Below are 230,686 nucleotides of genomic sequence, written 5' to 3' on the forward strand. Positions count from 1 at the left end.
AGAGCGGACCGGAGTAAACCACGTAATGTCATTTGACTCTCTCGGCCTGAGTGCCGATATTTTGCGCGCGGTTGCCGAACAAGGCTACAGCGAACCTACACCTATCCAGCGCCAGGCGATTCCTGTGGTGCTGGCAGGCCGCGATCTGCTGGCGAGTGCCCAGACCGGCACCGGCAAAACGGCCGGCTTTACCTTACCGTTGTTACAGAAACTCTCTGCCACCGCGACGCCCGTACGCGGCCGTCGCCCGGTACGCGCTCTGATCCTGACCCCGACCCGTGAACTCGCGGCGCAGGTCGGCGAAAACGTCAGCGACTACAGCAAATATCTCTCGCTGCGTTCGCTGGTGGTGTTTGGTGGCGTCAGCATCAATCCACAGATGGTCAAGCTGCGTGGCGGTGTCGATGTGCTGGTCGCCACGCCAGGTCGCCTGCTGGATCTGGCGCAACAGAATGCCGTTGACCTGTCACAGGTCGAAATTCTGGTGCTGGATGAAGCGGACCGTATGCTGGATATGGGCTTTATCCACGACATCCGTCGCGTGCTGGCACGTCTGCCGGCTAAACGTCAGAACCTGCTGTTCTCGGCCACCTTCTCGGATGAGATCAAAGGCCTGGCGGAAAAACTGCTGACCAACCCGGAAATGATTGAAGTGGCTCGCCGCAACACCGCTTCTGAGCAGGTGGCGCAGCAGGTGCATTTCGTTGATAAGAAGCGTAAGCGGGAACTGCTGTCGCAGCTGATCGGCGAAGGTAACTGGCAGCAGGTGCTGGTCTTTACCCGTACCAAACACGGCGCTAACCACCTTGCCGAGCAGCTGGGCAAAGATGGCATCACCGCTGCCGCGATCCACGGCAATAAGAGCCAGGGTGCCCGTACCCGTGCGCTGGCCGACTTTAAGTCAGGCGGCATTCGCGTGCTGGTTGCGACCGATATCGCGGCCCGTGGCCTGGATATCGAAGAGCTGCCACACGTCGTGAACTACGAGCTGCCTAACGTCGCCGAAGATTACGTTCACCGTATTGGCCGTACCGGCCGTGCGGCTGCAACCGGTGTCGCACTGTCGCTGGTCTGCGTCGATGAGCACAAACTGCTGCGTGATATCGAACGTCTGCTGAAGCGTGAAATCCCGCGTCTGGCGATTGAGGGTTATGAACCCGATCCGAGCATCAAAGCGGAGCCGATCATCAACGGTCGTCAGCAGCAGTCTCGCGGCGGTGCAGGTGGCGGCGGTCGTGGGCGTGGTCAGGGCGGACAGGGTGCAGGCGCAGCGCGTTCATCTTCATCCGGCGACAAACGTCCTCAGGCGCGTCGTCAGAGCCAGGCTGCGCCTCAGGGCGATAAGCCCGCAGCCCGTCCGCGTCGTCCGGCTCCGAAGCGCACCGGAAACGTCTGAGTATGAGGGTTTTACTGGCTCCGATGGAAGGCGTGCTGGATTCACTGGTGCGCCAGCTGCTATCGGAAGTGAATGACTACGATCTCTGCATCACTGAGTTTTTGCGCGTAGTCGATCAACTGCTGCCGGTAAAATCCTTCACCCGTCTCTGCCCCGAACTGCATCACGGCAGCCGTACGCCATCCGGCACGCGGGTGCGTATGCAGCTGCTGGGGCAGCATCCCGAATGGTTAGCCGAGAACGCCGCACGCGCGGTGGAACTGGGTTCCTGGGGTGTTGATCTCAACTGTGGCTGTCCCTCTAAACTGGTCAACGGCAGCGGAGGCGGTGCAACCCTTCTGAAAGATCCCGATCTGATTTATCGCGGCGCGAAAGCGATGCGTGAAGCGGTGCCTGCCGATTTGCCGGTGACGGTAAAAGTGCGGCTCGGCTGGGATTCCAGCGCCCGCAGCCTGGAGATTGCCGATGCGGTCCAGCAGGCCGGTGCCAGCGAGCTGACAGTACATGGGCGCACTAAAGAAGAGGGCTATCGCGCAGAAGCGATCAACTGGCAGGCGATTGGCGACATTCGTCAGCGGCTGCGCATTCCGGTGATTGCCAATGGCGAAATATGGGACTGGCAAAGCGCGCAACACTGTATGGCGGTAACCGGCTGCGATGCGGTGATGATTGGCCGCGGTGCACTGAACATCCCCAACCTGAGCCGGGTCGTAAAATACAATGAGCCGCCGATGGCCTGGCCCGATGTGGTGCGGTTATTGCAAAAATATAGTCGGCTGGAGAAGCAGGGCGATACCGGCCTCTATCACGTGGCGCGTATCAAACAGTGGCTCGGTTATCTGCGCAAAGCGTACGGCGAAGCCGATGGCTTATTCAGTGAAATCCGTGCGTTAAAAAACTCGGGTGACATCGCGCAGGCGATTGACCGTCATGCACATGTTCATGGTTTGTGATAAAAAATCAGGCGACCCTTTAGCAGCCTGACGGTATAGTGGGCAAAATTTCCCACACCACAAGCCTGCTATGTCTGACAACGCTGTGTTGAGCAACAGTCAGCTCAACAAACGAATCCTCTCCGTTATTATCTTCACCTTCTTCTGCTATCTCTCTGTCGGACTGCCGCTGGCCGTGTTGCCGGGCTTCGTCAAAAATCAGCTTGGTTTCAGCTCCTTTATTGCTGGTCTGATTATCAGTATTCAATATTTTGCGACGCTGCTCAGCCGTCCACAGTCGGGCCGTCTCGCCGATCGCCTGGGGCCAAAACGGGTGGTGATGCTGGGACTAATCTGCTGCGGCATGAGCGGGGTGCTGACTATCGTGGCCGCACTGCTGAGCAGCTGGCCCTGGCTGAGCCTGGCGCTGCTGGCTATCGGGCGACTGTTTCTCGGCGTGGGGGAAAGCTTCAGCAGCACCGGCTCAACCCTGTGGGGTATGAACATCGTCGGGCCACTGCAGACCGCGCGCGTCATCTCCTGGAACGGCGTCGCCACCTATCTGGCGATGGCCGTTGGTGCGCCGCTGGGCGTGCTGCTGAACAGTCAGTTTGGCATGAGCGGATTTGCCGGACTGATTGCGCTGATGGGCGTCGTCGGGTATCTGATGGCCAGCCGCAAACCGGCGGTCACCGTCAGCGTGGGTGAGCGCATTCCCTTTCATCGCGTCTTCTCCCGCGTCTGGCTTTATGGCCTGGCGCTGGGCTTCGGCACTATCGGCTTTGGCGTCATCGCCACCTTTATCACTCTCTATTTTGCCAGCCGTGACTGGCAGGGCGCGGCCTATGCGCTGACACTGTTCAGTCTGGGGTTTGTGCTGGTGCGGCTGGGGTTTGGTCGCTTCATTACTCGCTTTGGCGGACTGCGCGTGTCACTTTTCTCTTTTCTGCTGGAGTGTCTGGGACTGCTGATTATCTGGCAGGCTGACAGCGCCTGGCTGGTAGGCGCGGGCGCGTTTCTCACCGGCAGCGGCTTTTCGCTGGTCTTCCCGGCGCTGGGCGTTGAGGCGGTAAAACGGGTTGAGCGTCAGGATCAGGGTTCGGCGCTGGGCACCTATTCCGCGTTTCTCGATCTGGGGCTGGGTTTAACCGGCCCGGTGGCGGGATTGCTTATCGGACACTGGGGGATGCAGTCAGTCTATCTGGCTGCCGCCGTGATGGTGCTGGGCGCGCTGCTGATTACGCTGCGGCTTTATACGCAGCAACGGCTCACCACCTGACCGGTGGTGAGCGCTGACAATCAGAAATGGGTAAACGCCCAGTAGAGCAGGGCGGAGAGCAGAATGGAGACCGGCAGCGTTAATACCCAGGCCACAGCCAGATTACGCAGGGTTGAAAACTGCAGACCAGAGCGGTTGGCCGCCATGGTGCCTGCTACGCCGGACGACAATACATGGGTGGTTGACACCGGCAGGCCAAAGCCATCGGCTGCGCCAATGGTCATCATCGCCACCAGCTCGGCGCTGGCACCCTGGGCATAGCTCAGATGGGTTTTCCCGATGCGTTCTCCCACCGTCACCACAATCCTGCGCCAGCCGACCATGGTGCCCAGCCCCAGCGCAATTGCCACCACCACTTTCACCCACATCGGAATAAAGCGGGTGGCGCTATCGAGTTCAGTTTTCACCGCTTTCAGATTGCGTTCGGTCTCCTGCGGCAGTGTGACCTTTGCGGTCTGCAGGTGCTTAATCGACTCCGAGGCCAGATACATCTGATTGCGGGTGTTGGTCACTGCCTGGGCAGGAATGTTATCCATCGAACCGTAGCGGCGAATCTGATCGCCCACCTCGTTAAGCGTCCTGGCCAGCGCCGGTAACACCCCGGCATTCATCTGGTTGCTGCCGACAAAACCGGTCAGCACGTCGCGCGCCGCCGGAGGATGTGCTGTCGCCGGTTGCAGTTGCAGCAGCTGATGGGCGGTCACCTCGGTCAGTGCGGCCACGCGTGGGATCTGATCGGCCGGCAGCGATCGGTTCAGGGCGTAAGCGATCGGCATAGTGCCCACCAGGATCAGCATAATCAGCCCCATTCCTTTCTGTCCATCGTTGGAGCCGTGCGCAAAGGAGACGCCGGTGCAGGTCAGGATCAGCAGACCACGGATCCAGACCGGCGGCGGCTGGTCACTTTTCGGCGCCTGATAAAGCTGGCGATTACGGATAAACATCTTCATCACCCACAGCAGCAGCCCGGCGCAGACAAAACCGACCACCGGCGACAGCAGCAGGGCATAGCCGACCTTAAGTGCCTGATCCCAGTCCACGCCGCTCAGTCCGCTGCGGCCGTGCAGCATGGCGTTAGCCACCCCAACGCCGATAATTGAGCCAATCAGCGTATGCGACGACGACGAGGGCAGACCGAAATACCAGGTGCCCAGATTCCAGATAATGGCGGAGAAGAGCAGCGCATAGACCATGGCAAAGCCGTTGCCGCTGCTGGCCTGCAGGATCAGCTCGACCGGCAGCAGCGAGATAATGCCAAACGCCACCACGCCGCTGGAGAGCAGCACGCCCATAAAGTTACAGAAACCGGACCAGACTACCGCCACGCCGGGCGTCAGCGAATGGGTGTAGATTACCGTGGCGACCGCGTTGGCGGTATCGTGAAAGCCATTGACGAACTCAAAGCCGAGCGCAATCAGCAGCGCCAGTCCCAGCAGAAAGAACGGCAGATAGCTGGTGACCGGCATATTGGTTTCTTCAACATCATTGACCAGGTTAAGTCCGGCGAACGCCAGTCCGGCGACCAGCAGAATGAAAAACAGCGGCTTACTGAAGCGACTGCCCTTGCCGTTGAAATCGGGGCGTCCCCGGGCTGATGAGGAGGAGAGACTGTTTTCGCTCATGGTGTACCTCACGTGGCTGATGCCGGATGCTGATTTGCATCGGGTTAACAGAGTGTGATACGCGCTTTCTATGACAGATTAATGATGGTCACGCGGGGAAGGATGGAGGAAATAGTGGGTAATTTGCCTTAATTCAGGCAATAAAAAAGCCAGCGACAGGCGCTGGCTTCTAAAAGCAGGGCGGCAATTACGAGCTGGTATTGGCCGCGGCTGCCGGTGCTGCTGGTGTTACCGGAGCGGCCGGTGCGGCTGGCTCAGTGGTCGGCTGCTGTGGCTGCGCGGCATCACTGCTGGCACCCTGTGGGGTCACCGGCGTCATCGGTTCTTCCTGTGGTGCAGCCTGCGGGTTTTCCGGCGCCGGGACAGGTGCGGTCTGGATGTTGTTTTCCACACCGTTCACTTTTACCGGCATACCGGTGCGGCCCTGAATAGCGCCGTTAACCTGATCCTGATTGACGCTGGCATCAACCAGCACTTTGCTTACGGCCTGCGTCAGCGTAATCGGCACCAGTTCACGTGAGTTGAACTGCTCTTCGGTGGTCGACAGCGGGTTATGCACTTCAACGTACCGTGAGCCATCTGGCTCTACGGTCGCTTTTACCGGCTGGTCAACGAACTGTACGCGCGTGCCGACCGGCACGTTCTGATACAGCCACTTAATATCGTCAGCGCGCAGACGCACACAACCGTGGCTCACGCGCAGGCCGATACCGAAGTTGGCGTTGGTGCCATGAATCGCATAGAGACGACCGATATAGAGCGCGTAAAGCCCCATTGGGTTATCCGGGCCTGCCGGGAACACGGCTGGCAGCGTTTCACCGCGTGCCGCGTAATCCGCGTGCATACCTTTGGTTGGCGTCCAGGTCGGGCCATCTTTCTTACGTTCTACCGCTGTGGTCCAGTTAATCGGGGTATCTTTACCCAGTTCACCGATACCAATTGGCAACACCACCACGGTTTTGCTACCTTTCGGATAGTAATAGAGACGCATCTCCGCGCTGTTAATCACAATGCCTTCACGCGGTGCGTCAGGCAGGATCAGCTGCTGTGGGATGATCATTTTGCTGCCAGCTTTAGGCAGATAAACGTCAACACCCGGATTAGCTTCCAGCATATTGCTGAGGCCCATCTGGTACTGCGCCGCAAAAGCTTCCAGCGGCAGCTTGCTGTCTTCAGGAACCGTAATTTCAATATTTTCCCCGATCAGACGGCTGTTGGCCGGCGGTAACGGGTAAACCACAGCAAAGGCTGACTGGCTGAACGCTGCCAGGGCCAGAGCGATTGAAGCGAAAGCGCGAATAATTTTCATATTTTACAAGTCTTTATCGCCATATTTCAGGCTGGTCTATGTGTCGAATTCATGCTGGCCAATGTGACCTGCTGCGCATTATATGTTCATTAATCTGACGTTGTGAATCGGGATTTTAACCTGCCTGCAATACTTTACGTAAATTCACCGCGGATGTTAGCGCATTTCCGGAAAGCAGGGCGCTAAAAATGGGGCTTTCCGGGCTTATCGCTGACTAAGGTTGCCACTGCGTCTGTTCACCACTGAGTTTGCGATTCAGGAAAAAGGCGGCACTGATTAACGCCAGATGCGTCAGCGCCTGCGGCGTATTGCCCAGCGCATGACCGTGGCTGTCAAATTCCTCGGCGTACAGGCCCAGCGGATTGGCGTAGCTCAGCAGCTTCTCAAACTCAAAATGCGCCTCCTGAATCCGGCCTGCGCGCGCCAGACACTCGACATACCAGAATGAACAGGCACCAAAAGAGCCTTCTGATCCCTTAAGGCCATCGGCCGGTGTTTCATGCGTGTTGTAACGCCGCACCATACCATCGCTGACCAGATTGGTTTTGATCGCATCCAGCGTGGCAATCCAGTCCGGGTCGGTGGCACCGACGAAGCGCACCAGCGGCATCAGCAGCATGGAGGCATCAAGATGTTCCCCATGACGGGTGGCAGAGAAATGGCCGCGTTCACTGTTCCAGAAGTTTGCCCAGATATCTTCGCGGATCTCCCGACGCGCCCGATCCCAGCGTTCGTAAGGCATCGGCAGGGATCGCTTCATGCCCAGTCGCAATGCGCGATCCAGCGCCACCCAGCACATCAGACGCGAATGCAGGAAGTGTTCCGGCTCGCCGCGCATCTCCCAGATACCGGCATCGGGCTGATTCCAGTTATCACACAGCCAGTCGATCATTTTGACCACATGCTCCCAGCCGCGCTGAGAGATCGCCTCACCATACTTATTGGCCAGATAAACCGCATCCATCAGCTCGCCATAGATATCGAGCTGGGTCTGCTGCCAGGCGTCATTGCCGATGCGAACCGGACGGGATTCGGCATAGCCGGAGAGATTGAGTAACTCCATCTCATGTAGCTCGGTGCCGCTGTCCAGCCGGTACATCACCTGCAGGCGCATCTCATCGTGATGGCTGTTTTCAACACAGCGTCCAACCCAGTGGGTAAAGTGTTTGGCTTCATCGACGTAGCCCAGCCGCATCAGGGCATACATGCTGAACGAGGCGTCGCGGATCCAGGAGGCGCGATAGTCCCAGTTGCGTTCGCCGCCCAGCTCTTCAGGCAGGCCAAAGGTTGCCGCCGCCGCAATCGAGCCGTGCTGATGTGAAGTCAGCAGCTTCAGGACCAGCGCCGAACGCTGCACCATCTCGCGCCAGCGTCCCTGATAGGTGCTGTGGGCGCTCCAGCGTCGCCAGTAGTTAAGCGTCTCTTCGAAACAGTGTTCGGTCGCCAGCGCTTCGATATGTGCATCATCCACGCTGCCAAATTCAAACTGCGCATGTTCGCCGGGCTTTAATGTAAAGTGGGCGGTGGCGCTGTCATCCTCCAGCGTCATGACCACGGAGGCCGCAAGGCGCAATGACGGCTGGCCTTCAGCATGGAAGTCGATGCAGCCGTTGTGCGCTTCGGCACGGGTCTGCGCCCGGGCATAGTCATGACGCGGTGAACAGTGCAGCTGGAAGGTTGCGCTGCCGCGGATCATTTTGACCCGGCGGATCAGGCGCGGCAGTTTGTTCTTATCATCACAAATCGGCATGTAGTCGGTGATTTCCGCTACGCCCTCATCATCCAGCCAGCGGGTCTGCAGAATATTGGTATCGGGCAGGTAAAGCTGCTGACGCCGCGCATTGGGCCAGTCAGGGGCCAGGGAGAAAAGGCCGGCATCATCGCTATCGAGCAGGGCGGCAAACACCGACGGGCTGTCGAGTTCCGGCCAGCAGAGATAATCAATGGTGCCGTCATTCGCGACCAGCGCACAGGTGCGCAAATCACCGATGACGCCGTGGTCTTCAATCTTACGTTTTACCTTACTCATCCTCATCTCCCTGTCAGTGTCCCTCCTAACTATAGCTGAGCCCGCCGATGCGGCTTCGTTTGGGCACAGATGGTTAACGCGGGGGTGAATAAGGACGGAGAGGGTAAGATGGGCGGATGAGACTTACATTATCGTCAGCAGGTCGCCAGACGCTGTTCAGCGTCTGGCGACCGGTGTGTTATCTGGTGAATACGCCGTTCATTTATTGCTGATCGGCCCGGCGGTTGTGCCAGCGGCGGATCACCCAGCGCAGCACAAAGGCGAAGACGACCGCGCCGACCAGCCACAGCAGATGTTTCAGATGCTGATCGAGTTTATGCAGCCACGGTGCGATGATGCCGCCCGCGAAATAGCCCAGCGTCACAAAGATCAGCGACCAGATAGCCGCCCCGATGACGTTGAGAATAAAAAATTTCATCGGGTTGAGGCGGCTGGCACCGATGATGATGGGACCAATCAGCCGGAAGCCATACATAAAGCGCACGCCAATCACGAACAGGCTGGGGCGGCGTTTAATCAGGCGGTTTGCCTTGACCACTTTGTCCTGATGCTTTTTAAAGCGGTGCAGGATCCGCGTGCCCCAGCGGCGACCGATCCAGTAGAGCAGTTGATCGCCAACAATGCCGCCGCCCATCGCGGCCAGCACCACTCCCACGTAATGCAGCAGCCCCTCATGCGCGGCAACACCGCCCAGCAACGTAAATGTTTCCCCCTCGGCGATACAGCCAATAAAAAGTGCCAGGTAACCGTACTGCGTAATTAATGCGTTGATATCCAGATGCAAAATGACCCTCCCTGTTCAGTGACTGTTTCTTCAAGTCTATACGCGATTTAGCTTTGCTTCCGCTCATGCCTCATGGGGCCGTTTATTTATGCTGTTTTTTTGTCCGGTCACCACGAAAATTTCACTGCCGTTTATACTTGAGAAGACGCTGCCCCTAAAGACGGATGCATCATCGGGCAGCCCACTGCATCAGAGGATTGAATCTATGAATCATGTCTGGGGTCTGCTGGCGCATCCGAATCAGGAAATGCGTCATATCAAGCAAGAGAATGAGAGCGTATCGCACCATTACACCCACCATGTTCTGTTGATGGCGGCGATTCCGGTGATCTGCGCCTTTATCGGTACAACTCAGCTGGGCTGGAATCTGGGCGAGGGGCAATATGTGCAACTTAACCTGGCAACCGGGATCGGGCTGGGCATTCTGTTCTATCTGATTATTCTGGGCGGTGTCGCGGTTATGGGACGCGTGATCCACTGGATGGCGCGTGATTTTCCGCAGCGTCCTGGCGTCCAGCGCTGCACCGTGTTTGCGGGATACGTGGCGACGCCACTGTTTCTCAGCGGGCTGGTGGCACTCTATCCGCTGGTCTGGCTCTGCGTGCTGGCCGCCGCTGTGGCGCTGCTCTACACCGGCTATCTGCTCTATATTGGCATTCCGCTGTTTCTGAATATCGATCGCGAAGAGAGTCTGCGGTTTTCCGGCTCTACACTTGCCATCGGCGTGCTGGTTTTTGAAGTGTTACTGGCATTGACCGTGGTGCTGTGGGGATATGGACCGCATCTGTTCTGACTGACCACTGCCGCCGCTCTGGCGGCAGTTCTCTTTTTACGCCCGGAAACAATCTCACCAGGAAATTTCTTAACCTTAAGCGTATGATGCTGCTGCCAGCCCGCGCGCCGACGTGAATGAAGCGGGCGGCCTGTGTCGGTCCGACACAGTACACAATCATAACCGGGTTTTTTTCTACGATGCCTGCAAAAATTCGCTCCACCCTGCTTTCGCTGGCGCTGCTCGTTTCCGGGCAGATTGTTTCACTTCCGGCGCAGGCGACGACTTCGCTGTCGCAACTTGCGCCTATTGCTCAACCGCAGATCGCTTCTGGCAGTGCGATGATTGTCGACCTCACCACTAATAAAGTGCTCTTCTCCAGCCACCCGGATCGGGTCAGGCCGATTGCGTCCATCACCAAGCTGATGACCGCGATGGTGGTGCTGGATGCGCATCTGCCGATGAACGAGATGATTAACGTCGATGTCAGCCAGACGCCGGAAATGCGTGGCGTTTTCTCGCGCGTGAAGCTCAACAGCCAGATCAGCCGACGCAATATGATGTTACTGGCGCTGATGTCTTCAGAAAACCGTGCCGCCGCCAGCCTGGCGCACGCCTATCCGGGCGGTTATCGCGCCTTTATCCAGGCAATGAATGCCAAAGCGCGGTCACTTGGCATGAAACAGACCCGCTATGTAGAGCCAACCGGCCTCTCAACGCAGAACGTCTCCAGCGCACAGGATCTGGTGAAGTTACTCAAAGCGACGCGGGAATATCCGATGCTTGGCGCGCTCAGCACCACAAAAGAAGAGACGGCGGTGTTTGCCCATCCGAACTATGCGCTGCCGTTCCGCAATACCAACCATCTGGTCTATAAAAACGACTGGCATATTCAGCTGACCAAAACCGGTTATACCGACGAGGCGGGCCATTGCCTGGTGATGCGCACGATGATTAACAATCGTCCGGTGGCGCTGGTGGTGCTGGATGCCTTTGGCAAATATACCCACTTCGCCGACGCTAACCGTCTGCGCAGCTGGATTGAGACCGGCAAAGCCGCGCCAGTCCCCGCTGCTGCACTGGCGTATAAAAAGCAGAAGTCGGGCCAGGTTGCCAGCAATGGTGCCAGCAGTGCCGACGTTGAGTAGAGAATAGCGGGTGTCGCGCACGGCGCGCACTGGCATGAACTGCAGGCTGAGCAGGTCGCCGGGAAGAAGCAGGCAGAGGCTTACAGCGATGTTTACGCCGCTGCCTGTCCCGAATCAGCCCGAAAAATGCCCGTTATTCCTATATTGCCATCCCTTGCAAAGCCCTACACTTACGCGCGACTGGCGAGGGACGATCGCCTGAATTAAGCTGCCGGAATCTTACACATATGTTTATACGATCCCTTTTTGCATTGTTAATGCTGGCGCTGGTAGGGTTTGCCCCGGCGCTGGCGCTGGCCGCAGATGATGCGGCCGGTGCTGCTCAGGAACAGGATGCCCCGCCGAAGCTGAATGCCGCGGTTGAACTGCCGAAAATGCAGAAGATCCTCGACAAAATTAAAAGTCAGGTTTCTGTCGATGCTGGCGAAAACAAGCTGACGCAGCTGAATGAAATGGCGCTGGAGCTCTCCGGCAATGCCGATACGCTGGGTCAGGCGCTGGTTCCCGATCGCCAGCAACTGGAAGCCCAGTTGCAGGTGCTGGGTCCGGCCCCGAAAGCGGACAGCGGCGTCAAAGAGACGCCGGAGGTGACGCGCAAGCGTAACACGCTGGAGAGTCAGAAAAGCAAACTCGACGACCAGATTAAGCAGGCTGAAGGCATTAAAAATGGCGCACTGATGCTCTCCTCGCAGATTGTTAACCTGCGTCGCGATCAGCTGAAAAGCCAGCTGGCGCTGAACTCCGGCAGCATTCTCGGGGCGCGCTTCTGGTCACCGTTGCTCAGCACACAGGATCTGGATGGCGAGAAAATTGGTGAGTTCCTGCAGGAGTTGCAGGACACCGCGGCGCTTTCCTGGGAGCCGGGCTGGCGCGTCGGCAGTGTCTTCTGGCTGCTGGCGGCGCTGCTGGTGATGACGGCTGGCCGTCGTTACAGCGAAGAGTTTCTGGCCTGGATCAGCATTCACAAACTGCCGGAAGGTAAGCTGCGCCGCAGTTTCCTGGCGGCAGCGATAGCCCTGACCACCCTGGTGGCTGTCGTCCTCACCTTTAACTTCATCGCCCTGGCCTTTACCCGCCGTGATGAGGTTTCTGAAAACGTTCAGGACTTTGTGGATCAACTGGTTCGGCTCAGTGTCTTTTGTGGCCTGATTGCCGGACTGGGACGCGCTTTCCTCTCTACCCGTCGCCCCAGCTGGCGTTTACCGACCATCTCCAATGAAGTGGCGATGGCGTTAAAACCGTTTCCACCGATTACCGCCGTGCTGGTCTTTATCTTCCAGACGGTCGAGGCGTTTAACTACAGCGTCGGCACCAGCCTGAATACCACCATTTTTGCCAACGGGCTGACGGCCCTGCTGATCGGCAGCACCGCGCTGGCGATCAGCATGCGTACCAACCGCGTTCGTCGCCGTATGACTCAGGCGGGTACACCACCGGAGGCACGTTCTACGCTGGTCGGACTGATCCAGATGGGCCTGACGCTGACCGGGATCGCCATTCTGGTGTCGCTGCTCATCGGTTACGTCACGCTGGCGCGCTTCCTGAGTTATGAAGTGATCTGGTGCGGCCTGCTGTTTGGCTCGTTCTACTTCCTCAGTCATCTGCTGAAAGATGGCTGTGAGAGTCTCTTCTCAACCAGTAACGCTACCGGTCGTCGCATCCAGAGTTCGCTTAACATTAATGAGCGTCACCTGCAGCAGACGGCCACGCTGCTGGCGGCCATTGGTAAAACGTTCCTGGTGCTGATTGTCGCGCTGGCGCTGGTCAACGGCACTTTTGCCTCCTCAACGCCGATTGAGCTGCTGCAAAAAGTGATCGAGTTCTGGGGCGGTAAAGGACTCGAATCCCTGAACATCGTACCGGCGCACATGGTGAATGCGATAATCTGCCTGATTGTCGGAATCTATGTGCTGCGCTCGGTGCGTCGCTGGCTCGACACCGATTTCCTGCCAAAAACCACCATGGATGTGGGAATGCGGGTGTCGCTGGTGACGCTGTTCAGCAACATCGGTTACGTGCTGATTATCCTGCTTACCCTGTCGATCATGGGTCTGCAGTGGAACAAGCTGGCGTGGATCGTCAGTGCGCTGTCGGTTGGTATCGGTTTTGGCTTACAGGAGATCGTGAAGAACTTTATCTCGGGGCTGATTCTGTTAACCGAGCGTCCGGTTAAAGTCGGCGATCTGGTGAGTATCAGCGGCATCGAAGGGGACATCCGCCGCATTAACGTGCGTGCCACCGAGATCCAGCTGGGCGACAAGTCCACGGTGATTGTGCCTAACTCACAGTTTATTTCGCAGAACGTGCGCAATGCGACCATGGGCAATGCGCAGGGGGTGGTGACGATTACGCTGACTTTCCCCCTCGATATCGATCCGGTGAAGGTGCGCGATATTCTGCTGGAGGTTTACAACGAGAATGAGCGCATTCTGGAGACGCCGGAGCCGTCTGTTTCGTTTAAAGATCTGACCCAGCAGGGGATTGTGCTGAGCGTCACGGGTAACGTGGCGGGTCAGCGCCAGATCTCAGGCGCGAAGAGCGACCTGCTGTTTGATATTCTGACGCGTCTGCGTAAAGAGGGCATCCTGCTCTCGACACCGCAAACCATGATTATTGAGCGCCGTCAGCAGATGGCGGGTGTGGCGCCGGTACCGGAAGAGAAGCTGGTTTAGGTGTGAAAGGGCCGACATCTGTCGGCCTTTTTTATATTCACAACGCTGGCTTCTCAGCTCATGCTTAATCCCGCTTACTACAACGTTTCCACGCGACTGGTGCGCTGGCCGTCACGGCTGACGGAGCGGATTGTCACGGCACCGCTGATCTGCGGCGGTCTGTTAGCATCGTAGCGCTGCCAGTTAGCCCCTTTGTCCAGGCTGTACTCCAGCATCACGCCGGGCAAGGCGACATTCATCGACAGGATGCCATCTACGATTTTTGCTCCCGGCACCGGCAGGCGATAATCGATACCCGCTTTATCCAGCTTCGCCAGTTCCCGTTGTCCCAGCAGGTTGGCAAATCGCTGCCAGTCATGCAGGCGTGCCTGCTGATCGACGAGATGGGTTTTGCCTCCCGTGTATTCCTGACCTGGCTGGTAATCCCGCTCCCAGCTGGCGCGGTGCCAGCTTCGTTCCGCGACCGCAAACAGGCGCGGATAGATCATGTGCTCCATCTGGGCGTCAGTACGCACGGTTTCACTCCACAGCTGGGCCGACATGCCATAAGCACCACTCCACGGCTTCTCTGATTTGGCGCTGAAAAAATTGCCGTCGCGATCCACCGAGGTCTCCGCATTCTGCGGCAGGTTGTCCGGTGCAAAGCCAAAGATTTTACGCTCGTCGTTGAAACGTGTGCCCCAGTAGTAGCCGCGCTCCAGCGGGTTCACCTCATACGGGAAGTCCAGATAGAGGTAGTCAGGACTGGAGATCACGACATCGTATCCTTTCTGTGACCAGTCGGGGGCACTGTCAAAACCGCCCCAGTAGAGGGTATCCCAGAAGTTGACCGCAACGCGCGGGGTAGCGAAGGCTGCGGCATTTCTGGCATCTTTTAAACCATCCTGCCACGCCTGCATTTTGCCAATGCCGTGGCGGTTAACAATTTCACTGACGGACAGGGCGAAATAGCTCGGCAGGTGCGCCAGATCTTCCACTTTGCCGCTCTTCACCAGCGCCTGGCACGCCTGCGATTTCGCCCACGGCAGATCTTCGTTACGCCAGTCGCGCAGGCCGGTACCTGGTTTAGGGTTATTTTTGTCAGAGTAGCCTGCACCCAGGCGGATATTCTTCGCTTCATCCCCGCCGAAATGCCAGGTGCTTAATGGCTGTCCCGCTTCCTGATGCATCGCCTGAACCTCACCGATCACCTTGTCGACAAAGCGCTGAGAACCCGCAATGCAGGGATTGAGATAGCTGGTGCGGTCGTAGAGCTGCACCGAGGTGGTATTGGAGTCGTCGGTGGGATCGATCAGGCGGTACGCGCTGGCCTGTTCAGCGTCTCCCGCTTTCATCAGCCGCTGATAGCGCGCTTCCATTGAGATGACCGCCGCACGGGCGTGGGCGGGCATATCAATTTCCGGGATCACCTGAATGTGGCGCGCCTGCGCATATTTCACAATGTCGATGTAGTCAGCACGACTGAAGTAGCCGCTACCGTTGTTATCGCTGAACGGACCGGAACCGAGCTGCGGCAGCAGACAACGCTGTTCGGTCAGGTCATGACAGCGTTTAGCGCCCACGTCAGTCAGTTCCGGTAAGCCAGGAATTTCAATCCGCCAGCCCTCATCGTCACTCAGGTGAAAGTGAAAGCGGTTCATCTTCCACGCCGCCATCTGATCAAGCAGCCGCATCACCGCCTGCTTACTGTGAAAGTTACGGGCAACATCAAGAAACGCGCCGCGATAAGCAAAGCGCGGCGCATCATGGGCTTCCAGCGCGGCGATACGCGCCGCACCTTCGCCAGGTACCAGTGAGAGAATCGACATCAGACCGTAGAAAGCCCCGGCAGCATCGTAGGCCACCACAATGGCGCGGCGGGGCGTGATATCCAGATTGTATGCGCCCGATTTTGCCGTTATGCCGCTGAAGTGGTCCGGCTTGATCTGTGTCGTGATGGCGAATCCATCTGGCGCTTCTTTCAGGCCGAGCAGGGTCAGGCGCTGTTTTACCGCTTCACCGGTTTCAGGTGTCAGCCCGATAAGCATCAGCCTGACGCCGCGGCTGAGATCGGCATCCTGCGGGCGGAGCTTCACCTCAAGCGGCGTGGGTGTGATTTGACCGCGCAGCGCAGAGACGGGCAGGGCAGCAACATCGCTGTTTTTATCAAACCGGCTGACGGGCTGCATCAGGACATTGTGGTCATCGGCACTGCGTCGCCAGTGATCACCCAGCGGCAACATAAACTGGCTGGGGTCTTCATGGTCGGTGCTGGCAATAATTTTGGGCGTTGCCTGCCCGGACGTGACATACCAGCGCGGCATCACATCAGTGACAAACAGCTGCCAGTATTCATTAACGATGGGAATCTGCACCGACTCACCTGCACCAATGCCGGTAAACTTGTCCGTCGGCTCCAGTCGGGTTAAGTCGCCAACCAGGTGGGTCATTTTAAACTGATCGTTTTCGACCCGCAGCGTCTGGTGAACGTTGCTCATGTAGATGGCCCAGTGTTTGTCGGTCAGTGCCGGGCCGTTATTGGTCAGGGTAATGGTCGCGCGATTGCAGGCGGCATAGTCGGCACCCAGCGCGGCGCAGTCGGTGCCATTCAGAGCGGCCTGGTTGTCATTCACCTGATAAGTGATGCCAGACTGGCTGATTTGGTTCACCACCTGCTGCGCTGACGAGCTGGCGTGGCCTGAGGCTGCAGCGCCCAGCAGAGTGAGCGCGATAAGGCTTAACTTAAACATATTGATTCATCCTTGCTGCTGAAGAGATATCCGGGAGTCTGCAGGGCGTCAGAACAGGGTAAACGGCACGATAACCATAAATTTGATGTCCTTCTCGTCCTGAAAAATGTTGCCGTAACCGCCGCTGTAACTGGGCAGATTGCTGTGGTTGTCGTAGCGGGTGTAATGCAGTTTAAACAGGGTATCTTTGGCGCGGCCCTGCTGGATTTGATAGATCAGATCAAGGTTCCAGGCGGACTCTTTCAGCCGCTGGCTCTGGTCAACGGTGGGCAGGGTGGCGGGTCTGGCATCCCAGCCCCAGACGTATGATGCGCCCACTTTCCAGCCCGCCAGTTGCCACGGCGTTAAGTCGAGCATCGCACCAGCAAAGACCGCTTTTTCGCCATTGGCGTTCCAGTCGGAACGGGCATCCCACCAGATATCCAGTCGGCCATTGGAGCTGGCATAGCCCGGCGTCATGCGCTGCAGGAAGAAGCCCTGATTGCCCTCTGCTTTGACCCAGCTGCCTTCGAGGCGCAGATCCACCGGGCCGACGTTGTAACCGATCGTGATTGCCTGAAGCCAGGCGAGGCCATCATAGACATCGCGGGGATTAGCGGCACCGCCCTGCACGTTGTCATGTGCGCCGTAAAACTGATAGCTGGTGGAGAGTGCATTGCCATAAGGCGTGGCCGACCAGGAGGCTTTGGCAAAATATTGATCCATATAATCCGCCGCCTGACCGAATGCCCCTTCAAGGACCAGATTATTCTTGAAGTCATATTTCATGCCGAATGAGTGCAGATAGCTGATATGCGTTTTGCCATCAGCCTGTCGGAAATCATATAAATCACGATACCAGGGCGCCTTATATTTATCACTCCACATCCACGAGAATGATAATGCTCCGGCTTCCTGGAAATCATATAGCGCACCCACTTCGACGCCGCGATAGGTGCCGGGTAAGAAACTCCAGTGCGGCGCAAGGATCGTCTGGCCGGTGGGCTGAATATAACCGGCGCGTAACCAGTATTCGTTATATTTTAATTTAAGCGCGGCTTTATAAACCGAAGCGCCGCCGCTGTCGCCATTCCACTTTTCATCCCAGCGGGTACGTGCCTTACTGAAGCCAATTTCATTAGGAGCGGCGGGGCCGCTGTTGGCGAGTTCAGCAGCGCCAAAAACGGCCAAGTCCAGACCCATCCACTCCCCGGCGTAACCTGACTGGAAGTCGAGATTACTGTTGAGCGAGGCGTGATGTAAATTAGCCCGATACTGTCCCTGAGAGTCACTGGCGGGATCGGTGTCTCTGCGATCCCGCTGCCGCTGCCAGTAAAAAACATTACCTTTTAGCGATGCGTCATCAATAAATCCGGCCGCATAAGCGGGAGATGAAATTATTGCTGACAGGGCTATTATCACAGTGGCTATTTCCATTAACGCTAAAGCGTAATTATTTTTCCGCATGACTCTTCCTCCCTGAAGAAAATAAAGGTCATTAAACAGCTTTTAGTTTTAGTGGCGACAATCTATTTTTCGCGACGCGAATTATCAATTGGTGGCGGGGTATTTTGTGAGGTGTTGCGCAGAAACCGATGACAGTAAATAAAGCAGGTGCAATCTGGGAAGGAGAATTAATTTTTTGATGAAGATGTTAGTCATCAGCAGAGATAATACGGCAGGCAATTCCAGGAAGTGAGTGGATGGCTGCGTCGTATGACGGTCAGCCTGCTCAGACAGGCTGACCCATAACGCGCTTAAACCTGCTTCACCGCCCAGCCTTTTTGCTTGCTGGTTTTGCCAATGCCAGGATTAAAGCTATTGGTCGGATCGAGCTGGCGATAGAACGCCGCCAGTTGCGGTTTGGCCTGATAGAGATGACCGACGTTATGTTCAGCGGGATATTCTGCGCCGCGCGCCTGCAGGATCTCCAGCATCTGCGTTTTCAGCGCGTGCACATCCACCCCTTTTCTGACGATGTAATCCTGATGGAAGACGTGACAGAAGAAGTGACCATAGTAGAGGCGGTGGCTTAATGATGCGCGAATCGCATCGGGCAGGGTTTCAAACCAGTCCGCATCGTTGCGACGCAGCGCGATGTCCAGCGCCAGAATATCCTCGACCTCATCTGCATGGACTGCGTGGTAGCGCACGGCCGCACCCGCTGCCGCAAAGCGATGCAGAAACGCGTGCGCACCTTCTTTACCTTCACACTCAAAGAACTCACCACCGCCTTCACGAAAGTAGTCGCGCAGATAGTTACGCGCCTCGGCCACGCCATCGCCCGACATCTTCAGCATCAGATGATGTTCATACTTGTCACGATACTGCTTCATGCGTTTGGGCAGATGCGCCGGGAACAGTTTGCTCAGGCGCTGCAACAGCCGGTCGCTGAAGTGCGGTTTAACGAAGGAGAGCTTGCTCAGCCAGGCATCAATCCGACCCTTCAGCGTGAAAAACAGCGGCATCTTATCGGTGCCCAGCTTGTCGATCATCAGGAAGGTATCTTTGCCGTAGACTTCCGCAATGTCATAAATGTCGCGGTGCATATATTCGCCCGCCACCGGCAGATGGGTGAAATGCGCCAGGATGTGACGGCGGATATCGTTAAGCACACCGGGTTCATTGGTGCCGATGTAAAATACCTGCTGCTGCGGTTCGCTGGCGAAAGTATCCAGTCGCACGGCGAAGACCGCCAGTTTCCCGGCACAGCCGGACGCTTCAAACAGGCGACGCGCATCGGCGTTATAACGGGCGGGCGTATCCGCATCGACTTCACGGACGCGATCGGCATATTCATGATCGGAGGCGTGACGGCCATCGTGCTGCACATCTTTGGGTTGCCAGCGGTCGTCATCCAGCCGTCCCAGAATCTCTTCCGGTGAGGTCCCCAGATCGATACCCAGATGGTTCACCAGCTTCAGTCTTCCCTGTGCATCAATCTGCGCATACAGGGCCATCTCACTGTAGGCCGGACCGCGCTTAATCAGCGATCCGCCGGAGTTATTACAGATGCCACCCAGCACCGAAGCCCCAATGCATGAGGAGCCGATCACCGAGTGGGGTTCACGCCCCAGCGGCTTCAGTGCTTTTTCCAGCTGATAGAGTGTGCTGCCGGGGAATGCCAGCACCTGCTGGCCGTTGTCGATCAGCTGAAGCTTATCCAGCCGCAGGGTACTGACAATCACCAGCGGACGGTCGTAATCGTCGCCATGCGGCGTTGAACCTTCGGTCAGGCCGGTATTCGCCGCCTGCATCAGGATGATGACATCCGCTTTCACCAACGTTTGCAATACCCGCCAGAGTTCCAGCAGCGTACCGGGAAACGCCACGGCCAGCGCCTCACCTTCGCCGGAGCGAAAGCCTTTGCGATAGCGGGCAGTCTGTTCAGGTTCTGTCAGCAGATGGGCAGGGCCGACCAGGCGGCGCAGGTCAGAAAGCAGGGCAGAGGTTTGTATCATGAGCAATTCCCTTGTCTTATCAGTGCGTCCTAACTGTAGCACGTCAACTGACCTCAACGCAGTGTGACTCTGGCCGCTACCTGCTATTCTCATCTTGTGGCACACTGCCGCCTGTTTATTCGATATTGCGCAGTTACTTAAGAGAACCCAACCTGATGAAATGGATTTACTCTGTTAGTCTCGCTGTCTCCCTTGCGATGCAACCCGCACTGGCTGAGACAGTGCCTGGTAACCACCCGATGACCGAACAGGCGCGAGATGCCTTCGTTAACCAGCTGCTTAAAAAAATGACGCTGGACGAGAAGATTGGCCAGCTGCGTTTAATCAGCGTCGGACCTGATAATCCGAAAGAAGCCATTCGCGACATGATTCAGAAGAGTCAGGTTGGCGCGATTTTTAACACTGTCACGCGTCAGGATATCCGCGCGATGCAGGATCAGGCGATGCAGCTTAGCCGCCTCAAGATCCCCCTGTTTTTCGCCTTCGACGTGATTCACGGTCAGCGCACTATTTTCCCGATTCCTCTGGCCCTGGCATCAAGCTGGGATCTGGATGCCGTTAAAGAAGTAGGGCGCGTATCCGCCTATGAAGCGGCCGACGACGGTCTGAATATGACATGGGCACCGATGGTCGATGTCAGCCGTGAACCGCGCTGGGGTCGTGGTTCCGAAGGCTTCGGTGAGGATACGTATCTCACCAGCGAAATGGGTCGCAGCATGGTTCAGGCGATGCAGGGCAAAAGTGCCGCCGATCGCTATAGCGTGATGACCAGCGTGAAACACTTTGCGCTCTATGGCGCCGTTGAGGGTGGACGCGATTACAACACCGTAGACATGAGCCCGCAGCGCATGTTCCAGGACTATCTGCCACCGTATAAGGCCTCACTGGATGCAGGCAGCGGCGGCGTGATGGTGGCGCTGAACTCGATTAATGGCGTCCCCGCTACGGCGGACAGCTGGCTGCTGAAAGATCTGCTGCGCGATAAGTGGAAATTCAAAGGCATCACCATCAGCGACCACGGCGCAATCAAAGAGCTGATCAAGCATGGCGTCGCCAGCGATCCGCAGGAAGCGGTACGCATCGCCCTGAAGTCGGGCGTGGATATGAGCATGAGCGACGAATATTACAGTAAGTATCTGCCGGATCTGGTGAAGAGCGGTGAGGTCACGATGGCTGAAATTGATGACGCGGCGCGCCATGTGCTTAACGTCAAATATGACATGGGCCTGTTTAACGATCCCTACAGCCATTTAGGTCCGAAAGAGAGCGACCCGCAGGACACCAATGCGGAAAGCCGTCTGCATCGCGCTGAAGCGCGCGATGTGGCGCGTAAAAGCATCGTACTTCTGAAAAACCGTTTGGAAACGCTGCCGCTGAAAAAATCGGGCACCATTGCGCTGATTGGTCCGCTGGCAGACAGTCAGCGCGACATCATGGGCAGCTGGTCCGCCGCAGGCGTGGCGAAGCAATCCGTTTCGCTGTTGCAGGGCATGCGCACTGCCACCGAAGGCAAAGCGACGCTGCTTTATGAGAAGGGCGCTAACGTCAGCGACAACAAAGGGATTCAGGACTTCCTGAACCTCTATGAGCAGGCGGTTTCCGTGGATACGCGTTCACCGCAGCAGATGATCGATGACGCGGTTGCCAAAGCGAAGCAGGCCGATGTGGTGGTTGCCGCCGTGGGCGAAGCGCAGGGGATGGCGCACGAAGCCTCCAGCCGCAGCGACCTGGTGATCCCACCGAGCCAGCAGAAGCTGCTCGCGGCACTGAAAGCCACCGGTAAGCCGCTGGTGATTGTCCTGATGAACGGGCGCCCGCTGTCGATAGTAAATGAAGATCGCATGGCTGATGCGGTGCTGGAAACCTGGTTCAGCGGCACCGAAGGTGGTAACGCCATCGCCGATGTGCTGTTCGGTGACTACAACCCGTCGGGCAAACTGCCGGTTTCCTTCCCGCGTTCAGTGGGTCAGATTCCGATCTACTACAACCATCTGCCAACCGGTCGTCCTTACAACTTTGCGAAGCCGAACAAGTACACCTCGCACTACTATGATGCGGTTAACGGCCCGCTCTATCCGTTTGGTTACGGCCTGAGCTACACCAGCTTCACCGTGTCGCCGGTAAAAATGTCTTCCCCGACCATGCCGCGTAACGGCAGCATCGAAGCCAGCGTGACCGTGACCAACAGTGGTAAACGCGATGGCGCGACGGTGGTGCAGATGTACCTCAACGACCCGGTCGCTTCCATCAGCCGTCCGGTGCAGGAGCTGCGTGGCTTTAAGCGCATCATGCTGAAAGCAGGCGAGTCACAAACTGTGACCTTCAAAATTGATGTGGATGCGCTGAAGTTCTGGAACCAGCAGATGCAGCACGTTGCAGAGCCCGGCAAATTCAACGTGATGATTGGACTCGATTCCGTTCGTACCGAGGATGGGCAGTTCAACTATTTATAACCGTCAGCCTTTTTCCTGACGTCAGGGGAAGGTGATGCGGCGCGTCGTTAGCGTCCTGCTACCGCGCGCCGCGTCATATCCACTATCAGAGCCGCTATGATTAATCTGCGTGATCGCATTCAGCAGCAGGTATTCCGCCTTAACGGCCTGTCGATGAATGAATTTGACCTCTCTCAACCACCTGGCGATCCCGGCCTGTTTGGCCCGGACAGCGTGATCTGGCGCGTCCACGGTGACTTCACCTCCATGATGTGCGGCGGGATCAGCGCGCTGCTGTTGCAGATGCTGCATCCGGCGGCACTGGCGGGCGTCTGGGATCACTCCAATTTCCGCGAAGATATGATGGGCCGTCTGCGCCGCACCAGCCAGTTTATCGCTGTCACTACCTACGGTAATTCGCAGGATGCGCAGACGCTGATCGACAGGGTTAAACGCATTCATCTGAAAGTCAGCGGCGTCGACAGCGCGGGCAAACCCTATGCCGCCAGCGATCCGCATCTGCTGACCTGGGTGCATGTGGCGGAGACCAGCCGTTTTCTGGCCGCCCATCTGCGCTACAAAAATCCTCAGCTTACCCGCGCCGGGCAGGATCAGTACTATCAGGAAGCGGCGCTCATTGCCGAAGCGCTGGGTGCAGAGAAGGTGCCGAAAAGCGTTGTCGATGTGGCGGATTACCTGCAACAGATGCGTTCAGAGCTGCGCTTTGACGAGCGTACCGCTGAAGTGACGCGATTGCTGATGAATGCCCCTGCACCCAGCTGGCAGGCGAAACCGGTGATGAAAATCATGCTGAAGTCAGGATTCGGACTGATGCCCGCGTGGGCGCAGGCAATGTCCGGTACGGAGATTGGCCGCTTTCAGCAGGCGATGATTGACCAGAAGATTAATGCGATTGCGTTAGGGTTGAGATGGTCAATTCAGCGCGGGGCATGGTATCGGGCGATGGTGAGAATGGGGAGACTGGGATAAGGGGCTATGAATGTCCGCTGTGTGCCAGAAAAGGACGTTCAGGATATTATGACGCATTTAACGTCGAAGATCCGGCCGACTTTTTTCAAGTATGTTAATGATTAAGTCGCGTGGAAAAATTGTCTCATTGGTTTGTATTAGCTCTTGTATTGTCCACCAATGATGATCGCGAATGAGTTCCTTTTCATTGCTACTCCATCCTGAACGATCGAGATCTACTGTATTTGCCTTAATCATAAAGAAACGCTCATCAGCAAGGACTGTCTCTCCACTTGGTAGCATCATTGTGAAGGTTCGGGACGCTACTGCTGGTCCTGTTAATGTTTCTTTCAATCCCGTTTCTTCAAATAATTCGCGTATAGCGGCCTGCTCGAAAGATTCATTTTTTTCAAGCCCTCCTCCCGGCGTTGCCCAGTATGTTTTTCCCTTTAGAGCATCATCTTTATGACAGAACTTAAAGAGCAGGACATGATTTTCAGGCGAAAGAATGATCAATCGAGATGATGGTCTAATGCGCACCTATCCCCCTTAAAAAAGCTTAAATACTGATTTTCAATATTTATATAAACATAAACTGCAGCCTGAATCGCCCTATAGGTCTGTAATTTCTTACAGCTTTAATCTCACTCAACGTCCGCTTTTCGCTTAAAGCAGACCTTCCTTACGCGTGCAATTGTTACATCACGACCTAATAGGGGGAAACGGAAACGAGGGTTGCAGAAAGACCGCAAATATTCTTCATGGGCTTAGGGAGTTAAGCAAGACGTATTCGGTAATATGGGCGTTTTACCGAACGGTCGCAGAAGGGCGTAAAAAAACCGCCTCGCGGCGGCTCGTCTGGCACCTGCCCAGACTCTCTGTATAAGAATCCCAGAAAACCTGGCATCAATAGTGCAGCGGGCAAACCGGCGTGTTGTGCCCTGGTGTTGGCCATCCGGCTTCCCCGTCATCATTATATGTGGTATCGGCAACATCTGGAGAAACCGCAATATATAGTGTGTCCGGCTGTAACAGCGCGGCCGGGGGTACAATTCGGCAGAATGCGTGTTTTACCGAATCCGGGCGAACGGGAAACATCAGTCCGCTTTGTGCCAGGAGCGGAAGTAGCGCATGAACTGTTATGGTAAATTTGAATGTCAGGCTTAATCACTTGAGGATAAGCAGAATGCTTCTGGAGAAGCTCAGATTGCTTGAGTGCAGCCTTCACGGCGACAGGCGCAATGATCCGGAGTGGCTGGAACTGATTCTTCATCCTGAATTCCGTGAAATCACCCGGTCAGGTGTGACGGTCGACCGGTCAGAGACCATTGCGTCGCTGTTAAGTGAAAAGGCTGCACCGTATATTCTCAGCAGTGATTTCCGTCTTACGGATATGGGCTGCGGTTACGCTCTGCTTCACTATCGGACGTTTTACGCTGATGGCAGCCATCATGCATTACGTTCCTCTTACTGGATTTGTTCGGATGAGGGCCAGTGGACTCTGTTTTTTCACCAGGGAACGCCGGCTGCAGGCAATGCCGGGGTTCAGGGTTGAGTTGCACAAGTAGGGCAGAGAGAATGTGTTTATGCGGAAGATTATTGTTGTGCCATACGATGATAGATGGCCTGAGATGTTTGAAGCTGAAAGTTTACTGATAAAAACATTGCTCGGTGGAATGGCTAAAGATGTCCATCATATTGGAAGCACGTCAGTTCCTGGTCTCTCAGCAAAGCCCGTAATTGATATGCTACTTGAAGTTTCCGACCTCAATGAACTGGATAAGTACCATTCAGCAATGGCCCACGCCGGTTATATTGCTCGCGGTGAGAACGGGATTGCGGGGCGCAGATATTTCATTAAAGGTGGTGATCAGCGTAGTCATCAAGTCCATGCGTTTGCAGTCGGAGATATGCAGGTATTGAGACATCTCGCTTTCCGTGATTATCTTCGAAGAAACAAAGACATTGCAGAAGAGTATGCTGAGATAAAACACGCAGCTGTATTACTCAGCAGGAACGACGCTCATCGCTATAGCGCCCTCAAAGCGAAATTTATAGAGCGTCATCAACAACTAGCGCTAGCTGTCTGAGAACGATTGAGATTGAATTCGTTGCCGGGAGGGTATGTTCAATAATGATGAATTTACTAAGTAGTCATCAGTCAACGTCTGCTATTCGCTCATAGCGGACCTTCGATTCGATAAGAATGTCCGCTTCGTGCCAGGAGCGGACGTTGCTGATTTTAATCTTCAAACAGGATCGGTATAGGCGACAGATGTAACAAATGACAATTAAACTTTCATAGAGTTTTTAAGGAGAATAAATTTCATATGCGAATTCCAGATTATTCTTCACAAGATTCTGATAAGTGGGCCCAGGTAGATGCCTGGTTTTCTGAAAAGCTCGCTCCTGAAGATGCAGATTTAAAATACGCTCTCGCCAATAACACAGAACAGGGATTGCCCACACATGATGTCTCTGCTTTACAGGGAAAAATGCTGGCGATTTTCATTCAAATGTCGTGTGCCGTCCGTGTTCTTGAAATAGGGACGCTTGGGGGGTATAGCACCTTATGGATGGCCCGGGCTCTCCCACCACATGGAAGCGTAACGACAATTGAATTCAACGAGCACCATGCAGAGGTTGCTCGCCAGAATATAAACAAAGCGGGGCTGGCTGAGCGTGTCACATTGCATAGAGGAGCGGCACTTGATGTCTTACCCACACTTAATGCTCCCTTTGACCTGATTTTTATCGATGCCGATAAAGTGAATAACCCCCACTATCTTGAATGGGCTATCAAACTGTCGAAACAAGGCACTGTTATCGTAGGAGATAACACTGTGCGCGGTGGAAGTGTAATCGACTCCAGTAGTGAAGATCCGAACATTAAAGGTCTGCGAGAATTTGTCGAAATGATTTCTGAGGATGAGCGCCTTGAAGCGACAGCAGTACAGACTGTTGGTGAAAAAGGATGGGATGGTTTCGTTATGGCTATCGTTAAAGCCCGATGATGATATTTATCATTAGGAAAAACTCACTAACCGCCAGCTTTTAGTCACAATTTCTAAATGATTATCAAAGCTGTGCTGCTCATAATGTCTATGAGTTATATCCAAAATGTCCGCTCCTCGCTCATACCGGCCTTTAAGGCCAACAATGGTCACACTTACAAAGCTCAGTACCCCCCCCAACGCCCACACTTTGAGACTATTACCCTTGTCTCAGAGTGCAGCAGCCAGGATCCTGCTCTATTCTCGGGGAAAATGGATTCCTCCAGGCTTTGTCGAGGCACTATGACGTACAAATCCCTGATTGCTGAAGTCCACAATCAGCAGCGCACCCTGACCGCCATTGTCGAGCAGGATGAGCGCACCGCTTATTTTTACATCTGGCCCACCGACCTGTTCCGCAGTCAGTATGCGGTGCGCGGCTGCTGGCTTCGTAACCTGCTGCCTGCACCGGCACAGGAAGATCGCGGGGCGATGGAGCAGGGCATCGCCCCGCTGCTCAGCGCCGAGTATTGCCGTAATCTGGAAGCGGAGCCCGCGCTGGACCCGGCAGGTCTGCAGGTGCTGTGGGAGCCTTCTGATGATGGCGCTGCGCTGTGGTATTACGGCCAGCTGCTGGCGGTGATCCCCGGCTGGAGTCTTTATCAGGAGAAGCAGGTGAGCTTCTCTGCGGGCTGCATCAAAAAGAACCGGCTGACGGCCCCGCTGGGTTCAGCATCGACCAATGACTACTATGCCCGTGCGGAGCATCAGCGTCAGTTCTGGCGCGAATGGCACGACGGCAGCGAGTGGGACAGGGTCCAGCAGGATCTCATGGCCTGCTATCAGGCGCGTTTTGGCGAATCAGTGAAATATTACGCGATCGATCAGGGCAGCTGGCCGCCGATGGCGATCTCGCAGCACTGGCATCAGGGCGTGTGGTACTTCCTGACGCTCGGCATGAGTATCAGGCCGATGCCGCAGGTTGATTATCTGTTCGATGAGCTGGCACCGCAGTATCGCCGTATCGAGCTGGGCATGGCGGTCGATGGTGAAGTGATGACCGAAGGCAACGCGGTGCAGATGGCGAGCGCGCTGGCGGAGTTCGTGCATCTGCCATGGGCGCGACTCACCTGGCTGGGGGAGGGCCACACGCTGGCCTCAGAAGTGGCACCGGTCGGTTTTGAAAGCTTCCTGCTGGCGAATGAACTGGCACCTGCGCCAGCACAGTTCACGCTGCCGAAACGCGATGGCGATCGCCCGACGCTGCTCTGGTCCACGCCGATTACGGAAGCCGAGCGGCAGTTCGCGCAGGCTGACGAGCATGGCGGCCAAAAGTTACGAGAATTGTTAACAGCAGAAGGCAATGATCATGTTTTCCGCCCGCGCCTGCAGGTGGTCCATTCAGAAGAGTAAGCCAGTCTTATCATGCCTCTTCGTCTGTTCCCCGGCAACCGTCGGGGACGTTATAGTAACTCTATGAAATTAAATTTTCACAAAAATCAAACATTTCTCAAATATGTGATCCCGCTCATCTCAAGTTCCCGTTAAGCGAGCCGTTAACCCGATCAGGCAATCGCGCCGCACCAGGTTCAGGGGAACAAAGATGTTTAAAACAACACAATCCCGCTTCACCGCAACAATGATCGCGTTCTTTGTTGCGCTTTTACTCGTTACAGTTTGGGTCATCAATCAGTTCGTCGCGCCACAGCTGGTCGACAGCGAAAGTCGTCTGGTTCGTTATCAGGTCGATTCACTCGCCTCTGGCATCGTTGAACAGATGAACCGCGTGCAGGCACAGCAGCGTGCGATTACCGAAGCCGCCTCTGTCATGGACAGCGCCACTATCGACACCCTGTTACCGACGCTGGTAAACCAGTATCAGGACAGCAACGTGTTTGGTGGCGGTATCTGGCCCCTGCCAAACCGTCGCGATCCGGCCAAAGAGAAAGACAGCAGCTTCTTTGCCCGTAATGCCAGTAATGAACTGCAGGTCAACACCTACTGGAACTCCGACGCCGCCGATAAATACTGGGAGCAACCCTGGTATAAAGATGGCCTGGCTGCCGCGAAAGGGCAGTGTGCCTGGGCAAAAGCTTATCAGGATGCTGCCAGCCCGCAGCCGCGTACCAACTGTGCCATGGCGATCTACCGCAATGGCTCGGCCTGGGGTGTCGCGACTATCGACGTGACGCTGGGGTTCTTCAACCAGCTGGCGAAGCAGATGGGTGAAACCATTCACGGCAATGTGCTGATCGTCGAAGCCGACGGCAAAGTCGTGGGTAATGGCGCGCTGGTCAATGCCGCGCCGAAGCTGGAGAACCTGGCTGACGTGCAGATGCCGATGGCCGCACCGCTGAAAACGTTGCTGAACGGTGTTGGCAATCAGCCGCTGGAAACCACTTATGACAGCAGCGAGGGCGAGCAGACCCTGTTCGTGCAGGCCATTCCTGGCAGCCCGTGGTATCTCGCCAGCAGCCTGCCAACCAGCCTGCTCAAAGCGCAGTCGCATAATATGCTGACCCGCCTGGGCCTGGTGCAGATCCCACTGGCGGTCATCCTGCTGCTGGTCTCGCTGGGCTTTGTCCGCGCCATGATGAAACGGCTTAACGTGCTGAACAGCAACATCGAAGCGCTGTCGACGGGGGGTGCCGATCTGACGCAGCGCCTGCCCGCCAGCAACAGCCCGGAGTTTAACGCCGTGGCGCAGAGCTTTAACCAGTTCATCAGCTATCTGCAGGGGCTGCTCCAGCAGGTGGGCGACAGCGCACTGGCGATTACTGCTGCGTCGCGGGAGATTGCCAGCGGTAACGCCAATCTCTCCTCCCGTACTGAAGATCAGGCCAGCTCGATTGTCGAGACGGCCGCGTCGATGGAGCAGCTGACCGGCACCGTGCGTCAGAACGCCGACAATGCGACGCATGCCAACCAGCTGGCAGCTGATGCCTCGCAGGTGGCCGCACGGGGGACTGAAGTGGTCCGTCAGGTGGTCACCACCATGGGTGAGATTCATCACTCATCCCGTAAAGTGGTCGATATCATCAGCGTCATCGACAGCATCGCATTCCAGACCAATATCCTGGCACTTAACGCCGCGGTAGAAGCCGCACGTGCCGGTGAACAGGGTCGCGGTTTTGCGGTGGTGGCTTCGGAAGTGCGCAATCTGGCACAGCGTTCAGCCAACTCGGCGCGTGAGATTAAAAAGTTAATCGAAGAGTCCGTGGCAAACATCGATACCGGCAGCGCGCTGGTTGAGCAGGCGGGTCAGACCATGGACGAGCTGATGAAAGGGGTAAGCAGTGTGACCACCCTGATGAGCGAAATTATGTCAGCCAGCCGTGAGCAGAGCCTGGGTATCGAACAGGTTAACGTGGCGATTACCCAGCTTGATGGTACTACCCAGCAGAATGCCGTGCTGGTGGAGCAGGTTTCCGCTGCCGCGCAGGCGATGGAATCGCAGAGCACCCAGCTTGAGCAGGTGGTTCAGAGCTTCCGCCTGTAATCCTTCGTCAGGCCAGCCTTGCTGGCCTGATTTCCTCTCTGCTTCATCCGCTTATCTCCGCCTGAGACGCGTAAAAATTCCGCGATGTTCCACCCAGACTGCTCATTCTGTGCCAGAATAGTTGGGAATAATCTCAAGGAAACGCCATGTCTGCTATTGAAGTTATCCTCGTTGACCACCTCGATCGTCCCACCGGCAAAATGGAAAAGCTGGAAGTGCATGAAAAAGGATTACTGCACCGCGCGGTGACGGTCTACGTCTTCAATTCCCGGCAGGAGCTGTTACTGCAGCGGCGTGCCAGCGATAAATATCACTGTGGTGGCTTGTGGAGTAATACCTGCTGTGGCCATCCTTATCCTCATGAATCGACCCGCGACGCCGCCGAGCGCCGTCTGCGTGAAGAGATGGGGATGATCGTGACGCTGACGCCGGTATTTGAGCTGAGCTATAACCTGAAGCTGAGCAATGGCCTGACCGAACATGAATATGGTCACGTCTTCTTTGCCGTCTGCGACACTTTGCCGCAGCTGAATCCGCAGGAAGCCGATGCCTTTGATTATCGTCCGATGGCGCTGATTGAGCAGCAGATGCAGCAGCAGCCACAGCTGTTCACGCCGTGGTTTTTGCATACCTTCCCGCGCATCCCGGACTATCTGGAGCATTTTCCTTTCCCGGTCATTACGGCATAAAAAAACCGCACTGAGGTGCGGTTTGCCTGCGCTCTTTACCCCGGCAGCTCAAAATCTTCTGCATCCACATCATAACCTGACGGTTCCCAGCGGATCGCCAGCAACGCCAGCAGGCCCGCCAGCGGGGCCAGGAAGATCACCCAGAAGACGCCGGTGCCCAGCGCGGCAACCAGCACCGGGAAGAGAAACAGCGAAACGGTCGAACTGCCGCGCATCAGCGTCTGGTTGAAGCCGACGCCCACGCCGCGCAGCGACGTCGGGTAGCTCAGCGACGCAAAGGTCATAGTATGAGACCCCGGCCCGAATCCCTGACCAAACAGGAACAGCGCCAGCATGCCAATCGCCAGCGCGGCTTCCTGACCGCCTTCGGGACGACCAATCAGCGCCAGCCCCAGCAGCGCCACGCACTGACAGCCATAACCCGCCACCGACATCTTCCACGCTCCCAGACGCGGCACCAGCCGCACCGCCAGAATTCCGCCGACAAAGGCGAACAGCAGATTCAGCGCCAGCGACACCAGAATGGTGGTGAGCATCGACTGAGCAAAGAAGCTTGAGATGATTACCGGCAGCCCAAACGCCACTGCGTTATAGGCAAACGACGAGGCGATAGAGGTGATGGTCGCCAGCAGCGTGCGGCGGCGATAAACGCCCTGCAGCAGCGCGCCATAGTTGCGCCAGCTCGCCTTGCGCACGGGTGGGGCAGCGGTCAGCCCGGCGTCGGGTGCCACCTGCGCGTTGATGTTCCAGGCACTGCGTAAAATCGCGGCGGCCCCTTTCAGATCCCCCTGATTCGCCGCCCACACCGGGGATTCGCTCATATAACGGCTGCGGATGGCGATGATGACAATCGCCGGAACGGCCCCAAAACCGAGGATCAGCCGCCAGAGCCAGTCGGTGTGGCTTTCAGGCAGCACCGCATAAAGCAGCAGCACCAGCAGATAAGAGATACTGATTGCCGCATACCAGGTCGGACACCACATCGCCACGCTGGCCGCTTTATTCCCCTTGCCGCGCAGCTTTGAAAACTCCGCCAGAAACGCCATCGCAACCGGCAGATCAATCCCGACGCCCAGCCCCATCACGAAGCGCGCGCCAGCCAGCACATACTCATTCGGGGCAAACGCACAGGCGATAGCCGCCACCACGAAAAAGAACATATCAGCCATAAAGACCCGATAACGGCCAATTTTGTCGGTGAGATAGCCGCCAATCAGCGCGCCGATGATTGCGCCGAAGGTGATGGCCGAGGCGACCATGCCGGTGCCGGTCGGAGTGAGACTAAACTCGCGCGTGATGTCTTTAATGCCAAACGCCAGCGCGCCCAGGTCGTAGGCGTCAAGGAACACGCCTCCCAGCGCAATCGCTACCACAATACGGGCATTGTTACGGGCGCTGTCGCCGCTGTTCACTAAGCGGGAGACGTCAGCTGCGCTGCGGATCCACTGTGTTTCGCCACCGGGCGAACTCCCTGCTGTTGCCACATGGGCGGAAGAGGTCAGGTCGGACATGATGTTGTACGTCTTTTATAATAAAAACAGATTTTCGAGAATAGCCGTTTAGACGCCCAGACGTAAATTCATTTCGGTTATTGATAATAATTTTTTAATCCCAAATCGTTATAAATTTGCGATAAAGTCAGCTGCAGCGCCGCTGCGCCAGGCTACGCTTTTAAGGCAGATAATTTCCGCTGCACGCCTTGCCAGTCTCCCTTTCAGCGGCAGGCGAGCAGGCGAGCAGGCTCAACGCTAAGGCGTCCCGCGCCTTGCGCGTCATCACACGAAAACATCATGTAAAAACAACAGACTGCGATAAGGAAAAGGCCATGGTCAGAGTTCGGGGTTGGGTGGGAGTCAGCGCGTTGCTGCTCAGTATGGGGATGGTACAGGCGGCGGAGCCGGTGCGGGTCGGCTCCAAAATTGATACCGAAGGATCACTGCTGGGCAACGTAATCCTTCAGGTGCTTGAAAAGCACGGCGTAAAAACCGTCAATAAAATCCAGCTTGGCACAACGCAGGTGGTACGCGGTGCCATCACGGCGGGCGAGCTCGATATCTACCCCGAATATACCGGCAACGGCGCGTTCTTCTTTAACGATGAAAAAGACAGTGCCTGGAAGAATGCCGCTGAAGGCTATGAAAAGGTGAAGAAGCTGGATGCGGAGAAAAACCATCTGGTGTGGCTGACACCGGCTCCGGCCAACAACACCTGGACCATTGCCGTGCGTAAAGATCTGGCTGAGAAGAACCAGCTCACTTCGCTGACCGATCTCAGCGCCTTTCTGAAAAAGGGCGGAACCTTCAAGCTGGCCGCCTCAGCCGAATTTATCGAACGCAGCGATGCTTTACCGGCCTTTGAAAAAGCCTATGGCTTTGACCTCAAGCAGGATCAGCTGCTGTCGCTGGCGGGCGGCGATACTGCTGTGACCATCAGCGCAGCAGCGCAACAGACCTCCGGCGTTAACGCGGCGATGGCCTACGGCACCGACGGCCCGGTAGCAGCACTGGGTCTGCAGACGCTCAGCGATCCCAAAGGCGTTCAGCCGATTTACGCGCCGACGCCGGTAATCCGCGAATCGGTCCTCAAAGCCTATCCGCAGATTGCCGACTGGCTGAAGCCGGTGTTCAGCGCGCTTGATGAGAAGACGCTGCAGCAACTCAACGCCAAAATCGCGGTCGACGGTCAGGACGCCAGCAGTGTAGCGACCGAGTGGCTGCAGCAGAAAAAGCTGCTGTAACCGATGCAGATATCGCGGGACGCGATACGCCATCCGGCTCAGCAGCCGGTGGCATTGCTGCTGCTGACGCTGCTGAGCCTGGCGCTGGTGGCCTTGCCGTTTCTTAACTTCGCCCCGAACCGTCTGGTGGCGGGTGAACCATTGATGGGCTGGCAGATAAACCGCTTCGGGCTATTACTGCTGCCATTGGTGACGCTTTGGCTGCTGCTGTGGCGTCCGCCCGGGCGCGTCACGCTGATTGTAGCGCTGCTGACGGCTCAGCTGATGCTGGCGGCGATCATCTGGCTCAGCGGTCATCAGGCGACGTTGCTGAGTCAGCAGGGCAGCCGTCTGGCACGCACCAGCTTTGCCAGTGGCCTGTGGTGCAGCGGTGCGCTGATCCTGCTGCTGATAACCGATCAGGTGCGGCAGCTGACCCCGCATCGGCTGGCACAGCTGCTGCTTAATCTGCAGGTCTGGCTGCTGCCGCTGTTGCTGCTGTTCAGTGGCCAGCTCGCCGATCTCTCCCTGCTGAAAGAGTATGCCAACCGTCATGCGGTGTTTGATGCGGCGCTGAGCCGTCATCTCACGCTGCTGGCCGGTACAGTCTTGCCTGCGTTGATGATTGCGCTGCCGCTGGGCGTTATGCTGTTCCGGCGGCCCGGCTGGCAGGGTAGCGTGTTTGGTGTACTGAATGTGATTCAGACGGTGCCGTCGGTGGCGCTGTTTGGTCTGCTGATTGCGCCGCTGGCCGGTCTGGCTCAGCATTTTCCGTGGCTCGGTGACTGGGGTATCAGCGGCATTGGTATGGCCCCGGCGCTGATCGCCCTGGTGCTTTATGCGCTGTTGCCGCTGGTGCGCAGCGTGGTGGTGGGGCTGCAACAGGTGCCGCATGAGGTGCGCGAAAGTGCGCGCGGCACGGGCATGAGCGGCTGGCAGCAGTTTATCGCGGTGGATGTGCCGCTGGCGCTGCCGGTCTGGCTCGCGGGCCTGCGTGTCGTTGTGGTGCAGACGCTGGGTATGGCGGTGGTGGCGGCGCTGATTGGCGCGGGCGGTTTTGGCGCGATTATTTTCCAGGGGCTGTTAAGTAGTGCGCTGGATTTGGTGTTGCTGGGCGTCATCCCGGTGATTGCGCTGGCGGTCGTCATTGATGCGCTGTTCCGCCTGCTGATCTCACTGCTGGAGAGAAAAGATGATTGAGTTTGATGGCGTTTCCCGCGCCTTTAACGGCAAAGCGGCGGTAAAAGATCTGTCGCTACAGGTGGCCAAAGGGGAGTTCTGTGTACTGCTCGGCACCTCCGGCTCCGGCAAATCAACCACGCTGAAAATGATCAACCGGCTGGTGGAGTTTGATAGCGGTGAGATCCGCTTTGCCGGTGAGTCGATTCGCCAGCTGGATGCCCGCATATTACGCCGACGCATGGGCTATGCCATTCAGTCGATTGGCCTGTTTCCGCACTGGACGGTGCGGAAGAATATCGCCACAGTGCCGGTCCTGCTGGGCTGGTCCAGAGCGCAGATCGATGAGCGCATCGCGGCGCTGCTGGCGCTGCTGAACCTTGACGCGCAGCTGCTGAATCGCTATCCGCATCAGCTCTCCGGTGGGCAGCAGCAGCGGGTGGGCGTGGCGCGGGCGCTGGCGGCGGACCCGGAAGTTCTGCTGATGGATGAGCCGTTCGGCGCGCTCGATCCGGTGACGCGCGGCGTGTTGCAACAGGAGATGCTGCGTATTCATCGGCTGTCTGGCCGCACTATCGTGCTGGTGACGCATGACATCGACGAAGCGCTGACGCTGGCGGATCGCATTGTGCTGATGGATAACGGTAAGATTGTTCAGCAGGGCAGGTCGGCAGAGCTGCTGACCCAGCCGAAAAATGATTTTGTGCGCGACTTCTTTGGCCGCAGTGAAATGGGCGTCCGGCTGCTGTCGCTGGAACAGGTCGGTAACGCCGTCCGGCGCGGCGAGTGGCTGGCGGGCGAACCGATTGCTGCGGCGCTGACGCTGCGGGACGCGCTGTCGCAGTTTATCGCCCGGCGCACCGATAAACTGCCGGTCGTTGACGATCAGCAGCAGCCAATGGGCGTGCTCCACTTTGGCGACCTGCTGCAACTGCGCGAGGGCTTCACATGCGCAGGTTAAGGGATCCGTTGCTGTGGCTGGTACTGTTCTACGGCGCGCTGCTGACTCTGATGCCTTACAGCGGGCCGCTGTTTCACCGCTGGTTTCCGGAACTGGCGCGACCACTCTATCAGCAGGAGAGCTTCTGGCAGCTGACGCTGGCGCATCTGTTCCTGGTGATCACCGCCAGCCTGCTGGCCATCGTGATCGGCATTGGCAGTGGCGTGCTGGTGACCCGGCGAGCGGGACGCGCTTTCCGGCCGCTGATGGAAACTATCGTAGCGGCGGGGCAGACGATACCGCCGGTGGCGGTGCTAGCGATTGCGGTGCCGGTAATGGGCTTTGGCGCGTGGCCGGCGGTGGTGGCGCTGCTGCTGTACGGATTGCTGCCGATTTTACAGGGTACGCTGGCGGGCATTGATAGCATACCTGCCAGCAGCCGGGAGATTGCCATCGGGGTCGGCATGAGTAGCTGGCAGCGGTTGTGGCAGATTGAACTGGCGCTGGCTGCACCGGTGATTATCGCCGGGATACGCACGTCGGTAATCATCAACATCGGCACCGCGGCTATTGCCTCAACGGTGGGCGCAAAAAGTCTGGGATCGCCGGTGATTATCGGCCTGAGCGGGTTTAATACAGCCTATGTGATTCAGGGAGCATTACTGGTGGCGCTGCTGGCAATAGTGAGCGATCGCCTGTTTGAACGCCTGCAGCGCTGGCTTAGCGTGAGTGGACAATAAGAGAATATCCCACCAGCATCAGACCGCTGGTGCCGCCGAGAGCCATAATGAAAAACAGCGTGGCGAAAAAGGCTTTTTTGACATTCATGGGTGAAACCTGAGCTTGTTAACAGTGAGGCGGGGATAATAGCGCGCGCAAGGCAGGAGGCAAAGTGCCCGGCGTGCGTTTTTGTTATCAGGTAGGTTCATGTAACCGCACGGCATAGCCCTGTTCCTGCCAGTGTGACAGCTGCTCCTGCTGACGACGGGTCAGTTTTTTACCGGTAAAGACAAACATATTCATGCCGGGAAAGAGTTCAGGACGGGGAACATCCAGGGGTTCTGCCAGTACATCAATCCGCCAGCCATGCTGCGAAAGACGCCAGCCTTCCAGCCAGATACGGGTCCGATCGTCGATGCCCCAGCCAATAATCAGCGCATCTTTACCCGATTTTTTGCGACTGGCGGTCAGACAAAATGCAACATAGTCGATCAGCAGACCATCAAGCAGACTGCACATGGTGCGGGCCGTGTTCTGATCCAGACTCAGCTTCTGGCGCACTGGCATAAAAACGTGATCAATCAGCGCATCAATCGGATGTTCGCGACCAATCGCGGCAATTTTATTACGAAGTTTAGCAGGCCTGACGTGGCGCAGTACGCTAATCAGTTCATCCTGCAGTGTGGTCCAGCCATCGTGTGCATCAACATCGCCACCTTCCAGCAGTGCCTTCACTTTACCGACCGGCACGCCACTTTCAATCCAGCGCATAATCTCTTCGATGCGCTGCACATCTTCTTCGTCAAACTGACGATGTCCGCCTTCGGTACGTTGCGGCTTCAGTAAGCCATAACGACGCTGCCAGGCGCGCAGGGTGACTGGGTTTATGCCACAGCGCTCGGCGACGTCACCGATACTGTATAAGGTCATAAATTCCTCTTTCGATTGGTCTGAATACGATTACCATAACGAAGCAAATTAAGTTGTACAATACATTTCTCAATGTACAACTTGACTGATACGGCTTTTCCAGGCTATATCTCAAATAAGAGAATTATTCCCAAAAATGAGAGAACACCATGCCGGAGCTGAATACGGAGCAACGACTGGCGGTGCGGCTGGCAGAATTACGCCTGCAACGCGGCTGGTCACTTGATGAACTTTCTGTCGCTACCGGCATCAGCCGCGCGACATTATCGCGCATTGAGCGAAGCGAGACCAGTCCCACGGCGGCACTGCTTAATCGTTTGTGTGTTGCATACGGCTTAACGATGTCGCGCCTGCTCAGTGAAGTGGAAGAAGAGTCCAGTCTGCTGGTCAAAGAGGATCAGCAGCCGGTGTGGCAGGATGACGCCAGCGGTTTTATCCGTCGGAATATTTCACCACCTGCACTTCATTTTAGATGTGAACTCGTGGAGGGCAGGTTACGGCCTGGTGCGCGAATCGATTATGATGTGCCACCCATTCAGGGGCTGGAGCAGCATATCTGGCTGCGCGAGGGCGGTCTTACCGTCACGATGGGGTCTCAGGCGTGGACGCTACAGCCCGGCGACTGCCTGCGGTTTCATCTGGTCGGAAAATCGGCTTTTGAGGCGCACCTGACTGACGGCGCGCGTTACTTACTGGTGGTGGCGAAACCATGACGGATTACGCAACTCTCAGCGCGGCCCAGGCGCAACAGCTGCTGGGTGAACTGACCGACGTTTTGCAGAGCTGCGTGGCAGACGGTGCCAGCGTCGGTTTTATTGATGCTGAAGATGATGAGGTGATGGTGCGATTCTGGCAGCAGCGGAGTGCCAGCATCACCAGCGGCGACAGCGAATTACTGGTCGCGCGTCAGCGCGGGCGCATCGTGGCAACGGTCATCATCAGCCGCAGCGGCATGCCTAATGGCCGCCACCGCGCAGAGATCAGCAAACTGCTGGTGCACCCGCAGGCGCGCCGTCAGGGCATCGCCCGTGAACTGATGCAGCGCGCTGAGCAGCGGGCACGCGCACAGGGCAAAACCCTGCTGGTGCTGGATACGCGCAGCGGCGATGTCGCCAGCGATCTCTATCGCTCGCTGGGCTGGCAGGTGGCGGGGTCGATTCCCTGTTATGCCGAATCCATCGCAGGCGTGCTGGATGCCACCACCTATATGTACAAAGTGCTGGCGTAAAACACCGCTGTCGGACAACCGCTGATTTTACGGCGGGTCACGAAAAATTCGGCGCGAAAGCTGACGCCGCCAGGATACTGTGTAAAAATACAGGCCATTTTTTCGGTGTGGTAACGCAAATCATGGCCCTGACAGCCGCAGTAAAAAGCCAGATAGCGCAGTGGTATAAAGCGCTTCAGCAGCAGGTGCCTGATTTCATTCCACGTGCGCCGCAGCGCCAGATGATCGCTGAAGTAGCGAAATGCCTGGCGGGTGACGACGCGCGCCATCTGGCGGTCGAAGCGCCGACCGGCGTGGGCAAAACACTCTCTTATCTGATTCCGGGCATCGCAGCCAGCCGCGCTCAGGAAAAGCAGCTGGTGATCAGCACCGCCAACGTGGCGCTGCAGGATCAAATCTTCACGAAAGATCTGCCGCTGCTGAAGAAAATCATCCCCGATCTCACTTTTACCGCCGCGTTTGGCCGCGGGCGCTATGTCTGTCCGCGCAATCTGGCGGCGATGGCGGCCGATGACGATCAGCAGGGCGATCTGCTGCTTTATCTGGATGATGACGCCGTCAGTAGTACTAAAGAAGAACAGACGCAGTGTGGTCGCTTACAGAAGTCACTGGATCGCTACCAGTGGGATGGCCTGCGCGATCACAGCGAGGAGAACGTCAGCGACAGCCTCTGGCAGCGCCTCTCCACCGACAAAGCGAGCTGTCTGGGTTCGCATTGCCACTGGTATCGTGAATGTCCGTTCTTTGTGGCGCGGCGTGAAATCGAGCAGGTGGATGTGGTGGTGGCGAACCATGCGCTGGTGATGGCGGCGATGGAGAATGAGTCAGTGTTGCCGCCCGCTAAAAACCTGATGCTGGTACTGGATGAAGGACATCACCTGCCGGAAGTGGCCCGCGATGCGCTGGAGATGAGCGCCGACATCACGCCGGGCTGGAGCAGCCTGCAGCTTGACCTGTTTATCAAGCTGGTTGAGAGCATCATGACGCAGATGCGGCCGAAGTCGCCGCCGCCGCTGGCTAACCCTGAGCGACTGAAAGCACACTGTGATGAGCTGCGCGAACTGCTGACCATCACCGCGCAGGCGCTGAATCCGCTGCTGCCGCCGAATAACCAGCCGGGCGAATACCGCTTTGTGCTGGGTGCGCTGCCGCAGGAGCTGCTGGATCTCTGCGCCCGGCTGTTCAAACTCAGCGATGCCCTGCGGGGACTGAGTGAAGGCCTGATTAATGCGCTGAGTGAGCAGACCGGCAAGGTCGATATGGTGCGGCTGCATCGCAACCTGCTCCAGCTCAATCGTCAGTTTGGCTGGTTCGAATCAATCAGCAAACTCTGGCGGCTGGCGGCAATGGAAAAAGCCTCTGGCGCGCCGGTATCGAAGTGGATTACCCGCGAGCTGCGCGAAGGTCAGGCGCATCTGCTGTTCCACTGCGCCGGCATCCGCGTCAGCGACCAGCTGGAGAAAATGCTGTGGCGCAAAATTCCGCATGTGGTGGTCACCTCCGCCACGCTGCGATCGCTCAACAGTTTTAACCGCCTGCAGGAGATGTCAGGGCTTAGCGAAAAAGCGGGCGACCGCTTTGTGGCGCTCGACTCACCGTTTAACCATGTGGAGCAGGGCAAGCTGGTGATCCCGCAGATGCGACTTGAGCCGCTGATGGCGCACGAAGCGGAGCACATCGCCGAGATGGCCGGTTTCTTCCGTCAGCAGATGGCGGAGAAAAAGCATAAAGGCGTGCTGGTGCTGTTTGCCAGCAACCGGGCGATGCAGCAGTTTGTCGCCTGTCTGCCAGACCTGCGGCTCTCGATGCTGGTGCAGGGCGATCAGCCGCGCAGCCGCCTGGTGGATTTGCACCGTCAGCGCGTTACCAAAGGTGACACCAGCATTCTGATTGGCCTGCAGTCGTTTGCTGAGGGGCTGGATCTCAAAGGCGATCTGCTGAGTCAGGTGCATATCCACAAAATCGCTTTTCCCCCGGTGGACAGTCCGGTAATTTTGACCGAAGGCGAATGGCTGAAAAGCCTGAAGCGCTATCCGTTTGAGGTGCAGAGTTTACCCAGCGCCTCATTTACCCTGATTCAACAGGTCGGACGCCTGATTCGCAGCCATCAATGCTATGGCGAAATCGTGATTTACGACCGCCGTCTGCTGAGCAAAGCCTACGGCAGCCGCTTGTTAGCCGCACTGCCGATCTTCCCGATTGAGCAGCCGGAAACGCCAGAGCCGGCAGCGATACCGGCCATCGTGGTGCCAAAGCATACCGTGCGTAAACGCCGTCCCACGCGGCGCTGAGCCGCGCACTTAACCGGAAGCGAGTGATGGAACTGAATAAAATCATTAAAGAGGTGGGTCGCGGTAAAAATCATGCCCGCGATATCGACTTTGATACTGCCGTGGCGCTCTATGGCGCGATGCTGGCGGGTGAAGTACCGGATCTGGAGCTGGGCGCTATTCTGATAGCGCTGCGCATTAAAGGCGAAGGTGAAGCCGAAATGCGCGGCTTTTATCAGGCGATGCAGGCGCAGATGATGCAGTTGCGTGCGCCGGAAAATCGTCCGATGCCTGTGGTGATCCCCAGCTACAACGGCGCACGCCGCCAGGGGAATCTGACGCCGTTGCTGGCGCTGCTGCTGGTGAAAGTCGGCTTCCCGGTGCTGGTACACGGCGTCAGCGACGACGCGACACGCATCACCAGTGAAGCGGTGTTTGCCGCGCTGGGCATTGCGCCCGTCACCACCGCAGAGGCGGCGCAGGCGAAACTCGATCAGGGCCTGGCATTTATCACCATCGATCATCTCTGCCCGCCAATGGCGAAACAGCTCTCGCTGCGCTGGCGGATGGGGGTGCGTAACAGCGCGCACACGCTGGCAAAACTGGCCACGCCGTTTGCGGAGCGGGCGGCGCTGCGGTTGTCCAGCGTCTCGCATCCTGAGTATGTACCGCGTGTGGCGAAATTCTTCAGCGACATCGATGCGCCTGCGATACTGCTCAATGGCACTGAAGGGGAAGTCTATGCGAATCCCCAGCGCTGCCCGGCGATCAGTATGATTAAGGGGGCGGGCGCGGAAGCGGAAGTGTGGGTTGAGCGTCAGCCAGAAGTGGCCGTTGAACTGCCGACAGACAAGACGGCAGAAGTCACTGCGCGCTGGATCGAAGAGGTGCTGAATCAGCAGCGTCCGGTGCCTGCGTCACTGCGACTGCAGCTCGCCTGCTGCCTGCGCGCCAGCGGCCGGTGTGACTCGCTGGCGGCGGCGGAGCAGCAGATCCTCGCCGCCGGGTATTAACTCAGGCTACCGGCAGCGCCTGTTCAACCAGGTCCTGCCAGAAACGGATGCCAATTGGCAGCAGCGCGTCGTTGAAGTCATAGCGGGCGTTGTGCAGCGGCGCGGAGGGCGTTTCGCCGTCCGCGCCCAGCCAGAAATACGCGCCGGGACAGGCTTCCATCATGCAGGCAAAATCTTCTGACGCCATTGACGGATTAACCTGCCAGTGAACCTGTTCAGCACCCAGTGTTGAGAGCGCTACCTCGCGCACCTGCTCAGCCGGTGCCACATGGTTGGCGGTGACCGGATAGCCCGGCAGCCAGTCAATCTCACCACTCACGCCAAACGGACGCGGCAGGGTCGCGACAAACTCATCAATCAGCCCGCGCACTTTTTCGCGCACGCTGGTCTGCAGGCAGCGCACCGTGCCGCGTAAAACAATCTGCTCCGGGATGACGTTAATCGCTTCACCACCGTGAATCTGCGTCACGCTGACCACGGCTGACGCCAGCGGCGAGAGCCGGCGAGACGGAATGGTCTGCAGCGCCAGAATCAGCTCGGCTGCTACCACCATCGGGTCGGCACCGCTTTCCGGCATCGCCGCGTGGCAGCTTTTGCCGTGAAGCGTAATTTCAAACGAATCCAGCGACGCCATCATCGCGCCAGGGTTCACCGCCAGTGAGCCGAGCGGCAGTCCCGGCCAGTTATGCATGGCGTAGATCGCATCCATCGGAAAGCGCTGGAACAGTCCCTCTTCCACCATTCTACGTGCCCCGCCCAGATTCTCTTCGGCAGGCTGAAAGATGAAATGCACCGTGCCGCTGAACTGACGTGTGGCGGCCAGCTGGCGGGCGGCAGCCAGCAGAATGGCGCTATGACCGTCGTGGCCACAGGCGTGCATCACGCCTGGCGTCGCAGAACGCCACTCAGCATCACCTTTTTCCGTAATCGGCAGCGCATCCATATCTGCACGCAGCCCGATAACCGGGCCGGGACCGTTTTCCAGTGTGCCGATGACGCCGGTGCCCGCCAGGCCACGGAACACCTGTAAACCCGCCCGCGCTAACTCTTCCGCAATAAACTGGCTGGTTTGTTGTTCCTGGTAACCTAATTCGGGGTGGCGATGAAACTCAAGGCGCCAGCGCAGGGCATCTTCAAGCAGGGCAGGGGAAAGGGTCATGCAGAGTCGCGCTCCATACAGAATGAGAAGATTTCACTTTAGTGGTCGGGTGATGCGGCGTCTATCGCCGTCAGGACTAAATCTGGCTATAGGCTAAATCAAAATGGAATAAGTAATAAGGAAGTGATGTTTATGCCAGGGTGTAAGAAGGAAATAGCGGGCGAGAAAGGGGGCAAGCTGCTGCTCGCCCCAGTCAACGGATTACTTCTGCATGGGCAGGTTCAGGCCATGTTCAGCCGCGCACTGCTGCGCCAGTTCATACCCTGCGTCGGCGTGACGCATCACACCGGTGGCCGGGTCGTTCCATAATACGCGACCCAGACGGGCATCGGCCTCTTTGCTGCCGTCACAGACAATCACCACGCCGGAGTGCTGTGAGAAGCCCATGCCGACACCGCCGCCATGATGCAGGCTGACCCAGGTTGCGCCGCCTGCGGTATTCAGCAGGGCGTTGAGCAGCGGCCAGTCTGATACCGCATCTGAGCCATCTTTCATCGCTTCGGTCTCACGGTTAGGAGAGGCGACCGAGCCGCAGTCGAGATGGTCGCGGCCAATGACCACCGGCGCTTTCAGCTCGCCGTTGCGGACCATTTCGTTGAACGCCAGACCGGCAAGATGCCGTTCACCCAGTCCCAGCCAGCAGATGCGGGCAGGCAGGCCCTGGAAGGCGATGCGCTCCTGCGCCATATCCAGCCAGCGATGCAGCGTTTTATGGTGCGGGAACAGCTCTTTGAGTTTCGCGTCGGTCTTGTAGATATCTTCCGGATCGCCCGAGAGCGCGACCCAGCGGAACGGGCCTTTGCCTTCGCAGAACAGCGGACGGATATAGGCTGGCACAAAGCCAGGGAAATCAAACGCGTTGCTGACACCCTCATCCAGCGCGACCTGACGAATGTTGTTGCCGTAATCCACAGTCGGGATGCCCATATGACAGAAGTCGAGCATCGCCTGGACATGAACCGCCATTGAGGCGCGCGCCGCTTTTTCTACCGCCTTCGGCTGTGAGACGCGCTCCTGCTGCCAGCGCGCCAGATCCCAGCCAATCGGCAGATAGCCATTAATCGGGTCGTGCGCCGACGTCTGGTCGGTCACGATGTCCGGCTTTGGTCCGCCCGCCTGAGCGCGTTTCACCAGCTCCGGCAGGATTTCGGCGGCATTACCCAGCAGGCCGACCGAAATCGCTTTTTTGGCGGCGGTGGCTTCGCTGATTAACGCCAGCGCTTCATCCAGCGTGGTGGCTTTGTAGTCCACGTAACGGGTACGCAGACGGAAATCGATGCGTGACTCCTGGCACTCAATTGCCAGCACACAGGCTCCGGCCAGTACACCCGCCAGCGGTTGTGCGCCGCCCATGCCGCCCAGTCCGGCGGTGAGGATCCAGCGTCCGCTCAGGTCGTTGTTGTAGTGCTGACGGCCCGCTTCCACAAAGGTTTCATAGGTGCCCTGCACGATGCCCTGCGCACCGATGTAGATCCAGGAACCGGCGGTCATCTGGCCGTACATCATCAGACCCGCTTTATCCAGCTCATGGAAGTGATCCCAGGTCGCCCAGTGCGGCACCAGGTTGGAGTTCGCCAGCAGCACGCGCGGCGCATCCGCGTGTGTGCGGAAGATGCCGACCGGCTTGCCGCTCTGGATCAGCAGCGTCTCATCTGGCTGCAGCGCCCGGAGCGAACGCAGGATCTGCTCGAAGCACTCCCAGTTGCGTGCCGCTTTACCGATGCCGCCGTACACCACCAGATCTTCCGGACGTTCGGCGACATCGGGGTCGAGGTTGTTCTGAATCATGCGGTAAGCCGCTTCAATCAGCCAGTTGGCGCAGTGCAGCGTAGTGCCGTGTGGTGCACGAATCTCACGTGCCACAGCCTGAGAAAGAGTTTCGCTCATGAAGGATTCCTTAATTCAAGAAGTTGGGCGCATGCTCGGCAGCAGCGCGGTCAATGCCTGAGGCCAGTCAGCGCGACTTGCCCACTGACGCATTGCCTCGATATCGGGCGCCAGCAGACGATCGTCTTCAAGGAAGGCGACCTGCTCGCGGATGGTGTCGATGGCCTGCTCAATCAGCGAGGAGCTTTTGAGCGGCCGGTTAAATTCAATACCCTGCGCGGCAGCCATCGCCTCGATACCCACCACGGCGGCGCTGTTAAAGCACATGCTGCCGAGACGGCGCGCGGCGTAGGTCGCCATTGAGACGTGATCTTCCTGATTCGCAGAGGTGGGCAGACTGTCGACGCTACCCGGATGGGCCAGCGATTTGTTCTCAGAAGCCAGCGCGGCGGCGGTGACCTGAGCGATCATAAAGCCGGAGTTTACGCCGCCGTCACGCACCAGGAAGGGGGGCAGACCGGATAAGCCGCTGTCCAGCAGCAGCGCCAGTCGCCGTTCAGAGATGGCGCCGACTTCGGCAATCGCCAGCGCCAGAATGTCAGCAGCAAAGGCCACCGGCTCAGCATGGAAGTTGCCGCCGGAGATCACATCGCCGCTGTCGCTGAATACCAGCGGGTTGTCCGAGGCGGCGTTCGCTTCGATTTCCAGAATCCGCGCCGCGTGGCTGACGTTGTCCAGACAGGCACCCATTACCTGGGGCACGCAGCGGATGGAGTAGGGATCCTGAACGCGGCCGCAATGGGTATGCGACTGCAGAATTTCACTGCCTTCAATCAGGGTGCTGACGGCCGCTGCGACCGCAATCTGGCCCTGCTGGCCGCGCGCCTTGTGGATGCGGGCATCGAACGGTTTCAGCGAGCCTTTGATCGCTTCCAGCGACAGCGCACCCGCCATCAGACCGGCGGCAAACAGGTTTTCACACTCGAACAGGCCGCGCAGCGCCAGTGCAGTCGAAACCTGGGTGCCGTTGAGCAGCGCCAGACCCTCTTTCGGACCGAGCACAAATGGCGACAGGCCCACGCTTGCCAGTCCCTCTGTTGCCGGGATCAGCGTGCCATTGACCCGCACCTGACCTTCGCCCAGCAGCATCAGCGACATGTGCGCCAGCGGTGCCAGATCGCCGGAGGCGCCGACCGAGCCTTTTTCCGGAATACAGGGCATCACGCCGGCGTTGAACAGCGCCAGCAGTGCCTCAACCAGTTCGATACGCACACCAGAGTGACCGCGCGCCAGGCTGATGATTTTGGTGGCGACGACCAGACGGGTGACATTGTCGGGCAGCAGATCGCCCAGACCAACGCTGTGTGACAGCACCAGATTGCGCTGCAGATCCGCCAGCCGGCTGGCCGGTATTTGCGTCTGCGCCAGCTTGCCAAAGCCAGTATTAATGCCATACACCACGTTGCCGGAGGCGACAATCGTCTCCACAGTCTGCTGCGCCGCCGCAATCGCCTGACGCGCACTGTCGTCAAGACTCAGCGTGACGTTACCCTGATAGATAGCGCGTAATGTGGCGAGGTCCACCTCGCCGGGCACCAGGCGCAATGCCTGAAACGAACCTGACATAGTCTACTCCTGTCTATACAAGTGTGCTGGCGTGGCTAAGCTGCTTTCCTTGCCCTGAACCAGCGGAATAATGCGAGTGAAACATAAGCGTTAATTCTTGTCTATGCTTGTCTATACAATCAAGCATACTAAGCAAGTGCCGTGCCAGACCGATCACAAAAATTGAATGTCCGCCCGGCGCGGGCCGCGGGTTAAACGCGACTGAGAGAGTGCACCATCAGGATGCGCAGACTGCACCAGTGGGGCACGGCGCGCGCTACTGGATGTATATACATTCACGCAGTGAGACAGTAAACTTAAGGGACTTTCAGCATAAGGAACAGCAAATGGTCGAGCATACGGCACTGGCACAACTGGCGGCGGCAATGAGCGATGAGCCCGCCCCGATTTATCAGCGGGTGAAGCAGGCCATCGTCAGCCAGATCCGTGAAGGGCTGTGGAAAGCGAATCAGCGTGTGCCTTCAGAAAGTGAACTGGTGAATGAGCTGGGCGTCAGCCGCATGACCATTAACCGGGCGCTGCGCGAACTGACCAGCGAAGGTTTTCTGGTGCGGATGCAGGGCGTCGGCACCTTCGTGGCGGAGATGAAAGGTTACACTGCTATGCTGGAGGTGCATAACATCGCTGATGAGATCGCTCAGCGCGGCCATCAGCACAGCTGTAAAATTCTCGCCATCGGCCAGGACAAAGCCGATCCTGAGCAGGCAGCCGTGCTGGGGCTCACCACAGGACAGACGCTTTACCATTCGCTGATTGTGCATTACGAAAATGATCTGCCGGTGCAGCTTGAGGACCGTCTGGTCAATCCGCTGGTCGCGCCCGACTACCTGACGCAGGATTATCAGCAGATGACGCCCTATACCTATCTGATGCGGGTCGCGCCGCTGACGGCAGGTGAGCACATTGTTGAAGCGGTGCTCCCCGATGCGCGTCAGCGTAAACATTTGTCGCTGGATGAACATGAACCCTGCCTGCTGATTCGCCGTCAGACCTGGAGCGACACGAAAATCGTCACCTATGCGCGACTGCTCTATCCCGGCTCACGTTACAAACTACTGGGCCGCTTCAGAGGACACGGTTAAGAGCCGAGCCCATCAGGCTATTTTATTTGTCAGTCTGCACCTGGGCAGTGCTCACACAGGCTGCTTTAGCAACCTGAACGCCCTGAAGTGCGGCCCTGAAGAGGCGAGCGCAGCGAGTCATCCTCACGTACTACGTGTACGCCTGCTTGTTCCGCGCTGTCCGTGTCCAGACTACCTGCAACCATTACGCGTGCCGGGATAGGCGCTAAGTCGGGTAAACAGCAGCCGCGCATCCGGCTCGCACGGGCTGAGTACTGTTTCTACATCGACCCACCACGCGCCCTGTTGCGCACTCAGCCTTTCTCCGTCCGCGGTCTGCCATGCACCTGCCAATACCCAGGCGACGCCATGCAGACTACTGACCGGCGCGGCAACCACTTCAACCGTGGCCTGCCATTCACCGCGCCGCGTCATGATATTAAAATCTTCGCTGACGCTGCCCTGCAGTTGCGCCGTTAAGGCGAGTTCTCCGGCAAATGCCCAGGGCTTTTGCGGCGTCAGCAGATGCTGCACGTCAGGCGCGGTTAATAACACCGGATCGCCATGCAGCAGGGTAATCACCCGATCGATCTCCGGAAAAGCAGAGAAGGGACCATCCTGCGCCAGGGTCGCAATACTGGCGCGCCAGCCGAAGCGATCTGCGCCGGGCGGGAAGCTGATGATCTCGCGGGTTTCGCCGCCACCATTGCGCCAGCGGCTGACCGCCAGCGCCTCGTAAGCGAACAGGGTGATCATCGCAGCGCCGCCATCGCCTGAGCAAAGCGTGCGGCACATGCAGCCTGCTGCGGATGTACCCCATCTTCAATCACGGCTTTACCGGCCACGTAAACGTCACGAATCTGATCGCGCTGTCCGGCAAACAGCCAGCGGTTCAGCACCGCATGTGAATCCACGCTGCCAAGCCACGCCTCATCCCGCAGCACCAGCCAGTCGGCGCGTTGTCCCACCGCCAGCGTGCCCTGCTGAATGCCGCACGCCTGAGCGCCACCCGCTGCCGCCTGTTGCCATAGCAGGTCGCCCACCGACGGCTGGCCGGGCAGGGTAATCCGGTTACGACGCTGGTCGCGCAGCCGCTGCGCATACTCCAGCCAGCGCAGCTCTTCCTGAGCGCTCAGCGAGACATGGCTGTCGGAGCCGATGCCCCAGCGTCCGCCCTGCGCGATATACTCTACCGCCGGGAAAATGCCATCGCCGAGGTTGGCTTCGGTGGTCGGACAGAGACCCGCTACCGCGCCGCTTTGTGCGAGGCGCGACAGTTCGCTCTCATCCAGATGGGTGGCGTGGATCAGGCACCAGCGCGTATCTACCGCAAAGCGGTTCAGCAGCCAGGCTACCGGGCGCTCGCCGCTCCACGCCAGCGAGTCATTGACCTCTTTCTGCTGTTCAGCCACATGAATATGCACCGGCAGCGCCGGATCGCTGGCCGCCAGCACCTCGTGCATCTGGCTTTCGCTTACTGCCCGCAGCGAATGGAAACAGAGACCACGGTTCAGCAGGGGCCGCTGCTGCTGCCACGCATCCAGCCGCGCCTGCTGTTGCAGGTAGTGTTCGGTCTGCTGAATAAAACGCTTCTGACCCGCCGCCGCGGGCTGACTGCCAAAGCCGCTGTAGCTGTAGAGCACCGGCAGCAGGGTCTGGCCGATACCGGCGATCTCTGCTGCTTCAATCAGCTGTTGCAGCATCGTGTCATCGCTATAGGGCGCGCCGCTGGGGTCGTGATGGAGATAATGAAACTCTGCAACCTGGGTGTAGCCGCCTTTCAGCATCTCGATATAGAGCAGAGCGGCAATATCACCCACCTGCTTTGGCGTCAGACGCTGCACCATGCGGTACATCAGATCCCGCCAGGTCCAGAAGCTGTCCTGTGGATCGCCTGCCACTTCCGCCAGACCCGCCATCGCCCGCTGGAAGGCGTGCGAGTGCAGGTTGGCGATCGCCGGGATCACCTCGCCGTTGAGGCGGATAGCCTGATCCGCGTGGCTTTCCGGGGTAAGGGAGTCGATAAAACCGGCCTGATTGACCGTGATACGGACCTGCTGCTGCCAGCCCTCCGCCAGCAGTGCGCGTGGGGCAAAAAAAGTCGCCATGGTTGATCCTCATCGGATGTGGTTGTATATACATATACATACTTTGAAGCACAGTGTAAACGGCGGAGGCATGAGGCAGCGATGACAGAAGAGATGCGCGTAGAGGCGGTGTGGACGGGGGCCGACCTGGTCACCATGCGTGACGGAAAGTACCATCTGATACCTCAGGGCGCACTGGTGGTGCGGGCGGGCAGGCTGGTGTGGGTCGGGCCTGAAGCGGAGATGCCCGCGTTCGTCGCCGATCAGCATCATCGTCTGCCTGGCGGTATCGTGACGCCGGGGCTGGTGGATTGTCACACCCATCTGGTGTTTGGCGGCGACCGCAGTCAGGAGTTTGAACAGCGTCTGAATGGCGTCAGCTACGCAGAGATTGCCGCGCAGGGCGGGGGCATTCTCTCTACCGTGCGCGCCACCCGCGCGGCGACTGAAGAGGAACTGGTGGCTTCGGCCCGCTGGCGACTTAATCGCCTGCTGGCAGAGGGTGTCACCACCGTAGAGATTAAGTCCGGCTATGGTCTGGATGAAGAGAGCGAACTGCGGATGCTACGGGCGATTCGCCGGCTGGGAGAGAGCGTGGCCGCCGATGTCCACGCCACCTGTCTGGCAGCGCATGCCTTTCCGCCGGAGTTTAAGCACGACCCGGATGGCTGGATCGATATCATCTGCGACCGTCTTCTGCCGCAGGCGCAGGCGCAGGGGCTGGCGGATGCTGTAGATGCTTTCTGCGAGCATCTCGCCTTTTCCCCGGAGCAGGTGGCGCGGGTATTTGACCGGGCGGTGGCGCTGGATATGCCGGTGAAACTGCATGCGGAACAGCTTTCAGCGCTGGGCGGTGCCGCACTGGCCGCCCGCTATGGTGCGCTTTCAGCTGACCATCTTGAATATGCCACCGAAGAGGATGCCAGGGCGATGGCGCAGCATGGCACCGTGGCGGTGCTGCTGCCCGGTGCGTTTTATCTGCTGCGCGAAACTCAGCGCCCGCCGGTGGATCTCTTCCGTCGCCACGGTGTGCCGATGGCGCTGGCCAGCGATGCCAATCCCGGCACCTCACCTGCGCTGTCGCTGCGTCTGATGCTCAACATGGGCTGCACGCTGTTTGGCATGACGCCGGAGGAGGCGCTGGCGGGCGTCACGCTGTGGGGAGCTAAAGCGCTGGGGCTGGCGGAGAGTCACGGCTCGCTGGAGGCGGGTAAAGTGGCAAACTTCGTCCACTGGCCGCTGTCTCGTCCGGCAGAACTGGTTTACTGGCTGGGTGGTGAACTGTCCTGTACCGTTATCTATCGTGGAGAACCGCAATGAACCCTTTCTATTTTTCCCAGGGCAGCCTGCCGCTGCTGGTCAGCATTCCCCACGCCGGTACTAAACTGACGCCTGAGGTGGACGCCGGATTGAGCGCGGCCGCGCGCGGCCTGCCCGACACCGACTGGCATATCCCGCTGCTGTATGATTTTGTGCGTGACCTCGGGGCCAGTGTGTTAATTGGCCGCTATTCCCGTTTTGTAGTCGATCTTAATCGTCCGCCCGACAACCAGCCGCTTTACACCACCGCCACCACCGGTCTGTTCCCGGAAACCCTGTTCGACGGCACGCCGACCTTTACACCAGGCAAAACGCCCGATGTCACGGCGCGTCAGGGCTACATCGATCAAATCTGGCAGCCTTACCATCAGCAGATTCAGCAGGAGCTGGCGCGGCTCAAAGCGCAGCACGGCTATGCGCTGCTGTTTGACGCCCATTCCATTGCCAGTGAAATTCCCCGCCTGTTTGAGGGGCGTCTGCCCGATATCAACATCGGCACCAACGACGGCGCGAGCTGCACGCCTGAAATGAGCGCGGCCATAGAGGCGGTGTGCGCCGCACAGCACGACTACAGCTGGGTGCTCAACGGACGCTTTAAAGGTGGTTACATCACCCGCGCTTATGGCCAGCCACAGCAGCAGATCGAGGCGGTTCAGCTGGAGCTGGCGCAGCTGAACTACATGGATGAAACCCCGCCTTATGCCTGGCAGCAGGCGCGTGCCGCAGAGTTACAAAAAGTATTGAAGGCGATGATCCATACCATGCTGGCGCAGGCCAGGCCGCAATAACTCAGGGATGCGCCGCCCTGGTGCATCGCTGCGCTAATCGGGTGCAGAGGAGCGCAGCCTGTCTGGCTGCTCCCTTGCTCCCGCCTCCATTGCTCGTTTCTGCAGAGCTGGCATAACCTTTGCTTGGTTGTATGTACAAGTGCTGCAGCGCGTGCTTCATCTGAATAAATCCCGTCTGGCTCACAAAATGATAAAGCCGGCAATGAACTGCGCTACGTTAGCTTGTATATACATGACATATCATCCTGTGAAATTTATGTTAAATATCGTCAGGGCGATCACCAGGCCGCTACTTTCAGGAGAACCGTATGACGCACCCTCTGACTCTTCGCCGTTTATGTCTCACTACGCTGGTTTCCAGTTTGCTGCTCTGTGGCGTCAGCGCCCAGGCTAAAGAGTGGAAGTCGATCACTATTGCCACTGAAGGCAGTTATGAACCCTGGAACCTCACCCTGCCGGGCGGCAAGCTGGGCGGTTTCGAGCCGGAGCTAATGGCGGATCTCTGCCAGCGCATGGCAATCCAGTGCAAGCTGGTGGTGCAGAACTGGGATGGCATGATCGCCGGACTGAATGCCGGGAAATATGATGTGATCATGGATGCGATTGTGATTACACCCGATCGCAAAAAAGTGGTGAATTTCACCGTACCTTACGCCTCCACGCCCGCCACTTTTATCACGGTAAAAGGGTCACTGCTGCCCGCTGACAGCAAGATCATCAAACTTACCGACGATGCCAAAACCATAGAGCCGGCCATTGCGGCCCTGAAAGCCGCGCTGAAAGGCAAAACGATTGGTATCGCCTCCGGCACGGTCTACACACCGTTCATCGACAAATACTTCAAAGATGTGGCGGATGTACGTGAATACACCAGCTCAGCCGATGCGATCCTTGATTTGCAGGCCGGACGCATTGATGCGGTGTTTGATGATGTGACCTTTGCGCAGTCGATGCTGGCGCGACCGGATAACCGTAACCTCAGCTTCAGCGGTCCACAGCTGGGTGGTCCAATCTGGGGTGAGGGCGAGGCGTTGGGCGTGCGCATGGCAGACAACGATCTGAAAGCCCGACTGGATCAGGCGATCAAAGCCGCGCTGGCCGATGGCACAGTCAAAAAGCTGAGCGAGAAGTGGTTCAAAACTGACGTCACACCCTGAGAGAGGTAACGGATGATAAGCCTGCTGAGTTTTGGCCCGGACGGCTGGGGACGGTTGATTCTGAGTGCCACGCTGACCACGCTGCTGCTGTCGTTTGCCGCGCTGCTGGTTGGCGCGGTGGTGGGATCGGGCGTTGCTGCCGCGAAGTTATCCCCGCACCGGGCGGTGCGCTGGCTGGGGGAAGGTTACTCCCTGATCTTTCGTGGCATTCCTGAGCTGCTGGTGATCTACCTGTTCTACTTCGGCGGATCGGGGTTGATCACGCAGATCGGACAGCTGTTTGGCGCGGACGGCTTTATCGAAGCGCCACCATTTCTGATCGGGGCGCTGGCTATCGGGCTTATCTCCGGCTCTTATCAGGCGGAAGTCTATCGCGCCGCGCGGCTGGCCCTGGCGAAAGGGGAGATTGAAGCCGCTGTCGCGATTGGCATGCCGCGCTGGCGCATCCGGCAACGCATTCTGCTGCCGCAGGTGGCGCGCTATGCGCTGCCCGGCCTGTCAAACGTCTGGCAGATGAGCCTGAAAGATTCGGCGCTGGTGTCGGTGACCGGCATTGTCGAGCTGATGCGGGCCAGCCAGATTGCGGCCGGTTCGACCCGTGACTACTTCTCCTTTTACCTGGTGGGCGGAGCCTGTTACCTGCTGCTGACGTTGCTGTCGAACCGCGCCTTTCTGCGCGCCGAATCCCGTCTTGGCCGCGCCTGGCAAAGCCGCACCGCTGCGCAGCACTAAGGAGACTTATGATCGATTTTGCGTTCCTCACTGACACCTTCCTTAAACTCAGCGCCGCACTGCCGGTTACGCTGGGCCTGTTTATCAGTGCGTTTCTATGCGGAGGCGTGCTGGCGGTGGGTATTCTGGCGCTGCGCATGAGCCGCTGGCGAGTGCTGAGTGCGTTTGCCCGTGGCTACATCCTGGTATTTCGCGGCTCGCCGCTGATGATTCAGCTGTTCCTGATCTACTACGGTCTGGGGCAGTTTGGCGTGATCCGCCATAGTCTCTTCTGGCCATTCCTGCGAGAGCCCTTTACCTGCGCAGTGCTGGCACTGTCGCTCTGCACTGCCGCCTACACCGCGGAGATTCTGCGCGGTGCGCTGCTGGCGGTGCCGCCCGGTCAGGTGGAAGCAGGAATGGCCTGCGGTATGTCGCGCGGGCTGCTGCTGCGACGGATTATCGCGCCGGTGATGCTGCGTTACGCGCTGCCTGCGTACTCCACCGAAGCGATCCTGCTGGTGAAATCGACCGCGCTGGCCAGTCTGGTCACGGTCTGGGATGTCACCGGGGTAGCGCAGCAGATCATTCAGCGCACCTACCGCACCATGGAGGTGTTTCTCTGTGCGGCGGCGATCTACCTGATCCTTAACTTCATTATTGTTCAACTCTATGCCCTGCTGGAGCGGCGTCTGACACCGGTACATAAACCGGAAAAAAAGCCGTTACTGACCGCTAAGCCGATTACCGGAGGAGAGAAAAATGTCTGAACTGCCACCCGTCACGCTGTCGGCCAGCGATATCCATAAATCTTTTGGTGCCATGGAGGTGCTGAAAGGCATCTCACTGCAGGCGCACAAGGGCGATGTCATTTCCATTCTCGGTGCCAGTGGCTCGGGCAAAAGTACGCTGCTGCGCTGCATTAACCTGCTGGAGACGCCCGATTCCGGCGTGGTCAGCGTCGGCGGTGAAACCATCGGGATGAAGCGCCATGCACGCGGGCATCAGCTGGCGGCCAATCCGCGTCAGATTGAACGGCTGCGCTCCCGACTGGGGATGGTGTTTCAGAGCTTTAACCTCTGGTCACATCTCACCGTGCTGCAAAATGTCATTGAAGGGCCGCACTACGTCCTCAAGCGCGATAAAAAAGCCTGTATTGCCCAGGCGGAGCAGCTGCTGGATCGGGTCGGTCTGCTGAATCGCAAAGATTTCTATCCCGCCCAGCTTTCGGGCGGTCAGCAGCAGCGGGTGGCGATTGCCCGCGCGCTGGCAATGGATCCGGAGGTGATGCTGTTTGATGAGCCAACTTCGGCACTCGATCCGGAACTGGTGGGCGAGGTGCTGAAGGTCATGCGCAGCCTGGCGGAAGAGGGGCGCACCATGCTGGTAGTCACTCACGAGATGGGCTTTGCCCGCAACGTCTCAAACCGGGTGGTGTTTATGCATCAGGGCACGATTGACTGTCAGGGCACGCCAGAGGCAATGTTCGGCGAGGCGGGATCGACGCGCTTTAAGCAGTTTATCTCCAGTCATCATCAGGTGGAGCCGGTAGTATGAGTGACGTGACGAATCAGACGCGGGTCTGGGGCGATGGTCCGCTCAGGTGGCAGGAACTGGTGCAGGTTGCCCGGCACAATGCCACCCTGACGCTGAGCGACAGCGCCTGGCAGCGCATCGCGCAGAGCCGTGAAATCGTCGGCAACATCGTGGCGGCGGGGCAGGTCGCGTACGGCATCAATACCGGTCTGGGAGCGCTCTGCAACATCACGCTGTCTGAAGATGAGCTGGGCCAGCTGTCGCGCAATACATTGATGAGCCACGCCTGTGGCGTTGGGCCGGTGCTGAAAAAATCGGAGGTGCGCGCCATTCTGTGCGCTGCGATTGCTAACTTCAGCCATGGCAAATCGGGTGTGTCAGTGGCGCTGGTGCAGCAGCTGCTGGCGCTGTTAAATCTGCAGATTACGCCACAGGTGCCGTCGCAGGGATCGGTGGGGTATCTGACACACATGGCGCATATCGGCCTGGCGCTGATTGGCATCGGCGAGGTGGAGTGGCGGGGTGAAATCATCCCCGCGCAGCAGGCGCTGGAACAGGCGGGGTTAGTCCCTTACCGGCCTGGCGCAAAAGAGGGGCTGAGTCTGGTTAACGGCACGCCCTGTATGACCGGCTTAGCCTGTCTGGCACTGGACGATGCCGAACGGTTGCTGGACTGGGCAGACGTCACCGGTGCGATGAGCTTTGAGGCGCTGCGCGGTCAACTGGTGGCGTTTGCCCCTGAGGTGCTGGCGCTCAAGGCCAGTCCGGGGATTCAGCGCAGCGGCGATCGCCTGCGTCAGTTGTTACGTGACAGCCCGCTGCTGAACGCGAGCGTCGGCATTCGGACTCAGGATGCGCTGAGTCTGCGGTCGATGCCGCAGGTGCACGGTGCCTGCCGCGATCAGTTTGATCACGCTGTCCGTCAGGTGGAGACTGAACTCAACGCCTGTACCGACAATCCGCTGATTCTGGGGACGCCGCAGGCCTGGCGCGTGGTGTCCCAGTCACATCCGCACGGTGAGTCGGTGGCGATGGCCTGTGACCTGCTAGCGATTGCGCTGGCCGAGCTGGGGAGTATTGCCGAGCGACGGCTGGATCGGCTGGTCAATCCGCTGGTCAGCGGCCTGCCGCCGTTTCTGGTGGCTGAGCCGGGCGTCAATTCCGGCATGATGATTGCCCAGTACGTAGCGGCATCGCTATGCGCAGAAAACCGTCAGCTGGCGCAGCCTGCGGTGCTCGATAACTATGTGACATCGGGATTACAGGAGGATCATCTGAGCCTCGGCACCGGATCAGCGCTGAAACTGCTGAAGCTGGTCAGCAACGTCGATCACATTATTGCAATTGAGTATCTGCTGGCGGCACAGGCGCTGGAGTTTCACGGTGAATCACAACTTGCCGCCGGTACGCGGCGCGCCTGGCTACTGTTAAGGCAGGTGGTTGATCGCTGGCAGCAGGATCGCTGGCTGGCCCCCGACATCGCCCGCGCGGTGGCGCAGATCAAAGCGCACCGGGCCGATGCGCTTGTGGAGTGAGATTACCTGCGGCGGGCGTCCGGACGGACTAAATCAAAGCGCTGAGCTTCGCTGATGCCGTAATAGGCGCTGGGGCCGCCTGCACGCAGGATTGGCTCAGCTTTGGCGGTCTGATAAATGCCCTCCTCAAGCAGCGATTCATCGATGTGAATCGCCACCGCTTCGCCCATCACCAGCCAGCTGTCGAGCAGGGTGCCGCTGGCATCCTGCAACTGGATCAGCTGCGTCAGGCGGCACTCGAAGTTGACCGGGCTTTCCGCCACCAGGCTGGCGCTGACCTGGGAAGCCGCCAGCGAGGTTAATCCGGCAAAGGCAAACTCGTCCTGATCGGCAGGGAGCGATGCGGAACTTTCATTCATCGCTTCGGCCAGCGGACGGGTCGCCAGATTCCAGACAAACTCTTTAGTCTCTGCAATATTCCGGACGCTGTCTTTCCAGCCGCTGCTGGCGAAACCGATAATCGGCGGATGATAGTTGAAGCAGTTAAAAAAGCTGTAAGGCGCAAGATTGCGCTGGCCGCTGGTGCTGACAGAGCTAATCCAGCCGATCGGGCGCGGCCCGATAATGGCGTTCAGCGGATCGTGTGGCAGACCGTGGCCCGCACGGGGCTGATAAGAATAGCGTTTATGGCTCATAACGTCTCCGGCAGATGATTTTATCTATCTTAGCCCGACAGCATCGCCCGACGGAACCGGAATGAGGTAAGCGGATGGTGCGGGTTTATTTTCCGCCCTCTACAGCGTATTGTACGCGCGCCTGAATAATTGAGAGAACGTATGAAAAAGTCAGCCAGCACGTCGCCCTTCCACGCCCGCAATCGCCATCAGGGCGAATACGATTTTGCCGCGCTAACCGCTGCCCATCCGCCGCTGGCGGCGAAAGTCCGGCCTAACGGTTATGGCGTGCAGTCCGTGGATTTCGCGGACCCGGAGGCGGTGATGCTGCTGAACCAGGCGCTCATCAAACTCTTTTATGACATCGACTGGCAACTGACGCCCGGCTCACTCTGCCCGCCTGTGCCAGGACGTGCCGATTATCTGCACTACCTGGCCGATCTGCTGGCACTGGATAACAACGGCGCGATCCCGGCCGCGGACGTGCTGGATATTGGCTGCGGCGCAAACTGTATCTATCCGCTGATTGGTGCGGCGGAATATGGCTGGCGCTTTACCGGTACCGAAATTGATGAAGCCGCCATCAAAGCCGCTAATCGCATTGTCGCAGCCAATCCGCGCCTGACGCGTCAGATCCGTCTGCGTCGTCAGAAAAACAGCGATGCGGTGCTGGCGGGTGTGGTCAGCAAAAATGAATTTTTCAGTGCGGTGATGTGTAACCCGCCATTCCACGCGTCGGCGGAAGAGGCGGTTTCGGGTTCACAGCGTAAGGTGCGTAATCTTGGGCTGGATAAGAGTGCGCCGCTTAACTTTGGCGGGCAACACAATGAGCTGTGGTATCCCGGTGGCGAAAAGGCGTTCATCGGCAAGATGATCGCCGAGAGCGTGGCGTTTGGTCGCCAGATTGGCTGGTTTACCTCACTGGTGTCGCGCAAAGAGAATTTACCGGCGCTGGAAAAACAGCTGCAGGCGCTCGACGTCGCAGAGCTGCGGGTGGTGAATATGGCGCAGGGGCAGAAGCAGAGCCGCTTCCTGGCGTGGAGTTTTATGCCTGCCGCCCAGCGCAGCAAGCTGCTGAGTCGCCTGGGAAGCTAAGGCATCTCTTTTCGCGCATAACTGGAATCTATCTGCGGAGAAAAAAGGACGGGCTGCGATACGGCCGTTTCAGACTGCTGACAAACCCAATCAGGGTTGCTCTGGCAGCAACATATTAGCTAATAACGCAGGGAACACGGGCAGAGGAGGAAAGCGTCCCGCGCCTGGGACAAAAACGGCAGGCGTTTTTTGAACAACGCAACGCGTTGGCCCGTTTACGGGCGCACCTCAGGGATGAGGTGCGTAATCGCGCGGGCCGAGGGACCAGGGATGGTTTAAGCGACTTTCCGATCTGCCCATGTTTCCTTCGCAGCCTCGGTCTCACAGCTGGGCAGGGCAGACTTTGCCAACAATCAAAACGGGCCGCGATGCGGCCCGTTTTGATCAGGAGACGTGCTGCAGGAATTCGCGCAGACGTTCACTGGGGGGATTGCTGATCAGGCTGTCGGGATCGCCATCTTCCGCAATCCGGCCTTTGTCGATAAAGATCAGACGCGATGCGACCTTTTGTGCGAAGCCTACTTCGTGCGTCACAATCACCATCGTCATACCTTCTTCCGCCAGATCCTGCATCACTTTCAGGACTTCGTGACGCAGCTCCGGGTCCAGCGCAGAGGTTGGCTCATCAAACAGCATCATCTTCGGCTTCACCGCCAACGCGCGGGCGATCGCCACACGCTGTTGCTGGCCGCCAGACAGCTCAGACGGGAAGTGGTGTGCACGCTCTGCCAGGCCTACTTTGCCCAGCAGCTCTCTCGCCAGCTGGCGTGCGGCCTCTTTGCTGGCACCGCGCACCCGGATGGGACCAAAGGCGACGTTGTCCAGCGCACTCATCTGTGGGAACAGATGAAACTGCTGAAACACCATACCGGCTTCCTGACGGATCAGGCGGTCATCGACTTTCGGATCGTTAACGCGCAGGCCATCAACAATCAGCTCGCCGCTGGTGATCTCTTCCAGCTTGTTAATGCAGCGCAGCAGCGTCGATTTACCGGAACCGGATGGGCCGATAATCACCACCACTTCACCCTGGTTAATCTTCAGATCGATATTGTGCAGCACCTGGGTCTGGCCAAAATGCTTGGAGACATCTTTAAACTCAATCACAGGATTTTCACCCTTTTCTCAATGCGGCGTAGCACAAAGCTCAACACCAGCGTAATCACCAGATAGATGATCGCGACGGCGCTCCAGATTTCCAGAGCGCGGAAGTTACCGGCAATAATCTCCTGACCCTGACGTGTCAGTTCAGCCACGCCGATAACGATAAATAGTGAGGTATCTTTGATGCTGACAATCCACTGGTTGCCCAGCGGCGGCAGCATACGACGCAGTGCCAGCGGCATAATCACGTAGCGCAGCGTCTCGCGGCTCGACAGGCCAAGTGCCAGTCCGGCTTCACGAAATCCCTTGTTGATCGACAGCACGGCACCACGGGTGATCTCGGCAATATAAGCACCAGAGTTAATCATGATGGTCACCACTGCGGCGGTGAAAGGATCAATACGCAGGTCAGGAAATGCCATCGGCAGCGCAAAGTAAATAAACATCACCTGCACCACGATAGGGGTGCCGCGGATGATTTCGATAAACACCAGTGCGATGTTATTGGTGATCCAGCCACCGTAAGCGCGGGCAAAACCGGCCACCAGCCCGATAAACAGGCCGCCAACCAGGCCAATGATTGAGATAATTAAGGTCAGTTTGGCGCCTTCGAGCAGCGCTGGCATGGCGGGCCAGATGACGCTCCAGTCAAACTCCATGGTGTCACTCCAGATATGTTGCGATGGAAAAAAGCAGGGAAAAAGTTTCCCTGCTGAAATCAGATAACGGGCAAATTATTATTTAGGTTCGGTGCCGAACCATTTTTTATAAAGCGTGTTGTAGGTGCCGTTCTCTTTCAGGGTTTTCAGTGCGCCGTTTACCTTCTCACGTAAATCGTCGCTGCCTTTCGGGAAGGCGATACCATACTGCTGCGCTTCAATTGAATCGCCTACCGCTTTAAAGCGGCCTTTACCGGCGGTGTGGATGAAGTAAAGGATGTTTGGCGTGTCATGCAGCACGGCATCCGCACGGTTGGTGCCCAGCTCCATGTAGGCGCTGTCGATGTTCGGGAACTGACGCAGATCTTTCGATTTGATGTTGGCTTTGGCATATTCCACAGAGCCGGTGCCGCTTTTTACTGCGACGACTTTACCGTTCAGATCGCTGATGCCTTTGATGTCGTTTTCATTGTTACGCACCATCACCTGCAGACCGCTTTTGTAATAGCCATCAGAGAACTCGATCGCTTTTTTACGTTCTTCGGTAATGGTGATGCCCGCCAGTGCCAGATCGACATTGCGCGTTTGCAGTGCAGGGATAATGCCGCTGAAGTCCATTGGCTTCAGGGTGTAATCGAGCTTCAGCTCTTTCGCAATGGCATCCCATAGATCCACATCAAAGCCGACATACTTGTCACCCTGTTTGAATTCAAACGGAACAAAGGCGGTATCAGTAGCGACGACCAGCTTCTTTTCTGCTGCGGTGGAGGAGAGGGAGAAGGCCAGCGCCAGCGCGGCCACAGAAACTTTTAACAGTGACTTCATCATTTTTCCTTTTTTTACTACCAGGCGGCAGGGCCTGCGTTTGCGGCTTGTCATATGAAAGAATTATGCCAACTTTGCAAAATCCGCGAAATCAGAGAGTTAAATAACACAGCTGACACGATTTTGCAGTTAATTCTGCCATTGCACCCTATTGGTGCTCAACTTTGGTGCAGGTGGCTATTTTGGTGCAAGCGGTAGTGTGCCTCAGATGTTAAGGCTGTGAAGCGGAGGAGGGAAGAACTGTTAACAGGGTCATAAAATTGCACTAACACAGACGTAAAAAAGGCGGGTTTCCCCGCCTGATTGCGTGCATTGCGTGTTATTCAATGTTGGCTTCGATGAACCACAGGAACTTGTCCAGATCGCGCGATGCCGCAGTAAAGATGTCAGCGGTATCTTCGTCTTTAACTTCTGAAATGGCTTTACGGGTATCATTCGCCACAACGCTGTAACGATCGGCCAGTGCTTTAAGATGATCCTGCACGCTGTGAATATTCAGCGGATAGCTTTTCAGCGGAGTCGTGTCATTTACAACCTGCGTGGTGCCCAGCGCCACGCCGCCCAACTGAACCACACGCTCGGCAATGGTATCCTGATGGTCAGTAATCGTGGTGCGGAAGCCATCCAGCATCTCATGCACACCAATGAAGTTAGCACCGCGCATGTTCCAGTGCGCCTGCTTAGTGATCAATGACAGGTCAATAAACTCGACTACCAGACGGTTCAACACCGCGATGGTGGCTTTCTTCTCATCTTCGGCCACGTCGTTGCGGGTATAAATCAGGTCAGAAGATTTCGTTTTAACCAATTTAGCGGTACTCATCGTTTCAGTCCTCTCTTTGATGGTTGTCCTAATCAAGTACCGGATAAGTATAGCAGCGCTTTTCAGCTTTGCAGAAACGACTTTGACGATGGATGAAATAGTGTCAGTCTTTTTTAAAAGCAGGGCTGTGCGGGTAAGGTTAAAGCTATGTTAAAATATAAATATTATTAAATAGCCATCTAAATCATAAAGTTATACTAAATTGTAAATAGCAGGTAAGTGACTGTTTCAAAATAGGATGAACCGTAAATCGCAGCGTTTAAGAATAATTCTCATGCTGAGCATGATTGTTATTTCGCCCGCCAGCGTACGGGCTGAAATCGCTTATTTATGCCTATCGTCTGATAATTCAACGCTGCTTAACTGACTCTTTTTCGGGCGCATAGTCAGTGTTGAGCCTGCTGAGGCGATGATGATGGCCAGCAACGCCAGCCACTGAAGCCCGGTCAGGGTTTCCCCCAGAAACAGCATGCCGGAAAAGGCGGCCATGGCGGGTTCAAGACTCATCAGTGTACCGAAAATGCGCGCCGGTAAGCGGGTAAGGGCGATCATCTCAAGGGAATAGGGAATGGCGCTGGAAAGCAGTGCGACCAGCAACGCGATTGGCATAACCGCCCATGTCCAGATGCCGCTTTCGGCGAACGTCAGCCCGAGTGGCACAAAAATGACTGAGGCAATCAGCGAACCGATGGCGACGGTTGCGGGGCCATGCTCTGCACCTGCCCGTTGTCCCGCCAGGATATAGATCGCCCAGCAGGCACCTGCACCCACTGCCAGCGCTGCGCCCAGCGGATCAATCGCGGTCATGTCTGTACCAAACGGCAGCAGGAACCACAGGCCAATTACCGCCAGCAACACCCAGACAAAATCCAGCGGCCGACGCGATCCAAACAGCGCCAGCGCCAGCGGGCCGGTAAATTCCAGTCCCACCGCCACGCCCAGTGGCACGGTACGAATCGCCAGATAGAACGTAAAATTCATGGTGCCCAGAGCCAGTCCATACATCAGGAGAGGCAGACGCTGCTCCCGGCTGAAGCGTAAACGCCAGGGCTTGAAAATGACACAGAGTATCAGGGTACCAAAGCCCAGGCGCAGTGCGGTAATCCCGGTGGCACCCACAGAAGGAAACAGGCTTTTTGCCAGTGAAGCGCCGCCCTGCAGCGACAACATCGCAATCAGTAGCACGGCAATCGGCATGACTATCGGGGCGAGGTTTTTGGAAGCGGGAGAGGCAGACATCCTGTGTACTTTTCCTGGTCATTAACGTAATGAGTCAGCCAGTGTAAAGGAAATAGCGGGCAAAGAATCACGGAATCGCGTTTTAAATTTGACTTAACTGAGCAAATTTTGGCCAGAATCAGGGCCATTTAGGTAAAGAAATGTCAGGATTTTTTAGGATTTAACTTAAAGAACGAAATGAGCACAAAATGATTATTGCAGAAAGATGACGGATTTTATAAGAAAAATGAATGACATAGGATGTCGCATTAACTTCCTGTTACACCAAACTTTCTGTTAGACAACAAAATCCGGGCAGAGTTTCTCGCTATTTTTTGTTATATTTTCAGCGTTGTCAGGAGAGAAGTATTTTCACATTTGAGGTGGTTATGAAAAAAATTGCATGTCTTTCAGCATTAGCCTGTGTACTGGCAGTATCTGCAGGTTCAGCAATGGCACAGAGCACCGTAACTGGTGGCTATGCTCAGAGCGACTATCAGGGCGTGGCTAACAAAGCTAACGGCTTCAACCTGAAATACCGCTACGAAGACGGTTCTAACCCACTGGGTTGGATCGGTTCATTCACCTACACTGAAAAAGATCGTACCGAAGCTGGCATCTATAATAAAGGCCAGTACTACGGTGTGACCGGTGGTCCAGCTTTCCGTCTGAACGACTGGGCTAGCATCTACGGTGTTGTGGGTATCGGCTATGGTAAATTCCAGCAGAACGATACTGCATCACGCGCTAAAACTGATTCAAGCGACGTAGGCTTCTCCTACGGTGCAGGTCTGCAGTTTAACCCAATTCAGGACGTCGCGCTGGACGTTGGTTACGAGCAGAGCCGTATCCGTAACGTTGACGTTGGCACCTGGATTGCTGGCGTAGGTTACAGCTTCTAAGTTTAGCTTAGCTGACCTGCAAAAAAACGGCCCCTTGTGGGCCGTTTTTTATTGCGCTGATTTTACCATCCCGCCTTACACCGCGAATCGCTCTCTGATGACTCCTGCTATCCACTGCCGATAACCAGCCATCGTCGTTAATGCCGTAAGGCATAAAGATTTCGTGGACAAATAAGAAAAAGGGATGCGGAAAGAGGGAAGTAAGCCTTTCAGCCGCTGGCTGAAAGGCGCTGAATCAGAATTAGCCGCGCCAGATCAGATGCTGGCAGCGACGATCGGCAGGCTTATGGCCCAGGAGCTTCTCAATCAACATCAGACGCAGTGTGAACGGGGAACGCGTCAGCAGGCACAGCCAGGATTTCATCTCCGTGGTTGTTTTCTTTTCAGCCTGGAAGCATTTGCTGCAATCTAAGCAACATTTCAGGGTGCTCATAGAATCACCTCCCAATCATTGTCGACGCGGTAGTCAGCAGCCTGCGGTGAGAAATGTCATCACACCGGCGCAACAGAGGATCAACCAGGATCCCACTTTTTTGCTGCTTACATTATCAACAAATATAGCACTGGCTATATTGTTTAGCCAAGCCTAATGACGAAAAATTTGAGCTTCTTTGCGGCTGGTTTACAATGAGCGCAGCTAAATCCGTATAGCAGTGTCAGTACGGGAAATAATAATGAGGAAGCTGAATGAGTCGTCGTGCTAAAAGCGTGGTTTCTGCGCCAAAAGGACCACTGAAAGATATTGAAGAGCATGTCGAAGGTTTTCGGCAGGTGCGTGAAGCGCATCGTCGGGAATTAATTGATGACTACGTTGAGTTAATCTCTGATTTGATTGGTGAATTTGGCGAAGCGCGTCAGGTCGATATGGCGGCCCGTCTGGGCGTTTCGCAACCTACCGTGGCGAAAATGCTGAAGCGGCTTGGCAGTGCCGGGCTGGTTGAGCAGGTGCCTTATCGCGGTGTTTTCCTTACCGGTGAAGGTGAGAAGCTGGCAGAGGAGAGCCGCGCCCGTCATCATATCGTTGAAAGTTTTCTGCTGGCGTTAGGCATCAGTCCCGAAACGGCCCGACGCGATTCAGAAGGTATTGAGCATCACGTCAGTGATGAAACGCTGGCTGTATTTAAGAAGTTCTCCGAAACCCGTTAACGCTAAGGCGTACCCTCACTATGCCTCAACTGCTTCGATCTTTTTTGCATGACTCTATTTTGCATTTATTAATCGTGATTGGCGTAGTTCTGGCATTTCTGGCGGATTTCCGCTGGGCCGATCTGCCCGGTGCCGTAGACTGGCATACCATTATCACGCTCACCGGGTTGTTAATCCTGACCAAAGGGCTGGAAACCAGCGGCTACTTTGACGTGCTGGGAGGACGGCTGATTGCGCGTTTCCGGCATGAACGCGCGCTTGCACTCTTTATGGTGCTGGCAGCGGCGCTGCTCTCTACGTTTCTGACCAACGATGTGGCGCTGTTCATTCTGGTTCCGCTGACGCTGACGCTGCGTAAGTTCTCCCGTTTACCTATCTCGCGACTGATTATTTTTGAGGCGCTGGCGGTTAATGCCGGATCGCTGCTGACACCGGTTGGCAATCCGCAAAACATTCTGTTGTGGAGTCACGGCAAGCTGAGCGTGGTGGCGTTTATCGTGCAGATGCTGCCGCTGGCCGCCTGGCTGCTGCTGAGTCTGGTGGCGTTAACCTGGTTCAGTTTTTCAAAGCGGTCGATTGATAAGCATGACAACCCGGAACAGCCGCAGTGGCAGAAGCCGCTGTTTATCGTCAGCGTCGTGTTGTACCTGCTGTTTATCGCCGGTCTTGAGCTGGAGATCACCGGCTGGATACTGCTGCTGATCCTCGCTATTTTCCTGGTGATGGCACGCCCGGTGCTGCTGCGCATTGACTGGAGCCTGCTGGCGGTGTTCATCGCCATGTTTATTGACGTCTTCCTGCTGACACGTCTGCCGGTGATGCAGGCGCACTTCGATGCGGTGACGCATTTCGGCCAGGGACCGCTCTATCTGCTGGCAATTGGTCTGTCTCAGGTGATCAGCAACGTCCCGGCGACAATTCTGCTGCTGCAAAAAGTTCCGCCCACGGATGTGCTGGCCTGGGCCGTCAACATTGGCGGGTTCGGTCTGCTGCCGGGATCGCTTGCTAACCTGATTGCACTGCGCATGGCGAAAGACAAAGCTGTCTGGTGGCAATTCCATCTCTTTTCCCTTCCTCTGCTGGCCTGGTCAATGGCCAGCGGCTGGCTGCTGTTGCAGTTACTCCATTAGCCCGGACGCATCCTGCTACGCCCATCAAGTGGCAGGATGTGCGCCATTCCTCAAGTTTCGTAAAGTTGCACTGGATTTTGTCAATTTCCGAGATAAGGTTAACAGGACCTTTATGCCCGGAATCAGGGCCTTAGCCAGTGATGGGAACTATGAGCGAGAATAATCAACGCGATCAACACCAGCAGGACGCAGAAAACGCGACGGATAAAAGCCGTCAGCCAGAGGAAAATCAGGACAACGACCAGCAGCCTGAGCGCAAACGCCCCGGTAAAAAGCCGCTGATTATTCTGGCGGTGGTGGTGGTGATTATGCTGATTGTCGGCTTCTGGTTCTGGTTCTCTACCCGCAACATTGAAACCACCGATGATGCCTTTACCGAAGGCGATGCCGTTACCATTGCGCCTAAAGCGTCCGGCTATGTCGTGAAGCTGCTGGTAAAAGATAACCAGCGGGTGAAGAAGGGCGATCTGCTGGTGGAAATCGATCCCAGCGACAATCGTGCTCAGCGCGAACAGGCTAATGCGCAGCTCGGTTTAGCGGTCGCACAGCTGCATCAGGCGCAGGCACAGCTGGCGCTGTCAAAAGTACAGTATCCGGCACAGCGCGATCAGGCGCTGGCGGACCAGGCTAAGGCTGAAGCGAACCTGCTGAATGCGCAGGCGGATTATCGTCGCCAGCGTGGCGTTGATCCGCGTGCAACCAGTCAGCGTAATATCGACAGCGCGTCCGCGCAGTTACGTTCGGCGCAGGCGCAGTTACAAAGTGCGAAAGCACAGGTTGAAGTGGCGTCACAGGTTGCCCTGCAGATTCGTCAGCAGGAGACCAATGTTGAAGCGCGTCAGCAACAGGTTGAGCAGGCGAAAGCACAGTTAAGCACGGCCGATCTGAATCTCTCCTATACCCAGGTTCGTGCGCCTTATGACGGGTTTATCACCAAGCGTAACGTTCAGCTGGGCACCCTGGTGCAGGCCGGTTCCTCATTGTTCTCGCTGGTCTCACCTGAGATCTGGGTCACGGCGAATTTCAAAGAGTCTCAGCTGCAACGTATGAATCCGGGCGACAAAGTGGAAATCAGCGTCGATGCCTGGCCGGATATGAAGCTGGAAGGGCATGTCGACAGTATTCAGATGGGCTCTGGTTCGCGCTTCTCAACCTTCCCGTCAGAGAACGCAACCGGCAACTATGTGAAAATCGTTCAGCGCGTGCCGGTGAAAATCGTGGTCGATAAGGGACTTGATCCAAACCATCCGCTGCCGCTGGGTCTCTCGGTTGAACCGAAGGTAACGGTGGAATGAGTACGGCGCAGAGCTGGAAACCCGCCAGTAATCCGTGGTTAGTGGCGATCACGGTCACGCTGGCAGTGTTTATGGAGATCCTCGACACCACCATTGTTAACGTGGCGCTGCCGCATATCGCCGGTTCGCTCTCCTCCAGTTACGATGAGTCAACCTGGGTGCTGACCTCCTATCTGGTGGCGAACGGCATTGTGCTGCCTATCTCTGCGTTCTTCAGCCGGCTGTTTGGCCGTAAACAGTTTTTCCTGATCTGCATCGTGATGTTTACCATCTGCTCTTTCCTGTGCGGCATCGCTACCGAACTGTGGCAAATCATTCTGTTCCGCGTGCTGCAGGGCTTTTTTGGTGGGGGATTGCAGCCGGTTCAGCAGTCTGTGCTGCTGGACTACTTCAAGGCAGAAGATCGCGGCAAGGCATTTGGACTCTCTTCTATTGCCATTATTGTCGCGCCGGTGATTGGCCCGACATTAGGTGGCTGGATTACCGACAACTACAGCTGGCGCTGGGTCTTCTTTATCAACATTCCGGTCGGCGTGCTTACCGTGCTGGCGATCTATCAGCTGCTGGAAGATCCACCATGGGAGCGTAAGTGGGCCAAAGGTAAGCTAAAGATCGACTATATCGGCATCAGCCTGATTACCTTAGGACTGGGTTGTCTGCAGGTGATGCTGGATCGCGGAGAGGATGAGGACTGGTTTGCCTCGCACTTTATCGTGCTGTTCGCCATTCTGGCGCTGATTGGCATCGTCGGGGCCATCTACTGGCTGATGTATGCCCGTAAGCCAGTGGTCGATATTCTGGTGATGAAAGACCGCAACTTCTGGGTCGCCGGGCTGTTGATGGCGGGGATGGCGATGATTCTCTATGGCAGTTCCGTAGTGTTACCACAGCTGGCGCAGCAGGATCTGGGGTACACCGCCACCTGGTCAGGTCTGGTGTTGTCGCCTGGCGCGGTACTAATCGTGCTGACGATTCCGCTGGTGCTGAAACTGATGCCGATCGTTCAGACGCGCTACATCATCGCCTTTGGCTTCAGCTGTCTGGCCGTGGCGTTTCTCTACTCCTCGACTTTAACACCCAATGTCGATTTTAAAACGCTGGTGTTGATGCGCAGCGCGCAGTCGATCGGGCTGGGTTTCCTGTTTGTCCCGCTGACGACTATCGCCTTTGTCACCATTCCGCAGCGGCTTAATGCTGACGCCTCGGCGCTCTTTACCATGTTCCGTAACGTGGCCGGATCGATTGGGATTTCACTCTCGACCGCGGCCATTACCGAACGCGAACAGGTACGGTCAGCGCACATGGTGCATAACATGACGCCGCTGAATGAGCCGTTCAACATTACGCTTCAGCACTGGGCACAGGCGATACGTGACTTTACCTCGTCGGTGGGCGATCCCGTCACGCTGGCAACCGGTCAGCTCTATCAGGAGATGATTGCGCAGTCGCGTATCCTCGCTTACATCGATGTCTTCTCAGGCCTGAGTATTGTCGCCCTGATTTTGATTCCATTTTGTTGGCTGCTGTCGCCGATTAAGAGCGAAGGCAGTGCAGGAGCACACTAACATGAAGGTTTATTTCTCTCATCGCCTGAAACCCCTGAGTTTACTGCTGGCCTTCGGACTGGCGGGCTGTGCCGTCGGACCTGACTATCAGGCGCCGAAACCTGCCGTGCCGGGTGGTTACAACACCCTGGATTCGCAGGAGGCGTCAAAGCCGCAAAATGCCGCGATTAATTCACGCTGGTGGCGCAGCTTCAATGATCCGCAGCTCGACAGTCTGATTGAGCGGGCAATTGCGGGCAACCTGAGCCTGCAGCAGACGGTGCTGCGCATTGCCGGTGCACGTGAACAGCTGACGCAGGCGCAGGGCAGTCTGTTCCCCACCCTGGGCGGTTCAGCCAAAGTGACGCGTCAGCAGCTCGGGCTGGAAGGCTTGCTGAAATCCAATGGCGCAACCGATCAGCTCGACAGCAACGTGGCCAGCCAGCTCAATGGATTGACCCAGCCGGTTAACCTCTATCAGGGCAGCTTCGATGCCAGCTGGGAGCTGGATCTGTGGGGCAAAGTGCGCCGTCAGGTTGAGGCCGCCAATGCCCAGCAGCAGGCCGCGATAGAGCAGCGCAATGATGCGCTGGTTTCACTGGAAGCCGAAGTGGCGCGAGCCTGGCTGCAGCTGCGTGGCGCGCAGAGCACCATTCAGACGCTGCAGCAGCAGATTGAGGTGGCGCAGCAGACTACAGAGCTGACGCAGAGCCAGCAGCGGAATGGTCTGGCTCCGCTGACCGATGTGGAAAATGCCCGAGCCCAGCTCAGTACGCTGCAGGCCCAACTGCCGCAGTATCAGTCTCAGGCGCGACAGGCGATGAATGGGCTGGCGGTGCTGCTTGGTAAAACGCCGGGTGCGCTGGATGCTGAACTCAGTACGCCAAAAGCGTTACCGACGCTACCGCAGTTTGTCCCGGTGGGTATTCCCTCCACGCTGGCACGTCGTCGTCCTGATATTCGTCAGGCTGAAGCGACGCTTCATGCTCAAACCGCAGAGATTGGCGTGTCAGTGGCGCAGCTTTTCCCAAGCCTGTCACTGACGGGTCAGCTGGGCGTGCGCAATACCGACGTCAGCTATCTGGATAACTGGAGCAGCCATTTCTACAGTTATGGTCCGTCGCTGTCGATTCCGATCTTCCAGGGTGGACAGCTGGTGTCGAGCGTCAAACTCGCCCGGGCACAGCAGGCCAGCGCCGCGCTGGATTATCGTCAGACGGTGCTGACGGCGTTGCAGGATGTGGAGAATGCGCTGGTCAGCTATCGCGCCGATCAGCAGCGTGTTACCGCGCTGGATGAAACGACCGGTGCCCTTCAGCGCGCCTTTGATCTCGCCAGCGACAGTTACCGGCAGGGGCTTTCAACCTTCCTCGAGGTGCTGGATGCACAGCGTCAGCTGGCACAGGCGCAGGAGCAGGCGACACAGGCGCGGATGCAGAGTGCGCTCGATTTAGTCGCCCTCTATAAAGCGCTGGGCGGCGGCTGGGAAACCTATCAGAACGTTGAGATGCCGCAATATCCGGTATTTGGCCCCGCAACCCAGGCAAATTAGCACTCTGGCGGTCGCTGCCTCTGTGCAGTAACCGCCCTTAATCGTTCTTCCTGTCAGCATTGCATCAGATGCTGACAGCCTCTCACGGCTATTGATAATTATCTAACCTGTTGAATAACCAGGTATCTCACCGCCTCTGTTCCCGACACTGGCAGCAGAAAATAAACGCGTGATAAGCACAGGGTTATTATCAGCAGCCGCGAAGCGACGTTATTTTTATGTTGCTGGTCTATTCTGAGTCAGCTTTTTGAACTCCATCACCTTTCTGAGTTTATTCTCCGGACGGATTTTTTAAGTTGCCTCATGACCAGGCTCGTAAGCCGGGTGCAACTATTCCTCCGCCTGCTTCAGCCAGAACTGTTATTGCGTAGCTGAGGGAACTGCGAATAATCTGACTCTGCTGCAAATCGCAGCGGCAAAAAAAAGTTAACAGATGGCAACGGGCAATATTAAAAATTCATCAGGGCGGTAATTATTTTGGGCTCTTTAACGGCCCGGAGGGGGATTTTTAAACATAATCTGTAAGCTGGTGTGACTGAGATCGCGTTCAGAGCACGTTTTTAATCAGCTATTGCCAGGTGCGCAACCGTAAATAATGATGCTATGAAAACCCACTTTAGTGGATAAGATAAACTGCCAGCTTTCGCTATAAAGCCTCTGAAATCGTTTTCAACAATGCAACCTGAGCACGATTTGTTGTTAATTCAGCGTTAATAAAACGTCAGGCACTGCCGATTTTAATAGTGCTGTTTTGTCTGAATTAATACTTAAGAATTATCTGGGGCGTAAAAATAATTTATTTTTTTATTTGAATTAGGTAATCTTGGCGCTACAGTTTTATTAACCCCCCTTAAACAAGGACATTGTGATGAGTGACGCATTTAAAGTACTGAACAATATTCGCACATTACGTGCCCAGGCTCGTGAACTGCCACTGACCGATCTTGAAGAGATCCTGGAAAAATTAACCGTTGTTGTTACTGAGCGCCGCGAAGAAGCAGAAGCGGAAGAGACGCAGAATCGCGAAAAAGAAGAAAAGCTGTCTAAATATCGCGAAATGCTGCTGGCTGACGGCATCGATCCTAATGAATTATTAGGTGCGCTGGAAAGCGGAAAAAAACGTACCAAGCGTGCGCCGCGTCCGGCTAAATATTCTTACACCGACGAAAACGGTGAGCAGAAATCATGGACAGGTCAGGGCCGCACCCCGGCAGCGATTAAAAAAGCGCTGGATTCCGGTAAAAGCCTGGACAGTTTCCTGATCGATTGATCAACACAATCCTTGTAAGTGGGAGCCGGGGGGCCATTATGGTCCTCCGGCTTTTTTATTTCTGTCGGGATATCAATCACCCCGCCAGGAATCCACGCCTGACGCTGGCGTGCGCTGCGTCACATCTGGCATAATAGCCGCCGTTTTTTCATCCATTCTCTTCACAAAGGTCAATGCCGTGTTAGTTAGCAGCAATATCACCATGCAGTTTGGCAGCAAGCCACTGTTCGAAAATATCTCCGTTAAATTTGGCGGCGGTAATCGTTACGGTTTAATCGGTGCGAACGGCAGCGGAAAATCCACCTTCATGAAGATTTTGGGTGGCGATCTGGTGCCTTCAGGCGGCAACGTCTCTTACGATCCCAACGAGCGCATTGGTAAGTTGCGTCAGGATCAGTTCGCCTTTGAACAATTCAGCGTGCTGGACACCGTTATCATGGGTCACCATGAATTATGGGAAGTAAAGCAGGAGCGCGACCGCATTTATTCTTTGCCAGAAATGAGCGAAGAAGAGGGGTATAAAGTCGGCGATCTTGAAGCGCTTTACGGTGAGATGGATGGCTATAGCGCCGAGTCGCGTGCCGGTGAATTATTACTCGGTGTCGGCATTCCGGTTGAGCAGCATTATGGCCCGATGAGTGAAATCGCCCCTGGCTTTAAATTACGTGTACTACTGGCGCAGGCGCTGTTTTCTAATCCGGATATTTTGTTACTCGACGAACCTACGAACAACCTGGACATTGATACGATTCGCTGGCTGGAACAGGTTCTGAACGAGCGTGACAGCACCATGATTATCATTTCGCATGACCGTCACTTCCTGAATATGGTTTGCACCCACATGGCCGATTTGGATTATGGCGAGCTGCGGGTTTATTCCGGTAATTATGACGAATATATGACCGCGGCAACGCAGGCACGTGAACGTCTGTTATCTGATAATGCCAAGAAGAAAGCGCAGATTGCTGACTTACAATCATTCGTCAGTCGTTTTAGCGCCAACGCCTCTAAATCACGTCAGGCGACTTCACGTGCTAAGCAGATGGATAAAATTAAACTGGATGAAGTGAAAGCTTCCAGTCGCCAGAACCCGTTTATCCGCTTTGAGCAGGACAAGAAACTGTTCCGTAATGCGCTGGAAGTGGAAGGTTTAACGAAAGGTTTTGATAACGGTCCGCTGTTTAAGAATTTAAATCTGCTGCTGGAAGTGGGTGAGAAGCTGGCGGTAATTGGTGCCAATGGTATTGGTAAATCGACGCTGTTGAAATCGCTGGTGGGTCAGCTTACGCCTGATAATGGCACGGTTAAATGGTCAGAGAATGCGCGTATTGGTTATTACGCTCAGGATCACGCCGATGATTTTGCCAATGACCTGACGGTATTTGACTGGATGAGTCAGTGGAAACAGCCGGGCGATGATGAGCAGACCATTCGCGGTATTCTCGGTCGTCTGCTGTTTTCGCAGGATGATATTAAGAAGCCAGCCAAAGTCCTTTCCGGTGGTGAGAAGGGACGTATGCTGTTCGGTAAGCTGATGATGGAAAAACCGAACATCCTGATTATGGATGAGCCGACCAACCACCTTGATATGGAGTCGATTGAATCGCTCAATATGGCGCTGGAGATGTATGAAGGCACACTGGTGTTTGTTTCGCATGACCGCGAATTTGTCAGCTCGCTGGCAACCCGTGTGATTGAGTTGAAAGCAGACAAGGTGGTGGACTTCACCGGTAATTACGAAGATTACCTGCGTAGTCAGGGTATCGTCTGATAAAAACGGGGTGGCGCAGGCCACCCCGTTTTTTTTGGTGCTGATGATTGGTTTTGTTATTTTTGATGCCGGTGGTTTGGCTGGTTCTGTCGTTCAGCATAGGCTCAGGGATTATCTGGCAGCAACGCATGTGCTCAAGGCGCAGGGAACATGGTCAGAGGAGGAAAGCGTCCCGCGCCATGGATGGCGCGGGACGAGCGCCTGGGAGGGTTTAAGCGACTTTCCGATCTGACCATGTTCCCTAAGCAGGTAACACTGCAAAGCTGTGAGGGCTCAAGGAGCATACGTCTTGAGTTTTGAGCTGTCTGTAAAAGGATGTCCGCAGAGGGTTAAGCCCCTCCACCACACACTTCACAGTGCGCATCCTGCGCCACCTTCATGCTGCGGAACTCCGCGCTCATCGCATCGTACATCAGCAACCGGCTGGTGGCGGGCGTGCCAAATGCCGTCAGCACTTTAATCGCTTCCATCGCCTGCATCGCACCCATCACGCCAACCAGCGGAGCCATGACACCCGCTTCCACGCAACTCAGGGTCTGTTCGCCAAACAGGCGGCTGATGCAGCGATAACAGGGCGTGCCGGGCTGCCAGTTAAATACGCTGATCTGACCTTCCATCCGAATCGCAGCGCCGGAGACCAGTGGTATCCGCTGCTGTCGACAGAGCCTGTTAAGCTGCTCACGCACCGCGACATTATCGGTGCAGTCCAGCACCACCTGCTGTTGGGCGATCAGCGCCAGCAGCGCCGCATCGTCAAGCTGTCCGTTGACCGGATGCAACTGGCAGTGCGGATTGATGGCGGCCAGGCTGTGTGCGGCTGAGTCCACTTTGGCGCGGCCAATATCCGCGTCATGGTGCAGGATCTGCCGCTGCAGGTTAGAGTGCGACACGGTATCGAAGTCGAGCAGCGTCAGGCTGCCGACGCCGGCAGAAGCCAGGTAGGGCGCAGCCGCGCAGCCCAGCCCGCCCAGCCCGACGACCAGCGCGCGACTGGCTTTCAGCCGCTCCTGACCGTCAAAATCAAAGCCGCGCAGGACGATCTGCCGGTTGTAGCGCAGCATCTCCTCATCACTTAATTCAGGCAGCATTTACGCCTCCAGCAGGGCGTTGAACGGTTCCACCTCGACCCATTCGCCCGGTTCCACGTTGCCGCGTTCCCGTTCCAGCACAATAAAGCAGTTCGCCTGGGCAAAAGAGCTGAAGACGTGTGAGCCCTGCATCCCGGTGGTCTCTACCTCCAGTTCACCCTGGGCGTTCTGTCGCAGGATGCCGCGCTGGAAATCGAGCCGGCCTGGTGACTTTTTCAGCCGCGAGGCGCAGCGCACTTTCTGACGTGGCGGCAATGCTGATTTTTGCTGGCCGGTGAGGGTGGCAAGCAGCGGCTGCACCAGTTGATAGAAAGTGACGGCGGCGGAGACCGGATTGCCCGGCAGGCCGCAGAACCAGCTGCTGTTAAGGCGGCCAAAGGCAAATGGCTTGCCAGGCTTGATCGCCAGCTTCCAGAAGCTGATGGCACCAAGCTCTTCCAGCATCGTTCTGGTGAAGTCCGCTTCGCCCACCGAGACGCCGCCGGTAGTAATCACGACATCCGCCTGCCGATCGGCCTCGGTGAAAGCAGCACGCAGTGCGGACGGATCATCTTTGATGATGCCAAGGTCGATGACTTCGCAACCCAGCTTATGCAGCATCAGCGAGACCGCAAAGCGGTTGGTGTCATAAATCTGGCCGTCTGCCAGCGGCTCACCAACTGGCTGGAGTTCATCACCGGTTGAGAAGATAGCGACCCGCAGTTTTCGCAGTACGCTGACCTGAGCGATACCCAGCGAGGCGAGCAGCGGCAGCTCGGCGGCACCCAGACGCGTACCCGCTTCCAGCACCACATGGCCCGGCTGAATATCATCACCGGTCAGGCGGATATTCTGTCCCTGACGCACCGGCGCGGTAATCACAATCTCCTCGCCCTGCGTTTCGGTCTGCTCCTGCATCACTACCGCTTCACAGCCAGTGGGCACCGGCGCACCGGTCATGATGCGAATCACGCTGCCCTGCGGCCATTCACCGCTGAACGGCGCGCCGGCAAAGGCTTTACCCGCCACCGGCAGCGGCTGTCCGTTGCTGACATCGGCCAGCCTGACGGCGTAGCCATCCATCGCGGAGTTATCAAAGGGCGGCACGGCAATCGGTGAGGTGACTGCGGTTGCGGTGATGCGCCCGACCGCCTCGGCCAGCGGCACACTCAGCGAGTCGGTGACGGGCGTCAGCTGTGACAGCATTTTTTGTTGTGCCTCCTCAAGGGAGATCAAACCTGCAGTAAAACTTTCCATGAACAGTCCAGCCTGGTTATGTCAGATGCTGCCTATTATGGTGGGATTTGGTCGCTGAGTCACATCGGCGTCGGCCTGACCTGCCGGTCATTGCGACCAAAGTGAAATATGACGGTAAGAAAAGGTTATAACCACAGGAACAGTTTCCGCTTTACAACACTTAGCAGGCTTTCTATAGTCAAAAATCACCAAAAATGGGTGAAAACCATTTTAAATCAGTGTTTTTCGTCCTGATGCAATCACAGGGTAGAGCGTTATGGTCAATGCAGTGATCGCCATTCACGGCGGCGCAGGTGCGATTTCGCGCGCAGCAATGAGCGCTGAAAAGGAACAACGCTACCGTCAGGCGCTCCACGATATTGTCACACAGGGTCAGCAGATACTGGCGCAGGGCGGCAGTGCACTCGATGCAGTGACCGAGGCGGTGCGACTGCTGGAAGAGTGTCCGCTGTTTAACGCGGGCAAAGGCGCGGTCTTCACCCATCAGGGCACCCATGAACTCGATGCCTGCATCATGGATGGCCGTTCGCTGGAAGTGGGCGCGGTCGCAGGCGTAACGCGATTACGTAATCCGGTCCTGGCGGCACGTGCCGTGCTGGAAAAAAGCGAGCATGTGCTGTTTATCGGGGAAGGCGCAGAGCAGTTTGCCGTGGCGCAGGGGCTGGAAACGGTCGAGCCTGATTTCTTCTCTACGCCGGAACGCTGGGAACAGTTACAGCGCGCGCTCAACAGCGATACCGCGGTGCTGGACCATGATGGTGCTGCACTCAGTGACGACCCGCTCGACCCGGACCGTAAGTTCGGCACGGTCGGGGCGGTCGCGCTGGATCTGGCGGGCAACCTCGCTGCGGCCACGTCAACCGGCGGGATGACCAATAAGCAGGCCGGACGCGTCGGCGACTCGCCGCTGCCGGGCGCGGGCTGCTATGCCAGCAACGACAGCGTGGCGGTCTCCTGTACCGGCACCGGTGAAGTCTTTATGCGGACGCTGGCGGCCTACGATGTGGCCGCGCAGATGCGCTACGCCGGACGCTCGTTGCAGCAGGCAAGTGTTAACGTTATTCATGACAGCGTGCTGGAACTGGGCGGCAGTGGCGGCTTAATCGCCGTCGATCGCGCAGGCAACGTGGCGCTGCCGTTCAACAGCGAAGGTATGTACCGGGGCGTTGCGCGGGTCGGCGAGGCGGCTGACGTCGCTATCTATCGCGAAAGTTAAGGATGCAGAAATGAGCGACAGGCAAACGCTACCGCCGCTGGCCCCTGATCAGGTGCTGGCGGTGCGCGATCTCAGTGTGCGTTTTCAGCACGAAGCCACCGTCACAGACGCGGTGCGTCATTTGTCACTCGATCTGTTTCGCGGCGAAACGCTGGCGCTGGTAGGCGAGTCAGGTTCAGGAAAATCGGTCACCTCGCTGGCGCTGATGCGACTGATTGAGCAGGCTGGCGGGAGGGTCAGCGGCGAGGTGCAATTACGTCGTCGCAACGGCGAGGTGCTGGATCTGATGCGCGCCTCAAAAAGTCAGATGCGTCGGGTGCGCGGCGCGGATATGGCGATGATCTTTCAGGAGCCGATGACCTCACTGAATCCGGTCTTCTCCGTGGGCGAGCAGATCGCCGAATCCATTCGTCTGCATCAGGGGATGAGCCACGCCGGGGCACTGGCAGAAGCGCGCCGGATGCTGGATATGGTGCGGATTCCCGATGCGCACAATGTCCTGTCTCGTTTTCCGCATCAGCTCTCAGGCGGAATGCGTCAGCGCGTGATGATTGCGATGGCGCTCTGCTGCAAACCGGCGCTGTTGATTGCCGATGAGCCGACCACGGCACTCGACGTCACTATTCAGGCGCAGATTCTGCAGCTCATCCGCGTGCTGCAAAAAGAGATGCAGATGGGGGTGATTTTTATCACGCACGATATGGGCGTGGTCGCTGAAATGGCCGATCGCGTTCAGGTCATGTATCGCGGCGATGTGGTGGAGAATGCGCCCGTCGCCGAACTGTTCAGCGCACCGCAGCAGCCCTACACCCAGGCGCTGCTGGCCGCGGTGCCCAGGCTCGGATCGATGCAGGGCCAGCCGCTGCCGGCCAAATTTCCGCTGCTGCATAGCGACGCGGTTGATGACGTGCCGCAGGATACGGTTCGCCGCCTGCAGCCCCCCATTCTGCAGGTGCGCGATCTGGTCACCCGCTTCGATATTCGCGGCGGCCTGCTGAATCGCGTCAAAAGCCGGGTTCATGCCGTCGAAAAAGTCAGTTTTGATCTCTATGCCGGAGAGACGCTGGCGCTGGTGGGGGAGTCGGGCTGCGGTAAATCGACCACCGGACGCTCGCTGCTGAAGCTGGTTGCCAGCCAGGGCGGCACGCTGACCTTTGACGGACAGCGCATCGACCATCTCTCAGGTGCTGCGCTCGCCCATCTGCGACGCGACATTCAGTTTATCTTCCAGGATCCCTACGCCTCGCTGGATCCCCGGCTGACGGTCGGCTTCTCGATTATGGAGCCGCTGCTGGTTCACAAGGCGATGCCGCGGCGCGAGGCGGAGCAGCGCGTTGCCTGGCTGCTGGATAAAGTCGGTCTGCTGCCGGAGCATGCTCAGCGCTATCCACATGAATTTTCCGGCGGGCAGCGCCAGCGCATCTGTATTGCCCGCGCGCTGGCGCTGAATCCGAAGGTGGTCATCGCCGATGAGTCTGTCTCCGCGCTGGATGTGTCGATTCAGGCGCAGATTATTAATCTTATGCTCGACCTGCAGCGCGAGTTTGGCATCGCCTTTCTGTTTATTTCTCACGATATGGCAGTGGTGGAGCGTATCAGCCACCGCGTGGCGGTAATGTATCTCGGTCAGATTGTTGAGATAGGGCCGCGTCAGGCAGTGTTTGAACAGCCTCAACACCCCTATACCCGAAAACTCATGGCCGCGGTGCCGGTAGCCGATCCGGCACACCGGCGTCGTGAACGCGCCTTACTGGTCGATGAGATCCCCAGTCCGATTCATGCGTTAGGGGATGAACCTGAAGTGGCACCGCTGATAGAGGTGGCCCCGGGCCATTTCGTCGCCCGCCACGTTATCAGCGCGACCTGAACAGTGACGATGTCGCCCCGGCGACCAACCCAACAGGGATTACAGGAGAACAAAATGCAGAGTACGATGCGTAAAGGGTTACTGGCGGCTGGCGTGTTAAGCAGCGCAATGACATTGCCCGCCTGGGCAGCACAGGATGCGGTGATTGCCGTCGCGTCCAACTTCACCACGCTCGATCCCTATGACGCCAACGACACGCTGTCGCAGGCAGTCGCGAAATCGTTCTATCAGGGGCTGTTTGGCTTTGATAAAGAGATGAAGCTCACCAATGTGCTGGCGGAGAGCTATCAGGCCAGCGCCGACGGCCTGACCTACACCATCAAGCTGCGTTCCGGGGTTAAATTCCAGGATGGCACGGACTTCAATGCGGACGCGGTAAAGGTCAACCTCGATCGTGCCAGCAACCCGGATAACCATCTCAAGCGCTACAACCTGTTTAAACATATCGCCAGCACCGAAGTGGTGGATCCAACTACGGTGAAAGTCACGCTGAAAGAGCCGTTCTCCGCCTTTATCAACATCCTGGCCCATCCGGCGGCGGCGATGATTTCGCCTGCCGCGCTGAAAAAATATGGCAAAGAGATCGGTTTCCATCCGGTGGGAACCGGTCCGTTTGTGTTTGAAACCTGGAATCAGACCGACTTTGTGAAGGTGAAGAAGTGGGACGGCTACTGGAAACCGGGCTATCCGAAGCTGGACAGCATTACCTGGCGACCGGTAGTGGATAATAATACCCGCGCGGCCATGCTGCAGACCGGTGAAGCGAACCTTGCGTTCCCGGTGCCTTATGAGCAGGCAAAACTGCTGGAGAAGAACAGCAAGCTCAATGTGGTAACCACGCCTTCGATTATGCAGCGTTACATCAGCCTTAACGTGACGCAGAAGCCGTTCGACAATCCGAAGGTGCGTGAAGCGCTGGAATATGCCATCAACCGTCAGGCGCTGGCGAAGGTGGCCTTCGCCGGTTACGCCACGCCTGCGACCGGCATCGTGCCGCCCGCTATCGACTTTGCGCAGACCTATCCGGCTATCAGCTACGATCCCGCTAAAGCCAAAGCGCTGCTGAAAGAGGCGGGCTACCCGAACGGATTTGAAACCACGCTCTGGTCGTCGCACAACCACAGCACCGCGCAAAAGGTGCTGCAGTTCACGCAGCAGCAGCTGGCGCAGATTGGCGTGAAGGTAAAAGTTACGGCGATGGATGCGGGTCAGCGTGCTGCTGAAGTCGAAGGTAAAGGCCAGAAAGAGAGCGGCGTGCGTATGTTCTACACCGGCTGGTCCGCCTCAACCGGTGAGGCCGACTGGGCGCTGACGCCACTGTTTGCCACCGCTGCCTGGCCACCGGCAATCTTCAACACCGCGTTTTACAGCAATCCGAAGGTCGATAAAGATCTGGCCGATGCGCTGAAAACCACTGACCGTGCTGAAAAAGCGCGTCTCTACAAAGAGGCGCAGGACACCATCTGGCAGGACCATCCCTGGATCCCGCTGGTGGTTGAGCAACTGGTTTCTGCCAATAGCAAAAACCTGACTGGTTTTTATGTGATGCCCGATACCTCATTCAATTTTGATGAGGCCACGCTGAAGTAACGGAGCCGGCCAGCCCGCGTGGCTGGCCGCAACTGCAGGATGTTGCATGTTTAACTACTTTCTCAAACGACTGTTTGGGCTGATCCCCACGCTGCTAATCGTGGCGGTGCTGGTATTCCTGTTTGTTCACCTGCTGCCGGGCGACCCGGCACGCCTGATCGCCGGGCCGGAAGCGGATGCCTCGGTGGTGGCGCTGGTGCGTCAGGAACTGGGTCTCGATCTGCCGCTGCCACAGCAGTTCTGGCACTTCATGCTGAATGCGTTGCAGGGTGATTTTGGTCAGTCGATGGTTTCCAAACGCCCGGTTGCGGATGAGATCGCCTCGCGCTTTATGCCGACTCTGTGGCTGACACTGGCCAGCATGATCTGGGCGGTGATTTTTGGCATGACCATCGGTATCGTTTCGGCGGTCTGGCGTAACCGCTGGCCCGACAGGCTCGGCATGACGCTGGCGGTGTCGGGCATTTCGTTTCCCGCCTTTGCGCTGGGGATGCTGCTGATGCAGGTCTTCTCGGTTGAGCTGGGCTGGCTGCCCACCGTCGGGGCTGAGAGCTGGAAGCATTACGTTCTGCCCTCCATCACCTTAGGTGCAGCGGTCGCGGCGGTCATGGCACGCTTTACCCGCGCCTCGTTCGTGGAGGTGATGCAGGAAGATTACATGCGCACCGCCAGGGCTAAAGGGGTACGCGAGTCGCTGGTGGTGGTGAAACATGGCCTGCGCAACGCGATGATTCCGGTGGTCACGATGATGGGGCTGCAGTTTGGTTTTCTGCTGGGTGGCTCAATCGTGGTCGAGGTGGTGTTTAACTGGCCGGGCCTGGGGCGTCTGCTGGTCGACTCCGTGGCGATGCGTGACTATCCGGTTATTCAGGCCGAAGTACTGCTGTTTTCACTGGAGTTTATTCTGATCAATCTGTTTGTCGACATGCTCTATGCGGTGATCAACCCCGCTATTCGCTTTAAGGAGTCGCGATGAAAAACTGGCGACGTGAAGCGGCACTGAAAACGATGCCGCTGATAGCGGAGAACCGGGTGCGTACGCCGTGGCGTGAGTTCTGGCGACGTTTCCGGCGTCAGCCGGTGGCGCTGCTGGCCGGGATGTTTGTGCTGATACTGATTGTGCTGGCGGTGATCGCCCCGTGGATTGCGCCGTTCGACGCCGAGAACTACTTCGATTATGACCGGCTCAACGACGGGCCGTCGCTGATGCATTTCTTTGGCGTCGATTCGCTGGGGCGCGATATCTTCAGCCGCGTGCTGGTCGGCACGCGTATCTCTCTCATTGCCGGCTTTTTCTCGGTGGTCATTGGCGCAGTGATTGGCACGCTGTTTGGTCTGCTGGCCGGGTATTACGAAGGCTGGTGGGACCGTATCACCATGCGCATCTGTGATGTGCTGTTTGCCTTTCCCGGCATTCTGCTGGCGATTGCGGTGGTGGCCATTATGGGCAGCGGCATGAGCAACGTGATTGTGGCAGTCGCTATCTTCAGTATCCCGGCCTTTGCCCGACTGGTACGCGGTAACACGCTGGTGCTGAAGCATCAGACCTATATTGAGTCGGCACGCAGCATCGGCGCGTCTGACTGGACAATCCTGATGCGGCATATTCTGCCCGGCACGGTATCGCCGATTGTGGTCTATTTCACTATGCGGGTAGGTACTTCCATTATCACTGCCGCCAGTCTGTCGTTTCTCGGGCTGGGCGCCCAGCCGCCAACGCCGGAGTGGGGCGCAATGTTGAATGAGGCGCGGGCCGACATGGTGATTGCCCCGCACGTGGCGATTTTTCCCAGCCTGGCGATTTTCTTCACGGTTCTGGCATTTAATTTGCTCGGCGACGGGCTACGTGACGCACTTGATCCTAAACTAAAGAGATGAAACCTTTCGATTATGATCAGGACTTCAGCACGATCGACTTCCGCCATCATCCCGAGCTTTATCAGGTCGGGCGAGGTGAGCAGGGTGTGCTGATGGTCGAGCCTTATAAAGGCGAAATTCTGCCGCACTGGCGTTTTCGCACCGTCCCCATTGCTGAAGAGTCGGCTGAAAAAATCATGGCGCTGTTTGAGGATTACCGGCGTCAGGACGATTTTGTCGGCATGGATATGGCGCGCAAATTTATCCAGATGGGATACACCCGAGCGCGTCGTTACAGCAACCACAAAGGCGGGCGCAAATATGACGCGGATGGCAAGGAGCTGCCGCGTGGCATCAACGAGGAAAAGGCTGCTGCAGCGGCCATTTTCAAGGGTTACTGGGACAAACTACGTGAAGACGAGGACTACCTGCGACGCAAGAAGGCGCATCAGCAGCAGTATGGTTAAGCGCTAAATCTCCTCCCCCGGCCACCTCCACCGTGGCTGACATCATTGCCTGAACCCGCCCGGCTCATTCTCCGGGCGTTATCCTGCTTCCCTTTTCCTGCCCTGAAAGGCCAGATGCAAAACAGAAATCTTTGGTTTCGGTCAAACTGCGACGTAAAGTAGTGAAAAAACGCGTAAAAGCCGGTTCAGGACGCAGACAAAAAAAGTGGGTGGATCGCCCTCTGCCTTTTCCAGTAACTTCCCGTGCTGTAAAAAGAAATCGGCTCCAGGAACGCTGGATGGTGAATAAGCGAAACGCTGACGATGCCAGCGCTTCAGGGTTGTCTGAAAAACGCGGGTTGATATTCACTTGTTTTCATTAATAATAAACCAGCAAACCCCACTGAGGGGGCTATGCCCCTCAGGTAATGAAATGGATAATGTGAGAGCTAAATAATGAAAGAGATCATCAACGGATTTCTGAATTTCCAGCAGAATGTGTTTCCTGAAAGGAAGGATCTTTTCAAAAGCCTGGCGTCAAATCAAAATCCGAAAGCGCTGTTTATCTCCTGTTCAGACAGCCGTCTGGTGCCTGAACTGGTGACGCAGCAGGAGCCAGGAGAGCTGTTCGTTATCCGCAATGCGGGCAACATCGTTCCCTCATTTGGCCCGGAGCCGGGCGGTGTCTCCGCTACGATCGAATATGCTGTGGTCGCGCTGGGCGTCTCAGACATCATCATCTGCGGTCACTCCAACTGCGGTGCCATGAACGCCATCGCTTCCTGTGCCTGCATGGATACCATGCCTGCAGTTGAGCACTGGCTGCGCTATGCCGATGCAGCAAAGGCGGTCGTCGAGCAGCGTGAGTATGACTCACCAGAGAAGAAACTGAACGAGATGGTCAAAGAGAACGTTATCGCTCAGCTGAACAACATGAAGACTCATCCGTCGGTCTCCGTTGCCCTGCGTAACGGTAAGCTGCGTCTGCATGGCTGGGTTTACGATATCGAAAGCGGCACCATCATGGCGCTGACCCAGGGCGGTAAGCAGTTCATCACCCTGTCAGATAATCCTGATACCTGCTTCGAGTAATGGCTTTCACCCGCTGCGTTATGCAGCGGGTATATTCCTACCTTCCGCACAGATAACCCCTTAAAACACCGCTTATTTTCAGCCTTTTCCCCGTGATTTATCTATGCTTGCTTAAACCTTCCTGACACAAGCGAGTTGATCATGCGTATACCGTCCATTGCTGCTCTGCTGGCAGTCTCCGCACTGTTGCTCAGTGGATGTACTTCTCATGGTGCAGACAAGCAGCACTATTCGGGTTTCTTAGCGGATTACAGCCAGCTGAAGCCCTCTGAGTCAGCCAGCGGGGAACCGACTCTGCGCTGGATTTCTCCCGACTATAAGAGCAGCCAGTATCAGGATGTGCTCTATACACCGGTCGTGTTCTATCCGGCTGCCCGGCCTACGGCTCGTGTCAGTCAGCAGACGCTGGATCAGATACGCAGTTACACCGATATTCAGTTGAAAGGGGCGATTGCCACCCGTCTGCCGCTGGTTAATCAGGCTTCGCCACATACTCTTAAAGTGCGTGCCGCGATCACCGCCGTCTCGGCAGAGAACGAGGGCGTACAGTTTTACGAAGTCGTGCCGATCGCGGCAGTCGTCGCCAGCACCATGGCGGCATCCGTCCACCGATTTCCGAACAGTGAACTGTTCCTGGAGATTGAAGCCAGCGATGCCGTGACCGGCAAACCGTTGATCCGGATCGTGCGAAAAGCCGTTGGCAAAACGGTCAGTAACAGCACGACGCCAGTCACCTTTGATGATCTGAAGCCGGTTATTGATACGCTGGTTCGTGACACGGTCAGTTTCAACGCGCCATAACCTTTCGGGGCGGCACATCCTTGTCGCCCTGTTTAATCTTTTGTAAATCCTCAGGTTCACCACGCAGCGGATGACTACGCTTAAGGGCACGCTATCCCGTCAGGAGAACCTTATGTCCCGTTTTTCGACTGCTCTTGTGCTCGGCGGCGCGCTGCTTTGCGCCTCACCACTGTTTGCCGCCGACGTAAAGGTCGAGGTACTACAGGATAAGTTACAACATCCATGGTCTGTTGCCTTCCTGCCCGACAACAAAACGCTGCTGATTACTGAGCGTAGCGGAGCGCTGCGCAGCTGGAGTCCGCAGAGTGGCCTGTCGCAGCCGATCAAGGGTGTACCAAAGGTCTGGGCAGAACGGCAGAGTGGTCTGCTGGACGTGGTGCTGGCACCCGATTTTGCGACCAGCCGTCGCGTCTGGCTCAGCTACACTGAGGCGAACAGCAGCGGCAAAGCGGGTGCCGTCGTGGGTGTCGGGACGCTGAGTCCGGATAACCGGCAACTCAGCGATTTCCGCGAGGTAGTCCGGCAGACGCCGATGCTCTCCAGCGGCAACAATATCGGCACCCGGCTGGCGTTTGATACCCAGGGATACCTCTGGATCGCGTTCGGCGATAATTTTGTCAGCAGCGCAGCCCAGGATCTCGATAAGCTGCAGGGCAAGTTGCTGCGGCTCAACGCCGATGGCAGCGTGCCGGACGATAATCCGTTTGTGAAAAAGCCCGGCGCGCGGCCAGAGATCTGGGCCTATGGTCTGCGTAATCCGCAGGGACTGGCGCTTAATCCCTGGACCGGCACGATATGGGAAAATGAACATGGCCCGCGCGGTGGCGATGAAGTGAATATCATGAGCCGTGGCAAAAACTACGGCTGGCCGCTGGCGACGTACGGCATTGACTACAACGGCGATAAAGTGCCGGAATCAAAGGGCACCCATGCTGCAGGCACCGAACAGCCGCTTTATCACTGGAAGGATTCGCCGGCCATCAGTGGTATGGCATTTTATAATAGCGCCCGTTTTCCGCAGTGGAAGAATTCGGTGTTCATCGGGGCACTGAAAGAGAAAAACCTGATCCGTCTGAGTCTCAACGGCGAAAAAGTGGTGGAAGAGCAGCGCCTGCTGGGCGATCAGATGGCGCGAATCCGTGATGTGCGGCAGGGACCGGATGGCTGGCTCTATGTGCTGACCGATGAGGCCAATGGTAAGCTGCTGAAAGTGGGATTAGCGCAGGACGCTGGCGCGTCCCGCGGCTAAGAGCAAGACCTGGCAGACGATTTTATTTGTCAGTCTGGACCAGAGCAGTGCTCACAACCAGCACGTAATCCGTACGTGCTGGTTGTTGCGCGTAGTTCGTGTCCCGACTGACTGAAACAACGATGTCTGCCAGGACAGGCTCTGGATTATCGCGCCCAGTGATAAACCTGCCAGCCGCGGTTTAGCGCTTCCTGGTGCAGCTGTTCATCCGGATTGATAACGTGGGCATGATCGGCCTGCTTCAGCAGTGGCAGGTCGTTCATGGAATCGCTGTAGGCCCAGGTACGGTTAAAGTTCTCCTGCTGCTGCAGCGCTTTCCAGTCACCCAGGCGGGTCACTTTGCCCTCTTTGTAGGTCATGGTACCGTAGGTGTTGCCGCTGTAGCGCTCATCCACGATCTCAACGCCAATCGCCAGCGCGCCGCAGGCACCCAGCTTCTCAGCAATCGGCACCACCAGATGTTCACCACTGGCGGAGATGATCATCACTCTGTCGCCGCGTGCCCGGTGCCACTCAATGCGCTCGCGTGCTGCAGGATAAACGCGTGGCATGATGTCACGGTGAATGAAGCGGCGCACCCAGCCTTCAACGGTCAGTGTCGCCATGCCTGCCAGAGGGGAGAGTGTTTTATTCATATACTCTTCAATCGACAGCGTACCGGCATAATACTGATTCATTAATGCCTGTTCCTGATCAATCAGTTCGCTGGGGGCAAATCCCTGTGATACCAGCCAGCGCAGCCACAGGCTGGTGCTGTCTTCACAAATCAGTGTTTCATCAAGATCAAAAAGGGCTAAGTCCATGGGGGGTCTCCTCGGCTGACTGGCTTTCAGGTTAGCCGATAATTGTGACGGGCTTAACGCTTCTGCGAAAAATCGGAATTTCACGCAGTTTTGAAAGTGACAGACGTGGGGAAAAGCGACACGCGCGCGGCCCTTATGCCAGGGTTACTCTACTAAACTCTAAAAAACTTTACGATTCGGCGGTTTTTTTCACTGCCGTCAACGGTTAGCGTTTGAGTGAGAATTTTCTGCCCCTGGAATTTCGATTTAACAAGGACAATCCGGCCAAGCCCATGACAAACTCTTGCTTCACATCTCGCCTGCGGCACCTCGTTGCCACTTCATTACTGATTATCGCCCCCCTTAGCGCTTTTGCTGAGCAGGCTCCCGCTGCGCCCGGCATTGATGCTAAAGCGTGGATTCTGATCGACTACGCCAGCGGTAAAGTGTTAACCGAATCCAGCGCCGATCAGCGTCTCGATCCTGCCAGTCTGACCAAGATGATGACCAGCTACGTAGTCGGTCAGGCGATTAAAGCGGGCAAAATCAAACCGGATGACCTGGTCACGGTGGGACAGGATGCCTGGGCGACCGGTAATCCTAAGCTGCGTGGCTCTTCGTTGATGTTCCTCAAGCCGGGCGATCGCATTCCGGTGCATGAGCTGAACAAAGGGATTGTGATCCAGTCCGGCAATGACGCCTGTATTGCGCTGGCAGATTATGTGGCGGGCAGTCAGGATTCCTTTATCGGCCTGATGAACAACTATGTGAAGGCGCTGGGACTGCAAAATACCCACTTTATGACGGTGCATGGTCTGGATGCAGAAGGCCAGTACAGCACGGCCCGAGATATGGCGCTGATTGCCCAGGCGCTGATCCGCGATGTGCCCGAAGAGTACGCACTGAATAAAGAGAAAGAGTTTACCTTCAACAATATTCGCCAGATTAACCGTAACCGCCTGTTGTGGAGCACCAACCTTAAGGTGGATGGCGTCAAAACCGGTCACACCTCCGGCGCGGGTAATAACCTGGTGGCTTCCGCGACCGAGGGCGATATGCGCCTGATCTCGGTGGTGCTCGGCACCGCCAGCGACGCGATTCGTTTCCGCGAAAGTGAAAAGCTGCTGACATGGGGCTTCCGTTTCTTTGAAACGGTAACGCCGATTAAAGCGGATGCGCCGTTTGCGCAGCAGAGGGTCTGGTTTGGTGATAAGAGCCAGGTGAATCTGGGCGTGGCGAAAGATGCCGCGCTGACCATCCCGAAAGGGCAGATGAAGAACCTGAAGGCGAGTTTCAGACTCACTACGCCACAACTCGAAGCCCCGCTGAAGAAGAATCAGGTGGTTGGTACCATCGACTTTCAGTTAGACGGTAAGACGATTGAGCAGCGGCCGCTGGTGGTGATGCAGGATGTGCCGGAAGGCGGCTTCTTCAGCCGGATGATTGATTTTGTGATGATGAAGTTCAACGGCTGGTTCGGGAAGTGGTTTTCATAAGTAAGCAGGGACGCTGATGTGTCCCTGAGTTGTTGATTCATGCTTCTCAAATAGCGGTCATATCGCGCCTGCTCAGGGAACACGGTCAGATCGGAAAGACGCTAAGGCCAGTCCCTGACATGCCCGGCCCGCGCAATTACGCACCTCATCCCTGAGGTGCGCCCGTAGCCGGGCCAGCGCGTTGCGTTGTTCAAAAACGCCTGGCGTTTTTATCCATGCCGCGGGACGCTTCCTCTTCTGACCGTGTTCCCTTCGCGTTAATTTTATACGTTGCTGTGAGATCCTGATTCAGGCATATGAGCAGCCACTTATTTTAATTCTGCGTCCAGCCCTTACGAATCGGCACGGCAAACAGCGCCCGATAGAGTGGGTTGATCACCGCCAGCATCCGCTCGCCGTAGAACTGCCACGCCAGATGTGACGCCAGACAACTCAGCAGACCCACCAGGAATCCACCCAGCATATCCATTGGCCAGTGAACGCCCAGGTAGACCCGCGACCAGGCGATGGCGCAACCCGCCACCATCAGCACCACGCCTGACCAGAGGCGATGCCAGAAAATAAATGCCAGAGCAAAGGTGAATATTGTTGTGCCGTGATCGCTGGGATAGGAGTCATCGGCGGCGTGAGGCAGGAACTGATAACCGTAGCCAATGGCGAAAGGGCGGGGATGCGGCAGCAGATGACCCACACACCAGGAGATTGCCAGCGCATAGATCAGCGCCATACCGGTTTTCAGTACCAGCGCCCGCTGCGAAGAAACCTGATCGCGCGGTCCCCAGAGCCACATCGCGACGATTAACATCGGCACAATGGCGATCAGATCTCTGGCAATAAAGGTCGCCAGTTGCAGCAACCAGGTGGGTGACGCCGGTGTGGCATTGATGGCAGTAAACAGTGCGTGGTTCAGCTCTTCCATTTCGGGATAAATTCCTCAGCAGACAGGCCGGTCATCAGCGTCAGGTAACATCCGGTCACCCAGGCTCGATAACAGCGGCAAATAAACGTTCAGCGACAGCGCGCCCAACCAATCAAGCAGCACAATTTGCTAACTTATCAGAGCGCTATCCTGCTTTTTGTCGGCCAGTTCGTCTATGGAAAGGCTCTTAATCTCATGATGAGTTGCACAACTGTTTAAGTTTTATGACGGTTTGAGAGTTGATTCCGGTATGGAAGCGCGGGATGGGACGAAAAAAGGCATAAAAAAACCCGCCGGGAAAAAGACCAGCGGGCTCCACAATTTGGGGATTTCAAAGAAAAGCAGTGGCACTTATTATGACTATCGCTTAACAATAAAGTTCTGGACGTCAGCAAAAAAATTTTATAGGGGCAGTATCGGCCAGATAATCACAATCAGCGTCCCCGCCAGCGTCAGTAACACGTTAGCGATCGCATAGGTTCCGGCATAGCCCAGCGCCGGAATATTACTGCGTGCCGTATCGCTGATGATCTCCATAGCCGGTGCGCAGGTTCGCGCGCCCATGATGGCCCCAAACAGCAGGGCGCGGTTCATCCGCAACACATAGGCACCAAACAGATAGCAGATGATCACCGGAATCAGGCTCACCAGCAGACCGCACAACAGCATCAGCGCACCGTCGCTGCTCAGGCCGTGATTAATCCCGCTGCCGGCGCTTAATCCTACACCCGCCATAAATACCATCAGGCCAAACTCTTTCACCATGGTAAGCGCGCCTTGCGGAATATAGCCAAAGGTCGGATGGTTGGCGCGCAGGAAGCCGAGCATGATACCGGCGAAGAGCAGACCCGCCGCGTTACCGATACCAAAACTGAAATTGCTGAACTGGAACGTAATCAGACCAATCATCAGACCCACGATAAAGAAGGCACAGAAGGCCAGGAGATCGGTCATCTGACTGTGAATCGCGATAAAGCCGATGCGATCTGCCACGCTTTTTACCCGTCGCGCCTCGCCGCTGACCTGCAGCACATCACCTTTGTTGAGCATGATGCTGTCGTCGATCGGCATCTCAATCTGACTGCGTATTACGCGGTTCAGGAAGCAGCCGTGATCGGTAAGGTTTAACTTGCTGAGGCGTTTGTTTACTGCGTTATGGTTCTTCACGACGATCTCTTCGGTGACGATGCGCATATCCAGCAGATCGCGGTCAAACACCTCTTTGCCGTTACGGAAGCTGGGGTCGAGCCGGGCATGTGCATCGGGATAGCCGACGAGCGAGATATCATCACCAAGCTGCAGCACCGCATCCCCATCGGGACTGGCGAGAATACCATTGCGGCGGATACGCTCAATGTAACAACCTGTCTGACGATAGATACCCAGCTCGCGCAGGTTTTTGCCGCCGCTCCACGCCACCAGTTCCGGGCCCACGCGATAGGCGCGGATCACCGGCAGAAAGACTTTACGCTGGCTGTCCGCATCCAGACCGCGTTCCCGGGCAATCTGCTGCGCACAGGTCGGCAGATCCTGATGTTGCAGACGGGGCAGGTAGCGTGCGCCGAAAATAAGACTGACCAGGCCGATCAGATAGGTCACGGCATAACCGAGGCTCAGCTGATCCTGCATCAATCCAAGCTGCTTTGGATCGCTGATGCTTTGCCGCAGGGTATCACCCGCCCCGACCAGCACAGGGGTTGAGGTCATCGACCCGGCCAGCATGCCGGCGGTAAGACCAATATCCCAGCCAAAGAGTTTACCCAGCCCCAGTGCCAGCAACAGCGCGCTGACCACCATGACGATGGCGAGCATGAAATAGTTTTTGCCGTCGCGAAAGAAAATAGAAAAAAAGTTGGGACCCGCTTCAACACCAACACAAAAAATAAACAGCATAAAGCCCAGACTCAATGCATCGGTATTGATCGCGAAGTGCTGCTGCCCTAATAAGAGCGAAACCACTAATACGCCAATCGAATTTCCCAGCTGAACCGAGCCAAGACGCAACTTGCCCAGACAGAGGCCGAGCGCTAAAACGACAAATAATAACAAAATGTCATTTCCGCTTAACAATCCTGCGACGTTAATATTCACTGTTTAACTTCTTGTTTACGTGTAACCTGTTGAAGAGTGGCCTGTTTTTCGCTATCGTGAGCAAGCCGTTGAGGTGCTGTTGTATCAACACTGCAAATGGAACCGTTATCGCGGCGCTATTCTAATCACAAATATCTTTCACAGCCATTGGCTGTTTTCATTCGTTGCCACAACGAACTGTTTATTTTTATTTCCACCAGAACGCATCAGGGATATCAGCAGGTTATTGTCGGGGTTACTTTTAATCAGTGGGGTGGTATGCCGCAGCGTTCTTATCTCTGGACTACCCGCCTGTGCGGCGTGGTGATGTACAGTCTGGTGTTTGTTTTTACCTGTCACTTCTGGCAGGTCGGTCCCGGCCCGCTTCGTGGTCAGCCCGAATTACTGCTCTTTATGTTACCTGGTATTGTGATGGCGTTGATGCAGGTGGAAAGCCCGTTAAAAAGCACGCTGCTGATGGGGCTCTGGGGAACGTTGCTGGCAGCACTGCTGCTCAATAACAGCCTGTTTATTCACAGCAGCGGACTGTTTGCCATCGCATGGAGTCTCAGTGCGCTGTTCTGGGCAGGCTGCGGGGCGTTGCTGGTACGGTTAATGCAGATTGTGATGGCGTCGCTCAACTAAACGGTGCCGGATGGCTGGCATCAGCCAGAGAGCAAAAAGGCGAGACAGGAAAATCCTGCCTCGCCTTTTTCATTCAGGTTATCTGCGCTTACGCGACAAATCCCAGATTCTCTTTGGTCCAGGCCGCAAACTCGGTGTAGCCACCAATATGTTTTTCGTCCACGAAAATCTGTGGCACGGTACTGACCGGTTTACCGGCGCTGGCTTCCAGATCGGCTTTAGTAATGCCTTCTGCATTAATATCAACATACTGATAGCTAAAGTCATCGCGCTCCGCGGTCAGTTTGTCGGCCAGTTCATGGGCACGGACACAGTAGGGACAGCCCGGACGACCAAAAATAACAGCAATCATTGAGAACTCCTTGCAGCGACTATTATGTGATGCGTATCACATAATCAAACAGAGAATGGCAACCATCATGCCCGCTCGTATCGCTTAAGGAAAGCAGGATTTGCCTGTTAGTCTGATGCCCGCACGCTATTGCCGCCGTTCAGGAAGCGTCTGAAACAAGAGCTTTTTCACAACGGCAGCCCGTGTAACCCGCGCAATTTTTGGGTCGTTGGCCATAATTGACGCTCAGTAAGCCGCAAAGGCAGGAGGAAGTGATGCAGAGTGTGGCCAGATTACCCCGGTTTATTCTGGTGCTGGAGGCGGCTGGCGGCCTGTTAATTCTGGGTGCGCTGCTGCTGATCAACCACTGGCTGCCGCTGCCAGACAAGGCTGATGCCAGAACGCTGGCTACCGTGCTGTTCATCGCCGGCGTGGTGCTGATGCTGCCTGCTGCCTGGCTATTGATGTGGCGCACCGCGAAAGCTATCGCGCCACAGCTGTTTAATCAGATTGATAAAAAAAGATAATGTTGCTGGAGACTTTATGACACCGACCATTGATTTACTGTGCAGCCACCGTTCAATCCGCGCCTTTACTGACCAGCCGGTCAGCGAAGCCCAGCGTGAAGCGATTATTAATGCGGCGCAATCGGCGTCCACATCCAGCTTTTTACAGTGTTCTTCCATTATCCGTATCACCGACAAAGCGCTGCGTGACAAGCTGGTGACGCTGACGGGCGGACAGACGTGGGTCGCGGATGCGCCTGAGTTCTGGGTTTTCTGCGCTGATTTTAATCGCCACCTGCAGATTTGCCCGGATGCGCAACTGGGACGTGCCGAGCAGTTGCTGCTGGGCTGCGTCGACACCGCGCTGATGGGACAGAACGCGATGGTCGCAGCGGAATCGCTGGATCTGGGCGGCGTCTTTATCGGCGGCATTCGTAACAGCATTGCGGAAGTGACCGAGCTGCTGGGCCTGCCAAAATTTGTGCTGCCGCTGTTTGGTTTCTGCCTGGGGCATCCGGAGTCAAAGCCGGACGTCAAACCGCGTATGCCGCATGCGATGCTGGTGCATGAAAACCGCTATCAGCCACTGGATCCGGCAGTGCTGGCAGAATACGACAGCCGCACAGAACTCTATTATCAGCAGCGCGACAGCAACCAGCGTAGCGAAACCTGGAGCGAGCTGATTCAGCGGCTGATCGTTAAAGAGACGCGTCCGTTTATGCTCGACTATCTGCATCAGCAGGGCTGGGCCACGCGTTAATCCATCAAGGGAGAGCTGCGATGAAGATAGCCATTTTGTCGCGCGATGAGACGCTCTACTCCAGCCGACGATTGCGTGACGAGGCCGCCGCGCGCGGCCACGAGGTGCAAATCATCGATCCGCTCTCCTGCTATATGAATATCAATCCCGCCTCACCGGCGGTTCACTATTGTGGTGAACCGCTGGGCCATTTCGACGCCGTTATTCCGCGAATCGGCAACGCCATTACTTTCTATGGCACGGCAGTGCTGCGACAGTTTGAGATGTGCGGCAGCTATCCGCTGAATGAGTCCGCCGCCATAACCCGCACCCGGGATAAATTGCGCTCGCTGCAGCTGCTGGCACGGGAAGGCATCGACATGCCGGTCACCGGCTTTGCCTCTTCACCCGATGACACTGACGATCTGATCGCCATGGTGGGCGGCGCGCCGCTGGTGGTTAAGCTGGTGGAAGGCACGCAGGGCATCGGTGTGGTACTGGCGGAAACGCGTCAGGCGGCGGAGAGCGTCATCGATGCTTTTCGCGGCCTGAACGCCCACATTCTGGTGCAGGAGTTTATTAAAGAAGCACAGGGACGAGATATTCGCTGTCTGGTGATCGGCAATCAGGTGGTGGCAGCAATAGAGCGGGTGGCGAAAGAGGGCGATTTCCGCTCTAATCTGCATCGCGGCGGTAAAGCGTATCCGGTGGTCATCACGCCTCAGGAGCGGCAGATCGCCGTGCAAGCAGCGGCCACGCTCGGGCTGGAAGTCGCCGGTGTCGATATTCTGCGCGCTCATCGCGGTCCGCTGGTGATGGAAGTGAACGCCTCGCCCGGTCTGGAAGGCATCGAAACCAGCAGCGGCCTTAACATTGCCGCGCTGATGATTCAGCGGATTGAGCAGCAGGCCATCCCCGGGCTCCGTCCTAAAACCGCTGGCTGACACGCGCTTTTCAGCAGTTTTCGTGGCATCGCCGCGCATTTTTCCGTAAGCTAAGTCGCCTGTTTATCACCCCACTGGGATTTTACGATGGATTCTCTTGTCGTTCCGGATATCGACCTGCTGCGTCGCTGGCTGGATCAGCAAAATATCACCTGGTTCGAATGCGATGCCTGTCAGGCACTTCATCTGCCGCACATGCAAAACTTCGATGGGGTGTTTGACGCCAAAATCGATCTGGTCGACAACGTCATTCTGTTTTCGGCGCTGGCTGAAGTGAAGCCGACGGCGCTGATTCCACTGGTTGGCGATCTGTCGCAAATTAATGCCAGTTCACTGACGGTGAAAGCCTTTATCGACATTCAGGATGATAATCTGCCGAAGCTCATTGTCTGTCAGTCAATGACCACTACCGCCGGATTAACCTTTGGTCAGTTCTCACACTTTATGAAACAGAGTGAAGAGCAAATCTCCATGGTCATCCTGGAAGCCTTTGCCAATAATCTGCTGATTGTGGGTGAAGAAGAAGAGCACGTTGCGGTGACCAGCGTTCATTCTGTGCTGCACTAAGCCCGACATGGTCGCCCACTAAGCCGTCCCTGAGACGGCTTTTTTATGCCCGCGATTTGCCGCCCCCTTTTTTTATTCTGCACTTTGCCCTTTACCGCCAGATATTTGTCGTGGTTTATGCCATCAAAGCCGAACCTCATAGCTCAAACATGCATAAAATATCGGTTTCAGGCGTTTTTTACGCTGGGGTCTGGTGAAGCCTGACCGGGGGGGCTATGCTTGCGGGGCTGTAACAGACGTGTAACTGCGTCCCAGCTATAGGATTTTGCTATTAAACTCCCGCTGAATAATGATTCATTGTGTCACTGACGTCTTGTACAGAACGCAATGCAGGGATCTCAGGTTTGCAGCGTTGAAATGACCCGCTCAGGAGGATGGAAAAATATGTTCAACTCACGTCAGAAATGGCTGTCAGCTGTAGTAGCTGCTGCGCTGATGGCCGCGTCGGCCACCAGTATGGCGGAAGATAAAACGCTGCACGTCTACAACTGGTCCGATTATATTTCGCCAGATACCGTGCCAAACTTTGAAAAGCAGTCCGGCATTAAAGTGGTCTACGATGTGTTTGACTCCAACGAAGTGCTGGAAGGCAAACTGATGGCGGGCAGCACCGGCTACGATGTCGTGGTGCCATCCTCCAGCTTCCTGGCGCGTCAGCTGCAGTCCGGGGTATTCCAGCCGCTGGACAAAAGCAAACTGCCTAACTATAAAAATCTCGATCCGGCGCTGATGGAAAAAGTGGCGCAGCACGATCCGGGTAACAAATATGCCATTCCTTATCTTTGGGGCACCACCGGTATCGGTTACAACATCGACAAGGTTAAAGCCGCACTGGGCGCTGATGCGCCGGTCAACAGCTGGGATCTGGTACTGAAGCCGGAAAATCTGGAGAAGCTGAAAAGCTGTGGCGTCTCCTTCCTGGATGCGCCAGAAGAGATCTTCGCCACCGTGCTCAACTATCTGGGCAAAGACCCGAATACCTCTGATGCCAAAGAGTATTCCGGCGCGGCGACCGACCTGCTGCTGAAACTGCGTCCGAATATCCGCTACTTCCATTCATCGCAGTACATTAACGATCTGGCTAACGGTAACATCTGCGTCGCCATCGGCTGGTCGGGCGATATTCTGCAGGCGAAAAACCGTGCCGACGCAGCGAAAAATGGTGTGCATCTGGGCTACAGCGTGCCGAAAGAGGGGGCGCTGGCCTTCTTCGATATGATGGCAATTCCTAAGGATGCCAAAAACCTCGACGGTGCCTACGCCTGGCTGAACTACATCATGGATCCGAAAGTGATCGCTGATGTCTCCAACAAAATGAATTACGCCAACGGCAACAAAGCGTCGCTGCCGCTGATCAATGCCGACGTCCGCAACAACCCGGGTATCTTCCCGACGCCAGAAGCGATGTCGAAATTGTTCGTGCTGAAAGTCCAGGATCCGAAACTGGATCGTGTGCGTACGCGCGCATGGACTAAAGTAAAAAGTGGTAAGTAATTCGTCCTTAACGGATTGACCTGTCACGCATCAGCAACAGAGGCGCAGTGTCGGCCTCTGTTGTGCCATTTTTAGCGGCGGATTTTGCCGCCATGTTCCGCCTGGCTCCGGAGAGAACCCTTTGTGAACGATGCCATTCCCCGCCCTCAACATAAAACCGCAAAGGCCTTAACGCCGCTGCTGGAGATCCGCAATCTGACCAAATCCTTTGACGGCCAGCACGCCGTGGATGATGTCAGTCTGACCATTTATAAAGGTGAAATCTTCGCTCTGCTGGGCGCATCGGGCTGCGGCAAATCCACGCTGCTGCGTATGCTGGCCGGTTTTGAGCCGCCCACCAGCGGCCAGATTGTGCTGGATGGACAGGATCTGTCGCACGTTGCTCCCTATCAGCGTCCGATCAATATGATGTTCCAGTCCTACGCGCTGTTCCCGCACATGACGGTGGAGCAGAATATCGCCTTTGGTCTGAAGCAGGATCGGCTGCCGAAAGGGGAGATCACCAGCCGCGTCGCCGAAATGCTGGCGCTGGTGCATATGCAGGAGTTTGCGAAACGCAAACCGCATCAGCTCTCCGGTGGTCAGCGTCAGCGCGTGGCGCTGGCACGTAGCCTGGCGAAACGGCCAAAACTGCTGCTGCTGGATGAGCCGATGGGCGCACTGGATAAGAAGCTGCGCGACAGGATGCAGCTGGAAGTGGTTGATATTCTGGAGCGTGTGGGCGCGACCTGCGTGATGGTGACGCACGACCAGGAAGAGGCAATGACGATGGCGGGCCGTATCGCGATTATGAATCGCGGTAAGTTCGTGCAGATTGGCGAGCCGGAGGAGATCTACGAGCATCCGACCAGCCGCTACAGCGCCGAGTTTATCGGTTCGGTTAACGTCTTCGAAGGTTTGCTGCGTGAACGTCAGGCAGATGGCCTGGTAATCGACAGCCCCGGCCTGATGCATCCGCTGAAAGTCGATTCCGATGTCTCTGTGGTGGATAACGTACCGGTGCATGTCGCGCTGCGTCCGGAAAAAGTGATGTTGTGTGATGAGGTGCCGGCCAATGGCTGTAACTTTGCGGTGGGTGAAGTGGTCCACATCGCCTATCTCGGCGATCTCTCTATCTTCCATGTCCGTCTGCACAGCGGACAGATGATCAGCGCACAGTTGCAAAACGCGCATCGCTACCGCAAAGGGTTGCCGACATGGGGGGATGAAGTCCGTCTCTGCTGGGAAAGCGACAGTTGCGTGGTGTTGACGGTTTAAGGAGCGGCTATGAGCCAGATTTTTCAACGCGCCAAAGCGCCCGCCCGACTGGTCGGCACGCCGCTGCAACGCTGGGCCACGCGGGTAAAAATGCAGCATGGCCGCAAGCTGGTCATTGCTCTGCCTTATGTCTGGCTGGTGCTGTTGTTTCTGTTACCGTTTCTGACGGTACTGAAGATCAGCTTTGCGGACATTGCGCGGGCTATCCCGCCCTACACCGAACTGGTGAGCTGGGCAGATGATCAGTTCAGCATCGTGCTCAACTTCGGCAACTACCTGACGCTGACCGACGATCCGCTCTACGTCGATGCCTATCTGCAGTCGCTGAAAGTGGCGGCGATCTCGACCGTGATCTGTCTGCTGATTGGCTATCCGCTCGCCTGGGCCGTGGCGCACAGTAAACCCTCGATGCGCACCATCCTGCTGCTGCTGGTGATTTTGCCGTCGTGGACCTCGTTTCTGGTGCGCGTCTACGCCTGGATGGGGCTGCTGAACAACAACGGTATTCTGAACCGCTTCCTGCTGTGGCTGGGCGTGATTGATCATCCGCTGGTTATTCTTTACACCAACACCGCGGTCTATATCGGTATCGTCTACTGCTATCTGCCCTTCATGGTGCTGCCAATCTACACCGCGCTGACCCGTATCGACTACTCGCTGGTGGAAGCCTCACTGGATCTGGGTGCGCGTCCGCTGAAGACCTTTTTCAGCGTGATTGTGCCGCTGACCAAAGGCGGCATTATTGCCGGGTCGATGCTGGTGTTTATCCCGGCGGTGGGGGAATACGTGATCCCTGAACTGTTGGGTGGGCCGGACAGCATCATGATTGGTCGTATCCTGTGGCAGGAGTTCTTTAACAACCGCGACTGGCCGGTGGCTTCCGCGCTGGCGGTGATTATTCTGCTGATCCTGATTCTGCCGATCATCTGGTTCCATAAGCATCAAAACCGTGAAATGGGAGAGAAGGCATGAATAATTTGCCAACTATTCGCTCGCCCTGGCGTACCGGCATTCTGGTCTGCTGCTTCCTGTTCCTTTATGCGCCGATGCTGCTGCTGGTGGTTTACTCCTTCAACAGCTCACCGCTGGTAACGGTGTGGGACAGCTTCTCATTCCACTGGTACAAAGTGCTGTTTGAGGACAGCGCGATGATTGACGCGGTGCTGCTGAGTCTGAGCATTGCCGGGCTGTCGGCCACCATGGCGGTGGTGCTGGGCACGCTGGCGGCGGTCATCATCGTGCGCTTTGGTCGCTTCCGTGGGCACAACGGTTTTGCCTTTATGCTGACGGCGCCGCTGGTGATGCCCGATGTGATCACCGGTCTGTCGCTGCTGCTGCTGTTTGTGGCCATGGGCAACGCTTTTGGCTGGCCAAGTGAGCGCGGCATGCTGACCATCTGGCTGGCGCACGTCACCTTCTGTACCGCCTATGTGGCGGTGGTGATTAACTCGCGTCTGCGTGAACTGGACCGCTCAATCGAAGAGGCGGCGATGGATTTAGGCGCGACGCCGCTGAAGGTCTTTTTCGTCATTACCGTGCCAATGATTGCGCCGGCAATTGTCACCGGCTGGCTGCTGGCGTTTACTCTGTCACTCGACGATCTGGTAATCGCCAGCTTTGTGACCGGGCCCGGCGCCACCACGCTGCCGATGGCGATCTTCGCTACCGTACGCCGCGGCGTGAACCCGGAAATCAATGCGCTGGCTTCCCTGATCCTGTTTGTGGTCGGTTTAGTCGGTTTTATCGCCTGGCGATTCATGGCACACGAAGAAAAACAGCGTTTAAGCGATATTCAGAAAGCTAAACGTGGCTGAAATACGTAACCTTTGCCACTATATGAACGGGCCGGTTTAACCGGCCCGTTTTTCGATCAGGTGGAGTCAGGGACTATGTCAGAAATCTTCAAAAGCAGTGCAACGCTTTCAGACGCACCGGTTCCGGTGACGGTCGCGGGCATTGCCATTATTGCGACCCGCTGCCTGAGCGTACTGATGCTGGCCAATGAGCTGGGTTATAATGAAATCGCCAACTTTGTTCACCGCAGCGCCCAGTCCTGGGACTCTACGCTTATCTTTATCGCCAGCCAGCTGATCTTCCTGTTCGAACTGCGCTGCGCCTTTACCCTGATGCGCGGCAGTAACCGTGGCCGCTGGGGCTATGTGGCCACGCAGGGGGTTGTGCTGATCTATATGCTGTTCGCCTCGCTGGGCGGGATTTACCCGGAGATTTTCAGCATCGATGGCGACAATAACGCCCAGATTATCCACCATACCCTGTCGCAGAAAATCCCCGATCTGGTGGTGCTGATGCTGCTGTTTCTGCCTGCCAGCAGTCGCGCTTTTTTCAGGAAGCGATGATACAATCGCGCTCCGCCCGACCCCATCGTTAAGGCTTTACCATGCACTGCGCGCTTTATGACGCTAACCGTTGCCGCTCCTGTCAGTGGCTGGAAAAACCCTATCCCATTCAGCTAGGCGACAAACAGTCGATGCTGGAACAGTTACTCGCCGATCAGCCGGTTGCGTCCTGGTTGCCGCCAGTGACATCACTGCAGCAGGCATTCCGTAACAAAGCCAAAATGGTGGTCAGCGGTAGTGTGGAGCGTCCGGTACTGGGTCTTGTTCACCGTGATGGTGAGCCTGTCGATCTCTGCGACTGCCCGCTCTATCCCGCCAGCTTCCAGCCGGTGTTTGCAGCGCTCAAACCGTTTATCGCCCGTGCCGGGCTGACGCCCTATAACGTGGCGCGCAAACGCGGCGAACTGAAATTCCTGCTGATTACCGAAAGCCAGCAGGGCGGCATCATGCTGCGCTTTGTCCTGCGCTCAACCGCCAAACTGGAACAGCTGCGCGCGGCATTGCCGTGGCTGCAACAGCAGTTACCGCAGCTGGTAGTGATTTCTGCCAACATTCAGCCGGTGCACATGGCGATTCTGGAGGGAGAGGAGGAGATGGCGCTGACGCCTGCGCAGTCGCTGGCAGAGAACTTTAATGGCGTGCCGCTGTGGATCCGCCCACAGAGCTTCTTTCAGACCAATCCGCAGGTTGCCAGCGCGCTCTATGCCACCGCGCGCGACTGGGTGCGTGCGCTGCCGGTTAACAGCATGTGGGATCTCTTCTGCGGCGTAGGCGGTTTTGGCCTGCACTGCGCGACACCGGAGATGGCGCTGACCGGCATTGAGATCAGTGCTGAGGCGATTAAATGCGCCCAGCGTTCTGCTGAGATGCTGGGACTGAAAAACGTGCAGTTTGCGGCGCTGGATTCGACGGCGTTTGCGACCGGACGTGACGCGGTGCCGCAGCTGGTGCTGGTGAACCCGCCGCGCCGTGGGATCGGTGAGGCGCTGTGTGATTATCTCAGCCAGATGGCCCCGGATTATCTGCTCTATTCAAGCTGTAATCCGCAGACCATGGCGCAGGATATTGCCCAACTGAATGACTATGAGGTCACGAAGGTACAGCTGTTCGACATGTTCCCGCACACCGCGCATTTTGAAGTGCTGACGCTGTTAACCCGCCGTCAGCACTGAGTCCGGTAATCCCCGAAGTTACTCCGGGAACCATTTCTGATTGAGCTGCTGCCAGCTGCCGTTGGCTTTCAGTTCAGTCAGTGCCTGATTGAACCGATCGCGCAGCGCCGTATTACCTTTACGCACAGCAATGCCCAGGCCGGTGCCGAAGTAATCTGCATCTGTAACATGTTCACCGACCGTCGCGAGATCCGGATTGGTCTTCAGCCACTGATTCACTACCGCGCTGTCGCCAAACACGCCATCCAGCCGGCCACTCTTCATATCCAGAATCGCATTCTGATAACTGTCATACGCCACCACTTTCACGTCCGGATGCTTATCCTGCAGGTATTTCTGGTGGGTAGTGCCGTTTTCAACGCCTATGCGTTTGTCTTTCAAATCACCGAAGCTGCTGAACTTACCTTTCTGCGCAATCACAATGGCGGAATTAGCGTAATAGGGCTGGGTAAAATCGACCTGCTTGCTGCGTTCCGTGGTGATATCCATACCAGAAATCACAGCGTCATAGCGGCGGAACTTCAGTGAGGGGATCAGGCTGTCGAAGGCATTGTTCGTGAAGGTACACTCTGCTTTCATCTGGTGGCACAGCGCCTTAGCCAGATCGATATCGAATCCGACGAGGTTATTTTCTTTGTCCAGAGATTCAAATGGCGGATAGGTTGCTGAAGCGGCGAAGCGAATCGTTTCCGCGGCCTGAGCGGTCACCGCCAGCGAAGCCAGCGCAGCAGCGATAATCCATTTTTTCATTTTATGATTCCTGTGATGTGGTCAGCCAGAGAAGGCGATACCCTGCCATAAAATGAATTTTTATGCAATTAGTGTGATTTTTCAGGCGAAAAGGGCGAGGAGCCTCGCCCGGGAATCAGTTACGCTGTTCAAAGGCCAGGGCGCGCTTTTCGATCAGTCGCATCATCAGCGTCAGCAAACCGTTAACGCAGAGATAAATCAGACCCGCCGCGGCATAGACCGTGATGTCGTAGGTGCGGCCATAAAGCAGCTGGCCGTGGCCCATGACCTCCATCAGGGTGATGGTGTAGGCCAGCGAGGTGCCTTTGAACACCAGCACCACTTCATTAGAGTAGGAGGAGAGGGCGCGTTTAAATGCATAAGGCAGCAGAATGCGCAGGGTATCTTTGCGGCTCATGCCGAGTGCCGCGCACGATTGCCACTGTCCGGAGGGAATCGCCCGGACCGCACCGTAAAACAGCTGCGTGGTGTAAGCCGCACTGTTCAGCGAGAGCGCCAGCATCGCGCACAGCCACGGCTGCGACAGTAAATGCCACAGCAAGGGGATCTGCTGGATCGAGGGGAACTGTCCCGGACCGTAGTAAATCAGGAAGATCTGCACCAGCAGCGGCGTACCGGTAAACAGCGTGATAAATCCTTTTACCAGCGGATTCAGCACTGGCGTTTTCAGCGACAGGACCACAGTGAAGAGCAGTGCGAGTAGCAGTGCCACCACCAGCGAGGCCGCCGTCAGCGTCAGGCTGGTGTGCAGCCCTTTCAGGAGTTCAGGCAGATAGGCCAGCATTAGCTGTTCCCCCGTTCAAAGCGGGTGGTGCGCAGTTCGATGCGACGTAACACCGCCTGGCTGAATAGCGTAATTACTAAGTAGATCGCGGCCGCCACCAGGAACCAGGTAAACGGCTCCTGCGTGCGGGTGGCGATACTTTTGGTTTGCAGCATCAGGTCATTGACGCTGATTAGCGAAACCAGCGCGGTATCTTTCAGCAGCACCAGCCACTGATTACCCAGACCGGGCAGGGCGTGACGCCACATCTGCGGCATAATCAGCCGGAGAAAGATGACCGACTTTTTCATGCCCAGCGCCTGGCCCGACTCCCACTGACCTACCGGCACCGCTTTGAGTGCGCCGCGCAGTGTCTGCGAGGCGTAGGCGGCGTAGAGCATCGCCAGCGCAATCACACCGCACAGGAACGGACTGACATCGAAGTTCTCTATCTGCATCTGAACCGGCAGCGTAAACAGCCCGAAGTTCAGCGTGAAACCGTCAGAGAGGGTGAGCAGCAGCTGTGAGGCGCCAAAATAGATAAACAGCACCACCAGAATTTCCGGCAGGCCACGGATCAGCGTCACCAGGCCGGTGCCAATCCACGCCAGCGGTCTCAGGCGCAGTGACTCCCAGCCAGCGAAAATCATCGCCAGCACCAGGCCAGCGATGAGGGCACAAACAGCAAGGCCGACGGTCATACCGGCGGCACTTGCGAGGGTCATCATTTCATTCATCAGTGATTACTGCTGGAACCATTTGCTGTAGATGGTTTTGTAGGTGCCGTCTGCTTTGATCTTGTCCAGCGCGCCATTGAATTTAGTCTGCAGATCGGTATTACCGGTGCGTACCGCAATGCCCAGGCCAGTACCAAAGTAGGCTTTATCCGTCACTTTGTCGCCGACGGCAGCCAGCGCAGCATTCTGCTTCAGCCACTCGTTGACCACAGCGGTGTCACCGAAGACAGCATCAATACGGCCGTTTTTCAGATCCAGCACCGCGTTCTGATAGCTGTCGTAAGGCACGATGGTAATGTCGCTGTGTTTATCCGTCAGGTATTTCTGGTGAGTGGTGCCGTTCTGCACGCCAACCCGCTTGCCTTTCAGGGCTTCTACACTGGCGACTTTGCCTTTCTGGGCGACAAATAGCGCCGAGTTGTCATAGTAAGGCTTGGTGAACAGCACCTGTTTTTCACGATCCGGCGTGATATCCATGCCCGCCATCACCGCATCAAAGCGACGGAATTTCAGGCTTGGGATCAGGCTGTCGAACGCCTGATTGGTGAAGGTGCAGGTCGCGTCGATCTCTTTACACAGCGCGTTGGCCAGATCGACATCAAAGCCCTGAATCTTGTTGTCCGCATCCACAAACTCAAAAGGAGGATAAGAGGCTTCGGTCGCAAAACGAATCGTTTGTGCCGCGGTAGCGCTCAGGCTAAAACCGGCAAGCAGTGCAGCAAGTACCATTTTTTTCATTTTTAGCATCCTGACTTAGTGCGAAAGATAGTGAGCAAACGCTTCGGTTTGCGGCTGTGTAAAGCGGCTGGCATCGCCCTGTTCCACAATGTGACCGTTCTCCATATAAACAACGCGGCTGGCCGTTTTACGTGCCACTTCCACTTCATGGGTCACAATCACCTGGGTAATGCGTGTCTGCGCCAGTTCGCGAATGATACTGACAATCTGTGCGGTAATTTCAGGGTCCAGCGCGGCCGTCGGCTCATCGAACAGCAGCACCTGCGGCTCCATCATCAGCGCGCGGGCAATCGCCACACGCTGCTGCTGCCCCCCGGAGAGGTGCAGCGGAAAACGATCGCTGTAGGGCGTAAGGCGCAGTCGGTCAAGCAGCTTATCGGCACGGGCGCGGGCGTCGCTTTTACTGAGGCCCAGAACCCGGCAGGGCGCTTCGATCAGATTCTGCAGCACGGTCAGATGTGGCCAGAGATTATATTGCTGGAACACCATGCCGACGTTCTGACGCAGTTCGCGAATCGCGGCATCAGACGGTTTCTGCGTGAAGTCGAACTGATTGCCGGCAATCTGCAACTGACCTGAACGTGGCTGCTCCAGCAGATTAAGCACCCGCAGCAGCGAACTCTTGCCCGCACCGCTGGGGCCCAGCAGCACCAGGGTCTCGCCTTGCGGACAATCAAGGTTGATGTCGAACAGCGCCTGATGAGCACCGTAGAAGCAGTTTATTGCGTTTAGTTGAATACTCATGCGCCAGATTTGAATAGCTATTAGTGTCGCGGATTTTAACGTCACCAGAATAGTTATGCAATTAAGGTGGGTTAAAATTTGTAAAACAGCAGGTAAACAGCAAAAGCTTAGCACAATATCATGTGCTGTCTGGCTGCTGCCAAAGGCCGCAGGGCGGGCTTTGGCAATAAAAAAGCGCAGTCACCTGCGGTGGCTGCGCTTCTCATAACCGTTGAATCTGAATTATTTTTTTGATTTTTCAAGCATCTGGCTCAGGCTGCCGCCTTCGGCATGTGCAGGGTTCGCCATGTAGCGCACGTCGTCAACGACCCAGCAGGTGCCCTGGTGGATCATCAGCACTTCATCCTGCCACTGTTTGCCGTCGCGGCTCAGATCGACCCGCAGCGGGATGTTGCGTGCATCGCGGTTCGGAATGGTGGAAGCATCGGCGACGCTGGCAGCCGTCGGACCCTGTGACAGGCTGGAGAAGAGATCGCCGTTACGCCACTGTGAACCGGCATTGCTGCCGCTGGCCGCCTGCAGGGAGTGATAAAGCGCATCACTCAGGTAAGGGCGATATTTTGCCAGGGTATTGCTGTCAGGCAGACCCTGCGTAGGCTGTTCGACACGCAGGTCGTAAAACTTCTGGGCTACCTGGTCAGGACCGCCTTCAATACAGGGGGCGGTACGCGGGCCATTATCCTTAATGACTGGCTCAACGGTAGTACAGGCGCTGAGCAGCAGGGCCGCCGGGATCATTAGCGCAAACGCGTTGTTTCTCATCTCGATTTCCTTAGGGTTCTCTGGCAAGGTGCCCTTTTTAGCATAGAGTATAGCCGTGCTTTTTAGTCGAAAGAGCCTTAGCCCGGTTTTCAACAAGGAGAATGCGATGAAATTTTCAACAACCCCAACGCTGGAAGGTCACAGCATCAGTGAATATTGCGGTGTGGTTACCGGAGAAGCGATTCTGGGTGCCAACATCTTCCGTGATTTTTTCGCGGGCATCCGTGATGTGGTCGGTGGTCGTTCCGGCGCGTATGAGAAAGAGCTGCGTAAAGCGCGGGAAATCGCGTTTGAAGAGCTGGAAGCGCAGGCAAAAGCGCTGGGTGCCAACGCAGTGGTCGGTATCGACATTGATTACGAAACGGTCGGAAAAGATGGCAGCATGCTGATGGTCAGCGTCAGCGGTACGGCGGTGATCATTCGTTGAAACGCGGGCTGTTAATGCTGCTGGCACTGCTGCTGGCAGGGTGTCACTCTGGCATGGAATCCCGTGACGGCTACTGGGCCGATCTGCGGCATCCGGCGCAGGGTGCGCGGCCGCGGGTGAAGGTGATTGTGGTCCACTACACCGCCGAAGATTTTTCTTCGTCGCTGGCGACCCTCACCGATCGGGAAGTCAGCGCCCACTATCTGATTCCCCGCCAGCCGCCCCAACGTGCCGGTAAAGGCGTTATCTGGCAGCTGGTGCCGGAGCAGCAACTCGCCTGGCATGCAGGGCCCAGCTTCTGGCGTGGAGCCATCCGCATCAATGACACCTCGATTGGTATTGAGCTGGTAAATAAGGGTTATCGCCGGACGCTGACCGGCCTCGAATGGCAGCCCTTTACCGCCGCGCAGATCACCACGCTGGAGGCGCTGGTGCGGGATATTGCACAGCGTTACGGCATCCCACCAGAAAACATTGTTGGTCACAGTGATATCGCGCCGCAGCGCAAGCAGGATCCCGGTCCACTGTTCCCCTGGCAACAGCTGGCACAGCGGGGACTCGGTGCCTGGCCCGATGCCGGACGGGTGCAATTTTATTTAGCGGGGCAGGATCCGCACGCCCTTGTGCCCGTGCAGCCACTCATGGAAAGCCTGCAACGCTACGGTTATGCGGTGACAGCGGGGATGAGTGTGCGTGAGCAGCAGAAGGTGATTGCCGCGTTTCAGATGCATTTCCGGCCTGCGGATTATCGCGGTCAGCCCGATGCCGAAACCGCCGCGATAGCAGCCGCACTACTGGAGAAGTATGGTGCGGCGGAATAGCGGATTACTGCTGCAGAAACGCTTTCCAGTGGGCGACAACCTGCTCCAGCGCCGCACGATCAGCATCCAGATGGGTGACCAGTCGGGTGCGTGTTCCCACGCTGATTAACACGCCGCGCGCCTTCATCCACTCACCTAATGGTTTGACCTGGGCTTCCGGCACGGACACGAACAGCATGTTGGTCTGCTGATCGATGACGCTGACGCCCAGTTCATGCAGCTGCTGTCCCAGCCAGGCGGCATTGTCATGATCTTCCTGCAGTCGCGCCACGTTGTGTTCTAACGCGTACAGACCCGCCGCCGCCAGAATACCGGTCTGGCGCATACCGCCGCCGGTCATTTTACGCCAGCGACGGGCGCGCTCAATCAGCGCCGTATCGCCACACAGCAGCGAACCGACGGGCGTGCCCAGACCTTTAGAGAGACAGAGGGTGAGGGAGTCGCAGTAGCGGGCAATCGCCGCCAGCGTGATCTTCTGTGCGACCACGGCATTGAAAATACGCGCGCCATCAATATGCAGCGCCAGCTTATGCTCGCGGGTAAAGGTCCACGCCTGTTCCAGATACGCCAGCGGCAAAACTTTACCGTGATGGGTGTTCTCCAGACTCAGCAGGCGGGTGCGGGCAAAGTGAATATCATCCGGCTTAATGGCCGCTGCCACCACATCGAGCGGCAGGGTGCCATCATCGGCGGCCAGCACCGGCTGCGGCTGAATGCTGCCCAGCACCGCCGCACCGCCCGCTTCATATTTGTAGTTGTGTGCCTGCTGACCGACGATATATTCATCGCCGCGCTCGCAGTGGCTGAGCAACGCCACCAGGTTGGCCTGGGTGCCGGTCGGGAAAAACAGCGCCGCGGCTTTGCCGCTCAGCCGTGCAGCTTCCGCCTCCAGCGCATTTACGGTGGGATCGTCACGGTAGACGTCATCACCGGTTTCGGCTGACATCATTGCGCTTAACATGGCGGCGCTGGGCCGGGTCACGGTATCACTGCGTAAATCGATCACCTTATGCTCCTGAATGTGGCGGAAGATAAAAAAAAGGCGGGCATCGCGCCCGCCTGGATGGAATCACTGTTTTACCGCAGCCAGTTGGTTTTCGCCAGTTCTACCACCTCATCACCGCGACCGTTCATGATGGCGCGCAGCATGTAGAGGCTGAAGCCTTTGGCCTGCTCCATTTTGATCTGTGGCGGCATAGCCAGCTCCTCTTTGGCCGTAATAACATCCACCAGTACCGGACCATCATGGGCAAATGCCTGCCCCAGCGCGCCATTCAGTTCTGACGCCTTTTCCACCCGGATACCACGGATGCCGCAGGCCTGGGCGATAGCAGCAAAGTCGGGATTTTCCAGCTCCGTGCCGTCGGTGAGATAGCCCCCGGCCTTCATCTCCATCGCCACAAAGCCCAGCACGCTGTTGTTAAAGATCACCAGTTTTACCGGCATTTTCAGCTGCGCCAGCGAGATAAAATCGCCCATCAGCATGCTGAAGCCGCCGTCGCCGCACAGCGCAACGACCTGACGGTTGCGATCGATCGACTGCGCACCCAGCGCCTGTGGCATTGCGTTCGCCATTGAGCCATGGTTAAACGAACCCAGCAGGCGACGTTTGCCGTTCATCTTCAGGTAGCGCGCCGCCCAGACGGTCGGGGTTCCGACATCGCAGGTAAAAATAGCGTCGTCGCTGGCGTAATGGCTGATCTGCTGTGCCAGATATTGCGGATGAATCGGTTGCTTGTCGTTGGGCTGCGCCAGCTCATCCAGACTTTTGCGTGCCTCGACGTAGTGCTTGACTGCACTGTCGAGGTGGCTGCGATCGCTTTTGTGCGTCAGTTGCGGCAGCAATGCCTGCAGCGTGCTTTTCACATCACCGACATAGGCCTGATCAACGTGACAGTGTGATCCGAGACTACCCGGATTGATATCGATCTGGATGATCTTAGCGTTTTCCGGATAGAAGGCGCGATAGGGGAACTGGGTGCCAAGCAACACCAGCGTCCCGGCATTCATCATGGCGTGGAAACCAGATGAGAACCCGATCAGGCCGGTCATGCCGACATCATAAGGGTTGTCATACTCGATGTGTTCTTTGCCTCGCAACGCATGGACAATTGGCGCTTTCAGCGCTTCGGCCAGCGCCACCACTTCCTGATGTGCACCGGCGCAGCCACTGCCGCACAGCAGCGTAATGTCAGTGGCCTCGTTCAGCGTCTGTGCCAGCCGGGCCAGTTCGGCGGGCTGTGGCAGGACCTGCGGCAACTGCGGCGGATACCACTCAGTGCTGGCGCTTTCCGGTGCCAGTTTCAGTGCCACGTCTCCTGGCAGTACCACAACCGAGACGCCACGATTCAGAATCGCTTTACGCATCGCGATGCCCAGCACCTGCGGTAACTGCTCAGGATTCGAGACCAGCTCACAGTAGTGGCTGCATTCGCGGAACAGCTCCTGCGGATGGGTTTCCTGGAAATAGCCGCTGCCGATTTCGCTCGAGGGGATATGCGCCGCAATCGCCAGAACCGGGACGCGATTGCGATGGCAGTCGAACAAACCGTTGATGAGATGTAAATTGCCGGGTCCACAGGAACCGGCGCAGACCGCCAGTTCGCCGCTGATATGGGCTTCTGCGCCCGCCGCAAAGGCGGCGACTTCTTCGTGTCGTGTCGGCATCCACTCGATGGTGCCCATGCGATTAAGGCTATCGCTCAGGCCGTTAAGGGAGTCCCCGGTGACACCCCAGATGCGTTTGACGCCCGCGCTTTCCAGCGTTTTGGCGACCAGCGCCGCCACGGTTTGTTTCATGCTCTTCTCCTTTGTCGGCCCGCCCTGAGGAGTGACGTGACCAGAACCGAAAAAAGAAGCGTAGACGACACGGCAGAAAAGCAGGCGTGAAAAAATGCGCTGGCAGAGCTCAGCGCATATCAGACCGGGTTCAGGCAGAGAAGAGGGCGATCAGAATCGGGGCCAGCAGGCTCATGACAAAACCGTGCACAATGGCGGCAGGGACAATCTCATTGCCGCCCGCCCGCTGCAGCACCGGCAGGGTAAAGTCCATTGAGGTGGCTCCGCACAGACCCAGTGCACTCGAACGATGGCGACCAATCAGTGCCGGGATCAGCATGATGGCGACCAGCTCACGTACCAGGTCGTTGAAGAAGGCGGCACTGCCGATGACCGGGCCAAAGGCTTCGGTCATCAGAATGCCGGAGAGGGAGTACCAGCCAAAGCCGCTGGCTAGCGCCAGACCGGTCTTTAACGGCATGCCCAGCACCAGCGCGGCAATCATGCCCCCGAGCAGCGCGCTGATCAGCACGACAACGGCCACCAGCATGCCACGACGGTTCAGGATGATCTGACGCAGCGTCATGCCACTGCCGCGCAACTGAATACCCACCAGAAACAGCAGGAAAATCAGCGCATATTCGCTGGCGGTTGAGGCGTGATGCAACAGCGGCCACTGGGTCAGGCCAAGCAGAAAACCAAGGACAACGACGCCGCACAGCTTCAGGGAGTCCAGTGCCATATGCAGCCGCGAGGGCAGTTTCTCCTGCCGGTGTGCATGCTGCCAGGGCGCATACTTTTCCAGTCCGCGCAGCGCCAGCAGGTTGCACAGCAGAATGCAGAACGCCGCTACGAGTGCGGTGTGAAATATCGCCAGCAGGTTACTGCCGAGGTTGTCGAGAAAGGCCAGGCTGATGCCCATAAAGAAGAGAATGACGTAAACCATCCAGCCTAACAGCTGGTTTACCCGACGCAGCAGAGTGGTTTTACGGAACGGCAACAGCCAGCCGGCGATCAGCGGCAGCAGAATAATCAAAAGTCCGGAGTACATATCAATGCCATCCATGGGGGAAGAGGCAACACGCTAGCGAAAAAGCGTATCGGAGTAAACCCCATAGCAGCTTGACCGGTTCGCTGGCGGCAACCATGCTGTTTATAACCTGAGGACGGACGCCTATGATTCTGGAACATATCGATATTCGCGGTTTCCGCGGCATCAACAAGCTCTCACTCCCTTTAACCCGGACTGATCTGCTGATTGGTGAGAATGCCTGGGGCAAATCCAGCCTGCTGGATGCCCTGAGCCTGTTACTTTCGCCCAATGAACCAGCTTATGTTTTTACCCAGGCTGATTTCCATTTCACCCCAGGTGATGTGGCCGATCCCATGCGCCGTCTGTCAATCGTATTTCATTTTCGCGATGATGGCAGCGACCCGGATGCTGTGCTCTCGACATTCTGGCAGCGCGATGCTCAGGGCCAGCGTCGGCTTTATTACAGCGTCAGCGCGGCCTGGCGTGACAGCGGCATCGAAACCCGACGGCGTTTCGTTGATGTGAACGCGCAGCTGTTGCCAGAGCAGCACTGCGCGGCGGCCATTGATCTGTTGATGAAACGCTATCCGGTGCTGCGGCTGCGCGATGCGCGCTTTAGTAAGCGGACGCGTAACAGTGCGCCTGTGGCTACTCCACATCCTGAGGTGCTGGCGGGCATGGCGTCGCTGGCGCGCGATCTGGAGCACCATCCCCAGCAGCTCAGTGATGAGGTGCTGCGACAGGGGCTGAAGACCATGCAGCAACTGATGCAGCACTACTTTCTGGTGCAGTTGCCCGATGCGGGCAATGAACTCAGGTCACGGGATCCGCAGACACGCGACGGGGAAAAGGGATGGCGGGCGTTGGATCATCTCAATCAGCTGATAGCCGGAACCGACTCCCGCAGCCGTCAGCTGATTCTGCTGCAGATATTTACCCTGTTGATTGAGGCGCGAGGCGACGTCCCGCTGGCCGCTGATGCCCGTCCGCTGCTGCTGATTGAAGATCCGGAAACCCGGCTGCATCCGATTATGCTGTCGGTGGCGTGGAACCTGCTAAGGCTGTTGCCGCTGCAAAAAATCGCCACTACCAATTCTGCTGAGCTTCTGTCTCAGGTGCCGGTAGAGAACGTCTGTCGTCTGGTACGCGGTCCCTCGCGCGTGGCCGCCTGGCGCATCGGGCCAGAAGGGCTGAGTGCCGAAGAGAGCCGGCGCATTGGCTTCCATATTCGTGTCAACCGGCCTGCGGCGCTGTTTGCCCGTTGCTGGCTGCTGGTGGAGGGGGAAACCGAAGTCTGGATTATGAATGAGCTGGCACAGCAGTGCGGTTACAACTTTGCGGCTGAAGGGGTGAAGGTAATTGAGTTTGCTCAGTCGGGCTTAAAGCCGCTGCTGAAGTTTGCCCGTCGCATGGGCATCGCCTGGCATGTGCTGACAGACGGCGATCAGGCGGGTAACAAATATGCCAGCACGGCACGCACGCAGTTACAGCCCGGCGATCCTGAGCTGCGTTTTCTGACGCAGTTACCGGCACTGGATATGGAGAATTTTCTCTATCACCAGGGTTTTCAGGATGTCTATCATCAGATGGCGCACCTGCCGTTAAACGTTCCGATGAGTTCCAGGCGTATTATTACCAAAGCGATTCACCAGAGCTCCAAGCCAGAACTGGCGATCGCTGTGGCGACATCGGCGGCGGAACGCGGGCCGGAAGCCATCCCGCCGTTAATACGGGAGATGTTTGCCCGGGTGATTGGGCTGGCGCAGGGCCAGGCAGATTAAGTCTGCTTCAGACAGGAAAATGCCAGCGGCACTGGCTGGCATTTTTGGGTCACTGTTCAGAGGTGGGGTAAGTATCAGGCTACGGCCTGTATCTCAACCGGCACGATGAGGCTGGCGTGATTACCTTTCGGGCCTTCATGCACGTCGAACTGAACCTGCTGGCCTGCCTTTAGCGTGCGGTAGCCTTCCATCTGAATGGTGGAGTAGTGTGCAAAAATATCTTCGCCACCGCCAACCGGACAGATAAAGCCAAAGCCTTTGGAATTATTGAACCATTTAACTGTGCCCGTCTCCATGCTTTTACTTCCCTCGCAAGACATTTTATAAGTAGGTGAGGTCTTACAGGCTGTGAGTCTGATTTGATTAAAACTCAATCAGCCTGTGCAGGTAGAATGTAGAGAAAGCGCCGCCGGCGTCAAGCAAACCACCGGGCCAGGTGGGGAAAAAATCATCAAAATTTGAGGTGGTTAACGCTATTGGAAATTTTGTGATGCAGGTCGCGCAAGGGAATTTCTGAATAAAATTTCAGCAGCGACCAGGAGCTTGACAGGCATGTTAAACTCTCAACATGTAGTCATTAAAAGGCTAAAGCACAATCTCAACGGAACACTATGGCAAACACAAACGACTGGCTTAACTTTGAACATCTGGCCGAAGACAAAGTACGCGAAGGGTTAAAGCCGCCTTCTATGTATAAAGTCATTCTGAATAATGACGATTATACACCTATGGAATTTGTTATTGACGTCGTACAAAAGTTCTTTTCTTATGATGTTGAACGTGCAACGCAGCTGATGTTGAAAGTTCACTATCACGGCAAGGCGATCTGTGGTGTATTTACTGCAGAAGTCGCCGAAACAAAAGCGGCCCAGGTGAACAACTATGCGCGGGAAAATCATCATCCGTTGCTGTGTACGCTGGAAAAAGCCTGAACCCGTCTCCATATAGGAAACTGGTAAGGGCGATAATTGGGGGAGGTGCCTAATGCTCAATCAAGAACTGGAACTCAGTTTAAATATGGCTTTCGCCAGAGCGCGTGAGCACCGTCATGAGTTTATGACCGTCGAGCATCTGTTACTGGCGTTGCTCAGTAACCCGTCGGCCAGAGAGGCATTGGAAGCCTGTACGGTGGATATTGTGGCTCTGCGGCAGGAACTCGAAGCCTTCATCGAACAAACCACACCGGTGCTGCCCGCCAGCGAAGAGGAGCGTGACACTCAACCGACGCTCAGCTTCCAGCGCGTCCTGCAGCGTGCGGTTTTCCATGTCCAGTCATCCGGTCGCAGCGAAGTCACCGGGGCAAATGTGCTGGTCGCCATCTTCAGCGAGCAGGAGTCGCAAGCGGCCTATCTGTTACGCAAACATGAAGTCAGCCGCCTTGATGTGGTGAATTTCATCTCTCACGGTACGCGCAAAGACGAACCGGGCCAGGCGCCAGGCGCTGAAAATCCGGTTAACGAAGAGCAAGCAGGCGGGGAGGATCGTATGGAAAACTTCACCACCAATCTTAATCAGCTTGCTCGCGTCGGTGGTATCGATCCACTGATTGGTCGCGATAAAGAGCTGGAACGTACCATTCAGGTGCTGTGCCGTCGTCGTAAAAACAACCCGCTGCTGGTGGGTGAATCGGGTGTGGGTAAAACCGCTATTGCAGAAGGCCTCGCCTGGCGTATCGAGCAGGGCGATGTACCGGAAGTGATGAAAGACTGCACCATCTACTCGCTGGATATCGGTTCATTGCTGGCGGGCACCAAATACCGTGGTGACTTTGAAAAACGTTTCAAAGCGCTGCTGAAGCAGCTGGAGCAGGACGAACACAGCATTCTGTTTATCGATGAAATCCATACCATCATTGGTGCGGGTGCCGCGTCCGGCGGCCAGGTCGATGCGGCGAACCTGATCAAACCTCTTCTTTCCTCTGGCAAGATTCGGGTGATGGGTTCCACCACCTATCAGGAATTCAGCAACATCTTTGAAAAAGACCGTGCCCTGGCGCGTCGCTTCCAGAAGATCGATATCACGGAGCCTTCACCTGAAGAGACCGTGCAGATCCTGAATGGCCTGAAGACCAAGTACGAAGCGCATCACGATGTGCGCTATACCGCGAAAGCGGTGCGCGCAGCGGTGGAACTGGCGGTGAAATATATCAACGACCGTCATCTGCCTGACAAGGCGATTGATGTGATTGATGAAGCGGGTGCGCGTGCGCGCCTGATGCCAGCCAGTAAGCGCAAGAAAACCATCAACGTCTCTGACATTGAAACTGTGGTGGCCCGTATTGCCCGTATTCCTGAGCAAAGCGTGTCAGCAAGCGACCGCGATACGCTGAAAAATCTGGGCGATCGCCTGAAGATGCTGGTGTTTGGTCAGGACAACGCCATTGAGGCGCTGACGGAAGCGATCAAAATGAGCCGTGCAGGTCTGGGTCAGGATCGTAAGCCGGTCGGTTCCTTCCTGTTTGCCGGGCCTACTGGGGTCGGTAAAACGGAAGTCACCGTGCAGCTGGCGAAAGCGCTGGGTATTGAGCTGCTGCGCTTTGATATGTCCGAGTATATGGAGCGTCACACCGTCAGCCGTTTGATTGGTGCGCCTCCGGGTTATGTCGGCTTTGATCAGGGCGGCCTGCTGACGGATGCCGTGATTAAGCATCCTCATGCGGTGGTGTTACTGGATGAGATTGAGAAAGCACACCCGGATGTCTTCAACCTGCTACTGCAGGTAATGGATAACGGTATGCTGACCGACAACAATGGTCGCAAAGCGGACTTCCGCAACGTGGTGCTGGTCATGACCACCAACGCCGGTGTACGTGAGACTGAACGTAAGTCGATTGGCCTGATTCATCAGGACAACAGCACCGATGCGATGGAGGAGATCAAAAAGATCTTTACGCCAGAGTTTCGTAACCGTCTCGACAACATTATCTGGTTCAGTCACCTGTCCCCAGCGGTGATCCATCAGGTGGTCGACAAGTTTATTGTCGAGTTGCAGGCGCAGCTGGATGCGAAAGGCGTATCGCTGGAAGTCAGTGATGAAGCGCGTGACTGGCTGGCTGAGAAGGGCTATGACAAAGCGATGGGCGCACGTCCGATGGCGCGCACCGTACAGGACAGCCTGAAGAAACCGTTAGCTAATGAACTGCTGTTTGGTTCGCTGGTGGATGGCGGCTCAGTATCAGTCGCGCTGGATCGTGAGAAAGGTGAACTGACCTATCACTTCCTGAGTGCTGAAAAACGCAAAACCGAAGGCACTGTGCATTAATCACCTGCTACAGATGTGAAAAAGGCCGGATTAAAATCCGGCCTTTTTTTTCGCTGCAATATGCAGAGCGATGAGATTACTGCAAATTAGCGACTACGGAAGACAATGCGGCCTTTGCTCAGGTCGTACGGGGTCAACTCAACGGTCACTTTGTCACCCGTCAGGATACGGATGTAGTTTTTGCGCATTTTACCGGAGATATGAGCAGTGACCACGTGTCCGTTTTCAAGTTCTACGCGGAACATGGTGTTAGGTAACGTATCCAGTACGGTACCTTGCATTTCAATATTGTCTTCTTTGGCCATCGAATCCTCTGGGTGTACTACCTTTCAGTTGAACCGGCAAGATAATGCCCAATTCAACGATTTATGTAAAGAACCGTCGGCGATTTTGCCAACGCTTTGCCGGGGTGCACGTAAGTTGCGCGCATCCGGTAAAATTAGGGTGTTTAAGGTGACGTCTGCAGGGGATTAGCGGGCTAAGAATCTGAATCAACCGGTTACATGCGCACGATTGAAAACAGTTCCGAGAGTGCGTTGAGATTCCCAGCCTGGCAATTCCGGCTCGATATTGCGAAGCGCGGACGACATACCAAACCCGACTAATATACCACTTATGCGCCTTTATGTGTGCAAAACATCTCTGCAGGGCTAAAAAAGCGTTTGTGTCTGCCAGCAGCCATCGCTGACCGGCTGGTAAGCAAGGCTTTGCACATATTGCAGATAATCCGCGCGCGGGATCTCCTGCGCACCCAGCGAGGCGGTATGAGGATTAAGTACCTGACAATCCACCAGTCGGCCCTGATGTCGGACGAAATGCTGACAAAAGACCCAAAGTGCTGTTTTTGATGCATTCTGCTGACGGCTGAACATCGATTCACCGCAGAAGATTTGCCCCATCGCCAGCCCGTACATGCCACCCACCAGCTGATGTTCATCCCACACCTCGATCGAGTGCGCGTGGCCCAGTTCATACAGTCGTAACCAGGCTCGCTTCATCTCAAAGGTAATCCAGGTGCCTTCCTCGCGACCGCTTGCGCAGCCCTCAAGGACCTCGGCAAAGGACTCGTTCATTGTTACCCGATAAGGTGAACGACTGTGAAAACGCTTCATGCTACGACTGAGATGAAACTGCTCAGGCAGCAGGACGGCCCGGGGATCGGGCGACCACCAGAGAATGGGATCGCCGGGCGAAAACCACGGAAAGATACCGTGCTGATAAGCGTTAAGTAATCGGGCAGGGGAGAGATCACCGCCCATGGCCAGCAGGCCATTTGGCTCACGCAGCGCCATCTCCGGCGGGGGAAAGATCAGAGATTCCCGTGACAGTTGTACCAGTCTCATCGCGTTATGTTACTCATCGGCATTTCGCTAAGACTATAACGCAATACGCTGCCGGAAACGCCAGTAGCGCCCTGCTTTTGAGATTAATTCCGCATGACTGCCCTGCTCAACAATCGCGCCATTATCCATCACGCAGATGCGATCCATCTGTTCCAGGCCACTCAGCCGGTGAGTGACCATAAGCATGGTTTTTCCGGCAGTCAGCCGTTGCAGCAGGGCAAGAATATGTTGCTCGGTGGTGGCATCCAGCCCTTCGGTGGGCTCATCCAGCAGCCAGAGATCGCCGTCGTGCAGTAACGCACGCGCCAGCGCCAGCCGACGCAGTTCGCCGCCGGAAAGCGGGCGACCCCCTTCGCCCATCCAGGCGTTTAATCCTTCCTGATTCTCAAGCAGGCGTTGCAGGCCAACGTCGTTCAGAACGCGGCATAGCTGCTCATCAGTGGCATCGGGGCAGGCCAGCAGCAGATTAGCGCGCAGGCTCTGGCTGAAGAGGTGAACCCGCTGCGTCACCACGCTGATACGCTGGCGCAACGCGGACTCTGACCAGGCGGTAATCGGCAGATCATTCAGGCTGATGACACCGTGCTGGCTCTCACGAGCGCGGGTCAGCAGCGCCAGTAGCGTCGATTTTCCGCAGCCGGTCGGTCCCAGTAGCGCAATATGTTCACCCGCGGCCACCTGCAGGGTACAGCTGTTGAGTACCTTATCCGGACGGTCGGGGTAGCTAAAGTCGAGCCGATCAATATTGATGCAGAGCGGTCCTGACCGGGCGTCTGACCTTGCCGGGAAGGTGATAGCGGGTGACTGATCGATAATGTCATTAACCCGATGCGCGGCAGTTGTCACCTGCGACATAGGCAGAAAAGCCCCTGCAACCGGTGCCAGCGCCTCAAAGGCGGCAAGAGCGCAGAACACGACCAGCGCAATCAGCGAGCCGGGTAACTGCTGTTCTCTGATTGTCGCAGCACCAAGCCAGAGCAGCAGGGTTACGGTTATGCCGCTGATCAGCAGCAGCAGGCTCTGAGCGGCGGCCTGTAAACGCTGTTGCTGGCTCTGTGCCTGCTGCCAGCGCCGTTCATCTTCGTCAAGTTGCTGACGCCAGCCCTGCGAGGCCCCATATAACGTAAGTTCAGCCTGCGCCGCCAGCCACTGCATCAGCTGCAAGCGCCAGCGGGCGCGTCCGTGGGCAATCGCGATGCCTGCCGGTGAGCCCAGACGATAAAATAGCGACGGCATCAGAATCAGCGTACTCAGCATGATACCGCCCAGCGTCAGTGCCAGCGGAATATTAATAAAACTCATCCCGACGGTGACTACCACTATCACCAAAAATGCGCCAAGCAGCGGCGAAATGACGCGCAGATAGAGATGATCCAGCGTATCAACATCGGCCACAAAACGGTTGAGCAGGTCCGCCTGGCGGAACTGCAACAGCTGCTCTGGCGAAAGCGCCATAAGGCGGCTGAAGGTGTGGACACGCAGATGCTGAAGCACTCTGAATGTCGCATCATGGCTGACCAGACGTTCAGCATAGCGTGCGGCAGTGCGGATGATCGCTGCACCACGGACGCCTGCCGCGGGCAGCATATAATTGAAGGTATAGAGGCCTGCTACGCCTGCCACTGACGATGCGGCAAGAAACCAGCCTGACAGGGTCAGCAGGCTGATGCTGGCCAGCAGGGTAACAATCGCCAGCACAATGCCCAGCGCAAGACGGAAAGGGTGGCGCAGCCAGAGACGAAGAAAAGGACGCAAGGCTGACATCAGCGAATCTCCTGTTGACGATGCTTCAGCATCTCACTGAAGGGACCAGGCTGTTGCGACAGCTGCTGCCAGTTACCCTGTTGCACCAGCTTACCCGCCTCCATCACCCAGAGGGTCTGCCAGCGACTCAGCGTATCAATCTGATGAGTAATCATCAGCGTGGTCTGGCGGGCAGCCGCCTGGTTCAGGGCCACCATGACATGACGTTCGCTGAGTGCATCCAGGCTGGCTGCCGGTTCATCAAGCAGCAATAAATGTGAGGATTTATAGAGCGCGCGTGCGACCGCCACTCGCTGTGCCTGACCCACCGACAGCTGATGACCACCATCGCCGGGCTGGGTTTCAATGCCCCTGGGCAGACGAGGCAGGAACTCATTAATGCCGCACGATTCCAGCAGCGTTGCAAAGCGCTCGCCGTCCCAGGCAGCATTCATTACGATATTGTCGCGCAAGGTGCTTGCCGGTAACTGCGGGTTCTGTCCTACCCAGCTAAGCTGCTGATGCCAGTCACTCCGTCGTATATCACGCAGTTCAACGCCATTCGCCTTCAGCGAGCCCTGATAAGGCAGGAAACCGAGCAGGGCGTTCATCAGGGCCGTTTTACCGGCCCCGCTTTGACCGACCAGCGCAATCTGCTCACCCGCAGCGATGGTAAAGGTGAGCGGGCCGCACAGCACCTGGCCATCGGGCGCGCAGACTCGCAGATCATCGGCGACAAGTGAGATTGCGCGCTCGGCAGTGAAAGGCTGCGGGCCATCCTGCCGGATAACGTCGGGCGTCGCCTGCATAAAGGCTTCAAGTGCATCGGCACCGCCGACCGCCTGGGCTTTGGCATGATAGAACGCGCCGAGATCGCGCAGTGGCTGGAAAAATTCCGGGGCGAGGATCAAAACCAGGAACCCGGCATACAGCGTCACGCCGTGGCCATAATCACCGAAATGCAATTCGCCCAGATAGGAGAAGCCAAAATAGACGGCTACCACAGCAATGGCTAACGAGGCAAAAAACTCCAGCACGGCGGAGGAGAGAAACGCTAAACGCAGCACATCCATGGTGCGCTGGCGAAAATCGGTGGTGGCGTCGGCAACCGCCTGCTGCTCTGCTTCACCACGATGAAACAGCCGCAGCGTTTCTCTGCCGCGCAGACGGTCGAGAAAGTTACCGCTCAGGCGGGCCAGCACCAGGAAGTTGCGGCGATTGGCCTCGGCCGCACCCATGCCGACCAGCGCCATAAACAGCGGAATCAACGGCGCAGTGGCAAACAGGATTAGACCCGCGGTCCAGTTCAGCGGAAAAACAGTCAGCAGAATGCAGCAGGGGATGAGCACCGCCAGCGTCATCTGCGGCAGATAGCGGGCGTAATACTCCTGCATCTCTTCGATCTGCTCCAGCAGCAGAGTCGCCCAGCTCCCGGCTGGTTTCCCCTGTATCCACGCCGGGCCCAGCGCAGACAACCGGTCTAAGACCTGCTGTCGTAACGCCTGACGGATAGCCTGCCCGGCACGATAGCCGGTCAGTTCACGGGCATAGTTAATCAGGGCGCGCAGTACGAAGCAAAGCAGTAACAGCAGGATACTGACCGTCAGTGCTTCACGCGGTTGCTGGTCAACGATCAGCGCCTGCAGCAGCGAGGCCAGTAAACCAGACTGGGCAATGATCAGCAGGGCACTTACCATGCCCAGCAGCGTGTTGAGCCGCAACCAGCGACCGGCGAAACGACGTTGCTGACGAAGCCAGCGGGTAAGATGCTGCTGCCGCGATTTGTCCATGCGAGACCATACTAAATGTCGGTGACAGGGGAAAATGGAAAGACATTTCCATCTCTTCAGGCGCCAGAATCTAGCATGAGAGCTATAAAAAAGGCGACGGAAAAACCGTCGCCTGGAATATTTGAGATCAGAGGGTTAACAACTTACCGATCGTTTTTAACCAGCCCGTCAAGAAAACGCTCAGCATCTAACGCGGCCATGCAGCCGGTGCCCGCAGAGGTAATCGCCTGACGATAGATATGGTCCATCACATCCCCTGCCGCAAAGACGCCAGGAATGCTGGTCTGAGTGGCGTTACCGTGCAGACCCGACTGAACTTTGATGTAACCGTTCTCCAGCGCCAGCTGACCTTCGAAGATAGCCGTATTCGGACTGTGTCCGATAGCAACAAACAGACCCGCGACTTCCAGCGCTTCTGTTTCATCACTGTTCTGGGTAGAACGCAGTGTCAGACCGGTCACACCCATCTGATCGCCTGTGACTTCTTCCAGCGTACGATGGGTGTGCAGCACGATATTACCATTGCGCACTTTTTCCATTAGCCGGTCGATCAGGATCTTCTCTGCGCGGAAACTGTCACGACGGTGGATCAGATGCACTTCAGCCGCGATGTTCGCCAGATAGAGCGCCTCTTCAACGGCCGTGTTACCCCCGCCAATCACTGCGACTTTCTGGTTGCGATAGAAGAAACCGTCACAGGTTGCACAGGCAGAGACACCTTTGCCCTTGAACGCCTCTTCAGACGGCAGACCCAGGTAGCGCGCTGACGCACCGGTGGCGATGATCAGGGCATCTGCTGTGTATACGCCGCTGTCGCCAGTGAGGGTGAACGGGCGGTTCTGCAGATCAACGGTGTGGATGTGATCGAAAATGATCTCAGTATTAAATTTTTCGGCATGCTCGTGCATGCGCTCCATCAGCGATGGACCTGTCAGATCGTGCGGGTCGCCCGGCCAGTTCTCCACTTCAGTGGTGGTGGTCAGCTGTCCGCCCTTTTCCAGACCGGTGATCAGCACCGGATTCAGGTTGGCGCGTGCAGCATAAACGGCTGCGGTATAACCCGCTGGGCCGGAGCCCAGAATGAGTAACTTACTGTGTTTGGCCGTACTCATGCGTTCCTCAGTTTCATTCGGCTGACATAGCCTGCGATTGTAGGGAATATCCGGCGACAATAACAAGACTTAGCCAATTTTGTTAACGATAGCTGCAAGTGGCGTAGACGATGAGCGGCGGTTTTGCCTGGTCAATGCGCCAGAATGGGGCAAAAATCGGCTTTGAGAGGTGCAAAAGTGGAAAAATACTCATTTAAAAACAGATACCCAGCGGTCTGTCTGGCATCTTGTCCTGAATTTGGTGATTTTACTTTGACAATCGCCTGCGCTTTTGCGAAAACATTATCAGAAGCGAATAACATTTATCGGAACAAAACAGGTTTTCGTCGCCTGTTTTGCGTGTAACGCCGAATAAAAGCAGCCTGATATGGATAATGACGCATGATGTGGACAGACAACATGCGTCATATCGATAGGTGTCAGATCACAGGCTCTGTTAGCTCACTTCAGAAATGCCCCGAACATTGAGCGTTTTCAGGGCGTGGCAGGTAAAGGGAAGGAATTAAGAGAGACAATAATAATGGTAGACAATAAGAAACGCCCCGGGAAAGACCTCGACAGAATTGACAGGAACATTCTGAATGAACTTCAGAAAGATGGTCGCATTTCAAACGTAGAGCTTTCCAAACGCGTAGGCTTATCGCCTACGCCATGTCTTGAGCGTGTACGCCGTCTCGAACGCCAGGGATTTATTCTTGGTTACACCGCGCAGTTAAACCCGCACTATCTGGATGCCTCTCTGCTGGTATTCGTTGAGATTACTCTGAATCGTGGTGCGCCGGATGTGTTTGAGCAATTTAACGCCGCTGTGCAAAAACTTGAGGAAACTCAAGAGTGTCACCTCGTTTCTGGCGATTTCGACTACCTGCTGAAAACGCGCGTACCTGATATGTCTGCCTATCGTAAGCTGCTGGGTGAAACCCTGTTGCGCCTGCCGGGCGTAAACGACACGCGAACTTATGTGGTGATGGAAGAGGTCAAACAGAGCAATCGACTGGTGATCAAAACTCGCTGATGCGGGGCAGGTGCAAAACCTGTGAGATTTCGGTACACTCCTGTGCATTCATACAGGATCAGCGTCGGGCTTGCCCGACGCTGTTGCTTCTTACTTTACAGGCACCTGGAGAGTCCTCTTGAGCCAGGAATATACAGAAGATAAAGACGTTTCGTTACAATCGCTGAGCAGTGGACGTCGTCTGCTGGAAGCGTTGCTGATTCTGGTGGCGCTGTTTGCTATCTACCTGATGGTTTCACTGGTCAGTTTTAACCCTTCCGATCCGAGCTGGTCGCAAACGGCCTGGCATGAACCTATCCATAATATCGGCGGCAGCGTCGGTGCCTGGCTGGCTGACACCTTACTCTTCATCTTTGGTGTGATGGCGTACGCCATTCCGCCCGTCATCCTGGGTCTGTGCTGGATTGGTTTCCGTCAGCGCGACAGCCAGGACTACTTTGACTACTTTGCCGTCGGGTTACGCTTAATTGGCGTCCTCGCGCTGGTGGTGACGACCTGTGGTATGGCGGCGCTGAACGCCGATGATATCTGGTACTTTGCCTCGGGCGGCGTGATTGGCAGCCTGGTCAGTAATGCTATTGCCCCCTGGTTCAGTCCGGCTGGCGGCACGCTGATGCTGCTCTGCGTCTGGGCAGCGGGGATAACCCTGTATACCGGCTGGTCATGGCTCACCATTGCAGAAAGAATTGGCGGCGTCGTCATGGGCGTGCTGACGTTTGCCAGCAACCGCTCACGTCACGATGAGCCCTGGCAGGAAGAGGATGACGAGCGGGACGCGCAAGATTATGCGGATGTCCCTGCATTGCATGTCGCCGACCAGGATGATGACGTGCTGCTGTCTGCGCCGCGTGCTGCCGATCAGAAAGATGATGTGCTGCTTTCCGCGCCACGCGCTGCCCCTCAGCCTGTGCCGACACAGCCGGATCCGCTACTGGCGAAAGCGGCAGCCGCAACCAGTGCGGCAGTAGCCGCCACTGCGGAAGCTGCAGAAGTGACCATCGCTCCCGCAGCGCCGGTTAACGCGGCACCTGCTGCAGCGGCCTTTACTGCATCGGCGCCTGCCGCATCAGCAGCAATGCCCGCATCGCCAACGGCACAACCTGCTCCAGCATCTGCACAGAGCACCCCTGCATCCTATGGTACAACGATGGCCCCGTCTCCGGCGCAGAATGCTCCTGCACCCGCGGCCTCACCACCGCTTTACCACTTTGAAATGCCAGACGAAGCCCCGGCTGCGCCGTCGTTCAATGCTTACGACGATGACGAACCTAAAATGGGTAACTGGCGTGACACATCAGCGATCCCTGCGGCCGCTACAGCCGCCACTGCCACTGCCACTGCCGCTGCCGCAACGGCGGCCACACGTACTGCACCTGTTTTTGACCTGGCACCTGAAACCAATCTGAATCCGCAGGTTAAGCAGGGTATCGGACCGGCCCTGCCGCGTCCTAATCCGGTAAAACTGCCTACACGTCGTGAACTGGCCTCTTATGGCATTAAGTTACCTTCTCAGCGCATGGCTGAAGAGAAAGCCAAAGCGGAAGAGAGCGAAACGGCCCCGGTTACGTCGGTTTCCACTGCATCTGATGCAGAAGAGGCACTGCAGCAGGCTGAACTGCGTCAGGCCTTCCAGTCTGAGCAGCAGCAACGTTACGGCACCAGCTGGCAGCAGGACGAACAAGATGAGCAGGATGCGCAGCAGCAGGATGCACTGGCACGTCAGTTCGCCGAGCAGCAACAGCAGCGCTATGAACCTGAAGTGAGAAAAGAGCCGGTATTAAATATTGATACTGCCTCAGCGTTCGATTTTTCACCGATGAAAGATCTGGTGGATGACGGCCCGTCTGAACCGCTGTTTACGATTGCCGCGACGCCTGAGCCGGAAGCACCTGCGGCTTCACACGAACCGTGGCAGCAGGTGAGTGAGGTCTCAAGCCCTCAGGCACCGGCTCAGGTGCCTGCACCTGCCCGTTTTGCACCGGCAGAACCTGCCTATAGTGCGCCAGCGACGCCTGCGGTACCCGCAGAGCCTGTTTATCATGCACCAGAGGCAGCTCAGGTCCCGGCTTATTCTGCACCTGCTTATGGTACGCCAGCAGAGCCTGAAGCGGATTATGCCGCTCCGTCTGCGCCTGTGTATGCTGCACCAACGGCGCCTCAGGCCCCGGCTTATGGCGCGCCGTCTTATAGCGCGCCAGCCGCTGAGCCGGTTCAGCCAGTTGAAGAAGCGAAACCTTCACTGCATGACAGCCTGATCCATCCGTTCCTGATGCGCCATGAGCAGCCGCTGGAGAAACCGTCCACGCCACTGCCTTCGCTGGATCTCCTGACGGCGCCACCTGAAGAGGAAGAGCCGGTTGATATGTTCTCGCTGGAGCAGACTGCCCGTCTGGTGGAGTCACGCTTAGGCGATTACCGCGTCAAAGCCGAAGTAGTTGGCATCTCGCCTGGCCCGGTTATCACCCGTTTCGAGCTTGACCTGGCACCGGGTGTGAAAGCCGCACGTATTTCTAACCTGTCGCGCGACCTGGCACGATCACTCTCGACTGTCGCAGTTCGCGTGGTGGAAGTGATCCCTGGCAAACCTTATGTGGGCCTGGAACTGCCAAACAAACATCGTCAGACCGTCTATCTGCGTGAAGTACTGGATTGCCCTAAATTCCGCGACAATCCGTCGCCACTGGCCGTCGTGTTGGGTAAGGACATTGCCGGTCAGCCGGTCGTGGCCGACCTGGCGAAAATGCCACACTTGCTGGTTGCCGGTACTACCGGTTCCGGTAAGTCTGTGGGCGTGAACGCCATGATCATCAGCATGCTCTACAAGGCGACACCGGAAGAAGTTCGCTTCATTATGATCGACCCGAAAATGCTGGAGTTGTCGGTCTACGAAGGCATTCCGCATCTGCTGACCGAAGTTGTCACCGACATGAAGGATGCCGCGAATGCGCTGCGCTGGAGCGTCGGTGAAATGGAGCGACGTTACAAGCTGATGTCGGCGCTGGGCGTTCGTAACCTGGCGGGTTACAACGAAAAAGTGGAGCAAGCCGAAGCGATGGGCCGTCCGATTCCTGATCCGTTCTGGAAACCGGGCGACAGCATGGATATGACCCCGCCGGTTCTGGAGAAACTGCCTTATATCGTGGTGATGGTCGATGAGTTTGCTGACCTGATCATGGCGGTGGGGAAAAAGGTTGAAGAGCTGATTGCGCGCCTGGCACAAAAAGCCCGTGCTGCGGGTATCCATCTGGTGCTGGCAACACAGCGTCCATCCGTAGATGTCATTACTGGCCTGATCAAAGCGAATATCCCGACACGTATCGCCTTTACCGTTTCAAGCAAGATAGACTCACGTACCATTCTCGATCAGGGCGGCGCGGAGTCACTGCTGGGTATGGGTGACATGCTTTACATGCCGCCAAACTCCTCACTGCCAGTTCGTGTTCACGGTGCCTTTGTGCGTGATCAGGAAGTGCATGCGGTGGTTCAGGACTGGAAAGCACGTGGTCGTCCGCAATATATCGACAGTATTACGGCAGGCGAAGAGAGCGAAAGTGCTGGTGGCATCGATAGCGATGAAGAACTCGATCCACTCTTCGATCAGGCTGTCGGCTTTGTGGTCGATAAGCGCCGAGCCTCGATTTCAGGCGTTCAGCGTCAGTTCCGCATCGGCTATAACCGTGCTGCACGTATTATTGAGCAGATGGAAGCGCAGGGTATCGTCTCTGCACCAGGCCACAATGGTAACCGTGAAGTGCTGTCGCCACCGCCTCACGATATGTAGCGGTTAAATGTTTTGAAACACTACTTAATGAGCCAGTTTCTACTGGCTCATTGTTTTTATACGGTTAACCCCCATATCTGGATCAGCTTTCGGCTTTTTCCTCTGTTCTGATGGCGGAACGGCGACCAGGCTTAATGCAGTTATCGATGGGAACGTTTAAATAAGGAATTGAAGCAGATGAAATTACGCGTAATCGCTCTTGGCCTGTTGGCCACTTTTTCTTCAGCCAGCGTTCTGGCTGATGCTTCCAGTGATCTGCAACAGCGCCTGAACAAGGTCAGCAGCTTCCACGCCAGCTTCACGCAAAAAGTGACCGACAGCAGCGGTGCCAATGTGCAGGATGGTGAAGGCGAATTGTGGGTTAAACGTCCCAGCCTGTTTAACTGGCACATGACCGCGCCGGACGAAAGCATCATTATCTCTGACGGTAAATCGCTGTGGTTCTACAATCCATTTGTTGAGCAGGCGACTGTAAGTCTGCTGCAGAATGCGACCAGCAATACGCCGTTTATGCTGATTGCCCGCAACCAGTCGAACGACTGGAAGCAGTACAACATCAAACAGCAGGGTGACAATTTCGAGCTGACACCGAAAAACAGTGATGGCAACCTGAAACAGTTCACCATTCAGGTGACCTCCAGCGGCACCATTAACCGCTTCAGCGCTATCGAACAGGATGGCCAGCGCAGTGATTACCAGCTGAAAAGCCAGCAGAATGGCGCTATCAGCCCGGATAAATTCACGTTCACACCGCCTAAAGGCGTGACGGTGGACGACCAACGTCAGTGAGGTCACGGTGAGTAACCTGTCTCTGGATTTTTCCACCGAAAATTTCAAACCTCTGGCCGCGCGTATGCGGCCAGAAACATTGAAACAGTACATTGGTCAGCAACATCTGCTGGGTGCGGGCAAACCACTGCCGCGCGCGATTGAAGCAGGGCACCTGCACTCGATGATCCTGTGGGGACCACCCGGGACCGGCAAGACGACACTCGCTGAAATCATTGCGCATTATGGTAACGCCGATGTGGAGCGTATCTCAGCTGTCACTTCGGGTGTGAAAGAGATTCGTGAGGCAATTGAGCGTGCCCGCCAGAATAAACATGCCGGGCGGCGCACCATCCTGTTTGTGGATGAGGTCCATCGGTTCAACAAGAGCCAGCAGGATGCTTTTCTGCCGCATATCGAAGATGGCACGATTACCTTTATTGGCGCGACCACCGAAAACCCCTCTTTTGAACTTAACTCCGCGTTGCTCTCCCGCGCCCGCGTCTATCTGCTGAAATCGCTGACTCTGAAAGATATTGAGCAGGTGCTGGATCAGGCGATGCAGGACAAAACACGCGGGTATGGCGACAGTGATATTGTGCTGCCGGACAACACGCGCAGGATGATTGCTGAGCTGGTTAATGGCGATGCACGCCGGGCGCTGAACACGCTGGAGATGATGGCGGATATGGCCGAAATCACCGCCTCGGGTCAGCGTGAACTGACGCCGCAGTTGCTCAACGAAGTCTCGGGTGAGCGATCCGCGCGTTTTGATAACAAAGGCGACCGCTTTTACGATCTGATTTCGGCTCTGCACAAATCTGTGCGCGGTTCGGCACCCGATGCGGCGCTTTACTGGTATGCACGCATTATTACCGCAGGTGGCGATCCGCTCTATGTGGCACGCCGGTTGCTGGCTATCGCCTCAGAAGATGTCGGCAATGCCGACCCACGCGGTATGCAGGTGGCAATTGCGGCCTGGGATTGCTTTACGCGTGTCGGGCCGGCAGAAGGGGAGCGTGCTATTGCGCAGGCGATTGTCTATCTGGCCTGCGCGCCTAAAAGTAATGCGGTCTATAACGCGTTTAAAGCTGCAATGCGCGATGCGCGCGACCATCCCGATTACGATGTACCTGAGCATCTGCGCAATGCGCCGACTAAGCTGATGAAAGAGATGGGCCTGGGCAAAGAGTATCGTTATGCCCATGACGAAACCAACGCTTATGCCGCCGGTGAAGTCTATTTTCCGCAGGAACTGGCCAGCGCACGCTATTACACTCCAACCCAGCGCGGGCTTGAGGGTAAGATTGGTGAAAAGCTAAGCTGGCTCGCTGAGCAGGATCAAAATAGCCCGACAAAACGCTACCGCTGAAACAGACGTTACGGTAATGTGGGCAATGTTTTCAACGCATTCCGCAGGAATGCGTCCCTTCTTTCAACCAACTTTTTATACACAGGATAAGCATGCTCGATCCCAATCTGCTGCGTAACGAGCCAGACGCAGTCGCAGAAAAACTGGCACGCCGGGGATACAAACTGGATGTGGAAACGCTGCGTTCGCTTGAAGAGCGTCGCAAAGTACTGCAGGTGGAAACTGAAAATCTGCAGGCAGAGCGTAATTCCCGATCCAAATCCATCGGTCAGGCCAAAGCACGTGGGGAAGACATCGAGCCGCTGCGTCAGGAAGTGAACGCGCTGGGCGAACGCCTGGATGCCGCAAAAGCAGAACTGGATGAACTGCAGAATCAAATCCGTGACTTTGCGCTGGCGCTGCCGAACATTCCGGCAGATGAAGTGCCGCTGGGCAAAGATGACAGCGAAAACCAGGAAGTGAGCCGATGGGGTACACCGCGCGAATTCAGCTTCCAGGTTAAAGATCACGTTGAGCTGGGTGAAGCGGCGAAAGGTCTGGATTTTGCGGCTGCCGTTAAACTGACCGGTTCGCGCTTTGTGGTCATGCAGGGGCAGATTGCCCGCCTGCACCGTGCACTGAGTCAGTTTATGATTGACCTGCACACTGAGCAGCATGGCTACCTTGAAACCTACGTGCCTTACCTCGTTAACCACGAAACGCTTTATGGTACCGGACAGCTGCCTAAGTTTGGCGAAGACCTGTTCCATACCCGTCCGCTGGAAGAGCAGTCAGACAGCAGCAACTATGCGTTGATTCCTACCGCGGAAGTGCCGCTGACCAACCTGATGCGCGACGAGATCGTGGAAGAGGATAGCCTGCCGGTTAAACTGACCGCGCATACGCCATGCTTCCGTTCTGAAGCGGGTTCTTACGGTCGTGACACGCGCGGCCTGATCCGTATGCACCAGTTCGACAAAGTTGAAATGGTGCAGATTGTCACTCCGGAACAGTCAATGGATGCGCTGGAAGAGCTGACTGGTCATGCAGAGAAAGTGCTGCAGCTGCTGAATCTGCCGTATCGTAAGGTTTTACTCTGTACTGGCGATATGGGCTTTGGATCGACCAAAACCTACGATCTGGAAGTCTGGCTGCCAGCGCAGAATACCTATCGTGAGATTTCATCCTGTTCCAACATGGGTGATTTCCAGGCGCGTCGTATGCAGGCGCGTTATCGCAACAAACAGGAAAAGAAACCGCGTCTGGTTCATACCCTGAATGGCTCAGGTCTGGCCGTAGGCCGTACTTTGGTCGCGGTGCTGGAGAACTATCAGCAGGAAGATGGCCGCATCACCGTACCTGAAGTTTTACGCCCCTACATGAATGGCGTTGATATCATCGGCTAAGCGATTCACAATCTCTTAAACCCGGCTATGGCCGGGTTTTTTTATGCCTGATTTTTGAAAAAAAGGATTTATTGAGACGGAATTTATTCACAAATAAACGTTATCGATACCAGGTGCGCCGGAACGCTTAAAAAGCTAATTTTTCATAGAGATAGCGTTCAGCAGCGTGCCGCATAATACAATTGTAACCCACTGAAGATTAGTAGATTAAATTGTCCCGCAGCAAAATGTGCTGCTGTCAAATTCGGCCCATTGACTTTAAAAAAGCCAGTGGCAAACTGCGCGCAATTTCCTTCATTTTGCTCTGGTTTTTATCCCCTATGTCAACCTGGTCACGCCCCGTGATATTGCTGCTTTGCGGCCTGATGTTAATGACTGTCGCCATTGCCGTGCTGAATACGCTTGTTCCGCTGTGGCTGACGCATGACTTACTGACAACCTGGCAGGTAGGTATCGTAAGTTCCTCTTATTACACCGGCAATCTGGCAGGTACATTGCTGGCAGGCTGGTTAATCAGGCATTACGGGTTTAATCGCAGTTATTATCTGGCAACAGGACTCTTTGCCGTGGCAACGATTTGCCTGGTAGCGATGGAAGGTTTCTGGGCATGGAGTTCGCTTCGTTTTGTCGCGGGCGTAGGCTGTGCACTGATGTGGGTCGTGGTTGAAAGCGCACTTCTCTGTAGCGGAACCGTCCGCAATCGTGGACAGCTACTGGCTGCCTATATGATCGTTTATTATCTCGGCACTGTAACCGGTCAGTTACTGGTCAGCACACTCTCAACAGAATTACTGAGCGTAGTACCCTGGGTCACTTCGCTGGTGTTCTGCGCGGTACTGCCGCTGGTCTTCACACGGGTATCAGCCACCGGTGAAGCGGCTGAAGCGGCACCGGCTCGCATCTGGCCGATGCTTCGTCGCCGCAGTTCACGTCTCGGCATCAATGGGTGCATTATCTCCGGTATCGTTTTAGGCTCGCTTTATGGCCTGATGCCGCTTTACCTGTCGCATCAGGGAATGAGTGATGCCAATGTCGGCTACTGGATGGCGTTACTGGTTAGCGCAGGGATTGTCGGGCAGTGGCCAGTTGGTCGTCTTGCCGATCGTTTCGGCCGCTTGCTGGTGCTGCGGGTGCAGGTCTTTGTCGTTATCCTGGGGGCGATGGCCATGTTAACCAATGCCGCAATGGCGCCAGCGCTGTTTGTTCTGGGACTGGCAGGCTTCACACTCTATCCGGTGGCGATGTCCTGGGCTTGCGAGACAGTCGCACATCATGAACTGGTTGCGATGAATCAGGCGCTGCTGATGAGTTATACCGTTGGCAGTCTGGCTGGACCCGCAATGACCTCTGTTCTGATGCAGAATTATTCTGACCGGCTGCTGTTTGTGATGATCGCCGCAGTGGCGCTGATCTATCTGCTGATGCTGCTGCGTAAAGTGGATCAGCAGGCGACGCCAGTGGCACATGCCTGATCGCTGAACAGTAAAAAGGGAGCGTTAAGCTCCCTTTTTTATGACCGATTATTCAGTACATCACTTCGTGACCGTAGCTGGCGAGAATGTTTTTAACGCGTTCCATCGTCTCTTTCCCCGGTGGTTTCACCCCATCCAGCTTGTACTCTTCACCCATCGCAATCCATTTATGCTTACCCAGCTCGTGATAGGGCAGTAATTCAATCTTCTCGACGTTCTTCATGTCACGTGTGAATTCACCCAGCCGATGCGCGGTGTCATCATCGTCAGAATAGCCAGGTACCACGACAAATCGGATCCAGGTCCGCTTGCCTTTTTTCTGCAGATAGCGGGCAAAATCCAGCGTACGATGATTGGATACACCCACCAGAATCTGATGCACGTCATCATTCATCTGTTTGAGATCGAGCATCACTAAGTCAGTCACGTCGAGCAGTTCGTCGATCACTGGATCGTAGCGGCGTACGAAACCGTTGGTGTCGAGACAGGTATGGATGCCTTCGGCCTTGCAGGCGCGGAACCAGTCACGCACAAATTCAGCCTGAAGAATCGCTTCACCCCCTGACGCAGTAACACCGCCACCAGACGCATTCATAAAGTGGCGATAGGAGAGCACATCCGCCATCAGCGCCTCGACGCTGATCTCTTTTCCGCCGTGAGTATCCCAGGTGTCACGGTTGTGACAGTAGAGACAGCGCATCAGGCAGCCCTGGAAGAAGGTGATGAAACGGATGCCGGGACCGTCGACGGTCCCGCAGGATTCAAATGAGTGGATACGACCGTTAACTGACATTGCGATGTTTCTCCAGTGAGTCTGCCGGGACAGACGGCGCAATCTCTGTTGCGCTCAGGGCAGGAAATCGATTCTGAGAGGAACCTTGATGAAGATGACCATCAGAACAGACTTTTAAGGAAAAGGCTCCGCGAGGAGCCTTTTTATCGGGTTTAGCCGTGATTACAGTGACTGTGTGAAGGTACGGGTAATCACATCCTGCTGCTGCTCTTTAGTCAATGAGTTAAAGCGTACAGCGTAACCAGAAACGCGAATTGTGAGCTGCGGATACTTCTCCGGATGCTCCATCGCGTCCAGCAGCATTTCACGGTTCATGACGTTGACGTTAAGGTGCTGGCCGCCTTCGATGCTGGCTTCGTGATGGAAGTAACCATCCATCAGACCGGCAAGGTTGGTTTTGCGCACATTATCATCTTTACCCAACGCGTTTGGCACGATTGAGAAGGTATAGGAGATACCATCTTTCGCATAGGCAAACGGCAGTTTAGCGACAGAAGTCAGTGAAGCCACAGCACCTTTCTGGTCACGACCATGCATCGGGTTAGCACCGGGTCCAAACGGTGCGCCAGCGCGACGTCCATCCGGCGTGTTACCGGTTTTCTTACCATACACCACGTTCGAAGTGATAGTCAGGACAGACTGCGTCGGCACGGCATTACGATAGGTAGTCAGCTGTTGAATTTTCTTCATGAAGCGTTCAACCAGATCGCAGGCCAGGTCATCAACGCGGGCATCGTTATTACCGAACTGTGGATATTCACCTTCGATATCGAAGTCGATCGCCAGACCATCTTCGTCACGAATCGGTTTCACTTTGGCGTATTTAATTGCTGAAAGTGAATCCGCAGCAACAGAAAGACCGGCGATACCACAGGCCATGGTGCGATAGACATCCCGGTCATGCAGGGCCATCAGTGCCGCTTCATAGCTGTACTTATCATGCATGTAATGGATGATGTTCAGCGAAGTCACATACTGCTTCGCCAGCCAGTCCATGAAGTGATCCATACGCTCCATGACGGTGTCGAAATCCAGCACGTCGTCGCTGATTTTGTCGCCTTTCGGTCCGACCTGCATTTTTAGTTTTTCATCCACGCCGCCGTTGATTGCGTAAAGCAGCGTTTTCGCCAGGTTGGCACGTGCGCCAAAGAACTGCATTTGTTTGCCGACAATCATCGGGCTCACGCAGCAGGCGATGGCGTAGTCGTCATTGTTGAAATCAGGACGCATGAGGTCATCGTTCTCATACTGCAAAGATGAGGTATCGATAGAGACTTTAGCGGCGTATTTCTTGAAATTAATGGGCAGTTTTTCTGACCACAGAATGGTCATGTTTGGCTCAGGTGAAGGACCCATGGTGTAAAGGGTATTCAGGAAGCGGAAAGTGCTTTTGGATACCAGTGTACGACCATCAACGCCCATACCTGCCAGTGATTCGGTTGCCCAGATTGGGTCACCAGAGAACAGCTCATCATATTCTGGGGTACGCAGGAAGCGAACCATGCGCAGTTTCATGACCAGATGGTCAATCAGTTCCTGAGCCTGTTCTTCCGACAGCTTACCGGCTTTAAGATCACGCTCAATGTAAACATCCAGGAAGGTTGAGACGCGGCCAAAGGACATGGCAGCACCGTTTTGTGATTTAACGGCAGCCAGGTAACCATAGTAAGTCCACTGCACAGCTTCCAGCGCGTTGGTGGCCGGACCGGAAATGTCATGACCATATTTTGCGGCCATCTCTTTGATCTGGGCCAGCGCATGATGCTGATCGGAGATCTCTTCACGCAGACGAATGGTCGCCTCGAGATTCACACCGTTCTCTAAATCTTCCTGCAGTGATGCGAACTGAGAGAATTTATCCGCCATCAGGAAATCGATGCCGTACAACGCCACACGACGATAGTCACCGATAATACGACCACGACCATAAGCATCAGGAAGACCGGTCAGAATACCTGATTTGCGGCAGCGCAGAATGTCCGGGGTATAAACATCGAAGACACCCTGGTTGTGTGTTTTGCGGTATTCGGTGAAGATTTTTTTCAGAGAAGGGTCGAGTTCACGGCCATACACTTTGCATGAACCTTCGACCATTTTGATGCCGCCATAAGGAATGATGGCGCGTTTTAATGGTGCTTCAGTCTGCAGACCAACAATTTTTTCCAGAGACTTATTAATGTAGCCCGCGTCGTGCGAGGTAATTGTGGAGGCGAGATCGGTGTCGAAGTCGACTGGCGCGTGGGTGCGGTTCTCAATTTTGATGCCTTCCAGCACGCTTTCCCACAGCCTGGTGGTTGCTTCAGTGGCGCCCGCCAGGAATGACTCATCACCTTCATAGGGGGTGTAGTTTTTCTGAATGAAGTCGCGCACATTGACGCTGTTCTGCCATTCGCCTTCAGCAAATCCTTCCCATGCTGAAGCCAGTTTTGCATTAAGTTCGGTCATAATATACCTGCCTTATATGAAGAGACTTTACGGTCGGGCACAGTCAACGTCCTGTGCCGTCAAAAATGCGTTTAATGTACCTGGTCACCTTTGCGGAGATAGATAACCCAGTAAGTCAGCCCAACCAGAACGCCACCGCCGATGATGTTACCGATCGTTACGGGAATCAGATTATGGAGAATAAAGTTACTGACGGTCAGCGAATGAAACTGTGCAGCCGTGGTGCCAGCAGCCTGCCAGAACTCAGGTGTTGCGAAGTCGCGGATAGTAATGGCATAGGGAATGAGAAACATGTTAGCGATGCTGTGTTCGAAACCGCTGGCGACAAACATCCCAACAGGCAGAATCATCACGACCAGCTTATCGGTCAGGCTGCGACCGGAATAGCTCATCCAGACGGCGAGGCAGACCAGCAGATTAGCTAATGTACCCAGACAGACTGCTTCTATAAAGGTGTGATGCATCTTGTGATCGGCGGTTTCCAGGACATTCAACCCCCATGCACCATTCGCAACCATATGCTGTCCGGCAAACCACATCAGGGCGACAAAGAAGAGTGCACCGGCCAGGTTACCGGCGTAGACGTTAATCCAGTTGCGGGCCAGCTGACCCCAGCTGATGCGACCACTGGCTTTAGCCACGACGATTAGTACCGTCGAGGTAAAAAGGTCGGCACCACACACCACGACCAGCATCAAACCGAGAGAGAAGCAGATACCGCCAATCAGTTTGGCTATACCATAAGGCATCGCGCCACTGCCGGTAGTCGCTGTAATATAAAAAACGAATGCGATTGAGATGAATACGCCAGCGTTTATGGCCAGAAAGAAGGTAGTAAAGGGATGTTTGGTTGCTTTATAGATACCGGCGTCTTCGGCCACTTTCGCCATTGCGGCGGGTAATAAAAGATTAAAAGGGTTGTCAGTTTTCACACTAACTTACTCCTGAAGTTGTCTGAAAAAATACTAACAAAGGAGTATAGGTCAGTAATTGATGTGGATCATGTTTGACGAAATGGTAGCCAGGCTATCGTGTTTAAATGGAAAAATAATTGCGTAACTTACTGAAAATAAAGTATTAAATAAATTTTAAAAATACAAATATATTTTAATGACAGGCGATTGCGCGCGTTTTTAATTCAAGCGGTGTTATAAATTAATATCTTATATGTTAAGTAAAATAATGGAATGTGGCGGAGGGTATTTTTATTACAGCTAATGTTTCATTGAGATAGAGGAAAATTATGGCACCAGATAAATCCAGTGCCATGTTGAGCTATCTGTTTCCAGCGTCAGGCGTTATGCCTTACGCTTTTTTCCAGTAATGACGTTTGGCAGCTTGCAGTTTTTCGTATGCAGCAAGCAGGGATTGATGAGCCGGAAATGCCTGCAACTCTTCATACACAGCCTGAAGCCCATTAAACGGATTCTCACCACTGATAGCGGCGGAAGCCGCTTCCATTGCGTTCTCACCATACATACGCAGGAAGGCGTGATGATATTGCAGCGGATCGCGCTCATCTTCCATTGCCAGTAACAGCAGGGTCTGCAGGCAACGATAGTAATTAGCCCGCTCTGGCGTAAAGATTGAGCTGTTAAACTCCATTGTCCATTCTGTCCAGATCAATGCCTGATCCAGATCGCCGCCCGCCAGCGCCAGCATCGCTTTTAGTTCGCCAATACGCAGCGTGTACCAGCCGTTGTCTTTACCGGTTGCCAGACCCAGCAGCTCGCGAACACGGGTGAAGTCGTCAAAACCTTCATCATCCAGCTGTCCAATCAGATCCAGATACTCTTCCGGATTCCAGTTGCTGTCAGGCAGGGCAAGCAGGGTTGCACGGATGCCAGCACCCATGCTGTTATTCGCCAGGAACAAATCTTCCGCCGGGTAGATATCAGACATGCCAGGTACGATAATGCGGCAGGCATAAACACCCAGGTGCTCGTAGTCAGCGATATAGACTTCCTGATTTTCTGAAGCGAAGATCGCCATCAGCGTAGCAAATTCCTGCTCGGTGCTGCCTGCGAAAGACCAGTCGACAAAGGGATAATCCGCCGTCTCTTTAAACAGATCCCAGGAGATAAGACCGCTTGAATCGATGAAGTGTGTTTCGAGGTTGGCATGTTCAGCCACTTCTTCGTCATCAAAGGTCGGTGGTGTAAACACATCCAGATCTTTGAGGCTGCGACCCTGCAGCAACTCGGTGACGGTACGCTCCAGCGCCACACCGAAATCAGGATGCGCACCAAATGAGGCAAAGCAGGTGCCGTTGGTCGGGTTAAACAGTACCACACAAATAACCGGATATTTGCCACCCAGCGAGGCGTCATAAGCGAAAATCGGGAAGCCTTCTGCTTCAAGGCGCGCAATCGCTTCAATGACGTCAGGATAGCGCTGCATCACCTCATCAGGAATCGCTGGCAGGCTGATTGCTTCCGCAATAATGCGGTTTTTAATGTAGCGCTCAAACACTTCTGAAAGCCCCTGAACACGGGCTTCATTTGCGGTGTTACCTGCAGACATGCCATTTGAAACATAGAGGTTGCCGATAATGTTCATCGGAATATAGACAGTGTGCTGATCGGACTGGCGGGTAAAGGGCAGAGCGCATATACCACGCTCAGCATTGCCGGATTGCAAATCAATGAGGCCGGAAGCCGTCAGAGCATTGTCGGCATCGTAAAACGCGTGCAGGCGCGCATCCAGAATGCCTTCAGGTAAGGAATCATCCTCTGGTAACGCAAACCATTTTTCATTGGGATAGTGAACAAAATCACCGTCAGCGATCTTTTTCCCCAGCCAGAAGTCAGCAAAAAAATAGTTAGTAGAGAGACGCTCGAAATACTCACCCAGTGCAGAGGCCAGTGCCGCTTTTTTACTGGCGCCTTTACCATTGGTAAAACAGAGCGGGCAATCGCGGTCGCGGATATGCACTGACCAGACGTGGGGGACAGGATTCAGCCAGGAGGCTTCTTCAATGTTAAAGCCAAGATCCTGCAGCTTGTTCTGGAAACGCGCGATGGAGTCTTCCAGTGCGGCATCTTTGCCCGGGATAAATGTTTGCGTCATAGTGCCGCTCTCTCTGTTGTCATAGGGTGCGTAAAGCGCGCCATGATACGGATTTTGCTAACTGACCGCTATCAGGGCGGGACATTTTTACTGGCTTAGTTTACCGACGTAGTTTTCATCACAGCGGCACTCTGGCCAAACGCAAATTGATGGCGCTGGATAAAGCCTCACAAAATTCCGTTGAGATTTACATTGGTAACATAACCTCCGGCGAGCCGGATTCAGAAAATGTGACCGCACCCTGATTTATGATTGCAGCTATCAGAATGCAGTGATAAAACCGGATGGTTATTCATAACCGTTCGATATGACAGTGGTGAGGGGAAATGACGCAAGTTTATAATTTTAGCTCTGGCCCGGCGATGCTACCGGTTGAAGTCCTTCGTCGTGCAGAACAGGAGCTGACGAACTGGCGCGGTCTGGGTACCTCTGTAATGGAGATCAGTCACCGCAGTAAAGAGTTCATTCAGGTGGCTGAGGAAGCGGAGCAGGACTTCCGTGATCTGCTAAAAATACCGGCTAATTACAAAGTTTTATTCTGTCATGGCGGCGCGCGTGCGCAGTTCGCTGCAGTACCGGGTAATCTGCTCGGGCAAGCGACCAGCGCCGACTATGTCGATGGCGGCTACTGGGCACACAGTGCAATTAAAGAAGCGGAAAAGTATTGTTCTCCGCGTACGCTGGATGTGAAAACCACTCGCGATGGTAAACGTGCCATTCTGCCGATGAGCGAATGGCAGGTGAGTGAATCGTCTGCTTATCTGCATTTCTGCCCGAATGAAACTATCGATGGCATCGCCATTGATGAACAGCCCGATTTCGGCAATAAAACTGTTGTCGCTGACTTCTCATCTACCATTTTGTCACGTCCGATCGATGTGAGCCGCTATGGCGTGATTTATGCGGGTGCGCAAAAAAATGTCGGTCCGGCCGGGTTAACGCTGGTTATCGTTCGCGACGATCTGCTGGGTCAGGCGCACGCCTCTGTACCTTCAATTCTTGATTACAAAGTGCTGGCCGATAATGATTCGATGTTTAATACCCCGCCAACATTTGCATGGTATCTCTCAGGCCTGGTGTTTAAATGGCTGAAAGAGAAGGGCGGTGTGGCCGAAATTGATCGTATCAATCAGGCAAAATCTGACCTGCTTTATGGCGTTATCGATCACAGTGGCTTCTACCGTAACGATGTGGCTAAAGAAAATCGCTCGCGCATGAATATTCCTTTCCAGCTGGCGGATGCGTCGCTCGATGCACTGTTCCTGGAAGAGTCATTTAAGGCAGGATTGCATGCGCTTAAAGGCCATCGTGTAGTAGGCGGTATGCGCGCCTCTATTTATAATGCGATGCCGCTGGAAGGTGTGAAGGCGCTGACCGATTTCATGGTCGACTTTGAACGCCGTCACGGCTGATTATTAAGATATCAGCGTTGATGCTGATGCCAGACCTCGTCATAGGGCGAGGTCTCTGTATTTTTTGAGGATTTCGTTTCACATGCAGGACTCCCTGACTCTCCAACCGATCGCGCGTGTCGATGGCACCGTAAATCTGCCCGGCTCAAAAAGCGTTTCCAATCGCGCATTGCTGCTGGCTGCGCTGGCTGAAGGTACCACCCGTCTCACCAACCTGCTCGACAGCGATGATGTTAAGCATATGCTGAATGCGCTGACCGCGCTGGGCGTAAGCTATACGCTCTCCAGCGATCGCACCGTGTGTGAAGTGACGGGAAATGCCGGGCCACTGCACTCCTCTCAACCGTTGTCGCTGTTTCTGGGCAATGCCGGAACCGCAATGCGTCCTCTGGCCGCTGCACTCTGTTTGGGCGAGCACGATATTGAGCTGACCGGCGAACCCCGCATGAAAGAGCGTCCAATCGGGCATCTGGTTGATGCACTTCGTCAGGGTGGAGCAACTATTGAGTACCTGGAAAACGAAAACTATCCGCCGCTGCGTTTACGCGGTGGTTTCACCGGGGGTGAAGTCAGTGTAGATGGCAGCGTCTCCAGTCAGTTCCTGACAGCACTGCTGATGACCGCGCCGCTGGCACAGCAGGATACCTGCATCACTATCAAAGGCGATTTGGTTTCCAAACCTTATATTGATATCACACTCAATCTGATGCAGTGCTTTGGCGTCGGGGTTGAGAATCAGAACTATCAACGCTTTCTGATTAAGGGACAGCAACAGTATCAGTCACCGGGCGATTACCTGGTTGAAGGCGATGCCTCTTCCGCCTCCTATTTCCTGGCTGCCGGCGCAATAAAAGGTGGCACGGTTCGCGTCACCGGTATCGGACGCCAGAGTGTGCAGGGCGATATCCGTTTCGCTGATGTGCTGGAAAGGATGGGTGCGGTGATTGAGTGGGGTGATGATTTCATTGCCTGCACGGCCGCAAAACTGCAGGCCATTGATATGGACATGAACCATATCCCGGATGCTGCCATGACCATCGCGACCACCGCGCTGTTTGCCGACGGCACGACCCAGTTACGTAATATTTATAACTGGCGGGTAAAAGAGACTGATCGACTGAGCGCAATGGCTACAGAGCTGCGTAAAGTGGGGGCGGAAGTTGAAGAGGGTCATGACTATATCCGTATTACACCGCCAGCATCGCTGATTCATGCTGATATTGGTACCTACAACGATCACCGCATGGCAATGTGTTTTTCGCTGGTTGCCCTTTCCGATACACCAGTAACTATTCTCGATCCTGGCTGTACAGCGAAAACCTTCCCGGACTATTTTGTTCAGCTGGCTAAAATCAGCCAGCACGCCTGATATCGCCTTTCCGGTGCGGTTCCGCACCGGGTCTCCCCCTGATTTAATCTGGCTGTAACCTGACCGATATCCTCTGAATTGACTAACATTTCGAACCCGGTCAGTGCGAAAGGGTAACCAAGCCTTGCTATGCAGCGTATAATGCTAAGCATTAAGGGTGACCTGAAGGTCATAATGCACGCAGCAACAGGAGGGAATAATGACAGTAACTGCCCCGGTCATAACTATTGATGGGCCAAGTGGAGCGGGAAAGGGAACCCTGTGCAAAGCGATGGCAGAATCGCTGCAGTGGCATCTGCTGGACTCCGGTGCTATTTATCGCGTGCTGGCGTTAGCGGCATTGCATCATCAAGTGGACATTGAATCTGAAGAAGCGCTGGTGCCGATTGCTGCACATCTTGATGTGCGCTTTTTGTCACAAAATGGTGAAATGCAGGTCATACTTGAAGGTGAAGATGTTACCGGTGAAATCCGCACTCAGGAGGTCAGCAACACCGCCTCACGTGTCGCTGCCTTTCCGCGGGTGCGCGAAGCGTTATTGCGCCGTCAGCGCGGTTTCCGTGAGATGCCGGGCCTGATCGCTGATGGCCGCGATATGGGCACCGTGGTTTTCCCGGATGCGCCAGTAAAGATTTTCCTTGATGCCAGCCCGGAAGAGCGTGCTCAGCGACGTATGCTACAGTTGCAGGGAAATGGCTTTAATGTTAACTTTGACCGCCTTTTAGCCGAGATAAAAGAACGCGACGACCGCGATCGTAACCGCGCAATTGCGCCTTTAGTCGCTGCTGCCGATGCACTGGTTCTGGACTCTACAGAGATGTCTATCGACCAGGTCATTGAAAAAGCGCTACACTATGCCCGCGAGAAGCTGGGCATTCCGGCTTAACTGAATTTATCACCCTGTACCACGGATCCGGTGCCGGGCATGTGAAACAACCCCATCCGACATGAAGTCAGATGGACGTTAAATTGAAGAATCCTGAAGATTATCAATATGACTGAATCTTTTGCTCAACTATTTGAAGAATCCTTAAAAACAATCGAAACCCGCCCGGGTTCTATCGTTCGTGGCATCGTCGTTTCTATCGACAAAGATGTCGTTCTGGTTGATGCGGGTCTGAAATCTGAATCTGCAATTCCTGCAGAGCAGTTCAAGAACGCAGCCGGCGAACTGGAAATCCAGGTAGGCGACGAAGTTGATGTTGCTCTGGATGCAGTGGAAGACGGCTTCGGTGAAACCCTGCTGTCCCGTGAGAAAGCTAAGCGCCATGAAGCATGGATCACGCTGGAAAAAGCTTACGAAGACGCTGAAACTGTTACCGGTGTTATCAACGGCAAAGTTAAAGGCGGCTTCACAGTTGAGCTCAACGGTATCCGTGCGTTCCTGCCAGGTTCACTGGTAGATGTGCGTCCGGTGCGCGATACGCTGCACCTGGAAGGCAAAGAGCTTGAGTTCAAAGTCATCAAGCTGGATCAGAAACGCAATAACGTCGTGGTTTCACGTCGTGCGGTTATCGAATCCGAAAACAGCGCAGAGCGCGATCAGCTGCTGGAAAACCTGCAGGAAGGCATGGAAGTTAAAGGTATCGTTAAGAACCTCACTGACTACGGTGCATTCGTTGATCTGGGCGGCGTTGATGGCCTGCTGCACATCACTGATATGGCATGGAAACGCGTTAAGCATCCAAGCGAAATCGTTAACGTTGGCGACGAAATCACCGTTAAGGTGCTGAAGTTCGACCGCGAGCGTACCCGTGTTTCTCTGGGTCTGAAGCAGCTGGGCGAAGATCCATGGGTTGCTATCGCTAAACGCTATCCGGAAGGTACTCGCCTGACCGGTCGTGTTACCAACCTGACTGATTATGGCTGCTTCGTGGAAATCGAAGAAGGCGTTGAAGGTCTGGTACACGTGTCTGAAATGGACTGGACCAACAAAAACATCCATCCGTCTAAAGTTGTTAACGTAGGCGATGTTGTTGAAGTTATGGTTCTGGACATTGACGAAGAGCGTCGTCGTATCTCCCTGGGTCTGAAACAGTGTAAATCTAACCCATGGCAGCTGTTCGCTGAGACGCACAACAAAGGCGATCGTGTTGAAGGTAAAATCAAGTCAATCACTGACTTCGGTATCTTCATCGGCCTGGACGGCGGCATCGACGGTCTGGTTCACCTGTCTGACATCTCCTGGAACGCGACCGGCGAAGAAGCCGTTCGTGAGTACAAAAAAGGCGATGAAATCGCTGCCGTTGTACTGCAGGTTGATGCAGAGCGCGAGCGTATCTCTCTGGGCGTTAAACAGCTGGCAGAAGATCCGTTCAACAACTACATCACTCTGAACAAGAAAGGTGCCATCGTCACCGGTAAAGTGACTGCAGTTGATGCTAAAGGTGCTACAGTTGAATTAGCAGACGGCGTTGAGGGTTACCTGCGCGCTTCTGAAGCTTCACTGGACCGCATTGAAGATGCAACTCTGGTTCTGAACGTTGGCGACGACGTTGAAGCTAAGTTCACCGGCGTTGATCGTAAAAACCGTGTCGTAAGCCTGTCTGTCCGTGCGAAAGACCAGGCTGATGAGAAAGAAGCTATCAATACTGTTAACACCAAACAGGAAGAAGGCAATTTCTCTAGCGCTATGGCTGAAGCGTTCAAAGCGGCTAAAGGCGAGTAATCGACCTGAAGCACCGGGTGGGCAACCACCCGGTTTCGGTAAAAGCTGTCATACATTCCTACAGGGATAAACCGGAGGTTACATGACCAAGTCAGAACTGATCGAAAGACTGGCGGGACAGCATACTCATATACCGGCGAAAGTCGTTGAGGATGCAGTAAAAGAGATGCTTGAGCATATGGCCACTACGCTGGCACAAGGCGAACGCATCGAAATCCGGGGATTCGGCAGCTTTTCTTTGCACTATCGCGCTCCGCGTACTGGACGTAATCCGAAAACGGGTGACAAAGTGGATCTGGAAGGTAAATACGTTCCCCACTTTAAGCCAGGCAAAGAACTGCGCGATCGCGCAAATATCTACGGCTAAGCCGATACCGAACCAGATAAACGACATCTCCGGATGTCGTTTTTTTTTGCCTGCTATCCAGGTTGAGACCTGACATCCAGATTACGGTCATCCACACTGCAATGCCGCGCTCTCCTTGCGAAACGGCTCCAGCCTCACTCATTGTCCACTGTTAATTTCTCCCCAATTGCCCAGAATAATCGAACTGAATCAATGGATATGATTATGCTGACATGGACCATTCTGGCGCGACTGGCGATCGTTGCAACGTTACCGCTACTGCTGATGGCGCGGCTGCCTTCCGGTGAGACGATTCTGCTGCTTGTCCTCGTGGGTCTGGCTCTGCTGCATTGCGCTTACCCGCCGCTTCGTCTGACCGGTATCACTCTGCTGTTTCTGGCATGGGCCTGTAACGACGCCCGTCTGATGGTGCGGGATATCGAAAAGTTCTCGGCGCGTCCTGCCACCTACACCCTTCAGATCAGTGAACTGCGAAAAGAGCGGAAGCAAATCCGGGTTCGTCTGCTTGAAGAACAGGGCAGGATGATATTCCCGCCTCGCTTTGCCTGGCTCTTTTTCAATACTGATCCAGAGATTTACTGTCCGGGCCAGCGCTGGACCATGCACCTCCGTCTGCGACCGGTCCATGCCCGCCTTAATGAAGGCGACTTTGATGCACAGCGTTTTGCACTCGCGAATAATACGCCGCTTCAGGGGCGGATCCTTAAACAGGATGCTATCAGCGATCGCTGTGATGGCCGCTGGCGATTTATTGTAGGGCACCGTGACAGGACCCGTGAAATGCCTTCGCGTGGCACGCTGGAGGCGCTGGCATTTGGTATCCGGGAGGAAATGAGCCCGCAGACGCGCCAGCTACTGCGTGATACCGGCACGGCGCACCTGATGGCGATATCGGGCATGCATATTGCCCTGGCAGCCAGCACTGGCTGGGTGCTTGCGCGAGGCGTGCAGTTTATATTGCCAGCCCGCTTTATCGGCTATCTTTTTCCCCTCATCGTGAGCTGGCTGTTTGCAGCAATCTATACCTGGCTTTCAGGGGCGCAGCCTCCTGCAGCCCGTTCTCTACTTGCCCTGACGCTATGGACGATAACACGGCTTGCGGGTGTTCAGCTGAACAGCTGGCAGATCTGGACGTTCTGTATTGCGTTGCTGCTGGTGATGGATCCACTGACCGTGCTGTCTGACAGCTTCTGGCTTTCGGTACTGGCTGTCGGCATGTTGCTGGTCTGGTATCACTGGTTCCCGCTGCCTGCACAGTTCCGCCATCAATGGCGCTGGATTCCGGTACAGCTACTGCATTTGCAGGCGGGCATGATGATTTTAATGGTGCCGTTGCAGGTGGCGATTTTCAACGGCATCAGCCTGACTGCGCTGGTGGCGAATGTTGTCGCGATTCCGGTCGTCTCGTTTATTACCATGCCTCTGGTGACGCTCGCCCTGCTGCTACCGGTGGCGCATTTATCTGGCTTCTTCTGGGGAGCGGCCGATCTCTCTTTACGCGCACTGTTTCATTGCCTGACGTTGCTGCCACCAGGCTGGTGGCCGCTGAGTGGCACAACCTGGTTTACGGTCATGGTATGGGGTGGCCTGATTCTCTGGCGTGCGCAGCTCTTCTTCTCTCTGCCACTAAGCAGCTGCGCGTTAGCGCTGGCGATGATACTGAGTCGCCAGCCAAATCAGGAGCAGGGCTGGCGCATCGATATGCTGGATATCGGGCACGGTCTGAGTCTGGTGATCAGCCAGGGCGACGAGGCCGTAATGTATGACACCGGCCCGCGCTGGCAGAACGATAATGCGGGGAGTCGGGTGATCATTCCGTGGCTGGAGCGCAGGCAGTTACGGTTAAAACAGGTCATCCTGAGTCATAAGCATCTGGATCATACTGGCGGGCTGGAGGCGATTACGCAACGCTGGCCAGCGGTTGACGTCAGAAGTGCGCTGGCTGATGAGGCACACTTACCCTGCGTACGGGGCACGCAGTGGCGCTGGCGGCAGCTCCACTTTCGGGTGGTCTGGCCGCTGACGGCCCCCCTGCCGGGCGGAAATAATGACTCCTGTGTGGTGATCGTCGATGATGGTCAGGTTCGTCTGATGTTAACCGGTGACATTGAAGCGAAAGCGGAACGCCAACTGGTGGCGCTGGAGAAGCAGGGGCTGAAGGTCGATATTCTGCAGGTCCCGCACCACGGCAGCCGTACTTCGTCGACCTCATTGCTGCTGCGTAAAGCCGCAGGCCACACCGCTATCGCCTCGCTGGCACGCTACAATGCATGGCGTATGCCCGCGAAAAATGTGCTGGAAAACTATCGAACGGCCGGTTTTCAGTGGCTGGATACGGGCCAGTCAGGACAAATCAGTATCAGGATAGCGCAGGGCAGAGCGCAGGTTTCGACCTTGCGGGATCAATTAATGCCCCGTTGGTATCATCAGTGGTTTGGCGTCAAACGCGAATCCAGGTAGAATGGCCGGCTATTTCCAACAGCGTGAATAAATAATGCATCAAGATAAAGATCTCTCTACGTGGCAGACGTTTCGCCGACTCTGGCCGATGATCGCGCCTAATAAAGCGGGATTAATTGCGGCCTCAGTCGCCCTGATTATTAATGCTGCGGGCGACGCCTTAATGCTCTCACTGTTGAAACCGTTACTGGATGATGGTTTTGGTAAAGCTGACAGATCGGTGATGCTGTGGCTGCCGTTAGTGGTTATTGGCCTGATGCTGGTACGCGGAGTCACCAGTTATATCTCCAGCTACTGCATCTCCTGGGTCTCTGGCAACGTCGTGATGAACATCCGCCGTCGTCTGTTCAGCCATATGATGGGCATGCCGGTTTCGTTTTTCGACCAGCAGTCAACCGGCACCCTGTTGTCACGCATTACTTACGATTCTGAGCAGGTCGCCTCCTCTTCTTCGGGCGCGCTGGTCACCGTAGTGCGTGAAGGGGCTTCCATTATTGGCCTGTTTATCATGATGTTCTACTACAGCTGGCAACTGTCGCTGATCCTGATTGTACTGGCACCTATCGTCTCCTTTGCTATCCGCACCGTCTCTAAGCGCTTCCGCACCATCAGCAAAAGTATGCAGAACACTATGGGGCAGGTGACAACCAGCGCCGAGCAGATGCTGAAAGGGCACAAAGAAGTGCTGATTTTTGGCGGACAGGACATTGAATCGGAGCGCTTTTCCCGCGTCAGTAACCGGATGCGTCAGCAGGGAATGAAACTCGTTTCAGCCTCCTCCATTTCCGATCCGATTATTCAGCTGATCGCGTCGCTGGCACTGGCTTTTGTGCTCTATGCTGCCAGCTTCCCCAGCGTCATGGATACCCTGACAGCCGGTACCATCACCGTGGTTTTCTCCTCGATGATTGCCCTGATGCGCCCGCTTAAGTCTCTGACCAACGTCAACGCCCAGTTCCAGCGTGGGATGGCGGCCTGTCAGACACTGTTCTCTATTCTGGATAGTGAGCAGGAAGTGGATAACGGCACGCGCGAAATCACCCGTGCTAAAGGGGATATTGAATTCCGTGATGTGACCTTTACCTACCCTGGTCGTGAAATTCCGGCACTGCGCAATATCAATCTGTCGCTGCCAGCAGGAAAAACGGTGGCGCTGGTGGGCCGTTCCGGTTCCGGTAAGTCTACGATGGCGAGTCTGCTGACCCGCTTTTATGACATCCAGCAGGGCGAAATCCTGCTGGACGGTCATGATCTGCGTGAGTACAGCCTGCGCTCATTGCGTAATCAGGTGGCGCTGGTGTCACAGAATGTGCACCTCTTCAACGACACGATTGCCAATAACATCGCGTATGCCCGCAGTGAGCAATACAGTCGTGAAGAGATCGAGCAGGCGGCCACCATGGCGCATGCCATGGACTTTATCAATAAAATGGATAAGGGTCTGGATACGATGATTGGCGAGAATGGCGTGCTGTTATCTGGCGGTCAGCGTCAGCGTATCGCCATTGCCCGTGCGTTGCTGCGTGATTGTCCGATTCTGATCCTGGATGAAGCGACCTCGGCGCTGGATACCGAGTCAGAACGCGCGATTCAGTCTGCACTGGATGAGTTGCAGAAGAACCGTACCTCGCTGGTAATTGCGCACCGACTCTCTACCATTGAGAAAGCGGATGAAATCGTGGTAATTGAAGATGGCCAGATTGTTGAACGCGGAACGCATCAGGTGCTGTTAGCAGAACGCGGCGCCTATGCACAGCTGCATAAAATGCAGTTCGGCCAATGATTGAACGTATCTGGAGTGGTCGTTCACCGCTATGGCTACTGCTATGGCCATTCAGCCTGCTGTATGGCGCGATCACGGCCCTGATACGCTTCAGTTACAGGCGCGGCTGGCGTAAAAGCTGGCGTGCGCCTCTGCCGGTCGTGGTGGTGGGTAACCTGACTGCCGGCGGAAATGGTAAGACACCAGTCGTGATCTGGCTGGTTGAGGCGTTGCAGCAACGTGGCCTGCGCGCTGGCGTCGTCTCCAGAGGGTATGGCGGCAAGGCGGACCACTATCCTTTGCTGGTCACGGCGCAGACCCCCACGCAACAGGCCGGTGATGAACCGGTACTGATCGCCCAGCGCACCGGAGCGCCGGTTGCGGTTGCTCCCAAAAGGCGACAGGCGATTGAAGCGTTACTGAAGCAGGGGCCGCTGGATGTGATCATCACGGATGATGGCCTGCAACATTACGCCCTGCAGCGCGATCGCGAAATCGTGGTGGTTGATGGGGTCCGTCGCTTTGGTAATGGCTGGTGGTTGCCTGCCGGTCCGATGCGTGAACGTGCCGATCGTCTGCGGCAGGTGGATGCCGTCATCATTAATGGCGGTAAGGCCCTGGGTGACGAGATTGCGATGCAACTTCAGCCCGGACTCGCCACCAATCTGCTGACCGGGGAAACCCGCGCACCTGAGCAACTGGGCGCAGTGGTTGCCATGGCCGGTATTGGTCATCCTCCGCGCTTTTTCACCACGCTGAAACAGCAGGGTATTACGCCGGTTGCAGAGATCGCCTTTGCCGATCATCACGCCTACAGTGAAGATGAGCTGACACGATTATTACAGCCGGGTCAGCAGCTATTAATGACTGAAAAGGACGCAGTGAAATGCCGTCACTTTGCGCAGCCTGACTGGTGGTATCTGCCGGTGGACGCCCATTTAACCGGTAAAGCCGTAACGCCGTTACTGGACGATATTGAACAACGCTGCCGTCGCCGGCTCTGATAGCCGCACCCATTCAGGTGAAGCCTGATAAGGAAGAGGATGAACACCCCGCATTCACTTTCGTTACAGCAAGCACGTCATCTTCATCTCGCCGCGCAGAGCCTGCTGCGCCCTCCGGCAAAACGCGCGGTTTATCAGGATCTGATTAGCTGCATCTCCCGCATGTCACTGCTGCAAATTGATACCATTCATGTGGTGGCACGCAGTCCTTATCTGGTGCTGTTCAGTCGCCTGGGGAACTATCCTCAGGCATGGCTGGAACAGGCGCTGGCACAGGGCGAACTCTTCGAGTACTGGGCGCACGAAGCCTGCTTTATTCCCCGCGCCGATTACAGACTGCTTCGTCATCGCATGCTCTCTCCTGAACGTCTGGGCTGGAAATACAATGCGCAATGGGTTGCTGACCACCAGCAGGCGATTACCGAATTACTGCAGCTGATTCAGCAAAACGGCCCGGTGCGCGCCGCCGATTTCACCCATGCCGATAACCCGAAGTCGGGCTGGTGGGCATGGAAACCACACAAACGCCATCTGGAAAATCTGTTTAGCGCCGGTGAGCTGATGGTCGCGGAACGCCGTAACTTTCAGCGTGTCTATGATCTGCGCAGCCGCGTCATGCCCGACTGGCAGGATGCGGTGCATGGCATCAGCGAAGCCGAGGCCACCCGACAGATGCTGATGAACAGCGCCCGTAGCTTAGGGATTTTCCGCGCGGCCTGGCTGCCGGACTACTATCGCCTTAAACGAGCACCCCTGAACGACTTTATCGCTGATGCCCAGGCCGCGGGCGATCTGGTCGCCGTCGATACAGAGGGGCTGGGTGAGATGTGGCTGCATCGTGACTACCTGCCATTACTGGAGACACCGCTGCAGGCGACGCACAGCGCGCTGCTGTCCCCGTTTGATCCGGTAGTCTGGGATCGCAAGCGTGCGCGGGAGCTGTTCAGTTTTGACTATCGTATCGAGTGTTACACCCCCGAGGAGAAGCGTAAATTTGGCTATTTCGTTTTGCCCATCCTTCATCGTGGTCAGATAAAAGGACGGCTCGATGCCCGTATGCTGCGTCAGGCAAAACAGCTGGAGATTAAAAAACTCTGGCTGGAAGAGACGACCCGCATCACGGCGCGCTTTGTGGTGGATATCCGGCGTGCAATTGAGCGCTTCGCGGTCTGGCAGGGAGCAGAAAGCATCGCTATTCTGCAGGCACCCGATGCACTCAACGATCACTGGCCAGCCCAGTGGCGGCTGGATTAATCAATTTTGCGGCAGCCGCTGCGGGAAGGCGTTTTACCCCATCCCGCCTGCGCTGCGCTATGGTATGCTTGATGCCTTAAGCATTCGGTTCCTGATGGAGGACATATGGATCATCGTTTACTCGAAATCGTTGCCTGCCCGGTGTGCAATGGCAAACTTTACTTCAACAATGCTCAGCAGGAGCTGATCTGCAAGCCTGATGGCCTGGCCTTCCCGGTTCGGGATGGTATTCCGGTGCTGCTGGAAACCGAAGCCCGTACTCTGTCAGTTGAAGAGATTCATCCATGAGTTTCACTGCCATCATTCCTGCGCGCTATGCGTCAACCCGGTTACCCGGCAAGCCGCTGCTCGATATTCACGGTAAACCGATGGTGGTGCATGTGATGGAACGCGCCCGTGAATCGGGTGCCAGTCGGGTCATTGTTGCTACCGATCATCCTGACGTCGCCAGAGCAGTGGAGGCGGCAGGCGGTGAAGTCTGCATGACCCGCGTCGATCACCAGTCCGGCACGGAGCGGCTGGCGGAAGTGATCGAAAAATATCAGTTTGCAGATGACGAAATCATCGTCAATGTGCAGGGTGATGAGCCGATGATCCCGGCAGAGATTGTGCGCCAGGTGGCGACCAATCTGGCGGGCTCAGCGGCCGGGATGGCAACGCTGGCGGTGCCAATAACCGATGTGGAAGAAGCCTTTAATCCGAACGCGGTGAAGGTGGTCATGGATGCGAATGGCTATGCGCTCTATTTCTCACGGGCCACCATTCCCTGGGATCGGGAACGCTATGCTGCCTCACGCGAGCAGATTGGCGATACGCTACTTCGTCACATTGGTATCTATGCCTACCGTGCCGGTTTTATTCGCCGCTATGTTGCCTGGGCACCTTGTCCTCTTGAACAGATTGAGCTGCTCGAGCAACTGCGTGTTTTATGGTACGGCGAAAAAATTCATGTCGCCGTAGCAAAAACCATTCCCAGCGTGGGTGTGGATACGCCAGATGATTTGCAACGCGTCCGCAATGCCATGCAGGCCTGATATACGGGGAGTCAGTCTCCCCGTTTCAGCGCAACGTTATTGATCCGCCGCTAAACTTATCGCCAGTACTTCCTTCAGGATATTATGATACTCATCTGAGGAGGATGCCGCATGGAACAGCTTAAATCAGAACTCACGCTGGCGCTGGGTGAAAGCATCAGCCGCCTCGAATTAATCAGTGAACATCCGCCCACCCGACTCTATGCCCTGTACGATAGGCAGGGGCACCCCATGCCGATGGTGGCAAAATATTTTCGTCATCAGGGGCGGGCAGCGCTGGAAGCCAGAAAGCTGGCATTACTGGGGCAGGCCGGATTGATCCCTGTGCCAGCGGTCTATGGTCTGGTGCTGAGCCAGCAGCCGCCGGTGCATGAAACGCTTCTGATGGCGAGACTGAATGGCGTGACGGCGGAGGCGCCTGCGCGGGATACTCAGCGATGGCAACAGTTTTGCGAGCAGGCAGTCGAGGGTCTGCTGGCCTGGCACCGGCTCGACAGCCACGGTCTGGTCGGAACGGTAGACAGCACGCAGCAGAATTGCTGGCCGGCCTGGTATGCACAACGGGTTGAGGTATTGTGGTCGACACTCAGCTATCTGCGCCCACCCGGCTTCACGCTGGAAGATCGCCAGATTCTGTTCCGCTGCCGGTCACGTCTGGCGCATCTTTTCCACGACTTTGATGATCCCTGCGTGATGGTTCACGGCAACGTGCGGCTGCAGAGCATGCTGAAAAACAGCCGCAGTGACCAGTTAGTCGCGATGACACAGCCGGGCACGATTCTCTGGGCGCCCCGTGAATATGACCTGATCCATCTGGATACCTCACCTGCTGAGACAGCGCTGCTGCACGACTACCTGCAACGGGCACCCGTCTCTGAAGGCTTTGTCTGGCGCCGGTGGGTTTATCAGCTGTGGGACTGCATCGAACATCTCGTGCAGACCGGCACGTTCAACCGCCCGCGTTTTGACCATGCCCGTGCGCAACTACTTCCCTGGCTCGGCTGAGTCGGGTTTCTCACCTTTAAGCCGCTGCAGTAACGTGCCCAGCGTTTCATACACTGCCCGTTCGCTGTGGCTCAGCCAGATCGATGACGGTATCGCGCGTTCCCAGCCATTCAGCGGCGAGGTAATCGCCAGCTGATTGGCAGGGGCAGCAATCGGCTTCAGACCGACCGCGTGGAAAAAGCGTATCGCCCGCGGCATATGATTCGCTGAGGTGACCAGCAGCAACGTGCGATCGCCTACTACCGTTTTGACCGCCTGCGCTTCATCCGCGGTATCACGAGGCTGGTCAAGAATCTGAATGTGTTCGCGCGGTACGCCCAGACTTTCTGCCACCTGAGCGGCTACCCAGGCGCTGCTCTTCGGATTGGTGCCACCGGCAGCGCCGGTAAAAATCAGGGTCGACTGTGGATTGCGTTGCCATTGACGAATACCTTCCGCCACGCGTGGCAGACTGTTATTCAGCAGGTTTGAGCTGGGTGCCCATGCCGGGTTGAAGGTATAGCCTCCGCCCAGCACCACAATGTAGTCCACCTTCTCTGCACCGTTCCAGGTCGGATAGCGGTTATCCAGCGGCAAAAGCAGCCGATCGGCCAGCGGTTGCAGGCTCAGCAGCAGCAATAACAGCCAGCTGACAGAGATCACGGTTTTGCCGCTTTTTTGCCAGTCAGTAAACCAAAGCAGTAAAATGCCCAGCGCCATCAGCAAAAGCAGAAACGGCAAGGGTAAAAGCAGCCCGCCAATCACTTTTTTCAGGGTAAATAACATCGAAAACGCGTCCTGTTGTCCGAAAATAGAGCACCCGGAAGGGAAGATGGGGATGAAAGGTTCATTCTTCTGATGCCTGTGACAAAATAGCACAAGTCTCACCGCAGCATACCGGAGCGCATGCCATGCAGGATCGTAACTTTGACGATCTCGCGGATAAATTTTCGCAAAATATTTACGGCACCACCAAAGGGAAGATACGCCAGGCCATCCTCCGGGATGAGCTGGAGAAGATAGTGCCCGGCCTGTCACCGCACCCGCTATCGGTGCTGGATGCTGGCGGCGGTGTCGGCCAGGTCTCCAGCGGGCTGGCTGCACAGGGCCATCAGGTTCTGCTGTGCGACCTCTCTGCTGAGATGCTGCGCCGGGCCGCCGAAAATGCGGCGGCACAGGGTGTGAGCCACAACATGCAATTCAGACAAATTAGCGCGCAGCAGGTGGGCGAACATTTGGATAAGCCGGTGGATCTGGTATTGTTCCACGCTGTGCTTGAGTGGGTCGCTGAACCGGAGAAGGTGCTCAAAGCGCTGTTCGATCTGCTGCGTCCGGGGGGCGTCATGTCGCTGATGTTTTACAATCTGCACGGCCTGACATTGCGCACCTTAACGCTGGGTAACTTCGGCTATCTGCGCACCAACCTGACTAAACGCAAAAAGCGAACCCTGTCGCCTGACTATCCGCGCGACCCAGAGCAGGTCTATCGCTGGCTGGAGGCGTGTGGCTTTGTGATTGAGCAGCGTGCCGGGATCCGGGTATTCAGTGACTACATGAAACCGCCGAAAGGCGAGCCAAAAAGCGACGACGAAATTATTGAGATGGAGCGGCGTTACTGCCGTCAGGAACCCTTTTTAAGCTTAGGGCGCTACATCCATGTGACCGCGCGTAAACCGGGGCAGAAGGACGAATTATGAGTGAATTTTCCCAGACGGTACCTGAACTGGTCTCCTGGGCGCGCAAAAATGACTTTTCCCTTGCGCTGCCAGTGGAACGTCTGGCCTTTTTGCTGGCTATCGCCACCCTCAACGGTGAGCGGATGGATGGCGAAATGAGCGAAGGCGATCTGATTGACGCTTTCCGTCATGTCAGTAAAGCTTTTGAACAAACCCATGAAACCGTGTTGGTTCGTGCCAACAACGCCATCAACGACATGGTGCGTCAGCGTCTGCTCAACCGCTTTACCAGTGAACTCACCGAAGGCAACGCTATCTATCGCCTGACGCCGCTGGCGATCGGCATCACCGACTACTACATCCGTCAGCGTGAGTTTTCAACGCTGCGCCTGTCGATGCAGCTGTCAATTGTGGCCAGCGAGCTCAAGCGGGCAGCCGATGCCGCGCAGGAAAACGGTGATGAGTTTCACTGGCATCGCAATGTTTTCGCGCCGCTGAAATATTCGGTGGCGGAGATCTTCGACAGCATCGATATGACCCAGCGTCTGATGGATGAACAGCAGCAGGCGGTGAAAAACGATATCGCTGAACTGCTGAATAAAGACTGGCGCGCGGCGATCTCCAGCTGTGAAATGCTGCTCTCTGAAACCTCCGGGACACTGCGTGAACTGCAGGATACGCTGGAAGCGGCGGGCGACAAACTTCAGGAAAACCTGCTGCGTATTCAGGATGCCACGCTGGACAGCCCGGACCTGGGCTTCGTCGATAAACTGGTGTTTGACCTGCAAAGCAAGCTCGACCGTATTACCAGCTGGGGTCAGCAGGCGATTGACCTGTGGATCGGCTATGACCGGCACGTTCATAAATTTATTCGTACCGCCATCGACATGGATAAAAATCGCGTCTTTGCCCAGCGCCTGCGGGTATCGGTACAGAACTACTTCGACGCGCCCTGGGCGCTGACCTACGCCAATGCCGACCGCCTGTATGACATGCGCGATGAGGCGCTGACGCTGCGGAATGACGAAGTGATGGGCGAACTGCCGCCAGAGATGGAATACGAAGAGATTAATGAAATTCGCGAACAGCTGGCAGCGATGATTGAAGAAGCGCTGCAGGTCTACAAATCGCAACAAAAACCGCTCAACCTCGCGTCAGTGATGCGTGACTACCTGGCCCAGTATCCACGTGCCCGCCATTTCGACCTGGCGCGCATTGTGGTGGACCAGGCGGTACGCCTTGGCGTAGCGGAAGCTGATTTAGCCGGTTTGCCTGTGGAATGGCAAGCCATCAATGATTACGGAGCCAAGGTGCAGGCACATGTCATCGACAAATATTGAACAAGTGATGCCGGTTAAGCTGGCACAGGCACTGGCCAACCCGATTTTTCCCGCGCTGGACAGCCAGTTACGCGCCGGACGCCATATCGGAATTGAAGAGCTGGATAACCACGCTTTTCTGATGGACTACCAGTCATTTCTCGAAGAGTTTTACACCCGCTATAACGTTGAGTTAATTCGTGCGCCGGAAGGCTTTTTCTATCTGCGTCCGCGTTCAACCACGCTGATTCCGCGTTCTGTGCTCTCTGAGCTGGACATGATGGTTGGGAAAATTCTCTGCTACCTCTATCTCAGCCCGGAACGCCTGGCTAATGAGGGAATCTTCACCCAGCAGGAGCTGTATGACGAACTGCTCTCGCTGGCCGACGAGAACCGTCTGCTGAAGCTGGTTAATCAGCGTTCAACCGGTTCGGATCTGGATCGCACCAAGCTGCAGGAGAAAGTGCGCGCCTCTCTGAGCCGCCTGCGCCGTCTTGGGATGGTGTGGTTCTTCGGCAATGACAGCAGCAAATTCCGTATTACGGAATCGGTGTTCCGCTTTGGTGCCGACGTGCGTGGCGGTGATGATGCCCGTGAAGCGCAGCTTCGCCTGATTCGTGATGGCGAAGCCATGCTACTGGAAAATGCGACTGCACCGATCGACACAGATGAAAGTGAAGGGCAGGAAGGCGACAGTGAGAACGCAGAGGAAGAACAGGCATGATTGAGCGCGGAAAGTTTCGTTCGCTTACGCTGATCAACTGGAACGGTTTTTTTGCCCGTACCTTCGATCTTGATGAACTAGTGACCACACTGTCAGGCGGTAACGGTGCGGGTAAGTCCACCACCATGGCGGCATTTGTCACCGCACTGATCCCCGATTTAACACTGCTGCACTTCCGTAACACCACAGAAGCGGGCGCGACGTCGGGATCCCGTGATAAGGGTCTGCACGGTAAATTGCGGGCCGGCGTCTGCTACTCAATGCTGGACGTAGTGAACTCACGCCATCAGCGTGTGGTGGTCGGTGTCCGTCTGCAACAGGTGGCCGGACGCGACAAAAAAGTCGATATCAAGCCGTTCAGTATCCACGGTCTGCCAACCGACACAAATCCGACCGATATGCTGACGGAAGTGCTTAACAGCCGTCAGGCACGCGTCTTACCGCTGAATGAGGTAAAAGAACGGGTTGAGGCACAGGAAGGCGTGCAGTTCCGCGCTTATAACTCGGTGACGGATTATCACGCTATGCTGTTTGATCTGGGCGTGGTGCCGCGTCGTCTGCGCTCTGCCAGCGATCGCAGCAAGTTCTATCGCCTGATTGAAGCCTCGCTCTATGGCGGTATCTCCAGCGCCATCACCCGATCGCTGCGTGATTACCTGCTGCCTGAAAACAGCGGCGTGCGTAAAGCGTTCCAGGATATGGAAGCTGCGCTGCGCGAGAACCGCATGACGCTGGAGGCAATCCGCGTTACCCAGTCCGACCGCGACCTCTTTAAGCATCTCATCTCCGAGGCGACCAGCTACGTGTCGGCTGACTATATGCGTCACGCCAATGAGCGCCGTGGACATCTCGACAGCGCATTACAGCTGCGCAATGAGCTGTTCAGCAGTCGTAAGCAACTCGCCACCGAGCAGTATCGTCACGTGGAGATGGCGCGCGAGCTGTCAGAGCACAGTGGTGCAGAAAACGATCTTGAAGTCGATTATCAGGCCGCCAGCGATCACCTGAACCTGGTGCAGACGGCGATGCGGCAGCAGGAGAAGATTGAGCGCTACGATGCGGATATCGAAGATCTGACGCTGCGGCTGGAAGAGCAGACCGAAGTGGTTGCCGAAGCGCGCGAAATTCAGGAAGAGAATGAAGCGCGTGCTGAAGCGGCTGAGCTGGAAGTGGATGAACTGAAAAGTCAGCTGGCCGATTTCCAGCAGGCACTCGACGTTCAGCAAACGCGCGCCATCCAGTATCAGCAGGCCTTGCAGGCGCTGGAACGCGCCCGCACGCTGTGCCAGCTGCCCGATCTGACTATCGATAACGCGGCAGAATGGCAGGAGAGCTTCCAGGCTAAAGAGGAAGAAGCGACAGAACGCCTGCTGCGCCTGGAGCAGAAGCTGAGCGTGGCCGAAGCCGCGCACAGCCAGTTTGAACAGGCGCTGGCGCTGGTGACCAGCATTGCCGGTGATGTGACCCGTCAGGATGCCTGGCAGACCGGCCGCGAACTGTTGCGTGATGCCAGCAATCAGCGTCATCACGCCGAACAGCTCTCGTCGCTGCGTCTGCGGCTCAATGAGCTGGAACAGCGTCTGCGTGAGCAGCATGAGGCGGAGCGACTGCTGGCCGAATTCTGCAAGCGTCAGGGACAGCATTACGAAGCCGATGCGCTGGCTGGCCTGCAGCAGGAGCTTGAAGCGCAGATCGAACAGCTGAACAGCAGCGTCTCGGACGCCGGTGAGCAGCGCATGATGATGCGTCAGGAGCTGGAACAGCTGCGCGAACGCATCACCAGCCTGACAGCCCGTGCGCCACACTGGCTGGCGGCACAGGAGATCCTGACGCAGCTCAGTGAACAGACCGGTCAGGCGCTGAACAGCAGCCAGGACGTTACCGAATTTATGCAGCAACTGCTGGAGCGCGAGCGTGAAACCACCGTCGAGCGCGACGAAGTGGCGGCACGCAAACGTGATATCGAGCAGCAGATTGAGCGGCTCAGTCAGCCGGGTGGGGCGGAAGATGCGCGTCTGACTCAGCTGGCCGAACGCTTTGGCGGCGTATTACTCTCTGAGATTTATGATGATGTGACCCTGGATGATGCGCCGTACTTCTCGGCGCTCTATGGTCCGTCACGTCATGCGATCGTGGTGCCGGATCTCTCCCGCGTGCGTGAGATGCTGGATGGTCTGGAGGAGTGCCCGGAAGATCTCTATCTGATCGAGGGTGACCCGCAGTCATTCGATGACAGCGTTTTCAGTGTTGATGAGCTGCAGAATGCCGTTGTGGTGAAAGTGGCAGAGCGTCAGTGGCGCTACTCCCGCTTCCCGAAAATCCCGCTGTTTGGCCGCGCAGCGCGCGAAAATCAGCTGGAGCTGCTGCACCTTGAGCGCGACAAACTGGCTGAGCGTTACGCCACGTTGTCGTTCGATGTGCAGAAAACGCAGCGTCTGCATCAGTCATTCAGCCGCTTTATCGGCACGCATTTGGCCGTTGCCTTTGACGCCGACCCGGAAGCGCAGATCCGTCAGCTGGGCGCGCGTCGGGGTGAACTGGAGCGGGCGCTGAATCAGCATGAGAGCAATAATCAGCAGCAGCGTCAGCAGTATGAGCTGGCGAAAGAGGGCGTATCGCAGTTAAACCGACTGCTGCCACGCGTCAACCTGCTGCTGGATGACACGCTGGGCGATCGCTGCGAAGAGATCCGTGAGCAGGTCGATGCGGCTCAGGACGCGGCGCGCTTCCTGCATCAGCATGGCGCGAAGCTGGCGAAACTGGAACCGATCCTCGCCGTATTGCAGAGCGATCCGGAACAGCACGAGCAGTTACAGGCAGATTATCAGCAGGCGCAGCAGCAGCAGCGCAACGCGCGTCAGCAGGCCTTTGCGCTGACAGAGGTGGTGCAGCGTCGCGCCCACTTCAGTTATGACGACTCCGCCAGCATGCTCAACGGCAACAATGACCTTAGCGATAAGCTGCGTCAGCGTCTTGAGCAGGCTGAGGGTGAACGCAGCCGCAGCCGCGATCGCCTGCGTGAACATCAGGCGCAACTGACGCAATATGCGCAGGTGCTGGCTTCGCTGAAAAGCGCTTATGACGCCAAGCGCGACATGCTGAAAGAGTTGCAGCAGGAGATGCAGGACATTGGCGTCCAGGCTGACAGCAGCGCAGAAGAACGCGCGCGCGTTCGCCGCGATGAGCTCTACACGGCACTGAGCCACAATCGCGCCCGCCGCAATCAGCTGGAGAAACAGCTTACCTTCTGTGAAGCGGAGATGGATAATCTGCAGAAGCGCCTGCGTCAGCTGGAGCGTCAGTATCATCAGGTGCGTGAGCAGGTGGTCAGTGCAAAAGCGGGCTGGTGTACCGTCCTGCGTCTGGTGAAAGAGAATGGCGTTGAGCGTCGCCTGCATCGTCGTGAACTGGCTTACCTGAGCGGCGATGAGCTGCGCTCGATGTCGGATAAAGCGCTGGGTGCATTGCGTCTGGCGGTGTCGGACAACGAACATCTGCGCGACGTACTGCGGCTGTCGGAAGATCCAAAACGTCCTGAGCGTAAGATTCAGTTCTTTATTGCGGTCTATCAACATCTGCGCGAGCGTATCCGTCAGGATATTATTCGTACCGACGATCCGGTCGAAGCGATTGAGCAGATGGAAATCGAACTGAACCGTCTGACCGAAGAGCTGACCGCGCGTGAGCAGATGCTGGCGATCAGTTCACGCAGTGCGGCGAACATCATCCGCAAGACGATCCAGCGTGAACAGAACCGCATCCGCCAGCTCAACCAGGGGTTGCAGACTGTCAGCTTTGGTCAGGTCCGCAGCGTGCGGCTTAACGTGAACGTCCGTGAAACCCACGCTATGCTGCTGGATACGCTGTCAGAAGAGCATGAGCAGCATCAGGATCTGTTCAACAGCAACCGCCTGACCTTCTCTGAGGCACTGGCGAAGCTCTATCAGCGACTTAACCCGCATATCGACATGGGTCAGCGGACGCCGCAGACCATCGGTGAGGAGCTGCTCGACTACCGCAACTATCTGGAGATGGAAGTGGAAGTGAACCGGGGTTCCGATGGCTGGCTGCGTGCAGAAAGCGGTGCGCTCTCAACGGGTGAGGCGATCGGTACCGGTATGTCCATTCTGGTGATGGTGGTGCAGAGCTGGGAAGAGGAGTCCCGTCGTCTGCGCGGCAAAGATATTTCGCCATGCCGACTGCTGTTCCTTGATGAAGCAGCCCGTCTGGATGCCCGCTCCATCGCCACACTGTTTGAACTCTGTGAGCGACTGGAGATGCAGTTAGTGATTGCCGCGCCGGAGAATATCAGCCCGGAGAAAGGCACGACCTACAAACTGGTACGTAAGGTGTTTAATAACACCGAGCATGTGCATGTGGTCGGTCTGCGGGGTTTTGCTGCCGATCCTTCGCCGGTGCGTGCGGGAAGTGACGCAGATGCGCTGCCCGATTTAACCGCTGAAAATTCGCAGGCGGAAACGTAGTCAAAAACTGAACCATTCGTTAATCTGGTTACGGCATTTGTCGCATGAGGCAAATGCCGTTTTTGTTTGTATACTCACATGATGAGTCACGGCGCGGTCGCAGTGGATACAGGGAACACTGCGAAGTTGAAAAACAAGGGGGCAGGGATGTTGCTGGTAAAAAAATTAAATCATCATCGCGTTCTATCATTGTTAGCGCTGGCGCTAACCGTTGTTCCATTTACGCTACCGCAGGCCGCTGTCATCGCCGCTTTGCCCGGGACAACGCAGGCGGCTATCTCCGTTTCCGAAAGTCAGCAACGCATCCGGCAGGCGTTTTCCAGCGCCGATCAGCCGTTTTATCTGGCACCGCTGGCGACGCTCTATGCATCCCGCCATATGCAGCCGCTCTGGCAGGATGCTCAGGCGGTGCAAAAATTTCAGCAGCAGCTGGCTGAGGTGGCGCTTTCAGGTGTTCAGCCACAGTTCACGCGCTGGATTGAGCGTCTGACGAATCCGGCTATTACCGGCTTTGCCCGCGATGTCGCGCTCTCCGATGCAATGCTGGGTTATCTGCAGTTTGTTTCAAATGTGCCGACACAGGGTGAAACGTGGCTCTACAGCAACGTTCCTTACAGGCTGACACAGCCGTCGATCGCGGTCGTGAATCAGTGGCAGAACGCGGTCAATGCGGGTTCTGATAACACGTTTATTGCCTCATTACAGCCGCAGCACCCACAGTATCAGCCTATGCACGCCGCGCTGAAAACGTTGCTCAGCGATAAGCAGCCCTGGCCACAACTGAAAAGCAGTGAAACCCTGCGTCCCGGCCAGGTCAGTGATGACGTTCCAGCCCTGCGTGAAATTCTGCAGCGCAGCGGCATGTTAACGGCACAGGTTAACGCGCCCGCACCGGATGACGATGCGGTGCCTGTCGCGTCGTCGCCGGTGACGCACAGCGACCAGCCTGTCGCGGTGAGTCCTTCCGCTACGCCAGTCACTAATCTGCTTACGCCATCACCGCAGTCACCGGGTAATGTCCAGGATCAGACGCTGGACGGGAATACCGCCAATGTCTATGACGAGACGCTGGTGGCCGGTGTGAAGCGTTTCCAGCATTGGCAGGGACTGGATGGCGATGGCGCTATCGGTGCCAGAACACGGCAGTGGCTTAACGTCTCTCCGCAGATGCGTGCTTCTCTGCTGGCGCTGAATATTCAGCGCCTGCGTCTGCTGCCGGACGATATGCACAACGGCATTATGGTGAACATCGCCAACTATTCGCTGATCTATTACAACAACGGCAACAAAATTCTTTCATCGCGCGTTATCGTCGGTCGTCCCGATCGTAAAACGCCACTTATGCGCAGTGCGCTGAATAATGTCGTGCTTAACCCGCCGTGGAATGTGCCGACAACCCTGGTGCGTAAAGACATCATTCCAAAGGTGAAGCAGGATCCAACCTATCTTTATAAGCATGGGTATACCCTGCTGTCAGGCTGGAGCGCAGACGCTGAAGTAATTGATCCCAGCATGATCGACTGGCGCATGGTCACCGCCTCATCGTTCCCTTACCGATTGATTCAGGCTCCGGGCGTGGCGAATGCGCTGGGCCGGTATAAATTTAATATGCCGAGTTCAGATGCGATCTACCTGCATGACACGCCAAACCATAACCTGTTCCAGCGTGATATCCGTGCGCTCAGTTCAGGTTGTGTGCGGGTGAACAAAGCTTCTGAGCTGGCAGGCTTATTGCTGCAGGATGCGGGCTGGAACGACTCCCGAATTTCCAGTACGTTGAAAGAGGGTGACACCCGCTATGTGCCGATTCGCCACCGCATTCCGGTCAATCTCTATTATCTGACGGCGTGGGTCGCTGATGATGGCAAACCGCAGTTCCGCACAGATATTTACAATTATGATGACACCGCCCGTTCGGGCAGTCAGGCTCTGAGTCGGGCCGAGCAATTACTGCTCTAGTAATTGATTTTAAATCGTTCCCCGCAAATCCTTATTAAAGAAAAATCTTATCAAATGGCGATCCCTCAGGGGATCGCCTCGCAAACTCATGGCAGATGGGTTGACGCTTCTCTGAGAGAAAGTTATGGTTCGGCCTGTGCGCTTTTTGCACATTTCTATGGCTCCACTCTCAGGTAAACCGTTACATGTCTACTATTGATTCTTTTCGTCGCAAACTACTGCTGTGCAGTAGTGCCGCCGCCGGACTGGCATTATTGCCAGCTTCTGCAAGGGCCTCGCTTTCAACGTCTCGCCCGCGTGTATTGATGCTTAATAATCTTCACACCGGTGAAACCCTTAAAACTGAGTTTTTTAATGGTAAGAGTTACGACAAGGATGAGCTGTCACGATTAAATCATTTTTTCCGTGACTATCGCGCCAACAAAGTGAAAAGCATCGATCCACATCTGTTTGACCAGATTTTTCGCCTGCAGGCGCTGCTGGGTATGCGTAAACCGATACAGCTGGTTTCTGGCTATCGTTCACTGGCAACCAACAACATGTTACGTGAGAGCGGTCCGGGAGTCGCGAAACACAGCTATCACACCAAAGGCCAGGCGATGGATTTTCATATTGAAGGCGTTTCGCTGGCGAATGTACGCAAAGCGGCGTTATCTCTGCGTGCGGGTGGTGTAGGATATTATCCCCGCAGTAACTTTGTACATATTGATACCGGTCCGATCAGGCACTGGTAGTGACACCGGCAACGCTGCGTGAGCCGGTCATGGAGCGTTATGAATTACCACATTATTCCTGTTACCGCTTTTGCCCAGAACTGCTCAGTTATCTGGTGCGACACGACTCGCGAAGCCGCACTGGTCGACCCAGGCGGCGATGCCGGACTGATCAAACAAACGCTGGAACAGCTTAAACTTAAACCCGCTCAGATTCTGCTGACACATGGACACCTTGATCATGTCGGGGCCGCTGTTGAACTGGCAGCATTTTATCAGATTCCGATTGTTGGACCGCAAAAGCGCGATGCCTTCTGGCTTGAAGCGCTGCCAACTCAGAGCCGGATGTTCGGACTTGACGAGTGCGCGCCGTTTACCCCCGATCGCTGGCTGGAAGAGGGAGAGAGCGTGCAGGTCGGGCTGATCACGCTGGACGTTCTGCACTGCCCGGGACATTCACCTGGCCATGTCGTGTTCTTTGACCGGCCAGGACGATTACTGATTTCAGGCGACGTGATTTTTAATGGTGGTGTTGGGCGTACTGACTTCCCACAGGGCGATCATCAGCAGCTCATCGAGGCTATCCGCACAAAATTACTGCCGCTGGGCGATGATGTGACTTTTCTTCCCGGTCACGGCCCGATTTCTACGCTGGGGCATGAACGCATCAGTAATCCTTTCCTGCAGTAAATAATCCGCCATTTTCCGTGCAATAAAAAATGGGCCATCAGGCCCATTTTTGTTTCGTCGACAGCGTTACAGCACCGCGACAATCGCTTCGCACAGCGCCGACATATTGTCTGGCGTCATGCCCGCCACATTCACCCGCCCTGAGTTCACCGCGTAGACACCAAACTCTTCACGCAGGCGAATAACCTGGTCTTTGGTCAGGCCACTGAAGGAGAACATACCGTTCTGCTTAATAATAAAGCTGAAGTCGCGCTGTGCGCCTTTTTCCGCCAGAGTATTTACGAAGAGCTGACGCATGCGCTGAATGCGCTGACGCATGTCCGACAGCTCCTGCTCCCAGATGGTACGCAGGGTATCATTGCCCAGAATGGTGGCGACGATGGCGGCGCCATGTGCAGGCGGATTGGAGTAGTTCGCGCGAATGGTGTACTTCACCTGACTGAACGCGGTATCTGCCACGCTCGCATCGGCGGCAACCAGCGTGATGGCACCAACACGTTCGTTATACAGACCGAAGTTCTTGGAGTAAGAGCTGGCGACGATCAGTTCCTGATGCGAGGCGGCAAATATGCGCAGGCCTTCTGCATCTTCATCCAGACCACGGGCAAAGCCCTGGTAAGCGAAGTCGAACAACGGCAGCCAGCCATTGGCCTGTGACAGCTGCGCCAGCTGTTGCCACTGCCCGGCGGTCGGGTCGATACCGGTCGGGTTATGGCAGCAGCCGTGGAACAGCACCACGTCGCCTGGCTGAACCTGTTTCAGTGACGCCAGCATGCCATCGAAATCCAGCGTATGGTTTGCCGGGTCGTAATAGTGGTATTCACAGACCTCAAGACCGGCAGCCTTAAACACGTTGTTGTGATTTGGCCAGCTTGGATTGCTTATCCAGACCCGCTTCACCGATGTTTGCGTGGCGAGGAAATCGGCTGCAACGCGTAGCGCACCTGTACCACCCGGTGTCTGAGCCGTGCGGGCGCGGCCAGCGGTGATTAGCGGACTCTGGTTGCCGAACAGCAGGGCCTGCGTGCAGCGGGCAAAATCCGCCAGCCCATCAATGCTGAGATAGTTTTTGGTGGTTTCATTTTCCAGCAGGTATTGCTCAGCTTTTTTAACACTGGTCAGTACCGGGGTCTTGCCGGTTTCGTCTTTATAAACGCCGATACCCAGATTGATTTTTTCAGGGCGGTCATCAGCACGAAACAGATCGGCCAGTCCAAGAATAGGATCGGCGGGTGCAGCAGAGATCGATTCAAACATGTGTCAGGTCCATTAGCGTGAACTTTAGCAAGAGGGCTCTCAGGTTAGCGTCCGGCCAGGCAAATGCCAACCGTTTGCGAGACAAATTCATACATTTTGCAGTGTGGATTGCGCGACGGAGAAAGGTAGTGATTAAAGCGGGGTAACGGCTCGGGGCAAAACGCACCTGTTGGGAATAGCAGCCATAAAAAACGGGGCCGTAGCCCCGTTTTTCAACATGTTTAAAGCGGAATTAGAACTGGTAAACCAGGCCAACACCAACCACGTCGTCTGTGTTCAGACCCAGACGGTTGTTGTCATCCAGCTGGTTGATCTGATAGTCCACATAGGTAGACATGTTTTTGTTGAAGTAGTAAGTCGCGCCAACGTCGATGTATTTAACCAGGTCAGCATCGCCCACGCCTTCAATGTCCTTGCCTTTAGACTGCACGTAAGCAACGGAAGGACGCAGACCGAAGTCGAACTGGTACTGTGCAACCAGCTCAATGTTCTGAGCCTTGTTAGCGAATGCAGTAGTGGTGGTGCCAGGAGCAATTGTTAAGTCAAATGGCGTTGAGTTACGGGTTTCACCGTAGTAAGCAGCCAGGTAAACATTGTTCGCATCATATTTCAGACCAGTTGCCCAGTTTTCAGCGCGTTTACCCTGACCAACAACTGTACCGTTAGCAGCAACACCGGCTGCCTGTGCATCAGTACGATCGCTGCTGCTATAAGCACCAACAACACCTACGCCGATTGGTGAAACGTAAGAGGTTGAGAGACCCCAGCCGTCGCCGTTAGCACGACGAATGTCACTACGCTCGTTTTTGCCCTGATACTGAACTGCGAAGTCCCAGCCATCTACCAGACCAAAGAAGTTGGTGTTGCGGTAGGTCAGCAGGCCGGTGCTACGACCGTTCATGAAGTTATCTGAGTATCCTGAGTCGCCACCGAACTCTGGCAGCATATCGGTCCAGCCGATTGCATCGTAAACCACACCGTAGTTACGGCCGTAGTCGATTGAGCCAGCATCACCGAATTTCAGACCCGCAAAGCCCAGACGGGTTTTGTTGTTATTCTGTGCGTCGGAACCTTCAGAGTTGTTAGCCTGAATGTTGTATTCCCACTGGCCGTAACCGGTCAGTTGGTCATTAATCTGAGTTTCACCTTTGAAGCCGAAACGAACGTATGACTTGTCGCCATCGCTGCCATCGTTATCAGAGAAGTAGTGCAGGCCGACTGCTTTACCGTACAGGTCCAGTTTGTTGCCGTCTTTGTTATAGATTTCTGCAGCGTTTGCTGCGCCGGCGGCTAACAGAGCAGGGATAACCACTGCAAGAATATTGCGCTTCATCATTATTCATTACCCTCATTGGAGTTATTTGTACACCTGCCACTGCCGTCAGGAAATCTTTACAGAACCCTGAGCGAAGTTTGGTGTCTTCCTGTGTCTGCACGCATCTTTCCATCCCACCCGCCGTAATTCTAGCGCTTAAATGCTACTAAACTCGTAATCTTGTTTCATTAAGAAAATATGTATTACAAAATGTAAAAAATACGGAACTTTGTGAGAGAACTCAAAATTTACAAAAATAAAAAAAGGCCGGCAGTGCCGACCTCTTTATATATATGAATTTCTTATATTTAATGCTGAATTTTAGAAACTTGCATTGCGTGGCGTGCGCGGGAAGGGGATAACGTCCCTGACATTTTGCACGCCAGTCACATAGGCGATTAAACGTTCAAAGCCCAGTCCGAAACCTGAATGTGGCACAGTACCGTAGCGACGCAGGTCACGATACCACCAGTAATCTTCTTTATTCAGACCCATCTCTTCCAGACGCGCATCCAGGACATCCAGACGCTCTTCACGCTGTGAACCACCGATGATCTCACCAATGCCTGGCGCCAGAACATCCATTGCCGCCACGGTTTTGCCATCCTCGTTCAGGCGCATATAGAACGCTTTAATGTCTTTCGGATAGTTTTTCACCACCACCGGCGCTTTAAAGTGTTTCTCGGCCAGGTAACGCTCATGCTCAGAGGAGAGGTCAATACCCCAGGAAACCGGGTTTTCGAAGGTCTGACCGCAGTTCATCAGGATCTCAACCGCGTCGGTGTAGTCGACCTGGGCAAAATCGGTGGTAATGAAACGCTGAAGACGCTCAACGGCATCTTTATCCACGCGCTCAGCGAAGAACGCCATGTCATCGGCACGCTCTTCCAGCACCGCGTTGAAGACATACTTCAGCATTGCTTCGGCCAGTGCAGCCGCATCATCCAGTGAGGCAAAGGCGATTTCCGGCTCCAGCATCCAGAATTCCGCCAGATGGCGGCTGGTGTTGGAATTCTCTGCGCGGAACGTTGGGCCGAAGGTGTAGATCTTCGACAGGGCGCTGGCATAGGTTTCGCCGTTCAGCTGACCGGAAACAGTCAGGAAGGCTTCTTTGCCAAAGAAATCTTCGCTGAAGTCGACTTTGCCCTGATCATTACGCGGCAGGTTTTCCATATCCAGCGTCGAGACACGGAACATTTCGCCAGCACCTTCGGTATCGGATGCAGTGATCAGCGGAGTGGAAACCCAGAAATAGCCATTTTCATGGAAGAAGCGATGCAGCGCCTGCGCCAGAGTATGGCGAACGCGGGCGACCGCGCCAATCAGGTTAGTGCGTGGACGCAGGTGTGCCACTTCGCGCAGATACTCGATGCTGTGACGCTTCGCCGCCATCGGGTAGCTGTCCGGATCTTCTACCCAGCCGACGACTTCCAGGCTGGTCGCCTGAATTTCAAACGCCTGGCCCTGACCCGGCGACGCCACCACTTTACCGGTCACGATGACGGAACAGCCCGTGGTCAGACGCAGCACTTCATCCTGATAATTATTCAGAGAATTATTGACGACAGCCTGAACGGGATTAAAGCAGGAGCCGTCATAGACAGCGATGAAGGAAAGACCGGCTTTGGAATCTCTTCGGGTACGCACCCAACCACGTACGGTGACTTCACTGTCAACCGCGACGCGACCGTGCAGTACGTCCGCTACAGGCACTACGCTCATAAATATCTCTCTATATAGAAGAAGTGAGTTAAAAGTTGCCCCATCCGGGGTTTTGCTATGTTACTTGTGAGTCTTCAGGAAACAAGCAAAATTCAGGGGGAAAGCGGATTTATTACAGCAGAGGCGGGGCGCATCAACGCCCCGATAAGAAGAGGTTTAACTCGCTTTTTTCACCAGCGGCAGATCAAAGGCTTTTCGCAGCGCTTTGACAAAAGCCTTATCCTGGCAGATGGTTTTGCCCGGGCTGTCTGAAAGTTTCGCTACTGGCTTGCCGTTGCACTGCACCAGCTTGATAACGATGTTCAGTGGCGTTACGCCCGGAATATCGCAGGTCAGGCGGGTACCGATGCCGAACACGACATTCGTCCGCTGACCAAAGTGGCGATAAAGCGCCAGCGCTTTGTCGAGATTTAAGTTGTCAGAAAAGACCAGATGTTTACTTTGCGGATCGATACCCAGCTTCTGATAATGAGCCAGCGCTTTCTCGCCCCATTCAACCGGATCGCCGGAGTCGTGACGAAGCCCCTGGTAGCGGCGGGCAAACATCGGACCGAAATCGCGCAGGAACGCATCCATTGCGATGCAATCGGTCAGCGCGATACCCAGCTGATCGTCATACTCGTCCAGCCAGGCCTGCAGCGCAGCACGCTGACTGTTGGCGAGAACCGGGCTGATTTGCTGGAAGGCCTGGAACCACTCATGCGCCTGAGTACCGACCGGCGTCAGAGACAGACGGCGCGCCAGATCATAATTACTGGTGCCAATCAGCCACGGAAAATCCTGTTTCAGTGTGGAGACAATCGCCTGCTGCACATCCTGCGAATAGCGGCGACGGGTGCCGAAATCCATCAGGCGGAAGCGCGACATATCCAGATCCGCTACCTGCGTCTTAAAGTCGCCGAGTTTCTGATGCAAATGGTCGATCGCCTGCTGAGTGGTGACCTGCGGCGTGCGATGTCGATGCACAATCTCACTGATCAGCGCCAGTAGCGGCACCTCCCACATGATCACCTCCCGCCACGGCCCCTGGATACGAAGTTCCAGTTTGCCATGGTGATTGCGCACCTCAACCTGCTCCGGGTTATAGCGGAACTGGCGCAACCAGCTGAGATAATCCTGCCGGAAGAAGGGAAGGCGGGATAACCAGGTCGCTTCATCATCAGTCAGCGCCAGGTGTTGCATGGCAGTAATCGCGTCACGAATTTCGTCAGCGTAGAGACCCAGTAGTTCGTCGCCGCGGCAGCGAAACTCCGCCGCCACCGTTACGTCATGATAGCGGTGGAAAACGGCCTGCTGCATATGGAGTTTATAGGCGTCCGTATCCAGCAGGGAGGTCAGTATCGGGGAAGCATGTCCTGTCATGGCGCGTTTCAGCATCCTGTTCGGTGGCGCAGTGCCCGGTGTTGTACACAGTCATAAAGACGCAAAAGTATAATTCACTATCTGAAGCCGATCACAGCATATTTCAGTCGGGCGGGTCGAGGCCAATCTGTGCCTTTGTTAACAAAGTGTAGCCATTTCACCCTTTAGGTGCATTGTGCGTGGCAAGCTTGTAGTAACAAGCTTAGACTTTGCCGGTAAACTTATAACAACGCGAGACGCAATATGACGCAACAGCCCCAAATCAAGTATCGCCACGACTACCGTGCACCCGATTACACCATCACCGATATCGATTTAACTTTTGAACTGGATGCGTCGACGACCCGTGTAACGGCCATCAGCCAGGTTAAACGCGTGGGCGACAGCCAGGCTGAGCTGCGACTGGACGGCGAAGCGTTAACGCTGATTGCGCTGGAGGTCGACGGGCAAGCCTGGACGGCCTTCCGTGAAGAAGAGGGCGCACTGGTCATCAGCCAGCTGCCGGACAGCTTCACCCTGAAAATCATCAATGATATTCATCCGGATCAGAACACCGCGCTGGAAGGGCTGTACAAATCGGGCGAGGCGCTCTGCACCCAATGTGAGGCTGAAGGCTTCCGTCATATTACCTGGTATCTCGATCGCCCTGATGTGCTGGCACGTTTTACCACCACCATTTATGCCAATGGTGAGCGTTATCCATTCCTGCTCTCCAACGGTAACCGGATTGACAGCGGCCGGGATGAGCAGGGTCGCAGCTGGGTGAAGTGGCAGGATCCGTTCCCGAAACCGTGCTACCTGTTTGCGCTGGTGGCGGGCGATTTCGACGTGCTGCGCGACAGCTTCACCACCCGTTCAGGCCGTGATGTGGCGCTGGAGATCTTCGTCGATCGCGGTAACCTCGATCGTGCCGACTGGGCGATGACCTCGCTGAAAAATAGTATGAAGTGGGACGAAGAGCGTTTCGGCCTGGAGTATGACCTCGACATCTTTATGATCGTCGCAGTGGACTTCTTCAACATGGGCGCCATGGAGAACAAAGGCCTTAACGTCTTCAACGCCAAATATGTGCTGGCGAAAGCGGAAACGGCGACGGACAAAGATTACCTCGGCATTGAGGCGGTTATCGGTCACGAATATTTCCACAACTGGACCGGTAACCGCGTGACCTGCCGCGACTGGTTCCAGCTCAGCCTGAAAGAGGGGCTGACCGTGTTCCGCGATCAGGAGTTCAGCTCCGATCTGGGTTCACGCGCGGTGAACCGCATTGATAACGTGCGTATCGTACGCGGCGCGCAGTTTGCCGAAGATGCCAGCCCGATGGCACACCCGATCCGTCCGGATCAGGTCATTGAGATGAACAACTTCTATACCCTGACGGTGTATGAAAAAGGGTCAGAGGTCATCCGTATGATGCACACCCTGCTGGGTGAAGAGAATTTCCAGAAGGGCATGAAGCTCTATTTTGATCGCCATGACGGCAGCGCCGCCACCTGTGATGACTTTGTTCAGGCGATGGAAGATGCATCAAATATCGATCTGTCGCAGTTCCGCCGCTGGTACAGCCAGTCCGGTACGCCGGTACTGACGGTGCGCGATGATTACAACCCGGAGCTGGAGCAGTATACGCTGCACGTCACGCAGCACACCCCTGCAACTGCCGATCAGAAAGAGAAGCTGCCGCTGCATATCCCGCTGGATATCGAGCTATATGACGGTGAAGGCAAGGTGATCCCGCTGCAGAATAACGGCCATCCGGTGCATCATGTGCTGAATGTCACCGAAGAGTTCCAGACCTTTATTTTCGATAATGTCTACTTCCAGCCGGTGCCGTCGCTACTGCGTGAATTCTCCGCCCCGGTGAAGCTCGATTACAAATGGAGTGATGCTCAGCTCACCTTCCTGATGCGTCATGCACGCAATGACTTCTCCCGCTGGGATGCGGCTCAGAGCCTGCTTGCGACCTATATCCGTCTGAATGTCGCCCGCTATCAGCAGGGCCAGCATCTGTCGCTGCCGCTGCATGTTGCCGATGCTTTCCGCGCGGTGCTGCTCGATACCGACTGTGACCCGGCCCTGACCGCGCTGATCCTGACGCTGCCGTCAGAAAATGAGATTGCCGAGCTGTTTGACACTATCGATCCGCAGGCGATTGCGCTGGTGCGTGATGCCCTGCAACGCACACTGGCACGCGAACTGGCCGATGAGTTCTTTGCGATCTACAACGCCAATCAGCAGCCTGAATATCGCGTGGAGCATGACGCGATTGGTCAGCGCAGCCTGAAAAATATCTGCCTGACCTATCTTGCCTTCAGCGATGCGCAGCTGGCGGATAAACTGGTGCAGACGCAGTATCACCAGGCGACCAACATGACCGATGCGCTGGCGGCGCTTTCCGCTGCTGTTGCGGCACAGTTACCGTGCCGTGATGCGCTGCTGGCAGCTTACGATGAGCGCTGGCATCAGGACGGTCTGGTGATGGATAAATGGTTTGTGCTGCAGGCGACCAGCCCGGCTGCCAACGTGATGCGCAACGTGCGTCAGCTGCTGAATCATCGCTCCTTCACCATGAGTAATCCAAACCGCGTTCGCTCGCTGGTGGGGGCTTTTGCCTCGGCTAACCCGGCCGCATTCCATGCTAAAGATGGCAGCGGTTATAAGTTCCTGGTGGAGATGCTCACCGATCTGAACACCCGCAATCCGCAGGTTGCGGCACGAATGGTGGAGCCGCTGATTCGTCTGAAACGTTATGACGAAGGCCGTCAGGCGATGATGCGTCAGGCGCTGGAGCAACTGCTGGAACTGGATAAACTCTCTGGCGATCTCTACGAAAAAATTACCCGGGCACTAAACGCCTGATAATAAAAAAGGGAGCGTCTGAGACGCTCTCTTTTTCAGCGCTGCTGCGCGTAACGTACCGGCTGCGGTCGTTCCGTACGCTGCATCACCCGATCCAGTACCTCTGCTTCCAGCTCGGCCAGCCGCGCAGACCCACGACGTCGTGGTCGCGGCAAATCTACCAGCAGATCCAGACCGATTTCGCCCTCTTCGATCAACAACACACGATCCGCCATCACGACCGCTTCACTGACATCATGCGTGACCAGCAGCACGGTAAAATGATGTTGCTGCCACAGTGACTCAATCAATCCCTGCATTTCAATGCGTGTCAGGGCATCCAGCGCCCCCAGTGGTTCATCCAGCAGCAGTAAGCCGGGCCGATGAATCAGCGCTCGGGCCAGCGCCACGCGTTGTTTCTGTCCACCAGAGAGTGCAGCCGGCCACTCATTGGCGCGATCGGCCAGTCCCACCGCCGTCAGGGCATCCATCGCTGCGCTGTGCCATTCGCGGCCGCGCAGGCCCAGCCCGACGTTATCAATGACTTTTTTCCACGGCAGCAGTCGTGCATCCTGAAACATCAGGCGGGTATCGTCGCGTGCTGACTGCAGCGGCGTATTCCCTGCCAGCAATTCACCGCTGGAGCTGTGTTCAAGTCCGGCCAGCAGGCGCAACAGGGTGCTTTTGCCGCAGCCGCTGCGACCCACTACCGCCACAAACTGACCCGAAGGAATATGCAGGTCGATCTTATTGAGAATGGTACGACTGCCATACTGTTTGCTGACGCCGTTAACGCCAACCGGCGTGCCAGTGTTAAGGCGGGCTGGTGAGAGAGCCTGGCTCATGCGTTCTCCTCCTTTAGTTGGTAAGCGGGATGCCAGCGCAGCCAGATGCGTTCCAGTAACAACGCGGCGACATCCGCCAGTTTGCCGAGCAGGGCATAGAGAATGATGGCGACCACCACCACATCGGTCTGCAGGAATTCACGTGCGTTCATTGCCAGATAGCCGATGCCCGCGTTGGCGGAGATGGTTTCAGCGACAATCAGCGTCAGCCACATCAGACCCAGCGCAAAACGCACGCCGACCATAATATTCGGCAGTGCGCCGGGCAGGATCACCTGGATAAACAGGCTCCAGCCGGAGAGGCCATAGCTGCGTGCCATCTCAACCAGTCCGCGATCGATATTGCGGATGCCGTGATAGGTATTCAGGTAGATCGGGAACAGCGTGCCCAGCGCCACCAGAAAGATTTTGGCGGACTCGTCGATACCGAACCAGAGGATCACCAACGGGATCAGCGCCAGATGTGGCACATTGCGCAGCATCTGCACCGACGTATCCAGCAGCCGTTCACCGGTTTTTGAGGTGCCGGTGATCAGCCCAAGTATCAGGCCGATCGAACCGCCAATGCTGAAACCGATCAGTGCCCGCCAGCTGCTTATTGCCAGATGCTGCCAGAGTTCACCGCTGACAGTCAGCTGCCAGAAGGTGGTCACAATTTTCTCCGGCGCGGGCAGAATACGGTTCGATAACCAGCCGGTTTGCGAAGCAATTTGCCACACCACGACAAGCAGTGTCGGCAATAGCCACGGCACCAGCGTATCAGCAAGGCGTTTTCGGGTTCTGGCCATCATGCTCTCCTCAGCCCCGGGCGGCTTTTTTCTCAGGGGTAAAATCGTTGGCTACCGCTTCACCGTGCGCCTGAACGACGCGCGGCTGAGGCACGAGTGGAACCTGTAGATCAAGATGCGGGAACAGCAGTTCGCCGACGCGATAAGCCTCTTCCAGATGCGGATAACCTGACAGGATAAAGGTCTCAATGCCCAGTGCTTCATACTCTTTGATGCGTGCGGCAACGGTTGGGCCATCACCGACCAGCGCTGTACCGGCTCCACTGCGTACCAGACCCACACCTGCCCACAGATTCGGGCTGATTTCGAGTTTGTCGCGGCGACCACCGTGCAGCGCGGCCATCCGGCGCTGCCCTACAGAATCGGCCCGCTGGAACGCTGCCTGTGCCTTCGCAATAGTGGCGTCATCGACATTGGCAATCAGCCGGTCGGCGGCCTGCCAGGCCTCTTCGTTGGTTTCGCGCACAATCACATGCAAACGGATACCAAACCGCACCGTACGTCCCTGCGCGGCCGCTTTCGCGCGCACCTGATCAATCTTCTCTTTAACCTGAGCAGGCGGTTCGCCCCAGGTAAGGTAAACATCGACCTGTTCGGCCGCCAGTTCCTGAGCCGGTTCAGAAGAGCCGCCAAACCACAGCGGTGGGCGAGGCTGCTGCACCGGTTTAAACATCAGACGCGCGCCGCGAACCTTCACGTGCTTGCCTTCGTAATCAACCGTTTCGCCTTCCAGCACCCGGCGCCAGACGCGGGTGAACTCGGCAGATTCTGCGTAACGCTCACGGTGATCCAGGAACACGCCGTCGCCCGCCAGTTCTTCCGGATCGCCGCCGGTCACCAGATTGAACAGCGCACGGCCGTTGGAGAGACGATCCAGCGTGGCAGCCTGACGCGCCGCCTGAGTCGGTGAAATGACGCCGGGTCGTAGCGCGACCAGGAAACGCAGGCGCTGCGTCACCGGGATCAGCGAGGCGGCAACCAGCCAGGCATCTTCGCAGGAGCGGCCGGTCGGGATTAATACACCACCAAAGCCGAGACGGTCAGCGGCCTGCGCCACCTGCTGTAAATAGGCGTGATCAACCGGTCGCGCGCCTTCGGCGGTACCAAGGTAGTGGCCGTCGCCATGCGTCGGCAGGAACCAGAATATGGATACGCTCATTATTGCTCCTTACTGCGTTACGGTATGCGGTTGCCAGATGCGATCCTGAATCGTCACTTTGACTGGCAACAGATGATTGGCATAAAACAGATCAGCGGTACGCTGCTGTGCGGCTGCGGTTTCAGCACTGACCGGCGAAATCCGGGTGGGTGGACGATGGCTGAGATAGCTGGCAATAACGGGTTCAGACAGGCCCATCGCCTGGGCAAGAAGCGTGGTGCTCTGCTTAGGCTGGCTGATCGTCAGCGCGTCGGCACTGCTGAAGGTGTCCAGCACCTGCTGGATAAACGCGCCGTGGGCTTCGGCATAGCTACGCGTCGCCAGATAGAAGGACCCGGTCAGATTTAGTGAGCTGCCATCAATCAGCAGGCGCGAATTACCCTGCAACAGTACTGAAGAGTAGTAGGGATCCCAGATTGCCCAGGCATCCACATCACCCTGCTGGAAGGCAGCGCGCGCATCGGCTGGCGTCAGATAAACCGGCGTGATGTCTTTAAACGTGAGGCCCGCCTGCTGTAATGCGCGCAGCAGTAAATTGTGTGAACTGGAGCCTTTCTGGAAAGCGACTTTTTTGCCTTTCAGATCGGAGACCTGTTTCAGAGCGCTGTTTTTCGGCACCAGAATCACTTCTGATTTCGGTTTTGGCGGCTCCGAGCCGACATAGAGCAGATCTGCGCCTGCGGCCTGGGCAAACAGTGGCGGAAGGTCACCGGTACTGCCGAGATCGATACTGTTAATGTTCAGCGCTTCCAGCATTTGCGGGCCAGCCGGGAACTCGATCCACTTAATCTGAGTATGGGGGAACCGTTTCTCCAGCAACTGATGTGACTTCGCCAGTACCATGCTGACCGAACCTTTCTGATAGCCGATGCGAATCTCAGCCGGATCCGATTCTGCGGCCTGTACCTGAAGGCCAGCCAGTAAGAGTCCCGCCACCAGCCACTTTCCTAATCTCTGCTTCATTGATCGCTTCCTTATACTGCCTGCGCAACGGGATGGTGATGACGGGTCAGCGCCAGCCAGAACGCGGAGACGGCTTCGTCAAGACGCTCTGCCAGTGAATCTTCCAGTACAGGCTGACGATCGTAATGCGTGACCTGGCTGTCTTCGGCGTAGACCCCATGCAGAATTTCCTGTGCTTTCAGCGCGTTGAGAACCGGTTTCAGCGCGTAGTCCAGCGCCAGCATATGGCCGACACTGCCGCCGCTGGCGAGTGGTAACACAACTTTATGCTCCAGTGCGCGCTCAGGCAGCAGATCGAGCAGGGTCTTCAGCGCGCCCGAAAACGACGCTTTATAGATAGGTGTTGCCACAATCAGCCCATCAGCCGAGGCCAGATCGTCACGCAGGGCCAGCAGCGCGGGTGCATCAAAGCGCGCATTAATCAGATCGTCAGGCTGAAAGTTGTGAATATTCCAGGGAATGACTTCAATGCCACGAGCTTCCAGTTTGTGCTGACACAACGTCAGTAATGAAGTTGAGCGGGAGGGAAATCGTGGGCTGCCTGCCAGCGTAATAACTCGCATTATCACTCCTTATAACTAAAAGTTATTGATTATTTAATGTTGAGAACTTATGCCTTCATACTGTCAGAGCAGGGGAGTGGGCTTAAATGATTTATCCGGCAAAGCAAGGATAAAAACTGCAAATAGACGTGCCTGTAGCAGCGAATAAAACTACCGCTTCCGATAATTCTTAAATTAGGCGCTGGCAGCTGAGCAATTCATTAATGGGTATGATATGAGATTGCCATAATGGGGTGATTGATCAGAAAAATTCTCTTTCGTCTGATTGCTTAATCAATCTTCCTGAGAATGACGCGGTGTTAAAGCGAAACGGTTGAAAAAATAGCCTCTGAAGCGGCACGGAATCAGCGTAACTGCGGCCGCATCCGCCAAAGATTAAGATTAATTGCAGAAAGTAAACTGTAATAAAAATGAAGGAATAGTGAAGATATTCATCTTTTCAGATGTTCGCTTACAGATTTCTGAATCTGGTTACGCCTGCTTTGTGGGGGGATTTTAAATCATTCCTCAACGGTTTTAACATTACAGCGGGCTATAGATGCACTTTTTTTAACAGTGAAAATCAGGTGAAACGTTTAGATAATTTTTACAAGTGGTCTTTTTTCGCATAACCGGTTTAAGATAATCAGGCTCAATCAAAGCCATCATAATAGTAGCGTATTACTCTTTTCGACGTTTCGCCTCTGGTCAGGCCCTGCATCTGGCAGGTGACTCGTATTGTCTTTTTTCTAACAGCAGAGAATTGCCTATGTCTGACACTTTATTATCAGTGATTATTCCAACCTACAATGTTGAAAAATATATTGTGGAGTGCGTCGATTCATTATTACGTCAGGTTAAAGCACCCAATGAAATAATCATTGTGAATGATGGCTCCACCGATGGAACATTAGCCTTACTTGAACAGAATTATGCACACCTTGCTCAGGTGAAAATAATGACGACTGAGAATGGTGGTGCCGGTCATGCACGTGATGTGGGTATTGAGCAGGCTAAGGGTCAGTTTCTCTTTTTCTGCGATCCAGACGACGTCGTGGCGGATGGGTTGGTCGCTGAACTGAGCATGGTGGCGGAAAAGCATCCTGAAACGGATCTGTTCTGTTTTAAATCGTGCGTCTATCGCGACGGCCATATTGATATCACCTCGCCAAAAGTCAGACACGAATACTTTGGGCAGCAAAAACCGCAGGACGTCTTATTGGGCCTGCTGCGTAACGGCAGCTATACGTCAGCGGCGTGGAGCTATGTCATCAGCAAACGTGTTATTGAACAGCATAAATTACGCTTTGTTAAACGCGTTCATGAAGACCACAATTTTACGCTCTCCTGCTTTATGAAAAGTCAGCAGGCCTGGGTGAGCCATCAGGTTTATTATAAACAGCGTATTCGTAACGGCTCACTGACGAACAGTACCAAAAGTAATGAGTTTTTCTATCAGCGTTATGATGCCTTTATGCACGCCTACAATACGTTAACCGGCTCTCTGGTTAAATCAGCGTGGCGCGATACGCTTGAAAAAGCCTATTTAATTCACTCGTTTCGTCTGATGATCTACTTATCACTTTATAATCGTACGCCTGTGCCGGAATATGTGCTTAACGCAATTCGCTTTATGGGTCGCAATGTGAAAACAGAAAACGTTAAAGAGTGGCTATTGTTCAATCGGCCTGAACTGTTTATTGCACTTCAGCATTACAAGGTCAAAAAAGAGCTGAAAAACGCCGCCTGATTCTGAAAAGCAGCCTGATTCTGAAAAATGTGAAGCGATATTGTTTATGCCTTTGCGAAATGAGAAGGTGAGACATGCAATGTGTATAAGGTTGTTGCGTCATGGCAAAAGTACTCGATAAAAGTCTGGTTATTAATATTTTCTCGCTGCTGGCCTACCGCGGCGCATCATTTTTGTTTCCGCTGGCCACGCTGCCCTATCTTGCCCGCGTTCTGGGTGTAGAGCAGATGGGGACGCTGGCGCTGGCCATCGCCTGCGTGCTCTATTGCAGTACCATCTCTGACTGGGGATTCAACGTCTTTACTACTAAAGACATTGCTCATCATCGTGATGATAAGGAACGCGTCAGTCAGCTTTTCTGGTCAACGTTTAACGCCAAGCTGATGCTGCTGGTGGTGACCAGTGGCACGTTACTGACGGCGACCTGGTTTAATCCCGCCTGGCATCCGCTGTTTTTTATCATTCTGGCGAACTGCACCACGCTGATAGGCTCGCTGTTTTCATTCGGCTGGCTGATGCAGGGGTTTGAGAAACTGGGTAAAACGGCGATGATCGCCACCTTCGGTAACTTCTGTGCCATTCCACTGACCTTTTTGCTGGTGAAATCCCCGCAGGATACCTGGCTGGCGGCGCTGATCCCTGGCACTGTCTCCATCATCAGTGCAGCGATTACGCTGAAGTTTGTGCTGGAGATGAAGGTCATTGGCCGTTACCGCTTTGAGCCGCGCGAAATCAAACAGCGCATCACCGACAGCATGGATGTGTTTATTGCTATCGCGGGTGCCAATCTGTTTAACAGCGTCAACGTGGTGATCCTGGCCTCCTTTACCTCTACTTATATGGTCGGGATCTACAACGGTGCGGATCGTCTGCGTAAAGCGGCTAACTCCGTACCCGAGCAGATCGGCAGTGCTTTCTTCCCGCGTGTCAGCCATCTGTTTGGTCGGGATAAACGTGCCGCCATTGCGGCAACGCGCAAAAGCCTGCTGCTGTCATTCTCACTGAGTCTGTCGATTGTGATCTTTACCTGGTTCTTTGCTGACCTGGTGGTCTCTATTTTACTGGGTAAAGACTTTATTCCGTCGGCGGATGTGCTGCGCGTCTTCGTGCTCTGCTTCCTGTTCGGCAACATTGCCTATCCGGCTGGATTACAGATTCTCATCCCGCACGGTCTGGCGCGTCAGCGTATGTGGGTCATGATGGCCGCTGGCGTGATAAACGTGCCGCTATGCTGTTTCCTGGCGTGGAAATTTGGTGCTATCGGTGCTGCGTGGTCGATGGTAGGGGCTGAAGCGTTTGTCTGTCTCGGTATCTTTGGCATCATGCAGCGTCACGGCATTCTGCGGGAGTATCTGTTTCCTTCCGAAGTGAAAAACCAGCCCGTAAACGATTCCGCCGTTTAAGATCAAAGCATTTTCATATAGTTTTCTGCATCCCCGCCCTTCGATTTACTTTTGCGCCAGAGCACTTTACCATTCTGGCGCACATTTTCCCGTGCACCGACTTTCACGATTGCTTCCGTCCTTCAGGAGAGTGCATGTTTTATCCTATCGTCCGACCGGCGCTGTTTAAACTCGACCCCGAACGCGCGCACGAACTCACCTTTAAGCAACTGCGTTTTATGAACGGCACGCCGCTGGAGCTGTTTTATCGCCAGAATCTGCCGTCGCGTCCGGTCACCTGCATGGGACTGACCTTTAAGAATGCCCTGGGCCTGGCTGCGGGTCTGGATAAGAACGCCGAGTGCATTGATGCGTTTGCGGCGATGGGCTTTGGTTTTGTTGAAGTCGGCACCGTCACGCCGCGCGCCCAGGCAGGTAATGATAAGCCGCGGATGTTTCGTCTGGTGGAAGCGGGCGGCATTATCAACCGGATGGGATTTAATAATCTGGGCGTTGACCACCTGGTTGAGAATGTGAAAAAAGCGCGTTTTAACGGCGTGCTTGGGATCAATATCGGTAAAAATAAAGATACGCCGGTTGAGCAGGGCAAAGAGGATTATCTGATCTGCATGGAAAAGGTCTATGCCCATGCCGGTTATATCGCCATCAATATTTCCTCGCCTAACACGCCAGGTTTGCGTTCACTGCAATATGGTGAGGCGCTGGATGATTTGCTCTCTTCCATTAAACAGAAACAAAAAGAGCTTGAAAAGCGCCATCTGAAATATGTTCCGCTGGCCGTAAAAATTGCGCCCGATCTCTCTGAAGAGGAGTTAATTCAGGTCGCGGACAGTTTGATTCGTCATCAGATTGATGGCGTCATTGCCAGCAATACCACGCTCGATCGTTCGCTGGTAAGCGGTCTTAAGCATGCTGAAGAAGCGGGTGGATTAAGTGGACGGCCAGTGCAGTCGCGCAGTACGGCAGTGATCCAGCGCCTCTCTCAGGAGCTGCAGGGGCGTCTTCCCATTATCGGCGTTGGCGGCATTGATTCTCTGACCGCTGCGCGTGAAAAAATCGCCGCTGGCGCAACGCTGGTTCAGATTTATTCAGGCTTTATTTATCAGGGGCCAGGATTAATTAAAGATATCGTTACGCATCTCTAAGACAATTCTCACAATGATTGGCCGGGGGGTTTATTTATCCCCTCGGCTCGTTTATATTTTGTCCTGTTGCACGCTTTTTCAGCTTTTCCTTATGTTTCTTTTTTCGCTGAATTCTGCGCGATTTTTGGCGCAGCGGTAAATACAGGGCACACGATGAAAATTAAACCCGATGATAACTGGCGCTGGTATTTTGATAGCAGCCACGACCGAATGATGCTCGACCTGGCTGACGGGATGCTTTTTCGTTCCCGCTTTTCCCGCAAAATGCTCACGCCGGATGCGTTCTCTGAGTCGGGTTTCTGTGTCGATGACGCCGCTCTGTATTACACCTTTGAAGAGACCTGTCGTCAGTGCAAACTCAGTGGCAGCCATTGCGCTGAACTGGTGCTGAATGCGCTGGTCGCCGCGCGTTTCCTCAAACCACTGATGCCAAAAAGCTGGCATTTCGCCGCTTATGCCCCTGCAATGCAGCCCCGTCCCGGTGAAATGGTGCAGGTTACGCTGGCAGAAGAGGGCACACAGGCACGTCTGCTGGTGGTTGAGAGTGGTGATAATGCGGCGCTCTGCCTGCTGGCGCAGCCTGGATTAACCCTGGCCGGTAAAAATATGGTGCTCGGCGATGCCATCAAGGTCATGAACGACCGGCTGCAACCCTGGTACCAGGATGTCGCGCACTACGCCCGCGCTGTCTGATTACTTCACTTCTATATCACCTGCCGGAATACAGCTGCAGCTTAAGAGGGTGCCGTCCTGACGCAGGGCACTCTGTTTAAGCGCTTTTACTTCACCGGCTACCAGACTCAGCTTGCAGCTACCACACAGACCTGCCCGACAGGAGTAAGGGATGCGAAAGCCCTGCATCTCCAGCTGATCCAGTAATACCTGCTGATTATCCCCGGTGAAGGTCTGACCCTGAAACGTGATGGTCACGGCATCCGGCGTCTGCTGCTGTGGTTTCAGCGTTTCGACCACTTCGCCGGCACCATAGATGCGGGGCGCATGACGTTTCAGGACGATCATTTCATCACCCGTACGCACCACACCACTGTTCCGCGCCACTAAGTTCAGACCGAAATCGATGTCGCCACTGCCATCCTGAGCGGTGCGGAAAGTCTGCAGTGTCGCCAGCGGATGACCGGTGGGATGCTTAAGTCCGGTCTCGGTGCTGACCGTAGTAAGTACACAGCGACTGCAGGGCTTGGGAGCCTCAAAGATGACGTCGCCAATCTGAATCTCTGCCCAGCTATCCTCATCCCAGGCGGCCGCACCGCTGATGATCAGATTCGGGCGAAACTGTTCGGCACGGACGCTGGCCGGGCAGCGCTGTTGCAGATCGTGCAGCGAAGCATTGTTGATCAGCAAAAACGGAAAGCCATCGGCAAAGCTCAGCGGAATATGATCAAACTTTTTGACCCGGCGAGTCGGTTGCGGCCCGACCCAGCGCAGTTGAACGTCACGCGGGAAGAACTGGCTCAGCCACTGATTAACTGCTTCGGGCGCAATGCGCGCAGTGAAGTGGTTGCCCCAGACTTCGGTGGGATGATCCTGCTCACTAAAATCGCTGAAGCGGATCAGGGTCTGGCTGCCATCCGGCGCAGCCAGCAGCAGGCCATCCGGCAGGAGTGCCGGTGTAAAGCGCACCATCTCCGGGTGCTGGCGTGCAGTAATAAAGGTGCCATCAGGTTCGGTCACCATAAACAGACGATCAAACGCCAGTCCGCTGTCAGTGACCAGCGCATGTGACAACGCTAATCCCCGCATTGACTTCACAGGATGAATAAATAAGCGGGAAAGCGTGATCATGGTGTTCTCCTTGAACCCGACGCGCGACACAAAAGAAGCTAACTTTATGACATAGGTCTCCGATTCGCTATAATGCGCGACAATTTTCTCAAGAGTTAAAAGTGACGATATGAATTCTCTGTTTGCCAGCACGGCGCGTGGGCTCGAAGAGCTGTTAAAAAGTGAGCTGGACGCGCTGGGTGCGCAGGATTTGCAAGTGGTGCAGGGAGGCGTTCACTACGAAGCCGACGATCGCGCCATGTACCAAAGCCTGATGTGGAGTCGTTTAGCATCACGCATCCTGTTGCCGCTGGGAGAGTTCGGCGTCTACAGCGATCTCGATCTCTATCTGGGTGTACAGAGCGTGGACTGGCCGTCGATGTTCGGCAGCGACAAAACCTTTGTTGTGCATTTCAGCGGCACCAACGACGCGATTCGTAACAGCCAGTTCGGTGCGCTAAAAGTTAAAGATGCCATCGTAGACAGCTTTACCCGTCAGAATCTCGAGCGGCCTGATGTCGATCGTGAGCAGGCGGATATTCGTGTCAACGTCTGGCTGAATGACGACCGCGCCAGCATTGCGCTGGATCTCAGCGGCACCTCGCTGCATCAGCGCGGTTATCGCCAGCAGACCGGTCAGGCACCGTTAAAAGAGACGCTGGCGGCGGCTATCGTGCTGCGTTCAGGCTGGGAGCCGACCACGCCGCTGATCGATCCGATGTGCGGTTCGGGTACGCTGCTGATTGAAGCGGCGCTGATCGCCAGCGATCGGGCTCCGGGCCTGCTACGTAAGCACTGGGGCTTCACTGCCTGGAACAAGTTTGATGCTGCGCTGTGGCAGGACGTGAAAACCGAGGCGCAGAACCGTGCCCGCGCGGGCACAGCCGCGACTCAGGCGCGCTTCTTTGGCTACGATAACAATGGCCGGGTGCTGGAGTGGGCGCAGGCGAATGCCCGTCGTGCTGGCGTCTTTGAACTCTTTACATTTGCGCAGCAGGACCTGCTGCAACTGACCAATCCGCTCGAACCGGCGGTTCACGGTACGGTGCTGAGTAACCCGCCGTACGGTGAACGCCTGGAGAGCGAACCGGCGCTGATTGCGCTGCACAGCCAGCTCGGACGTCTGATGAAGCAGCATTTTGGCGGCTGGAACCTGTCGCTGTTCAGCGCCTCGCCTGAACTGCTGAGCTGCCTGCAACTGCGAGCCGATCGCCAGTTCAAAGCGAAGAACGGTCCGCTGGATTGCGTGCAGAAAAACTATCAGCTGGCGGTTAACAGCCATGAAAGCGCCGGGCAGATTGCGGAAGATTACGCAAACCGTCTGCGTAAAAATGTGAAGAAGCTGGAGAAGTGGGCGCGTCAGGAAGGCATTGAATGCTACCGCATTTATGACGCCGATCTGCCAGACTACAACGTTGCTGTCGATCGCTATGGCGACTGGGTCATTATTCAGGAATACGCGCCACCGAAAACCATCGATCCGAATAAAGCGCGTCAGCGCCTGTTCGATGTCATCAGCGCGACACTGAGCGTACTGCAGCTGCCTGCTGACCGTCTGATTATGAAAACGCGTGAGCGCCAGAAAGGTAAAGCGCAGTATCAGAAGCTCAGCGAGAAAGGCGACTATTTCGACGTTAAAGAGTTTAATGCGCGTTTCTGGGTGAACCTGACCGACTATCTCGATACCGGCCTGTTCCTCGATCACCGCATTGCCCGTAAAATGCTCGGCCAGATGAGTCAGGGTAAAGATTTCCTGAACCTGTTTGCCTACACCGGCACCGCCAGTGTGCATGCCGGCCTGGGTGGGGCGCGTTCAACTACCACGGTAGATATGTCGCGTACCTATCTGGAGTGGGCGGAGCGCAACCTGCGTCTTAACGGACTAACCGGACGTCAGCACCGCCTGATGCAGGCGGATTGCCTGAGCTGGCTGAATGAGAGTGACGAGAATTTTGACCTGATCTTTATCGATCCGCCAACCTTCTCTAACTCAAAACGTATGGAAGAGAGCTTCGACGTTCAGCGCGATCATATGATGCTGATGCGTAACCTGAAACGCCTGCTGCGTCGCGGTGGCACCATCATGTTCTCCAATAACAAACGTGGTTTCAAAATGGACATGGATGGTCTGAAAGCACTGGGCCTGCAGGCGCAGGATATTACCCAGAAAACGCAGTCGCAGGACTTCGCGCGTAACCGTCAGATTCACAACTGCTGGCTGATCACTCATGCCGGTAAGGAATAAGATTACATGTCATTAATCAGTATCCACGGCGCTTATCTCTCCTTCAGCGATGCGCCGCTGTTAGACAATACCGAGCTGCACATCGAAGAGAACGAACGCGTCTGTCTGGTGGGCCGTAACGGTGCGGGTAAATCCACGCTGATGAAAATCATCAATGGCGAACAGCCACTGGATGATGGCCGCATTATTTATGAAACCGATCTGGTGGTGGCGCGTCTGCAACAGGATCCGCCGCGCAATATTACCGGTTCGGTCTACGACTTCGTGGCCGAGGGCGTTGAGGAGCAGGCTGAGCATCTCAAAGCCTATCACGCCATTTCCCATGTGGTGATGGAAGATCCCAGCGATAAAAACCTCAATGAGATGGCGCGACTGCAGAGCATTCTCGACCATCAGAATTTGTGGCAGCTGGAGAGCCGCATCCATGACGTACTGGAACAGATTGGTCTGCAGCCCGATACCGAGTTGTCGTCGCTCTCTGGCGGCTGGCTGCGTAAAGCCGCGCTGGGTCGTGCGCTGGTGAGTAACCCGCGCGTCCTGATGCTGGATGAGCCAACCAACCACCTTGATATCGAAACCATCGACTGGCTGGAAACCTTCCTGAAGAACTTCAGCGGCAGCATCGTCTTTATCTCGCATGACCGTTCGTTTATCCGCAACATGGCGACGCGCATTGTCGATCTTGACCGTGGCAAGCTGGTCTCCTGGCCGGGCAACTACGATCTCTATCTGGAAGGCAAAGAGGAGGCGCTGCGCGTTGAAGAGATGCAGAACGCGGAATTTGACCGCAAGCTGGCGCAGGAAGAGGTGTGGATCCGTCAGGGCATCAAAGCCCGTCGTACACGTAACGAAGGCCGTGTACGTGCGCTGAAAGCGCTGCGTCGCGAACATTCAGAACGTCGCGAAGTGATGGGCAAAGCCAACATGCAGGTCGGTGAAGCCTCCCGTTCCGGCAAGATTGTATTTGAGCTGGAAAATGTCGACTACGCAGTGGGCGGCAAAACGCTGGTGAAGGATTTCTCTACCCAGGTTCAGCGTGGCGATAAAATTGCGCTGATCGGGCCGAACGGCTGCGGTAAAACGACCTTACTGCGTCTGATGCTGCAGCAGCTGAAAGCCGATCATGGCCGCGTCCATTCCGGCACCAAACTGGAAGTGGCCTACTTCGACCAGCATCGCGCTGAACTGGATCCGGATCGCACCGTGATGGACAACCTGGCCGAAGGCAAGCAGGAAGTGCTGGTTAACGGCAAACCGCGCCACGTGCTGGGCTATCTGCAGGACTTCCTGTTCCATCCAAAACGTGCCATGACGCCGGTGCGTGCACTCTCAGGGGGTGAACGTAACCGTCTGCTGCTGGCGCGCCTGTTCCTGCGTCCCAGCAACCTGATGATTCTGGATGAACCGACCAACGACCTTGACGTCGAAACGCTGGAGCTGCTGGAAGAGCTGATTGATGGTTATCAGGGCACCGTCTTACTGGTGAGTCACGATCGTCAGTTCGTCGACAATACGGTCACCGAGTGCTGGATTTTTGAAGGCAACGGCGAAATCGGTACCTTTGTGGGCGGTTATCACGATGCGCAGCAGCAGCGTGCCGCTTACCGGCAGCACAGGTCTGCTTCACCGGCAAAAGCGACAGCGAATACCGCTAAGCCAGCCGCCGAAAAGAGTGAAGCGAAGCGTAGCGTGAATAAGCTCAGCTACAATCTGGCGCGTGAGCTGGAACAGCTGCCGCAAAAACTAGAGCAGCTGGAAGCGCGCATCGGTGAACTGCAGGCGAAGATGAGTCACCCGGACTTCTTCAGTCAGGCACACGATCAGACGCAACCGGTGCTGGATAATCTCGCTCAGGCTGAGCAGGAGCTGGAAACCGCTTTTGCGCGCTGGGAAGAGCTAGAGTCACTGAAAAACGGCGCGTAGGGCAGGGCTAACGGATGTGTTCAGCAGTGAAAAGTAACGCGTGGATGCTCTGTCCACAATGCGATTTAATGATTAAGCTGCCGGACATTCCCGTTGGCAGCCGTGCGTCATGCCCGCGCTGCGATACCTCTCTGACGGCCAACTGGCACGAACCCCGTAAACGGCCAACGGGCTATGCGCTGGCGGCACTCTTTATGCTGCTGCTGGCGAATCTGTTTCCTTTTGTCTCCATGAAAGTGGCGGGGCTGACCAGCCAGATTACGCTGTCGCAGATCCCACAAGTGATGGTGACGGAAGATTACAGCAGCCTGGCGACACTGTTTCTGCTGTTTGTGCAGGCGGTTCCGGCCTTTTGCATGATCACCATTATTCTGCTGGTCAATCCGGTCCCTCTGCCCGTCCGTCTCAAAACTGGTCTGGCGCGTATTCTGTTTCAGCTGCGTAACTGGGGCATGGCCGAAATCTTTATGGCGGGTGTACTGGTCAGCTTTGTCAAATTGATGGCCTATGGGGATATCGGACTGGAAACCAGCTTCTGGCCGTGGGTGATGTTCTGCCTGTTACAGTTGCGGGCCTTTCAGTGCGTTGACCGGCGGGGCTTGTGGGACAGTCTTTCCCCGCGACCTGCGATCCCTCATTCACCCGAAGTGGGCATCAGTGGTTTAGAGCAGGGCCTGCGCTCCTGTCCCTGCTGTACCGCCATTCTGCCGGAAGCTGAGCACACCTGTCCACGCTGTGGCGTTACCGCACAGGCGCGGCGTAAGCACAGCCTGCAATGGACGCTGGCGCTACTGTTCACCTCAATACTGATTTACATCCCGGCCAATCTGTTGCCGATCATGGTGACGGAAACCCTCGGTACGGCTTATCCCTCCAATATCATGGCAGGGGTCATTGTGCTGTGGGGCGATGGTTCCTATCCGGTGGCGCTGGTAATCTTTATCGCCAGTATCATGGTGCCGACGCTGAAGATGCTGGCCATCGGCTGGCTCTGCTGGGATGCCAGCGGACGCGGGCGGCGTGACAGTCATAAGATGCATAAAATTTATGAAGTGGTCGAGTTTGTTGGCCGCTGGTCAATGATCGACGTGTTTGTGATTGCCGTGCTCTCTGCGCTGGTGCGTATGGGGCAATTAATGAATGTTTATCCCGCGTGGGGGGCAGTATTGTTTGCGATGGTGGTGATTATTACCATGATCGCTGCCATGACCTTTGACCCGCGATTAACCTGGGATCGTGTACGCGAAAACAATATGAAGGAGTCGCGCCTTGACGGAAACTAACCACGGCCATGCAAAGGTGGAACAGATTAAGCGCTGGTCGCCGGTCTGGATTGTCCCCATCGTTACGCTGTTAATCGGTGGCTGGATCCTCTTTTATCACTTCAGCCATCAGGGGCCGGAAGTCACCTTAATCACCGAAAATGCCGAAGGCATTGTTGCCGGTAAAACCACGATTAAAAGTCGCAGCGTCGATGTCGGCGTGGTGGAGAGCGCGGTATTAAGCGACGATCTTCACCATGTGGAAATCAAAGCGCGTCTGAATGCGGGCATGGAAAAGCTGCTCCACAGCGACAGTGTTTTCTGGGTAGTGAAACCGCAGGTGGGGCGTGAAGGGATCAGCGGGCTTGGCACGCTGCTGTCAGGTGCTTATATCGAACTGCAGCCCGGCACCAAAAAACAGCCACCCGAGCAATTTAAGCTGCTGGATGCGCCGCCGTTAGCGCCACCGGATGCCAAAGGTATTCGTATCGTGCTGGACAGCAAAAAGGCAGGCCAGCTTAATCCGGGTGATCCGGTGCTGTTCCGTGGCTACCGTGTCGGTACGGTTGAGACCAGCGTTTTTGATACTGACAAACGTATGATGACCTATCAGCTGTTTGTCGCTGCACCCTACGATCGCCTGATTACCACCAATGTCCGCTTCTGGAAGGACAGCGGTATTGCCGTGGATATGTCCGCCTCAGGAATGCGGGTGGAAATGGGATCGCTCACCACGCTCTTCAGCGGCGGTGTCAGTTTTGACGTGCCGGATGGCTGGGCGCTGGGCGAGCCCGCGCAGAACAAGTCTGACTACCATCTGTTTGACGATCAGCGCAGTATTCAGGACTCGCTCTACACCAATCATATCGACTACGTGATGTTCTTCTCTGACTCGATTCGTGGGCTGCAGGCGGGCGCGCCGGTTGAGTTCCGTGGCATTCGTCTGGGTACTGTCTCCGAAGCGCCACTGATGAAAGCGGGCCTGGTCCAGGCACTGAATAACGATTACCGGGTGCCGGTGCTGATCCGCATTGAGCCGGATCGTTTTGTCAGCCGATTGGGTGAGAACTTCGATCTGGAGCAGCATCTGCAGGATGGTAAAAAACGTGGCCTGCGTGCGACGCTGAAAACCGGTAGCCTGCTGTCGGGTGCGCTCTATGTCGATCTCGACTTCTATGACAATGCACCGCCTTATAAAGGCCCGCAGAAAGTTTCTGGTTATGAAGTCATCCCAACGGTCAGCGGCGGCCTGAGCCAGATTCAGCAGAAGCTGATGGCGGCGCTGGATAAGATCAATAGTCTGCCACTGAACGGTATGGTCAATGAAGCGACAGGTACGCTCAAAGAGAGCCAGAAAACGATGCGTGATCTGCAGCGCACCATCGACAACATCAATAAAGTCACCGGCAGTCCGGCCATGAAAACGCTGCCAGAAGATTTGCAGCAGACGTTACGCGAGCTTAACCGCAGCATGAAAGGCCTGCAGCCAGGTTCGCCTGCCTACAGCAAGCTGGTCGGCGATATGCAGCGGCTGGATCAGGTTCTGCGTGAACTCCAGCCGGTGTTAAGAACGCTTAACACCAAGAGCAATGCGCTGGTATTTGAGGCGAAACCGGGACAGGATCCCCAGCCGAAGAGGGCGAAACAGTGAAAAAAGGATTGATACTTTGTGCCGCGCTGGTGTTGAGTGCGTGCAGCAGCAGCGTTGACAATACCTGGTATCAGCTGCCATCCGGGGCTGCTTCCATGAAGGTCAGCAGCAGCCAGCTGAATGAAGCGCAACCGATGTTATGGGTGCAGCAGGTGACGGTGCCGGATTATCTGGCAGGCAACGGACTGGTTTATCAGACCAGCGATGTCAAATATGTTATCGCCGCGAATAATCTCTGGGCCAGCCCGCTTGATCAGCAGTTGCAGCAGACATTGATCACTAACCTGAGCAAGGCGCTGCCAGGCCGGCTGGTAGCCGGGTCACCGTTAGGCGCCCAGCACGACACGCTGAATGTAACCATTACAGGCTTCCAGGGACGCTACGATGGCAAAGCGATTGTCAGTGGAGAATGGACGCTGGAACATCAGGGCCGTGTGACCAAACAGGCATTTAACCTCGTGCTGCCGCAGACTGAAGATGGCTACGATGCGATGGTCAGAACGCTGGCGGCGGGTTGGCAGCAGACCGCACAGACGATTGCTAATAATGTGGTTGCGTTAAATTAAGATTAATGTGAATAAATAAGCTAAGCCCCTGAACGATTGTCGTGTTTTATCGGCGTCATTCAGGGGCTTTTTTATTAGCTTATTCAGAAAGATAGTGTTGGCGTATGCATCACAAAACGTCCTTAATTTTACCGATTAAGGTCACATTTATGACACTGGCATGAAGATTGGGCATTGATCTTTGGGTGCGCAGGAGGTAGAACATTAGGGTGGTTGAACATTAATTCACCACTTTTTCTTTCCACCAGATTCCACAGACCTTACATGAGGGACACGGAGTATGAAGAGACAGAAACGAGACCGCCTCGAACGCGCCCATTCACGTGGTTATCAGGCAGGCATTACTGGACGCTCAAAAGAGATGTGTCCGTATCAGTTGATTGACGCTAAGTCTCACTGGTTGGGAGGTTGGCGACAAGCCATGGAGGACAGGTCGGTAGCTGCATAACCGGATGTCACTGAAAAGGGAATATAACCTCCGCCATGCGCGGAGGTTTTTGTTTCCAGGGGAAACGCTTAAAAAGCGGCAGTATCTTTAAACAGGCCGACTTTCAGATCGCTGGCGGTATAAATAAGGTTGCCGTCAACCAGCACTTCACCATCTGCCACGCCCATCACCAGTTTACGGTTAATCACACGTTTGAAGTGAATGCGGTAGGTGACTTTCTTCGCTTCAGGCAGGACCTGTCCGGTGAATTTCACTTCACCCACGCCCAGCGCACGACCTTTACCTTCGCCGCCCAGCCAGCCCAGATAGAAACCGACCAGCTGCCACATGGCATCCAGGCCCAGACAGCCCGGCATCACCGGATCGCCAATAAAGTGACAGCCGAAGAACCAGAGATCAGGATTGATATCCAGCTCCGCTTCAACAAAGCCTTTGTCATATTTGCCGCCGTCTTCGGTCATTTTGACCACGCGGTCCATCATCAGCATGTTGCCAGATGGAAGCGGCGGACCATTTTCGCCAAACAGTTCACCACGACCTGACAGAATCAGATCTTCTTTGGTATAGGATTCGCGTTTATCTACCATGTTTTCAATAAGCCTTGTTTTAGTGAATCACGAATATTAGCGAACAGTTGTACGCTGAGCAAATCGGATTAACGGTGGTTGAACCAGTTAAGCCAGCGGAGCGCCCAGGGACGTTGCGGCACGTCCGGCTGGTTAAACAGGCTAATGCGTTCCTGGATGGTGTTCAGCAGGCAGTCACCCTGACCATCTTCAGTACTCCAGATTTTACCGGTCAGGAGCGGCAGCGCTTCATCAGCACGGTCGATCGCCCAGATGTGGAAGCGACCCTGTTCAACCGCTGTCACAACGGCCTGGTTAAGACTGAGATGACGAACGTTGCAGGCAGGAATAATCACACCCTGCTGACCCGTTAGTTCACGCTGATGACAGATATCAAAGAAGCCTTCGATCTTCTCATTCAGTCCGCCTACCGGTTGTACGTTGCCAAACTGATCGACTGAACCAGTCACGGCGATTTGCTGATTGATCGGCTGATTCGCCAATGCGCTGATTAAGGCACAGAGTTCAGCCAGCGAAGCGCTGTCACCGTCCACCTCGGAATAGGATTGCTCAAAGACCATTGAGGCTGAGAAGGGCAGTTGCTGATCGAGCTCCAGCTCGGCAATCAAAAATGCCTGCATGATCATCATGCCTTTAGCATGAATGTTACCGCCCAGCTCCGCCTTACGCTCAATATCCATGAACTCGCCATCGCCGGGATGAACCACGCAGGTAATACGAGAGGGGTCGCCCCAGGCACGGGGATGACCAGGATATTCCACCACCGACAGGCCGTTAATCTGACCGACTACTTCGCCTTCGGTTTCAATCAGAATCTGTCGCAGCAGGATCTCATCACGCATCCGTTCATTGAGATAATTCTCGCGCCACAAGCGCGCTTCAAGCGCATCACGCAATGCTTCAGCATTGAGTACGTCGCCCATCAGAGCCGACTCGCGCATCTGACGCTGCAGCCAGCGCGGGCAGAGGGGTAGCGTATCCTGATCGCCGCTGTAACGGACACCTTCTTTGATCAGCTCTGGCCAGAAGTCCGCTTCCGGCACGGGCAGGCCCGCCTGTTGCGCCAGTTCAGTACTCCAGCGACACCAGGCCAGCATGTCATCTTCATCAAGAACCTGAATGTTCTCTTCAAATTCAGTATAGATGGCCATTTCATGCGCTTCAGGGTCGAGCTCCTGAAAATCCGCAAGCGCTTCGCGGTCGCCGCACAGGACCAGGTTAAGACTGAGCGGTAATGAAGGAATCGAGACAGGTAGCGGGCGGCGTTCATCCTGAGAGGTCCACTCAACATAGCCTTGCTCAATACACTTTTTCAGGCGCAGCCATAGAATTGGCTGCGTCAGCAGGCTACGCAGTGACAGTACCAGCGTGCCGCCATTGGCGCGATGGATCAGCCCTGGCTCAAGCTGGATGCGATCTTTATACTGCCGCACGCAGCCAAACAACTGCTCCATCTCAATCCACTCAGCAAAGTGAATACCACCCTGACTGGTGAATGGGCGTTGCGGATCGGATGGGGGCTGAAGCGTGACGTTGTCAGCCATGATATGGTAATCACCGCCGGACAGAGTGGTACTGTCAGCCATGACCCGCTGCGCGGCCTGAACGATGAATGTCAGATAATCGCGATTCTCCTGGCTTCTAACCAGCAGTAACGGGAATCCCTGCGACTGGTGATGTAAATGCGCCAGCGCATTCAGCAACCGGGGCTGTACCGTTGCCAGAGCATCAGTTTCTTCATCAGCAATTCGGGAGAAAACGGATTGGTATTGCGCGCTATCCGGCTGTAAGGTCTGCCACGTAAGTTGAGTGCTGGTCAAAATAATCGCATTTATCTGTTTTAAGAAAAGCGAGATTATACAGGATTCACCCTTGTTAAGCACTGCAGACTTCCTGTTGAAGATGTGATGATGGCAGCATGTTTTTCGTTGCTGCATCCGGGAAAAAAGCTGTTATTCTTAGCCCGTTACGTGATCACGATGAGATTCCGATGAAATACCAGCAACTCGAAAATCTTGAATGTGGATGGAAGTGGAAATACCTGGTGAAAAAACATCGGGAAGGTGAACTGATCACGCGTCACCTTGAGTTAAGCGCGGCACAGGCGGCAGTGGATAAACTGCTGGCGATGGAAAATAATCCGGTGACGGTGAACGAGTGGATTGCAGAACATATTCATTCTGATCTTGATAACCGGCTGAAGCAGACCATCCGTGCCAGGCGCAAACGCCATTTCAACGCTGAACATCAGCATACCCGAAAAAAATCGATAGACCTGGAGTATCTGGTCTGGCAGCGGCTGGCAGGCCTCGCTCAGCGGCGTGGCTGCACGCTTTCTGAAACGATTGTTCAGCTGATAGAAGATGCGGAACGCAAAGAGAAATATGCCACTCAGATGTCGAGTCTGAAGCAGGATTTGCAGGCGATTCTGGGTAAATCGGGTTCAGAGAGCGAGTAAGCGGGCAGGGAATTCAGAGTATAGGCGCTAAAGACCGATTGATTACCGGCACAAAAAAACCCCGCTAAGGCGGGGTTTTTTATGACGTGTAAACTTAAGCCTGTGGCTGAGTTACAACGTCTTTGATACCTTTAACGTCGATTTCTACACGACGGTCCGGCGCCAGGCAGTCGATCAGGGCATTACGGCCTTTCACGCTGTCACAGGTGTTGCCGGTAACTGGGTTAGATTCACCCATGCCACGTGCAGAGATCTTGTTAGAAGGAATACCTTTAGATACCAGGTAATCTACGACTGACTGAGCACGTTTCTCAGACAGTTTCTGGTTGTACTGCTCTGAACCGATGCGATCGGTGAAGCCCAGTACGACAACGGAACCATCTTTAGGATCCATTGAGCTCAGCTGGCTGTACAGCTGATCCAGAGCCTGCTGGCCTTCTGGCTTCAGGGTAGATTTGTTGAAGGTGAACAGAACGTCAGACTTCAGAGTGAAACGCTTGGTTTCAACAACTGGAGCTGGTGCTGGAGCCGGAGCTGGCGCCGGAGCAGCGACGTCATCCTGACCGAAGCGGTATGAAACGCCTACGCTCAGCATGCCGTTGTCTGGACGCGTACCAACGGTCTGTGCATCACCGATGTTGTTAACCCACTGGTAGTCCAGACGGGTAGCCCAGTTTTTGGTCAGCGCATATTCAACACCAACAGCAGCCAGCGGAGATACGCCGGTGTCGTGGTCGCTGATGCGGCCAGTAGTTGGGTTAGTCTGCGTTGAATCTGCACGCCATACCATGCCGCCCAGACGAGTATACACGTCCAGATCGTCATAGATTGGGTAGCTCAGTTTAGCAGCCAGCTGAACGCCCTGTGCTTTGAATGCGCCGTTAGTCACGTTGCCTTTGTTAGGCATGCGACCCAGCCAGTCATAGCCCAGCTCGAAGCCCAGGTATGGATTTGCCTGGTAACCAACGAATGCACCTGCACCCAGCTGGCTTTCATGAGTTGGACCGTCATTGTTTTCGTAACCGTTACCGTAGTAACCAGTGTCGTGATACTGAGACCAGCCCAGTTTAGCACCGGTGTACCAGGTGTCATCTTTCGGAGCGGCCTGCGCTACGGTAGCGAAGCCAGCCAGTGCCACTGCAATTGCGATAGCTGTCTTTTTCATTTTGCGCCTCGTTATCATCCAAATAGGCAATGAGCAAAAAGGTTGCTCTTGGTTTAAATCCTTCGCCGGGTCAAAACGCTCGCTTATGACTCTACCGCAAAAAACGGAGGTTATTGAGCACCCTGGCGAGATAAAGTCTACAACGAGATTGGAAACTTACAAGTATGATGTGAGGCGCTTCTGTAAAAAAACAGCGATTTATACACAATTTCTAACAATTAGCCTGGTAGTATTGTCGCGGCAAAAAGCCTTAAAAACCTGCTAAACCATTGTCACAGCTCGAACTAACAGAATCAGTGGTTTAGCGACGACAGATAAGAAAAATAGCTTGGGAAACTTCTGATTTTTACTTAATGAAACAAATCCGACTGAATTTTTATCGCACTTTGCGGTCTGAGAGGCGCTTCCGATGTCCCGCTTGCCCGCAAAATCAAACCCAGCGCGTCACCCTCTGCCGCCGCATTTTCAAGTTGACGGCGCTCATCTTCGCCAAGGTCATAAGGAATCCATGCCAGAACGACACTGTAATTTCCTGTACGTAATGCCTTGACCATCGCTTCCACCGCATTCAGACGTTCAGAATCGGCGATATGCATACTTTTATCCAGCGGTAATCCCGACTCCTGCATCCAGGTGCGATTCAGTTTATGTGCCGGTGTTAACCACAACTGCCAGCGTGATTGCTGACTCAGCTGCTGTAATAATGGCAACAGCAGCATCTGCATCATACCGGGCTGCTCGCTGCAGCGTAACTCAGTAATTCCACCGCCCTGAGAGGCCGGAACGGAAGAGGACGCGTAATGATGAGCATAGCGTGCATTATCAGGATGTTGTGTTCGCATAAGTTAATCACCAGCAGTTGACTGTATGAATATACAGTACTGTCATCCTGGATAAAGATCAACCCAAATTTCTGAAAACGCCTCGCAAAAACGCGACAAGATTAGTTGAAGCGTTATTTATTCATTGAACCGGCTGACACTTTTTTCTATCTTCTAATTGCCTGATACCCAAGGCAATTTAAGAAGTATTTCTGACATGGAGGTGGTGCAATGAAAAAGGTGAATCCGGTCGTAGAGCGCTCCAGAGCGCGCCTGGCCCCATTGGGACCAATAGAGTCCCGCACCCAGTTTGGGGGGTATGCTCTGGCTGTCGAAAGTGTGGTTTTTGCCTTAATTAATCAAGACGAACTCTATCTGCGGGCCAGTGAACCGCTGCGCGAATACATTACCGATCGCCCGCTGCAACCGTTGATTTTTCGCAAGCGGGGAAAACTGGTCAGCCTCAATTACTTTCGGGTTGATGAGGCCTTATGGCGCGATTCTGACCATCTGCTGGCGCTCTCTGCTGCCTCATTAGAGACGGCGCAGCTGGAGTTGCAGGACAGGCAAGCGTCTCCGCGGCTGAAAGATTTGCCTAATCTCAGTGTACGCATGGAGATGATGCTCTTTGAGGCGGGCGTAATGAGCGTCAATCATCTCTACCAGATAGGGGCCAAGCAGTGCTGGCTGAAGCTGAAAGCGATCAACCAGCACGTGGGATTTCAGACATTACTGGCGCTGCAAGGGGCTATTACGGGCCGCCATGCGGCTGCGCTGCCGCAGGCAACCCGGGCGGAGTTGAATGCATGGTTCCAGCGCACGCTTTTATCACACCCGGACTTCAGAAGTAGTGAAAGCTAGTCAGTAATGAGCGTGCGGCGCAGGCGAGCCACATCCGGCATTAATGCCACCAACAGACCGAGTTGCTGGAGCACCAGCGGCGCACGCGTATCTGCATCTGCAGCCAGCTGGCTGATTCGCTGAGCCAGTTGCTGGCGCATCAGTTCAACATGTTTATCGCTGACCACGTCCGTCTGAAGCACATCCTCGACATAGCAAACCGTATCATCCAGTAAGGCGAGCAGGTCCGGCGCTGTAATTTTATCGCGGTGAGCGCCCAGCGCGGAAATGTAGCTCAGAAATGAGTGATTGGAGCAGAGCAATTGAAAAGCTGAATCACGCAGTTTCTGGCTGGTACGACTTTCACTGCTCATGTTTGAGACGACAGACGCCAGTTCAGCATCCGCATTATGCGCATCACGGCGGGCAATACGATAGGCAAGCCGGTTATCTTTACCCTGGTGATATTGCTCCATGATGGCATCCAGATAACGACAGTTCGCTTTCAGCGTTCGCTCTGCCACAGCTGGCAGCTGACGAAAGCGCCAGTCAGGCCAGATAAAGGCGACAGCCAGCCAGGCCAGACCACAACCGAGTAAGGTATCCACGACACGGGGCAGCGCGACTTCAAACCCTTCACCTAACAGGTTAAAGCAAAGCAGCACCAGCAGAGTGATAAACAGCGTAGCCTGCGCATACTGCACCTGCCTGAAAGCGAAGAACAGCACGCCGGTAATCACTATCAGGATTAACTGCCCTTCAATGGAGGGTACCAGCCATAAAACGGGTAAACCAATCGCAATCCCCGCCAGCGTTCCGCCGATGCGCAAGGCAAGGCGTCGCTGCGTGGCGTTATAGTTGGGCTGGCACACAAACAGGCTGGTCAGCAAAATCCAGTATCCCCGCTCCAGTCCGGTTATCTGAATGAAGCCGTATCCAATACAGAGCACCACTGACATGCGAACCGCATGCCTGAATAGTGCCGACGCGGGAGAGAGATGGCGGCTGAAGCGCAGCCGGATATCACTCCAGCCACTCAACCCTTCACGTGACAGCAGATTGTCACTGTGCTGCGGATCCTCACCGGCCAGCGTCTGCTCTGACTCAATGGATGCGAGCTGTGCGTCAATGGCACGCAGGTTACGTAGCAGCCAGAACAGCGCGCGGGTATGTGGCGCCTCAGGCTCATGTTGCTCAAGTCGTTCAATCGCTTTCTGCAATCGTTCAAACGCACGTTCAAAGCGGCTGTCATGCACCCATCTTTCACGCATCAGGATGCAGTGTGCCAGCTGGCGACAGGCTTGCGCCTGCATATTCAGCAGACGCTGAAAGCGAAACAGAATTTCATTATAGCGCCAGTCGCCGCGCAGCAGGTGATATTGCAGATGAGAGGAGCTGGCGCGTTCATGAATATCCTGCGCCACAAAGTAGTAGTGCAGACTGCGACGGGTGCCGCGCGATCCGCGATCGCCGCGCAGACGGCTCTGCAGCGTGGTTTTGGTCAGATTGAGCTGCGCCACTAACTGGCTGTTGACCATTGCCGCATCAATAAACGCAGCATCATCCTGCTCGCCCGCATCAGGATCGAACAGATTCGCCTTTGCATCAAGGTAGCGGGCCAGTTGTGAAAAGCTTCCCGCCAGCTGTTCCTGTACCGGTCGGACCGGGAACATCAGATGACCCAGCAGGGTCAGAAGGTTATACCAGAGAGCGCCGACCAGCAGCAGCATTGGCTGCATGTACCACTGGCTGAACAGCCCGATGCCGAGCATGGTATAGACCGCAATCAGCAGCGCACCAAAAGCGATAGTGGCGTAGCGCTGCCCCAGAGCACCCAGCAGAATAAAGCCCCAGGTCGAAATCGCCAGCCCGACCATAAAGGCGAACGGCCAGGGAAACAGCAGTTCTACGGAAACCGAGGCGATGCAGAAGCAGAGCAGGGTAATCAGCAGATTCTTCAGACGTCCGGCCAGACGATCATCAAGATCGGCCAGCGCAGCCGCGACCACCCCCAGCGTCAGAGGAATCGTCCACTCAATCTGATGCAGCCACCAGGGGATGGCAGCGCAGCCACTCAGGGCAAACAGGATCCGCAGCAGATAGCGCCACGTACTGTTAAACAGATATTTTCGCCAGCCAGGCACTGCATCAGACATCATATTAATAGCGGCGGGCATTGGCGTCGCGCGCAGCACGCGCCTCTTCTACTGACACCACCCGGCGTCCAACCGGCCAGAGCGCAATAGCGGCGATCTTAAAGTTTGCAATCCCTGTCGGAATACCGATGATGCTGATGCACTGCACAATGCCCACGGAAATATGCGAAAGGCAGAGCCACCAGCCGAAGAAAATCAGCCAGAAGATGTTCAGAAAGGTGCCGCCGGTATTCAGAATATGACTCTTACTTTCAGGACGCAGCACATCGACATGCACCGCCTCGTTGCCAAACGGCAGCAGCGAGAGTTTAGTGATTTCCCAGCAGGAGCGGGTCAGCGGCAGGGTAAAAACCAGCACGACGCTGATCAATGTGGCAAACAGCCAGCTCAGGGTGGTGAAAAAGCCGCCCAGAACAAAATTCAGAATATTTAAAACGGTGCGCATGATCTTCTTTTCCTTTTGCATTCCGCAAGATGTGACGCCAAGTTTAGCCTGTTTTAAGGCTGGAGCGCCAAGGGTCTGACAGGTAAACTCCCCCTAATCCTCTTATCTGACGTTGGTGTCGGCGTGGAACTGAAAGCAACTTCAATGGGCAAACGGCTTGCTCAGCATCCTTATAACCGTGTTCGTCTGCTGGCAGCGGGTGTCGAAGTCAGTGGCGATAAGCATGAGTATCTGATCCCCTTTAACCAGTTACTTAATATCGCCTGCAAGCGTGGGCTGGTATGGGGCGAGCTGGAATTTTTGCTGGACGATGAAAAAGTGGTCCGGCTGCACGGAACGGAATGGCAGGAGACGCAGCGCTTTCACCACTATCTGATGCAGGCCTGGCAGAACTGGAGTCTGGAGATGAGCACGGTGTGCCGCGAGGTACTCCAGTCACTGCGCGACGAAATCGGGACGTTTGGCGCGCAGGATCGCTGGCTGAATCGCCACGAGCTGCAGGCGCTGAAGATAAAAATTCTCAAACAGTTCGACGCGTTACCGATGCCGCTCACCCGCTTAAACGATTTTCCTGACTGCCGTGATAGCCTGGCATTTTGCCAGCACTGGCTGGATCAGGGTGAGTTGGCTCTGCGGCAGCGAAACCGTGACTGGACTGACGCTATGCTGACCCGCTATCAGTCGTTCTTTGCCAGCGTCGAGAGCACGCCACTCAATCAATCGCAGTGTGAGGCGGTGGTTAATGGCGAGGATTCTCTGCTGGTACTGGCTGGTGCGGGCAGCGGTAAAACCTCGGTGCTGGTGGCCCGTGCAGGCTGGTTAATGGAGCGCAGACTGGCCAGCGCCGATCAAATTCTGTTGCTGGCATTTGGCCGCCAGGCTGCTGAAGAGATGAACGCACGTATTCAGTCCCGGCTCTCTGCGGGTGACATCCAGGCAAAGACTTTCCATTCTCTGGCTCTGCATATTATTCGTGAAGGGAGCAATAAGCAGCCGGTTATCAGCAAGCTGGAGAGCGATGCGGATGCACGTCGCACGCTGCTACTCAGGGAGTGGCGGCAGCAGTGCCACGAGAAAAAGGCGATGGCAAACGGCTGGCGTCAGTGGCTCCGTGACGAACTGGCGTGGGAGTTACCGGAAGGGCCATTCTGGGAGGACGAGAGGCTGGCAAACCGGCTGGCGTCACGTCTGGAGCGCTGGCTCGGTCTGATGCGCATGCATGGCGGTGCGCAGGCAGCGATGATCGCCGACGTGCCGGAAGAGATTCGGGATCGCTTCAGTAAACGCATCAAACTGATGGCACCCCTGCTGAAAGCGTGGAAAAGCGCGCTGAAAGAAGAGGGCGCGGTCGATTTCTCGGGACTCATTCACCAGGCGATTGCCATTCTGGAAAAAGGACGCTTTATCAGTCCGTGGAAACACATTCTGGTGGATGAATTCCAGGATATCTCGCCTCAGCGTGCCGCATTGCTCAGCGCACTACGCCAGCAGAATAAGCGCACCGCGCTGTTTGCTGTCGGCGATGACTGGCAGGCTATCTACCGCTTCAGCGGCGCAGAGATGACGCTGACCACCGCATTTCATCACTACTTCGGTGAGGGCGATCGGTGCGTGCTGGACACTACCTACCGCTTTAATGATCGCATCGGTGACATTGCGAACCGGTTTATCCAGCAGAATCCGCAGCAGCTGGCAAAACCGCTGAACAGCGTCACCAAAGGCAATAAAAAGTCGATTTCGCTGCTGGCGGAGGATCAGCTGGAAGCCCTGCTGAACAAACTCAGCGGTTATGCGAAGCCTGAAGAGCGGATTCTGCTACTGGCGCGCTATCACTATCTGCGACCGGAACTGCTCGATAAAGCCAGAACCCGCTGGCCGAAACTTAATCTGGAATTTATGACAATCCATGCCAGCAAAGGTCAGCAGGCGGATTACGTTATTTTGCTGGGATTGCAGCAGGGCAAAGAGGGTTTCCCGGCGGAAGTACGTGAGTCGATTATCGAACAGGGCCTGTTACCGCAGCCCGAAGCGTTTCCGGATGCCGAAGAGCGCCGTCTGGCCTATGTGGCGCTGACGCGAGCGCGCCAGCAGGTTTTTCTGATGTTTGATAAGGCCGCGCCGTCACCGTTTGTTGATCACTTCCGCGAACTGGGCGTTCCTGTGCTGCGTAAAGCCTGAGTTATTTCAGACGATCGGCCAGATAGCGCTGATAGTCAGGAATCATAATCTCAACGTTTTGGGCAAACAGTGGCGACTGAATAATAAAATCCGCTGTGGAGCGGTTCGTGGCGACCGGGATATTCCAGACGGTCGCCAGACGCAGCAGGGCTTTTACATCCGGATCGTGCGGCACGGCGTTGAGTGGATCCCAGAAAAAAATCAGCGCATCAATTTTACCTTCCGAGATCAGCGCACCTACCTGCTGATCGCCGCCCATGGGGCCGCTCAGCATAGCTGTCACATTCAGACCGGTATTACGATTGATCAGGTTTCCGGTGGTGCCGGTCGCATAGAGGATGTGTGGTTCAAGTGCGGGCTGGTTTTGTTTAATCCATTCAAGCAGAGCGGCTTTACAGTGGTCATGGGCGACCAGCGCGATATGTTTTGTGGTGCCAAGGGTACGAAAAGTCTGTTCCATAAAGGCGTCCTGATAAGGCTCATGCGCAAGAAGAGAGAGCACGAGTGTACCTCTGGCCCTTCAACGCTATCAACTCGTACGTAACATTTTGACCAGGGTCAGTAATTGCTGACGCGTGGCTTCGTCGAAGCGGTGAAACCAGCGATGCAGCGAGGGCAGTTCGGCCTGCGTTGTCCAGTCCAGATCGGCGGTGAGGCGGGAAGAAGAGGGCGTAGCAGAAGCGGAATTTGCAAACCGGGGTACAGAGGCAATCTGATGGGTGCGATTGTAATTCAGCATCGCTTTTTCCATATCAGCTGTCGCGGTTGCTGGCAGGTGGTCACGCACGCTGGTTATCTCATTGCCTTTCTCATCCACCAACTGAAAATTCAGACTGCGGTCAAAATGATAACGCTCACGTTTTGTCTCCAGCGCCGGCAACCGGATAGTGATGGTTTTGGCCACGGCAGTAAAGGTAACGATCATCGGTGCAGACTGATAAGCGATCACACTCTCTTTCTGCCCTTCACGCTGCTGCTCTACCCGAAACAGAAACTGATGCTGACCGCTATCCAGCTCTAAGCTGTCTGCTCCTTTGAGGAACGAGCCTGAAATTTTTCGGCCATCCAGCACCAGCATATCGATTTGGGGATCGAGCTTTAATGTGATGGCAGAACAGGACGCCGAAACAAGGAGTGTAAGTAACCCCGTTAAGGCCAGCGACAGCTTCATTTCAACTCCGGTAAGTGGTGACGCAAAGGATGGCGTGTAGCAAATTCTTACATTATGGCAGCTAATTTACATTTGAACATATTTATTCGTGCGCAGGTTCAATTAATTTCGTCAGGGACTTAACTGTTAAAGCATGCGTCAAACTACACTCAACACTGACCTGAAAGGAGATAAAGATGAACGACCAGACAATTCGCGATGTGCTGACGCGTACCCAACGTATCGCCTTAGTAGGGGCAAGCGATCGTCCCGACCGTCCCAGTTATGGTGTGATGAAATATCTGCTCGATCAGGGCTATGACGTGATCCCGGTCAGCCCGAAACTGGCCGGTAAAACCCTGCTGGGGCAGCAGGCTTATGGCAGCCTGGCGGATGTACCGGGCGAGATTGATATGGTAGATGTCTTCCGCAATTCAGAAGCCGCATGGGGCGTAGCGCAGGAAGCCATTGCTGCAGGTGCAAAAACATTATGGCTGCAGCTGGGTGTGATTAATGAGCAGGCGGCGGTACTGGCACAGGATGCGGGTATGACGGTGATTATGGATCGCTGCCCGAAGATTGAAATTCCGCGTCTGGGGATAACGCGTTAAAAAATTAGCGTGGCGGCAGAGCGTGCCGCCACAGATTAATGCCGCAGATGAGGTGCCTGTAATTGCTGACGTACTGACGCCGCCAGCTCATCCATTGATGGCTGCTCAGGATGCTCAATGCTGGTTTCACCGGACAGCTGAATTTCGGCAACATAGGTATGAACCTGATCGCCTTCCTCATCTTCCATCACCACATGATACCAGGGTGCGGTGCGCATTTTCTCTTCCGCGCCAACATCTTCAATTTTAGGTGCATCTAACGAGTATTCAGGATCGACATCGACGATAACGCCCAGTACGCCGGACAGACGATGACGAACCTGCTGACCAATACCAAATTTACTGGCAATCATAGTGACCTCCGAAAAAAAGCTCTCTTTCCAATATGGGGGCAGGAGCTGATTTTTCAAGTCACATCACGCGGCAGGCGAAACCTTTCAGATAGAGACCTTCCGGATAGCTGGCGATGACCGGATGATCCGCTGCCTGCCGGAACTGCTCAATAAACTGCACTTCGCGACCAGCATCCAGTGCGGCATCGGCAATGATCTTCTGGAACAGATCGGTGGCCATCAGACCGGAACAGGAGAACGTCAGCAGCACGCCGTCTGGGTTAAGTAGCTGAATGGCGAGCATATTAATATCTTTATAGCCGCGGCAGGCACCCATTAACTGGCTTTTGTTTTCGACAAACTTTGGCGGATCCATGATGATCAGATCAAATTTTTCCCCGCTGTCACGATAACGGCGCAGCAATTTGAATACATCATCACGTTCAAAGTGCGCGCGGGAAAGATCCAGCTCATTCAGTTCAACGTTCTGACGGGCAACGTCCAGCGCTTCCTGTGAGGTATCCACGCTGATCACTTCTTTACAGCCGCCCATCAATGCAGAAACCGCGAAGCCGCCAGTATAAGAGAAGCAGTTAAGCACGCGGGCATCCTGCGCGTAACGACGCGTGGCAAGACGGCTGTCACGCTGATCAAGGTAATAGCCGGTTTTATGACCGCCCTGAATATCAACCAGCAGCTTCATGCCATGCTCGGTAATCGGCAGCAGAGGCGGGGGAAGTTCACCGGTGACGGTGCCCTGCGTCAGTTCCAGGCCCTCTTTCTTACGAACAGCGACGTCAGAGCGGTCATAGATGGCACAGCCAGGGAAGCACTGTTGCAGGGCAGTGATGATCGCCGCGCGCTGATATTCCGCGCCTGCTGAAAGCAGCTGAAGTACTAAAAAGTTGCCAAAGCGATCAATGGTAACGCCCGGTAAACCATCTGATTCACCGGCGATCAGGCGATAGCTATCCAGACCATCGCGGGCCGCCAGCCATTTGCGCCACTGCTGCGCCTGTTCAAAACGGCGGACAAAGAAGGCGATATCGATGGATTCATCGGCCTGCCAGCTCCAGACGCGGGCGCGGATCTGCGACTCGGGTGAATAAGCGGCACGCGCCAGCCATTTACCGTTGCTGTCACACACGTCAATGGTTTCACCCAGTTGCGCTTTACCTTCCAGACGTGCAACGGCCCCTGAAAAGACCCATGGATGGCGACGGAGCAGGGACTTTTCACGTCCCTTTGCGAGAATCAATCTGACTGTCATAGTTTGCTATGCTTACCTGAAAAAATGAGGCGCCATTGTCCGGTGGATAACGGGAAATTGCAACGAACAGCAGCAGGAGAGAATCATGTCAGCAGCCTGTTTTAAAGCATGGGTTCATGGCCGCGTCCAGGGCGTTGGGTTTCGCTACAGTACGCAGGCTGAAGCCAGAACCCTGGGCGTACTGGGGTACGCGCGAAATCTGGATGACGGCAGCGTCGAGGTGCTGGCCTGGGGCGAGGCGGATCAGGTTGAAGCGCTGATTGCCTGGATTAAAGCGGGCGGACCTCGCAGTGCGCGCGTGGATAAGGTGCTGGTGGAGCCACATCAGCCCGCAGAACCGCCCCGCGATTTCAAAACCGGTTAATTACAGACATTTCGCCGGTTTAGGCAGACCGGCGATTTTCGTCGCCTGTTTAGCGGGTCCTTCCGGGAAGAGGCGAAACAGGTAGCGGCTGTTGCCTTTCTCTTCCCCATACTTCTGCGCCATTGCCTTTACCAGCATTCGCACGGCGGGTGAGGTGTTAAATTCCAGATAAAACGCGCGCACAAAATGGACCACCTCCCAGTGCGCTTCAGTCATAGTAAGCCCTTCCTGTTCCGCGATGTGCGCCGCCAGCGCCTCACTCCAGTCGGCAGTATGCTTCAGATAGCCTTCGGCATCGACGGCGATTTCGTTACCGTTAAAATTCACGTGATGTCCTCTCTGTAAATGACGGCGCAGTTTAGCAAACCTGGCGGGCAGTAAAAGCAAAAACCCCGCCGAAGCGGGGTTTCAAAGGGTGACTGTCACTGCCGGTTAGTTGCTGCGGGCAAAACCCAGCAGGCTCAGCAGACTGACGAAGATGTTATAGAGCGAAACATAGAGGCTGACCGTCGCCCGGATGTAGTTGGTTTCGCCACCCTGGATGATGTTGCTGGTCTCCCACAAAATGGCACCAGCGGAGAACAGGATGAACAGGGCGCTGATAGCCAGATGCAACGCAGGCAGCTGCAGGAAGATATTCGCGACCACCGCCACCAGCAGCACCACAAAACCAGCCATCATCATGCCGCCCAGGAAAGACATATCACGACGGGTAGTCAGCACGTAGGCAGAACAGCAGAAGAACACCAGCGCCGTACCACCCAGTGCCAGCGCGATCACGTCGCCCATGCCTGCGGTCAGGAACGAACTCAGGATAGGACCCAGGCAATATCCCAGGAAGCCGGTGAAAGCAAACGCGGCCAGAATCCCCATCGGGCTGTTCGCCAGACGGTAGGTTAAAAACATCAGGCCATAGAAGCCGACCAGCATCAGGATCAGACCAGGCGCAGGCAGGGCCAGCAGGGTGCTGGCTGTCGCCGTCACCGCGGAAAAGGCCAGGGTCAGCCCCAGCAGAAAATAGGTATTGCGCAGAACTCTGTGCGTTGACAGCAGTGAAGACTGCGATGAGGTGACAATTCTTTCCATGTTGCGCTCCTTTAAGCAGAACACTAAATATGTGCCGAGAATACGCAGGCCATTAAAGAGGGAAAAGGCGTTTTACCCTTCTTTACGCGCTATTCTGCTAATTGTTTGAGCAGAGTGGCGATTTTCACAGCGAAAAATCACAATCTGGCTGTTTTTCAGGCGAATAGACAGATAGACGCTTTACATCGCTAAACGGGATGTTTATAGTGCGCGTCATTGCGGAGGGGTGGCCGAGCGGCTTAAGGCAGCGGTCTTGAAAACCGCCGATGGGAAACCATCCGAGAGTTCGAATCTCTCCTCCTCCGCCACTTTATCTGCCACGGGCAATAAAGCGGTAAAATCAATAAGTTTACCGAAGCAGTACAGTTTCAAAACGGAGGGGTGGCCGAGCGGCTTAAGGCAGCGGTCTTGAAAACCGCCGATGGGAAACCATCCGAGAGTTCGAATCTCTCCTCCTCCGCCACATTTTACAGGCCAGCACATAGTGCTGGCCTGTTTCGTTTCTGCCACTCCTGTTTCTTCCTCCAGTCTGAAAAATTACGCCTCTTCTGATGACGTGCGGCTGCACATTCATCTGCCCTATGCATCTCTGCTATAGTCCACTCACTGTTTTTGCAAACATCTGGCGCTTTTCTGAGGCGAGCTGAGTTACACTGTTAAATACATCGCTCTGAGGCGAGCTAATCGGTTGATAGCCTGAGTGTTTCTTTACTGAATGAATGGAATAGGCACAATGATCAAGAAACTGAGTCTTTGCGCATTGTCAGTGCTCGCTGCATTGCCGGTCGGAACGGCAGCATTTGCTGCTGATGGCGATATGCAGCTGCAACAGGTGCTGATGGTAAGCCGTCACAATCTGCGCGCGCCGCTGGCCGATAATGGCAGCGTGCTGGAGCAGTCGACCAAAAAGAGCTGGCCGCAGTGGGATGTTCCCGGCGGACAGCTGACCACGAAAGGTGGCGTGCTGGAAGTTTACATGGGTAACTACACCCGTCAGTGGCTGGCACAGCAGGGCCTGGTAAAGAACGGCAGCTGTCCTGACAGCAATAATGTCTTTGTTTACGCGAACAGCCTGCAGCGCACTGTCGCTACCGCGCAGTTCTTTGTCAATGGTGCCTTCCCAGGCTGTGACGTTGCCGTCACGCATCAGGATGAAATGGGTTCCATGGATCCTGTCTTCAATCCGGTCATCACCGATGACAGCGAAGCCTTCAATAAAAAAGCGTTAGCCGCCATGGCCGCCGCCAATGAAAAACTGCCGCTAAAACCCGCCTTCCAGCGTCTGGAAAAGATTGTCGACTACAAAAATTCGCCTGCCTGTAACAATAAAAAGCAGTGCGACCTCAGCAGTGGTCAGAACACCTTCAGCGCTGAAAATGGTAAAGAGCCTGGTGTCAGCGGTCCGCTGAAAGTGGGTAATTCGCTGATGGATGCTTTCACGCTGCAATATTATGAAGGCTTCCCGCTGGAGCAGGTTGCCTGGGGGCAGATCAAAACGCCTGAACAGTGGAAAGAGCTGTCAGCCATTAAAAATGGTTATCAGGATGCGCTATTCACCAGCCCGGATGTTTCCCGTGAAGTGGCTGCACCGCTGGTGGATTACATTCGCAGTCAGTTAGTGGATCAGGACAAAGCTAACGCGCCGAAAATTATGCTGATGGTCGGCCATGACTCGAACATCGCCTCGCTGCTGAGCGCGTTGCAGGTCAAGCCTTATGAACTGCCTGATACCTTCGAAAAAACGCCAATTGGCGGTCAGGTTGTTTTCGAACGCTGGCATGATGCGAAAAATGATAAAGACCTGCTCAAGGTGGAGTATGTCTATCAGACCGCCGATCAACTGCGCAACGCAGACGTGCTGAGCCTGAAGAACCCACCGAAGCGCGTGACGCTGCAGCTGGCGGGTTGTGAGACCGATGCAAACGGCTATTGCAGCTGGGATCAGTTCTCTCAGGTGCTGAATGCTGCGCTGCAGGGCACGCCAATGCAGCCAGCGGCGGCACCACAACCGGCAGCCCAGTCTGACGACGACAGTGCGAAAGCCGCAGCGACGAATGACGCTGCTGCTGATAAGGCTGAAGCGGATAAAGCGACCGCAGCCAAAGAGAAGGCTGACGCCGATAAAGCTGCCGCTGAGAAGTCTGAAGCGGATAAAGCCGCCGCTGAAAAAGCAAAAGCGGACAAGGCAGCAGCCGATAAAGCTGCGGCTGAAAAGGCAAAAGCTGACAAAGCAGCAGCAGAAAAAGCCGCTGCTGAGAAAGCGAAAGCTGACAATGCAGCAGAATCAGCCAGTGATAATAAAGCCACGACTGACAAAGCTGACGCCGCAAACGCGCCTGCAACCGCGAAAGATGACCATTCAACGTCAGCGGCTGTGGCCACACAGTAATTGCGCTTTACGGCCAATACGAAAAAACCCCGTCGAGACGGGGTTTTTTTATGGCTGCAGGACAATTATCCCGCTACGACAACCAGTTTCTGATTAGCAAACTCTTTAATGCCCAGATCAGAAAGCTCACGACCATAGCCTGAACGTTTCACACCACCAAACGGCAGCTCAGCAGAGGTATCGCTCTGGGAGTTGATAAACACCATACCGGTTTCAATGGCAGAAGCCAGTTTACGACCACGTGCAATGTCACGGGTCCAGACTGAGCCACCCAGACCGTAGTGCGAGTCATTTGCCAGCGCCACAGCTGCGTTATCATCACCCACAACGTAGATCTGCGCGACAGGACCAAAGAACTCCTCATAATAGGCGGGGTTGTCCGGGGTAATGCCAGTCAGAATGGTTGGCTGATAAAAGCAGCCCGTTCCTTCAACAGCTTTGCCGCCCGTCACCAGTTTTGCGCCACTCGCTACGGCTTCGTCTACCTGCTTCACCAGGCGGTCGCGCGCGTCAGCAGAAGAGAGTGGGCCAAGGGTGGTCTTCTCATCCAGTGGATCGCCCAGTGTGGCAGAACTCAGCGCGGCGCTGAACTGGCTGATAAATCGGTCGGCAATTTTCTCATGCAGAATGAAACGTTTTGCGGCGGTACAGACCTGGCCGCAGTTACTGAGACGCGCCTGCACGCCCTGACGGACGGCTTCATCAAGATCGGCGTCATCCAGCACCACAAACACGTCATTGCCGCCCAGTTCAAGCGTCGATTTCTTCAGATGCTTACCGGCCTGCTCAGCCACGGCACTGCCCGCGCGCTCGGAACCGGTCAGGGCAACACCCTGAACCCGATCATCAGCAATCAGATCGGCGACCTGATCTGTAGAGATAAACAGGTTAGTCCAGGAGCCTTCTGGCGCACCTGCTTCACGCACCAGCTTTTCAAAGACATCGGCACAATGCGGCACAATGTTAGCGTGTTTCGCCAGTACCGGATTACCCAGCGCCAGGTTAGGAGCGAGTACGCGCATCAGCTGATAGTAAGGAAAGTTCCACGGCTCGACAGCGACTAACACGCCAATCGGGTGATACTCAACCCAGGCTTCGCCCAGATCGCTGGGATAGGACTGCGGCTGCAGAATACGTTCCGCATTCTCTGCGTAGTAGCGGGCAATCTGCGAACAGATTTTCACTTCGCCACGGCTCTGACCAATCAGTTTCCCCATCTCTTTACTGGCGATGGTGGCCAGTTCTTCCGCGCGGCTATCAATCAGGTCAGCCAGTTTTTTCAGCACCTGCAGACGCGGCTGAATGTCACCTTTGCTCCATGAGGAGTGGAAAAGATGATCGGCCACATCCAGGGCATGGCTGACGGCGGCCTCATCATGTGACGGCCAGCTTTTCAGCAACTGGTTGTTCGCGGGATTAATGCTTTGATAGGAAGACATAGCGTACTCCTTGGTGAGGTAAAAAAATTGAGGGCGGGAAAGTCCCGCCCCTGAATCAGACGTTCTTACGTTCTACGGGCTTGTCATCCCAGGTCAGGAGATCTTTATCGGTTTTTTCAAAGGCACGAATCAGCACGTCATCGCTGCCTTGCTGACGCCAGATCTCTTCTGCCAGTCTCTCATCGTAATTCGCCACTTCGAAAATGGCCTCGGCAATTTCAGGGGAGGTATGACGCAGACTGGCCCATTCGCCAACGTGATGTGCTTTCGATTGTTCAGTAGACATACTTTTCTCCTTTGTTTAAATCAGTCCTGCAGTTTCACTGTCAGTCCGGCAACATGTTCACCCTGGAAACGGGCAATATTCAGTTCCGCTTCAGTCGGCTGACGCGAACCATCGCCGCCCGCCAGCGTGGTCGCACCATATGGCGTGCCACCGCGAACCTGTGAGATATCGAACAACTCTTTGGTGCCGTAGCCGATAGGCACAATGACCATGCCGTGATGCGCCAGTGTGGTCCAGACCGAGGTAATAGTCTGTTCCTGACCGCCGCCGGTACCGGTTGAGGTAAAGACGCTGGCAACCTTGCCAAACAGCGCGCCTGACGCCCAGAGACCGCCAGTGCGATCCCAGAACGTCCGCATCTGTCCGGACATGTTGCCAAAGCGGGTCGGAGTACCGACGATAATCGCGTCATACTGCGGCAGTACCTCAGGCGTCGCTTCTGCTGCCTGTTGATGGGTTTTGCCGCCCACCTGTGCAAAGCGATCGGCCTCCATCGTTTCAGGAACCCGAAGGATATCCACTTCCGCGCCGGGAACCCGACGAGCGCCTTCTGCAACAGCGTTCGCCATCGTTTCGATATGTCCGTACATCGAGTAGTAGAGCACCAGTATTCTTGTCTTAGCACGTTGTTCGTCTTGCATGTTAGTATCCCTCAGCAAAAGAAACTAAAGGAAAGCGTAGCACATGAAATTGCTTGTCTCTTATGTCAGGTGGAGTACCAAAGCCCAAGACTCTGGTGACAGTCTGCGTCGGCAGAACGATATGATTGATGCGTTTTACCATAAGCACAGCGACCAGTATTTCATGTCACCAACACATCGCTACATTGACAAAGGGAAGTCTGGGTTCCACCAGAAACACAAGGCTGACGGGGGTGAGTTCAAGCGTATGCTTGATAACGTTCTGTCTGAAAACATCCCTGCTGGCAGTCTCATTGTCATGGAAAATTTTGACCGTGCCTCACGTGCTGACATCGACAGCGCGATTGATGATATTAGGCAAATTCTTAGGCGGGACGTCGAAATTTTGACCTTATCGGACAATGAGAGATACGATAAATCGTCCCTTTCTGACCCAATAAGACTGATCAAACACATTCTGATTGCTGAGCGTGCACACCAGGAATCAGTAGTGAAACAAGAGCGAACTATAGCTGTCTGGAAAGCGAAGACTGCTAAGGCAATCGAAACAGGTTTACCAATGGGAAGGCAAACACCCGGTTGGATTGAACTAAGCCCCGACAGACAATCATTCGTCGTTAACGAGCCTAAAGCTGACATCGTCAGGCTGATCTTCAAAATGCGCTTAGCTGGTCACAGCATGTTTGCTATCTGTAAACATCTCAATGAAAACGGTATCGAGACCATCAATGACCGCAAGGCTCGTATATCAAAAACGTTCAAGCCTGGTGGCGGTGGTTGGTCTGCTGTTTCCGTTAAATGTCTCTTAACATCACGCAGCGTGCTTGGGTATCTTCCCGCAAAGATCAGCGCAGAAGACCGCAAGACAATCCTTCGTGATGAGATAGCTGATTACTATCCACGCATAATCGACGAGCAGACTTTTAATGCTGTTCAGATACTTCTTGAACAGGGAGGTAAGGGGCGGCTGGCAAAAGGTGATCACTGGCTATACGTGAATATCTTCAGAACTATGCTTCGCTGCAAATGTGGTCTGACTATGTCGCCTTCTGGTATCCGTAAACCTGTGTATCAGGGCACTTACCGTTGTAATGGTATGCACGAAGGGCGCTGTGAGTTCGGTTCAGTATCACGTAAAAAGCTGGATACAGAACTCTGCACAAGGTTGTTCAGTAAACTGTCACAGCTTTACGACAGCAACATTGACCAGAGCAAGATAATCGAGCTCCAACGTAAACTTCAAACGGTTGATAAAGAACTTCAGACGCTTACTGAGACGCTAATACAGCTACCGGCTATCACCCAGATACGAGATGCACTTGCTGAAAAGCAGAAGGAAAAGGAATCGCTCCAGGCTGAACTCAGGCGCGAAACGATGCGTATTCAGTCAGTGTCTGACCTCGACCTTTCAAAACTTGATCTGGAGAGTTCAGAGGGTAGGACAGAGGCGCATGTGATCATCAAAAAGATGGTGCGTGAAATCGTGATAGATGGTCGCATGAAGCTGGTGGATATACGTCTTCACAATGGAAACGTAATTCGAGGGTTTTCTCTGGAAGGTGAACGAGACCTTACTCTGAGCTTCGAGCAAGCCACAAATGATACCCCTGACCATGATTTCATTGCAGTGATGGGGCAGGACTTACCTAAAGTGCTCCCTGCTGAAGAGTTCGAGAACGGAAACCAGACCGATTGCGTTGACTGGCCTGAAGTCGAACCTGACTATCCAAACACAAAAGATTTAAACGCTCTTTAAGGCATTCTAAGCGGTTTGTGAGGCTGGTTTTAAAGTAAGTCAAAATGGGGCTTTTGGCTTCTATAGTCTAAATTTTTGTTTCAAGGCTTTTGATGTTAGTAACCCATAAATCTTAAGGAGTTATCGCATGAAGAAATACGCTATTGTTAGAGCAGGTGTCGAATATGGATATATCGAGGACAACCATGTATTCATCAAACGTTGGAATGAAGATTACGAGTTGAAAGGTGGCAGGTTTAAGACGCCTCACTTCGCTAAAGAGGGTAGAAGTCCCCAAAACTATGTAGTTGACCTGCCAAACAAAACAATGACGAGAGTTGAAGACGGGACAGTTTTTGATTTAATTGAAATCGAGCAAATCTGAGCACGGCTGGAACACTAACATTATCGAATATACCTAAGATAACGTAGCGGGGCTTTACAGCCCCTTGAATCATTCCTGTTCGTTCTCATGCAACCGCTTAACTGCTTCTTGCCATTTGTCGTGACATTCGTCGCACAGCCACCGTTCCATGTCTGGTTGAACATCACCACACTTTGCAGTGGTGATCCCACCGATCACTTTTCCACAGCCACCTTGTAAACGTAGCTCTGCTTTGCTGTAAGGGCTTAGATGTCCCATAAGTAACCACCTTGATTATTAGTTATGGAGATAGTTTCAGGTACAAATTAAAAAAAGTGATACTGTTTGACGGATTCTTGACACCATGTGATGATCATTCAATGGGGTTTCACCTTAACAGTTTACCTCTTAACAGTATTCTTTACAGATCACTGTAAAGACCGAGCGAACTGGTGAGCGTTAAGCAACGATAAGGCAAAGCCAGTTGCATTCTTAACAGTCAGACTTTACAGACCCTCTCACTTTCACACCTATTGTGACCCGTTTTAACCCCGCTCTTAACAGCATATCTACTATGTACTCAGAACACCCCACGGAAATCTACCAAAACTCCTCCGCAGCCCTTGCTACGACTGACTTTTCCCGACTTTTTCCAGTTACATAAAAACACCCTTTACAGATGCTCTTTCGCTATTCTTTGAATTTGTCTGCTCCACATATCAACAGGTTTGTCAACAATATTTATCTTGACAAATGTTACAGAAATGTTAATATACCTTATCAGCTAATTAATCTGGATCAGACCTATGAATGAAGCAACCAACTAAATCCAAGCGATGCGCCCACTGTAAAAAGGTTTTCAAAGCATCCCGCTCATCAGTTCGCTACTGTTCATCATCTTGCAGGGAAGCAGCAAAAAGAATAGAGTCAGCCCCAGCAAAAGAACGCCGTCAGAAGTCATTAAACCTCGCTAAACACCCCTTGTATGTCCTTCGTCAATCGAAATTCATAACCGACCTTCTACAGCAGATCGCCAGACATGGCTCTGTAGATTGCCTGTTAGATTTCCCGATTGAGTCTCTATACAGCTTATGGAAAGCACGAGGAAGACTGGCATTCAAAACAGGTACACAGGTTCACATCGCACACCTCGTACCATGCTCAAAGGGTGGGGCATACCATCCACTTAACCTGTCTCTGTTACCTGCAACGATTAACCAGAAGCAGGGCGCTCGGTTCAGATTCCCTAAAGGCATTGGCACACAGTGGACATCTCAGTCAGTACAGCCATTCACTGGTGACCCCGAACAGATCTGGACAGAACTGGTTAAAAAGCACCGAACCAAACTTACTCTGTTCGCTAAGCGTCACCCTAAGATCTCAGGTACAGAACGTGTCAGAACAGCTCAGCGCCTCCTGAAAGCACCAGAGACAGACATCCGTTACCTTTCAACAGTAATGTCTATGGCCCCTGAAAACCTTTCAGCCCTGTGTGACCGTCTGAGCATTGCAGAAGTACGCCAGTTAAACGGTACATCCACTGAAGACGAATCAGAAAAATGGCCTGCGGTCATGGTTAACATGTTCCATATCCAGCGCCTTAAGCAGTTCTACACAGACTCCGGTAAGCAGTGCACAGACCACTTTATCAAAGTCATCTCAGCATTCCCCTCCGACAAGCTCCCAATGGACATTGTCGAAATCGCCTGCTGTGCAAGACCAGTTGAAGCCCTGAACACTCTGCTTACACACATCATCGCCAACGAACACGAATTACCATTTACCTTCGAGGACATCTTAATGACCTTACACACTGACGAAAACCTGATGATCACCAGTGACCGTGATGGCAGTAATGAACACTCCCAGCACGTTGACCTTATCCACGAGAAGCAATTCCAGCGTGATGAAGACCTTCCAGCAGAAATGATCGCAATCCTTGACCGTATGGAATCAGAACTCTTTGCAAAAGCCGATAAGAATGCTCGTCTGGCACTGCTCAAAGCAAAGAAAACAGGCCAATCGCCAATCCATATTCTCGAACAAGCTGAACAGGCATTCTCAGGTAAACCATCACTGTTTACCCGCTCTATGTCTCGCCTCGTGGACATCCTTAACAACGCAAGTTAACTATGTATTCAAAACACCCCGCGAAAATTTGAAAATTCACCTGCAACTCTATGTATTAATTGAACTTTTCAGACTTTCATCGGTTACATAAAAATCCCCCCTGCACAAGGTATCCCACCCAATGTACACACTCACACCTACACAGGAAGCGTTGCACTTCCTTTCCCTTCTTGAATCTGGACAGACTCCCTCAGCCGCAGCTAAACAGGCTGGTCTGAACCCACATGAATCAATTCTGATCCGTAAACTCGCAGGTCTCCCCGTCAACAGCCCTAAGCAGAACATCCCTGAAAAGGTCGTTAATCTACGCGCTCAGGGACTCACCCATAAGCAGATCGCTCAACAACTCTCAATCTCCCAGAGCTACGTCAACCTGCTCCTCTGTAAGCATCGCAAAACACTCACCCGGTAACTATTAATGTCCCAGCAATTCCTTTTTCATATCCTGTACGACACTCTCCCTTGCAGTGTTCTGACCGTATTCCTCCTTAAAATCGTCAACGATCTGACCGGCAAAGACGACTGAAGAGACACTGTTCTGATGCGTATCAAGTTAACTTATTGATTTGTAATGGTTTATCTGAGTATTTTCTGATAGCTATCTGCTCAGTGTTTCTCGCTATTGTTACCCAGCTCCCCACCTTATTTGGAAAATCTGCATAATGTCCGAAAACATCCAACTTACACCCGCTGATGATTCAGCCACTGCACCAGCCTTGCTCCGTACCTGCATCAATCCAGCAGACATCGATCTGTTTCAGGCTGCTGTGTTCTATCGTGACCCGACACTGTTAGCACTCTTCAGCCTGAAGCCTGACGATGTTCAGCTAAAAGACCAGCTTGCTGTGATGGGTAAATTCACCGCTGATCGTAATGCTCAACGCAGACACGAACAATCAAAGGTCAACAAACAGCTTAAGGGTTTAACTGACCAGACAGCCTCAGCAGAAGTTACAACATCCACTAACACTGTGACCCAATCCCCACCAGCATCGGCTACACCAACCTTTCAACGTCACGCAGGGCTAACCAGTCAATTCGCCCCTCAAGCAGTCGCCTAACAAGTCTCAAAACCATCTCCTTTCAAGACAACTAAAAACCTGTCTCAAAAGACCCGAAAAAGAGTCTCAAAAGGTTGTTTTAGTCTTTTGATACCTGTATATTTATGAGACTAACTTTTGAGACAGGATCTATCACATGTCAGTAATCGGATATGCTCGTGTATCAACAAACGAACAGACCATTACAAACCAGCAACAGCAAATTTCTGAATCTGGTTATCAGGTAACAAAGTGGTTCAGTGATTCCGCTGTATCTGGTGGTGTTAAGGCGTCAGAGCGTCAGGGATTCAGTGACCTTCTGAAATATGTTCGAGAAGAGGACACTCTTATCTGTGTCGCAATTGATCGTCTTGGGCGTAACACAATCGACGTGCTGTCCACAGTTGAACTTCTACAGGCTAAGGGCGTTAAGGTTATCAGTCTTAGGGAAGGTTTCGACCTGTCTACCCCGGTTGGGAAAGCTATGCTGACCATGATGGCTGGACTCGCATCACTGGAGAAGGATTTGATCGCAGAGCGTCGGGCATCAGGCATCAAGCGTGCTCAGTCAGAAGGTATCCACTGTGGCAGACCAATCAAAGCAACTGGAGAGCAGGTTGAACAGTTGGTTAAGGCTGGAATGTCACCAAAAGATATCATGTCTCAACTGAACATAAGCAAGGCAACGTTTTACCGTCTCAAGCAACAGGTGACATCGTGACAGGTTAATCCACAGCGGGTCTGTAAAGGCCCACGCTGTTCAGAACCCTTCTCAGACGCTCTCACAGCGCATCTGTACAGATATTTCAGGGTCCCTCTGCAATAGAAAGGTAACGCTAAGCTCTCAGCCTCTAAGCACCCCGATTTACACTTCACAGATATTCCCTCAGACACTCCCAACACCTTCTGTTAACTCATCCCCCAATTTTTCAGAAGAAAAAAATTAAAAAAGGCCCACCAGCAATGTCTACCAAACTCTCCCAATCAGAAATTGATTACAACCGTCGCCTATCAAAAGAAGATCGTCAGCGTGAAATCCTAAGACAGCGTGCATTCCGGGATGTAAAAGCAACTGCTGACTACTTCCGCACACAACCAGTCGAGCCAGGTTATTTCTACCAGAACTCAGATGGTGACAGGGTAGGTATCAGCAGCCTGCCAATATCACTTTGCTAAAGGACTAATCAGCTTCTGTTTTTAACAACACAGCCCCAAGTAGCAAAATCTTGTATAGCATCTGTCAATTTGTCAGACATTGATGGCATTTGCTCACCCATCTTTTGCCCCATTAGATAACCGTAGTCGGAACATTTGTTGAGATCACCAATAGGTGCGTTTTCCGCAATAACACCCTTCAATTCATTTATCTGGTCACGTGTCATGCCTATCTCTTGTGCCATCACTCGCGCAGCCTTTTCTTGCAATTCTGCTGGCCCTTCACCGAAAGCATGTGCAGCGCCTGTGAACAAAATTGCTGACGCCAAAATAACCGTGATTTTTCTCACTGCTGTTTCCTTTTTGTAGGTTTCCACAGTTTTTGATATCGGCATTTTGCCACGATACATTAGCCATTTTTACGGGTGGCTGTGTTATTAAGATGTTTACAATATGTTACAATAGTGTTAATATTTAAGAGTGGTCAGTAGTTCTTCAAGTCACTCCCTGATGCTTCACCTATAGCGCGGTGTCTTCACCGCCTATCTCAAAACACTCCCAGCCAGATTCGCAAAGATGTCTTATCGGTCATCTCAACTAAATCCTGTCAGCTCCCGTTTCTCCAGCGGTATCGAGCACAGGTGCAAAACTGTTTTCCCGTACCTTTTGCGGGGGTGCGGCGACAAGCAGCTTTGCAAATCTGACTCAAACACATAAATCGTTAGCCTGATCATCGGGTTAGCGATAATTTTTTATCCAAACCTAATAGGTATCCCCGCAATGATCTCAGCCCTTTACGTATTAACTCTGAGTTTCCTCACAGTTGCTATATGGCACATCGACACGCTCTATGAGGTAAACCGATGAATACAAATATTGTCCAGTGGCGTGACCCGCAAGACCTTCAGAAAGGCTTTGTGATTGATCTTCAGAATGGTTCAGCAGCACAAGTTCTCAGTTGTGTTTATCAGAGGCCAATAGAACTCATCAGCGCCTTATCAGACTGCTTCTTACTCATGCGTTATTCACCTGTTGAAGCACAAGAAATGGCAGAGGCTCTTTACTCAGAAACCCGGTCAAAGATGGATAGTTTGCTGCAAGGCTTAATTTCAACACCCCATACTAAATTCCCCGCTAATGCTGCCGTGCAGCACTAAGGCTTTTAATGACAGATATTCAAAAATCACCAGAACTACTCGCAAAAGAAGCACAAGCTGCAGGTCTTGCTTCCGCTGCAAGAGCACTTTACGAACCTGCACCAGTTGACACCGTGACATATCGTGAACAATTTGATCCAGCTACAGGCCGATCAAAACTGATACCAGTGAAGCAGCTCGATACAGATTCAGCTTTAGCCGATAAGCTACAAAGTCTTGCAGAAGCCCAGAATCTGAGCATCGCCGCTAACGCGGAAACTGAAGAAGACGACCGTCAAAAAACCTTTGACCAGCTATTTCCGTCAGATCAGCGTCGTATGGTTGAAGAGTTCTGGACACCGATTATCACAAAACTGATTAAAGAACATCAGACCGCCTGTGACGATGTCGAACATTTTGAGTCATCAGAAAATGTCTTCCGTGCCAGACTCCAGGCAGAGTTTGCATTCCACCTAAGGCATCCTGAAATCAAAACATTACAGGTTGCTGGTGATTACCACTTCAATACACTTCTTGCAAATGGCTCACTTGATATTGAAGGCTACAAACTTGTTGAGAGGCGCTCTAACGGTGGTGGCATACAGTTGGTTAACGGAGCACTCGCTCCAGCACAGGGATCATTTACGCTTGTCTATGTCCCTGTTGGTGTCGCAAATGTGCTGAGCTATGCGCAATCACCTGAAGCTCTCGCAGCATCCAAGCATGAATATGATCACCAACTTGATCGCTTGATAACTAAGCGCAAAGCCGTTGCAGTGCAGCTTGATCAAGCGAAACAGAAAGCTCGTGACCAGCTCTCAACAATCATAAGTTTTGATCGGTTGATCTCTGACGCGGTTAAACGTGCGAAGAAGTAACCCTCACAATCAAGACCCTCTATAAAGCTCACGTATCACACGTGGGCTTTTTCTTTATCTAAGGCCCGCAAATAATGTCGAACCAAATCACAGTGGACAGTTTCGTTATCGAAATGTCCCTTCAGGAGACTGTCCTGAAAGGTCTTCAAAAACTCGAAAAGCAGATCATGCCAATTGCTACCCGAATGGAGAAAACGCTAAACAAGACGTTCTCCAAAGACTACAGCAAGGGTATGAGCAAGACGTTTTCAAATATCGAGAAACGCGCACAGACAGCGTCACGTAACATCAACCGTTCTCTGACAGATGCCTTTCGCATTGGCAATGCTGGTAATGGTCTTTTCCGTTCTTATGAACAGGAGGGAAGATCAGCATCAAGAAACGTTGCCCGTATGATGCATGACGCATATCGGACACAGCCTCGTGTGACCATTCCACCTTTAACAACAGCGCCCAGAAACAGACCACCAGCTAACATGCGTGACCGTATTAACACAGTCGCTGAACGTGCCCGCACAAGCTCTCTGTATGGACGCCTTCAGCTACGTGATGATGGGTCAGCCGAACGCTATAACTCACGTTTACAGCTTCTCCAGATGCAGCATACAGCGTCTGAGAACCTACGAGGATTCCAGTCAAATCTACGTCGTCTGAACTTTGAGTTTTCAAACCAGCTCAGAGTAGCTTCACAGGCCCGTGCTTCACAGCGTCTTGCAGCGATGGAATCAAGCAACCTCGGATCAGCGTTTGGCGGTATCTCATCAGCAGCAATTCCCCTTGTCGGTGCTCTGATGTCTGTACAGAAAGCTGTTCAGTTCTTCCGGGACAGCATTGAAGAGGGTGCGAAGCGTCAGCAGGCTGCGACTATGGCAACGGTTGCCTATGGTTCGAAGCAGGAAGCTCTACGCATGACAATCAAAGCTGATGAAGTCGCTAATCAATATGGTCTTGATACCGCCACAGTCCGCCAGCAAATGGCCCAAATGAGAATGACGATGCCTAAAGCATTCGATAACGACAAACTTGCTAAGTTCTTCGGTGATGAGAGTGTTTTTGCTCATACAACAGGGATGAACAATGATGCTGTTTACCGTTTGAATTATGCTATCCAGCAAATTGCAGCCTCTCCAAAACTAAACGGGCAAGACTGGCTTCAGGTTGTGAACGCTTCTCCAGCATTAGTGTCCAGACTGGCTGACACACTCGGTGTAAAAGACTCTGCTGATGTGAAAGCGAAGCTCAAAACCATGAAGGGATCAGATATCGCTGAACTAATGATGAAGGCGATGCAACCAACTCCCGAACAAGTGAAGATGGCCCAGCACAATATCCTTGCTGCTCGTGGTCGCATGTACAACGCTGAAAAATATGCGATGGATAAAAATTTCCGTGGTTTCAGCTCACACCTTTCAACTCTGTATGACTCCCTTGCCAGTTCACTGAACAACTCTGGTGGACTGTTCGAGCGTGGCGGTCAGGCTATCGGCTGGTTCATCGACCGTCTGAACGATATCACCAAAACGCTCGATAACATCGGGATGAACGTGGACGGATACCTGACCCTGTTTGAAGAGAAGTGGGACAAGTTCTATAGCACTCTGTCACCATCGACACAGAAAGCCCTCGACACTGTTAAAGATCAGTTCAGTACCTTCTTTGACTGGCTCCTGGTGACCGCTACGGCTGCACTTGGTCTCGGTGGTCTGAAACTTGGTGGGCGTCTGCTCGGTGTGGGTCGTGCTGCTGGTGGCACTGCTGAGGCTGCTGCTGAAGGTGGCGCAACTTCTGTGATGGGTAGTACAGCAGGTAAAGCATTTGGTATCGCTGCCGCTGCATACATTGGAGTTGAACTCGGTGAACTGATCTTTGATAAGTGGGTTCCAGAGTTCCAGAAATTCGCTCAGAAAGAGTGGGGATGGGGCGGTAAAGATGGTACTGAGACCACACACGGAGGCAACACACTTAAAGATAGCCCTGTTGACTGGCTGTTCACGAAAGTTGGTAGCCTGTGGGATGGACTCGGAAAGGGTGGTCTTAAAGATCCCGCTCTCGCTGGTTACAACCCATACGCACAGCAGAGTCAGGCTGCACTGTTATCCCAGAAGCCTATCCAGTTTGCACCTCTACGCATTGAAGTAGTCTCGAATGGTCAGCTTAACGTTGCTCTCCCAGATGGTACGATCCAGCGTGTGGCTCTGGACACAATCAACCAACAGCACGAACTCCAGATGATGTCTGCAACTGGCCTTGCTGGTAGCTGGCAGAGTCCTGGTAACAATGCTGGATGGAACCCTTCACTACTGAAGAGAACTAACTAACATTGTCGTATCTAAAGGCCGCAACTTATCGTTTAAAGGTAACGTAAGTTAGCGGCTACAATTAATGCTTCAATACGGTAACCGATTGACGACTTCGTCAGTAATAGAATACTATTACGTCAAGCGTAGTAGATATAGATTCCCATAACCGAAACGAGGAGGTACATGTGGCGATTACAAGTAGTACGTTTGGCCGTACTATCCTGACGGGTAAAGATGCCGATCAGATGCTCAAACAAATGAGCAACTCCAAACCTAACGAGAACGCTAAGCGCTCGTTGCAGGAAGCTCGCGCTTTACGCTCCAAAATGGCTAAACGCTGATAATTAAAATTTAGGGCAGGTTGTTAGCAACATGGATGATGCAGTGCAGCCTGACCTTCATATAATCCCTCTCAATCAATTCCACAATCATAAACGCTTTAAAAGTGGCGGGGAACAATTCCAGCCCTTGAAGACTTTTCTTCAGCAAGACGCCCTCCTGTTTCAAGATGGTTGCATCGCACAAACCTATGTAGTCATAGATGACAACCAGCGTGTAAACAAAGAAGATGAATCGAATTCATTTCCTTATAAAATACTGGGTTACATCACATTGACCTGTAGTCAGGTTACCTTGAGTGACTATGACTTAGGTGACTGTGCACGTGCAGAAAGATATGAATATCTCCCGGCTGTTAAAATCGCTCGTTTAGCTGTTGATGCAAGAATCCAGAAGCTGGGCATTGGCGCTATGCTTTTCGGTCATGCATTGTCCATGTCAATGGATGACATCCGTCCCTTGGTTGGTTGCAGATTTTTGATAACCGACGCCAAAAGAGACGCTATAGATTTCTATCACAAGCAAGGTATGGAACTGCTTGACACACAAGAAAACCAAGAGGCTGAACATCCTATTATGTTCATTGACCTCTTTACTCTGCTTTCAGATTAAAGCTCACTATCCGATACGCTGAAACTGCAATGACCTGAAAAGCCAACGTTGATAACAACTCTGTGCCCGTGACTTTCATACACGCAGATCAGATCGTTATTGTCATCGTGGTACTTCTCCTTAAGCTGTGCAGCCTCTGCACGATTGCTCAAACCCACCAGCAGTAAACCAGCCAATAAAATTTTCATCCTATGAATCTCTAAAATAGATGATATTTATCATCTGCTTACCTTGTGTCGCGCTTAGCTAAATAAGAGCACCAGAATCCTGGCCATAGGTCTCTCCAGATGGTTTTGACGTCCAGAAAAGTATAGAAGAGCTTTCGCTTTACGCAGGCGATGCTTACTCCGCAGTGGATGAGTCGGGCAAGAAATCTGCAGCTAATCGGTTATATGTCGGCAGAATGTTCGTTCTTTAATCAAATTGCTGATGATTACTCTGTTGCTAAATGTGACTGTCGCGGGAGTTAAAGAAGAATCTGGCTATTATTTAACCATGAGTTGAATTCGGCTTCGGGCCGTCAGCTCTCTGCTATTTCATTCTTATTTATCGCACTATGCGACAGGAGCAAATCATGGCAACACATCGTGGAGGTTCAGGGAATTTTGCTGAGAACCGTGAACGTGCCGCAGAAGCGGGACGTAAAGGAGGCAAAAACAGCGGTGGGAATTTCAAAAACGATCCGCAGCGCGCCGCGCGTGCCGGTGAGAAGGGCGGGCGCAGCAGTCCTAAAAAAACGGACGCATAATCCCACTCTGCCGCCGGTTAAGGCCGGCGGTTAACGTCGTTGCTTTTCCCCCTCGCTCTCCCCACAATATCGTCCGGACACATCATCAGGTGAATTATGTCGGACACATCCCGCAGTTTAACCCTGCGCCTGACGCGGCAGGAGCTGGTATTACTTTTTATCACCATGATCTGGGGCGGCACCTTTCTGGTGGTGCATCGGGCGATGCAGCACTCCGGCCCGTTCTTCTTTGTCGGCCTTCGTTTTGCCACCGCCGCACTGCTGCTGGCGCTCTTTTTTCGCCGCTATCTGGCCGACATGACCTGGCTGGAAGTGAAAGCGGGCGCACTGATTGGTCTGTCTATCGCCGGAGGTTATGGTCTTCAGACCTGGGGCATGCAGACTATCTCCAGCAGTCAGTCCGCCTTTCTTACTGCGCTTTATGTTCCGGTGGTGCCATTGCTGCAGTGGCTGTTTTTACGCCGTCCGCCGGGGTTAATGTCGTGGCTGGGGATTGTGCTGGCCTTTGCCGGCTTGTTGCTGGTGGCCGGGCCGCAGGATGGCCGTATCAGCCTGAATGCAGGTGAAATCGCGACGCTGCTCAGCACCCTGGCGATTGCCGCCGAAATTATCTTAATCAGCCGCTATGCCGGTCAGGTTGATGTACGCCGCGTGACGCTAATCCAGCTGGCGGTGGCGTCGCTGTGTGCCTTTGCTTTGATGATCCCCAATGGCGAAACAGTGCCCGCAATTTCAACGCCGCTGCTGCTCAGCGCGCTGGGGCTGGGCGCGGCCAGCGCCCTGATTCAGGTCACCATGAACTGGGCGCAGCGCAGCGTTTCGCCAACCCGCGCCACGGTAATCTATGCCGGGGAACCGGTCTGGGCGGGCGTGGTAGGGCGAATTGCCGGTGAGCGACTGCCTGCGCTGGCGTTGCTGGGTGGGGCGCTGATCGTCTGCGGGGTTATCGTCAGTGAACTGCGGCTGAAACGGAAAAAAGCGGTGCAGCCTGCTGCGACACCGCTGGAGTAGTTAACCCTGCTGTCGCACCAGCGGTTTATCCTGCTGTGTCGCACTGCGTCGGCGCAGAATGGCATTGAGGATAATCGCGCCAAAGGTAGCAGTGCCGATCCCGCCAAGCGTGAAAGAGCCAATTTTCAGCGCGAAATCCCCTGCGCCAAGCACCAGCGTAGTGGCGACCATAATCAGGTTGCTGTTCTGACCTAAATCGACATGGTTCTGCACCCAGATGCGTGCGCCCGCCACCGCAATCAGCCCGAACACCACAATGGATGCACCGCCAATCACCGGGGCCGGAATGGTGTGGATCAGCGCACCAAACTTCGGTGAGAAACCGGCGAGGATGGCGATAATAGCTGCGGCGACAAACGCCAGCGTGGAGTAGACCTTAGTTACGGCCATCACCCCGATGTTCTCAGCATAGGTGGTTACGCCACTGCCGCCCATCGAGCCGGAAAGCATCGTAGCCAGTCCATCGCCCACAAAGGCTCGTCCCATGTAAGGGTCGAGGTTACGGCCGGTCATCCCCGCCACGGCTTTCAGATGTCCCAGGTTTTCCGCCACCAGAATGATCGCGACCGGGGCGATCAGCACCATCGCCTGCAGATCAAAGGTCGGTGCGGTGGTATGTGGCAGGCCAAACCAGGCTGCCTATGACAGCAGCTTAAAATCGACCGGCTTGCCCAGCCCCAGAACGTTAGTCAGCAGCGCATAGATCGCCCAGGCCAGAATCAGTCCGACCAGAATCAGCAGACGCTGTACCATCCCGCGGGTAAACACTGCGACCAGACCGATACAGAGCACGGTCATCACCGCAACCCAGCTGTCGAATGAAGAGGCGGAGACGCTATGCACCGCGATGGGAGCCAGATTCAGCCCGATTGCCATCACCACCGCGCCGGTCACCACTGGCGGCATCAGATTTTCAATCCAGCGCGTGCCTGACTTCATGACCACCAGCCCAATCAGTGTGTAGAGCAGGCCGCAGGCGATCACGCCGCCCAGCGCCACGCTGAGGTTGGGATTCAGTCCCTGACCGCTGAAGCCGGTCACCGCAATCACCACGCCAACAAAGGCAGCGCTCGACCCGAGATAGCTGGGCACGCGACCACCGGTTATAAAGAAGAACAGCAGGGTGCCAATACCCGAGACCAGAATCGCCAGATTGGGATCCAGCCCCATCAGCAGCGGCATCAGCACCGTTGCGCCAAACATCGCTACCGCATGCTGCAAACCCAGCACCAGCGTCTGCCCCAGCGGCAGTGTTTCATCCGGGGCGATAATACCGTTTTCGGTCAGTGCCGACTTCTTTTGCCATTGCGGAAACCAGGATCGTGCCATCGTTTACTCCAGAGCGTGATGAATGCCGGTAAGGTTCAGGGAAGAGTTATCAGGCTTCCTGCCGCATCAGGGGATGATAGCCCCGGTCAAACCACATGAGGCCATGGGTATCATCATTTCGCACTATGCCCACGACTTCGCAGAACAGCGTGTCATGTGTACCGACGCTGACAATCTGCGTAATGCGACAGTCAAAGGAGGCAACTGCGCCGCTCAGTACCGGCGAGCCGGTCACGGCCGTCGACCACTCAGCGGCAATAAAACGGTCAGCCATCGGCGTTTTTCCGCCGAACAGACTGGAGAGCGCTTCGTGTCCCGCCGCCAGCGTATTGACGCAGAGCTGCATGTTTTCGTGGAACACCGGATATACCGAGGCTGAGCGGTTCAGGCAGACCAGCAGCGTTGGCGGCGAATCGGTGACGCTGCACACCGCTGAGGCGGTAAAGCCTGCGCGTCCGGCCGGGCCTTCCGTCGTGATGATGTTGACCGCAGCGCCGAGCCGCGACATCGCATGACGAAACTCAGTTTTCTCAACTGCGGGGGTAAGGGTATCCAGGCTCATAGTGTTCTCCGCGAAAGGGTTATCCTGCGACGCGCTGCAGCGGCTGCACGTCATCAGTCTGATCCAGCCACTGCAGCAGCAGGGCATTAAATTTTTCGGGGTCGGTAACGCTCATGGCGTGGCCGCCCCAGGCCATCATCTGTTCAGTCGCGTTCGGCAGCGCCTCGGCCAGTTCGGTTGAACAGCTCCACGGCACCAGCAGATCGTCCTGGCTGGCAATTACCAGCATCGGTTGCGGAATGGCGGCAGCCCGGGCGCTGAAGTCGGCGCTCATCAGGGCATGCAGCCGTCGCATCAGATTTTCCATCCCCTGAAAATGCGTGACGTGATGGCTGTCTTCCTGCTCCAGACGCGTCTGATGCCCGGCCATCCACTCAGCAGGATAGAGAAACAACGGCTGAGCGCGGACGAAAGCCTCGACGCCGACATTGAGCAGCAGATCCTGCCGCACCTGGAAGCAGCGGCGGGTATGCGGATGCAGCGTCAACCAGCCGTTGATCACCACGATCCGTTCGATCCGATCCGGATAATCCAGCGCCAGCTGCATTCCCACCAGACCGCCCAGCGCGTGTCCAATCAGGCTGAATCGCAGGATGCCATGCTGCGCCAGCGCGTCGGCCAGCTCCGCCGCCATCATCGTCATGCTGTAGCCTTCCGGTAAGCTGTCCGCGCTGCGACCGGTGCCGCGCTGGTCATAGAGCACGACCCGATAGCGTGCTGTCAGCGCCGCCAGTTGCGGCTGCCAGAAACCCGCCACGCCGCCCAGACCGGAAGAGAGCACCAGCGTCGGTGCTTCGGGATTTTGCAGGCCCAGAATATCCAGCTGCATCAGACCTCCGGCTTGCCGATGTGCGCCACGCTGGCGATCTCAATCAGCGCGTCAGGCTTGACCAGCCCACACTGAATGCAGAAACGGGCAGGCTTATCACCGGGGAAGTATTCGGCGTAAACCTGATTTACCGCGGCATAATTCGACCAGTCGGTGATAAAGATCGAGTTAAATGTCACATCGGCCATGTTGCCACCAGCGGTCTCAATCACCTTTTTAATGGTTTCCAGCACGTGACGGGTCTGCGCGGCAGCATCACCCACATGGACCACGTTGTTGTCACCATCAAATGGCAGCGTGCCGGAAACATAGATCACGCCGTCCGCCAGCGTGCCAGGGACAAACGGGGCGATGGGTGTGGTGGTGCCTGGTGGCACAATAATACTTTTCGGCATAGCGACGTCCTCTTAGTGGATTAGCGGGCATTCAGGCTTTCGCAGAAGGTATCGACATCCGATACCCAGCCAAAAAAGGTTTCGATATTGAACAGCGCTGCCTGCTGAGCAAAGGGCGGGCCAGCCTGATACGTGGCGTCTTCCAGCACCACACCGAAATACTCCAGAAAGAAGCCGTCGCGCAAGGTCGACTCCACACAGACGTTGGTGGCGATGCCGGTGAAAATCAGATGGCGGATCCCGCGACTGCGCAGCATGCTGTCGAGTGGGGTGTTATAGAAGCCGCTGTAGCGCGATTTTGGCAGCACGATGTCACCGGCTTGTGGCATCAGCTCATCGACCAGCGCGTAATCCCAGCCGCCTTTTGACAGCAGTGAACCCTGCAGTTCTGGCCGTTTACGCATGGTTTTCAGCGCATTCGATTTGTGAAAGTTAGGGGAACCGGCGTCACCGGCTTCAACATAGTCGCTGTCCCAGCCGTTCTGGAACCAGATGATCTGAACGTCGGCCGCACGGGCCGCCGTCACCGCCTGATGGATCTTCGCAATCACCGGCTTCGTCGCGGAAACATCAAAGCCCGCCAGGTCGAGGTAGCCACCTTCGGTGGCGTAGGCGTTCTGCATATCCACAACAATCAGTGCCGTCTGGCCAGGCGGAAAGGCGATCGGCTCAGGACGAGCAGGCAGTTCAACCTGGGGAACATCCGGCGTGTGGGCGCAATAAACGGTATTCATTATGCCACCTCCTGCTGTGCGTCGAGCAGGGCGCTGCGACAGGCCATCAGCGGCTGAATGTGCTGGCCGAAGTTCTCAATACCTTCCAGGAAATCATCAAAGGTCAGCAGCACGCCGTGCGTGCCTTCTACCTGCGCCACTTCATCCAGCATCCGCGCGACACTGGCATATGAACCCACCAGGGTGCCCATATTGATATTGACGGCTGAGGTCGGGTCCGCCATCTGGCGCACATTGGTGTCGCTGCCTGATTTGGTATCCTGCTGACTCTGGGTGGTGAGCCAGGAGAGCGCCTCTTCATCTGCACCAGCTTTGTAGTGTTCCCACTTAGCCCGCGCCTCTTCATCTGTTTCGGCGGCAATAATCATAAACAGCACGTAGGAGCCAACATCGCGGCCCGCTTTTTCGGCGGCCTGCTTCATGCGAATCGAAGTTGAACTGAAAGCAGCAGGTGTGTTAACCCCTTTGCCGAAGCAGAAGTTGTAATCGGCGTGCTGAGCAGAGAAGGCCATACCGGCATCGCTCTGTCCGGCGCAGATCACCTTCATCGGACGCTGCGGCTGTGGACTGACGCGGCAGTCATTCATAGTGAAGAACTCACCTTTGAAGTCCGATTTTCCGGTGCCCCACAGGTCGCGCAGCACGGTAACGTACTCGGTCAGATAAGAATAACGGCTGCCGAAGTACTCATCGCCTGGCCACATTCCCATCTGCTCATATTCAGGTTTCTGCCAGCCGGTCACCAGATTAACGCCGAAACGACCGCCTGAAATGGAATCGATAGTGGACGCCATGCGCGCCACAATCGCCGGTGGCAGCGTCAGGGTGGCCGCGGTAGCGTAGATTTCGATGCGAGAGGTAACGGCCGCCAGGCCCGCCATCAGGGTGAATGACTCCAGGTTATGATCCCAGAATTCTGTTTTTCCGCCGAAGCCGCGCAGTTTGATCATCGAGAGTGCAAAGTCGAAGTGGTAATGCTCTGCTTTCAGCACGATGGCTTTGTTCAGTTCAAAGGTCGGCATGTACTGCGGCGCGTTGGACGAAATCAGCCAGCCATTGTTACCAATCGGAATAAAGACGCCTATCTTCATGTGAAACCTCGTTGCGATGGGGGAAAGGTGTTTCACGCGCTGCACTGCATCCTGCTACGTCCGTATAAGCCGCGCTCAGTCACAATTCTGCAAATCGTGTGCCACATTCTTTATTCTTATAAATAACAGACAATTAAAATTAACCCGAAAGAGGTAAGTGGAGTAACTGGTCCATTTCGGACCATCTGGTCAAAATTCACTGCACGTTTTGCATGCAGGCTGAGCAAAAAAGGTGCAGGGCGCGGATTGGGCAGCGACTCATCCCTTTGCTATGATGCGCTGACACCAGAAGGATGAGGTAAACGTGTGAATAGCGATGAAAAAAAGCCAACGCGTCGTTCGCGTGCGGTGGCAGCGAAGCGGGCTGCCATACTGGAAGCGGCCTTAACCTTCTTCTCACAGTTTGGCATTCACGGCACCAGCCTCGATAAGGTGGCCGAACGGGCCGATGTCTCTAAAACGAATCTGCTCTACTATTTTCCCTCTAAAGAAGTGCTCTATGTGGCCGTGCTGAAACAAATTCTGGATGTCTGGCTGGCCCCGTTGCGCGCGCTGGCGCATGACCAGGATCCGCTGGTCGCCATCCGGCGTTATATCCGGCTAAAGCTGGAAGTGTCGCGCGATCATCCTCAGGCTTCTCGTCTGTTCTGCCTGGAGATGCTTCAGGGCGCACCCTTGCTGAAAGGGGAACTGGCGGGCGACCTCAAGCAACTGGTGGATGACAAAGCAGCCATTATTGAACGCTGGATTGATGAGGGACGGCTGGCGGGCGTACAGCCACAGCACCTGATCTTCATGCTGTGGGCCACCACGCAACATTACGCCGACTTTGCCACCCAGGTTGAGGCCGTGACCGGTCAGACGCTCAGCGATCCGGCGTTTTTCGATCAGACCGTCGAAAACGTCCAGCGCATGATCATTGAAGGGATTCGCGTACGCTAATTCAGGACACATTTACAATTCGGTGACGGAGTGAATCAATGGATTCTGTTTCGCAGTTGGTGTTGGGTGCTTCAGTCAGTGTTGCGGTGATGGGACGTCGGGTGCCGATCTGGCAGGCCGCGCTGGTGGGCGGCGTCTGCGGCACCTTACCCGATCTGGATGTGTTTATTGACCATGGCGATGCGATACGCAACATGACCCTGCACCGTACGGAAACACATGCGCTGCTCTGGCTTACATTGATCTCACCTCTGATGGCGTGGGGAGTGTCGGCAATGTTCAGGCAGCGGGTGAAGTGGTCGCACTGGTGGCCCGCCGTCTGGCTGGCGCTGATTACCCATCCGCTGCTTGATTTAATGACGGTGTACGGCACCCAGCTTGGCCTGCCGATCACCGATTATCCCTATGCCATCGGCAGTATTTATATCGTCGATCCACTCTATA

204 protein-coding genes, 2 tRNA genes and 1 pseudogene (1 of these 207 running past the window's edge) are annotated in these 230,686 nt (G+C 55.2%); 125 read left to right on the forward strand and 82 right to left on the reverse strand.

What is annotated here, in order from left to right; all coding sequences use genetic code 11:
• Positions 1-25 precede the first annotated feature (25 nt).
• The 3 genes from rhlE (at position 26) to NIM72_RS17805 (ending at position 3,607) form a co-directional block, all read left to right on the forward strand.
• Complete coding sequence (gene rhlE, locus NIM72_RS17795) at positions 26-1,396, forward strand: ATP-dependent RNA helicase RhlE (RefSeq protein WP_253421374.1); 1,371 nt, start codon at positions 26-28, stop codon at positions 1,394-1,396.
• Between the two features lie 2 nt (positions 1,397-1,398).
• Positions 1,399-2,349, forward strand: coding sequence for a tRNA dihydrouridine(16) synthase DusC (gene dusC, locus NIM72_RS17800; RefSeq protein WP_161736221.1), 951 nt, complete (start codon positions 1,399-1,401; stop codon positions 2,347-2,349).
• Positions 2,350-2,419: 70 nt separating this feature from the next.
• Entirely contained in the window at positions 2,420-3,607 is a 1,188-nt protein-coding gene (locus NIM72_RS17805; protein WP_253421376.1) for an MFS transporter, read from the forward strand.
• A gap of 20 nt (positions 3,608-3,627) precedes the next feature.
• Here NIM72_RS17805 and NIM72_RS17810 read toward each other — a convergent pair whose 3' ends face one another.
• The 4 genes from NIM72_RS17810 to NIM72_RS17825 form a co-directional block, all read right to left on the reverse strand.
• A complete protein-coding gene (locus tag NIM72_RS17810; protein ID WP_222924316.1) occupies positions 3,628-5,229 on the reverse strand; it encodes an inorganic phosphate transporter in 1,602 nt (533 codons plus the stop codon).
• A 187-nt stretch (positions 5,230-5,416) separates the two neighbouring features.
• Positions 5,417-6,538: a L,D-transpeptidase family protein gene (locus tag NIM72_RS17815; RefSeq protein ID WP_222924312.1), complete on the reverse strand. Its 1,122-nt coding sequence runs from the start codon at positions 6,536-6,538 to the stop codon at positions 5,417-5,419.
• Between the two features lie 214 nt (positions 6,539-6,752).
• A complete protein-coding gene (locus NIM72_RS17820) occupies positions 6,753-8,567 on the reverse strand; it encodes a glycoside hydrolase family 15 protein (RefSeq protein ID WP_253421379.1) in 1,815 nt (604 codons plus the stop codon).
• 202 nt (positions 8,568-8,769) lie between these two features.
• Positions 8,770-9,351, reverse strand: a complete 582-nt coding sequence (locus NIM72_RS17825) for a DedA family protein (RefSeq protein WP_161736216.1) — start codon at positions 9,349-9,351, stop codon at positions 8,770-8,772.
• Between the two features lie 205 nt (positions 9,352-9,556).
• Between NIM72_RS17825 and NIM72_RS17830 the strand changes: the two genes are divergently transcribed.
• The 3 genes from NIM72_RS17830 to NIM72_RS17840 all read left to right on the forward strand — a co-directional run bounded on the left by NIM72_RS17830 (position 9,557) and on the right by NIM72_RS17840 (position 13,943).
• A complete protein-coding gene (locus NIM72_RS17830; RefSeq protein WP_161736215.1) occupies positions 9,557-10,144 on the forward strand; it encodes a Yip1 family protein in 588 nt (195 codons plus the stop codon).
• 179 nt (positions 10,145-10,323) lie between these two features.
• On the forward strand, positions 10,324-11,271 hold the full coding sequence (gene pbpG / locus NIM72_RS17835; RefSeq protein WP_161736214.1) for a D-alanyl-D-alanine endopeptidase: 948 nt from the start codon (positions 10,324-10,326) through the stop codon (positions 11,269-11,271).
• A gap of 227 nt (positions 11,272-11,498) precedes the next feature.
• Positions 11,499-13,943 carry a DUF3772 domain-containing protein gene (locus NIM72_RS17840; protein WP_253421382.1) on the forward strand — a complete coding sequence of 815 codons (2,445 nt, stop codon included), beginning with the start codon at positions 11,499-11,501 and terminating at the stop codon, positions 13,941-13,943.
• A 77-nt stretch (positions 13,944-14,020) separates the two neighbouring features.
• Here the strand turns inward: NIM72_RS17840 and NIM72_RS17845 are convergent, their stop codons facing one another.
• The 3 genes from NIM72_RS17845 to dld form a co-directional block, all read right to left on the reverse strand.
• Positions 14,021-16,672, reverse strand: coding sequence for a beta-N-acetylhexosaminidase (locus NIM72_RS17845; protein WP_253421385.1), 2,652 nt, complete (start codon positions 16,670-16,672; stop codon positions 14,021-14,023).
• Between the two features lie 48 nt (positions 16,673-16,720).
• On the reverse strand, positions 16,721-18,088 hold the full coding sequence (locus tag NIM72_RS17850) for an OprD family outer membrane porin (RefSeq protein ID WP_285088440.1): 1,368 nt from the start codon (positions 18,086-18,088) through the stop codon (positions 16,721-16,723).
• A 320-nt stretch (positions 18,089-18,408) separates the two neighbouring features.
• Positions 18,409-20,112, reverse strand: coding sequence for a D-lactate dehydrogenase (gene dld, locus NIM72_RS17855; RefSeq protein WP_161736773.1), 1,704 nt, complete (start codon positions 20,110-20,112; stop codon positions 18,409-18,411).
• 155 nt (positions 20,113-20,267) lie between these two features.
• Between dld and bglX the strand changes: the two genes are divergently transcribed.
• Positions 20,268-22,565 carry a beta-glucosidase BglX gene (gene bglX, locus NIM72_RS17860; protein WP_161736774.1) on the forward strand — a complete coding sequence of 766 codons (2,298 nt, stop codon included), beginning with the start codon at positions 20,268-20,270 and terminating at the stop codon, positions 22,563-22,565.
• Between the two features lie 96 nt (positions 22,566-22,661).
• Positions 22,662-23,534, forward strand: coding sequence for an oxygenase MpaB family protein (locus tag NIM72_RS17865; RefSeq protein ID WP_222924307.1), 873 nt, complete (start codon positions 22,662-22,664; stop codon positions 23,532-23,534).
• 57 nt (positions 23,535-23,591) lie between these two features.
• Here NIM72_RS17865 and NIM72_RS17870 read toward each other — a convergent pair whose 3' ends face one another.
• The gene (locus tag NIM72_RS17870; protein ID WP_161736776.1) at positions 23,592-24,053 is read right to left on the reverse strand and encodes an NUDIX hydrolase; all 462 of its coding nucleotides are present in this window, start codon (positions 24,051-24,053) and stop codon (positions 23,592-23,594) included.
• A 601-nt stretch (positions 24,054-24,654) separates the two neighbouring features.
• On the opposite strand from NIM72_RS17870, the gene NIM72_RS17875 reads away from it, so the two are divergent.
• The 6 genes from NIM72_RS17875 to idi all read left to right on the forward strand — a co-directional run bounded on the left by NIM72_RS17875 (position 24,655) and on the right by idi (position 30,694).
• Entirely contained in the window at positions 24,655-25,068 is a 414-nt protein-coding gene (locus NIM72_RS17875) for a DUF4440 domain-containing protein (protein WP_311202140.1), read from the forward strand.
• Positions 25,069-25,099: 31 nt separating this feature from the next.
• A complete protein-coding gene (locus NIM72_RS17880; RefSeq protein ID WP_253421391.1) occupies positions 25,100-25,603 on the forward strand; it encodes a GrpB family protein in 504 nt (167 codons plus the stop codon).
• Positions 25,604-25,843: 240 nt separating this feature from the next.
• Positions 25,844-26,527: an O-methyltransferase gene (locus NIM72_RS17885; RefSeq protein WP_253421394.1), complete on the forward strand. Its 684-nt coding sequence runs from the start codon at positions 25,844-25,846 to the stop codon at positions 26,525-26,527.
• 282 nt (positions 26,528-26,809) lie between these two features.
• A complete protein-coding gene (locus NIM72_RS17890) occupies positions 26,810-27,919 on the forward strand; it encodes a suppressor of fused domain protein (RefSeq protein WP_161736952.1) in 1,110 nt (369 codons plus the stop codon).
• A 190-nt stretch (positions 27,920-28,109) separates the two neighbouring features.
• Entirely contained in the window at positions 28,110-30,005 is a 1,896-nt protein-coding gene (locus NIM72_RS17895; RefSeq protein ID WP_253421397.1) for a methyl-accepting chemotaxis protein, read from the forward strand.
• A 146-nt stretch (positions 30,006-30,151) separates the two neighbouring features.
• Positions 30,152-30,694: an isopentenyl-diphosphate Delta-isomerase gene (gene idi / locus NIM72_RS17900; RefSeq protein WP_161736950.1), complete on the forward strand. Its 543-nt coding sequence runs from the start codon at positions 30,152-30,154 to the stop codon at positions 30,692-30,694.
• A 35-nt stretch (positions 30,695-30,729) separates the two neighbouring features.
• Here idi and NIM72_RS17905 read toward each other — a convergent pair whose 3' ends face one another.
• On the reverse strand, positions 30,730-32,205 hold the full coding sequence (locus NIM72_RS17905; protein ID WP_222924304.1) for an MFS transporter: 1,476 nt from the start codon (positions 32,203-32,205) through the stop codon (positions 30,730-30,732).
• Positions 32,206-32,519: 314 nt separating this feature from the next.
• Between NIM72_RS17905 and NIM72_RS17910 the strand changes: the two genes are divergently transcribed.
• From NIM72_RS17910 to NIM72_RS17925, 4 genes are read left to right on the forward strand one after another with little or no spacing between them, the layout of a single operon-like run.
• The gene (locus NIM72_RS17910) at positions 32,520-33,431 is read left to right on the forward strand and encodes an ABC transporter substrate-binding protein (RefSeq protein WP_222924303.1); all 912 of its coding nucleotides are present in this window, start codon (positions 32,520-32,522) and stop codon (positions 33,429-33,431) included.
• A 3-nt stretch (positions 33,432-33,434) separates the two neighbouring features.
• Positions 33,435-34,610 (forward strand): ABC transporter permease, encoded by a 1,176-nt coding sequence (locus tag NIM72_RS17915; protein ID WP_161736599.1) that lies wholly within the window; start codon positions 33,435-33,437, stop codon positions 34,608-34,610.
• Positions 34,603-35,550, forward strand: coding sequence for an ABC transporter ATP-binding protein (locus NIM72_RS17920; RefSeq protein ID WP_222924301.1), 948 nt, complete (start codon positions 34,603-34,605; stop codon positions 35,548-35,550). The genes NIM72_RS17915 and NIM72_RS17920 overlap by 8 nt, the downstream gene beginning before the upstream one ends.
• Positions 35,538-36,269: an ABC transporter permease gene (locus NIM72_RS17925; protein WP_161736597.1), complete on the forward strand. Its 732-nt coding sequence runs from the start codon at positions 35,538-35,540 to the stop codon at positions 36,267-36,269. The genes NIM72_RS17920 and NIM72_RS17925 overlap by 13 nt, the downstream gene beginning before the upstream one ends.
• 175 nt (positions 36,270-36,444) lie before the next feature.
• Here the strand turns inward: NIM72_RS17925 and NIM72_RS17935 are convergent, their stop codons facing one another.
• On the reverse strand, positions 36,445-37,179 hold the full coding sequence (locus NIM72_RS17935; protein ID WP_161736596.1) for a MerR family transcriptional regulator: 735 nt from the start codon (positions 37,177-37,179) through the stop codon (positions 36,445-36,447).
• A 149-nt stretch (positions 37,180-37,328) separates the two neighbouring features.
• Here NIM72_RS17935 and NIM72_RS17940 point away from each other — a divergent pair, with 149 nt between their 5' ends.
• The 4 genes from NIM72_RS17940 (at position 37,329) to ybiB (ending at position 41,690) form a co-directional block, all read left to right on the forward strand.
• On the forward strand, positions 37,329-37,892 hold the full coding sequence (locus NIM72_RS17940) for an XRE family transcriptional regulator (RefSeq protein ID WP_161736595.1): 564 nt from the start codon (positions 37,329-37,331) through the stop codon (positions 37,890-37,892).
• Entirely contained in the window at positions 37,889-38,407 is a 519-nt protein-coding gene (locus NIM72_RS17945; protein WP_161736594.1) for a GNAT family N-acetyltransferase, read from the forward strand. Before NIM72_RS17940 ends, NIM72_RS17945 begins: the two co-directional genes overlap by 4 nt.
• A 122-nt stretch (positions 38,408-38,529) precedes the next feature.
• Entirely contained in the window at positions 38,530-40,698 is a 2,169-nt protein-coding gene (gene dinG / locus NIM72_RS17950; protein ID WP_161736593.1) for an ATP-dependent DNA helicase DinG, read from the forward strand.
• 26 nt (positions 40,699-40,724) lie between these two features.
• On the forward strand, positions 40,725-41,690 hold the full coding sequence (ybiB, locus tag NIM72_RS17955; RefSeq protein WP_161736592.1) for a DNA-binding protein YbiB: 966 nt from the start codon (positions 40,725-40,727) through the stop codon (positions 41,688-41,690).
• 1 nt (position 41,691) lies between these two features.
• On the opposite strand, the gene NIM72_RS17960 is transcribed toward ybiB, so the two are convergent.
• The 3 genes from NIM72_RS17960 to hutH (NIM72_RS17970) all read right to left on the reverse strand — a co-directional run bounded on the left by NIM72_RS17960 (position 41,692) and on the right by hutH (NIM72_RS17970) (position 46,302).
• A complete protein-coding gene (locus NIM72_RS17960) occupies positions 41,692-42,849 on the reverse strand; it encodes a M20 aminoacylase family protein (RefSeq protein ID WP_253421400.1) in 1,158 nt (385 codons plus the stop codon).
• Positions 42,850-43,050: 201 nt separating this feature from the next.
• Positions 43,051-44,736 (reverse strand): urocanate hydratase, encoded by a 1,686-nt coding sequence (hutU, locus tag NIM72_RS17965; protein WP_013357234.1) that lies wholly within the window; start codon positions 44,734-44,736, stop codon positions 43,051-43,053.
• A gap of 15 nt (positions 44,737-44,751) precedes the next feature.
• A complete protein-coding gene (gene hutH / locus NIM72_RS17970) occupies positions 44,752-46,302 on the reverse strand; it encodes a histidine ammonia-lyase (RefSeq protein ID WP_161736590.1) in 1,551 nt (516 codons plus the stop codon).
• A gap of 326 nt (positions 46,303-46,628) precedes the next feature.
• Between hutH (NIM72_RS17970) and hutC the strand changes: the two genes are divergently transcribed.
• Positions 46,629-47,384, forward strand: a complete 756-nt coding sequence (gene hutC / locus NIM72_RS17975; RefSeq protein ID WP_013357236.1) for a histidine utilization repressor — start codon at positions 46,629-46,631, stop codon at positions 47,382-47,384.
• Between the two features lie 171 nt (positions 47,385-47,555).
• Here hutC and NIM72_RS17980 read toward each other — a convergent pair whose 3' ends face one another.
• Complete coding sequence (locus NIM72_RS17980; protein ID WP_253422134.1) at positions 47,556-48,119, reverse strand: HutD family protein; 564 nt, start codon at positions 48,117-48,119, stop codon at positions 47,556-47,558.
• A complete protein-coding gene (locus NIM72_RS17985; RefSeq protein ID WP_253421403.1) occupies positions 48,116-49,471 on the reverse strand; it encodes a formimidoylglutamate deiminase in 1,356 nt (451 codons plus the stop codon). The genes NIM72_RS17980 and NIM72_RS17985 overlap by 4 nt, the downstream gene beginning before the upstream one ends.
• An 81-nt stretch (positions 49,472-49,552) precedes the next feature.
• Between NIM72_RS17985 and hutI the strand changes: the two genes are divergently transcribed.
• From hutI to hutH (NIM72_RS18020), 7 genes are all read left to right on the forward strand, one after another.
• Positions 49,553-50,770, forward strand: a complete 1,218-nt coding sequence (hutI, locus tag NIM72_RS17990; RefSeq protein ID WP_253421406.1) for an imidazolonepropionase — start codon at positions 49,553-49,555, stop codon at positions 50,768-50,770.
• Entirely contained in the window at positions 50,767-51,558 is a 792-nt protein-coding gene (gene hutG, locus NIM72_RS17995; protein WP_253421409.1) for an N-formylglutamate deformylase, read from the forward strand. The genes hutI and hutG overlap by 4 nt, the downstream gene beginning before the upstream one ends.
• Positions 51,559-51,866: 308 nt before the next feature.
• On the forward strand, positions 51,867-52,715 hold the full coding sequence (locus tag NIM72_RS18000; protein WP_253421410.1) for a transporter substrate-binding domain-containing protein: 849 nt from the start codon (positions 51,867-51,869) through the stop codon (positions 52,713-52,715).
• A 12-nt stretch (positions 52,716-52,727) separates the two neighbouring features.
• Positions 52,728-53,447 carry an ABC transporter permease gene (locus NIM72_RS18005; protein WP_253421413.1) on the forward strand — a complete coding sequence of 240 codons (720 nt, stop codon included), beginning with the start codon at positions 52,728-52,730 and terminating at the stop codon, positions 53,445-53,447.
• Between the two features lie 8 nt (positions 53,448-53,455).
• Entirely contained in the window at positions 53,456-54,196 is a 741-nt protein-coding gene (locus tag NIM72_RS18010) for an ABC transporter permease (protein ID WP_033731964.1), read from the forward strand.
• Complete coding sequence (locus NIM72_RS18015) at positions 54,189-54,983, forward strand: ABC transporter ATP-binding protein (RefSeq protein WP_253421418.1); 795 nt, start codon at positions 54,189-54,191, stop codon at positions 54,981-54,983. Before NIM72_RS18010 ends, NIM72_RS18015 begins: the two co-directional genes overlap by 8 nt.
• A complete protein-coding gene (hutH, locus tag NIM72_RS18020; RefSeq protein ID WP_253421419.1) occupies positions 54,980-56,497 on the forward strand; it encodes a histidine ammonia-lyase in 1,518 nt (505 codons plus the stop codon). The genes NIM72_RS18015 and hutH (NIM72_RS18020) overlap by 4 nt, the downstream gene beginning before the upstream one ends.
• 2 nt (positions 56,498-56,499) lie before the next feature.
• Here hutH (NIM72_RS18020) and NIM72_RS18025 read toward each other — a convergent pair whose 3' ends face one another.
• Positions 56,500-57,132: a flavin reductase family protein gene (locus tag NIM72_RS18025; RefSeq protein ID WP_161736924.1), complete on the reverse strand. Its 633-nt coding sequence runs from the start codon at positions 57,130-57,132 to the stop codon at positions 56,500-56,502.
• A gap of 141 nt (positions 57,133-57,273) precedes the next feature.
• Between NIM72_RS18025 and rlmF the strand changes: the two genes are divergently transcribed.
• Entirely contained in the window at positions 57,274-58,206 is a 933-nt protein-coding gene (rlmF, locus tag NIM72_RS18030; protein WP_222924294.1) for a 23S rRNA (adenine(1618)-N(6))-methyltransferase RlmF, read from the forward strand.
• 384 nt (positions 58,207-58,590) lie between these two features.
• On the opposite strand, the gene glnQ is transcribed toward rlmF, so the two are convergent.
• The 5 genes from glnQ to rhtA all read right to left on the reverse strand — a co-directional run bounded on the left by glnQ (position 58,591) and on the right by rhtA (position 62,856).
• Positions 58,591-59,313, reverse strand: a complete 723-nt coding sequence (gene glnQ / locus NIM72_RS18035; protein ID WP_010254327.1) for a glutamine ABC transporter ATP-binding protein GlnQ — start codon at positions 59,311-59,313, stop codon at positions 58,591-58,593.
• Complete coding sequence (gene glnP / locus NIM72_RS18040; RefSeq protein WP_013357248.1) at positions 59,310-59,969, reverse strand: glutamine ABC transporter permease GlnP; 660 nt, start codon at positions 59,967-59,969, stop codon at positions 59,310-59,312. Before glnP ends, glnQ begins: the two co-directional genes overlap by 4 nt.
• A gap of 78 nt (positions 59,970-60,047) precedes the next feature.
• Positions 60,048-60,794 carry a glutamine ABC transporter substrate-binding protein GlnH gene (gene glnH / locus NIM72_RS18045; RefSeq protein ID WP_090962721.1) on the reverse strand — a complete coding sequence of 249 codons (747 nt, stop codon included), beginning with the start codon at positions 60,792-60,794 and terminating at the stop codon, positions 60,048-60,050.
• A gap of 319 nt (positions 60,795-61,113) precedes the next feature.
• Positions 61,114-61,617, reverse strand: coding sequence for a DNA starvation/stationary phase protection protein Dps (dps, locus tag NIM72_RS18050; protein ID WP_033731968.1), 504 nt, complete (start codon positions 61,615-61,617; stop codon positions 61,114-61,116).
• A 324-nt stretch (positions 61,618-61,941) separates the two neighbouring features.
• Positions 61,942-62,856, reverse strand: a complete 915-nt coding sequence (rhtA, locus tag NIM72_RS18055) for a threonine/homoserine exporter RhtA (protein WP_033731969.1) — start codon at positions 62,854-62,856, stop codon at positions 61,942-61,944.
• Between the two features lie 368 nt (positions 62,857-63,224).
• Here rhtA and ompX point away from each other — a divergent pair, with 368 nt between their 5' ends.
• The gene (ompX, locus tag NIM72_RS18060) at positions 63,225-63,737 is read left to right on the forward strand and encodes an outer membrane protein OmpX (protein WP_013357252.1); all 513 of its coding nucleotides are present in this window, start codon (positions 63,225-63,227) and stop codon (positions 63,735-63,737) included.
• A gap of 241 nt (positions 63,738-63,978) precedes the next feature.
• Here ompX and NIM72_RS18065 read toward each other — a convergent pair whose 3' ends face one another.
• Positions 63,979-64,170: a hypothetical protein gene (locus tag NIM72_RS18065; RefSeq protein ID WP_161736764.1), complete on the reverse strand. Its 192-nt coding sequence runs from the start codon at positions 64,168-64,170 to the stop codon at positions 63,979-63,981.
• Positions 64,171-64,424: 254 nt separating this feature from the next.
• On the opposite strand from NIM72_RS18065, the gene mntR reads away from it, so the two are divergent.
• The 8 genes from mntR to NIM72_RS18105 all read left to right on the forward strand — a co-directional run bounded on the left by mntR (position 64,425) and on the right by NIM72_RS18105 (position 73,677).
• A complete protein-coding gene (mntR, locus tag NIM72_RS18070; RefSeq protein ID WP_010254350.1) occupies positions 64,425-64,883 on the forward strand; it encodes a manganese-binding transcriptional regulator MntR in 459 nt (152 codons plus the stop codon).
• A gap of 20 nt (positions 64,884-64,903) precedes the next feature.
• Positions 64,904-66,013, forward strand: coding sequence for an SLC13 family permease (locus NIM72_RS18075; protein ID WP_161736765.1), 1,110 nt, complete (start codon positions 64,904-64,906; stop codon positions 66,011-66,013).
• Between the two features lie 149 nt (positions 66,014-66,162).
• Positions 66,163-67,308 carry an HlyD family secretion protein gene (locus NIM72_RS18080; RefSeq protein ID WP_161736766.1) on the forward strand — a complete coding sequence of 382 codons (1,146 nt, stop codon included), beginning with the start codon at positions 66,163-66,165 and terminating at the stop codon, positions 67,306-67,308.
• Positions 67,305-68,873: a DHA2 family efflux MFS transporter permease subunit gene (locus NIM72_RS18085; protein ID WP_253421422.1), complete on the forward strand. Its 1,569-nt coding sequence runs from the start codon at positions 67,305-67,307 to the stop codon at positions 68,871-68,873. Before NIM72_RS18080 ends, NIM72_RS18085 begins: the two co-directional genes overlap by 4 nt.
• Position 68,874: 1 nt before the next feature.
• A complete protein-coding gene (locus NIM72_RS18090) occupies positions 68,875-70,404 on the forward strand; it encodes an efflux transporter outer membrane subunit (RefSeq protein WP_222924292.1) in 1,530 nt (509 codons plus the stop codon).
• Between the two features lie 868 nt (positions 70,405-71,272).
• On the forward strand, positions 71,273-71,674 hold the full coding sequence (locus NIM72_RS18095) for an H-NS family nucleoid-associated regulatory protein (protein WP_003850507.1): 402 nt from the start codon (positions 71,273-71,275) through the stop codon (positions 71,672-71,674).
• A gap of 178 nt (positions 71,675-71,852) precedes the next feature.
• Entirely contained in the window at positions 71,853-73,445 is a 1,593-nt protein-coding gene (locus tag NIM72_RS18100) for an ABC-F family ATPase (RefSeq protein ID WP_033782451.1), read from the forward strand.
• A gap of 10 nt (positions 73,446-73,455) precedes the next feature.
• Positions 73,456-73,677, forward strand: a complete 222-nt coding sequence (locus tag NIM72_RS18105) for a hypothetical protein (RefSeq protein WP_253421424.1) — start codon at positions 73,456-73,458, stop codon at positions 73,675-73,677.
• Between the two features lie 97 nt (positions 73,678-73,774).
• Here the strand turns inward: NIM72_RS18105 and moeB are convergent, their stop codons facing one another.
• On the reverse strand, positions 73,775-74,533 hold the full coding sequence (moeB, locus tag NIM72_RS18110) for a molybdopterin-synthase adenylyltransferase MoeB (RefSeq protein ID WP_222924290.1): 759 nt from the start codon (positions 74,531-74,533) through the stop codon (positions 73,775-73,777).
• Positions 74,534-75,769, reverse strand: coding sequence for a molybdopterin molybdotransferase MoeA (gene moeA, locus NIM72_RS18115; protein WP_253421426.1), 1,236 nt, complete (start codon positions 75,767-75,769; stop codon positions 74,534-74,536).
• A gap of 256 nt (positions 75,770-76,025) precedes the next feature.
• Between moeA and NIM72_RS18120 the strand changes: the two genes are divergently transcribed.
• From NIM72_RS18120 to NIM72_RS18145, 6 genes are read left to right on the forward strand one after another with little or no spacing between them, the layout of a single operon-like run.
• Entirely contained in the window at positions 76,026-76,985 is a 960-nt protein-coding gene (locus NIM72_RS18120) for an isoaspartyl peptidase/L-asparaginase family protein (RefSeq protein ID WP_222924289.1), read from the forward strand.
• A 10-nt stretch (positions 76,986-76,995) separates the two neighbouring features.
• Positions 76,996-78,852, forward strand: coding sequence for a dipeptide ABC transporter ATP-binding protein (locus NIM72_RS18125; protein ID WP_253421427.1), 1,857 nt, complete (start codon positions 76,996-76,998; stop codon positions 78,850-78,852).
• Between the two features lie 54 nt (positions 78,853-78,906).
• A complete protein-coding gene (gene gsiB / locus NIM72_RS18130) occupies positions 78,907-80,442 on the forward strand; it encodes a glutathione ABC transporter substrate-binding protein GsiB (protein WP_253421429.1) in 1,536 nt (511 codons plus the stop codon).
• A gap of 46 nt (positions 80,443-80,488) precedes the next feature.
• Positions 80,489-81,418, forward strand: a complete 930-nt coding sequence (gsiC, locus tag NIM72_RS18135) for a glutathione ABC transporter permease GsiC (protein ID WP_253421432.1) — start codon at positions 80,489-80,491, stop codon at positions 81,416-81,418.
• The gene (gene gsiD / locus NIM72_RS18140) at positions 81,415-82,320 is read left to right on the forward strand and encodes a glutathione ABC transporter permease GsiD (RefSeq protein ID WP_253421434.1); all 906 of its coding nucleotides are present in this window, start codon (positions 81,415-81,417) and stop codon (positions 82,318-82,320) included. Before gsiC ends, gsiD begins: the two co-directional genes overlap by 4 nt.
• Positions 82,317-82,766, forward strand: coding sequence for a DUF4385 domain-containing protein (locus NIM72_RS18145; protein ID WP_253421437.1), 450 nt, complete (start codon positions 82,317-82,319; stop codon positions 82,764-82,766). The genes gsiD and NIM72_RS18145 overlap by 4 nt, the downstream gene beginning before the upstream one ends.
• Positions 82,767-82,830: 64 nt before the next feature.
• On the opposite strand, the gene NIM72_RS18150 is transcribed toward NIM72_RS18145, so the two are convergent.
• A complete protein-coding gene (locus tag NIM72_RS18150) occupies positions 82,831-83,115 on the reverse strand; it encodes a hypothetical protein (RefSeq protein ID WP_161734294.1) in 285 nt (94 codons plus the stop codon).
• Positions 83,116-83,201: 86 nt separating this feature from the next.
• Here NIM72_RS18150 and NIM72_RS18155 point away from each other — a divergent pair, with 86 nt between their 5' ends.
• The 3 genes from NIM72_RS18155 (at position 83,202) to NIM72_RS18165 (ending at position 85,887) form a co-directional block, all read left to right on the forward strand.
• Positions 83,202-83,837: a carbonic anhydrase gene (locus NIM72_RS18155; RefSeq protein WP_128085280.1), complete on the forward strand. Its 636-nt coding sequence runs from the start codon at positions 83,202-83,204 to the stop codon at positions 83,835-83,837.
• 141 nt (positions 83,838-83,978) lie between these two features.
• On the forward strand, positions 83,979-84,638 hold the full coding sequence (locus NIM72_RS18160) for a DUF3313 domain-containing protein (protein ID WP_253421439.1): 660 nt from the start codon (positions 83,979-83,981) through the stop codon (positions 84,636-84,638).
• Positions 84,639-84,750: 112 nt separating this feature from the next.
• Positions 84,751-85,887 (forward strand): PQQ-dependent sugar dehydrogenase, encoded by a 1,137-nt coding sequence (locus NIM72_RS18165; protein WP_253421441.1) that lies wholly within the window; start codon positions 84,751-84,753, stop codon positions 85,885-85,887.
• Positions 85,888-86,033: 146 nt separating this feature from the next.
• Here NIM72_RS18165 and NIM72_RS18170 read toward each other — a convergent pair whose 3' ends face one another.
• Positions 86,034-86,690, reverse strand: a complete 657-nt coding sequence (locus NIM72_RS18170) for an HAD family phosphatase (RefSeq protein ID WP_161734288.1) — start codon at positions 86,688-86,690, stop codon at positions 86,034-86,036.
• Between the two features lie 272 nt (positions 86,691-86,962).
• On the opposite strand from NIM72_RS18170, the gene NIM72_RS18175 reads away from it, so the two are divergent.
• Positions 86,963-88,165, forward strand: a complete 1,203-nt coding sequence (locus NIM72_RS18175; protein WP_253421443.1) for a serine hydrolase — start codon at positions 86,963-86,965, stop codon at positions 88,163-88,165.
• A 313-nt stretch (positions 88,166-88,478) separates the two neighbouring features.
• On the opposite strand, the gene ybjG is transcribed toward NIM72_RS18175, so the two are convergent.
• Both ybjG and NIM72_RS18185 read right to left on the reverse strand, forming a co-directional pair.
• Positions 88,479-89,084 (reverse strand): undecaprenyl-diphosphate phosphatase, encoded by a 606-nt coding sequence (gene ybjG / locus NIM72_RS18180; protein ID WP_253421445.1) that lies wholly within the window; start codon positions 89,082-89,084, stop codon positions 88,479-88,481.
• A gap of 402 nt (positions 89,085-89,486) precedes the next feature.
• A complete protein-coding gene (locus tag NIM72_RS18185; protein ID WP_013357276.1) occupies positions 89,487-91,175 on the reverse strand; it encodes an aspartate:alanine antiporter in 1,689 nt (562 codons plus the stop codon).
• Between the two features lie 258 nt (positions 91,176-91,433).
• Between NIM72_RS18185 and ybjM the strand changes: the two genes are divergently transcribed.
• Positions 91,434-91,799, forward strand: coding sequence for an inner membrane protein YbjM (ybjM, locus tag NIM72_RS18190; protein ID WP_161734282.1), 366 nt, complete (start codon positions 91,434-91,436; stop codon positions 91,797-91,799).
• An 88-nt stretch (positions 91,800-91,887) separates the two neighbouring features.
• On the opposite strand, the gene NIM72_RS18195 is transcribed toward ybjM, so the two are convergent.
• Positions 91,888-92,151 (reverse strand): GrxA family glutaredoxin, encoded by a 264-nt coding sequence (locus NIM72_RS18195; protein ID WP_003849263.1) that lies wholly within the window; start codon positions 92,149-92,151, stop codon positions 91,888-91,890.
• Positions 92,152-92,405: 254 nt separating this feature from the next.
• Between NIM72_RS18195 and NIM72_RS18200 the strand changes: the two genes are divergently transcribed.
• From NIM72_RS18200 to rlmC, 10 genes are all read left to right on the forward strand, one after another.
• Positions 92,406-92,657: a DUF1418 family protein gene (locus tag NIM72_RS18200; protein WP_161734280.1), complete on the forward strand. Its 252-nt coding sequence runs from the start codon at positions 92,406-92,408 to the stop codon at positions 92,655-92,657.
• A 16-nt stretch (positions 92,658-92,673) separates the two neighbouring features.
• A complete protein-coding gene (gene nfsA / locus NIM72_RS18205) occupies positions 92,674-93,396 on the forward strand; it encodes an oxygen-insensitive NADPH nitroreductase (protein ID WP_161734278.1) in 723 nt (240 codons plus the stop codon).
• A gap of 20 nt (positions 93,397-93,416) precedes the next feature.
• The gene (gene rimK / locus NIM72_RS18210) at positions 93,417-94,319 is read left to right on the forward strand and encodes a 30S ribosomal protein S6--L-glutamate ligase (RefSeq protein WP_161734276.1); all 903 of its coding nucleotides are present in this window, start codon (positions 93,417-93,419) and stop codon (positions 94,317-94,319) included.
• 87 nt (positions 94,320-94,406) lie between these two features.
• Positions 94,407-94,886: a YbjN domain-containing protein gene (locus NIM72_RS18215; protein ID WP_161734274.1), complete on the forward strand. Its 480-nt coding sequence runs from the start codon at positions 94,407-94,409 to the stop codon at positions 94,884-94,886.
• 384 nt (positions 94,887-95,270) lie between these two features.
• Positions 95,271-96,380 (forward strand): spermidine/putrescine ABC transporter substrate-binding protein PotF, encoded by a 1,110-nt coding sequence (gene potF, locus NIM72_RS18220; RefSeq protein WP_161734272.1) that lies wholly within the window; start codon positions 95,271-95,273, stop codon positions 96,378-96,380.
• A gap of 123 nt (positions 96,381-96,503) precedes the next feature.
• Entirely contained in the window at positions 96,504-97,637 is a 1,134-nt protein-coding gene (gene potG, locus NIM72_RS18225) for a putrescine ABC transporter ATP-binding subunit PotG (RefSeq protein WP_161734270.1), read from the forward strand.
• Positions 97,638-97,646: 9 nt separating this feature from the next.
• Entirely contained in the window at positions 97,647-98,609 is a 963-nt protein-coding gene (gene potH, locus NIM72_RS18230; protein WP_161734268.1) for a putrescine ABC transporter permease PotH, read from the forward strand.
• Complete coding sequence (potI, locus tag NIM72_RS18235) at positions 98,606-99,451, forward strand: putrescine ABC transporter permease PotI (protein ID WP_013357282.1); 846 nt, start codon at positions 98,606-98,608, stop codon at positions 99,449-99,451. The genes potH and potI overlap by 4 nt, the downstream gene beginning before the upstream one ends.
• Before the next feature lie 75 nt (positions 99,452-99,526).
• Complete coding sequence (locus NIM72_RS18240) at positions 99,527-99,994, forward strand: YbjO family protein (protein WP_222924281.1); 468 nt, start codon at positions 99,527-99,529, stop codon at positions 99,992-99,994.
• A 41-nt stretch (positions 99,995-100,035) separates the two neighbouring features.
• Positions 100,036-101,166 (forward strand): 23S rRNA (uracil(747)-C(5))-methyltransferase RlmC, encoded by a 1,131-nt coding sequence (rlmC, locus tag NIM72_RS18245; protein WP_253421446.1) that lies wholly within the window; start codon positions 100,036-100,038, stop codon positions 101,164-101,166.
• 18 nt (positions 101,167-101,184) lie between these two features.
• Here the strand turns inward: rlmC and NIM72_RS18250 are convergent, their stop codons facing one another.
• The 6 genes from NIM72_RS18250 to NIM72_RS18275 form a co-directional block, all read right to left on the reverse strand.
• Positions 101,185-101,916 (reverse strand): arginine ABC transporter substrate-binding protein, encoded by a 732-nt coding sequence (locus NIM72_RS18250; RefSeq protein ID WP_253421448.1) that lies wholly within the window; start codon positions 101,914-101,916, stop codon positions 101,185-101,187.
• Positions 101,917-102,031: 115 nt separating this feature from the next.
• Positions 102,032-102,700, reverse strand: a complete 669-nt coding sequence (gene artM / locus NIM72_RS18255) for an arginine ABC transporter permease ArtM (protein ID WP_253421450.1) — start codon at positions 102,698-102,700, stop codon at positions 102,032-102,034.
• Positions 102,700-103,416, reverse strand: coding sequence for an arginine ABC transporter permease ArtQ (gene artQ / locus NIM72_RS18260; protein ID WP_161734258.1), 717 nt, complete (start codon positions 103,414-103,416; stop codon positions 102,700-102,702). The genes artM and artQ overlap by 1 nt, the downstream gene beginning before the upstream one ends.
• Before the next feature lie 6 nt (positions 103,417-103,422).
• Positions 103,423-104,154, reverse strand: coding sequence for an arginine ABC transporter substrate-binding protein (gene artJ, locus NIM72_RS18265; protein ID WP_033732083.1), 732 nt, complete (start codon positions 104,152-104,154; stop codon positions 103,423-103,425).
• 15 nt (positions 104,155-104,169) lie between these two features.
• The gene (gene artP / locus NIM72_RS18270) at positions 104,170-104,898 is read right to left on the reverse strand and encodes an arginine ABC transporter ATP-binding protein ArtP (protein ID WP_253421451.1); all 729 of its coding nucleotides are present in this window, start codon (positions 104,896-104,898) and stop codon (positions 104,170-104,172) included.
• Positions 104,899-105,120: 222 nt separating this feature from the next.
• A complete protein-coding gene (locus NIM72_RS18275; RefSeq protein ID WP_135909545.1) occupies positions 105,121-105,660 on the reverse strand; it encodes a lipoprotein in 540 nt (179 codons plus the stop codon).
• Positions 105,661-105,766: 106 nt separating this feature from the next.
• Here NIM72_RS18275 and NIM72_RS18280 point away from each other — a divergent pair, with 106 nt between their 5' ends.
• Both NIM72_RS18280 and NIM72_RS18285 read left to right on the forward strand, forming a co-directional pair.
• Positions 105,767-106,087, forward strand: coding sequence for a heavy metal-binding domain-containing protein (locus NIM72_RS18280; RefSeq protein ID WP_161734254.1), 321 nt, complete (start codon positions 105,767-105,769; stop codon positions 106,085-106,087).
• Positions 106,084-106,908: an N-acetylmuramoyl-L-alanine amidase gene (locus NIM72_RS18285; RefSeq protein ID WP_222924277.1), complete on the forward strand. Its 825-nt coding sequence runs from the start codon at positions 106,084-106,086 to the stop codon at positions 106,906-106,908. The genes NIM72_RS18280 and NIM72_RS18285 overlap by 4 nt, the downstream gene beginning before the upstream one ends.
• A 4-nt stretch (positions 106,909-106,912) precedes the next feature.
• Here NIM72_RS18285 and ltaE read toward each other — a convergent pair whose 3' ends face one another.
• The 3 genes from ltaE to NIM72_RS18300 all read right to left on the reverse strand — a co-directional run bounded on the left by ltaE (position 106,913) and on the right by NIM72_RS18300 (position 110,737).
• A complete protein-coding gene (ltaE, locus tag NIM72_RS18290; protein WP_161734250.1) occupies positions 106,913-107,914 on the reverse strand; it encodes a low-specificity L-threonine aldolase in 1,002 nt (333 codons plus the stop codon).
• Positions 107,915-107,985: 71 nt separating this feature from the next.
• A complete protein-coding gene (gene poxB / locus NIM72_RS18295; protein WP_253421452.1) occupies positions 107,986-109,707 on the reverse strand; it encodes a ubiquinone-dependent pyruvate dehydrogenase in 1,722 nt (573 codons plus the stop codon).
• Between the two features lie 130 nt (positions 109,708-109,837).
• Positions 109,838-110,737 carry a lysine exporter LysO family protein gene (locus NIM72_RS18300; protein WP_253421453.1) on the reverse strand — a complete coding sequence of 300 codons (900 nt, stop codon included), beginning with the start codon at positions 110,735-110,737 and terminating at the stop codon, positions 109,838-109,840.
• Positions 110,738-110,862: 125 nt separating this feature from the next.
• Between NIM72_RS18300 and NIM72_RS18305 the strand changes: the two genes are divergently transcribed.
• Positions 110,863-112,500, forward strand: a complete 1,638-nt coding sequence (locus NIM72_RS18305) for an ATP-dependent endonuclease (protein WP_253421456.1) — start codon at positions 110,863-110,865, stop codon at positions 112,498-112,500.
• Between the two features lie 74 nt (positions 112,501-112,574).
• Here the strand turns inward: NIM72_RS18305 and cspD are convergent, their stop codons facing one another.
• Positions 112,575-112,796 carry a cold shock-like protein CspD gene (cspD, locus tag NIM72_RS18310; RefSeq protein WP_098051073.1) on the reverse strand — a complete coding sequence of 74 codons (222 nt, stop codon included), beginning with the start codon at positions 112,794-112,796 and terminating at the stop codon, positions 112,575-112,577.
• Between the two features lie 315 nt (positions 112,797-113,111).
• On the opposite strand from cspD, the gene clpS reads away from it, so the two are divergent.
• Together clpS and clpA are read left to right on the forward strand one after the other, a co-directional pair.
• The gene (gene clpS / locus NIM72_RS18315; protein ID WP_003849318.1) at positions 113,112-113,432 is read left to right on the forward strand and encodes an ATP-dependent Clp protease adapter ClpS; all 321 of its coding nucleotides are present in this window, start codon (positions 113,112-113,114) and stop codon (positions 113,430-113,432) included.
• Positions 113,433-113,484: 52 nt separating this feature from the next.
• Positions 113,485-115,761 (forward strand): ATP-dependent Clp protease ATP-binding subunit ClpA, encoded by a 2,277-nt coding sequence (clpA, locus tag NIM72_RS18320; RefSeq protein WP_161734242.1) that lies wholly within the window; start codon positions 113,485-113,487, stop codon positions 115,759-115,761.
• 86 nt (positions 115,762-115,847) lie between these two features.
• On the opposite strand, the gene infA is transcribed toward clpA, so the two are convergent.
• The 5 genes from infA to trxB all read right to left on the reverse strand — a co-directional run bounded on the left by infA (position 115,848) and on the right by trxB (position 121,749).
• Positions 115,848-116,066 carry a translation initiation factor IF-1 gene (infA, locus tag NIM72_RS18325; RefSeq protein ID WP_002211347.1) on the reverse strand — a complete coding sequence of 73 codons (219 nt, stop codon included), beginning with the start codon at positions 116,064-116,066 and terminating at the stop codon, positions 115,848-115,850.
• A gap of 345 nt (positions 116,067-116,411) precedes the next feature.
• A complete protein-coding gene (gene aat, locus NIM72_RS18330; protein ID WP_161734240.1) occupies positions 116,412-117,104 on the reverse strand; it encodes a leucyl/phenylalanyl-tRNA--protein transferase in 693 nt (230 codons plus the stop codon).
• Positions 117,105-117,137: 33 nt separating this feature from the next.
• Complete coding sequence (gene cydC, locus NIM72_RS18335) at positions 117,138-118,868, reverse strand: cysteine/glutathione ABC transporter ATP-binding protein/permease CydC (RefSeq protein ID WP_253421459.1); 1,731 nt, start codon at positions 118,866-118,868, stop codon at positions 117,138-117,140.
• The gene (gene cydD / locus NIM72_RS18340; protein WP_253421461.1) at positions 118,868-120,637 is read right to left on the reverse strand and encodes a cysteine/glutathione ABC transporter permease/ATP-binding protein CydD; all 1,770 of its coding nucleotides are present in this window, start codon (positions 120,635-120,637) and stop codon (positions 118,868-118,870) included. The genes cydC and cydD overlap by 1 nt, the downstream gene beginning before the upstream one ends.
• Positions 120,638-120,780: 143 nt before the next feature.
• On the reverse strand, positions 120,781-121,749 hold the full coding sequence (trxB, locus tag NIM72_RS18345) for a thioredoxin-disulfide reductase (RefSeq protein WP_013357303.1): 969 nt from the start codon (positions 121,747-121,749) through the stop codon (positions 120,781-120,783).
• Positions 121,750-122,269: 520 nt separating this feature from the next.
• Between trxB and lrp the strand changes: the two genes are divergently transcribed.
• From lrp to NIM72_RS18375, 6 genes are all read left to right on the forward strand, one after another.
• The gene (lrp, locus tag NIM72_RS18350; RefSeq protein ID WP_006118610.1) at positions 122,270-122,764 is read left to right on the forward strand and encodes a leucine-responsive transcriptional regulator Lrp; all 495 of its coding nucleotides are present in this window, start codon (positions 122,270-122,272) and stop codon (positions 122,762-122,764) included.
• A 118-nt stretch (positions 122,765-122,882) separates the two neighbouring features.
• Positions 122,883-126,545, forward strand: a complete 3,663-nt coding sequence (locus NIM72_RS18355; protein ID WP_253421463.1) for a DNA translocase FtsK 4TM domain-containing protein — start codon at positions 122,883-122,885, stop codon at positions 126,543-126,545.
• Between the two features lie 177 nt (positions 126,546-126,722).
• Positions 126,723-127,334 carry an outer membrane lipoprotein chaperone LolA gene (lolA, locus tag NIM72_RS18360; RefSeq protein ID WP_003849334.1) on the forward strand — a complete coding sequence of 204 codons (612 nt, stop codon included), beginning with the start codon at positions 126,723-126,725 and terminating at the stop codon, positions 127,332-127,334.
• 7 nt (positions 127,335-127,341) lie between these two features.
• A complete protein-coding gene (locus NIM72_RS18365) occupies positions 127,342-128,685 on the forward strand; it encodes a replication-associated recombination protein A (RefSeq protein ID WP_161734230.1) in 1,344 nt (447 codons plus the stop codon).
• A 92-nt stretch (positions 128,686-128,777) separates the two neighbouring features.
• Positions 128,778-130,070 (forward strand): serine--tRNA ligase, encoded by a 1,293-nt coding sequence (gene serS, locus NIM72_RS18370; RefSeq protein ID WP_033732108.1) that lies wholly within the window; start codon positions 128,778-128,780, stop codon positions 130,068-130,070.
• Positions 130,071-130,390: 320 nt separating this feature from the next.
• A complete protein-coding gene (locus NIM72_RS18375) occupies positions 130,391-131,542 on the forward strand; it encodes an MFS transporter (protein ID WP_222924270.1) in 1,152 nt (383 codons plus the stop codon).
• Between the two features lie 52 nt (positions 131,543-131,594).
• On the opposite strand, the gene pflA is transcribed toward NIM72_RS18375, so the two are convergent.
• The 4 genes from pflA to ycaO form a co-directional block, all read right to left on the reverse strand.
• A complete protein-coding gene (pflA, locus tag NIM72_RS18380) occupies positions 131,595-132,335 on the reverse strand; it encodes a pyruvate formate lyase 1-activating protein (RefSeq protein WP_161734226.1) in 741 nt (246 codons plus the stop codon).
• 162 nt (positions 132,336-132,497) lie between these two features.
• A complete protein-coding gene (gene pflB / locus NIM72_RS18385; protein WP_253421465.1) occupies positions 132,498-134,780 on the reverse strand; it encodes a formate C-acetyltransferase in 2,283 nt (760 codons plus the stop codon).
• A 71-nt stretch (positions 134,781-134,851) separates the two neighbouring features.
• Complete coding sequence (gene focA, locus NIM72_RS18390; protein WP_161734222.1) at positions 134,852-135,712, reverse strand: formate transporter FocA; 861 nt, start codon at positions 135,710-135,712, stop codon at positions 134,852-134,854.
• A 373-nt stretch (positions 135,713-136,085) separates the two neighbouring features.
• Positions 136,086-137,849, reverse strand: a complete 1,764-nt coding sequence (gene ycaO / locus NIM72_RS18395) for a 30S ribosomal protein S12 methylthiotransferase accessory factor YcaO (protein ID WP_253421467.1) — start codon at positions 137,847-137,849, stop codon at positions 136,086-136,088.
• 326 nt (positions 137,850-138,175) lie between these two features.
• Between ycaO and serC the strand changes: the two genes are divergently transcribed.
• The 12 genes from serC to NIM72_RS18455 all read left to right on the forward strand — a co-directional run bounded on the left by serC (position 138,176) and on the right by NIM72_RS18455 (position 152,184).
• The gene (gene serC, locus NIM72_RS18400; protein ID WP_161736096.1) at positions 138,176-139,261 is read left to right on the forward strand and encodes a 3-phosphoserine/phosphohydroxythreonine transaminase; all 1,086 of its coding nucleotides are present in this window, start codon (positions 138,176-138,178) and stop codon (positions 139,259-139,261) included.
• A gap of 82 nt (positions 139,262-139,343) precedes the next feature.
• Positions 139,344-140,630, forward strand: a complete 1,287-nt coding sequence (gene aroA, locus NIM72_RS18405; protein WP_253421469.1) for a 3-phosphoshikimate 1-carboxyvinyltransferase — start codon at positions 139,344-139,346, stop codon at positions 140,628-140,630.
• 199 nt (positions 140,631-140,829) lie between these two features.
• On the forward strand, positions 140,830-141,516 hold the full coding sequence (cmk, locus tag NIM72_RS18410) for a (d)CMP kinase (RefSeq protein WP_013357315.1): 687 nt from the start codon (positions 140,830-140,832) through the stop codon (positions 141,514-141,516).
• Between the two features lie 108 nt (positions 141,517-141,624).
• Entirely contained in the window at positions 141,625-143,298 is a 1,674-nt protein-coding gene (gene rpsA / locus NIM72_RS18415; protein ID WP_003849352.1) for a 30S ribosomal protein S1, read from the forward strand.
• Positions 143,299-143,380: 82 nt separating this feature from the next.
• The gene (gene ihfB, locus NIM72_RS18420) at positions 143,381-143,665 is read left to right on the forward strand and encodes an integration host factor subunit beta (RefSeq protein WP_003849360.1); all 285 of its coding nucleotides are present in this window, start codon (positions 143,381-143,383) and stop codon (positions 143,663-143,665) included.
• A gap of 204 nt (positions 143,666-143,869) precedes the next feature.
• Positions 143,870-146,125 (forward strand): DNA internalization-related competence protein ComEC/Rec2, encoded by a 2,256-nt coding sequence (locus tag NIM72_RS18425; RefSeq protein WP_253421471.1) that lies wholly within the window; start codon positions 143,870-143,872, stop codon positions 146,123-146,125.
• A gap of 34 nt (positions 146,126-146,159) precedes the next feature.
• Entirely contained in the window at positions 146,160-147,908 is a 1,749-nt protein-coding gene (gene msbA, locus NIM72_RS18430; RefSeq protein WP_010669759.1) for a lipid A ABC transporter ATP-binding protein/permease MsbA, read from the forward strand.
• Complete coding sequence (gene lpxK, locus NIM72_RS18435) at positions 147,905-148,891, forward strand: tetraacyldisaccharide 4'-kinase (RefSeq protein WP_161736093.1); 987 nt, start codon at positions 147,905-147,907, stop codon at positions 148,889-148,891. The genes msbA and lpxK overlap by 4 nt, the downstream gene beginning before the upstream one ends.
• 39 nt (positions 148,892-148,930) lie before the next feature.
• Positions 148,931-150,145 (forward strand): winged helix-turn-helix domain-containing protein, encoded by a 1,215-nt coding sequence (locus NIM72_RS18440; protein WP_253421473.1) that lies wholly within the window; start codon positions 148,931-148,933, stop codon positions 150,143-150,145.
• A gap of 105 nt (positions 150,146-150,250) precedes the next feature.
• Positions 150,251-150,433: a Trm112 family protein gene (locus NIM72_RS18445; RefSeq protein ID WP_003849374.1), complete on the forward strand. Its 183-nt coding sequence runs from the start codon at positions 150,251-150,253 to the stop codon at positions 150,431-150,433.
• Entirely contained in the window at positions 150,430-151,179 is a 750-nt protein-coding gene (gene kdsB / locus NIM72_RS18450) for a 3-deoxy-manno-octulosonate cytidylyltransferase (protein WP_161736091.1), read from the forward strand. Before NIM72_RS18445 ends, kdsB begins: the two co-directional genes overlap by 4 nt.
• Positions 151,180-151,290: 111 nt before the next feature.
• The gene (locus NIM72_RS18455) at positions 151,291-152,184 is read left to right on the forward strand and encodes a phosphotransferase (protein ID WP_253421476.1); all 894 of its coding nucleotides are present in this window, start codon (positions 151,291-151,293) and stop codon (positions 152,182-152,184) included.
• On the opposite strand, the gene elyC is transcribed toward NIM72_RS18455, so the two are convergent.
• Entirely contained in the window at positions 152,164-152,949 is a 786-nt protein-coding gene (elyC, locus tag NIM72_RS18460) for an envelope biogenesis factor ElyC (protein ID WP_161736089.1), read from the reverse strand. The genes NIM72_RS18455 and elyC overlap by 21 nt on opposite strands.
• A gap of 125 nt (positions 152,950-153,074) precedes the next feature.
• On the opposite strand from elyC, the gene cmoM reads away from it, so the two are divergent.
• The 7 genes from cmoM to NIM72_RS18495 all read left to right on the forward strand — a co-directional run bounded on the left by cmoM (position 153,075) and on the right by NIM72_RS18495 (position 163,728).
• Entirely contained in the window at positions 153,075-153,860 is a 786-nt protein-coding gene (gene cmoM, locus NIM72_RS18465) for a tRNA uridine 5-oxyacetic acid(34) methyltransferase CmoM (protein ID WP_013357324.1), read from the forward strand.
• Positions 153,857-155,179 carry a chromosome partition protein MukF gene (mukF, locus tag NIM72_RS18470; protein ID WP_013357325.1) on the forward strand — a complete coding sequence of 441 codons (1,323 nt, stop codon included), beginning with the start codon at positions 153,857-153,859 and terminating at the stop codon, positions 155,177-155,179. Before cmoM ends, mukF begins: the two co-directional genes overlap by 4 nt.
• The gene (gene mukE / locus NIM72_RS18475) at positions 155,160-155,882 is read left to right on the forward strand and encodes a chromosome partition protein MukE (protein WP_147788446.1); all 723 of its coding nucleotides are present in this window, start codon (positions 155,160-155,162) and stop codon (positions 155,880-155,882) included. Before mukF ends, mukE begins: the two co-directional genes overlap by 20 nt.
• On the forward strand, positions 155,879-160,366 hold the full coding sequence (mukB, locus tag NIM72_RS18480; RefSeq protein ID WP_253421479.1) for a chromosome partition protein MukB: 4,488 nt from the start codon (positions 155,879-155,881) through the stop codon (positions 160,364-160,366). Before mukE ends, mukB begins: the two co-directional genes overlap by 4 nt.
• A gap of 147 nt (positions 160,367-160,513) precedes the next feature.
• A complete protein-coding gene (gene ldtD, locus NIM72_RS18485; protein WP_253421482.1) occupies positions 160,514-162,325 on the forward strand; it encodes a L,D-transpeptidase in 1,812 nt (603 codons plus the stop codon).
• A gap of 185 nt (positions 162,326-162,510) precedes the next feature.
• On the forward strand, positions 162,511-163,059 hold the full coding sequence (locus NIM72_RS18490) for a YcbK family protein (RefSeq protein WP_033782529.1): 549 nt from the start codon (positions 162,511-162,513) through the stop codon (positions 163,057-163,059).
• A 39-nt stretch (positions 163,060-163,098) separates the two neighbouring features.
• Positions 163,099-163,728, forward strand: coding sequence for an MBL fold metallo-hydrolase (locus tag NIM72_RS18495; RefSeq protein ID WP_253421485.1), 630 nt, complete (start codon positions 163,099-163,101; stop codon positions 163,726-163,728).
• A gap of 66 nt (positions 163,729-163,794) precedes the next feature.
• On the opposite strand, the gene NIM72_RS18500 is transcribed toward NIM72_RS18495, so the two are convergent.
• The 4 genes from NIM72_RS18500 to pncB form a co-directional block, all read right to left on the reverse strand.
• Positions 163,795-164,985 carry an amino acid aminotransferase gene (locus NIM72_RS18500; protein ID WP_161736084.1) on the reverse strand — a complete coding sequence of 397 codons (1,191 nt, stop codon included), beginning with the start codon at positions 164,983-164,985 and terminating at the stop codon, positions 163,795-163,797.
• 232 nt (positions 164,986-165,217) lie between these two features.
• Positions 165,218-166,321: a porin OmpF gene (gene ompF / locus NIM72_RS18505; RefSeq protein ID WP_304621843.1), complete on the reverse strand. Its 1,104-nt coding sequence runs from the start codon at positions 166,319-166,321 to the stop codon at positions 165,218-165,220.
• 300 nt (positions 166,322-166,621) lie between these two features.
• The gene (gene asnS / locus NIM72_RS18510; RefSeq protein WP_222924261.1) at positions 166,622-168,022 is read right to left on the reverse strand and encodes an asparagine--tRNA ligase; all 1,401 of its coding nucleotides are present in this window, start codon (positions 168,020-168,022) and stop codon (positions 166,622-166,624) included.
• A gap of 156 nt (positions 168,023-168,178) precedes the next feature.
• The gene (pncB, locus tag NIM72_RS18515; protein WP_222924260.1) at positions 168,179-169,384 is read right to left on the reverse strand and encodes a nicotinate phosphoribosyltransferase; all 1,206 of its coding nucleotides are present in this window, start codon (positions 169,382-169,384) and stop codon (positions 168,179-168,181) included.
• Between the two features lie 243 nt (positions 169,385-169,627).
• Between pncB and pepN the strand changes: the two genes are divergently transcribed.
• Positions 169,628-172,243, forward strand: coding sequence for an aminopeptidase N (gene pepN / locus NIM72_RS18520; RefSeq protein WP_161735683.1), 2,616 nt, complete (start codon positions 169,628-169,630; stop codon positions 172,241-172,243).
• A 35-nt stretch (positions 172,244-172,278) separates the two neighbouring features.
• On the opposite strand, the gene ssuB is transcribed toward pepN, so the two are convergent.
• From ssuB to ssuE, 5 genes are read right to left on the reverse strand one after another with little or no spacing between them, the layout of a single operon-like run.
• Positions 172,279-173,067 carry an aliphatic sulfonates ABC transporter ATP-binding protein gene (ssuB, locus tag NIM72_RS18525; RefSeq protein ID WP_253421488.1) on the reverse strand — a complete coding sequence of 263 codons (789 nt, stop codon included), beginning with the start codon at positions 173,065-173,067 and terminating at the stop codon, positions 172,279-172,281.
• Positions 173,064-173,855, reverse strand: coding sequence for an aliphatic sulfonate ABC transporter permease SsuC (gene ssuC / locus NIM72_RS18530; RefSeq protein ID WP_222925490.1), 792 nt, complete (start codon positions 173,853-173,855; stop codon positions 173,064-173,066). The genes ssuB and ssuC overlap by 4 nt, the downstream gene beginning before the upstream one ends.
• Before the next feature lie 10 nt (positions 173,856-173,865).
• Positions 173,866-175,014, reverse strand: coding sequence for an FMNH2-dependent alkanesulfonate monooxygenase (ssuD, locus tag NIM72_RS18535; protein ID WP_222924258.1), 1,149 nt, complete (start codon positions 175,012-175,014; stop codon positions 173,866-173,868).
• Between the two features lie 9 nt (positions 175,015-175,023).
• Positions 175,024-175,977 (reverse strand): sulfonate ABC transporter substrate-binding protein, encoded by a 954-nt coding sequence (locus tag NIM72_RS18540; protein ID WP_161735677.1) that lies wholly within the window; start codon positions 175,975-175,977, stop codon positions 175,024-175,026.
• An 11-nt stretch (positions 175,978-175,988) separates the two neighbouring features.
• Complete coding sequence (gene ssuE / locus NIM72_RS18545; protein WP_013357340.1) at positions 175,989-176,540, reverse strand: NADPH-dependent FMN reductase; 552 nt, start codon at positions 176,538-176,540, stop codon at positions 175,989-175,991.
• A 748-nt stretch (positions 176,541-177,288) separates the two neighbouring features.
• On the opposite strand from ssuE, the gene NIM72_RS18550 reads away from it, so the two are divergent.
• The 4 genes from NIM72_RS18550 to NIM72_RS18565 all read left to right on the forward strand — a co-directional run bounded on the left by NIM72_RS18550 (position 177,289) and on the right by NIM72_RS18565 (position 181,510).
• Complete coding sequence (locus NIM72_RS18550) at positions 177,289-178,269, forward strand: glycosyltransferase family 2 protein (RefSeq protein ID WP_222924257.1); 981 nt, start codon at positions 177,289-177,291, stop codon at positions 178,267-178,269.
• Positions 178,270-178,370: 101 nt separating this feature from the next.
• Positions 178,371-179,672: a flippase gene (locus NIM72_RS18555; protein ID WP_013357342.1), complete on the forward strand. Its 1,302-nt coding sequence runs from the start codon at positions 178,371-178,373 to the stop codon at positions 179,670-179,672.
• Positions 179,673-179,806: 134 nt separating this feature from the next.
• Positions 179,807-180,817: a quinone-dependent dihydroorotate dehydrogenase gene (gene pyrD, locus NIM72_RS18560; protein ID WP_161735674.1), complete on the forward strand. Its 1,011-nt coding sequence runs from the start codon at positions 179,807-179,809 to the stop codon at positions 180,815-180,817.
• 153 nt (positions 180,818-180,970) lie between these two features.
• Entirely contained in the window at positions 180,971-181,510 is a 540-nt protein-coding gene (locus NIM72_RS18565; protein ID WP_150009867.1) for a cell division protein ZapC, read from the forward strand.
• On the opposite strand, the gene NIM72_RS18570 is transcribed toward NIM72_RS18565, so the two are convergent.
• Positions 181,511-182,620: a YcbX family protein gene (locus tag NIM72_RS18570; RefSeq protein WP_253421491.1), complete on the reverse strand. Its 1,110-nt coding sequence runs from the start codon at positions 182,618-182,620 to the stop codon at positions 181,511-181,513.
• Positions 182,621-182,729: 109 nt separating this feature from the next.
• Between NIM72_RS18570 and rlmKL the strand changes: the two genes are divergently transcribed.
• The 6 genes from rlmKL (at position 182,730) to rmf (ending at position 190,694) form a co-directional block, all read left to right on the forward strand.
• Positions 182,730-184,844, forward strand: coding sequence for a bifunctional 23S rRNA (guanine(2069)-N(7))-methyltransferase RlmK/23S rRNA (guanine(2445)-N(2))-methyltransferase RlmL (rlmKL, locus tag NIM72_RS18575; RefSeq protein ID WP_161735670.1), 2,115 nt, complete (start codon positions 182,730-182,732; stop codon positions 184,842-184,844).
• A gap of 6 nt (positions 184,845-184,850) precedes the next feature.
• Positions 184,851-186,767, forward strand: a complete 1,917-nt coding sequence (locus NIM72_RS18580; protein WP_161735668.1) for an ABC transporter ATP-binding protein — start codon at positions 184,851-184,853, stop codon at positions 186,765-186,767.
• A gap of 14 nt (positions 186,768-186,781) precedes the next feature.
• A complete protein-coding gene (pqiA, locus tag NIM72_RS18585; protein ID WP_253421493.1) occupies positions 186,782-188,050 on the forward strand; it encodes a membrane integrity-associated transporter subunit PqiA in 1,269 nt (422 codons plus the stop codon).
• Positions 188,037-189,680: an intermembrane transport protein PqiB gene (pqiB, locus tag NIM72_RS18590; protein WP_161735664.1), complete on the forward strand. Its 1,644-nt coding sequence runs from the start codon at positions 188,037-188,039 to the stop codon at positions 189,678-189,680. The genes pqiA and pqiB overlap by 14 nt, the downstream gene beginning before the upstream one ends.
• Entirely contained in the window at positions 189,677-190,246 is a 570-nt protein-coding gene (pqiC, locus tag NIM72_RS18595; RefSeq protein WP_222924253.1) for a membrane integrity-associated transporter subunit PqiC, read from the forward strand. The genes pqiB and pqiC overlap by 4 nt, the downstream gene beginning before the upstream one ends.
• A gap of 280 nt (positions 190,247-190,526) precedes the next feature.
• The gene (rmf, locus tag NIM72_RS18600; protein ID WP_008925875.1) at positions 190,527-190,694 is read left to right on the forward strand and encodes a ribosome modulation factor; all 168 of its coding nucleotides are present in this window, start codon (positions 190,527-190,529) and stop codon (positions 190,692-190,694) included.
• 68 nt (positions 190,695-190,762) lie between these two features.
• Here the strand turns inward: rmf and fabA are convergent, their stop codons facing one another.
• Both fabA and NIM72_RS18610 read right to left on the reverse strand, forming a co-directional pair.
• Entirely contained in the window at positions 190,763-191,281 is a 519-nt protein-coding gene (fabA, locus tag NIM72_RS18605; RefSeq protein WP_008925876.1) for a bifunctional 3-hydroxydecanoyl-ACP dehydratase/trans-2-decenoyl-ACP isomerase, read from the reverse strand.
• A 68-nt stretch (positions 191,282-191,349) separates the two neighbouring features.
• The gene (locus NIM72_RS18610; RefSeq protein ID WP_161735660.1) at positions 191,350-193,218 is read right to left on the reverse strand and encodes a Lon protease family protein; all 1,869 of its coding nucleotides are present in this window, start codon (positions 193,216-193,218) and stop codon (positions 191,350-191,352) included.
• A gap of 53 nt (positions 193,219-193,271) precedes the next feature.
• Between NIM72_RS18610 and matP the strand changes: the two genes are divergently transcribed.
• Positions 193,272-193,739: a macrodomain Ter protein MatP gene (gene matP, locus NIM72_RS18615; RefSeq protein ID WP_143813132.1), complete on the forward strand. Its 468-nt coding sequence runs from the start codon at positions 193,272-193,274 to the stop codon at positions 193,737-193,739.
• A 94-nt stretch (positions 193,740-193,833) separates the two neighbouring features.
• Here matP and ompA read toward each other — a convergent pair whose 3' ends face one another.
• Positions 193,834-194,904: a porin OmpA gene (gene ompA / locus NIM72_RS18620; protein WP_010255028.1), complete on the reverse strand. Its 1,071-nt coding sequence runs from the start codon at positions 194,902-194,904 to the stop codon at positions 193,834-193,836.
• A 350-nt stretch (positions 194,905-195,254) separates the two neighbouring features.
• Positions 195,255-195,746 carry an SOS-induced cell division inhibitor SulA gene (gene sulA / locus NIM72_RS18625; RefSeq protein WP_161735658.1) on the reverse strand — a complete coding sequence of 164 codons (492 nt, stop codon included), beginning with the start codon at positions 195,744-195,746 and terminating at the stop codon, positions 195,255-195,257.
• Between the two features lie 210 nt (positions 195,747-195,956).
• Here sulA and NIM72_RS18630 point away from each other — a divergent pair, with 210 nt between their 5' ends.
• Entirely contained in the window at positions 195,957-196,586 is a 630-nt protein-coding gene (locus NIM72_RS18630; RefSeq protein WP_161735656.1) for a TfoX/Sxy family DNA transformation protein, read from the forward strand.
• On the opposite strand, the gene yccS is transcribed toward NIM72_RS18630, so the two are convergent.
• Together yccS and NIM72_RS18640 are read right to left on the reverse strand one after the other, a co-directional pair.
• Positions 196,583-198,742, reverse strand: a complete 2,160-nt coding sequence (gene yccS, locus NIM72_RS18635; protein WP_253422138.1) for a YccS family putative transporter — start codon at positions 198,740-198,742, stop codon at positions 196,583-196,585. The genes NIM72_RS18630 and yccS overlap by 4 nt on opposite strands.
• Positions 198,726-199,166, reverse strand: a complete 441-nt coding sequence (locus NIM72_RS18640) for a YccF domain-containing protein (RefSeq protein ID WP_161735652.1) — start codon at positions 199,164-199,166, stop codon at positions 198,726-198,728. The genes yccS and NIM72_RS18640 overlap by 17 nt, the downstream gene beginning before the upstream one ends.
• A gap of 123 nt (positions 199,167-199,289) precedes the next feature.
• On the opposite strand from NIM72_RS18640, the gene helD reads away from it, so the two are divergent.
• Positions 199,290-201,344, forward strand: a complete 2,055-nt coding sequence (gene helD / locus NIM72_RS18645) for a DNA helicase IV (protein ID WP_253421497.1) — start codon at positions 199,290-199,292, stop codon at positions 201,342-201,344.
• 1 nt (position 201,345) lies between these two features.
• Here the strand turns inward: helD and mgsA are convergent, their stop codons facing one another.
• Together mgsA and NIM72_RS18655 are read right to left on the reverse strand one after the other, a co-directional pair.
• On the reverse strand, positions 201,346-201,804 hold the full coding sequence (gene mgsA / locus NIM72_RS18650) for a methylglyoxal synthase (protein ID WP_161736446.1): 459 nt from the start codon (positions 201,802-201,804) through the stop codon (positions 201,346-201,348).
• Positions 201,805-201,873: 69 nt separating this feature from the next.
• Complete coding sequence (locus NIM72_RS18655; protein WP_161736445.1) at positions 201,874-202,515, reverse strand: DUF2057 family protein; 642 nt, start codon at positions 202,513-202,515, stop codon at positions 201,874-201,876.
• Positions 202,516-202,691: 176 nt separating this feature from the next.
• Between NIM72_RS18655 and NIM72_RS18660 the strand changes: the two genes are divergently transcribed.
• A complete protein-coding gene (locus tag NIM72_RS18660) occupies positions 202,692-203,105 on the forward strand; it encodes a CoA-binding protein (RefSeq protein ID WP_150009839.1) in 414 nt (137 codons plus the stop codon).
• 35 nt (positions 203,106-203,140) lie between these two features.
• Here the strand turns inward: NIM72_RS18660 and hspQ are convergent, their stop codons facing one another.
• Positions 203,141-203,458, reverse strand: coding sequence for a heat shock protein HspQ (hspQ, locus tag NIM72_RS18665; protein WP_161736444.1), 318 nt, complete (start codon positions 203,456-203,458; stop codon positions 203,141-203,143).
• Positions 203,459-203,516: 58 nt separating this feature from the next.
• The gene (rlmI, locus tag NIM72_RS18670; RefSeq protein ID WP_253421499.1) at positions 203,517-204,707 is read right to left on the reverse strand and encodes a 23S rRNA (cytosine(1962)-C(5))-methyltransferase RlmI; all 1,191 of its coding nucleotides are present in this window, start codon (positions 204,705-204,707) and stop codon (positions 203,517-203,519) included.
• An 85-nt stretch (positions 204,708-204,792) separates the two neighbouring features.
• Here rlmI and yccX point away from each other — a divergent pair, with 85 nt between their 5' ends.
• Positions 204,793-205,071 (forward strand): acylphosphatase, encoded by a 279-nt coding sequence (gene yccX / locus NIM72_RS18675; protein ID WP_161736442.1) that lies wholly within the window; start codon positions 204,793-204,795, stop codon positions 205,069-205,071.
• Here the strand turns inward: yccX and tusE are convergent, their stop codons facing one another.
• Both tusE and yccA read right to left on the reverse strand, forming a co-directional pair.
• Entirely contained in the window at positions 205,072-205,398 is a 327-nt protein-coding gene (gene tusE / locus NIM72_RS18680) for a sulfurtransferase TusE (RefSeq protein ID WP_161736441.1), read from the reverse strand.
• Positions 205,399-205,503: 105 nt separating this feature from the next.
• A complete protein-coding gene (yccA, locus tag NIM72_RS18685; RefSeq protein ID WP_090962424.1) occupies positions 205,504-206,157 on the reverse strand; it encodes an FtsH protease modulator YccA in 654 nt (217 codons plus the stop codon).
• 220 nt (positions 206,158-206,377) lie between these two features.
• On the opposite strand from yccA, the gene NIM72_RS18690 reads away from it, so the two are divergent.
• The 3 genes from NIM72_RS18690 (at position 206,378) to agp (ending at position 208,546) form a co-directional block, all read left to right on the forward strand.
• Positions 206,378-206,465, forward strand: a tRNA-Ser gene (locus NIM72_RS18690).
• A gap of 67 nt (positions 206,466-206,532) precedes the next feature.
• Positions 206,533-206,620: transfer RNA gene (locus NIM72_RS18695), tRNA-Ser, on the forward strand.
• A 270-nt stretch (positions 206,621-206,890) separates the two neighbouring features.
• Complete coding sequence (agp, locus tag NIM72_RS18700) at positions 206,891-208,546, forward strand: bifunctional glucose-1-phosphatase/inositol phosphatase (protein ID WP_253421501.1); 1,656 nt, start codon at positions 206,891-206,893, stop codon at positions 208,544-208,546.
• A 65-nt stretch (positions 208,547-208,611) separates the two neighbouring features.
• Here agp and NIM72_RS18705 read toward each other — a convergent pair whose 3' ends face one another.
• Genes NIM72_RS18705 through wrbA form a run of 3 tightly spaced genes read right to left on the reverse strand, consistent with a single transcriptional unit; the run spans position 208,612 to position 210,912 of the window.
• Positions 208,612-209,985 (reverse strand): NAD-dependent succinate-semialdehyde dehydrogenase, encoded by a 1,374-nt coding sequence (locus tag NIM72_RS18705; protein WP_253421503.1) that lies wholly within the window; start codon positions 209,983-209,985, stop codon positions 208,612-208,614.
• Between the two features lie 55 nt (positions 209,986-210,040).
• Entirely contained in the window at positions 210,041-210,271 is a 231-nt protein-coding gene (locus NIM72_RS18710; protein ID WP_003850006.1) for a YccJ family protein, read from the reverse strand.
• 20 nt (positions 210,272-210,291) lie between these two features.
• Positions 210,292-210,912, reverse strand: coding sequence for an NAD(P)H:quinone oxidoreductase (gene wrbA, locus NIM72_RS18715; protein WP_253421505.1), 621 nt, complete (start codon positions 210,910-210,912; stop codon positions 210,292-210,294).
• Between the two features lie 43 nt (positions 210,913-210,955).
• Between wrbA and NIM72_RS18720 the strand changes: the two genes are divergently transcribed.
• The 6 genes from NIM72_RS18720 to NIM72_RS18745 all read left to right on the forward strand — a co-directional run bounded on the left by NIM72_RS18720 (position 210,956) and on the right by NIM72_RS18745 (position 217,357).
• Positions 210,956-212,668: a recombinase family protein gene (locus NIM72_RS18720; RefSeq protein WP_253421507.1), complete on the forward strand. Its 1,713-nt coding sequence runs from the start codon at positions 210,956-210,958 to the stop codon at positions 212,666-212,668.
• Positions 212,669-212,795: 127 nt separating this feature from the next.
• The gene (locus NIM72_RS18725) at positions 212,796-213,032 is read left to right on the forward strand and encodes a hypothetical protein (protein WP_253421509.1); all 237 of its coding nucleotides are present in this window, start codon (positions 212,796-212,798) and stop codon (positions 213,030-213,032) included.
• A 789-nt stretch (positions 213,033-213,821) separates the two neighbouring features.
• Positions 213,822-215,141 carry a hypothetical protein gene (locus tag NIM72_RS18730; protein ID WP_253421511.1) on the forward strand — a complete coding sequence of 440 codons (1,320 nt, stop codon included), beginning with the start codon at positions 213,822-213,824 and terminating at the stop codon, positions 215,139-215,141.
• A 662-nt stretch (positions 215,142-215,803) separates the two neighbouring features.
• A complete protein-coding gene (locus NIM72_RS18735; protein WP_253421514.1) occupies positions 215,804-216,202 on the forward strand; it encodes a hypothetical protein in 399 nt (132 codons plus the stop codon).
• Between the two features lie 136 nt (positions 216,203-216,338).
• Positions 216,339-216,902, forward strand: coding sequence for a recombinase family protein (locus NIM72_RS18740; protein ID WP_253421518.1), 564 nt, complete (start codon positions 216,339-216,341; stop codon positions 216,900-216,902).
• Positions 216,903-217,144: 242 nt separating this feature from the next.
• Positions 217,145-217,357 carry a hypothetical protein gene (locus NIM72_RS18745; RefSeq protein WP_253421521.1) on the forward strand — a complete coding sequence of 71 codons (213 nt, stop codon included), beginning with the start codon at positions 217,145-217,147 and terminating at the stop codon, positions 217,355-217,357.
• An 8-nt stretch (positions 217,358-217,365) separates the two neighbouring features.
• Here the strand turns inward: NIM72_RS18745 and NIM72_RS18750 are convergent, their stop codons facing one another.
• The gene (locus tag NIM72_RS18750; RefSeq protein ID WP_253421524.1) at positions 217,366-217,746 is read right to left on the reverse strand and encodes a hypothetical protein; all 381 of its coding nucleotides are present in this window, start codon (positions 217,744-217,746) and stop codon (positions 217,366-217,368) included.
• 453 nt (positions 217,747-218,199) lie between these two features.
• Here NIM72_RS18750 and NIM72_RS18755 point away from each other — a divergent pair, with 453 nt between their 5' ends.
• From NIM72_RS18755 to NIM72_RS18775, 5 genes are all read left to right on the forward strand, one after another.
• The gene (locus NIM72_RS18755; RefSeq protein WP_253421526.1) at positions 218,200-218,493 is read left to right on the forward strand and encodes a hypothetical protein; all 294 of its coding nucleotides are present in this window, start codon (positions 218,200-218,202) and stop codon (positions 218,491-218,493) included.
• An 8-nt stretch (positions 218,494-218,501) separates the two neighbouring features.
• Positions 218,502-219,350, forward strand: a complete 849-nt coding sequence (locus tag NIM72_RS18760) for a hypothetical protein (protein ID WP_253421528.1) — start codon at positions 218,502-218,504, stop codon at positions 219,348-219,350.
• Positions 219,351-219,424: 74 nt separating this feature from the next.
• Positions 219,425-221,668, forward strand: coding sequence for a tape measure protein (locus NIM72_RS18765; RefSeq protein ID WP_253421530.1), 2,244 nt, complete (start codon positions 219,425-219,427; stop codon positions 221,666-221,668).
• Between the two features lie 167 nt (positions 221,669-221,835).
• A complete protein-coding gene (locus NIM72_RS18770; protein ID WP_253421532.1) occupies positions 221,836-221,991 on the forward strand; it encodes a hypothetical protein in 156 nt (51 codons plus the stop codon).
• A 31-nt stretch (positions 221,992-222,022) separates the two neighbouring features.
• Complete coding sequence (locus NIM72_RS18775; RefSeq protein ID WP_253421534.1) at positions 222,023-222,601, forward strand: GNAT family N-acetyltransferase; 579 nt, start codon at positions 222,023-222,025, stop codon at positions 222,599-222,601.
• Here NIM72_RS18775 and NIM72_RS18780 read toward each other — a convergent pair.
• Positions 222,598-222,789 carry a hypothetical protein gene (locus NIM72_RS18780; protein WP_253421536.1) on the reverse strand — a complete coding sequence of 64 codons (192 nt, stop codon included), beginning with the start codon at positions 222,787-222,789 and terminating at the stop codon, positions 222,598-222,600. The genes NIM72_RS18775 and NIM72_RS18780 overlap by 4 nt on opposite strands.
• 386 nt (positions 222,790-223,175) lie before the next feature.
• On the opposite strand from NIM72_RS18780, the gene NIM72_RS18785 reads away from it, so the two are divergent.
• Both NIM72_RS18785 and NIM72_RS18790 read left to right on the forward strand, forming a co-directional pair.
• Positions 223,176-223,349: a general stress protein gene (locus NIM72_RS18785; protein WP_161736437.1), complete on the forward strand. Its 174-nt coding sequence runs from the start codon at positions 223,176-223,178 to the stop codon at positions 223,347-223,349.
• A 96-nt stretch (positions 223,350-223,445) separates the two neighbouring features.
• A complete protein-coding gene (locus NIM72_RS18790) occupies positions 223,446-224,360 on the forward strand; it encodes a DMT family transporter (protein WP_253421539.1) in 915 nt (304 codons plus the stop codon).
• Here NIM72_RS18790 and rutG read toward each other — a convergent pair.
• The 6 genes and pseudogenes from rutG to rutA all read right to left on the reverse strand — a co-directional run bounded on the left by rutG (position 224,361) and on the right by rutA (position 229,300).
• A pseudogene (gene rutG / locus NIM72_RS18795) lies at positions 224,361-225,689 on the reverse strand (pyrimidine utilization transport protein G).
• A gap of 49 nt (positions 225,690-225,738) precedes the next feature.
• Positions 225,739-226,251, reverse strand: coding sequence for an NADH-dependent FMN reductase RutF (gene rutF / locus NIM72_RS18800; protein ID WP_253421542.1), 513 nt, complete (start codon positions 226,249-226,251; stop codon positions 225,739-225,741).
• A gap of 19 nt (positions 226,252-226,270) precedes the next feature.
• Positions 226,271-227,080 carry a pyrimidine utilization protein D gene (rutD, locus tag NIM72_RS18805; RefSeq protein WP_222924213.1) on the reverse strand — a complete coding sequence of 270 codons (810 nt, stop codon included), beginning with the start codon at positions 227,078-227,080 and terminating at the stop codon, positions 226,271-226,273.
• Positions 227,080-227,475 (reverse strand): pyrimidine utilization protein C, encoded by a 396-nt coding sequence (gene rutC / locus NIM72_RS18810; protein ID WP_161736432.1) that lies wholly within the window; start codon positions 227,473-227,475, stop codon positions 227,080-227,082. The genes rutD and rutC overlap by 1 nt, the downstream gene beginning before the upstream one ends.
• 20 nt (positions 227,476-227,495) lie before the next feature.
• Positions 227,496-228,209: a pyrimidine utilization protein B gene (gene rutB / locus NIM72_RS18815; protein ID WP_253421545.1), complete on the reverse strand. Its 714-nt coding sequence runs from the start codon at positions 228,207-228,209 to the stop codon at positions 227,496-227,498.
• Positions 228,209-229,300, reverse strand: a complete 1,092-nt coding sequence (gene rutA, locus NIM72_RS18820; protein ID WP_161736430.1) for a pyrimidine utilization protein A — start codon at positions 229,298-229,300, stop codon at positions 228,209-228,211. Before rutA ends, rutB begins: the two co-directional genes overlap by 1 nt.
• A 306-nt stretch (positions 229,301-229,606) precedes the next feature.
• Between rutA and rutR the strand changes: the two genes are divergently transcribed.
• Both rutR and NIM72_RS18830 read left to right on the forward strand, forming a co-directional pair.
• Positions 229,607-230,242 (forward strand): HTH-type transcriptional regulator RutR, encoded by a 636-nt coding sequence (gene rutR, locus NIM72_RS18825; protein ID WP_033732203.1) that lies wholly within the window; start codon positions 229,607-229,609, stop codon positions 230,240-230,242.
• Positions 230,243-230,280: 38 nt separating this feature from the next.
• Positions 230,281-230,686 carry the 5' end (the start) of a metal-dependent hydrolase gene (locus NIM72_RS18830; protein WP_222924211.1) on the forward strand. 569 nt of this gene lie beyond the right edge of the window, so 406 of the gene's 975 nt are visible here — the first part of the coding sequence; it begins with the start codon at positions 230,281-230,283; its stop codon lies beyond the right edge, outside the window.

The organism is Pantoea sp. B550 (assembly GCF_024158165.1).
GTDB lineage: Bacteria > Pseudomonadota > Gammaproteobacteria > Enterobacterales > Enterobacteriaceae > Pantoea > Pantoea alfalfae.

Bases quoted from the DNA above. Each gene is read 5' to 3' on its own strand.
- NIM72_RS17840 (WP_253421382.1), top strand. From the start codon at position 11,499: ATGTTTATACGATCCCTTTTTGCATTGTTAATGCTGGCGCTGGTAGGG.
- NIM72_RS18025 (WP_161736924.1), bottom strand. From the start codon at position 57,132: ATGAGCCATAAACGCTATTCTTATCAGCCCCGTGCGGGCCACGGTCTG.
- NIM72_RS18570 (WP_253421491.1), bottom strand. From the start codon at position 182,620: ATGATCACGCTTTCCCGCTTATTTATTCATCCTGTGAAGTCAATGCGG.
- NIM72_RS17810 (WP_222924316.1), bottom strand. From the start codon at position 5,229: ATGAGCGAAAACAGTCTCTCCTCCTCATCAGCCCGGGGACGCCCCGAT.
- matP (WP_143813132.1), top strand. From the start codon at position 193,272: ATGAAATACCAGCAACTCGAAAATCTTGAATGTGGATGGAAGTGGAAA.
- NIM72_RS17875 (WP_311202140.1), top strand. From the start codon at position 24,655: ATGGTAAATTTGAATGTCAGGCTTAATCACTTGAGGATAAGCAGAATG.
- ybiB (WP_161736592.1), top strand. From the start codon at position 40,725: ATGGAACTGAATAAAATCATTAAAGAGGTGGGTCGCGGTAAAAATCAT.
- NIM72_RS18015 (WP_253421418.1), top strand. From the start codon at position 54,189: ATGTCTGAACTGCCACCCGTCACGCTGTCGGCCAGCGATATCCATAAA.
- rmf (WP_008925875.1), top strand. From the start codon at position 190,527: ATGAAGAGACAGAAACGAGACCGCCTCGAACGCGCCCATTCACGTGGT.
- cydC (WP_253421459.1), bottom strand. From the start codon at position 118,868: ATGTCAGCCTTGCGTCCTTTTCTTCGTCTCTGGCTGCGCCACCCTTTC.
- rlmI (WP_253421499.1), bottom strand. From the start codon at position 204,707: ATGACAGTCAGATTGATTCTCGCAAAGGGACGTGAAAAGTCCCTGCTC.
- rutF (WP_253421542.1), bottom strand. From the start codon at position 226,251: ATGAGCCTGGATACCCTTACCCCCGCAGTTGAGAAAACTGAGTTTCGT.
- rlmC (WP_253421446.1), top strand. From the start codon at position 100,036: ATGCACTGCGCGCTTTATGACGCTAACCGTTGCCGCTCCTGTCAGTGG.
- cydD (WP_253421461.1), bottom strand. From the start codon at position 120,637: ATGGACAAATCGCGGCAGCAGCATCTTACCCGCTGGCTTCGTCAGCAA.
- NIM72_RS18745 (WP_253421521.1), top strand. From the start codon at position 217,145: ATGTCTACCAAACTCTCCCAATCAGAAATTGATTACAACCGTCGCCTA.
- mukB (WP_253421479.1), top strand. From the start codon at position 155,879: ATGATTGAGCGCGGAAAGTTTCGTTCGCTTACGCTGATCAACTGGAAC.
- ssuB (WP_253421488.1), bottom strand. From the start codon at position 173,067: ATGAGCCAGGCTCTCTCACCAGCCCGCCTTAACACTGGCACGCCGGTT.
- serS (WP_033732108.1), top strand. From the start codon at position 128,778: ATGCTCGATCCCAATCTGCTGCGTAACGAGCCAGACGCAGTCGCAGAA.
- ompF (WP_304621843.1), bottom strand. From the start codon at position 166,321: ATGATGAAGCGCAATATTCTTGCAGTGGTTATCCCTGCTCTGTTAGCC.
- NIM72_RS18710 (WP_003850006.1), bottom strand. From the start codon at position 210,271: ATGTCTACTGAACAATCGAAAGCACATCACGTTGGCGAATGGGCCAGT.
- NIM72_RS18705 (WP_253421503.1), bottom strand. From the start codon at position 209,985: ATGTCTTCCTATCAAAGCATTAATCCCGCGAACAACCAGTTGCTGAAA.
- hutC (WP_013357236.1), top strand. From the start codon at position 46,629: ATGGTCGAGCATACGGCACTGGCACAACTGGCGGCGGCAATGAGCGAT.
- hspQ (WP_161736444.1), bottom strand. From the start codon at position 203,458: ATGATTGCCAGTAAATTTGGTATTGGTCAGCAGGTTCGTCATCGTCTG.
- NIM72_RS18490 (WP_033782529.1), top strand. From the start codon at position 162,511: ATGTCTACTATTGATTCTTTTCGTCGCAAACTACTGCTGTGCAGTAGT.
- glnH (WP_090962721.1), bottom strand. From the start codon at position 60,794: ATGAAGTCACTGTTAAAAGTTTCTGTGGCCGCGCTGGCGCTGGCCTTC.
- hutH (WP_253421419.1), top strand. From the start codon at position 54,980: ATGAGTGACGTGACGAATCAGACGCGGGTCTGGGGCGATGGTCCGCTC.
- NIM72_RS17980 (WP_253422134.1), bottom strand. From the start codon at position 48,119: ATGATCACCCTGTTCGCTTACGAGGCGCTGGCGGTCAGCCGCTGGCGC.
- NIM72_RS18250 (WP_253421448.1), bottom strand. From the start codon at position 101,916: ATGAAAAAATGGATTATCGCTGCTGCGCTGGCTTCGCTGGCGGTGACC.
- msbA (WP_010669759.1), top strand. From the start codon at position 146,160: ATGCATCAAGATAAAGATCTCTCTACGTGGCAGACGTTTCGCCGACTC.
- NIM72_RS18425 (WP_253421471.1), top strand. From the start codon at position 143,870: ATGCTGACATGGACCATTCTGGCGCGACTGGCGATCGTTGCAACGTTA.
- hutH (WP_161736590.1), bottom strand. From the start codon at position 46,302: ATGTCAGGTTCGTTTCAGGCATTGCGCCTGGTGCCCGGCGAGGTGGAC.
- pflA (WP_161734226.1), bottom strand. From the start codon at position 132,335: ATGTCAGTTAACGGTCGTATCCACTCATTTGAATCCTGCGGGACCGTC.
- NIM72_RS18010 (WP_033731964.1), top strand. From the start codon at position 53,456: ATGATCGATTTTGCGTTCCTCACTGACACCTTCCTTAAACTCAGCGCC.
- gsiB (WP_253421429.1), top strand. From the start codon at position 78,907: ATGCAGAGTACGATGCGTAAAGGGTTACTGGCGGCTGGCGTGTTAAGC.
- glnP (WP_013357248.1), bottom strand. From the start codon at position 59,969: ATGGAGTTTGACTGGAGCGTCATCTGGCCCGCCATGCCAGCGCTGCTC.
- lolA (WP_003849334.1), top strand. From the start codon at position 126,723: ATGAAATTACGCGTAATCGCTCTTGGCCTGTTGGCCACTTTTTCTTCA.
- wrbA (WP_253421505.1), bottom strand. From the start codon at position 210,912: ATGCAAGACGAACAACGTGCTAAGACAAGAATACTGGTGCTCTACTAC.
- ompX (WP_013357252.1), top strand. From the start codon at position 63,225: ATGAAAAAAATTGCATGTCTTTCAGCATTAGCCTGTGTACTGGCAGTA.
- NIM72_RS18780 (WP_253421536.1), bottom strand. From the start codon at position 222,789: ATGAAAATTTTATTGGCTGGTTTACTGCTGGTGGGTTTGAGCAATCGT.
- NIM72_RS18075 (WP_161736765.1), top strand. From the start codon at position 64,904: ATGCCTCAACTGCTTCGATCTTTTTTGCATGACTCTATTTTGCATTTA.
- pflB (WP_253421465.1), bottom strand. From the start codon at position 134,780: ATGACCGAACTTAATGCAAAACTGGCTTCAGCATGGGAAGGATTTGCT.
- ssuC (WP_222925490.1), bottom strand. From the start codon at position 173,855: ATGGCCAGAACCCGAAAACGCCTTGCTGATACGCTGGTGCCGTGGCTA.
- ssuD (WP_222924258.1), bottom strand. From the start codon at position 175,014: ATGAGCGTATCCATATTCTGGTTCCTGCCGACGCATGGCGACGGCCAC.
- yccA (WP_090962424.1), bottom strand. From the start codon at position 206,157: ATGGAAAGAATTGTCACCTCATCGCAGTCTTCACTGCTGTCAACGCAC.
- NIM72_RS18790 (WP_253421539.1), top strand. From the start codon at position 223,446: ATGTCGGACACATCCCGCAGTTTAACCCTGCGCCTGACGCGGCAGGAG.
- elyC (WP_161736089.1), bottom strand. From the start codon at position 152,949: ATGTTATTTACCCTGAAAAAAGTGATTGGCGGGCTGCTTTTACCCTTG.
- pepN (WP_161735683.1), top strand. From the start codon at position 169,628: ATGACGCAACAGCCCCAAATCAAGTATCGCCACGACTACCGTGCACCC.
- bglX (WP_161736774.1), top strand. From the start codon at position 20,268: ATGAAATGGATTTACTCTGTTAGTCTCGCTGTCTCCCTTGCGATGCAA.
- NIM72_RS18720 (WP_253421507.1), top strand. From the start codon at position 210,956: ATGAAATTGCTTGTCTCTTATGTCAGGTGGAGTACCAAAGCCCAAGAC.
- cmk (WP_013357315.1), top strand. From the start codon at position 140,830: ATGACAGTAACTGCCCCGGTCATAACTATTGATGGGCCAAGTGGAGCG.
- NIM72_RS18280 (WP_161734254.1), top strand. From the start codon at position 105,767: ATGAAATTTTCAACAACCCCAACGCTGGAAGGTCACAGCATCAGTGAA.
- poxB (WP_253421452.1), bottom strand. From the start codon at position 109,707: ATGAAACAAACCGTGGCGGCGCTGGTCGCCAAAACGCTGGAAAGCGCG.
- NIM72_RS17925 (WP_161736597.1), top strand. From the start codon at position 35,538: ATGCGCAGGTTAAGGGATCCGTTGCTGTGGCTGGTACTGTTCTACGGC.
- NIM72_RS18375 (WP_222924270.1), top strand. From the start codon at position 130,391: ATGTCAACCTGGTCACGCCCCGTGATATTGCTGCTTTGCGGCCTGATG.
- NIM72_RS17830 (WP_161736215.1), top strand. From the start codon at position 9,557: ATGAATCATGTCTGGGGTCTGCTGGCGCATCCGAATCAGGAAATGCGT.
- ssuE (WP_013357340.1), bottom strand. From the start codon at position 176,540: ATGCGAGTTATTACGCTGGCAGGCAGCCCACGATTTCCCTCCCGCTCA.
- NIM72_RS18275 (WP_135909545.1), bottom strand. From the start codon at position 105,660: ATGAGAAACAACGCGTTTGCGCTAATGATCCCGGCGGCCCTGCTGCTC.
- NIM72_RS17945 (WP_161736594.1), top strand. From the start codon at position 37,889: ATGACGGATTACGCAACTCTCAGCGCGGCCCAGGCGCAACAGCTGCTG.
- NIM72_RS18610 (WP_161735660.1), bottom strand. From the start codon at position 193,218: ATGCAGCAACGAAAAACATGCTGCCATCATCACATCTTCAACAGGAAG.
- ompA (WP_010255028.1), bottom strand. From the start codon at position 194,904: ATGAAAAAGACAGCTATCGCAATTGCAGTGGCACTGGCTGGCTTCGCT.
- pyrD (WP_161735674.1), top strand. From the start codon at position 179,807: ATGTTTTATCCTATCGTCCGACCGGCGCTGTTTAAACTCGACCCCGAA.
- NIM72_RS18200 (WP_161734280.1), top strand. From the start codon at position 92,406: ATGCAGAGTGTGGCCAGATTACCCCGGTTTATTCTGGTGCTGGAGGCG.
- NIM72_RS18000 (WP_253421410.1), top strand. From the start codon at position 51,867: ATGACGCACCCTCTGACTCTTCGCCGTTTATGTCTCACTACGCTGGTT.
- NIM72_RS17905 (WP_222924304.1), bottom strand. From the start codon at position 32,205: ATGTCCGACCTGACCTCTTCCGCCCATGTGGCAACAGCAGGGAGTTCG.
- potI (WP_013357282.1), top strand. From the start codon at position 98,606: ATGAATAATTTGCCAACTATTCGCTCGCCCTGGCGTACCGGCATTCTG.
- NIM72_RS18080 (WP_161736766.1), top strand. From the start codon at position 66,163: ATGAGCGAGAATAATCAACGCGATCAACACCAGCAGGACGCAGAAAAC.
- hutU (WP_013357234.1), bottom strand. From the start codon at position 44,736: ATGAGCGAAACTCTTTCTCAGGCTGTGGCACGTGAGATTCGTGCACCA.
- NIM72_RS18445 (WP_003849374.1), top strand. From the start codon at position 150,251: ATGGATCATCGTTTACTCGAAATCGTTGCCTGCCCGGTGTGCAATGGC.
- rutB (WP_253421545.1), bottom strand. From the start codon at position 228,209: ATGAATACCGTTTATTGCGCCCACACGCCGGATGTTCCCCAGGTTGAA.
- NIM72_RS18495 (WP_253421485.1), top strand. From the start codon at position 163,099: ATGAATTACCACATTATTCCTGTTACCGCTTTTGCCCAGAACTGCTCA.
- NIM72_RS18085 (WP_253421422.1), top strand. From the start codon at position 67,305: ATGAGTACGGCGCAGAGCTGGAAACCCGCCAGTAATCCGTGGTTAGTG.
- cmoM (WP_013357324.1), top strand. From the start codon at position 153,075: ATGCAGGATCGTAACTTTGACGATCTCGCGGATAAATTTTCGCAAAAT.
- NIM72_RS17805 (WP_253421376.1), top strand. From the start codon at position 2,420: ATGTCTGACAACGCTGTGTTGAGCAACAGTCAGCTCAACAAACGAATC.
- NIM72_RS18540 (WP_161735677.1), bottom strand. From the start codon at position 175,977: ATGAAGCAGAGATTAGGAAAGTGGCTGGTGGCGGGACTCTTACTGGCT.
- potH (WP_161734268.1), top strand. From the start codon at position 97,647: ATGAGCCAGATTTTTCAACGCGCCAAAGCGCCCGCCCGACTGGTCGGC.
- lpxK (WP_161736093.1), top strand. From the start codon at position 147,905: ATGATTGAACGTATCTGGAGTGGTCGTTCACCGCTATGGCTACTGCTA.
- NIM72_RS18165 (WP_253421441.1), top strand. From the start codon at position 84,751: ATGTCCCGTTTTTCGACTGCTCTTGTGCTCGGCGGCGCGCTGCTTTGC.
- NIM72_RS18195 (WP_003849263.1), bottom strand. From the start codon at position 92,151: ATGATTGCTGTTATTTTTGGTCGTCCGGGCTGTCCCTACTGTGTCCGT.
- rutC (WP_161736432.1), bottom strand. From the start codon at position 227,475: ATGCCGAAAAGTATTATTGTGCCACCAGGCACCACCACACCCATCGCC.
- mukE (WP_147788446.1), top strand. From the start codon at position 155,160: ATGTCATCGACAAATATTGAACAAGTGATGCCGGTTAAGCTGGCACAG.
- NIM72_RS17960 (WP_253421400.1), bottom strand. From the start codon at position 42,849: ATGACCCTTTCCCCTGCCCTGCTTGAAGATGCCCTGCGCTGGCGCCTT.
- NIM72_RS17895 (WP_253421397.1), top strand. From the start codon at position 28,110: ATGTTTAAAACAACACAATCCCGCTTCACCGCAACAATGATCGCGTTC.
- pncB (WP_222924260.1), bottom strand. From the start codon at position 169,384: ATGACAGGACATGCTTCCCCGATACTGACCTCCCTGCTGGATACGGAC.
- ybjM (WP_161734282.1), top strand. From the start codon at position 91,434: ATGCCGCAGCGTTCTTATCTCTGGACTACCCGCCTGTGCGGCGTGGTG.
- NIM72_RS17935 (WP_161736596.1), bottom strand. From the start codon at position 37,179: ATGACCTTATACAGTATCGGTGACGTCGCCGAGCGCTGTGGCATAAAC.
- NIM72_RS18785 (WP_161736437.1), top strand. From the start codon at position 223,176: ATGGCAACACATCGTGGAGGTTCAGGGAATTTTGCTGAGAACCGTGAA.
- rhtA (WP_033731969.1), bottom strand. From the start codon at position 62,856: ATGTCTGCCTCTCCCGCTTCCAAAAACCTCGCCCCGATAGTCATGCCG.
- clpS (WP_003849318.1), top strand. From the start codon at position 113,112: ATGGCAAACACAAACGACTGGCTTAACTTTGAACATCTGGCCGAAGAC.
- NIM72_RS18125 (WP_253421427.1), top strand. From the start codon at position 76,996: ATGAGCGACAGGCAAACGCTACCGCCGCTGGCCCCTGATCAGGTGCTG.
- artJ (WP_033732083.1), bottom strand. From the start codon at position 104,154: ATGAAAAAAATGGTACTTGCTGCACTGCTTGCCGGTTTTAGCCTGAGC.
- infA (WP_002211347.1), bottom strand. From the start codon at position 116,066: ATGGCCAAAGAAGACAATATTGAAATGCAAGGTACCGTACTGGATACG.
- moeB (WP_222924290.1), bottom strand. From the start codon at position 74,533: ATGCTGCCTGAATTAAGTGATGAGGAGATGCTGCGCTACAACCGGCAG.
- NIM72_RS18740 (WP_253421518.1), top strand. From the start codon at position 216,339: ATGTCAGTAATCGGATATGCTCGTGTATCAACAAACGAACAGACCATT.
- rlmF (WP_222924294.1), top strand. From the start codon at position 57,274: ATGAAAAAGTCAGCCAGCACGTCGCCCTTCCACGCCCGCAATCGCCAT.
- NIM72_RS18120 (WP_222924289.1), top strand. From the start codon at position 76,026: ATGGTCAATGCAGTGATCGCCATTCACGGCGGCGCAGGTGCGATTTCG.
- NIM72_RS17985 (WP_253421403.1), bottom strand. From the start codon at position 49,471: ATGGCGACTTTTTTTGCCCCACGCGCACTGCTGGCGGAGGGCTGGCAG.
- NIM72_RS18155 (WP_128085280.1), top strand. From the start codon at position 83,202: ATGAAAGAGATCATCAACGGATTTCTGAATTTCCAGCAGAATGTGTTT.
- idi (WP_161736950.1), top strand. From the start codon at position 30,152: ATGTCTGCTATTGAAGTTATCCTCGTTGACCACCTCGATCGTCCCACC.
- NIM72_RS18765 (WP_253421530.1), top strand. From the start codon at position 219,425: ATGTCGAACCAAATCACAGTGGACAGTTTCGTTATCGAAATGTCCCTT.
- hutG (WP_253421409.1), top strand. From the start codon at position 50,767: ATGAACCCTTTCTATTTTTCCCAGGGCAGCCTGCCGCTGCTGGTCAGC.
- dld (WP_161736773.1), bottom strand. From the start codon at position 20,112: ATGATACAAACCTCTGCCCTGCTTTCTGACCTGCGCCGCCTGGTCGGC.
- gsiC (WP_253421432.1), top strand. From the start codon at position 80,489: ATGTTTAACTACTTTCTCAAACGACTGTTTGGGCTGATCCCCACGCTG.
- serC (WP_161736096.1), top strand. From the start codon at position 138,176: ATGACGCAAGTTTATAATTTTAGCTCTGGCCCGGCGATGCTACCGGTT.
- NIM72_RS17915 (WP_161736599.1), top strand. From the start codon at position 33,435: ATGCAGATATCGCGGGACGCGATACGCCATCCGGCTCAGCAGCCGGTG.
- NIM72_RS18305 (WP_253421456.1), top strand. From the start codon at position 110,863: ATGATTCTGGAACATATCGATATTCGCGGTTTCCGCGGCATCAACAAG.
- sulA (WP_161735658.1), bottom strand. From the start codon at position 195,746: ATGCGAACACAACATCCTGATAATGCACGCTATGCTCATCATTACGCG.
- pbpG (WP_161736214.1), top strand. From the start codon at position 10,324: ATGCCTGCAAAAATTCGCTCCACCCTGCTTTCGCTGGCGCTGCTCGTT.
- gsiD (WP_253421434.1), top strand. From the start codon at position 81,415: ATGAAAAACTGGCGACGTGAAGCGGCACTGAAAACGATGCCGCTGATA.
- NIM72_RS18095 (WP_003850507.1), top strand. From the start codon at position 71,273: ATGAGTGACGCATTTAAAGTACTGAACAATATTCGCACATTACGTGCC.
- yccS (WP_253422138.1), bottom strand. From the start codon at position 198,742: ATGCCCGCCGCTATTAATATGATGTCTGATGCAGTGCCTGGCTGGCGA.
- rutD (WP_222924213.1), bottom strand. From the start codon at position 227,080: ATGCAGCTGGATATTCTGGGCCTGCAAAATCCCGAAGCACCGACGCTG.
- NIM72_RS18440 (WP_253421473.1), top strand. From the start codon at position 148,931: ATGAACACCCCGCATTCACTTTCGTTACAGCAAGCACGTCATCTTCAT.
- mgsA (WP_161736446.1), bottom strand. From the start codon at position 201,804: ATGGAACAGACTTTTCGTACCCTTGGCACCACAAAACATATCGCGCTG.
- NIM72_RS17910 (WP_222924303.1), top strand. From the start codon at position 32,520: ATGGTCAGAGTTCGGGGTTGGGTGGGAGTCAGCGCGTTGCTGCTCAGT.
- NIM72_RS17890 (WP_161736952.1), top strand. From the start codon at position 26,810: ATGACGTACAAATCCCTGATTGCTGAAGTCCACAATCAGCAGCGCACC.
- NIM72_RS18640 (WP_161735652.1), bottom strand. From the start codon at position 199,166: ATGCGCACCGTTTTAAATATTCTGAATTTTGTTCTGGGCGGCTTTTTC.
- dinG (WP_161736593.1), top strand. From the start codon at position 38,530: ATGGCCCTGACAGCCGCAGTAAAAAGCCAGATAGCGCAGTGGTATAAA.
- hutI (WP_253421406.1), top strand. From the start codon at position 49,553: ATGACAGAAGAGATGCGCGTAGAGGCGGTGTGGACGGGGGCCGACCTG.
- ycaO (WP_253421467.1), bottom strand. From the start codon at position 137,849: ATGACGCAAACATTTATCCCGGGCAAAGATGCCGCACTGGAAGACTCC.
- NIM72_RS18660 (WP_150009839.1), top strand. From the start codon at position 202,692: ATGAACGACCAGACAATTCGCGATGTGCTGACGCGTACCCAACGTATC.
- NIM72_RS17845 (WP_253421385.1), bottom strand. From the start codon at position 16,672: ATGTTTAAGTTAAGCCTTATCGCGCTCACTCTGCTGGGCGCTGCAGCC.
- mntR (WP_010254350.1), top strand. From the start codon at position 64,425: ATGAGTCGTCGTGCTAAAAGCGTGGTTTCTGCGCCAAAAGGACCACTG.
- moeA (WP_253421426.1), bottom strand. From the start codon at position 75,769: ATGGAAAGTTTTACTGCAGGTTTGATCTCCCTTGAGGAGGCACAACAA.
- NIM72_RS18455 (WP_253421476.1), top strand. From the start codon at position 151,291: ATGGAACAGCTTAAATCAGAACTCACGCTGGCGCTGGGTGAAAGCATC.
- NIM72_RS18630 (WP_161735656.1), top strand. From the start codon at position 195,957: ATGAAAAAGGTGAATCCGGTCGTAGAGCGCTCCAGAGCGCGCCTGGCC.
- kdsB (WP_161736091.1), top strand. From the start codon at position 150,430: ATGAGTTTCACTGCCATCATTCCTGCGCGCTATGCGTCAACCCGGTTA.
- potF (WP_161734272.1), top strand. From the start codon at position 95,271: ATGTTCAACTCACGTCAGAAATGGCTGTCAGCTGTAGTAGCTGCTGCG.
- NIM72_RS18300 (WP_253421453.1), bottom strand. From the start codon at position 110,737: ATGTACTCCGGACTTTTGATTATTCTGCTGCCGCTGATCGCCGGCTGG.
- NIM72_RS17880 (WP_253421391.1), top strand. From the start codon at position 25,100: ATGCGGAAGATTATTGTTGTGCCATACGATGATAGATGGCCTGAGATG.
- aroA (WP_253421469.1), top strand. From the start codon at position 139,344: ATGCAGGACTCCCTGACTCTCCAACCGATCGCGCGTGTCGATGGCACC.
- NIM72_RS18555 (WP_013357342.1), top strand. From the start codon at position 178,371: ATGGCAAAAGTACTCGATAAAAGTCTGGTTATTAATATTTTCTCGCTG.
- aat (WP_161734240.1), bottom strand. From the start codon at position 117,104: ATGAGACTGGTACAACTGTCACGGGAATCTCTGATCTTTCCCCCGCCG.
- NIM72_RS18775 (WP_253421534.1), top strand. From the start codon at position 222,023: ATGGATGATGCAGTGCAGCCTGACCTTCATATAATCCCTCTCAATCAA.
- NIM72_RS18170 (WP_161734288.1), bottom strand. From the start codon at position 86,690: ATGGACTTAGCCCTTTTTGATCTTGATGAAACACTGATTTGTGAAGAC.
- rutA (WP_161736430.1), bottom strand. From the start codon at position 229,300: ATGAAGATAGGCGTCTTTATTCCGATTGGTAACAATGGCTGGCTGATT.
- NIM72_RS17885 (WP_253421394.1), top strand. From the start codon at position 25,844: ATGCGAATTCCAGATTATTCTTCACAAGATTCTGATAAGTGGGCCCAG.
- NIM72_RS17820 (WP_253421379.1), bottom strand. From the start codon at position 8,567: ATGAGTAAGGTAAAACGTAAGATTGAAGACCACGGCGTCATCGGTGAT.
- NIM72_RS18500 (WP_161736084.1), bottom strand. From the start codon at position 164,985: ATGTTTGAATCGATCTCTGCTGCACCCGCCGATCCTATTCTTGGACTG.
- NIM72_RS18735 (WP_253421514.1), top strand. From the start codon at position 215,804: ATGTCCGAAAACATCCAACTTACACCCGCTGATGATTCAGCCACTGCA.
- clpA (WP_161734242.1), top strand. From the start codon at position 113,485: ATGCTCAATCAAGAACTGGAACTCAGTTTAAATATGGCTTTCGCCAGA.
- NIM72_RS18730 (WP_253421511.1), top strand. From the start codon at position 213,822: ATGAAGCAACCAACTAAATCCAAGCGATGCGCCCACTGTAAAAAGGTT.
- nfsA (WP_161734278.1), top strand. From the start codon at position 92,674: ATGACACCGACCATTGATTTACTGTGCAGCCACCGTTCAATCCGCGCC.
- artP (WP_253421451.1), bottom strand. From the start codon at position 104,898: ATGAGTATTCAACTAAACGCAATAAACTGCTTCTACGGTGCTCATCAG.
- NIM72_RS17920 (WP_222924301.1), top strand. From the start codon at position 34,603: ATGATTGAGTTTGATGGCGTTTCCCGCGCCTTTAACGGCAAAGCGGCG.
- mukF (WP_013357325.1), top strand. From the start codon at position 153,857: ATGAGTGAATTTTCCCAGACGGTACCTGAACTGGTCTCCTGGGCGCGC.
- NIM72_RS18550 (WP_222924257.1), top strand. From the start codon at position 177,289: ATGTCTGACACTTTATTATCAGTGATTATTCCAACCTACAATGTTGAA.
- lrp (WP_006118610.1), top strand. From the start codon at position 122,270: ATGGTAGACAATAAGAAACGCCCCGGGAAAGACCTCGACAGAATTGAC.
- ybjG (WP_253421445.1), bottom strand. From the start codon at position 89,084: ATGGAAGAGCTGAACCACGCACTGTTTACTGCCATCAATGCCACACCG.
- dps (WP_033731968.1), bottom strand. From the start codon at position 61,617: ATGAGTACCGCTAAATTGGTTAAAACGAAATCTTCTGACCTGATTTAT.
- NIM72_RS18160 (WP_253421439.1), top strand. From the start codon at position 83,979: ATGCGTATACCGTCCATTGCTGCTCTGCTGGCAGTCTCCGCACTGTTG.
- NIM72_RS18145 (WP_253421437.1), top strand. From the start codon at position 82,317: ATGAAACCTTTCGATTATGATCAGGACTTCAGCACGATCGACTTCCGC.
- agp (WP_253421501.1), top strand. From the start codon at position 206,891: ATGATCAAGAAACTGAGTCTTTGCGCATTGTCAGTGCTCGCTGCATTG.
- yccX (WP_161736442.1), top strand. From the start codon at position 204,793: ATGTCAGCAGCCTGTTTTAAAGCATGGGTTCATGGCCGCGTCCAGGGC.
- NIM72_RS18240 (WP_222924281.1), top strand. From the start codon at position 99,527: ATGTCAGAAATCTTCAAAAGCAGTGCAACGCTTTCAGACGCACCGGTT.
- NIM72_RS18655 (WP_161736445.1), bottom strand. From the start codon at position 202,515: ATGAAGCTGTCGCTGGCCTTAACGGGGTTACTTACACTCCTTGTTTCG.
- trxB (WP_013357303.1), bottom strand. From the start codon at position 121,749: ATGAGTACGGCCAAACACAGTAAGTTACTCATTCTGGGCTCCGGCCCA.
- NIM72_RS18175 (WP_253421443.1), top strand. From the start codon at position 86,963: ATGACAAACTCTTGCTTCACATCTCGCCTGCGGCACCTCGTTGCCACT.
- ihfB (WP_003849360.1), top strand. From the start codon at position 143,381: ATGACCAAGTCAGAACTGATCGAAAGACTGGCGGGACAGCATACTCAT.
- artQ (WP_161734258.1), bottom strand. From the start codon at position 103,416: ATGAATGAAATGATGACCCTCGCAAGTGCCGCCGGTATGACCGTCGGC.
- NIM72_RS18580 (WP_161735668.1), top strand. From the start codon at position 184,851: ATGTCATTAATCAGTATCCACGGCGCTTATCTCTCCTTCAGCGATGCG.
- NIM72_RS17850 (WP_285088440.1), bottom strand. From the start codon at position 18,088: ATGGAAATAGCCACTGTGATAATAGCCCTGTCAGCAATAATTTCATCT.
- NIM72_RS17865 (WP_222924307.1), top strand. From the start codon at position 22,662: ATGATTAATCTGCGTGATCGCATTCAGCAGCAGGTATTCCGCCTTAAC.
- rpsA (WP_003849352.1), top strand. From the start codon at position 141,625: ATGACTGAATCTTTTGCTCAACTATTTGAAGAATCCTTAAAAACAATC.
- NIM72_RS18215 (WP_161734274.1), top strand. From the start codon at position 94,407: ATGGATTCTCTTGTCGTTCCGGATATCGACCTGCTGCGTCGCTGGCTG.
- artM (WP_253421450.1), bottom strand. From the start codon at position 102,700: ATGCTGGCCTATCTGCCTGAACTCCTGAAAGGGCTGCACACCAGCCTG.
- NIM72_RS18065 (WP_161736764.1), bottom strand. From the start codon at position 64,170: ATGAGCACCCTGAAATGTTGCTTAGATTGCAGCAAATGCTTCCAGGCT.
- NIM72_RS18090 (WP_222924292.1), top strand. From the start codon at position 68,875: ATGAAGGTTTATTTCTCTCATCGCCTGAAACCCCTGAGTTTACTGCTG.
- fabA (WP_008925876.1), bottom strand. From the start codon at position 191,281: ATGGTAGATAAACGCGAATCCTATACCAAAGAAGATCTGATTCTGTCA.
- NIM72_RS18760 (WP_253421528.1), top strand. From the start codon at position 218,502: ATGACAGATATTCAAAAATCACCAGAACTACTCGCAAAAGAAGCACAA.
- ldtD (WP_253421482.1), top strand. From the start codon at position 160,514: ATGTTGCTGGTAAAAAAATTAAATCATCATCGCGTTCTATCATTGTTA.
- asnS (WP_222924261.1), bottom strand. From the start codon at position 168,022: ATGAGCGTAGTGCCTGTAGCGGACGTACTGCACGGTCGCGTCGCGGTT.
- rlmKL (WP_161735670.1), top strand. From the start codon at position 182,730: ATGAATTCTCTGTTTGCCAGCACGGCGCGTGGGCTCGAAGAGCTGTTA.
- pqiA (WP_253421493.1), top strand. From the start codon at position 186,782: ATGTGTTCAGCAGTGAAAAGTAACGCGTGGATGCTCTGTCCACAATGC.
- NIM72_RS18725 (WP_253421509.1), top strand. From the start codon at position 212,796: ATGAAGAAATACGCTATTGTTAGAGCAGGTGTCGAATATGGATATATC.
- rimK (WP_161734276.1), top strand. From the start codon at position 93,417: ATGAAGATAGCCATTTTGTCGCGCGATGAGACGCTCTACTCCAGCCGA.
- NIM72_RS18755 (WP_253421526.1), top strand. From the start codon at position 218,200: ATGAATACAAATATTGTCCAGTGGCGTGACCCGCAAGACCTTCAGAAA.
- rhlE (WP_253421374.1), top strand. From the start codon at position 26: ATGTCATTTGACTCTCTCGGCCTGAGTGCCGATATTTTGCGCGCGGTT.
- NIM72_RS17940 (WP_161736595.1), top strand. From the start codon at position 37,329: ATGCCGGAGCTGAATACGGAGCAACGACTGGCGGTGCGGCTGGCAGAA.
- cspD (WP_098051073.1), bottom strand. From the start codon at position 112,796: ATGGAGACGGGCACAGTTAAATGGTTCAATAATTCCAAAGGCTTTGGC.
- NIM72_RS18750 (WP_253421524.1), bottom strand. From the start codon at position 217,746: ATGTATCGTGGCAAAATGCCGATATCAAAAACTGTGGAAACCTACAAA.
- dusC (WP_161736221.1), top strand. From the start codon at position 1,399: ATGAGGGTTTTACTGGCTCCGATGGAAGGCGTGCTGGATTCACTGGTG.
- NIM72_RS18005 (WP_253421413.1), top strand. From the start codon at position 52,728: ATGATAAGCCTGCTGAGTTTTGGCCCGGACGGCTGGGGACGGTTGATT.
- NIM72_RS18565 (WP_150009867.1), top strand. From the start codon at position 180,971: ATGAAAATTAAACCCGATGATAACTGGCGCTGGTATTTTGATAGCAGC.
- NIM72_RS17815 (WP_222924312.1), bottom strand. From the start codon at position 6,538: ATGAAAATTATTCGCGCTTTCGCTTCAATCGCTCTGGCCCTGGCAGCG.